Below are 230,686 nucleotides of genomic sequence, written 5' to 3' on the forward strand. Positions count from 1 at the left end.
TGGTCAAGTGATTCCGCGCCGACAATGTAGCGGGGCTCAAGCGTACCGCCGAAGTCGTGTCATTGCAGCAATAGGGCCAACGCCCGCTGTGATGGGTAGGGGAGCGTCGTGTGCCGGGTGAAGCCGCGCCGGAAGGCAGTGGTGGACGGTTCACGAGTGAGAATGCAGGCATGAGTAGCGATACAAGAGTGGGAAACTCTTGCGCCGATTGACTAAGGGTTCCTGGGTCAAGCTGATCTGCCCAGGGTAAGTCGGGACCTAAGGCGAGGCCGACAGGCGTAGTCGATGGACAACCGGTTGATATTCCGGTACCCGCTATGAAACGCCCAATGCTGAATCTTCTGATGCTAAAGCCGTGAAGCCGCCTGCTGAGTCTTCGGACGAGGTGGGAGTGGTGGAGCCGCTGACCCGAGGGGGTAGTAGGTAAGCGATGGGGTGACGCAGGAAGGTAGTCCAGCCCGGGCGGTGGTTGTCCCGGGGTAAGGGTGTAGGACGTGCGGTAGGTAAATCCGTCGCGCACATAGTCTGAGACCTGATGCCGAGCCGATTGTGGTGAAGTGGATGATCCTATGCTGTCGAGAAAAGCCTCTAGCGAGTTTTATGGCGGCCCGTACCCTAAACCGACTCAGGTGGTCAGGTAGAGAATACCGAGGCGTTCGGGTGAACTATGGTTAAGGAACTCGGCAAAATGCCCCCGTAACTTCGGGAGAAGGGGGGCCATCACTGGTGATGAGTCTTGCACTCTGAGCTGGGGGTGGCCGCAGAGACCAGCGAGAAGCGACTGTTTACTAAAAACACAGGTCCGTGCGAAGCCGTAAGGCGATGTATACGGACTGACGCCTGCCCGGTGCTGGAACGTTAAGGGGACCGGTTAGTCATGATTCGTCGTGGCGAAGCTGAGAACTTAAGCGCCAGTAAACGGCGGTGGTAACTATAACCATCCTAAGGTAGCGAAATTCCTTGTCGGGTAAGTTCCGACCTGCACGAATGGCGTAACGACTTCTCGACTGTCTCAACCATAGGCCCGGTGAAATTGCACTACGAGTAAAGATGCTCGTTTCGCGCAGCAGGACGGAAAGACCCCGGGACCTTTACTATAGCTTGATATTGGTGTTCGGTTCGGCTTGTGTAGGATAGGTGGGAGACTGTGAGCCGGTGGCGCCAGCCATCGGGGAGTCGTCGTTGAAATACCACTCTGGTCGTGCTGGATGTCTAACCTCGGTCCGTGATCCGGATCAGGGACAGTGTCTGGTGGGTAGTTTAACTGGGGCGGTTGCCTCCTAAAGAGTAACGGAGGCGCCCAAAGGTTCCCTCAGCCTGGTTGGCAATCAGGTGTTGAGTGTAAGTGCACAAGGGAGCTTGACTGTGAGACTGACGGGTCGAGCAGGTACGAAAGTAGGGACTAGTGATCCGGCGGTGGCTTGTGGAAGCGCCGTCGCTCAACGGATAAAAGGTACCCCGGGGATAACAGGCTGATCTTCCCCAAGAGTCCATATCGACGGGATGGTTTGGCACCTCGATGTCGGCTCGTCGCATCCTGGGGCTGGAGTCGGTCCCAAGGGTTGGGCTGTTCGCCCATTAAAGCGGTACGCGAGCTGGGTTTAGAACGTCGTGAGACAGTTCGGTCCCTATCCGCTGCGCGCGTAGGAGTCTTGAGAAGGGCTGTCCCTAGTACGAGAGGACCGGGACGGACGAACCTCTGGTGTGCCAGTTGTCCTGCCAAGGGCATGGCTGGTTGGCTACGTTCGGGAGGGATAACCGCTGAAAGCATCTAAGCGGGAAGCCTGCTTCGAGATGAGGACTCCCACCCCCTTGAGGGGGTAAGGCTCCCAGTAGACGACTGGGTTGATAGGCCGGATGTGGAAGCCCTGTGAGGGGTGGAGCTGACCGGTACTAATAGGCCGAGGGCTTGTCCATAGTTGTACGCGTCCACTGTGTAGTTCTGAGGCAACCAGCGTGTTGTACCGCTGTTGTTTCATTGTGTTTCGGTGGTCATAGCGTGAGGGAAACGCCCGGTTACATTCCGAACCCGGAAGCTAAGCCTCAAAGCGCCGATGGTACTGCAGGGGGGACCCTGTGGGAGAGTAGGACGCCGCCGAACAAACTTTAGGGGCCTGGCCCCGGATCCTTGATCCGGGGCCAGGCCCTTTTTGTGCCTGGGGTAGAGTCTGGCCCGAAGGTTCACGCATGGATACACAGGAACACAGGAGGGGCCCCCGGTGGAGGTCCAGGAGACACGGGTACAAACGGACCGGATCTTCACGATCCCCAACATCCTGAGTATGGCCAGGCTGGCCGGCGTACCGGTGTTCCTGTGGCTGATTCTGTGGCCCGAGTTCGACGGCCCCAAAGCTGACGGCTGGGCACTCCTCGTGCTCGCGTTGAGCGGTGTGAGTGACTACCTGGACGGCAAGCTGGCCCGTCGCTGGAATCAGATCAGCAACCTCGGCCGGCTGCTCGATCCGGCCGCCGACCGGCTGTTTGTACTGTCCACGCTGGTCGGGCTGACCTGGCGGGACATCCTCCCGCTGTGGGTGACGATCCTGCTGCTGGCCCGCGAGGCCATGATGGCGGTGATGCTGCTGATTCTGCGGAGACACCGCTACGGCCCACCCCAGGTGAACTTCATCGGCAAAGCGGCTACCTTCAACCTCATGTACGCCTTTCCGTTGCTCCTGCTGAGCGACGGAAGCGGATGGCTTGCGACCCTGGCAGCTGTTTTCGGCTGGGCGTTCACAGGTTGGGGTACAACCCTGTACTGGTGGGCAGGGATCCTCTATGTGGTGCAGGTCCGCCGACTTGTGAGGGCGGACACCACGGCTGACTGAGTCACGAGGAGGACGTTTCCGACATGAAGGCGGTTGTGATGGCCGGCGGCGAAGGTACACGCCTTCGCCCAATGACCTCGAGCATGCCCAAACCTCTGCTGCCAGTGGTGAACCGCCCGATCATGCAGCATGTGCTGACGCTGCTCAAACGGCATGGACTCACTGAGACGGTGGTCACAGTCCAGTTCCTCGCCTCCCTGGTGAAGAATTACTTCGGGGACGGCGAGGACTACGGGATGGAGTTGACCTACGCCAACGAGGAAAAGCCGTTGGGGACGGCCGGAAGCGTCAAGAACGCCGAGGACGCGTTGAAGGACGACTCCTTCCTGGTTATTTCGGGCGATGCCCTCACCGATTTCGACCTGACCGAGCTGATCGAATTCCACAAGGAAAAGGGCGGCCTGGTCACCGTCTGCCTGACCCGGGTGCCCAACCCGCTGGAGTTCGGCATCACCATCGTCGATGACGAGGGCAAGGTCGAACGCTTCCTGGAGAAGCCCACCTGGGGCCAGGTGTTCTCCGACACGGTGAACACCGGCATTTACGTGATGGAGCCCGAGGTCTTCAACTACGTCGAGGCCGACGTGTCCGTCGACTGGTCGGGTGATGTCTTCCCCCAGCTCATGAAGGAGGGCAAGCCCATCTACGGCTTCATCGCCGAGGGCTACTGGGAGGACGTCGGCACCCACGAGAGCTATGTGAAGGCCCAGGCGGACGTCCTCGAAGGCAAGGTGGACGTCGATATCGACGGCTTCGAGATCTCGCCCGGTGTGTGGGTGGCCGAGGGTGCCGACGTGCACCCCGACGCCATACTGCGCGGACCGCTGTTCATCGGCGACTACGCGAAGGTCGAGGCGGGCGCGGAGATCCGCGAGCACAGCGTCATCGGCTCCAACGTGGTGGTGAAGACCGGCGCGTTCCTGCACAAGGCCGTCATCCACGACAACGTGTACGTCGGCCAGCAGACCAATCTGCGCGGCTGCGTCATCGGCAAGAACACCGACGTGATGCGGGCCGCCCGGATCGACGACGGCGCCGTGATCGGCGACGAGTGCCTGATCGGCGAGGAGTCGATCATCGCGGGCAACGTACGGGTGTACCCGTTCAAGACGATCGAGGCCGGCGCCTTCGTCAACACGTCGGTCATCTGGGAGTCCCGCGGACAGGCGAATCTGTTCGGCGCCCGCGGGGTGTCCGGCATCCTGAACGTGGAGATCACGCCGGAGCTCGCCGTCCGGCTGGCCGGCGCGTACGCCACCACGCTCAAGAAGGGCGCCACCGTGACCACCGCCCGTGACCACTCCCGTGGTGCGCGAGCCCTCAAGCGTGCGGTGATCTCCGCGCTGCAGACCAGCGCCATCGACGTACGGGACCTGGAGAACGTCCCGATGCCGGTGGCCAGGCAGCAGACCGCGCGCGGCAGCGCCGGCGGCATCATGATCAGGACGTCGCCCGGCCGGCCCGACTCGCTCGACATCATGTTCTTCGACGAGCGCGGCGCCGACCTGTCGGCGGCCGGCCAGCGCAAGCTGGACCGGGTCTTCGCCCGCCAGGAGTACCGCAGGGCGTTCCCCGGTGAGATCGGCGACCTGCGCTTCCCCGCCACGGTCTTCGACTCGTACACCGGCGCCCTGCTGCGCGCGGTGGACATCTCGGGGATCGCCGACGCCGGGCTGAAGGTCGTGGTCGACGCCGCCAACGGCAGCGCCGGCCTGGTGCTGCCCAGCCTGCTCGGCAGGCTCGGGGTGGACGCGCTGACGATCAACCCGGGCCTTGACGAGGCCAGGCCGACCGAGACCGAGGAGAGCCGGCGGGCCGGCCTCGTACGGCTCGGCGAGATGGTCTCCTCCTCGCGGGCCGCCTTCGGCGTGCGCTTCGACCCGGTGGGCGAGCGGCTGTCCCTGGTGGACGAGCGCGGCCGGATCGTGGAGGACGACCGGGCGCTGCTCGTGATGCTCGACCTGGTCGCGGCGGAGCGCCGCAGCGGCCGGGTGGCGCTGCCGGTCACCACCACCAGGATCGCCGAGCAGGTTGCCGCCTACCACGGCACCCAGGTCACCTGGACGACTACCTCGCCCGACGACCTGACCCGGGTCGGCCGCGAGGAGGGCACGATCTTCGGCGGCGACGCCCGTGGCGGCTTCATCATCCCCGAGTTCAGCAGCGTGTTCGACGGCTCCGCGGCCTTCGTCCGGCTGATCGGGCTGGTGGCGCGCACGCAGCTCACCCTCAGCCAGATCGACGCCCGCATCCCGCGGGCGCATGTGCAGAAGCGGGACGTGCCGACGCCGTGGGCCGTCAAGGGCTCCGTGATGCGCCGGGTGGTCGAGGAGGCCGGCGAGCGGTCGGTGGACACCACCGACGGTGTGCGCGTGGTCGAGACGGACGGGCGCTGGGTGATGGTGCTGCCCGACCCCGCCGAGGCCGTCACGCACCTGTGGGCCGAGGGGCCGGACGACGCGTCCACGCAGGCACTGCTCGAGGAGTGGTCGGAGGTCGTGGAGAGCGCCGGACGCTGATTCGAGTCCCGAACGACGCGCCGTGCGGGGGCCGTTCGAGTAAGACGTCCCGACGTGCGACGATGTGCGGCATGCCGCAGCAGCAACCCGATCGGAGCAGCCCCGCGCCCGGGGCTGCTCAGCGGCGTCCTGATGCGTCCATGTCGCTGCTCACCAACGTCATGGAGCACAGCCTCGACGACGGCTACGCGGAGGCCGCGGCCCGCCGCGGCGCCACCGGCACCTCGCGGCTGCCGCAGGCGCTCAGCGGCCGGCTGTGGCTCGGCGCGGGCCTGGTGCTGGCCGCGGTGGTGGTGACGCTGGGCGCCGCGCAGGCGCAGGTGTCGGCGCCTACCGCGGCCAAGGAGCGGCAGAAGCTCATCGACCGGGTGCAGACCGAGACCAGGAACGCCGACGCGCTGCAGAAGAGCGTGGACTCGCTGCGCGACACCGTTTCCAACGAGCAGCGGGCCGCGCTGCACGAGCAGGGCGGCGACGGCAACCAGCTGCTCGAACTCCTCGCCGGTGCCACGCCCGTGCACGGCCCCGGCGTGAAGCTGGTGGTCGACGACGCCAAGGAGGCCTCCCAGGACCTCAGCGGCGGCCCCAGGGAGAGCAACGGCTTCTCCGACACCGGGCGGGTACGGGACCGCGACATGCAGCGCGTCGTCAACGGCCTGTGGGCGTCCGGCGCCGAGGCGATCACCGTCAACGGCCAACGGCTCACCGAACTGTCGGCGATCCGGGCCGCCGGTGACGCCATACTGGTGGACAACAAACCGCTGGTGCCGCCGTACACGGTGCTGGCGATCGGGGACGGGGAGCGGTTGAGCACGGCATTCCAGGACAGTGCGGACGGCCAGTATCTGCACGTACTCCAGCAGGACTACGGAATCAGGTCCAGCATCTCCGTCCAGGGCGACCTGCGGCTGGCGGCCGCGCCCAGCCTGATCGTGCGCTATGCCAAGCCGGTGCCCGGCGCGCAGCCGGACGGCACCGCGGGAACAGGGAAGGGCTGAGGGTTCGAAGTGATCGCCGTACTGGGCCTCGTCGTGGGGGTCGTGGTCGGGCTCGTGGTGCGCCCCGTGGTGCCCTCAGGAGTGGAGCCCTATCTCCCCATCGCCGTGGTGGCCGCGCTCGACGCGGTCTTCGGCGGCCTGCGGGCCATGCTTGACGGGATCTTCGACGACAAGGTGTTCGTCGTGTCGTTCCTGTCCAACGTGGTGGTGGCCGCCCTGATCGTCTTCCTCGGCGACAAGCTGGGCGTCGGTTCGCAGCTGTCCACCGGCGTCGTGGTGGTGCTGGGCATCCGGATCTTCTCCAACGCGGCGGCCATCCGCCGCCATGTCTTCCGGGCGTGACAGCGGCATGACCGACCAGAACGACGGGCCCACCGGCCGGCAGCGGCTGCTGGCCGGGCTGTGGCCGCCGCGGCTGACCCGCGCCCAGCTGATCGTCGCCGTGCTGCTCTTCGTCCTGGGCCTCGGCCTGGCCATCCAGGTCCGCTCCACCAGCGACAGCGGCGGCGCCCTGCGCGGTGCCCGGCAGGAGGACCTGGTCCGCATCCTCACCGAGGTGGACAACCGCACCCAGCGCCTCGACGACGAGAAGCGGGGCCTGGAGAGCCAGCGCTCGGAGCTGGAGACCAGCTCCGACCAGGCCGCCGAGGCGCTCAAGCAGACCCAGCAGAAGGCCAGGGAGCTGGGCGTGCTGGCCGGTACGGTCGCCGCGCAGGGCCCGGGCATCACGCTGACCGTCACCGACCCGCACGGCAGCGTCGAGGCCGACTCGCTGCTCGACACGATCCAGGAGCTGCGGGCGGCCGGCGCGGAGGCGATCCAGATCAACGGCGTACGGGTGGTGGCGGACACGTACTTCACCCAGGCGACCGATGGAGTGCTGATCGACGGGCACAAGGTGTCCCAGCCGTACGTGTTCAAGGTGATCGGCAACCCGCAGGATCTGGAGCCGGCGCTGAACATCCCGGGCGGCGTGGTGCAGACGCTGGAGAAGGAGCAGGCCACCGCGGATGTCGTCAGAGCGCAGAAGATCATCGTGGACGCCTTGCGGCCGTCGAAGCAGCCTGACTACGCTCGGTCGTCCTCCCAGTGACGCCGGGGGTCGGGGAGTTGTCGGGGTGCGTTGTAGGGGAAACTGTGTGTAGCGAGGGTTCGTCCTGCCCCACGGGCGGGTCTGCTTCTTTCAAGGGGAATCGCCCGTGAAGTTGTTTGGGAAGTTGTTCGGCAAGAGCGCGCGGCAGTCGGGTGATCCGGCGACGGCGCGGCATCGTGCACCGCGGAGCCTGTCCGAGGAGGGACAGCCCGGTGACCGCCCGCTGTTCAGGAACGACGGGCAGCAGTCGGGGCCGGAGTTCTCCGGCGCGCCCGGCGTGGCGCCTGTTGACCCTGCGTCGTCCGCGCGCATAGGTTCCCAGGAACCATCAGCCTCGACCCCGGGTGGAGGGTTCGGTTTGCCGGTATGCAGCAGGTGCGGGCACACCAATGCGGAGGCCAGTCGCTTCTGCTCCAACTGCGGCGCGCCGTTGCGGGCCGCGGGCGGTCCGTCGCAGAGTGCCTCGGAGACCACGTCCACGATCTCGATCTCCGGTATCGAGGCGTACGAGGCGGAGGCCACGGGGCAGACCCCGACGCCGTCGCTGTCGCCCGAGGCGCAGTCCGCGGTGGACGCGCTGCCGATGGGCTCGGCGCTGCTGATCGTGCGCCGCGGTCCGAACTCCGGCAGCAGGTTCCTGCTCGACGGCGACCTGACCACGGCGGGGCGCCACCCGCAAAGTGACATCTTCCTGGACGATGTCACCGTCTCCCGCCGTCATGTGGAGTTCCGCCGCGGCCAGGACGGCCGCTTCACGGTCTCCGACGTGGGCAGCCTGAACGGCACGTACGTCAACCGGGAGCGGATCGACGCCGTGCCGCTGTCCAACGGCGACGAGGTGCAGATCGGCAAGTACCGGCTGGTCTTCTACGCGAGTCAGCGGGGTATCTGACCCTCCCCCGGAAAGGTGTTCATGCCGAGAACGCAGGGCGGTGCCGGAGACGGCACCGCCACCGAGGACACCGCCCTGCTGAGCATCGGCGCGGTACTGGGGCAGCTGCGGGACGAGTTCCCCGAGGTGACCATCTCCAAGATCCGCTTCCTGGAGGCGGAGGGCTTGGTCGAACCGCAGCGCACCCCGTCGGGCTACCGGAAGTTCAACGCCCGGGACGTGGAGCGGCTGGCCTACGTGCTGCGCGTGCAGCGGGACCACTATCTGCCGCTGCGGGTGATCAGGGAGCACCTGGACGGTCTGGAGAACGGCGAACGGGTGTCGCTGCCGTCCGCCGCGGAGAGCCCGGAGGGCTCCCAGGGGGCCGCAGTCGAGCCGGAGACGCCCGCGGAGCTGCGGATCGGCCGGGACGAGCTGATGGCCGCCACGGGGGCCGACAGCGCCCAGCTGGAGCAGTGGGAGTCCTACGGCCTGGTCGCGGCCGGCCGGGACGGCGGCTTCGACGCCGAGACGGTCGCCATCGGCCGGCTGCTGGCCGACCTGGCGCGCTTCGGCCTCGAACCGCGCCATCTGCGGGCCGTGAAGGCCGCAGCCGACCGGGAGGCGGGCCTGGTGGAGACCGTGGTGGCGCCGCTGCGCCGGCACCGCAACCCGCAGACCCGGCTCCATGCCGAGGCCACCGCCAGAGAACTGGCCGAACTCTCCGTACGGCTGCACGCGGCCATGGTCCAGTCGGCACTTCGGCTGCGGCTGCGCTGAGCGGCATATTCCGCCGTCCGGTCGGTGCCGGGAGTCCGCGCTTCGGGATGCCCGACTACCCAAACCCGCCGGGCACGTCCTAGGGTTGCTGTGTGAACGAGCTCGACGTTGTGGGTGTCCGGGTCGAAATGCCCTCCAACCAACCGATCGTGCTCCTGCGTGAAGTGGGAGGCGACCGGTACCTGCCCATCTGGATCGGGCCGGGCGAGGCGACGGCCATCGCATTCGCGCAGCAGGGCATGACGCCTGCGCGACCGCTGACCCATGACCTCTTCAAGGACGTCCTGGAAGCGGTCGGGCAGTCCCTCACCGAGGTCCGCATCACCGATCTGCGGGAAGGCGTCTTCTACGCCGAGCTGGTCTTCGCCAGCGGTGTCGAGGTCAGTGCCCGCCCGTCCGACGCCATAGCGCTCGCCCTGCGCACCGGCACGCCGATCTACGGCAGTGACGGGGTGCTCGACGACGCGGGGATCGCCATCCCGGACGAGCAGGAGGACGAGGTGGAGAAGTTCCGCGAGTTCCTCGACCAGATCTCGCCCGAGGACTTCGGCACCAGCAACCAGTGAGCCGTTCCCGGCCATCGGCCGGGTCAAACCACTCTTGGGGTGAATATCACTCGGCGTGGCGAGTGTGGCGATCGTTGACGCACCCCTGGTGACTGCCTAACGTCGGAGCGGAAAGTCCCGATGGCACGTGCCGTGCGCGCCGCCCCGGGACGCGAAGGGACGGAGGGCGGCGTGAGAAGCACCGGCGACGGTCTGGCGACCGGCGACGCATTTCCGCCCCGGGGGGCTCTGACCTGTGCCTCCGGCGCCCCGGCCGGCGATGTGGTGCCCGAGCAGGTCGGCTACCGCGGTCCCACCGCGTGTGCCGCCACCGGCATCACCTACCGGCAGCTCGACTACTGGGCCCGCACCGGCCTGGTCGAACCCTCGGTCCGCTCCGCACAGGGCTCGGGCGGCCAGCGGCTGTACAGCTTCCGTGACGTGGTGGTGCTGAAGATAGTCAAGCGGCTGCTCGACACCGGGGTGTCGCTGCAGAACATCCGGACGGCGGTGCACCACCTGCGGTCGGTGGCCCCGTCCGAGCTGGCCCGGGTCACCCTGATGAGCGACGGCGCCACGGTGTACGAGTGCACCTCGCCGCACGAGGTGGTGGACCTGCTCCAGGGCGGCCAGGGGGTCTTCGGGATCGCCGTGGGGGTCGTCTGGCGGGACGTGGAGAGCTCGCTGTCCCAGCTGCACGGAGAGCGGGTGGACACCGGGGAGACCCTGGTCGGCCACAATCCCTCCGACGAACTGGCCGCCCGGCGCAATCGGGCGGTCTGACCGGCCCGGATCCGGGAATCGCCGGAATCGGTTACGGGGGACCTGCCGCAGGGCGTGAACCCGGCCCTACGGTCATGAACCGGCCGCCGTGCCGTACAGATGTACGGCTTATGTCGGTGCTGTGCGGCACTATCGGTAATCGTGAGAAGTGCGCCGACGATCCTGCACCTGGACATGGACGCGTTCTTCGCCGCGGTCGAGCAGGCCTCCAAGCCGAGCCTGCGGGGCAAGCCGGTGGTGGTCGGCGGCCTCGGGCCCCGCGGCGTCGTGGCGACCGCGTCCTATGAGGCACGCGTGCACGGCGTCCACTCCGCGATGGCCACCGCACACGCCCGCAGGCTGGTGCCCAACGCCGCCTACCTCATCCCGCGCTTCGGCCTCTACCGGCGGATCAGCGAGACGGTGATGGCGCTGCTGGCCGAGGTCTCCCCGCTGATAGAACCGCTCAGCCTGGACGAGGCGTTCCTCGACCTGGAGGCCGGTACCGCCGGTGCCACCGGTACCGTCGGCGCCGACCCGCGGACCGTCGCCGTCGAGCTGCGCGCCCGGATCCTGTCGGCCACCGGGCTGACCGCCTCCGTGGGCCTGGCCGGCTCCAAGCTGCTCGCCAAGATCGCCTCCGAGCAGGCCAAGCCGGACGGCCTGGTGGTGGTCGAGCCAGGCACCGAGCAGGCACTGCTCGACCCGATGCCGGTACGCACGCTGTGGGGCGTCGGCCCGGCCACCGCCGAGCACCTGCGCAGGGCCGGCATCTTCACCGTGGGCGAGATCGCCAGGACCGGCGAATCGGAGCTGGTACGGCTGCTGGGCAAGGCACACGGCGCCTCGCTCTACACGATGGCCGCCGGCCTCGACAACCGGCCGGTGGTCGCCGACCGGGACGTGAAGTCCATCTCGGTGGAGGACACCTACGACAGTGACCTCACCGACCGCGCCCATGTGCGGTACGAGATCGACCGGCTGGCCGACCGCTGCGTGCAGCGGTTGCAGGGCGCGGGCCGCTCGGGGCGCACGGTGGTGGTCAAGGTCCGCCGGTACGACTTCTCCACCCTGACCCGCTCCGAGACGCTGCGCGCGCCCACCGACGACCTCGGCGTCGTACGGGAGACCGCCCGCAGGCTCGCCGAGTCCGTCGACACCACCGGCGGCGTACGGCTGCTCGGGGTGGGCGTGGCGGGACTGGCGGACTTCACCCAGGAGGACCTGTTCGCGCAGGCGCAGAACGAGAAGCGGGCGGACGGCGAGCCCGCGCCGCCCGAACTGCCCTCGGCCCCGCCGCCGGTGACCGAGCGGGCCGGCCGCCGCTGGCTGCCCGGCCAGGACGTCGAGCACGCCGAGTACGGGGCCGGCTGGGTGCAGGGCAGCGGCGTCGGGCGGGTCACGGTCCGCTTCGAGGTGCCCTCCGACCTGCTGCCCGGCCGGGTGCGCACCTTCCCGGTGGACGACCCTGGGCTGTCGCACAGCGAACCGCTGCCACTGGTGCCCGAGGGGCCTCTGCCGGGGCGGAGCGTGCCGGTTCAGCTCTTGTCGGCGCCGTTGGCCGATCCGGAGGCCGACCCCGACGGGGAACCGGAAGGCGGCCCTGACGGTGATCCCGAGGGCGGCCCGGACGGCGGCTCGCCGCCGGCCAGCTCGCCGAAGTCCCGGTCGGGCGCGGGCGCCGGCGGCGCCACACCGTCGGACGGCACTTCCATCCCGTAGTGGTGGTAGAGCTGCAGCTCCTGCTCGGGCGACAGATGGCGGCCGACGCCGAAGTCCGGCGCGTCCCTGATCAGCGCCTTCTTGAACGGCACCCGCAGCTCGTCCTGGACCAGCCGGCTCGGCTCCAGCGGCACGAACGCGTCCCGGGTGAACAGGCCGGTGCGTACCGCGGCCCACTCCGGCGCGCCGGTGGCGTCGTCGAGATACACCTCGTCCACCGTACCGATCTTCGCGCCGTCCCGGTCGAAGGCGCGGCGGCCGATCAGGCTGCGCGGATCGATGTCCGTCTGCACGGTCCCTCCAACCAAACGACGACGGCTGTCGAGTACCAGCCAAAGGCACAACCGCCCCGGTGTCGACTCGAACCGGCCCGCTCAGCGCGCCGACCGGCCGGTCCGGCCCGTTCGTTCGACGCGCTGGTAGGCTTGATCCCGGCTGTATACCCCATGCGGGAGAGTCTCAGGGAGCGCGCGAGGACGCCGCCCCAGGAGACGCCGAAGGAGCAACTCCTCCCCGGAATCTCTCAGGCATCCGTACCGCATGGGCAGGTCACTCTGGAAAGCAGGACCCGCTCCGGAAACGCCTTCCGGTACGTGTCCTCACCGACGGTGAAAGCCGCCCCGGCCGGGGCGGTGAAGCTCTCAGGTTCCGATGACAGAGGGGGAGGCCGTACGGGTGCCCGCGCCGCGGCACCCCCGAAGGTCGTCACTGACCAGGAGGCCGCCGCCGATGAACGACCGCCGCAATTCCCGCCGGGCCCCGCTCGCCGCCCTCGAAGCGGGCGTCCCGTTCGACCGCCGCCACATCGGCCCCGACTCCGGGGCGCAGGCCAAGATGCTCGCCCAGATCGGCTACGGCTCGCTGGACGAGCTCACCGACGCCGCGGTGCCCGGCGCGATCAGGAGCGAGCAGGCGCTCGCCCTGCCCGCCGCGCGGACCGAGGCGGAGGCGCTGGCCGAACTGCGCGCGCTGGCCGACCGCAACCAGGTGCTGGCCCCGATGATCGGCCTCGGCTACTACGGCACCTTCACCCCGCCGGTGATCCTGCGCAACGTCATGGAGAACCCGGCCTGGTACACCGCCTACACGCCCTACCAGCCGGAGATCTCGCAAGGCCGGCTCGAGGCGCTGCTGAACTTCCAGACCGTGGTCGCCGACCTCACCGGGCTGCCCACCTCCGGCGCCTCGCTGCTCGACGAGAGCACCGCCGCCGCCGAGGCGATGGCGCTGTCCCGCCGGGTCGGGAAGGTCAAGGGCGGGGTCTTCCTGGTCGACGCCGACACCTTCCCGCAGACCACCGCGGTGATCAGGACCAGGGCAGAACCCACCGGCGTCGAGGTCGTCGTCGCCGACCTGAGCGACGGCATCCCGGCCGAGGCCGCCGAGCGCGGGATCTTCGGCGTCCTGCTGCAGTACCCGGGTGCCTCGGGCGCGGTGCGCGACCTGCGGCCGGTCGTCGAGCGGGCGCACGAGCTCGGCGCGGTCGTCACGGTGGCCGCCGACCTGCTGGCGCTGACCCTGCTGACCTCGCCGGGCGAGCTCGGCGCCGACATCGCGGTCGGCACCACCCAGCGGTTCGGCGTGCCGATGGGCTTCGGCGGCCCGCACGCCGGCTACATGGCGGTCCGTGAGTCCTACGCCCGCAACCTGCCCGGACGGCTGGTCGGGGTGTCGGTGGACGCCGACGGCGACAAGGCGTACCGGCTGGCGCTGCAGACCCGCGAGCAGCACATCCGCCGGGAGAAGGCCACCAGCAACATCTGCACCGCGCAGGTGCTGCTCGCCGTGATGGCCGGGATGTACGCCGTCTACCACGGCCCCGACGGCCTCGCGCAGATCGCCCGCCGCACCCACCGCTACGCCGCGGTGCTGGCCGCCGGGCTGCGGGCCGCCGGTGTGCGGATCGTGCACGAGGACTACTTCGACACGCTGACCGCCCGGGTGCCGGGCCGGGCCGCCGAGGTGGTGGCCGCCGCCCGCGAGGCCGGCGTCAACCTGCGGCTCACCGACACCGACCTGGTCGGCGTCTCCTGCGACGAGACCACCGACCGTGCCGCGGTCGCGGCGGTACTGGCCGCCTTCGGCGCGGACGGCGGCGCCGACCTCGACGCGCTGGACGCCGGCACCGAGGACGCGCTGCCCGCCGCCCTGCTGCGCACCGACGAGTACCTGACCCACCCGGTGTTCCACCAGCACCGCAGCGAGACGGCGATGCTGCGCTACCTGCGGCGGCTCGCCGACCGCGACTACGCGCTGGACCGCGGCATGATCCCGCTGGGCTCGTGCACCATGAAGCTCAACGCGACCACCGAGATGGAGCCGGTGACCTGGCCGGAGTTCGGCGCGCTGCACCCCTTCGTGCCGGTGGAGCAGGCCGAGGGCTATCTGACGCTGATCCGCGGCCTGGAGGACCAGCTCGCCGAGATCACCGGCTACGACAAGGTCAGCCTGCAGCCCAACGCCGGCTCGCAGGGCGAACTGGCCGGGCTGCTCGCGGTGCGCGCCTACCACCGGAGCAACGGCGACACCGGCCGCACGGTCTGCCTGATCCCGTCCTCCGCGCACGGCACCAACGCCGCCAGCGCGGTGATGGCCGGCATGAAGGTCGTGGTGGTGAGGACCGGCGCCGACGGCGACGTCGACGTGGCCGACCTGCACGCCAAGATCGACCAGCACCGCGCGGAGCTCGCCGTGCTGATGGTGACCTACCCGTCCACGCACGGCGTCTTCGAGGACAACATCACCGACATCTGCGCCGCCGTGCACGACGCGGGCGGCCAGGTCTACGTCGACGGCGCGAACCTCAACGCGCTGGTCGGCCTTGCCAGGCCCGGCCGGTTCGGCGCCGACGTGTCGCACCTGAACCTGCACAAGACCTTCTGCATCCCGCACGGCGGCGGCGGCCCCGGCGTCGGCCCGGTCGCGGTCCGCGCGCACCTGGCGCCGTACCTGCCGAACCACCCGCTCCAGCCCGCCGCGGGCCCGGCCACCGGCGTCGGCCCGGTCTCGGGCGCGCCCTGGGGCTCGGCCGGCATCCTGCCGATCTCCTGGACCTACGTCCGGCTGATGGGCGGCGAGGGGCTGCGGCGCGCCACCCAGGTGGCCGTACTCAGCGCGAACTACCTGGCCAAGCGGCTCGAACCGCACTTCCCGGTGCTCTACGCGGGGCCCGGCGGCCTGGTCGCGCACGAGTGCATCATCGACCTGCGCCCGCTGAGCAAGGAGACCGGTGTCAGCGTGGACGACATCGCCAAGCGGCTGATCGACTACGGCTTCCACGCGCCGACCATGTCGTTCCCGGTGGCCGGCACCCTGATGATCGAGCCCACCGAGAGCGAGGACCTGGCCGAACTCGACCGGTTCTGCGAGGCGATGATCGCGATCCGCGGCGAGATCGACCAGGTCGGCTCCGGCGCCTGGCCGGCCGGCGACAACCCGCTGCGCAACGCCCCGCACACCGCGGCCGCGCTGGGCGGCGACTGGGAGCACCCGTACAGCCGGGCCGAGGCGGTCTTCCCCGGCGGGCTCAGCCCGGCGGACAAGTACTGGCCGCCGGTGCGGCGGATCGACGGCGCCTTCGGCGACCGCAACCTGGTCTGCTCCTGCCCGCCGATCGACGCCTACGAGAGCTGAGGGAGGCGACGGCCGCCGCGCCTTCCGGCCGGCGGCGGCCCGTCCCACCGGGCGCGGACGCGACGAAGCCGGTTCCGCTGGACTCAGGGGAACCGGCTGGGCGGGCTGGTGCGGCGGTCAGGCCGCGGTGGTGATGTGCTCGGTGCCGAGCGGGCGGTGCGGTGCGATGATCTCCCCGTCCGGCAGGAGTTCGCCGGTGTCCTCGAAGAGCACCACCCCGTTGCACAGCAGGCTCCAGCCCTGCTCCGGGTGGTGGGCCACGGTGCAGGCGGCCTCACGGTCGGAACACTCTGCGGTAGGGCACTGCGGTACGTGTGTGCACATGGTCGATGGTGTCTTTCGCTGCGGTAGGTGAGTGGTGCGGCTGGTCGCGTCGTCTGCGTGGTTCATCTCCGTCCCCCCGTTCATGCGTGCGGCCGATCTCAGTGTTGCTCTACCGGCGTGGATCCGCAGGTATTTCACCGAGGCTGTGCTCAATCGATGGAGACGCGTCACACATCCGGGTGGTTGCGTATCTCACATGTTCATGACGGAACCGGCATATGCCGAACGCGCCGGTGCCCCCGCGACCGGTCGGTCGCGGGGGCACCGGAAGGCCGGGCCCTGCCGTCAGGCGGGCGATCCCGCGAGCGGCGGCGGCACCAGCCGGACGCTCAGCACCGAGGCGAGGTCCACCAGCCGGTGCACCCGGTGCGAGGTGATGCCCGGCGGCGCCGGCGCGAGCGGCACCAGCAGATCCAGCGGATCGGGCTGCGCGGTGGCCGCGTCGGCCCGCGGATCGCTGTGCAGCCACAGCGCCAGCATGTAGAGCCCGGGCACCGACAGCAGGTGCGGCTGGTACGCGGTCGGCAGCAGATCGGCCTGCCGCAGCGCCCGCTCGGTGGAGGTCAGGAACGGTCCCTCGGAGAAGCGGGAGAACACCCAGCCGTCAGGCGTCAGCACGGTCTCGCCCGCGGCGGCCACCAGTTCCCCCGACCTGATATGGAACCGCCAGCCGGTCAGCCGCGCCTGGGGCAGGCCACCGGGGACGGCGGCCGGTTCGAACACATGGACAGGCAGCGGGTGTTCGGGGGTCAGCGGCCCTTCGGCGGCACGCAGTGCCGGGGTACGGGCTTCGAGGACCGCGGACGGTGAGCTGAGCGCAGCCAGGACGCTGACCAGTGCTGGTGGAGGTGCTGGGGGTACAAGCAGCGGCATGATGTCGCCTCTCACTGGGAGACACAGTGGTGCGGGCGGGCGGTGGCGCGGACGGTCCGGGACGGGTTCGCCGACCGGGGGCCGATCGGCCTGCGGGGAACCTGCTCAGGCGCGTCCGGCGAGGGCGGATGCTTTGCCTTGTGCGCGGAGTTTATACGACACGTGTTCACTCCGTGTTTCGTCTAGTCGCAGCCAGTATTACGCGCAAGACGAGAATTCGCCTTCCTTGGCGAGGGTGTCCACCGCATTCCCGCAGGTTAAGCAGCCGGGCGCGGTCATTTCCGCTCATCGCGGACGGCCGGATCTCGCCGGTGCTATTCACGCGAGCTTTACGCAGGTGCGGTGACGGGCGAATGTGCCACTGGAACGTTCCCCGGTGGCGGCTACATCAAGCCTAGCGGGTACCGGAGGTCCCTCATGGCGTTATCGATCATTTGGGTGGGCATCCTCCGATGAGGGCCAGGTACGGCAGCGGCGCCGGGAAGGAGCTCCGATGGGGGAGAAGGTCGTTGCCAACGGGTTCGACCTGTCCGACCGCCGCATGTACCGGCGCAAGCTCCAGCAGTGTCTGGTGGGGCTGGAGCGGCTGTTGGAGGAGGGGCGTTTCGACCGGCCGCGCAATCTCATGGGCCTGGAGATCGAGCTGAATCTCGCGGATTCCGACGGGCTGCCGCGCATGATGAACGAAGAGGTTCTCGAGCGCATCGCGAGCCGGGATTTCCAGACCGAGCTGGCACAGTTCAACATTGAAGTTAATATTGCCCCGCACCGGCTTTCCGGCCGCGTCCTCGACCGGCTCGCCGAGGAACTGCGCACCGGCCTCGGCTATGCCGACCGCAAGGCCCGCGAGGTGGGCGCCTACATCGTCATGGTGGGAATTCTGCCCACCCTGGAGGCACAGGACCTGGTCTCCGCCAACCTCTCCCGCGCCGACCGGTACACCCTGCTCAACGAGCGGATCCTCGCGATGCGCGGCGAAGACATCACCCTGGACATCCAGGGCGTGGAGCACCTCGTCTACACCTCGGCCTCCATCGCCCCCGAAGCCGCCTGCACCTCCACCCAGATGCACCTCCAGGTCACCCCGGGCCGGTTCGCCGCCGTGTGGAACGCCGCCCAGGCGGTGTCCGGCCCGCAGATCGCCGCCGGCGCCAACTCGCCGTTCCTGTTCGGCCGGGAGCTGTGGCGCGAGACCCGTCCGCTGCTCTTCCAGCAGGCGACCGACGTCCGCCCGCAGGAGCTGCGGGCCCAGGGCGTACGCCCGCTCACATGGTTCGGGGAGCGCTGGATCGACTCGGCGGCCGACCTGTTCGCCGAGAACCTGCGCTACTTCCCGTCGCTGCTGCCGATCTGCGACGACGAGGACCCGGTCCGGGTGCTGGACGACGGCGGAGTGCCGCGGCTGCGCGAGCTCAGCCTGCACAACGGCACCATCTACCGCTGGAACCGGCCGATCTACGAGGTGGTGGACGGCGTGCCCCATCTCCGGGTGGAGAACCGGGTGATGCCCGCCGGGCCCACCGTCGCCGACGTCGTGGCCAACGCCGCCTTCTACTACGGGCTGGTCCGCGCGCTGGCCGAGGCGCCGCGCCCGGTGTGGCACCGGCTGCCGTTCGGGGTGGCCGCGGCCAACTTCGACGCGGCCTGCCGGTACGGCATCGGCGCCGTACTGCACTGGCCGAAGCCCCGCGGCGGCCTGGTCGAGGTGCCGGCCGCCGACCTGATCAGGGACGAACTGCTGCCGCTCGCCGCGGCCGGCCTCGACGCGTGGGACATCGAGCCCGCCGACCGGGACCGCTACCTCGGCATCATCGAGCAGCGCTGCCGGCTGCGCACCAACGGCGCCGAGTGGCAGGCCGCGGCCTTCCACCGGCTGCTGGAACGGGGCCTGGACCGGCGGGCCGCGCTCGCCGCGATGACCCAGCGCTACCGCGAGCACGTCGAGGGCGGCGAACCGGTGCACTGCTGGCCGCAGGTGCCCTGACGGCCGGGCCGCCGTCGTCGTCCCAGGTTGCCGATATACGGTGACGTTCCACGGCAGAGCCTGATGCGGAGCATGCGCGGCCTGATCACGCACGGCCGGTGCCGGGGGTGGGACGACGTCACTGGGAGGACCGCGTGCAGACGGAGTCGTACGAGGTGGGCGAGGCGGGCACGGCGGACGCCGGGGCGCGGCGGCGCCTGCTGCGCAACGAGACGCTGATCGTGCTGGCGCTCTCGCTCGGCGCCAGCGGGGTGTCCGCGCTGATCCACTTCATCGGCGACGTCACCAAGCCGGGCGCGCTGAAGAACCAGACCGCGCAGATCGTGGAGTCCGCCGCGCCCGGCCGGCCCTGGCTCGACCTGGCCTGGCAGGTCTTCTACATCCTCAGCGCGCTGGCCCCGGTAGCTCTGGTCGGCTACCTGCTGGCCCGCGAGTACGTCGGGATGCGGGCGATCGGCTTCGACCTCACCCGGCCGCGCCGCGACCTGGCCTGGGGAGCGGCGGTGGCGGCCGTCATCGGCGGCACCGGCCTCGCCTTCTACCTGGGCGCGCGCGGCGCCGGCTTCAACCTCACCGTGGTACCCGAGTCGCTGCCGGCCGTCTGGTGGCGGATCCCGGTACTGATCGCCTCCGCCGCGCAGAACGCGGTGCTGGAGGAGGTGATCGTGGTCGGCTACCTGCTGCGCAGGCTGGGCCAGCTGGGGTGGAGCGCGAACGGCGCCCTCGTGGCGAGCGCGCTGCTGCGCGGCTCGTACCACCTCTACCAGGGCATCGGCGGCTTCGTCGGCAACATGGCGATGGGCGTGGTCTTCGTCCTGCTGTACCGCCGCTGGGGCCGGGTGGGCCCGCTGGTGGCGGCGCACACGCTGATCGACACGGTCGCCTTCGTCGGCTACGCGCTGCTGGCCGGCAAGGTGGGCTGGCTGCCCACCGGCTGAGTCCCCGGCACCGGCACGCTCCTTACGGGACCGCGTGCAGCTCGCCGTCGATCACGGTGACCGCCGTGCCGGTCAGCAGCACCCGCCCGCCGTGCACCCTGGTGACCACCCGGCCGCCGCGCGCCGAGGCCTGGAAGCCGGTGAGGTCGGTGCGGCCGAACCGTTCGGACCAGAACGGGGCCAGCGCGGTGTGCGCGCTGCCGGTGACCGGGTCCTCGTCGATGCCGATCGCGGGGAAGAAGCCGCGCGAGACGAAGTCGTAGCCCGCCGACGGGTCCTGGGCCGCGGCGGTGGCGATCACACCGCGCTGCGACAGCCGGGCCAGCCGGGCGAAGTCCGGTGCCAGGCCGCGAACGGTCTGCTCGTCGGCGACCTCGACCAGCAGGTCACCGCAGTCGGGGCCGGTGTCGAGCACGGTCAGCGGCTCCGCGCCCAGCGCCTCGGCGAGCCCGTCGGGCAGCTTCGCGGCGGTCAGCGGCGCGGCCGGGAAGTCCAGGGTGATCGTCCCGTCACCGGCCGCGGCCGTGGACAGCGCGCCGGCCCTGGTACGGAACCAGACCGTGCCCTGGGCTATGCCGGCGGTCCGCAGCACGTGCGCGGTGGCCAGCGTGGCGTGGCCGCACAGCCCCACCTCGGTCACCGGGGTGAACCAGCGCAGCGCCCAGTCGGCGTCCGGCGCGTCGGTCAGCGGGTGGGCGAACGCGGTCTCGGACAGGTTCACCTCCGCGGCGACCTGCTGCAGCCAGCTGTCGGCGGGGAAGGAGTCCGAGTCAAGCAGCAGCACGCCGGCCGGGCTTCCGGCGAACGGGCGGTCGGTGAAGGCGTCGACGGTACGGATGCGCATGGCGTGAGCCTAGGCGACCTGGCTGATCTCCGTACCCGCCCTATGCCTCGAACCTCTGCCGGGATTGGCGGTCTCTCGCACCGGGCACGTTCCGTCGTGGTGTCCACGGGGCGGGGCGGCCGGCAGCAGGGGAGGGGATCGGGTGAACGGACAGCGAGAACCGTCGCTCGCAGTGGACGGTTTCGAACGCTTCGCACTCGGCTCGGAGTTGGAGCCGGGGCTGATCAAGGAGTGGTACCCGCAGCTGAGAGAGGAGTTCGGCGACCTGCCGCCGGATCCGTACGGGGACCCGCTGCTGCACCGCTACCGCAGGCATTCCTGCGCCGTGCTTCTCCCCTGGGAGGGGGTACTGCACTGGGTGCCGAAGACCTCCGATCCGCGGCTCGGCGATGTCACCCACTATTTCCAGGGCGGATACAACCCGGAACACCCCGATGCCGAGCGCTATTTTCCGGCCATTTCCGCCGGCACGGAAGGCAATCCCCTGCTGGAGCGGATGGTCCTGTTCGACTTCGCCCAGACCTGGTGGGGCGAACGGGAGCGGAGCGCTCCGATGCATGTCGGCGTGCACCTGATCAAACTCGCCGTCGCGGAGGGCGGCGGCAGCGCCGTGTCCTCGCCGAACTTCCTGCACCAGGACGGCGAGCCTTTCCACTTCGCCCATCTGGTGTACAAACGCAACGCCGTCGGCGGCCGGAACTACGTCGCGGAAGCGGCCTGTTCCGGTTCTCAGCCGGGTGAGATTCCGGCCGGGTCGCTGATGGCGACTTTCGACCTGGAGGAACCACTCGACTCCTATGGCATCCATGACGAACGGGTCAGTCACCACGTCGATCCGATCCGCCGGGGAGAGCGGTCAGGACCGGGTGAACGGGCTGTCGTCCTGGTGGACATCACGCCCATGGTGAAGGCCGTATAGCGCGCTGACAGGGTGAAAGCGATGCGCTACGGTCCGCCGCAGTGCCGCTAGAATCGCGCTGCCGTCGCTCGCCTGTGCCCGACCGCGGAGGCGGTGTTCGTGGCGCCCGCGTCCCCACCGGGACAGTCTGGATGTGAGAGCCATGCCAGTCTCGTACCTGTTCAGCACGTATCACGTGCCACCGGACGAGTTCGTGGACCGTACGCGGGAAGTCAGCAAGCTGCTCAATTTCATCGAGTCCGGCTGCAGGGTCTGCACCGTATACGGTCTCGGCGGAGTAGGTAAGAGCGCGCTGGCCTACCGGCTCGCCCACGCCGGAACCAGGTTGCCCCGGCGGACCATCTGGGTATCCCTGACGAACGCGCCGTCCGTGGAAGAACTGCTGCAGGGAATGCTCTCGCTGTTCCCCGAACGGGACACCCAGGCGGTGGGGACGCCGATAGAACAGCTCATGGCGTGCCTGACCGACGAGGCGTGCCTGGTCGTTCTGGACAATCTCGAAGTGCTTCTCGACTCGGAGCGCTTCTCGAACGAATTCCGCCCCGCGTACGAGGAGTACGGCGCCCTGCTGCGGTGCCTGGCCTCAGAACCGCACCGCTCGACCGTGCTGATCACCTCACGCGAGAATCCTTCCTTTCTGCGGGAGACGAGCACCACGGTGCGGGCCCTGCACCTCCAGGGACTGCCGAAGGTCCCGGCCAGGACCCTGCTGGCCCGCCGGGGCCTGCACGGCGACGTGCGGATGCGGGGAGACCTGGTCGGCAAGTACGACGGCAACCCGCTGGCGATCCAGCTCGCGTCGGATCTCATCCTGGATGTGCACGACGGCAGCATCGCCCGGTTCGTGGAGTCGGGGGAGTTCCTCTTCGGCGAACTCGAGGGCCTGTTCCATCAGCACTTCGAACGGCTGACCCGCCCCGAACGCATGGTCCTCTTCCAGCTCGCGGCGGCCAGACGGCCGCTGACGGTCCGCGAGATCCTGGTCGGGACCCGGGCCGGAGCGGAGTCGGGGGCGACCCTGCTGCAGCGGCTGCGGCGCCGTTCACTGGTCCAGGAGAGCGGCGGCAGCTTCTACCTGCAGTACATGATCCAGGAGTTCGTGACCGCCCGGCTGAACCTCGAATGCGTCGAGGAGGTCCGTACCGGCGAGCCCGACGTGCTGACCTGGTTCGCCGTGGTGGACGCGGCGATGCCGGAGCATGTGCGGGAGGCGCAGCGCCGCTTCCTGTCCCAGCCGATGATGCACATGCTCCAGGACCGGCTCGGTTCCGCCACCCAGGTGGTGCCGAGGCTGCAGGCGCTCCTGGACGCGTCCAGGAGCGGGCACGACGCCTACGGCAGCTACCTGGCCGCGAACGCGTTATCCGTGTACCAGGCGTGGAGCAGCGTCCTGACGGAACTCGACCTGTCGGAGCTGGTGCTGCGGCAGCTCGACCTGTCGGGATTCCGTGTCTTCCACGCCGTCGCGCGTTCCACCGAGTTCGCCGGCTGCCGGTTTCCCGGCGTGTACCACTACGTCTTCGCCGTGGAGTTCTCCCCCGAGGGCAAGGTCGCCGCGATCGGGCAGAGCGGCGGCTCCGTCGTCCTGGTGAACGTGCCGGACGGCACCAGGCTGCGGACGCTGCCCTGGCAGGCGGACTGGATCAGGGCGCTGGCTTTCTCCCCGGACGGCGGACGGCTCGCGTGCGCCGACGAACGGGGCCGGATCAGGATCTGGGATCTGACGACCAATCTGCCCACCGACTTCGTGGGCCACGACCGCCAGACCCGCAGTGTCGTCTTCTCCGCCGACGGGCGCACGCTGTTCAGCGCCGGTGAGGACCGGCGGATCCTCGCCTGGTCCGTGCAGCCGAGGGCGGCGGAACCGCGGGTGCTGTGCGCCATCGACGCGGAGATCTGGAGTCTGCACAGCGCGCCCACGTCCACGCTGATCGCCGCCGCTGTCGACGCGACCTGCCTGCGGGTCTGGGACACCGCCACCGGTGAGGAGATCCCGCTGGAGGGCGGCGAGCCGGTGGCCGGGCGGTGCCTGAAGTTCTCGGCCGACGGCAGGCATGTCTTCGTCGGCTGCGACGACGGTGCGATCCGGGTCTGGAACCTGGAGAGCCGCAGCCTGGTGGCGAAGCTGCCTGGCCACACCTCGTCGGTGTGGGCGCTGGCCGTGACCAGGAACGCCACCGGCGACGTACTCGTCACCGGCAGCCACGACGAGACCATCCGGGTGTGGAGCATCACCGACCCCTCGGCGGCCCGCTGCGACCGGGTGATCAGCAGCCCGAACGGACCGGTGTGGCCGGTCGCCGCCGACAGCGACGGCCGGTACTTCGCCACGGTGGCCCGCAACTCCACGATCCGGTTCTGGGACACCGCCAACGCCGAGTGCCTCGAGGTGCTTTCCGGCAGCTCCGGCACGGTGCTCGGAGTGGCCGTCTCGCCCGACGGCCGGCTGATCGCCTCCGGCGGCCACGACCAGCTCGTCCGCCTCTGGAATCCGGCCACCGGCGACTGCCTGACCGAACTGCGCGGTCATACCGCGGGAGTGCGCGCGGTGGCCTTCCACCCGGAGGGCCACCTGCTGGCCACGGCGGGCGAGGACTGGGACGTACGGCTGTGGGACCTGCGCGGCAACCAGCTGTCCGCCGTCCTGACCGGATCACGCAACTGGCTGTGGACGGTGGTCTTCGAGCCGAACGGGCACAGCGTCGCGGCGGCCGGGGCCGACGGGGTCATCAGGATCTGGGACGTCCAGGGACGCGGCGGCGCGCAGACCCTCGTGGGGCACGAGGCGCGCGTGCGGGCCGTCCAGTACACCCGGGACGGGCAGCGGATGGTCTCGGTCGGCGAGGACGGGCAGACCAGGCTCTGGCACACCGCGGACGGCGAGTCGGAGCTGCTCGACACCGTCGACCGGCATGTCACCAGTGTCTGCGTCCTCGACGACGACCTGTGTGCCACCGGGGACAGCGACGGCGTGCTGCGGCTGTGGGACCTGCGGAGCCGCACGCTGCGCGCCCAGACCCGCGCCCATGACGGCGCGATCCTCTCGCTGCTGGCCCCGCCGCGTTCTGACTCCTTCGTGAGCGGCGGCCAGGACGGCTATCTGCGGGCCTGGTCGCCGGACGGGCTACGGCTGCGCGGCATCTCGGCGGAGCCGAGCGGCACCATCCGGTCGATCGCCCTGCACGACGACGGCCACGGGATCGTCGCCGTCGGCAGCGACGAGGCGATCCGCCGCTACTCCTTCCCCGAGCTCGAGGAGGGCGACGCACTGCGCGTCGCCCGGCAGTTCGAGGGGTTCGACATCACCGGCTGCCACGGCATCACCCCCGCGGAGAAGGCCTCACTGCTGATGCTCGGCGCCTTCGAGTCGCCCTCCGCGCCGGTGGTCCAGCCGGGCGCGGCCGGCCCCTCGGCCCGTCTGGAGGGCCAGGCCGCGATCCTGCCCGCGTCCGCCAGGCCGGCCAGGATGTTCATCTCCTACTCCCACCGTGATGACGAACTGCGCTCGCAGCTCGACAAGCACCTCAGCCTGCTGCGCTGGCGCGGGCTGCTCGACTCCTGGTCCGACCGGCAGATCCGGCCGGGCGACGAGTGGGACGGGGCGATCGACGCGAACCTGGAGTCGGCCGACGTCATCCTGCTGCTCATCAGCGCGGACTTCCTGGCCTCCGACTACTGCCGGGACATCGAGATGACCCGGGCCATGGAGCGCCACCACGAGAACACCGCACGGGTGATACCGGTGATGCTGCGGGCCTGCGACTGGAACGGCTTCCCGTTCGGCGCCCTCCAGGCGCTGCCGCGCGACGGCAGGCCGGTCACCGCGTGGCCGAACCCGGACGCGGCCTTCACCGACATCGCCGTCTGGCTGCGGATGACTCTGGAAGAGATCGCACGATCGCCCCGCCGAGGCGGGGAAGACATGGAAAGGACCGAGTCTTGACCCTCGCATTCGCCGATCCGCAGGCAGCGCCCAGAACCCTGCTGCTGATCGACCCCGACGAGGTGCCGGACGATCTGCGGCCGCGCTTGGAATCCCTGGTGCGCCCGGTGTGGCGGGCAGACGGGGAGATCACGGCCGACGGCACCGAGATCCTGGTCACCGCCAACCGGGACCTCAGCGGGACGGTGCTGGAGAAACTGCCGGACCTGCGGCTCATCGTGACGACCGGCACCGCGTACGACTACGTGGACACCGACTACTGCCGGGCGAACGGCGTCGCGGTGTGCAACACGCCCGGCTACACCGGGTCCTCGGTCGCCGAGCACGCCATGGCCCTCTTCCTGGCCGCCAACCGCCGCATCGCCGAACTCGACCAGGAGCTGCGCCGGGGCAGTGCCCCGGGAGGGCACCTCGCCGTGGAGTTGGAGGGCAGGACGGCCGGCGTCGTCGGCGTCGGCGACATCGGCCGGCGGGTCTGCGCGATCGCGCGGGGGTTCGGCATGCAGGTGCGGTTCTGCAGCCGGAGCCGCAAGGACGTGGCGGGCGCGGTCCAAGTGGAACTTGATGAACTGCTCGCCGCGGCCGACGTGGTCTTCCTCTGCCTGCCGCTGACCGGGCAGACCCACCATCTGCTCAATTCCGCGACGCTCGCCCTGATGAAGCCCACGGCCTACGTCGTCAACATCTCCTCCGACGAACTCATCGATCCGCGGGCGCTGGCCGACGCGCTGCGCAGCGGCACCATCGCGGGAGCGGGGCTCGACGTCATCGGTGCCGCGGACCCCTACCTCGGGTTGCCGAACACCGTGCTGACGCCGTCCCGCGGCTGGTACACCGCCGAGAGCGTGCACCGGCGGGCAGCCACCTGGATCGACACGATCGGGAGTGCACTGGTGGGCCGGCCGGTCCACCGGACCGTCTGACTGGGGGCGAGAATGAGCGTTTCGCACGCTGAGTTACTCCGACTGCACCGCGATCTGGACGACATCTCACGGGCGAACAGGACCGGGCGCTTCCTGTCCGGCTGGCAGACGACCCACCCGTACGTGGGCCGCTACCTCGACAGTACGCACACGGCGGCGCCGAGCCCGCAGATGCTGGAGAGCTACAGCTTCCTGTCGGACTCCGCCGCGCTGTCCGAGGCCATCGCGCGCTTCCACGTCCGGGCGGACGGGGTGGGCTACCGCCCGGAGGGGGTCTATGTGTCCTCCGGGTCGAGCCCGCTCCTGCTGGGCTTCTTCCTCGCCTTACGGGAGATGGGCGTCGAGGAGGTCTGCTACGTACCGCCGGTGTACTACTCGTGCTACTACTTCTGCTCGTCCCTGGGCATCCCGATGCGCCAGGCCAGTGCCGGCCTCCTGCACAGCGAGTCGGCGGAGCTGGACCTGCCGGAGCGGAAGTCCGCGCTCGTCCTGTGCGATCCCATCTGGGTCTTCGGCACCACCGTGCACGAGCGGCAGATCGAGCGGATCGCCCGATGGCAGCGGCGCACCGGCTCCCTGGTCCTGGTCGACGGCACCTTCCAGTACGCCCGCTGGGACCGCGGTTCGCGGCGGGAACCCACGTCCGGGCTGGAGCCGGACCAGACGTTCCGCATCGTCTGCCCGACCAAGAGCCTGGCCGTGCACGGCACGCGTTTCGCGTACCTGCTGCTCCCTCCCCAGCACCGCCAGTCACTGCGCTACGCCTGCGCGAACATCACCGGCGCGACCAGCGCCACCAACGAGCGCTTCGCCCTGCGGATCATGGAGGTACTCGACTCGGACGAGTCGAACGACGCACTGGTGGCCCACATCCAGTCCGAGCGGCACCGGCTGCTGGAGTCAGGCGTCATACGCTCCGAGGCCGCACCCCCGGAGGCGGGCTACTACACCTTCGCCGTCCTGGACGACGAGTCCATGAAGGAGGCCATCGTGATGGACCAGCGCTTCTTCGGCCTCCACGACCTGGACGACCACGTCCGCGTCAACCTTCTCTATCCGGGCTGGTCACAGCCCTAAGGCCCGGTGCAGGCGGGCCGTTCGCGATCGGATCGATGCGGCAGGCATGGGAAGGGCTTGCTCTGCGAACAGTTCCGATATATCGTTGACGCATCGCGAGCGATCAACGACTTGCGAACGATCTATCAAGGAGAAACATCATGCATTCCCAACGACACGGACATGGACACGATGGCCCCGGGCGGCACGGCTGGGGCGAAGGTGAAGGACGACGCGCGGCTTTCGGGCCGTTCGGGCCGCCCTTCGGCGGGCCTTTCGGGCCCGGTGGAGGCCGCGGGCGCGGTGGGCCGCGGGGGCGGGCCCGGCGGGGTGATGTGCGGGCGTCGATTCTGGCGCTGCTCAAGGACCGGCCGATGCACGGCTACGAGATGATCCAGGAGATCGCCGAGCGCAGCGGCGGCGCGTGGAAGCCGAGCCCCGGCTCGGTGTACCCGACGCTCCAGCTGCTGGAGGACGAGGGCCTGATCACCAGCGCGAGCGAGGGCGGCAAGAAGCTGTTCACGCTGACCGAGGCCGGCACCACCGAGGCGGAAGCCGGTCCCGAGGCCCCCTGGGAGGACGCCGACCGAGGCGTCGACTGGGACGCGCTCAACGAGATAAGGAAGGTCGGCGGCGGCCTGATCGAGGCCTTCCGCCAGGTGTGGGCCACCGGAACGCCCGAGCAGCGCGACAAGGCGCTCGCCGTGGTCAACGACGCCCGCAAGAAGCTGTACCTGATCCTCGCCGACGAGGACGGGGCGGACAGCTGACCGGCGGAGCGGCGGGCACGGACGCGAGTCCGGGCCGCCGGTCCACCGGCCGTCACGACAGCGGCCGACCTGACGTCGGACGTCACGAGCCGGGCCGGGGCCTCACGCCCCGGTCCGGCTCGATCCGCGTATCAGCAGCCGGGTGGGCACGATCTGCGCCCGCGCCGACTGGGTGAGCCCGGAGTCGAGCAGCCCGCGCAGCGCCTCCACCGCCGTCTCGCCCAGCGCGCGCTGGTCCTGCGCGACCGTGGTCAGCGCCGGCCTGACCAGCGCGGCGGCGTCGATGTCGTCGAACCCGACCACCGCCAGGTCGCGCGGCACCGAGAGACCGGCGTCCGCGGCCGCGTGCATCGCGCCGATCGCCATCTGGTCGCCGGCCGCGAAGATCGCGGTGGGCCGGTCGGGCACCGCCAGCAGCCGGCGGGCCGCCCGCTCGCCGCTCTCCAGGAAGAAGTCGCCCTCGGTCACGTACTCCGGCGGCACGGGCAGCCCCAGGCGGGCGCAGGCCCGCTGGTAGCCCGCGAGCCGCTCGGCGGCCGGCGGCAGGTGCAGCGGGCCGGTGACGGTGGCGATCCGACGGTGCCCGAGCGCGTAGAGGTGGTCCACGGCGGCCTCCGCGCCCGCCGCGTTGTCGGAGCTGACCCGGACCGTGTGCGGCCCGGTGAACGCGGTGTCGATGCCCGCGCAGGGCACCGTGGAGGCGGCCAGCACCCGCAGGCAGCGGTCGTCCGGAGGCGTGGTCAGCACGATGACGCCCTCCAGGTTGTGCCGCCGCACCGCCTGGAGATGGGCGGTGTCCGGGTCCTCCGCGCCCGGCGTGGTCAGCAGCATCAGGTGGTAGTCGGACTCCGAGACCGCGGTGCGCACCGCGCTCAACAGGCCGAGCAGGAACGGGTTGTGCAGCCCCTGCGCCTCCTGGCCGCTGTCCCAGATCAGCCCGATGGTGTCGGAGCGGCGCCGGACCAGGGTGCGGGCCGGCTCGTTGGGCGCGTAGCCCAACTCCGCGGCCAGCCGCCGGATCTTCGCGCGGGTGGCCTCGCTCACCTCTGCCCGGTCGTTCAGCGCCCGGGACACGGTAGCGGTCGAAACGCCGCTGCGGCGGGCCAGTTCACGAATGTTCACGGCGTCCCCGTTCTACGTGAGTCGGCTTCGAGGGGACGTGTCAAAAACGCCTCCTGCGTACAGTCTTGACGATGTACTGACACGCCGACAGACTTCCCGCCGATCGGAATCGTTTACGGCAGTCGGCCCGGAAGAACCGGGCCGCCAACAGGAAACGGGACGCCTGCGATGCCAATGAACGCACGACGACTTCGGCTCAGAACCCTGCTGACGCTGGCCACCACGGCCGCCTGTGTGGCCGCCGTCGCGTCGGTACCGGCACAGGCCGGTGACGACCCCAGCTACACCAACGCCCGCGCACCCATTGACGTCCGGGTGCACGACCTGCTCAAGAGGATGACACTGTCCGAGAAAATCGGCCAGATGGACCAGATCTCCGTCGTCAACATGCAGGGCGACTGCCAGTGGAGCGGCGGCGCGTTCACCGAATCCTGCATGAAGAACGTCCTGGTGGACAACGCGGCCGGCTCGGTGCTTTCCGGCGGCGGCGCCGGACCGTCGGCCAACACCCCGCAGAACTGGGCCGAGATGGTCAACACCGTGCAGAAATACGCGGTGACCAACTCCCGGCTGCACATCCCGATCCTGTACGGGATCGACGCCGTGCACGGCGACAACAACGTACTGGGCGCCACGATCTTCCCGCAGGAGATCGGCATGGGCTCCACCTGGGACCCGTCGCTGGCCAAGGGCGAGGGCGCGAGCGCGGCCCGCTCGGTGGCCGCCACCGGCATCGACTGGAACTTCGCCCCGGTCACCGACATCGCCCGCGACCAGCGCTGGGGCCGCTACTACGAGACGTTCGGCGAGGACCCGCTGCTGTCCGGCACGATGGCCGCCGCCGCGGTCAAGGGCATCCAGGACGCCGGCGGCGCCAAGAACGTGGCCGCCACCGTCAAGCACTTCCCCGGCTACGGCGAGCCGGGCAACGGCCACGACCGGGTGCCCGGCGACGTGTCGATGCGCTACCTCCAGGACACCCTGCTGCCCTCCTACAAGCAGGCGATCGACGCCGGCGCGCAGACCGTGATGGTCAACTCCGGTGCCGTCAACGGCATCCCGGCCACCTCCTCGCACTACCTGCTGACCGACGTGCTGCGCAAGCAGTGGGGCTTCAAGGGAGTCGAGGTCAGCGACTGGCAGGACGTACGGGCGCTGCAGACCTCCTACCACATCGCCGCCGACTACCCCGACGCCATCGCCAAGGCGGTCAACGCGGGCCTGGACATGGCGATGGAGCCCTACGACGCGCAGGGCTGGAGCGACGGGCTGAGGACCGCGGTGCAGCGCGGCCTGGTCTCGGTCAAGCGGATCGACGAGTCGGTGTCGCGGATCCTGACGATGAAGTTCGAGCTCGGCCTGTTCGAACACCCCTACGTGGACGCCTCGAAGGCGAACGCCCGGGTGCTCGGCGCCGACACCGCGCTGGCCCGGCAGGCCGCCGACGAGTCGCAGGTACTGCTGCGCAACGAGGCCGGCACGCTGCCGATCCCGTCCTCCGCCAAGAAGATCGTGGTGGCCGGCTCCTACGCCGACGACATCAACGACCAGGCCGGCGGCTGGACCGTGGGCTGGCAGGGCGTGCCCGACGGGGTCACGCTGCCCGGCACCACCGTGCTCCAGGGCATCAAGAAGGCAGCACCGGCCGGCACCACCGTGGTGCAGGCCACGACCGACGCGGACGCCGTCACGCAGGCAAAGAACGCCGACCTGACCGTGGTCGTGGTCGGAGAGAAGGCCGCCGCTGAAGGGGCCGCCGACAGCCCGCGGCCCGAACTGAGCGCCGACCAGCAGGCGTTGGTGAAGTCGCTGAAGGCGACCGGCAAGCCGGTGGTCACGGTGGTGCTGGCCGGCCGGCCGCTGGTGCTCGGTGACGCCGACGGCACCCAGGGCCTGCTGATGTCCTGGCTGCCCGGCTCCGAGGGCGGAAACGCCGTCGCCGACGTGCTGTTCGGCAAGGTCAACCCGAGCGGGCGGCTGAACGTCAGCTGGCCCAAGGACATCGGCAACGAGCCGATGTACTACCAGCAGCTGCCCGGCACCAACAGCGGTCCTGAGTCCACGGTGGACGCCGCCTACCCGTTCGGCTCGGGACTGTCGTACACCAGCTACGACTTCTCCTCCATCACCCCGTGGACGAAGACCGTGCGCGCGGGTGACACCGTCCACCTGAAGGTGAAGGTGTCCAACACCGGTGGCACGGCGGGAGATCTGGTCGTACCGGTGTACGTGTCGCAGCCGTCGAGCGACGTCCTGGCCCCGTCCCGGAAGCTGGTCGCCTTCACTCGCGTGCACCTGACGGCCGGGAAGTCCAAGACCGTGGCGCTCGATGTGCCGCCGAGCCGCCTCGCGGTCACCCCGGGCGACATCGACGGCTCGGGCAAGCAGCAGGTGGCGCGCGGCGCGTACGTGTTCACCGCGGGCACCCAGACCACCACGGTGACCGTGCGCTGACCACCAAGCACTGGCCGGCGGACACCTGACGCCGGGCCGCGGCGGGGCGAACCCCCGGCCGCGGCCCGGCGCGTTCCGTCGGCGGCCTCTCACGTCTGGTGGGCCGGTATCTGCGCCGGCCGGGCCCGCCGGGTGTGCCGGGACAGCGTCGGCGGCCGGGCCAGCAGCCGGTTCACATGCGCCCGCGGCAGCCCGTGCGCCGGATTGACCGGCAGCAGCAGCCGGTCGGTGCGCAGCAGCGACTGGCGCACCAGCCGGCGCGGGATCACGTCGTCGGTCCAGGCGAACGGCCGCCCCGCCGCGTACCGCAGGATCGGCGCCCACTTGCGGCCCGCGTACCGCTCGGCGGCCGGCAACCGCGGGTCGCCGGGCCGCGGCCGGTAGCCGGTGAACTCCACCACCGGCAGCTCCGGCAGCCCGAGGCGCGGCCCGATCTGCCGGTTCGCCTCGTGCTCCCAGGTCGTCGCCCAGACCAGGTCGTAGGTGTGCGCCAGTTCCCGCAGCCACCGGCCGTGCCGCGCCGAGAGCAGCACCGTGTGGGTGAGGATGTCGTACACGGTGAAGTCCGGCGACGGCAGCACCGGATTGAGCACACCGTCGACGTCGAGGAAGAGCAGGGGTCTGACCGCCATGGGCCTCTCCTTCCCTGATGCCGGACGGCATGCCCGGTGCAGTTCGCCTGACAGTGACGACGGACCGGTCGCCCGCGGTTGCGGGCCCGGCGGGAGGACATATGCGCGAGAGCGACGGCGTCGGAAACAGCGACGACGGTGGCACGGCCGGGTCCCCGGCGGGCGGCGACGAACTGCTGCTCGCCCGGGCCCGCAAGGCGCCGGTACTGGCCGGACCGCTGCCCGACTTCGACCCGCGGACCGCGCCGGACGCGCCGGGCCCGCTGTTCGCGAGCTGGCTGAGCCGGGCGCTGGACGACGAGGTGCCCGAGCCGCACGTGATGACGCTCAGCACCGCGAGCGCCGACGGCGCGCCCAGCGCCCGGGTGCTGATGCTGCGCGGCATCGACTCGGCCGGCTGCCGCTATGACTTCGCCTCGGACGCCGGCAGCGGCCGCAAGGGCCGCGACCTGGCCGGCAACCCGCGGGCCGCGCTGACCTGGTACTGGCCCGCCCACGGCCGGCAGATCCGGATGACCGGCACCGTCGCCGCGCTGGACGAGCAGGCCACCCGCGCGGACTTCCTCGGCCGCGGCGAGCGGGCCAGGACCGCCGGGTTCACCGGCCGGATGAGCGAGCCGCTGGCCGGACCCGAGGAGTACGAGCGCGAGCGGCGCAAGGCCGCGGCGCTGGTGGCGGCAGAACCGGACCGGGTACCCGAGGGCCACACCCTCTACCGGCTGCGGGCGACCGGGGCGGAGTTCTTCCAGGCCGACCCCCGGCACTTCCATCTGCGGGTACGGTATCTGCGCGAGGGCGACGGGTGGACCCGTACGCTGCTGTGGCCGTGACCCGCCTCACGCCTTGATTCCGGCCACTCATCCCAGGGGATGACGCGCCGAACGGACGACCCCCTCCAGCGGTGGAGACGTGAATGCCCCGTTGAGCCGATGCGCCACGCCGGGCCGGCCTGATGAGGTGAATGGCGTGTACAGCCACCACGGGCCGGGGCTCGACCTGAACCACCTGGCGGACGACGCCCACCTCACCGTCGAGGTGCACTCCGTGGTGGCCAGCGCGCGGCGGCGCGCCACCCGGGACGGCGACCGGCAGGTGGACACCGCGCACCTGCTGCACTCGCTGCTGGAGAACGACCCGCGGGCCTACGCGGCCTGCGACGCGGGCGGCGGGCAGTCCGCCCGGATGCTCGGTTACCTGGTGCAGCGCAGCATCGGCTACGGGCTGCGCTGGCACGGCAGCGTCGAGGACTCGGGCGAGCTGCCCACCGTCGGGGAGGGGGCCGCGCCCGGCTGGAGCCCGTCCGCCGCCGCAGCGATGCGCGCGGCCGTCGTGCTGGCCCGGCGGGGCGGCCGGCTGCGGGCCGACGGCGTCGATCTGCTGCACGCGCTGGCCGCCGACCCGCAGTGCCGGGCGATGGATGTGTTCCGGGCGGCCGGCATCGACGTGGGCACCTTCGGGGACGGTGCCGCGAGCCACCGCGATGACAGTGGCTATCGGGATGACGGTCCTGTCGCGAGCTGACATCATGACCCGATGCGGACACGTCAGGGTGGCAACAGGGGACTCGGGCTCGCGCTGCTCTCGGCCTTCGCCTTCGGCGGCTCGGGGGTCGCGGCCAAACCGCTGATCGAGGCCGGGCTCGACCCGCTGCACGTGGTCTGGATGCGGGTGGCGGGCGCGGCGCTGGTGCTGCTGCCCGTCGCCTGGCGGCACCGGAGCCTGCTGCGCCGCCGATTCGGCCTGGTGGCCGGCTTCGGCGTGCTCGGCGTCACCGGCTGCCAGGCGCTGTACTTCCTGGCGATCGACCGGATCCCGGTCGGCGTCGCGATCCTGGTGGAGTTCCTCGGCCCCGCGCTGCTGCTCGGCTGGGTCCGCTTCGTCCAGCGCAGGCCGGTCACCCGGGCCGCGGCGGTCGGCGTGCTGTTCGCGGTGGCCGGCATGTCCTGCGTGGTCGAGATCTGGTCGGGACTCGCCTTCGACCCGGTCGGCCTGCTGTGCGCCTTCGGCGCCGCCTGCTGCCAGGTCGCCTACTTCGTCCTCGCCGACCACGGCAGCCACGGCGAGGACGCCCCCGAGCCGGTCGCCGTCATCGCCCACGGCCTGCTGGTCGGCACGGTGCTGCTGACCGCCGCCGCCCGGCCGTGGCAGATGCACTGGGCGGTGCTCGGCCACCAGACCGCGCTGGGCGACCGGCAGGTGCCGGCCGCGCTGCTGCTGGCCTGGATCGTGCTGGTCTCGACGGTCCTGGCCTACCTGACCGGAGTCCTCGCGGTGCGCAGCCTGACCCCGCAGGTGGCCGGGGTGGTGGCCTGCCTCGAAGCGGTCGTCGGCACCGTACTGGCCTGGATCCTGCTCGGCGAGCACCTCGGGCCGCTCCAGGTCACCGGCGGCGTGCTCGTCCTGGCCGGCGCCTTCGTCGCGCAGACCGCCGCGGCCTCCAACTCCCGCCCGCAGGCACCGACGGCCCCGGTACCGGGCGCGGAGCTGCCGCAGCCGGCACCCACCCGGTAAAGGCCGCAGTGCCCGACCCGGGCCCGTAGAGTGACGGCCATGGGTCTGACCGTTCTTCCGCCGCCCGTCCTCTGACGCGGGCGGCACTTCCCTGCACGACGCGAACCGGAGTCCGCGCGCGGTAGTCACGCGCGCCGGTCGGCCGGGGCGGTCGGCGCTGCCCGCAGACGGTGATCAGCGAATCGACCACCTCTTCCGCGGGAGAACTCCGTGTCCGTCACCCATGCCGATCCACTCGTCCCCGTACCGGCCCCCGCCGGCCTCTCCACCGGCCGCGGGCTGCTCTACGTCGTCCTCGCCGCCACCGCCTGGGGTACGGCCGGCGCCGCGGCGGCGCTGCTGTACCGCGACAGCGGCCTCGGCCCGCTGGCCCTCACCTTCTGGCGCGCCGCGGGCGGCTTCCTGCTGCTGCTCGGTGTGCGGGCCTGCCGGCCCGCCGCTTCCCGCCGGCCGGGCGCCCCGCGGCGGTCCGCGCTGCCCCGGCTGCTGGCCACCGGCGCCGGCCTGACGATCTTCCAGACCGCGTACTTCTGCGCGGTGCGCTCCACCGGGCTCGCCGTTGCCACCGTGGTCACCCTCGGCTCAGGCCCGGTGCTGATCGCGGTGGCCGCCCGGCTGACGATGGGCGAACGGCTCGGCCGCGGCGGCACGGTGGCCGTCGCGGGAGCGCTGGCCGGGCTGTCCGTCATGCTGCTCGGCGGCGGCTCCGCGACGGTACGCCCCGCCGGGGTGCTGCTGGCCGTGCTGTCCGCGGCAGGCTACGCCGCCATCACCCTGCTGACCCGCTGGTGGGGCAGCCGCGGGCTGGCCGGCGACGCCTTCGACACCTCGCTGTGGTCGTTCGGGATCTGCGCCCTGCTGCTGCTCCCGGCCGCCCTCGCCGAGGGACTGCTGCCGCACGCCGCCGACGCCGGCCGCACTCTGCTGCTGCTCGGCTACCTGGCCTCGGTGCCCACCGCGGTCGCCTACGCGATGTACTTCGCCGGCGCCGCCGTGCTGCGGGCCGCGACCGTCTCGGTGGTCGCGCTGATCGAACCGGTCTCGGCGGCGGGCATCGCGGTGACCCTGCTCGGTGAACGGCTCACCGCGGCGACGCTGTCGGGCACGGTGATCCTGCTCGCCGCCGTGACCGCGCTCGGGTTCGCGGAGGCGCGGTCGGCCGCGGCGCGCCGCCGGACGGCTCAACTGCCGCTGGAGGCCGAGGCGGTGCTGCCTGCCAGATAGCCCGGCAGCGGCACCGCGGGGTCGAGGTCGGCGGACGGGATCGGGTCGCCGTAGGACCTGGCCACCGGCACCACGCCGCTCCAGTAGGGCAGTTCGAGGTCCTCCGGCTCGTCGTTCGGGCCGCCGGTGCGGAGCTTCGCCGAGACCTCTTCGAGGTCGAGGCGGACCACCGCCGTCGCGGACAGCTCCTTGGCGTTGGCCCGGCGCGAGTCGGCGGACCGGCCCGGAACGACCTGCTCGACGATCGCGTCCAGCGCGCGCGAGCGCTCGCCGGTGTCGGTGACCTGGTGCGCGATCCCGTGCACCAGCACCGAGCGGTAGTTGATCGAGTGGTGGAAGGCGGAGCGGGCCAGCACCAGCCCGTCCACATGGGTCACGGTGAGGCAGACCGCGAGCCCCTGGTCGGCGCCCGCGCCGCGCAGTGGGCGCGAACCCGTCGAACCGTGCACGTAGAGCCGCTCGCCGACCCGGGCGTAGAGGGTGGGCAGCACCACCGGCGCGCCGTCCCTCACGAAGCCGAGATGGCACAGGTAGCCCGCGTCGAGAATGGAGTGCACCAGCTCGCGGTCGTACGAGGCTCGTTCGCGGCTGCGGGTCGGCACCGTGCGATCGGTGGGCTGGTAGGGGGCGGGCGGCGCAGCGGACATGGCGGAATCCTTTGAACTAGTACATAATGATGTTTGTGCTAGGAGATTATCGGATCACCGGTCGGGGCGCATCGGGTATTGCCGCCGACGTCGAGAGCGCGGTCGGGGCCGGCGCGCTGCGCCCAGGCGACGCGCTGCCGCCACTGCGCGAACTGGCCCGCGAGCTGGCGGTCAACCCGAACACGGTGGCCGCCGCCTACCGGCTGCTGCGCGACCGCGGGGTGATCGAGACGGCCGGACGGCGCGGCAGCCGGATCCGCTCCCGGCCGGCCACCGCGCCCCGTGAGACGATCAGGATCGAGGTGCCCGCCGGCGTCCGGGACATCTCCAAGGGCAATCCCGACACCGCGCTGCTGCCCCCGCTGGCCGCGGCGCTGGCCGCCGCCGCGGAGCGCGCCGACCGGTCGCCGGTGCTCTACGGCGAAGCGCCGGTCGACGCCGACCTGGCCAGGCTGGCCCGCGCCGCTCTGGACGCCGACGGCGTGCCGCCCGGCCCGGTCGGCGTCACCTCCGGGTCGCTCGACGCGATCGAACGGGTGCTGGCCGCGCATCTGCGGCCCGGCGACCAGGTGGCCGTGGAGGACCCCGGCTGGGGCAGCATGCTGGACCTCGTACCGGCCATGGGGCTGCGCGCGGTCCCGGTGGCGGTGGACGACGAGGGGCCGGTGACGGCCGAGGTGCGGCGGGCGCTGCGGGCCGGGGTGCGGGCGCTCGTGGTCACCGACCGGGGGCAGAATCCGACCGGAGCGGCCATCTCGGCGGACCGCGCCGCGGAGTTGCGCGACCTGCTCGCCGACCACCGCCAGGTGCTCGTCATCGACGACGACCACGTCAACGGCCTGGTCGACCTGCCGCTGCACTGCCTGTCGGCGGCCACCGAGCACTGGGCGCTGACCCGTTCCACCGCCAAGGCGTACGGCCCCGACCTGCGGCTGGCGATCTACACCGGCGACACCGTGACGGCCGACCGGGTGCGCGGCCGGCACCGGCTCGGCGCGGGCTGGGTCAGCCACCTGCTGCAACGTGCGGTCGTCCAGCTGTGGGAGACCGGCGCGGTGGACCCGGCGGCCGTCGCCCGTTCCTACGGCGAGCGGCGGGACGCGCTGGTCGCGGCGCTCGCCGAGCGCGGGGTGGCCGCGCACGGGCGCACCGGGATGAACGTCTGGGTGCCGGTCAGCGACGAGACCGGCGCGGTGGCCGGACTGCTCCAGCGCGGCTGGGCGGTGGCGCCCGGCGCCCGCTTCCGGGTCCGCTCGGCGCCCGGCGTACGGCTCACCGTCTCTCCGCTGACGTCCGCCGACATCGGCCCGCTGGCCGAGGCGGTCGCCGGGGTGCTGGGCGCGACGGGCGCCGGCCGCTACGGCTGACGGGCCGCCGGCGCGGTGACCGGCTCCGCGACGGACGGCTTCCCGGCGGGTGTCCGTGCGGAGGATTTCTGCGGGACGTCCTTCTGTGCGGCAGCCGCCTTCGGACGCCGCTGGGTCAGCGCGGCACCGGTCAGCACCACCACCGCGCCCACCGGCTCGTTCCAGCTCAGCGACTCGCCGAGCAGCAGCACTCCGGCGGCGGTGGCCACGATCGGGATCAGGTAGGTGACCATCGAGCCGATCGTCGGACCCTTCTCGGCGACCAGCCCGTACTGCACCAGGAACGCCAACCCGGTGCCGAGCGCGCCGAGCGCCAGCACCGAGAGCACCGACTTGGCCGGGTACGAGTGCGGCATCGAGGTGAAGAGCGGCGTCACGATGACCAGTTGCAGCGTGCCGAGCCCCAACTGCCCGGCCGACACCGCCAGATGGGAGGCGCCGGTGTCCGACAGGGTGCGCCGCACGTACGCCCAGCCGACCGCGTAGCTGAGCGCCGCCGTCAGCGCCATCAGCGTCCCCTTGGGGTCCTGGCCGGAGAAGCCCTGCCAGGCGCCGAGCACGGTGAGCACGCCGATGAAGCCGAGGCCGACGCCCGCGAAGCGCTGCCGCGACGGCCGGTCCTCGGACAGCGCCACCACCGAGACCACCATCGCGAACAGCGGTGTGGCGGCGTTGCAGATGCCCGCCACCATCGACGGGATCGTCTTCTCCGAGGTGGCGAAGAGCGTGAACGGCAGCGAGTTGAGCAGGAAGGCGGCGACCGTCAGATGCAGCCAGGTACGGGCACCGCGCGGCAGCCGCTCCCGCTTGACCGCGACCGCGGTGGCCAGCACGGCGGTGCCGAACACCATCCGGCCCAGGGTCACCTGGAGCGGCGCGAACGCCTCGTTGCCGACCTTCATGAACAGGAAGCTGAAGCCCCACACCAGTCCGAGGGCGGTGAAGCGGATCCGCCAGTCGATGCCGGCCCTCGCACCCGGCCCCGCGGGTGCGGGACCCTGCGTGGGCAACGGTATGGCGGCGGTGCTGCGACGGTCTGCTGGGGCGCTCATATGCTCACCATGGCCCGTCCGACGTCTTAGAACAAGCGAGTTTTCATTCACCAACGGCGTAGTATCGCTTACATGTCGAGCGCCGAACACCTCCTGAGCCTGGAACGCCTGCGAATCCTGCGGGCGATCGACACCTACGGCTCGGTCAGCGCCGCCGCCGACGTGCTGAGCGTGACCACGTCCGCCGTCTCGCAGCAGATGGCGAAGCTGGAGCGGGAGACCGGCCAGCCGCTGCTGGCCAAGAACGGCCGCGGGGTGCGGCTCACCGACGCCGGGCGGCTGCTGTCGGGGCACGCCGAGCGGCTGCTGTCGCTGGCCGAGCTGGCCCGCGCCGACCTGGAGGCGCACCGCGGGGTCGCGGTCGGCGAGCTGCGGGCCGGGTCCTTCCCCACGGCGGTGCGCGGGCTGTTCCCGGCCGCCCTGAAGGCGCTGCGCGCGCAGCACCCGCAGCTGCGGGCCGTCGTCCACGAGATGGAGCCGGACGAGTCGCTGGTGCGGCTGGCCCGCGGCGACATCGACCTGGCCGTCGTACTCGACTGGTACAACAAGCCGCTGTCGCTGCCCGGCGGCCTGGCCAAGGCACCGCTCGCCGACGACATCGTGGACGTGGCGCTGCCGGCCGGGCACCGGCTGGAGGGCAGGTCGGAGATCGACCTCGACGAGCTGGCCGACGACGACTGGATCGCCTGGCCGGACGGCGGTTTCTGCCACGAGTGGCTGCTGTTCACGCTGCGCGGCAAGGGCATCGAGCCGCGGATCGCCCACCACGCCCAGGAGCACGCCACGGTGCTCGCGCTGGTCGGCTCGGGCCTCGGCGTCGCCGTCATCCCGCGGCTCGGCCGCGACCCGATGCCGTCGGGCGTGGCCGTCACCGCGGTCCGGCACACCATGCGGCGGCACGTCTTCGCCGTCTGGCGGGAGGACGCGGACCGCCGCCCGGCGATCCGGGCGGCGGTGGCGGCCCTGCGCGCCTCAGCGGGGCGCCCGGCGGACTGACTCGCCGGCCGCGAACCCCGTCGTCCGCCGGACCGACGGCACCGGACGTGGACCGCTCCGGCCGCCGGCCCCCGGCCGCGGACCCTGCCGGTCGTCGACGCCTGGGCCGTCCCGAGCGCCGACCCCTGCTGGTCGTGGACGCCCCGCCGCCCCCCGGCCCGGGCGGGCGCGTGCACCGGCCGGCCGCGTGTCCCCGCACGCCGGCCGGCCGGTGCCCGTCTCCCCGTCCGGTCAGGCCAGTTCGACCTGGTCGCCGGAGACCGTGACCTGCTTCGGCGCCAGCGGGGCCGGTGCCGGGCCGCCGGCCACCGAGCCGTCCGCCACCTTGAACTTGCTGCCGTGGCACGGGCAGTCGATCGTGCCGTCGGCGACCTCCTTGACCAGGCAGCCCATGTGGGTGCACACCGCCGAGAACGCCTTGAACTCCCCGGCGGTCGGCTGGGTGACGACCACCTTCTGGGCGGCGAAGATCTTTCCGCCGCCGACCGGGATGTCGGAGGTCTTCGCCAGCGCCGTACCGCCGGCCGGCGCGGAGGCCGGGGCCGACGACGTCGACGAGGGCGCCGAGGACGACGTGCTCGGCGCCGCCGACGACGCGGGGGCCGTGGTGCCAGACGACGCGTCCGAGTCCGAGGAGTCGGATCCGCCGCCGCAGGCGGTCAGCGCGGCGGCGAGCCCCACACCGCCCGCCGCCGTGACGATGCCGCGACGGGTGGGGGCAGTGGGGAGTCCGGGGGTCTGGGCCATCTTCTGCATCCTGTCCGCTGGTGGGGCCGGGCCCGGCGGCATACTGTCGCCGGGCAGCGTGCAGTCACGCGTGCAGGGTCATACGGGCGGGCGCGGCGGGATGTTCAACGTCTCGCGGAGGAAATTCAACTGGTGTCGCAGCAGCCCCTCCACCACCACCTCGTCGGTCGGCCCGTGGGTCACGTTCGACAGCGGCAGCACCCGGTGCGGGCGGTTCGCCGCGAGCAGCGCCGCCGACATCCGCAGGGTGTGCGCGGCCACCACGTTGTCGTCGGCCAGGCCGTGCACCAGCAGCAGCGGGCGGCGCAGCGCGGCGGCCTCGTTGATCGGCGAGGAGCGGTCGTACGCCTCGGGCCGCTCGTCCGGGTGCCCGAGGAACCGCTCGCGCCAGTGCGTGTCGTACAGCCGCGCGTCGCTCGGCCCGGCGCCGCAGACCGCCGCGTGGAAGACATCGGGGCGGCGCAGCACGGCGACGGTGGCGAGCGTGCCGCCGAACGACCAGCCGCGGATGCCCACCCGCCCGAGGTCCAGGTCGGGGCAGTGCTCCGCCGCCGCGTGCAGCGCCGCCACCTGGTCCTCCAGCGGCGCGCTGAGGGTGTCCCCGTGCACGGTCTTCTCCCACACCGGGCCGCGCCCCGGGGTGCCGCGGCCGTCGGCGACCACCACCGCGAAGCCCTGGTCGGCGAACCACTGCGCCTCGCTGAACCACCAGCCGCGCGCCCTCACCACGAGCTGCATCGCCGGGCCGCCGTAGGGCGCGAGCAGCACCGGCAGCGGGCCGCCGCCCGGCTCGTACCAGGACGGCAGCAGCAGCGCGGTGCGGATCGCCCGCTCCCCGGCCCGCAGCCAGGTCACCCGGGGCGGCGTCACCGGCTCCTCGGCCAGGCAGGCCGCCCGGCGCGGCGGGCGGCCGGGGGCCCGCAGGACGAAGTCCCGGCCCGCCTCGGTGTGCGCCGCGAGCAGCAGGCCGCCGCCCGCGCGCCGCCCGGTGTGCACACCGGGGCCCTCGCTCAGCCGGACCGGGCCGGCCGCCGGGTCGTACGACCACAGGTGCTCCTCGGTGGGCTCGTCGCTCGCGATGAACAGCACCGACTCGCCGCTCACCGAGAGCACTTCGCGCAGTTGCAGGCCGGGCGGGGTGACGGGCTCGCCGGCCACCGTCAGCCGCCGGGTGTCGCCGTCGTCGGCCGCGTACACCAGCGCGCCCGACGCCGTCCGTACCGGCGCGCCGGGTATCAGCTCCACCCACGCCGGGTCCCGCCGCTCGTGCAGCAGCCGGGTGGCACCGGTCGCAGGATCGGCGGCCAGCACCTGTACGGTGCGCTGGTCGCGGCTCTGCACGCTCAGGATCGGCCCGTGCGCGTCCCAGCCCGCGGTGGCCAGGTACTCATGCGCCCGGCGGTCCCAGCGCACCTCGGTGCCGCCGCCGGCCAGCGGGAAGACGTGCAGCGACACATCGGCGTTGGCGGTGCCCGCCACCGGGTAGGGGACCGAGTGCGGCGGCTTCGCCGGGTCCGACGGGTCGGAGATCCACCAGCGTTGTACGGGGCCGGTGTCCACTCGCGTTGCGAGCAGCGCGGTTCCGTCGGGCGACCACCAGTGGCCGCGGTGCCGGTGCATCGACTCGGCCGCCACGTGCTCGGCCAGGCCGTAGCCGACCTCCGGGCGCTCCGGCTCGGCCAGCGGCAGGTCGGTGCCGTCGGTGAGGTCCACCGCGCGCAGCGCGCCGCCGGTCACATAGGCCACCCGGCGCCCGTCGGGGGACAGCCGCGGATCCACCACGGGACCGGCGGTGGCCACCGGGCGCGCCGGGCCGCCGTCCACGTCGAGCGCCCACAGCGCGCCGTCCACCGAGAAGGCGACGGTCCGCACGGCGGTGTCCGTGTCGTACCCGGTGATGCCGCCGGTCCGCTCCCTGGCCCGCTCGCGCCGGATCCGCTCGGCCTCCGGCAGCCCGCCGGCCGCGCGGCCGAGCGAGTCCGGGTCCACCAGCAGCCGTTCGCCGCCGTCCTCGTCGAGCAGCCACAGGCAGCCGGTACGGTCCCGCGGGCCGCGGGTGCGCAGGAAGAGCGCCCGGCCGCCGTCGGGGGAGAGGGTGAACGCGCGCGGCACGCCGAGCGAGAAGCGCTGGGTGCGGGCGTGCTGCTGCGGGAAGGTGAGGTCGTCCATGGCGACACTCTGCCGGACCGCGTGCCCGGCCCGGCTAGCCTGGGCGGATGCTGAGAGAAGTGACGGGCATCCGCTATGTGACGCCTTTGCGCGAGGGCGGCTCGGTGCCCGGTGTGGTCGAGGCCGACGACCTCGGCACGTACGTGGTCAAGTTCAGCGGCGCCGCACAGGGCCGCAAGGCGCTCGTCGCCGAGGTGATCGCGGGTGAACTGGCCAGGCGGCTGGACCTGCGGGTGCCGGAGCTGGTGCGGTTCGACTTCGACCCGGTGATCGGGCTCGGCGAGCCGGACGAGGAGATCCAGGACCTGCTGAAGGCCAGCGGCGGCCTCAACCTGGGGATGGACTTCCTGCCGGGATCGCTCGGATTCGACCCGCTGGTCTTCGACGTGGACAGCGCGGAGGCCGGCCGGATCGTCTGGTTCGACGCGCTGATCGGCAACGTGGACCGGTCGTGGCGCAACCCCAACATGCTGATCTGGCACCGCGACCTGTGGCTGATCGACCACGGCGCCTCGCTGATCTGGCACCACAACTGGAAGACCGCGCAGGCCGCCTCCGCCAAGGAGTACGACGCCTCCGACCACGCGCTGTCCCGCTTCGGGCCCGATCCGGCCGCCGCCGCGGCCGAGTTGGCGCCCCGGGTCACCGCGGAGCTGCTGACCGAGGTCACCGCGCTGGTGCCGGACGAGTGGCTGACCGGCGAACCGGGCTTCGACACGCCGGACGACGTGCGCGGCGCCTACCGCGAACTGCTGCTGGCCCGCGCCGCCGACGTGCACCAGCGGATCAGGAGCGCGCCGGGCGGCCGCCGCAGACAGCCGCCGCCGGACTGGCTGCGGCCCTGGGTGGAAGGGAAGAACGCCCAGTGAGCGGACGCGATGTCTTCGAGTACGCGCTGGTGCGCGTGGTGCCGCGGATCGAGCGCGGCGAGATGATCAACGCAGGCGTGCTGGTCTACTGCCGGGCCAAGAGCTTCGTCGGCGCCCGGGTGCATCTGGACGAGACCAGGCTGCGCTGCCTGGACGCGGAGGTGGACGTGGCCGGGGTGCGGGCGGCGCTGCGCGGCTACCAGGGCGTGTGTGAGGGCGGCGAGTACGCCGGCCAGGCCGCTTCCGACGACCCGGGGCGGCGCTTCCGCTGGCTGACGGCGCCGCGCAGCACCATCGTGCAGCCGGGACCGATCCACACCGGCCTCACCGAGGATCCGGGCCGCGAGGCGGACCGGCTGCTGGCACTCCTGGTGCACTGAGGCCGCGCCGACAAGGGGCGCGGAAAAAGGAGTTGGGCGGGGCGGGGTGTGGTTGGTAACGTGCGCGCAGCCGTGACGGACGCGAGGAGGTGGGACCCATGAAGGCCGTATTCCAGTGGGTGCTCCCGCTCCTCGTCACGGACGGGCGATCGACGTAAGGGTCGCCGGGAGCGCCTCGACCACAGGCACTCCCGAAAGGCAACACCCCATGCACTCTCTGCAGTTCACCGCCGAGTCCTCCTCCGACGGCGTCACCGAGCGCGACTTCACCGTGGACGGCATCCCCGGTGTCCTCTGGTCGCCGGCCCCCGGCGCCGAACCGGCCCCGCTGGTCCTGCTGGCCCACGGCGGCGGCAACCACAAGAAGCACCCCTCGATGGCCGGCCGGGCCCGGCTGCTGGTGGCCGGCTGCGGCTTCCACGCCGCCGTCATCGACGCGCCGGGGCACGGCGACCGGCCGCGCACCGCGCACGACGAGGCGGAGATCGCCGAGCTGTTCCGGGCCCGCGCGGCGGGGGAGCCGGAGGGCCCGGTCGTCGTGCGCTACAACGACCACCTGGCGCGGCTGGCCGTGCCCGAGTACCAGGCGACGCTTGACGCCCTCCAGCAGCTCCCGGAGATCGGCGCCGGCGGGCCGGTCGGCTTCTGGGGCATCAACATGGGCACCGCGATCGGCGTGCCGTTCGTGGCCGCGGAGCCCAGGATCACGGCCGCCGTCCTCGGCCAGCACTGGCCCGACGCGCTCGCCGGGAAGGCGCGGCAGATCACCGTCCCGATCGAGTACGACATGCAGTGGGACGACGAGCACATCTCCCGCGAGCAGGGCCTGGAGCTGTTCGACGCCTTCGCCTCGAATGAGAAGACGCTGCACGTCAACGCGGGCAGGCACAAGGAGCTGCCCAGGTTCGAGGCGGACAGCGCAGTGCGGTTCTTCGCCCGGCACCTCGGCCGGGTGACGGCCCCGGCGGTCCCGGCGGCCCCGGTGGGCTGACCTTCCCGGTACCGGCGTCCCGCCGACAGCGGGGCGCCGGCGCGCGGGGAGTCATGAGCCACATCGCCCGTGGTGGCGTTGACACTGGGTCACGGCCCTCCTACGGTTTCGGCAACGGGACCTACTAAGCGGTCGCTCATGCGCAGGCAGGAGCGGGTACCGCATCACAGGGCTGAGGAGAACAGATGTCCACCACCGAGCAGCGCGTCGCGATCGTCACCGGCGCCGCCCGCGGAATCGGCGCTGCCACCGCGGTACGGCTGGCCGCGGAGGGCCGGGCCGTCGCCGTACTCGACCTCGACGAGGGCTCCTGCAAGGACACCGTCGAGACCATCACCGCGGCCGGCGGCAGGGCCGTCGCGGTCGGCGCCGACGTGTCGGACGAGGCCCAGGTCGAGGCCGCGGTCGCCAAGGTGGCGGCCGAACTGGGCGCCCCGACCATCCTGGTGAACAACGCGGGCGTGCTGCGCGACAACCTGCTGTTCAAGATGTCCGCCGCCGACTGGGACACCGTGCTCGGCGTCCACCTGCGCGGCGCGTTCCTGATGACCCGCGCGGTGCAGAAGCACATGGTGGACGCGAAGTTCGGCCGGGTGGTCAACCTCTCCTCGTCCTCCGCGCTCGGCAACCGCGGCCAGGTCAACTACGCGGCGGCCAAGGCCGGCATGCAGGGCCTGACCAAGACGCTGGCCATCGAGCTCGGCAAGTTCGGCATCACCGCCAATGCCGTCGCGCCCGGCTTCATCGCGACCGACATGACCGCCGCCACCGCCGCCCGGGTCGGCATGGGCTTCGAGGACTTCCAGGCCGCCGCCGCCACCCAGATCCCGGTGCAGCGGGTCGGCGTGCCCGACGACGTCGCCAACGCCATCGCCTTCTTTACCGCCGACCAGGCCGGCTTCGTCTCCGGCCAGGTGCTGTACGTGGCCGGCGGACCGCTCAACTGACCGGCCGGAGGCCCTGACCCATGACCCCCCAGACTCCCGACACCGGACGTGTCGCCCTCGTCACCGGCGCCAGCCGGGGCATCGGCTACGGCGTCGCCGAGGCGCTGGTCGCCCGCGGCGACCGCGTCTGCATCACCGGACGCAACGAGGACGCGCTCAAGGCCGCGGTGGAATCCCTCGGCGCCGACCGGGCGATCGGCGTGGCCGGCAAGGCACACGACGAGGCGCACCAGGCCGCCGCCGTGGACGCCACCATGGAGGCGTTCGGCCGGATCGACCACCTCGTCAACAACGCGGGCACCAACCCCGTCTACGGCCTGCTCACCGACCTCGACCTCGCCGTGGCCCGCAAGGTCTACGAGATCAACGTGATCTCCGCGCTCGCCTTCGCACAGCGGACCTGGAAGGCGTGGCAGAAGGACAACGGCGGCGCGATCGTCAACATAGCGTCGATCTCCGGGCTGGCGCCCTCGCCGCTGATCGGCGCGTACGGCATGAGCAAGGCCGCGATGATCAACCTGACGGTGCAGCTCGCCGCCGAGATGGCACCCGCCGTCCGGGTCAACTCCGTTGCCCCCGCCGTGGTGAAGACCAAGTTCGCCGCCGCCCTCTACGAGGGCCGCGAGGAGGAGGTCGCGGCCGGCTACCCGCTGGGCCGGCTCGGCGCCCCGGCCGACATCGGCGGCGCCGTCGCCTTCCTGCTCTCCGACCAGGCCGCCTGGATCACCGGCCAGAACCTGGTGATCGACGGCGGCCTCTTCCTGCACGCCGGCGGCGTGTGAGCGACCCGTCCTGCTCGCCCCCCGGATGAGGGGGCTTGCCTTCGTCCGCACTCCAACGTGCAGAGTCGAACGGGTGGCGGCCCGACAGGGTCCGCCACCCGATCGCTCCCGAGACGGAAGGCAGCCCACCATGCGCTATCGCACGCTCGCCGGCGGCAAGGGGCCCGAGGTCAGCAACCTGTGCCTGGGCCTGATGAACTTCGGCAGCAGTGTCGACGAGGCCACGTCCTTCGCGATCCTCGACCGGTTCGCCGAGGCCGGCGGCACCTTCGTGGACACCGCGAACAACTACCACATCTGGCACACCGGCGGCACCGGCGACGAGAGCGAGGAACTGCTCGGCCGCTGGCTGCGCAGCCGCGGCGCCCGGGACCGCACCGTCGTCGCCACCAAGGTCGGCGCCCGGCCGCCGGCCGGCTCGGGGCAGGTGTGGCCGGACGTCTGGGAGGGACTGGCCGCGCCGACCGTGCGCGCCGGCATCGAGGGCAGCCTGCGGCGGCTGGGCACCGACCATGTGGACGTCTACTACGCGCACGTCGAGGACCGCGGGGTGCCGGTGGCCGAGACCGCGGGCGCCTTCGCCGAACTCGTCGCGTCCGGGGCCACCCGGCTGATCGGGTGCAGCAACCACACCGCATGGTCGGCCGCCACCTTCCGGCAGTACGCCCTCGACCACGGGCTGCCGCACCACACCTGCCTGGAGCAGCGGCACACCTACCTGCGGCCGGCCCCGGACAGCGAGTGGGGCGCCCGCGGATACGCGGGCGAGGACCTGCGGGACTTCGTCGCCGCGCACGACGACCTGACGCTGACGGCCTACGGCTCGCTCGTCCTGGGCGCCTACACCCGCGCCGACAAACCGCTGCCCGCGCCCTACGACCACCCCGGCTCGCACCGCCGGATCGCGGTGCTCCGCGAGGTCGCCGCCGAACTCGGCGTGACACCCAACCAGGTGGTGCTGTCCTGGCAGATCGGCGGCGAGCTTCCGGTGGTCCCGGTGGTCGGGGTCAGCTCGGTGACCCAACTCGACGAACTCCTCGGCGCGGTGGACCTGGACCTGCCCCCCGAGCTGCGCGCCCGGCTGGACGCCGCCTGAGCCGTCCGGTGATCGCGGTGTCAGTGGGGGCCGGTACGTTCTGGGGGAGTAACCGATCGCGTACCGGAGGTTCCCGACGTGCCCAGCATGCTGCCCGACTCCTGGCAGAGCGTCCTCGGCGAGGAGTTGGACAAGCCGTACTTCAAGCAGCTCACCGAGTTCGTCGAGACCGAGCGGAGCGAGCACCGGATCTTCCCGCCCCGCGAGGAGGTCTTCGCCGCGCTCGACGCCACGCCGTTCGACCGGGTCAAGGTGATGATCCTCGGCCAGGACCCGTACCACGGGCAGGGTCAGGGGCACGGGCTGTGCTTCTCGGTGCGGCCCGGGGTGAAGACCCCGCCGTCGCTGCGGAACATCTTCAAGGAGATGAAGGACGAGCTGGGCACGCCCGTCCCGGACAACGGCTATCTGATGCCGTGGGCCGAGCAGGGGGTGCTGCTGCTCAACGCGGTGCTCACCGTCCGCGAGGGCGAGGCGAACTCGCACAAGGGCAAGGGCTGGGAGAAGTTCACCGACGCGGTGATCCGCGCGGTGTCAGGCCGCCCCGACCCGGTGGTCTTTGTACTCTGGGGGAACTACGCCAAGAAGAAGCTGCCGCTGATCGACACCGACCGGCACACCGTCGTACAGGGCGCGCACCCCTCGCCGCTGTCGGTCAAGCTGTTCCTCGGCAGCCGGCCCTTCACCGGTGTCAACGAGGCGGTGCGGGCGCAGGGCCACGAACCGATCGACTGGCGCATCCCCGATCTCGGGGTGTCCGCCAGCTAGCGTCGTCGTCGTGGGGGCGCGCGACAGGAGCGGGAGGCGCCGGTGGAGGACCCGGACACAGCGGACGGCACGGTGGACGGCACGGCGGAAGGACCGGCGGAGGCCGCGCCGGGGACGGCCGGTGACGCCGTGATGACCCGGATCGGCCAGGTCGTGATGCTGCTGCACGCGGGTGACCGGGAGGAGGCGCGGACCCGGTTCGGCGCGCTGTGGGCCGAGATCGGCGACCAGGGCGACCCGCTGCACCGCTGCACCCTGGCGCACTACATGGCCGACACCCAGGACGACCCCGAGGACGAACTGCGCTGGGACCTGCGGGCCCTGCGCGCCGCCGACCTGCTCGTCGCCCGCAAGGACGGCGAGCGGGCCGCCGAGGTGCGCGGTTTCTACCCCTCGCTGCACCTCAACCTGGCGGCCACCTACTGGAAGGTGGGGGAGCCCCGGCTGGCCCGCAGCCATCTGGGCCTGGCCCGCAGCTCGTCCGGGGCGCTGTCGGAGGACGCGTACGGGGACGGGGTCAGGGCCGCGATCGGGCGGATGGAGCTGCGGATGACGGGCTCCGACCAGTTGCCGTGACCGGCCCGCCCGGCGCAACGTCTTCGGGCTGGACGGTCGCTCACCCGCCGTACGCCTGCCGGCAGATCCGGGCGGCCGGGCTGTCCGGCTGCCAGCCGCCGTAGGACTCGCCCAGCTCGCAGACCCCGGCGCTGCCGGGCAGCGCGCTCCCGGCCGGCGTGCCGCCGGACTTCCGCGGAGGCGTCGCCGCCCGGTGCGGCCGGGTCTTGTGCGTGGCGTGGCCGGCGCGCCGGTGCGGGGCTCTGACCGTCCGGGTCCGCGCGGTACCGGTGGCCGCCGGTGACGGCCGCTGCCCGGCCGGTTCAGGCCGTGCCGTGGCCAGCAGTTGGCGGCCGGGGGAGGGCAGCACCACCGCCCCGTCCGGCGCGACCTGCCGGAGCGCGGAGGGCACCGGCCGCAGCGGCGCCTGCGGGGGAGCGGAGACCGTGGTGCACCCGGCCGCCGCACAGACCGCCACCAGCACCAGAGCCACGAGGAGAAGACGCACTCCGCCAACTGTGCCCGGGCCCGCCGCCCCCGGGTAGTCCCCGCAGGGGTGACCGCGCGGGCGCCGGGTATCGCGCCCTCACCCGTACGAGTCAGGCGCCCGTGCCGCCGAGCCCGCAACCGCCCGCGGGCCCCCGCCACCTGCACCGTATGCTGCGGGGACACCACAGCACCGGGCCGTCGGGGGCGTACGCCCGCCGGCCGGATCGCCCACGACGGGAGCAGCGCATGGCAGCCGGCAGCGGACCGCTGAAGATCGGCGTCATCGGACTCGGTGACATCGCCCAGAAGGCGTACCTGCCGGTGCTCACCGCCCAGCCGGGCCTCGAACTGCACCTCCAGACCCGTACCCCGGCGACCCTGGACCGGATCGGCGACGCCCACCGGCTGCCGCACCGGCACACCTCGCTCGCCGTACTGCTCGACCAGGGGCTCGACGCGGCCTTCGTGCACGCGCCCACCGAGCACCACGTGGAGATCACCGAGCAGCTGATCCTGGCGGGCGTCCCGGCCTACGTCGACAAGCCGCTGGCCCGCGACCTGGACGGCGCCAGGCACCTGGTGGAGCTCGCCGAGCAGCGCGGTGTGCCGTTGATGACCGGCTTCAACCGCCGCTACGCGCCCGGCTACGCCCAGTGCCTGGACCACCCGCGCGACCTGATCCTGATGCAGAAGAACCGGATCGGCCTCCCGGAGGAGGCGCGCGGCATGGTGTTCGACGACTTCATCCACGTCGTGGACACGCTGCGCTTCCTCGCGCCAGGACCGGTCGAGCACATCCAGGTCAGCGCCAGGGTGCGGCGCGGCCTGGTGCACCACCTCGTGCTGCACCTGTCGGGCGACGGCTTCTCCGCGATCGGCTCGATGAACCGGCTGAGCGGATCCGTCGAGGAGAGCCTCGACGTCAGCGGCGACGGCAGCCGCCGCCAGGTGCTCAACCTCGCCGAGGTCATCGACCACAAGGGCCAGCCCACCCTGCGGCGGCGCGGCGACTGGGTGCCGGTGGCCCGGCAGCGCGGCATCGAGCAGGTCACCCTGGCCTTCCTCGACGCGGTCAGGTCGGGCCGGCCGCTGGACGCCCGGGACTCGCTGCGCACCCACGAGCTGTGCGAGCGGATCGTCACCGAGATAGGCGCGCAGGCCGCCTGACCCTGCGGCGGATCTCGTACCCTGCGGCGGCCAGCACCAGCAGCAGCGCCAGCCGCGGCACCCAGTCGCCGAACCGGGCATACAGGCTGCGGCCGCCGGCCAGCGGCACCGCGTAGACCGCCGAGGTGCTGTCGGAGGTGCCGATCCGATGCCCGACCGGCCGGCCCTGCGCGTCGTAGACCGCGCTGATCCCGGTCAGCGTGGCGTGCACCATCGGCCGCCAGCTCTCCGCGGCCCGCAGCGCCGCGAGCGAGGCGTGCTGCGCGGGCGCCCAGCTGTTCTGGAAGGACGACGTGGACGACTGGGCCACCAGCAGTTGGGCGCCGTCGTCGGTCAGATGGCGGCTCATGTCGGGGAACGCGGACTCGAAGCAGACCAGCGGACCGATCCGCAGCGCCCCGGTGTCCATCACCACCTGACGGGTGCCGGGCCTGCGGTCCTGACCCGCCGCCTTCCCCACCGAGGTGGCCCAGCCCAGGACCGAGCGCATCGGGATGTACTCGCCGAACGGCACCAGCCGCATCTTGTCGTAGGTCGGACCGGTCACGCCGTCCGGGCCGACCAGCACCGAGGTCTTGGAGATGCCGCGCCCGTCGGCCCGTTCCGCGTCCACGTTGACCAACAGGTCGGCGCCGACCTGCCGGGAGAGCGCCGCCAGCCGGTTCGCCACGTCGGGCCGCGAGGTCAGGTCGACGCCGATGCTGCTCTCGCCCCACACCACCAGGTCGGGGTGGGTGCCGGCGAGCCGCGCCGTCAGCTGCACCTCGCGTGCGAAGCGCTGGTCGGGGCCCACGATGACACCGGGCTGCACCACCGCGATCCGCGCCGTGCCGGCCGCCTGCGGGCGCGGCGCCCACAGCCACACCCCGCCGGTCAGCGCCGCCGCGACCAGCAGCGCGACGCCCGCGGTGCGGCGCACCGGGGGCAGCGTGACCAGCACCGCGAGCGCGGTGTTCACCAGCACCACCAGGAAGCTGATCAGCCACACCCCGCCGACCGAGGCGAGCCGCAGCGCGGGCCGCACCTGGTACTGGCTGGCGCCGATCAGGCCCCACGGGCCGCCCAGGTACTGCCAGGAGCGCACCAGTTCCACCATCAGCCAGCAGCACGGCAGCAGGACCAGCGCCGCCGCGGCCTGCCGCGGACCGGTGCCGGCCGGTGCCCCCGCGCCCAGCAGCCGGCGGACCAGCCAGCCCCAGGGCGCCCACAGCGCGCCGAGCAGCAGCGCGAGCACCAGCAGGAAGACATGAAGGCTGGGGAGCAGCCAGTGGTGCACCGCCAGCATGAAGCCGGCGCCGCCGAACCAGCCGTCGAGCGCGGCCCGCCGCCCGCTGTCGGCGGACCGGGCGAGCAGCAGCCACGGCACCAGCGACACGTAGGCCAGCCACCACAGCCCGGGCGCGGGAAAGGCCAGCGCGGGCACCGCGCCGGAGCACACCGCGCCCGCGGAGCGCAGCCAGGGTGACACCGCCAGGGTGGCGCGCCGCTCGGCGGTCACCGTCATACGCGCGCTCCCTCACGAGCCCGGTACGCACCCCGGGGCGACCAGGTCCTGGCACGGACGTACCCCGGGATCCCGGCGGCATGCGGTCAGCGTGTCCGCGGGTTCGCAGATCCGGCGCGGGACCGGGGCGGCGGCGGGCCGGCCCGGCCGGCTGCCGCGCGCGAACGCCTGCCCTCAGTCTGCGGCCACCCGGCGGCGGCCCGCCTCACCGGGCGGTCCGTACGGGCGACACCGCCGGGGTGACCCGGCCGCGGCCTCAGGGGCGGCGGTTCCACAGGGTCAGCACGTGCTTGCCGTGCTCGGAGCCGAGCCGGCTCACCGTGCCGGTCGCGAGCTGGAACAGGGCGCCGTCGGCCGGCGGCAGGCCGAGCCGCCGCGCGGTGACCACGCGCAGGAAGTGCGCGTGCGCCACGAGCACCACGTCGCCGCCGTCGCCGTTGGTGAAGCACGCCTCGACCAGCGCGAGCACCCGGTCCGCCCGCTCGCCGACCTCCTGCGGGCTCTCACCCGGATGGCCCTCGGGTCCCGGCACGACACCGTCCCGCCACAGGTCCCAGTCGGGGCGCTCGCGGTGGATGTCCCGGGTGGTGACGCCCTCGTAGCCGCCGTAGTCCCACTCGTGCAGATCGGGTTCGACCAGCACCCGGTCGAGCCCGGCCAGCTTCGCGGTCTGCCGGGCCCGCTCCAGCGGGCTGCAGAGCACGTACGAGATGTGACGGCTGGCCAGCAGCGGCGTGAGCGTACGGGCCTGCTCCTCGCCGTCGGTGGTGAGCGGCAGGTCGGTGTAGCTGGTGTGGCGCCCGTTGCGGCTCCACTCCGTCTCGCCGTGCCTGATCAGAACCAGCTCACCCATCGAGGAAACCTCCCGTGACACCCGCTCGGAGCCGCGATGTGATCATACGTCGGCGCTGCTGGTGGCGGCCTGGCGGCGAATCCCGGCGCCCGTCGTTACGATGGCGCGGAGGGCCGCCGACCGCCGCAGACCCCGACCTCAACGCCACCCGACAGCAGCACAGGAGCCGGTATGAACGACGCCCCCCGCACCTACGACGTGATCGTCATCGGCGCGGGCCCGGTCGGCGAGAACCTGGCGGAACGCACCCAGGCCGCCGGGCTCAGCACGGTGGTCGTGGAGCGGGAGCTGGTCGGCGGCGAGTGCTCGTACTGGGCCTGCATGCCGAGCAAGGCGCTGCTGCGGCCGGTGGTGGCCCGCGCCGAGGCCCGCAGGCTGCCCGGGCTCGCCCAGGCCGTGGCCGGCCCGCTGGACGCCGCGGCCGTACTGGCCCGGCGCGACGAGTTCACCTCGCACTGGTCAGACGACGGCCAGGTGGAGTGGCTGAAGTCGGTCGGCCTCGACCTGGTCCGCGGCCTCGGCCGGCTGGACGGCCCCCGCCAGGTGTCGGTACTGACCTCCGGCGGCGAGACCGTACAGCTCACCGCCCGGCACGCGGTGGCCGTCTGCACCGGCACCGGCGCGGCGCTGCCCGACCTGCCCGGGCTCGACTCCGTCCGCCCCTGGACCAGCCGCGAGGCGACCAGCGCGGACACGGTGCCCGGACGGCTCGTGGTGGTCGGCGGCGGCGTGGTGGCCGTCGAGATGGCCACCGCCTGGCAGGCGCTCGGCTCCCGGGTCACCATGCTGGTGCGCGGCGCCGGCGGGCTGCTGCCCCGGATGGAGCCGTTCGCCGGCGAGATGGTCGCCGAGGGGCTCCGCGAGGCGGGCGTCGACCTGCGGTTCGGGGTCGAGGTGACGGCCGTGACGCGGTCCGGGGGCGAGGACGGCGAGCTGCGGATCACCCTCTCCGACGACGACGAACTGGGCGCCGACGAGATCCTGTTCGCCACCGGCCGCTTCCCGCGCACCGCCGACCTCGGCCTCGACAGCGTCGGCCTCACCCCCGGCGACTGGCTGGCCGTGGACGACCACTGCCAGGTGACCGCCGTCGCCGACGGCTGGCTCTACGCGGCCGGCGATGTCAACCACCGCGCGCTGCTCACCCACCAGGGCAAGTACCAGGGCCGGATCGCGGGCGCCGTGATCGCCGCCCGCGCCAGGGGACAGCAGGTCGAGGACGCCAGTTGGGGCCCGTACGAGGCGACGGCTGACAACGAGGCCGTGCCGCAGGTGGTCTTCACCGACCCCGAGGTCGCCTCGGTCGGGCCGACGGCGAGCGAGGCGCGGGCGGCCGGCCGCCGGATCAAGGTCGTGGACTACGCCATCGGCCAGGTCGCCGGCGCGAGCCTGTTCGGGGACGGCTACAGCGGCAAGGCCCGGATGCTGGTGGACCTCGACCGCGGCACGCTGGCCGGCGTCACCTTCGTCGGCCCCGGCGTCGGCGAACTGCTGCACTCCGCGACCGTCGCGGTGGCCGGCGAGGTGCCGGTGGCCCGGCTGTGGCACGCCGTTCCGTCCTATCCGACGATCAGCGAGATCTGGCTGCGGCTGCTGGAGACCTACCGGGACTCGCCGGACGAGGACTGACGGGTGCGGGGGCGCCGCGCGGCTCAGAGTTCCCGTCCCGCCGGGTACCCCAGGGCACGCGGCGGGACGCTTCGCCGGCGGGCCGCGCGCTGGGCGACCAGCCAGTAGACGAGTGCCGCGGGCGGTGCGCAGCAGGATGACCATCAGCCGGGAGTCGATCACGTCGGCGGTCCTGACGGGGGAGTCCGCCTCGGCCGGCAGATCGCTCAGCACGGCCTCCAGTTGCTCGCGGGTGCGTGCCCCGTAGGCGACCGCCACCCGTTCCTCCAGCTCCGGCAGGGTCAGCCGGCCGACCGCGTAGTGCTGCCGCAGCCGTTCCCCGACCCGGTCGCGTTCGACATCCGACGCGCGTAACGGCGGGCCGGGCTCGGGCTGCTGGATGTCGTTCATGACGGCCTCTCAGGGTCGGTGGCGGCGGTGTCCGGGGGCGGCCGGTCCTGGAGGTCGACGAGCGCGACGACCACCCGCACCCAGGACCCCGGAGCGTCGCGGTCGCCGAACCGGGCGGCGAGCTGCTCGATCTGGCCGCGCAGCTCGGCCAGCCCCTCGTCGGTGAGCCGTACCGCGCCGCGCAGCAGATCCACCTCGCGCCTCCCGCCGGCCTGCCTGGCCCGGTAGGCGGCGCCGATGTCGGCCCGGGTGGCGTCCAGCATCGAGCCGAGGAACTCGGCCATCTCCTCCGGACTCGCGGCGTCCCCCGGAGGCTCGGTGACCGCGGGCGCGTAGACCCGCTCGACCTTCCCTCTGGCCAGCGGCCGGTACTCGGCGATCTCGATCAGTCCGGCCCGCTCCAGCTGCCCCAGGTGGTAGTAGAGCCGGTCGGCCGGCAGCCCGGTGCGGTCTGCCAGCTCGCTGGCGGACCGCGGGGTCTCCCACAGCGCCTCCAGGAGCTGGACGCGCAGGGGATCGGCGAGCGCCTTGTGCACGCCGTGCCAGCGGCGGGGTGGGGCGCCGGAGCCGGGCGCGCCCGCCGGAGCCGGTGCACCCGTCGAGTCCCGTGTGCCCATCGGCCGGCCCCACTTCATTGGAGCAATCTCTGCTGGTTGGAAAATTCTACAATCAGGAGAGCGAGGCCGCCAGGGGCATGACCGGGGGACGCGGTGGCGCGGTCAGCCGGCCACCGGGTAGAGGGCCGACGGGTCGGCGGCCAGTGCTGCCTTCACCTGGCGGCTGGTGTCGTCGGCCAGTACCTCCAGGCGGCCGGCCGCCACGCCCTCAAGGGCCAGCTGGGCCACCTTGGCGGGATCGGACTTCGGTGAGGTGATCGTTGCGGCCATGTCGGTGTCCATGTAGCCGACGTGCAGGGCCGTGACCTGGGTGTGCTGGTCGGCGAGCGCGACGCGCAGGGCGTTGGTCAGCGACCACTGGGCGGACTTCGCGGCGGAGTAGGCCGCGCTGCCGGGCGAGGTGAACCAGGACAGGACCGACAGGACGTTGAGGATCGCGCCGCCGCCGTTGCCCGCGAGCACCGGGGCGAAGGCCCGGCTCATGGCCAGGGTGCCGAAGACGTGGGTGTCGAACTCCCGCTGGAAGTCGCTGAGTTCGCCGTCGAGCAGGCCGGCTCCGGTGGAGATGCCGGCGTTGTTGATCAGCAGTGTGACGTCCCCCGCCTGCTCGGCCGCGGCCCGCACGGACTCCGGGTCGGTGATGTCGAGGGAGAGCGGGATCGCGCCGGGCACGGTGACCGACGCCGGGTTGCGGGCCGCCGCGTAGACCTTGGCGGCGCCCGCGTCCCGCAGCGCCCGGACGAACTGCTCGCCGAGGCCGCGGTTGGCTCCGCTGACGAGTGCGACTGCTCCGTTGATCTGCATGGCCGTGTCCTTCGGGAGGGAGGCGTGATGGTCGGCCGACCGCTGGAAACCGATCGGTTTCCACCAGCGTATACCGATCGGTTTCCTCTGCCAAGCCGCAGCGGTAACCTGGCCTCATGGCCACCACCACACCCAAGCCGTCCCCCCGCGACCGGCTGCTCGACGCGGCGTCCGCGCTCTTCTACCAGGAGGGCGTCGGCACCGGCATCGACGCGCTGTGCAAGTCCGCGGGGGTGTCCAAGCGCTCGATGTACCAGCTCTTCGCGAGCAAGGACGAGGTGATGGCCGCCGCGCTCGAACGCAAGTCACCGTCGTACTCGGCGATGCTGCTGCCGCCGCCGGACGCCCCGGCCGGGCCGCGGGACCGGATGCTGCATGTCTTCCGGCGGCTGGAGGAGGTCGCGGCCGGGCCGGAGTACCGCGGCTGCCCGTTCCTGGCCACCCAGGTCGAGCTGAAGGACCCCGGTCATCCGGCCAGCGTGGTGGCCGCCCGCGGCAAGCAGGAGATGACCGACTTCTTCCGCGCCGAGGCCGAGCGCGCCGGCGCCGCGGAACCGGGGCTGCTGGCCCGGCAGTTGACCCTGGTCTTCGACGGCGCCAGCGCGCGCGCCGGGATCGGCGCCGAGACGCTGGACGGCCTGGCCGTCGGCACGGCGGTCGCGCTGATCGACGCGGCGGGGCTGACCGGCTGAACGCGGGCTGGGGGGCGGCGGGTTGGACCCCGGGTCTGGCGGCCGGCTGAACCGCGGGCCGACCGGCGTCACGGGCCCGGCCCCGCGGGCGTCACGCCTCCGGTCGGCCGCCCGCCGTCCCCGCTCCGGTGCGCGAGCCGAACCAGCGCCTGCCGCCGCGCCGGTCCGCGCGGACCCCGAAGTAGTCGCCGCCCTTGCGCCGCACGTCGTCCGTGCCCCACGCCCGTCTGCGCTGCATCGGCGCCTTCACCAGCCGCGGGATGTGCTTGGAGCAGTGGATGTACGCCTCCTCCACCTCGGTCTCCACCCACACCACCGGACGCCGGCCGCGCGCCTGGTCGGCCGGCAGCCCGGCGTACCGCTCGCGCATCTCGCCCTCGGGCACCAGCCGGGCCCGCCCGTTGACGTGCAGGCCGATCCGGTCGCCGGCGAAGTCCACCATGAGGATGCCGATATGCGGGTTCTCGCTGATGTTGCCCAGCGAGGCCAGCACCCCGTTGCCCCGGTACTCCGGGTAGCACAGCGCCTTCTCGTTCAGCACGTGCAGCACCCCGGGCGGCCCGGCCCGGAAACTGCTGTCGCACTCGCCGCGGGAGTCGGCCGTGGAGATGAAGAACATCTCCTGTTCCGCCGCGAACTCCCGCATCCGCGCGTTGAGATGGTCGAGCACCTGGTCCTGGTAGAACCGCTCCGCGCGCTCGGTCGTGCCCCAGTCCCACTGCAACCGGTGCTCGCCCGCGCTGCCGGGCTGGCGCGCCGCGCCCGCAGAACCGAAACCGCTGAACATCGGCCGTCTCCCTCGCCGTTGGACCCGATCGGTGATCAAACGACTTCACACCGTAGTCAACGGGCATTCGGGAGAGGGCAATTGGGGTGTTTCTTCCCGTGACGCACTGCTGAGTGGTACAAGCACCCCGTGTCCACCATGCGGTCAGCCGTTTGACCGGCTTCCGCCGATGCGGTTACGTTGCGCGGCATGCGGCGAACCACACACCTGACGACGCGGGGTCATGTCGACCTCAAGCGTGTGTGCTCCGCCGCGTGTCACCGGGCCTGACCGAACGACTCCGCAAGGAGCGTCGAACGGGGGTGCCCGCCCGCCGGCCTGTGCGCCGCCGCGGCCGCTGAGGCACTTCCGCCGCCCCCCCAGGACCCGGAAGGCCACCGTGATACGTCCGCCGCAGCCCGCCCCCCTGCCCGCACCGCCCGATCCGCAACCCGCTCCGCGCCGCGCCGACCTCCCGCCGAGCGCCGCGGCGGCCCGCCGCCCGTCGTCGGCCGGCGCCGTGCTCGCCGCGATCCTCGACCACGGCCCGGTCGCCCGCAGCACCGTCGCCCGGCTCACCGGGCTCTCGCCGGCCGCGGTGACCGGCCACAGCGCCCGGCTGCTGGCCCGCGGGCTGATCCGGGAGAGCGTCAGGACCACCGGGCCGCGCGGCCTCGGCCGGCCGCACATCCCGCTGGAGGTCGACACCCGCCGCCACCTGGTGGCCGGCGCGCACATCGCCGTGGAGCACACCACCTTGTCGCTGATGGACCTGCGCGGCGCGATCGTCGCCGAGGACCGGCAGCGGCACCGCGGCACCGCGCCGCACGAGGTGCTGCGCGGCCTCGCGGCCCGGCTGCCCCGGCTGGTGGCGGCGCACGCGGACGGCCGGGAGGTGCCGGTGCTCGGGCTCGCCACCGGGCAGTGGGTGGACCCCGGCAGCGGGGTCGTCGTCGACCACCCCCGGCTGGGCTGGCGCAACGTGCCCGCGCGGGACATCCTGTCCGCCGCCACGGGGCTGCCGGTGCACGTCGACAGCCACTCCCGGGCACTGGCCCGCGCCGAGCAGCTGTTCGGCGCGGCCTCGCCCCGGGAGAGCATGGTGCTGCTGTTCGTCGGCGCGGTGCTCGACGCCGCCTTCGTCACCGCGGGCGCGGTGCACCTCGGCCCGCGTTCGGCGGCCGGCAGCGTCGCCCACCTGCCGCTGGGGCCGGAGGAGCCGCGGGCCGACCGGTCGGCCCGGCCCTGCGGCTGCGGCACCGCCAACTGCCTGGAGTCCGAGGTGTCGGAGCCCGCGCTGCTGCGCCAGGCGGTGGCCGGCGGCCTGCCGGTGACGGTCTTCCGCGACCTGCTCGACCTGGCGCTGGCCGGCGACCCGGCGGCGGTCGCGCTCTTCCGCCGCCGGGCCCGGCTGCTCGGCCGGGCGGTGGCACTGCTGCTCGACATGTTCGACCCCGAGGTCCTGGTGGTGGTCGAGCCGGGTGCCGGGCGGCTGCCGGAGTGTCTGGCCGACCTGCGCGAGCAGGTCGCGGCGCGCTCCCGTACCTGCGACGACCCGGCGCGGTCGGTGCTGCCCAGCAGCTTCACCGGCTCCGTACTGCCGGTCGCGGGCGGGGCGGTGGCGCTCGGCGCGCTGTACGCGGACCCGCTGGGGCCGTGGTCCGCGCTGCCGGCGGTGTCCTGACGGCCGGTCGGCAGGTGCCGGCCGCCCTGTCATCGGTGGCCCGTCGATCGTCGTCCGGATATCCGACTTAATTCAATTGGTTGCATTGTTGACCCGGCGGAAGCCGGGCCGGGAAGATGGATTCATGACCAGCCAGCAGTGGAACCAGCGGAAGGCGCCGACAGCGGCGCGCCGCTTCCGGCTGGCCGCGCCGGCGGCAATTCCCGCCCGGCGCCTGTGTTGTCGCGGCTAGCGAAAATCCCCGCCGCCCGGGCCTGACGGTCCGGCGATAGCGGCCCCTGCCCCGGCACCGGCCGCCCGCATCATCTCCGAGCCATCCGCAGGGCCGCACGGCCCGCTTTCCGGCCGGCCCGTCCGCGCGCGGAAATCCGCCGCGGCACGGACCGCATTCCGTGCCGCCCCGCCCATTGTCGCCCGCTCATTCGATTCCGGGAGAGACGTTGACCGTCACCGTGTCTTCGCCTGCCGCGTCGGGGATCGCCCCCGAGCGGTACAGGCAGATATTCCGCAGGTATCCCTCAGGCGTGGTCGTCGTCACCGTGGACGCCGGCCGCGGCCCGGCCGGCTTCACCGCGACCTCGCTCACCTCGCTCTCGCTCGACCCGCCGCTGGTGTCGTTCGGCATCGGCTCCACCGCCTCCTCCTGGCCGCACGTCGAGCAGGCCGCGACCGCGGTCGTGAACTTCCTCGGCGCCGAACAGGAGGACGTGGCCCGGCGGTTCGCCACCAGCGGCATCGACCGGTTCGCCGAACCCACCCGCTGGCGGCGGCTGCCGCAGGGCGAGCCGGTGCTCGACGGGGTGACCGGCTGGCTGCGCCTCGACATCGGCCAGGTCGTGCCGGCCGGCGACCACCGCGTCGTGATCGGCCGGGTCGCGGAGTCCTGGCTCGACGGCGAACGCAGGCCCCTGCTGTTCCACGACGGCGGCTACCACTCGATCTGACCGGCGCCCGGATTCCGTATCCGGCCAGCGACCAGGAACTGACAATGCCTCTCAGCAACCCGACCCACGCCATACACCGCCGGTCGTTTCTCGCCCTCGGCGGCGGGGCCGTACTCGCCCTCGCCGGCTGCTCCCGCAACGCGGCCGCGGACATCGAAACCGTCCCCACCAGGCCGCTGCCGTCAAGCACCCCGCCGCCCGGCACGAAACTCGCGATATCGATCCACACCTCGCAGCTGCAACTCGCCGATTCCGGGCTCGCCAAGCAGTTGCAGTTCACCGTTTCCAGCTGGCCCAATCTGACCGCGGGACCCGATGTCATCCAGGGATTCCGGGCGCATTCCATCGACCTGGCGAGCAACGCGGGAATACCGCCGATCCAGGCCCAGGCGATCGGGGTGGGCGCCAGGATCGTCGCGGTCCAGACCCGGAACCACCCGATCTACACCTTCGCCACCGCGCCCGGCAGCGACATCCGCTCGGCGGCGGACTTCCGCGGCAAGAAGATCGGCTTCTCGCAGGGGCAGGCGCAGGGCGTCGTCGTGCTGCGCGCCCTGAAGGCGGCGGGGATCAAGAACTCCGACGTCAAACTGGTCGCGCTGCCGAGCACCCAGTTCCTGACCGCGCTCCAGTCCAAGCAGGTGGACGTCGCCCCGCTCGGCGAGCCCACGCTGACCAAGTACCTGGGCCAGTACGGGAAGGACGGCGCCCGCGGGGTGCACACCGACGTGGTGGACCTGCTGACCGTGCTGTGGGCGCCGGTCAAGGTGCTCAACGACCCGGCGAAGGTCGCCGCGATCCGCAGTTTCATCCCGCTGTGGGCCCAGGGCGTGGTGTGGGCCTGGGAGCACACCGACGAGTGGGTCCAGTCGTACTACGTCAAGGATCAGGGTGTCGGCAGGGCCGACGGCGAGCGCATCGTGTCCTCGCTCGACCAGCCGCAGTTCCCGCTGAGCTGGGACAAGGCCGTCACCTGGGAGCAGCAGACCGCCGACCTGATGGCCGAGGGCGGCTTCGTGCCGAAGGTGCGGGCCGAGGGGCTGTTCGACCGGCGCTTCGAGGGACTGGCGGCGCGGGCCGTGCCGGCGAAGTACCAGGTGGCGTCATGACCGACACGCTGCCCAAGACCCGCACCCCGGACGCCCCGGCCGGCCCGCCGCTCGGCACCGTCAGCACCGGGCCGGCCCTGCTGCCCCGCCGCGGCACCCGGCGCCGGCTCGGCCCCGGCCGGGCGGTCCCGTTCGGCCGGCTGCTCGGTCCCGTGCTGGTGGTCGCCCTGTGGTGGGCGTCCTCCGCGCTCGGCTACCTCGACCCGCGCATCCTGTCGGGGCCCGGCCGGGTGTGGTCCACCGCGCTCGACCTGATCCAGGACGGCCGGCTCCAGGACAACGTGCTGACCTCGCTCCAGCGGGCCGGCCTCGGTCTGCTCTTCGGCGTGCTGGCCGGTGTCGTGCTGGCGGTGGCCGCCGGCCTCAGCAGGACCGGCGAGTACCTGCTCGACGGCACCCTCCAGGTCAAGCGGGCCATCCCGTCGCTCGCCATGCTCCCGCTGCTCATCCTGTGGCTCGGCATCGGCGAGCAGATGAAGGTCACGGTGATCGCGCTCGGCGTGGCGGTGACCGTCTACATCAACACGTACGCCTCGCTGACCGGACTGGACAGCAAATACGTGGAGCTCGCCGAGAGCCTGGACCTGAGCCGCTGGCAGTTCCTGCGCAAGGTGGTGGCACCCGGCTCGCTGCCCGGCTTCTTCGTCGGCCTGCGGCTCGGCGTCACCGCCTCCTGGCTCGGCCTGATCGTGGTCGAGCAGATCAACTCCACCAGCGGCATCGGCTACATGATGTTCCAGGCCCAGCAGTACGCCCAGTCCGACGTGATCATCGTCGGCCTGATCGCCTACGGGATCTTCGGCTTCGTCTCCGACGCGGCGGTCCGGGCGGTCGAGAGGAGGGCGCTGTCATGGCGACGCACACTGGCGGGCTGACCGCCGTCCGCCGCGGCGGGCCCACCGGCAAGGACGCCCCCGTAGGCACGGACGCCGTACGCACCCGCGGCCTGGTCCGCGCGTTCGGCGACCGGATCGTGCTGCGTGAACTCGATCTGACCATCGCCAAGGGCGAGTTCACCGCCCTGCTCGGCCGCAGCGGCTCCGGCAAGTCGACGCTGCTGCGGGCGGTCGCCCGGCTCGACCACGGGGTGGCGGGCGGCGGCGAGCTCAGCGTTCCCGACCGGGTCTCGCTGTCCTTCCAGGACTCCCGGCTGCTGCCCTGGCTGCGGGTGCTGGACAACGTCGTCCTCGGCCTGCCCGGCCCGCGCGCCAAGGAGCGCGGTACCAGGGCGCTGGCCGAGGTCGGCCTCGACGGCCGGGAGCGGTCCTGGCCGCACGAGCTGTCCGGCGGCGAGCAGCAGCGCGCCGCGCTGGCCCGCGCCCTGGTCCGGGACCCCGAACTGCTGCTGGCCGACGAGCCGTTCGGCGCGCTGGACGCGCTCACCCGGATCAAGATGCACGGCCTGCTGCGCGAGCTGTACGAGCGGCACCGCCCGGCGGTCCTGCTGGTCACCCACGACGTGGACGAGGCCGTCGAACTCGCCGACCGGGTGCTGGTCCTGGAGGACGGCCTGATCGCGCTCGACCTGACCGTGGACCTGCCCGTTCCCAGGAGTCGCCGCGACCCGCGGTTCCAGGAGTACCGCGACACCCTGCTCGCCGCCCTGGGCGTCACCGAGCCGGCGCCGGCCGCCGGCCTGGCCACCGTCCCCGCCGCCGTCCCGACCGCCGGCCCCGCGCCCGTCCCGGCCGCCGTCCACAGGAACGTCGGAGACGATGCCCGGGATGACGACCGCGCAGCAGGCTCCGCCGACCCCGCACACCCCGCGCGTCCTCACGAGGAGAAGAACCCCCATGACCCGCAGGACTGACCGCAAGCCGCTGCACCTCAACGCGTTCCTGATGTCCGTCGGCCATCACGAGGCCGCCTGGCGGCTGCCGCAGAGCCCGGCGTCCGGCGGTACCGACATCGAGCACTACAAGAACCTCGCCCGGATCGCCGAGCGCGGCAAGCTGGACTCGCTGTTCCTGGCCGACAGCCCGGTACTGATGGGCGACCCGGGCCGGCGGCCGGCCAGCAAGCTGGAGCCCACCGTGCTGCTCACCGCGCTGGCCGGCGCGACCAGCAGGATCGGCCTGATCGCGACCGCCTCCACCAGCTACAACGAGCCGTACAACCTGGCCCGCAGGTTCGCCTCGGTCGACCATGTCTCCGGCGGCCGGGCCGGCTGGAACATCGTCACCACCGCGGGCGCCGACGCGGCCCGCAACTTCGGCCTCGACGACACCCCGCTGCACCGCGACCGCTACCTGCGGGCCGCCGAGTTCGTGGACGTGGCCACCAAGCTCTGGGACAGCTGGGCCGACGACGCGGTGCTCGCCGACAAGGACAGCGGCGTACACGCCCGCTCCGAAAGGGTGCGCGCCGTCGGCCACCGGGGTAGGTACTTCCGGGTGGACGGTCCGCTCAACGTGCAGCGCTCGCCGCAGGGCTACCCGCTGCTGGTGCAGGCCGGTTCGAGCGAGGACGGCAAGGACTTCGCCGCCCGCTACGCCGAGGCGGTCTTCACCGCCCAGCAGACCCTGGAGGAGGGGATCGCCTTCTACAAGGACGTGAAGCAGCGCACCGAGGGCTTCGGACGGAACCCGGACGGGATCAAGATCCTGCCCGGCATCGTGCCGGTGATCGGCGACACCGAGGCGCAGGCCAGGGAGCTGGACGAGGAGCTGGACCGGCTGATCCGGCCGGAGTTCGCCAAGCAGCAGCTCGCCCAGCGGCTGAAGATCGACCCCGACCAGCTGCACCTGGACCGGGAACTGCCCGAGGACATCCCCACCGAGGACGAGATCGAGGGCGCCAAGAGCCGCTACACGCTGGTGGTGGAGCTGGCCAGGCGGGAGAAGCTGACCGTACGGCAGCTGATCGGCCGGCTCGGCGGCGGGCGCGGCCACCGCACCTTCGCCGGCACCGCCGAGCAGGTCGCCGACACCATCGAGCACTGGTACGACGCGGGCGCCGCCGACGGGTTCAACATCATGCCGGCCGTACTGCCGTCAGGGCTCGAACTCTTCGTCGACCGGGTGGTGCCGATCCTCCAGGAGCGCGGGCTGTTCCGCACCGAGTACACCGGCAGCACCCTGCGCGAGCACTACGGGCTGCCGCGCCCGGCCAACCGGCTCTTCGAGACGGTCGACACCAGCGCCGGCCACCTCGGCATCGCTCTGGCGGACGCCCGGTGACGGACTGTCCCACCGCACCCGAAGGGCCGGCCGCGACCGCGGCCGGCCCGCAGGGCTGGGTGCGCCGGCTGGCCGGCTACTGCCTGCGGCACCGCGCCGACCTGCTCGCCGCCTTCGCCGGCGCCGTCGTCGCCGGGCTCGCCACCGCGACCCTGCCGCTGGTGCTGCGGCACGTGGTGGACGGCGTGGCGTCCGGCGCCGCCCACTCGCCGGCACCCTGGACGATCCTGCTGGCCGCCCTGGGCGCGGTCCGCTTCGCCGCCGCCTTCACCCGCCGCTACCGCTCCGGCCGGCTGTCCCTCGGGGTGCAGTACGACCTGCGCAATGACGCCTTCGCCGCGCTGCTGCGGCTCGGCGGCGCCCAGCAGGACGATCTGCGCACCGGCCAGATCGTCAGCCGGTCCATCTCCGACATCACCCTGATCCAGACGCTGCTGCAGTTCCTGCCGAACATGACGGGCAACGCCCTGATGTTCCTGATCTCGCTGGTCTTCATGGCGGTGCTGTCACCGCTGCTGACGCTGGTCGCCCTGGTGGTCGGCCCGCTGCTGTGGCTGATCGCGCTGCGCAGCCGCCGCGACCTGTTCCCGGCCAACTGGCACGCCCAGCAGGAGGCCGCCGAGGTCGCCTCCGCGGTCGAGGCCACCGTCACCGGGGTCAGGGTGGTCAAGGGCTTCGGCCAGGAGGAACGCGAGCTGGCCGGCCTGGAGAAGCGCGCCCGCAGGCTGTTCTCGTCCCGGCTGCGGGTGGTCCGCTACACCAGCCGCTACAACCCCGCATTGCAGGCCGTGCCGGCGCTCGGCCAGGTCGCGGTGCTGGCCTTCGGCGGCTGGCTGGCGCTGCACGGCAGGATCTCGCTGGGCACCTTCCTGGCCTTCACCAGCTACCTCGGCTCGTTCGTCACCCCGGTCCGGCAGGTCGCCACCCTGCTCACCGTGTGGCAGCAGGCACGGGCCGGCACCGAACGCGTCCTGGAGGTCATCGACGAGGCCCCGGTGATCGCCGACGCGCCGGGCGCGGGCGAACTGCCCGCCGGGCCGCCCGCGTTGAGCTGGCAGGACGTCACCTTCGGCTACGCCGGCGGCGAGCCGCTGCTGCGCGGCTTCACCCTGGAGGTGGCGGCCGGCGAGACCGTCGCCCTGATCGGCCCCGCGGGCTGCGGCAAGTCCACCGCCGCGGCGCTGCTGCCGCGCTTCTACGACGTCGACGCCGGCAGCGTGCGGGTCGGCGGCACCGACGTGACCGGGCTCGCGCTGGCCTCGCTGCGCTCCCGGATCGGCTTCGTCTTCGAGGAGAGCCTGCTGCTGTCGGACACCGTCAGGGCCAACATCGCCTACGGGGAGCCGGCCGCGAGCGAGGAGCGGATCCGCGAGGCCGCGAGGATCGCCCGCGCCGACGAGTTCATCGAGCGGCTGCCCGACGGCTACGACACGGTCGTCGGCGAGCAGGGCCTGACCCTCTCCGGCGGCCAGCGGCAGCGGGTCGCGCTGGCCCGCGCGCTGCTCGTCGACCCCGGTGTCCTGGTGCTCGACGACGCCACCTCGGCGATCGACGCCCGGGTGGAGTCCGAGATCCACAGCGCGCTGCGCGAGGCCGTCCGCCGCCCCACCACGCTGATCATCGCGCACCGCCGGTCCACCCTCGAACTGGCCGACCGGATCGCGGTGATGGACGGCGGCCGGGTCACCGACACCGGCACCATGGACGAACTGCGGTCCCGTTCCGCGCTGTTCCGCTCCCTGCTGTCGGCGGCCGAGGTCACCGAACCCGGCGAGGCCGGCCAGACCGTGCCCGGCCCCGGCGTACCCGGGCCGGCCGGCACCGACGAGGACCTGGAGCTGCCGGCGGCACCGCAACCCGCCCCCGTCACCGCCCACTTGTGGCGGCGGCCCGACGAGACCGGCGGCGGGCGCGAGGAGGGCACCGCGCTCAAGGCGGCGCAGGCCATGGCGATGGCCTCCGCCACCGCCGGCCGCGGCAGGCCGGGCGGCGGGGTGCTCAGCTCCGCGCCGCCCACCCCGGAACTGCTGGCCCAGCTGTCCAGGCTGCCGCTGCGGCCGGCCGACCCCGGCGTGCCGGACGCCGGAGCCGAGGCCGCCGACCCGCACTTCGGCCTCGCCGCGCTGCTGCGGCCGTTCCGGGTCCCGCTGCTGCTCGGCCTGCTGCTGGTCGCCTTGGACGCGGTCGCGCAGATCAGCGTCCCGGTGCTGGTCAGGCAGGGTGTGGACGACGGCGTGGCGCACCACGCCCGCGGGGTGCTGCTGATCGCCGCCGGGGCCGCCGCCGCGGTGGTGCTCACCGACTGGCTGATCGGCGTCGCCCGGGTGCGCACCACCGGCCGCACCGGCGAGCGGCTGCTCTACACCCTGCGGGTGAAGACCTTCGCGCAGCTCCAGCGGCTCGGCCTCGACTACTACGAGCGCGAGCTCGGCGGCCGGATCATGACCCGGATGACCACCGACGTGGACGCGCTGTCGAACTTCCTGCAGACCGGTCTGATCACCGCCGTGGTCAGCGTGCTGACGGTGCTCGGCGTGCTGGTGACGCTGCTGGTCATCGACACCGGCCTCGCCGTGGTGCTGCTCGGCGTGCTGCCGGTGCTCGTGGTGTCCACCGCGGTCTTCCGGCACTACTCGGTGCCCGCCTACCACGAGGCCAGGGAGCGGGTCAGCGCCGTCAACGCCTGCCTCCAGGAGAACGTGGCCGCCATCCGGGTCACCCAGGCGTTCCGCCGCGAGGAGCGCAACGCGCGCGACTTCGCCGCGCTGGCCTGGGCGTTCCGCGACTCCCGGCTGCGCGCCCAGCGCTACATGGGCACGTTCTTCCCGTTCGTGGAGTTCCTCGGCACCCTGTCCACCGCCGCGGTGCTCGCCGTAGGCGCAGGGCAGGTGCGCTCCGGGGCGCTCACCGCGGGCACGCTGATCGCGTTCCTGCTCTACGTGGACCTGTTCTTCTCGCCGATCCAGCAGTTCTCGCAGGTCTTCGACGGCTACCAGCAGGCCGTGGTGGGACTCGGCCGGCTGCGCACCCTGATGCGGACCCCGACCGGCACCCCGGACGCCGCGCAGCCGCGCCCGGTGACCCGGCTGCGCGGCGGGATCGAGTTCGACCAGGTCTCGTTCGGCTACGCGGGCGGCGGCGGCCAGGAGGTGCTGCACGCCGTCTCGCTGCGGATCGCGCCCGGCGAGACGGTGGCGCTGGTCGGGGCGACCGGCGCCGGCAAGTCCACCGTGATGAAGCTCATCGCCCGCTTCTACGACCCCGGTTCCGGCGCCGTCCGGGTGGACGGCCACGACCTGCGCGACCTGGACCTGGCCGGCTACCGGCGGCGGCTCGGCGTCGTCCCGCAGGAGGCCCACCTGTTCAACGGCACCGTGCGGGACGCCATCGCCTACGGGCGTCCCGCCGCGACCGACGCGGAGGTGGAGGCGGCGGCGAGCGCGGTCGGCGCCCACGAGATGGTCGCCGGGCTGCCGCTCGGGTACCTCCAGCCGGTGGGCGAACGCGGACGGGGGCTGTCCGCGGGGCAGCGGCAGCTGCTGGCGCTGGCCCGGGCCGAACTCGTCGACCCCGACGTGCTGCTGCTCGACGAGGCCACCGCGTCGCTCGACCTGGCGACCGAGCGGCGGGTCACCGCGGCCACCGAGGCGCTGACCCGTCGCCGCACCACGCTGGTGGTCGCCCACCGGCTGACCACCGCGGCCCGCTCGGACCGGGTGGTGGTGCTCGACCACGGCGAGGTGGTCGAGACGGGAACGCACGCGGGCCTGCTGGCGGCGGAGGGTCCGTACCGCAGGCTCTGGGACGCCTTCCGGCAGACCGGGGCGGCCACCGTCGACCAGTTGGCCCCCCTCGCATCCCCTACGGACGGCACCGCCGATCCGGACGACCATCTCCTCAATGGGAGCGCACGATGACGCAGTACCGCCCGTTCGGACGCACCGGAGTCCAGGTCAGCCCGCTGTGCCTGGGCGCCATGATGTTCGGCCCCCGGGGCAACCCCGACCACGCCGACGGCGTCCGGATCATCCACCACGCCCTGGACTCCGGGATCAACTTCGTGGACACCGCCGACGTCTACTCGGCCGGCGAGTCCGAGACCATCGTCGGCAAGGCGCTGGCCGGCGGTCGCCGGGACAACGTCGTGCTGGCCACCAAGTTCCACGGCAGCCTCGGCGACGACCCCAACCAGCAGGGCAACTCGCGCCGCTGGATCATCCAGGAGGTGGAGAACAGCCTGCGCCGGCTCGGCACCGACTGGATCGACCTCTACCAGGTGCACCGCCCCGAGCCCGGCACGGACTTCGACGAGACGCTCGGCGCGCTGTCCGACCTCGTCCACCAGGGCAAGATCCGCTACATCGGGACCTCCACGTTCGAGCCGTCGGCGATCGTCGAGGGCCAGTGGACCGCCGAACGCCGCGGCCGGGAGCGGGTGGTGGCCGAGCAGCCGCCGTACTCGCTGCTGGCGCGCGGCATCGAACGCGAGATGCTGCCGGTCGCGCAGCGCTACGGTCTCGCGGTGCTCTCCTGGAGCCCGCTGGCCGGCGGCTGGCTGTCCGGCCGCTACCGCAAGGGCGCGGCGCAGCCGGTGTCCAGCAGGACCGAACGGCAGGCGGCCAGGTTCGACATCGACTCGCCGGAGAACGCGGCGAAGCTGGACGCCGCGGAGGCACTGGCGCAGCTCGCCGACGAGGCGGGACTGAGCCTGGTGCAGCTCGCGCTGGCCTTCGTCCTCGAACACCCCGGCATCACGTCGGCGATCATCGGTCCGCGGACGTTCGAGCAGCTGGCGAGCCAGCTCGGGGCGGACGACATCCGGCTGAGCCCGGACGTACTCGACCGGATCGACAAGATCGTCCCACCCGGCACCAACTTCGCGGCCAGGGACGCGGGCTACACCCCGGCCGCCCTCTCCGACCCGGCGCTGCGCCGCCGCCACCCGTCCGGCTGACACCCCGTCCGTCCCTGCGGGGGGGCGCCCGGCCGCGTCAGAGCCGCGGGGCGTCCCGCCCGGGGTCAGAGCCTGATGCCGTCCTCGAGCAGCCGCAGGTGCCGGTCGTAGAGGCCGAGCAGGTCCTCCTTGCCGTCCCCTTCCACCCAGTGCCTGACGATCGCCGAGGACACCGCGATGATCGCCGCGGCGGCGCACCGCACCTCCAGGTCGTCCGCCGCGCGCCCGGTCCGCTCGGCGACGATCTCCGCGATGGCCGCCTCGCTGCGCAGGACCTCGTCCATCGAGCGGGCCCTGATGTCCGGGTCCTCGAAGCTGAGCCGGGTCCTGAGCATCAGGTCCTCGCGGTCCGCGGTGAGCAGCCGCCCCAGCGACTCGGCGAGCGAGTGCCGGATGCCCGCGATGAGCGGCTCGCCGGGCGGCCGGGCGCGCAGCGCGTCCGACAGCGCCGGGTCGTACTCGTCGGTGAGGACGACGTCCTCCTTGGTCGGGTAGTAGCGGAAGAACGTACTGGGGGAGACATCGGCCGCGGCGGCGATCTGGTCGACGGTGGTCGCCTCGTACCCCTGCTCGGCGAACAGCCGGTACGCCTCCTTGCGCAGCGCCACCCGGGTCCGCTGCTTCTTGCGCTCGCGCAGGCTCAGCACCTTGGATCCGGCGGAGCGGACGCCGCAGGTGGACGCCGCGGCGGCGGGTGCGGCGTGCTGCGCGTGCGGTACGGGCCGCGGGGCCGGGGTCTGCTCTGAGCTCATGCCAACGATTGTCCGTGTTCCGGTACGGAGCCGGCCACGTCCCCCGCCGGTTCCACGGCCCCGCCGGCTGCGGCGCCGCCGGCCACACTCGCGCCGGCCGCGGCCGACGAGGGCAGGAAGACGGCGGCCAGTACGGCTGCGACCAGGGCCAGCGCCCCGCAGGTCATCAGCACCAGGTTCATGCCGTGCACGAACGCGCCGTGCGCGGAGGCCAGCAGCCGCGGGTCGTGCAGGCTCGCGGCCACGCTGTCCGCGCCGGTCACCGAGTCGCGCGCGGTGCCGGCGGCGGAGCCGGGCAGCCCGCTCACCGTGAGCCGGGACAGGTAGCCGGAGCTGAGCAGCGAGCCGAGCGCTGCCACTCCGAGCACCCCGCCGAGCTGCTGCACGGTCTCCAGCAGGCTGGTGCCCTGCCCGGACCGCTCGGTCGGCAGCGTCGAGAGGACCATGCTGGTCGCAGGCACGATGGCCATGCCGAAGCCGAGCCCCGCCACCGTGAACCACAGCGCGGTGAAGCCGTATCCGTCGCCCGCCGAGGTGGTCGCGCCGAGCAGCGCGCCGGCGGCCAGCAGCGCCAGGCCCGCCGAGACGACGATCCTGGTGCCGAACCTGGCGACCAGTGTCTCGGTCAGGGTGGCCGCCACCATCAGGCCGCCGATCAGCGGCAGCACCCGGATGCCGGTGCCGAAGGCGTCGTTCCCGAGCACCGCCTGGAGGTACTGCGGCATCACGAACAGGATGCCCATCACCGCGAAGTTGACGAACACCGCGAGGGCGATGCCCCAGCTGAACGCCCGGTCGCGGAACATCCGCAGGTCCACCAGCGGATGCGGGGTGCGGCGCTGCCGGCGTACGAAGGCGGCGAGCAGCACCAGCCCGCCGGTCAGCGAGCCGAGCACCAGCGGGCTGCCCCAGCCGTCGTCGGGCACCAGGATGGTGCCGTAGACGAGGGCGATGATGCCGAGGCCGCTGAGCACCGTGCCGGCCAGGTCGAACGGCGCGGCGGCCCGGTCCCGGTCGACGCCGCGGTCCGACGGCAGCAGCCAGACGGCGGCGACCAGTGCGACCGCCACCACCGGCAGGTTGAACAGGAACACCGAGCCCCACCAGAAGTGGCTGAGCAGCCAGCCGCCGACCAGCGGGCCGACCGGCATGCCGATCGCGGTGGCCGTGGTCCAGACGGCGATGGCCTTGGGCAGTTCCTCCTTGGCGAAGACCCGCGGCAGGATCGCCATGGACAGCGGCATGATCAGCGCGGCGCCGAGGCCGAGCACGCTGCGTACGGCGATGAGCTGGTCGGCCGACCCGGCCAGCGCTCCGGCCAGCGAGGCCAGGCCGAAGAGGGTGATGCCGCCGATCATCAGCCGTTTGTGGCCGTAGCGGTCGCCGAGCAGGCCGATGGGCAGCATCGCGACGGAGAGGGCGAGCAGGTAGCCGCCGCCGATCCACTGCAACTGCGCGCTGTCGGCGCCCAGTTCGCCGGACAGGGTGGGCAGCGCGACATTGATGATCGTGCCGTCGAGCGCCACGATCAGCACGCTCAGCGTGAGCGCGGCGAGCGCCCACCAGCGGCGGGGGGAGTTGGCGAGGGCGGGCGGAGCAGGCGCGGACATGGCGACCTCCTGAGAGTGAACCGTCTAAAGACAGTTACTGTCAAAAAGTAGTCGTCTGTCAATTGGCTTCCGGCTGTCATTACCGCCGCGGGCCCGCAGCGGCCGGATCAGCTCGCCTTCCGGCTCGATCCCGTCTTCTTGGCGGCTGTCTTCTTCGCCGCGGTCTTCTTTGCCGCCGCCTTCTTCGCGGTGCCCGACTTGGCCGCGGACTTCTTGGCCCCGCTCCCGCGACCGCCCTTCGCCTGGTCCACCGAGGCCCGCAGCGCCGCCATCAGGTCCACCACCGTCCCGTCGCCGCCGGACTCGCCGGCCGCCGGCGGCTCCGCGCCCTCCAGCCTGGCGGTGACCAGCGACTCCACCGCCTGCGCGTACTCGTCGTGGTAGCTGCTCAGATCCGCCTCGCCGAGCGCGTCGATGAGCGTGTCGGCCATCTTCAGCTCCGACTCGCTGATCTTGACGCTGCCCTTGGGGGCCGCCTCGGCAGGCGAGTTCAGCTCGTCCGGCCAGCGCAGCGTCTGGAGCAGCAGCACGTCGTCGTGCGCGCGGATCAGCGCCAGGTGCTCGGAGTTGCGCATCGCGAACTTGCCGACCGCGCCCTTGCCCGACCGGGCCAGCGCGTCGCGCATCAGCACGTACGGCTTGTTGGCGGCCGGCGAGGTCGGGGCCAGGAAGTACGGGGTGTCCAGTTGCATCATGTCCACCGAGTCGGTGTCGAGGAAGCCGGTCACCTCGATGGTCTTGGCGGTGGGCAGCGGCAGCGCCTTGAGGTCGGCGTCGGAGACCTCGACCAGCTGCTCGTCCGGGGTCTCGTAGGCGCGGCTGATGTCCGCGGCGCTGAGCACCTGCTCGTCCAGCTCGCAGATCTTCTGATAGCGGACCCGGCCGTTGTCGGTCCTGTGCACCTGCCGGAACCCGATCTTGTGGCTGGAGACCGCGGAACCGAGTTTCACCGGTATGGACACCAGGCCGAAGGCGAGGTTCCCTGACCAGACGCTTCGCATGGCATGCCCTCTTTGTCGGACTTGTACAGCTATGGGATCTTTATCGTATGCCGATCGCCGAGGTCGAGGGCCGCCAGATCAAGCTCAGCCATCTCGACCGGGTGCTCTGGCCGCGGACCGGCACCACCAAGGCCGAGCTGCTGCACTACTACGCGACCGTCGCCGAGGCGCTGATCCCGCATGTCGCCGGGCGGCCGGTGAGCTTCGTCCGCACCCCGGACGGCGTGGACGGCCAGCGCTTCTTCCAGAAGCGGCCGCCGGCCGGTACGCCCGACTGGGTGACGGTGTCGGGCACCGTGCGCAGCAGCGGCGAGGTCATGGACCAGGTGCAGATCAACGACCTGGCCACCCTGGTGTGGAGCGGTAACCTGGCCTGCGTCGAGATCCACACCCCGCAGTGGCGGTCCGCCGCGCCGGGCGTCGCCGACCGGCTGGTGCTCGACCTCGACCCCGGCGAGGGCTGCTCGGTGATCGACTGCTGCCGGGTGGCGCTGCTGCTGCGGGACCGGCTGGACGAGGACGGCATCGAGACGTTCGCCAAGACCACCGGGTCCAAGGGCCTGCATCTGTTCGCCGCGCTGCGCGGCGCGGGCTCGAAGGAGGCGAGCGACTACGCCAAGCGGGTCGCGCGGGAGCTGGAGGAGCGGGAGCCCGAGCGGATCATCTCGAAGATGGCCAGGGCGGAGCGGGCCGGCCGGGTCTTCATCGACTGGTCGCAGAACTCGGCGAAGAAGACCACCGCCGCCCCCTACGCGGTACGGGCCCGCGCCGAGCCGACCGTGTCGACCCCGGTGAGCTGGGACGAGGTCGCCGCCGCGACCGATCCGGCACGTCTGGTCTTCACCATCGGCGACGTGCCGGACCGGCTGGAGGCGCACGGCGACCTGTTCGCGGGGCTGCTGGCGCCCGGGCGCGCGGGGACCCTGCCGTAACTCCGGCGCGCGGGCTTCCGGTCCGGGACCGGCTGCCTTGCCGCCGGGCGGTCCCTTACTGCTGGGCGCCGGCCAGGTGCTCGGCCAGCTCCTTCTCGTCCTCGTCGGCGAGCGAGGTCTTGAGCACGGTGCCGCCGTACGGCGTCATCGCGGTGGCGAACTTGTCCTCGGTGATCTTGGACGCCATCACCACGACGGCGGCGGAGCCGGGCTTGAGCATCTCCTGCACCTGGTTGCGGAACTGCTCGTCGATGCCCGACTTGCCGAGCTTGCCGAACAGGCCGCCCATCGCGGCACCGGCCAGCAGGCCGAGGCCGGGGACCAGGAAGAGGATGCCGAAGAGCGTGCCCCACAGAGCACCGGACGCGGCCGACACGCCGACGATCTTGCTCGGGGTGTCCACATGCGTCTTGCCCTCGGCGTCCACCGTGACGATGGCGAGCCCGTTGAGGTTCACCACGTACTCCTGCTGAAGGTTCTGCACGGTCTGGTACGCGTCCTCGGCGACCTTGGGATCCTCGTAACCGATCACGATGAGCTCGGACATGGTGGGCCTCCTGGGCGACATAGGTGACAAAACGCACCTTATGCCCGAATTATCCTCCTGGCACGGAGCCCCGTGCCAGGAGCCCCGTGCACGCGGCTCCTGGCACCCGATCCCGCGCCCGGTTCCGGCCCCCGATCACGGTCAGCCCTGCGGCTCCCCGTACCAGCGCCACTGCGTGAGCCGCGGCCGGCCGGGCAGCTCGCCGCGGCCGGTCGCCCACAGCAGGGTGTCCCACGGGTCGGTGTCCGACGGCGCGCCGGGGAACAGCCGGGCCAGTACCCGGGCGCACGGGCCGGCCGGCGGCTGCCAGCGCAAGCCCAGGCCGGTGGCCAGATCGTGCATGTGGACGGCGGTCTCCACGATGCTCATCGCGGTGAAGCCCTCGGCGTCGGACACCCCGTCCGGATGGAACCCCCTGGCCTGCGCCGGCACCGAACGGGCGATGGCGGACATCAGTCCGCCGCAGGACTCCAGCACCTGGAGCAGCCCGGCCACGCCCGCCGCCTTGTCGGCCCTGATGGTGTTCGCCGGGCCGCCGGAATGCCGCCGCTCCGCCTCGAAGGGCACATAGGACGTCAACGGCGGCTTCCGCGGGCCCAGTTGGGCCGCGTAGGCGAACAGGTCGTCGGCGATGTGCTCCACGGTCTCCCAGCAGTCCCACTCCAGGGTTCCCGCCCTGCCGTCCCAGGCGGCCTCGGGCACCTCGCCGAGGGCGGCGACGGCGAGCGCCACGATCTCGTCGAGATCGTCGGGGGTGACGGGGGAGCGGGGCTGGTCAGCAGGTCGCGGCATGGGCCGGACCTTATCGCCTCACCCGGTTCAGACCGAACGGATTACCGCGTTCCCGTCCGGCGGTGCCGGCTCGTCGGCCAGCCGGGCCAGCTCCTCGTCGGTGAGCAGCCGCGAGCGCAGCAGGAAGCGCACACCCTCCGGCGCTTCGAGCGAGAAGCCGCTGCCCCGGCCCGGCACCACGTCCACGGTCAGATGGGTGTGCCGCCAGTAGGTGTACTGCGCGGCGCTCATCCAGAACGGGGTGTCCCCGGCGACCCGTCCGAGCAGTACGTCGGCGCCGCCCACCCGGAACTCGCCGCGCGGGTAACACATCGGCGAGCTGCCGTCGCAGCAGCCGCCGGACTGGTGGAACATCAACGGGCCGTGGGTGTGCTCCAGTTGGCGCAGCATCGCCTCGGCTGCCGGAGTCAGCTCCACCCGGCCGGTGGGCACCTCCGCGCCGGGTCCGCCGGCCGGCCCGTCCCCGCCCTGCTGCTCGCCGGCCCGCTGGTACGTCTGCTCCTGCGGATTCATCTGCCGCTCCCTCCGCCGTTGCCGTGGACGCCCGGCGCCTGACGCGCGGGAAGGTTCAACGGGCATCCGCATCCAGTGCAACACGGCCGGGTGCGCACGGCCATATCCGCGTCACAAGGTGCGCTCGACCACGAAGTCGCAGAGCCGCTCGAAGACCGCGCGCGCCGGTATGTCCGGCAGGCCCGCGCACTCCACCCGGGCCGCCTCCGCCCACCTGCGCACCTCCGCGCGGGCCAGGTCGATGGCCTCGTGCTCGCGCAGCAGCGCCAGCGCCTCGGCGTGCAGGTCGGGGTCGGTCAACTGGCCGCGGTGCAGCAGGTCCACCAGCCGGGCGTCGGAAGGAGCGGAGGAGTGGGCCGCGTAGAGCATCGGCAGGGTCGGTACGCCCTCCCGCAGATCGGCCCCCGGCGCCTTCCCTGCCACCGTGGACTCAGCTGTCACATCGAGCACGTCGTCGGACAACTGGTAGGCCATGCCCCACGCCTCGCAGGCCCGGGCGACGCGGGCGGTGACCTCCGGCGCCGCCCCGGACATCGCGCAGCCCATCTGGCCGGAGGCGGTGAACAGCGAAGCGGTCTTGTTGCCCAGCACGTTGAAGTGGTGGTTCAGCGAGTCGGCCTCGGACTGCGGTCCCGCGGTCTCGGCGGCCTGGCCGTCGATGAGCCGCATGAACGTCCTGGCGTGCAGCCCGATCGCCTCGTCGCCCAGGCCCGCGATCAGCTGGGAGGCGCGGGCGAAGAAGAAGTTCCCGGTGCGCACCGCGACCGCCGTGCCCCACAGCACGTGCGCGCTCGGCACCCCGCGCCTGATCACCGCGCCGTCCATGATGTCGTCGTGGTACAGGGTGCCGATGTGGGTCAGCTCCATCGCCACCGCCGACCGCAGTATCCGCGGGTCGCCCGGATCGCCGAACCTGGCGCCCAGCAGCACCAGGAACGGCCGCAGGCGCTTGCCGCCGGCGCCGATGAGGTGCCGGGAGGCGGAGGAGAGCAGTTCGTTGCCGGTCTCGACGGCGGCGAGCAACTGCTCCTCCACCGAGGCCATGCCGTCGGCGAGTTCACCGGCGAGTACCGGATCGGCGACCTTCACGGGCAAGTCAGCGTTCACGCGGCCCTCTTCATCGCGTCGGACCGGCCCCGGCGGCCGGATCGGCCCGCGGGGGTCCCGACCCCCGTGGCCCGTCCCCGCATCATCGCCGATCATGGCCGCCGTTGACCAGCCTCCTCTGCGTCCCGGCGCCCGTCGCGCGGCCCGCGGACCTGCCGCGTCACGGCCTCGCCGCTGGCTCCGGGACCTGCGCGGCCGCCGGGGCGGGCCCGTTCTCGCTGAGGCCGATCCGCCCGTGCACCCTGCGCAGGAAGCCGGGCGCGTACCAGGCGGAGCGGCCGAGCAGCCGCATCGCGGCGGGCACCAGGACACCGCGGATCGCGACCGCGTCGATCAGGATGGCCAGACCGCTGCCGAGGCCGAACATCTGCATGAAGCTGACCTTGGCCGTGCCGAAGGCGAAGAAGCTCACCGCGAGCAGGCAGGCCGCCGCGGTGACGATCCGCCCGGTGTGGCCCAGGCCGTCGGCGACCGCGGACTCGGTGTCCTGGCCCTGGTCGTGCAGCTCCTTGATCCGGCTGGTGACGAACACCTCGTAGTCCATCGAGAGGCCGAAGACGATGCAGAACATCAGCACCGTCATCGACACCTCCATCGGCTGCGCGGTGAAGCCGAACAGCCCGGACAGATGGCCGCTCTGGAAGATCCAGGTCATGACGCCGAGGGTCGCGCACAGCGTGACCACGTTGAGCAGCAGGGCGCGCAGCGGCTGTACGACGCTGCCGGTGAACAGGAACAGCAGGATGAAGGTGGTGACGGCGACCAGCCCCACCGCGAGCGGCAGCCGGCTGCTGATGGAGTGCTTGGCGTCCACCAGCGTGGCGTCGTCGCCGCCGACCAGCGGGTGCGAACCGGCGGGCGGGGCCAGCGCCCGCACCTGGTGCACCAGGCTCTGCGCCGGGTCCGACTTCGGCGGCAGCGAGGTGACCACGCTGATCCGCTGGGCGTCCGCCCTGCCCAGGCCGGCGCTGCCGGGTCCGGTCGCCGAGGGCAGACCGCCGGCGTAGTTCCCCGCGCTGGTCTCGACCCGTGCCACGCCCTTCAGCCGGGACAGCCGCGTCGCGTACGACGCCAACGGGCCCTTGTCCACGGCCTGGTCGATGACGATCTGCATCGCCGCGTCGTCGTTGCCGTCGAAGTCGTGCTGGAGCACCGCGGACACCTGCCGGCTGCCCGCGTCGTGCGGCAGCACGCGCTCGTCCGGCGTGCCGAAGGTGATCCCCAGCAGCGGGCTCGCCGCGAGCACCAGGATCGCGAGCACCGGCAGCGCGGTGAGCGCCGGTCGCCGCATGACGGTACGGGCCAGCCGCGCCCACACCGAGACCCGGTCGCCGGTCGGCGCGGCCTTCGCCCACGGCATCCGCCCGCTGTTGACCCGGTGGCCGAGCACCGCGAGCAGCGCCGGCATCACGAACAGGGCGGACAGGGCCGCGATGATGACGACCCCGACACCGGCGTAGCCGAAGGACCGCAGGAAGTACTGCGGGAAGACCAGCAGCGCGGCGAGGGCGGCGGCGACCGTCGCGGCGGAGAACGCCACCGTGCGGCCGGCGGTGTGCACCGTCCGCCGTACCGCGTCCTCCACGCTCGCCCTGGCCGCGAGCTGCTCCCTGAACCGGCTGATCATCAGCAGGGCGTAGTCGATGCCGAGCCCGAGGCCGAGGGCGGTGGTGAGGTTGGTCGCGGTGTCCGCGACGTCGGTGAGGCTGCCGAGCAGCGAGAGTTCGGCGAACGAGCCGAGGATGGCGATGGTGGCGACGGCCAGCGGCAGCAGGGCGGCGACCACGCTGCCGAAGACGAACAGGAGCAGCAGCAGGGTCAGCGGGATCGCGATGGCCTCGGCCAGGAACAGGTCGCTGACCACCTGCTTGGACAGGTCGGCGGAAACCGCCGCGCCGCCCCCGGACGTGACGGTGAGGTCGTGCCTGTACGTGCCGCTGTAGGTGTCGATCAGGTGCTGGGCGCTCTTCTTCGCTTGCGTCTCGTCGCCCTTGACGTGGGCGAGCACCATCGCCTCGCGGCCGTCCCGGGAGCGCAGCTCCGCGCTGCCGGCGTCCCAGTACGAGACGACGTTGGCCAGCGTCTTCTCCTGCTTGAGGTCGGCCACCAGCGCCCGGCCGTCCTGCTCGGCTGCCGGGCCGTCGATCGGGCCCGCGGAACGGACCAGCAGGACGAGGTCGGTCTCGCCGCCGAACTTCTTGTCGATGACCTCGCGCGCCCGGGTCGACTGCGAGGACGGGTCGTCGAACCCGCCGCCCAGCAGCTTGCCGAAGGCGCCGGCGCCCGCGACGCCCAGCAGGGCCGTCGCCACGACGGCGACGATCAGTACCAGCCGGGACCGGCGGATGGCCAGCTCGGCTATGCGTTCGAACACGCGTGATCTCCTTAGCGTCCTTGCGGGTTGACGGCGACAGGACGCGGCCGGGGCCCACGCGGCCGCACTCCTCGTCGCCGCACCGACGCTAGGGGAGACCACCCAGAATTTGGCAGTGCGAGATTTACCTGACAGCGTTCAATTTCCGCGATGGCCGTCAGGCAACCGGGCGTAGGGTTGCGGCCATGGCCACAGAAGAAGGCGCGACAGCCCCGCCCTCGCTGCGCGAGCGGCGCCGGCAGGCCGCCACCCGGGAGATCGTGGAGGCCGCAGAGCGCCAGCTGGAGGAGAGCGGACCGGGGGCCCTGTCGCTGCGGGCGATCGCCCGCAGCCTCGGCATGACCGTGCAGGCGCTCTACCACTACTTCCCGAACCGGGACGCGCTGATCACCGCCCTCGTCTCCAAGGGGTACGACGACCTGTCAGCCGCCGTGCAGGCCGCAGTCGAAGCCACGGACTCCTCCGACCTTCCGCGTCTGGTGGTCGCCGCCGAGGGCTACCGCGCCTGGGCCGTCGCCCATCCCGAGTGGTACCAGCTCCTGTACGGGACGCCGCTGCGCTACTACGCGGCGCCCGTCGACGGGCCCACCACCCAGGCGGCCCGCCGGATGAGCGTGATCTTCCAGCGTGAGCTGTTCGGCGGCTTCAGCACCGCCCAGCTCGCCGCGGCCGACACCCCGCCGCTCTCACCGGGGCTGCGGGCGCATCTGGAGAGCCTGCCGGCGGACGGGCCCGGCGAACTGCCGCCGCCCGCCGCCGCGCTGCTGCTCCAGGCATGGGGGCACCTGCACGGCATGGTGGTCCTGGAGGTGTTCGGGCACACCTCGTTCATGGGCGAGCACCAGGCCGAGCTGTTCCGGCGGTCGATGCTCGGCATGCTGGCGGACATCCACCGCCGGATCCCCGGCCGGCGCCGGGCGGCGGCCACCCGCTGACCGGGGCCCTCCCGGCGGTCACACCTTGACCGGGCCCTCCCCGCGGTCAGCGCTTGACCGGGGCTGTCCTGATCATCGTCCAGGACACCGGCGGGAGCTCCGCGGAGAAGCCCTTCGCGTCGACGAAGTGCCGGGCGCTGGAGCGCGGTTCGACCCGGCCCGGCGCGGTGCGGGAGTTCGTGGCCAGCAGGTCCTGACCGCCCAGCACCACATGCTCGACGACATCGTGCTCGCCGCCGACCATCGCCATCTGCAAGGTGACCGGCTGGCTGTCGTCCCTGTTCACCGCGAAGATCGTGGTCTCACCGGTCTCCGGGTCGCGAGTCGCGGTCACGTCGACGGCCGGCACGTCGCCGAGGGTCGCGGAGTCCAGCACCGGCGACCTGGGCTCCACCCGCAGCACCTCGCCGCGGGCGTGCCGGGCGGTGAGGGCGAACGGGTAGAAGATGGTCTGCCGCCAGGCCCCGGTGTCCGGCTCGGTGCGGATGGGCGCGATGACGTTGACCAGTTGGGCCAGGCAGGCCATGGTCACCCGGTCGCTGTGCCGCAGCAGGCTCATCAGCAGGCTGCCGAGGACGACCGCGTCCTCCACGGTGTACTCGTCCTCGATCAGCCGCGGCGCCTGCGCCCACTCGAGGTTGTCCTGGCCGGCGAACCGGCTCTCGTACCACAGGTTCCACTCGTCGAAGGAGAGCTGCAGCCGGCGCTTGGAGCGCCGCTTGGCCGCTATGTGGTCGCAGGTCGCGACGACACCTTCGATGAAGGAGTCCATCACCTGCGCCGAGGCGAGGAAGCCGACCCGGTCGTCGCCGTGCTGCTCGAAGTAGGCGTGCAGCGAGATGAAGTCGACCACGTCGTAGGCCTCGTCCAGGACGTCGGCCTCCCAGGATCCGAAGGTCGGCATCCGCTCGTTGGAGCTGCCGCAGGCCACCAGCTCGATGGACGGGTCGATCCGCCGCATCGCCTTGCCGGTCTCGGCGGCCAGCCGGCCGTACTCGGTGCCGGTCTTCTGGCCGACCTGCCAGGGGCCGTCCATCTCGTTGCCGAGGCACCAGGTCTTGATGTTGTGCGGCTCCCGCACGCCGTGCGCGATGCGCAGGTCCGAATAGCGGGTGCCGCCGCTGAAGTTGGTGTATTCGAGCAGGTTGCAGGCGTCCGCCACACCGCGGGTGCCGAGGTTGACGGCCATGATCGGCTCGATGTCGGTCTGCCGGGCCCACGACATGAACTCGTTGAGCCCGAAGGTGTTGGGTTCCAGGGACCGCCAGGCCAGGTCGAGCGACACCGGCCGGTCCTCGCGGGGGCCGACGCCGTCCTCCCAGCGGTAGCCGGACACGAAGTTGCCGCCGGGGTAGCGCACCGCGCTGACCCCGAGCTCCCTGGTGAGCTTGATGACGTCGAGCCGCAGGCCGTCCACGTCGGACTCCGGGTGGCCGGGCTCGTAGATGCCTCCGTAGACGCAGCGGCCCATGTGTTCCACGAACGACCCGAAGATACGCGGGGGCACCGGCGCGATGACGAATGCGGGGTCGATGGTTGCAGTGCAGGTGAGCACACCTGTCTCCGGTTTCTCTGTGAATGGGGAAGGACGAACGGGGGCGGGCCGCCGGCTACTTGATCCCGGTGGTCGCGACGCCCTGGACGAAGAACCGCTGCAGGACGAGGAACGCGATGGCCAGCGGGCTCAGCGAGATCGCCGCGCCCGCCATGAGCGCCGCGTGGTCCACGCCCGACTGGCTGGAGAACAGCGTCAGGGCCGCGGGCAGCGTCTGCATGTCCGTCTTGTTGGTGACCACCAGCGGCCACAGGAAGTCGTTCCACAGCGCGGCGAACTGGATGATGAACAGCGAGGCCAGGGCCGGTTTGGCGTTCGGCAGGATGATCCGCCAGTAGACGGTGAAGTCGCCGGCCCCGTCGATCCTGGCCGCGTCGTCCAGCTCGCGCGGCAGCTGCATGAAGAACTGGCGGAGCAGGAAGATGCCCAGCGCGCTGGTCGCCCGCGGGATGATCAGCCCCTGGTAGGAGTTGAGCCAGCCGAGGTGGAACAGGGTCAGGAAGACCGGTACCAGGGTGACCTGGAACGGCACCATCAAGGTGGCCAGGATCAGCACGAACACCACGTTCTGTCCCCTGAACCGCAGCCGGGCCAGCGCGAACGCGGTCATCGAGTCGAACAGCAGCAGGAGCAGCGTCGTACCGCCGGCGAAGACGAACGTGTTCAGCACCAGCCTGCCGAACGGCAGCTGGCTGAGCACCGCGTGCACGCCGTGCCCGGTCCAGTGCCGGGGGATCAGCCTGGCCGGATCGGCGTAGAGGTCGGCGTTGGTCCGGAAGGCGACGCCGAGCATCCACAGGAACGGGATGACCATCGCCACCGCGGCGATGGTGACCGCCGCCCAGGACGCGACCGTGCCGAACCGGGCGGCGATCCGGCCCGCCGAGCGCAGCCGCAGCGGGCCTCGAGGCCGGAGCCCGTCGCCGAACGGGCCGAGACGGCCGGCTGAGGTGCCCGGCCGGAGCGTGTCAGTCGGCATCGCGGAACCTCGACAGACGCAGTTGGAGTGCGGAGACCGCCAGAATGATCACGAACAGGATCCACGCGACGGCGCTGGCGTAGCCCATCTGGAACTCCACGAACCCCTTCTGGTAGAGGTACATGACCACGGACTCGGTGTGGAAGATCGGCCCTCCGCTGGTCATCGCGAAGACCAGGTCGAAGAGCTGGAGCCCGGTGATCGTGGCGATCAGCGTGGTGAACAGCAGCGCGGGGCGCAGCGCCGGCAGCGTCACATGCCGGAAGCGCTGCCACGGGCCCGCGCCGTCCAGGGACGCCGCCTCGTACAGGTGCGGCGGGATCTGCTGCATACCCGCCAGCAGCACGATCATGGTGAAGCCGACGTTCTTCCAGATGCCCACCGCGATCACCGTGGGCAGCGCAAGCGAGGTGGACTGCAGCCACTCGGGCGGCGAGATCCCGATGTCGGAGAACCAGGCGTCCACCAGGCCGACCTGCGGGTCCAGCAGGAACTTCCAGATGATGCCGCTCACCACCAGCGAGGCGATGAACGGGAAGAAGAACGCGGTGCGCAGCAGCGCCGAGTACCAGGTGGTCCGGCGCAGCCGGGAGGCGATGGCGAGCCCGAGCAGCACCTGACCGACCGAGACCGCCGCGGTGTAGATCGCGGTGACCTTCAGCGCGTTCCAGAACCGCGAGTCGTGGTAGAGCGCGGTGTAGTTGTCCAGCCCGACGAACTTGTGGTGCGACTCGCCGACGGTCCAGTCGTGCAGGCTCATCCAGCCGGACTGCACGATCGGCTCCGCGATGAACACACCGATCAGCAGCACGCTCGGCAGGATGAACAGGTAGGCGCTGTTGAACTGGGGTTTGCGGCGCGGACCGCGGGCCCGCCCGCGGGTGAGGGGGAGTTGGGTGCTCGCCATCGCACTAGCCCTGGCAGCCGGTCAGCGAGTTGATCTGCTTCGCCGCCGAGTCGGCCGCCGACTGGACGTCCGCGCCGCGCTCGATCTTCTGGATCAGCGGGACGTAGACATCGGTGTCGATGCGGGTGGCGTTCTCCTGGCCCGCGAGGTAGAGCTTCGCGTGCGGCAGCGCGGCGGCGAACGGCGCCACGGTGGCGTTGCCGTTGACGGCGCTGCCCAGGTCGGTACGCCCCGGCGGGAAGCCGGAGACCTTCGAGAACTGCGTCTGCGCGGCCTTGCCCGAGTACCAGGCGAGGAACTCCTTGGCCTGCGCCGCGTGCTTGGTGGTGCGCTCGATCATCAGCGGCACTGTCGAGGCCAGCGTCACCGGACCGGCCGAGCCGACCGGCACCTGGGCGATGCCGAGGTTCACCCCGGCCGACTTGAAGCCCGCCGCGGCCCACGGCCCGTTGATCTCCATCGCGGCCTTCTTGGAGGAGAACAGCGTGTCGGCGTCCGCGCCCGCCTGGCCGACCGGGCTGATCTTGTCCTTGGCCACCAGACCGCTCCAGCGGGTCAGCGCGGCGACGCCGGCCGGGCTGTTGACGACGGCGCAGTTGTCCGGGCCGACGATGTCGCCGCCGCTCATCCACTGCAGGATCGGCCACATCTGGATGGTGTTGTTGTCGGCGAGCGAGAGGCCGTACTGGCTCGGCTTGCCGCCGGAGCCGAGAGTGAGCTTCTTGGCGTCGGCGACGAACTCGTCCTCGGTGGCCGGCGGCTTGCTGATGCCCGCGGCCGTGAGCATGTCCTTGTTGTAATAGAGCACCAGCGTGGCCATGTTGGCCGGCACCGCGTAGAGCTTGCCCTTGACGGTGAACGCCGACTTCACGGTGGCCGGGAAGGCGGCGGAGTCGATCTGGCCCGCACCCGTGCCGACCGCGGGGTCGAGCGGCAGCACCGAGTTGGTCTTGATGTAGTTGAAGATCGAGCCGGGGTCGGAGCTCGGGGTCGCCAGGTCAGGGCCCTGCCCGGTGGCCCAGGAGGCCGGCAGCTTCTGGCTGATGGTGGCCCAGGGCTCGGCGGTCATCGTGACGTGGATCTTGGGGTGGCTCGCGTTGAACTCCTTGACCAGCGCCTGGTAGGAGGGCGCGTCCGGGCCGGTGAACCCGGTGAGCATGGTCAGGTTCACCACGCCGCCGGCGGAGGTGCCGCCGCTCCCGCCGTTGTCGCCGCAGCCGGCGAGCAGGATCGAGACTGTCGAGGCGGCGGCTATCGCCGCGGCCGTTCTCCAGTAGCTGACTCTGACGTGCATGCCGATCGTTCCCATTCGTTCGGTGGCCCCGTCGCTGCGGGGCTGGGGGTGATGTGGCTGACTCCTTCTGCGGGTTCCGCGAGTCCTGCGGGTTCTGCGGTGCTGCGAGTCGTGTGAGTTGCGTTGCGTGAGTGGTGTGAGCTGCCCGCTCAGCCGGGGTGGCTTCCGCAGGACTCGCGGATGACGAGGTCGAAGGGCAGCACGGTGTGCACCGGATCGGGCGCGGTCCCGTCGACCAGGTCGAACAGGATGGCCGCGGCCTTCCGGCCGAGTGACTCGGCCGGCACGTGCACCGTGGTGATCCCCGGGGTGGTGAGCCGGGAGACCCCGACGTCGTCGTACCCGGCCAGCGCGATGTCCTCCGGGATGCGCAGCCCCCGGGAGCGGATCTCCAGCATCGCGCCGTACGCCATCTCGTCGTTGGCCGCGAAGATCGCCTGGACGTCGGACATGCTGTCCAGGACCTGGCGGGCGGCGACCCGGCCGGACTCCTCGCTGAAGTCGCCGACCGCGAGGGTGTGGGTGCACGGCCGCCCCGACGCGGCCAGCGCCGCCCGGAATCCCTCGTACCGGTCCACCGCGGTCTGGTGGTTGAGCGGGCCGCTGATGTGCGCGATCCGGCTGAGCCCGTGCTCCTCCACCAGGTGCCGGGTGATCGCCGCGGCGCCCGCCACCTCGTCTATCCCGACGCTCACCGCGTGCGGCAGGTGGACGAACCGGCCGACCAGCACCACCGGCAGCGCGGCGTCCACCATCCGGTTGACGTTCGGGTCGTTGATCGCCGCCGACGCGACGATCGCGCCGGACGCGGCCTGCGAGCGCAGCACCCGTTCGTACGCCGCGACGCCGTGCGACTCGTCGGGGTTGGTCGACACCATCAGCGCCGCGTCCCGTGCGTTGGCCTCGGCCGTGACCCCCACCAGGAGGTGCATGAAGTAGGGGTGGCCGAAGACGTGCTGGCCGGTGTTCGGCACGACGACCGCGATCGACGTCGAACGGCCGGCCCGCAGCGCCCGCCCCGCGGAGTTCGGGACGTAGCCGAGCCTGGCCGCGGCGGCCCTGACCGACTCCTTGGTCGCCTCGCTGATCCGCGGATGGTCGGAGAGCGCCATGGAGGCGGCGCTCTGCGAGATCCCGACGGCGGTCGCGACGTCCTTGAGCGTGACGGTGGCGCGCTTGCCCGCGGTCATCGTGCCACCTCCGGCAGCCCACCGGTCGCGTACGTCATGGGCGTCCCTTTCGCAGTGCTCCACCGGGTTGCTCTAACGATTCAGCGCCTCGGACGCTAAGTGACGGCGGAAGGCCCGTCAAGAGGTGCGTACGAGATTGTCTGCGGAGATACCCGCAGGTTGGGGCGCTGCGGGCCGCTGAAAGGCCGTCTGGCCAGGGATTCGCTGAATCGTATGAGCAGTTCGGATCGATGCGCGAGCCGCGCCCCGGGCCGCGGCTCGACGCCCCGGAAGCCCGCGCCCGGTCCCTCGTCACGGAGCGTACCGACAGCCCGCGCTGGTGAATCTCACACATAGAATGTGAAGAGGCGGGCTCGGCGACGGACCCCCGCGACCGGCCCAAGGCCCGGAGGAAAGGCGTCAGATGGCGACTCGACTGCTGCTCGTACGGCACGGCCAGACCGAATGGCACGCCGAGAACCGCTACGCCGGGGTCTCCGACGTGCCGCTCACCGCCGAGGGCCTGCGGCAGGCCGAAGCGCTGGCCGCGTGGGCCGGGACCCGGCAGATCGACGCCGTCGCCTGCTCCCCGCTGAGCCGGGCCCGCGCCACGGCAGCCCCCGCCGCCGAACTGCTCGGCCTGGTCCCCGAGGTCGTCCCGGGCCTGCGGGAGGTGGACTTCGGATGGGGGGAGGGCCGGACGCTCGCGGAGATGCGGGCGGCGGACCCCGGGGCCGTGTGGGCCTTCGAGGCCGACGCCGAACTCGGCGCGCTGCCCGGCTCGGAGCCGCCGCTGTCGGCCGCGCTGCGCGGCCAGGCGGCGCTGCGCGAGCTGGCCGCCGGCCGGCCGGACGCGGTGGTCCTGGTGGTGGCTCACAACACCCTGCTGCGGATGGCGCTGTGCCAGATGCTCGGCATGCGGGTCGGCCGCTACCGGCAGCTGCTGCCCGTCCTCGGCAACGCGGCCGTCACCGAGATCGAGGTGGCCGGGCACCGCACCGCACTGCGCTCGCTGAACGTGCCGACCGCTGCTTTTCGCAGCCCGTTGTGAGGGACACTGTCGCCATGAACACCACCGGTGCGCAGTCGGCCGCCGCCCGCCCCCAGGACGCCCGCAGGCAGGCGATCGCCGAGCACGTGATCAAGCAGGGTTCGGCGACGGTCACCGAGCTCGCCGAGCTGACCGAGGTCAGCGCCATGACCGTGCACCGCGATCTGGACGAGCTGGCCAGGCGCGGGGTGCTGCGCCGGTTCAGGGGAGGCGTCTCCGCCCTTCCCTCGACGGTGTTCGAGAGCAGCCTGGACTACCGGCTCGGGGTGCACGTGGCGCAGAAGGAGGCCATCGCGGGCACCGCGGCCGAACTCGTCGAGCCCGGCATGTCGGTGATGCTGGACGACTCCACCACGGCCCTGGCGCTGGCCCGGCTGCTGGTCCAGGTCGGCCCGCTGACGGTGGTGACCAACGCGCGGCGGATCGTGGACACCCTCGCCGAGCACGGGGAGATCAGGCTGATCGGCCTGGGCGGCGAGTTCTCCCGCACCCACGACTCCTACCTCGGGGTGCCGTGCGTGGAGGCGATCGAGGCGCTGTCGGTGGACATGGTGCTGGTCAGCACCTCGGCGATGGACGCGCGGATGACCTACCACCAGGAGCAGGAGGTGGTCCTGGTCAAACGGGCGATGCTGCGGTCGGGCACCCGCAGGACGCTGCTGATGGACCGTTCGAAGATGTCCCGCACCGCGCTGCACCGGCTCGGACCGGTGACCGACTTCGACCATCTCGTGGTGGACGAGGGCGCGGACGCCGAGATGCTCGCCGAGATCCGTGAGTACACCGACGTACGGGTGGCCCCGGTCGTCGGCTGACCCCCGACCGGCCCCCCCGACCGGCCTCCCTGCCGGCCCTCCGTCAGCACCTCGCCGCCCTGGGCAGTATCACCGACAGCTGTTAATCTCACATGACTTGTGATGAGAACGAGCGGGAACGGCGCCTCCGCCGTGGCTTCTCACGCGCATGTCAGGCGCGAGGGCTTGCTCGTTGATCACTGCGCGTCATGCCGCATCAGGAGAGGAACCGGCTCGTCTCATGACTGCTCCCCAGGCGGCGCAGGCCGTCCCCGTCGTGGTCGGCCTCGACGTGGCGACCGCGGCCGTGCGGGTGGTGTGCGTGGACGCCGCCGGGCGAGTGGTCGCCGAGGGCGGCGCGGCCCTGCCGCAACCGGTGGCGGTGCCGGGCGGCGGCCGGGAGCAGGACGCGCGTGCGTGGTGGCCCGCGGCCGCGCAGGCATTGCGCCAGGCCACCGCCCAACTGCCCGGCCGGGGCGGCGAGGTGCGGGCGATCACCGTGTCGGCGACCTCCGGCACCTTCGTACTCGCCGACCGCGCGGGCGAGCCGGTCTGCCCCGCCTCGATGTACGACGACCGGCGCGGGGCCGAACTCAACGCCGAGGCGGGCCGGTTGGGTGCCCACCGCTGGCGGCGGCTCGGCCTGACCGTCGGCCCGACGGCCGCCATCGGCCGGGTCGCCAGGCTCGCCCGTCTGACCGGCCGGACCGGCGCGGCCCGCCTCCAAGAGGAGGACGCCGACTCGTTCCGCGTGCTGCACACCCCCGACTTGCTCGGCCGGCGGCTCACCGGGGCGCCGGTGCCCGCCGACTGGAGCCACGCGCTGAAGACCGGATACGACCCGCGTACGGGGGAGTGGCCGGCCGAAGTCCTGTCCGCGCTCGGCGTTCCCGCCTCGTGGCTGCCCGCCGTGCAGGCGCCGGGAACCGAGGCCGGGGTCGTCTGCCCGCGCGCCGCGGAGGAGACCGGGCTGCCGGCGGGCTGCTCGGTGCGGCTGGGCATGACCGACGGCTGCGCGGGACAGATCGCCACCGGCGCGGTGCGGCCCGGCCAGTTCGTCGGGGTGCTCGGCACCACCTACGTACTCAAAGGCGTGACGCGGGAGTTGGTCACCGATCCGTGGGGCGCGATGTACAGCCACCGGCACCCCGACGGTTGGTGGCTGCCCGGCGGGGCGTCCAACACCGGGGGAGAGGCGCTGGCCGACACTCCCGCCGGCCGGCTGGCCGCCCTCGACGCGGCGGCGTCCGCGCACGGTCCCGCGTCCTGCGTCCAGTACCCGCTGCGCAGGAACGGCGAGCGCTACCCGTTCGTCTCCGGCGCGGCCCGCGGCTTCCGGCTCGGCGACCCGCGCGACGACGTCGAACGGCACCGGGCCGCGCTCGAAGGTGTCGCGTTCCTTGAGCGGCTGGCCGTGGAGCACGCGGCGGCGGTCGGGATCGCCGTCGAGCCGCCGCTGTACACCGCGGGCGGCGGCAGCCGGAGCATGCTGTGGAACCGGATCCGCGCCACCGTTCTCGGCATGCCGCTGCGTACCGTTCCGCGCGCCGAGACCGCCTTCGGCGCGGCGCTCATCGCCGCGTCCGGGACGCTGCACGCGAGCCTGGCCGAGGCCACCGACGCGATGGTGGAGCCGGGGGAGTCGGTGGAGCCGGTGCCGGGCGAGCGGGAGGCGCTGCTCGACTCCTACGGCCGGTTCACCGCGGAACTGGGCGCCCGCGGCTGGCTGGGGCCGGACGCCGGCTGAGCCGAACCAGACGCCGGCTGAGCAGAGACCGGAAGTCGGTCGAGCAGAACCGGAAGCCGCCGCTGGTGAGAGCCGTGGACCCCGGTCGGGAGCACTTGTAAGGTAAGGCTATCCTAAGTGGCGTGAAGCTTCGGGAAGGTCCTTCAGGCACGCCGCCACAAGCGCTGCTCGGTCACCAACTGTCGGCCGACGGCGTGACCGTGGCGTACGACGGCACCGACGTGGTGCACGACGTCGCGATCACCCTCAGGCCGGCGGAGGTCGCCGCGCTCGTCGGGCCGAACGGCAGCGGGAAGTCCACGCTGCTGCGCACGCTGGCCCGCCTCCAGCAGCCCAGAAGCGGAACGCTCACGCTCGACGAGGGCACCGGCGCCGGCTCCGCGCAGGACGGAAGCATCCTGTCCGCACGGGACTTCGCCCGCCGGGTCGCCCTGCTGACGCAAGGGCGCCCCACGCCGAGCGGGCTGACCGTACGCGATGTGGTCGAGTTCGGCCGCTACCCGTACCGGGGCCGCTGGGGCCGTCCCGATCCCGGCGGCGCCGCCGCGGTGGAGCGGGCGCTGCGCCTGACCGGGCTTCAGGAGCTGGCCGGCCGCGGCGTGGACCACCTCTCGGGCGGGCAGCTCCAACGCGTCTGGCTGGCCGGCTGCCTCGCCCAGGAGACCGGCGTCCTGCTGCTCGACGAGCCCACCACCTACCTCGACCTGCGCTACCAGGTCGAACTCCTGGACCTGATCCGCGACCTCGCCGACGAGCACGGCATCGCCGTCGGCGTCGTCCTGCACGACCTCGACCAGGCGGCGGCCGTCGCCGACCGGATCGCCCTGCTCCACCAGGGGCGGATCGTCGCCGACGGAACCCCCGAGGACGTCCTGGAGCCGCGGCGCCTCACCGAGGTCTACGGCATCCGGATCGAGGTCGACACCGATCCGGCCACCGGTCGGCTGCGCACCCGCGCGATCGGCCGCCACCACGCACGAACCGAAAGGCACCAGACCACCCCATGAGACGCCTCCCCGCCGCCGCGGCCGTTGCCGCCGCTCTCGTCCTGGCCGGCTGCGGCACCACCGAGCACGCCGACTCCGGCAGCCCGTCGCCCGCTACCTCAGCTTCAGGCTCAGGCGCAGACGCGGTCTCCGGCTCCGCGACGCCCGCAGGACCGGTCAGCATCACCGACGCGACCGGCGCGCCCGTGCGCCTTGACCACCCCGCCACCCGGGTCGTCGCCACCGAGTGGAACGCCGTGGAGGACCTGATCACCCTCGGGGTCGCCCCGGTCGGCGTCGCCGACCTCAAGGGCTACAAGGCGTGGGACACCGCGGCCCCGCTGACGAACTCGCCCAAGGACGTCGGCACCCGCGCCGAGCCGAGCACGGACACCATCGCCGCACTCATCCCGGACCTCGTCGTGGCGACCACCGACCTGTCCCCTTCGGTGGTCAAGCAGCTGCGCAAGGTCTCCACCGTCCTGGTGATCCGGCCCGCCGACGGCGCCGACCAGGTCGGCATGATGATGAAGGACCTCGACCTGATCGCGCAGGCCACCGGGACCACGGCGAAGGCCGGCACCGCGCGGCAGGCGTTCGAGGCCAAGGTCGCGGCCGGAAGGAAGAGCATCGAGGACGCCGGGCTCGGCGGCAAGGAGATCGCCTTCGCCGACAGCTACGTGGTCTCCAACCAGGTCTCCATCCGCCCCTACACCGGAAACACCCTGATCGGCGCGGTGAACACCCAGTTGGGCCTGAAGAACGCCTGGAAGGTCAAGGGCGACAAGGACTACGGCCTGGCCACCACCGACGTCGAAGGACTGACCGGCCTCGGCGCCGACGTCCGCTTCGCCTACATACAGAACGGCAGCGACGGCGGCGACCCGTTCACCCGCGACCTCGCCAAGAACGCCGTGTGGAAGTCGCTGCCGTTCGTGAAGGCCGGCCAGGTGCACCGGCTGCCCGACGGCATCTGGATGTTCGGCGGACCGGCGTCGATGGGGGCGTACGTGGACGCCGTCGTCGCCGCGCTGGCCAAGTAGCCCGCCCGTGACCGTCACCGAGACGACCGCTCCCGCCGGCGGCAAGGTCGCGGCCGGACCGGGACCGGCCACCGGAGCGGTCGCCGCGGTGGCCGCGCTCGTCGTGCTGATCGCGGTCCTGGCCGTCGTCGACATCACCCAGGGCACGGCCGCGGTCGGCGCGGGCGAGGTGTGGAAGGCGCTCACCGGCCGCGCCGACCAGGGCGACGCCTCCGTGGTCATCGCCTCCCGGCTGCCGAGAATGGTCGCCGGACTCCTGGTCGGCGCCGCGCTCGGCAGCGCGGGCGCCGCCCTCCAGGCGGTGAGCCGCAACGTACTCGCCTCACCCGACACCCTCGCGGTGAACGCCGGCGCCTACCTCGCGCTCGGCGTGGTGACCGTCACCGGCGTGTCGCTGCCGCTGCTCGCCTCCTCGGGCGTCGCGTTCGCCGGCGGCCTCGCCGCGGCCGCCGCCGTGCTCGGCCTGTCCGGCCTCGGCGTCGGCACGGTACGGCTGGTGCTGGCCGGCACCGCGCTCACCCTCGGGCTCAGCTCGGTCACCGACGCGCTGCTGCTGCTCTACCCCGAGCGGACCAACGGCCTCTACCAGTGGAACCAGGGCAGCATCAGCCAGAACGGGTTCGGCGGCGTCGACCAGATGCTGCCGCTGGTCCTGGCCGGGCTGGTCGGGCTGCTGCTGGTCGCCCGCCGGATGGACGTACTCGGACTGGGCGACGACGCCGCCCGCGGCCTCGGCGTACCGGTCCGCGGCACCCGGGTCGCCGTGGTGGTGCTCGGCTCGCTGCTGTCCGCCGCCGCGGTGACGCTCGCCGGGCCGATCGGCTTCATCGGCCTCTGCGCGCCGGCCCTGGTGCGGCCGCCGGCCCGCCGGTTCCGCGCGCTGGTCAGGTCCCGGGCGGCGGTGCCCGTGGCCGGGCTGGTCGGCGCGGCGCTGGTCCTGGGCTCGGACGTGCTGCTGCGCGCGATGGTGAGCAGGCAGACCGCGCCCTCGGTGCCGACCGGTGTCATCACCAGTGTCGTCGGCGCGGTGTTCCTGGTCGCGATGGCCTTCCGGGCCAAGGACTCCGGCGCCGTCGCCGAGTCCGACCGGACGCGCATCCCGGGCCGGGCCGGGTTCCTGGCCACCGTGGCCGTGCTCACGGCCGTACTGGTCGCCGTGCTGATCGCGGGGGTGCTGCTCGGCGACGCCAAACTGCTCCTCGGCGATGTCGTCAACTGGGCACTCGGCAGGGCCGGGCAGGGCGTCACCTTCGTCCTCGACACGCGGGTGCCGAGAGTCTTCGCGGCGCTGCTGGCCGGCGCCGCGCTCGCCCTGGCCGGAACTCTCGTCCAGGCCGTGACCCGCAACCCGCTCGCCGAACCCGGCGTGCTGGGGGTCTCAGGCGGCGGCGGACTCGGCGCCGTGCTGCTGGTGACCTCGGTGCCGGCGGCCGGCGCGTGGAGCATCGCGGGGGCGTCCTTCGCCGGGGCCTCGGCCGCCGCCGCGATCGTCTTCGGGCTCGCCGCCCGTGGCGGCTTCCAGCAGAACCGGCTGGTGCTGGTCGGTGTGGGGGTCTCCACCGCGGCGGCGGCGCTGATCAGCCTGGTCATCGTGCTCACCGACCCGTTCAACGCCACCAAGGCACTGACCTGGCTGTCCGGTTCGACCTACGGGCGCACCTGGCCGGACCTGGTGCCGGTCGCGATCGTGCTCGCCGCGGGCGCCGGGTACGCGTTCGCCCGGCGCACGGAGCTCGACCTGGTGGCGCTCGACCAGGACACCCCGCGGCTGCTCGGACTGCCGCTGGCCCCCGCGCGGTTCGGCTTCCTGGCGGTCGGCGTGCTGCTGAGCGCCACCGCGACCGCCGCCGCCGGCACGATCGGATTCGTCGGCCTGGTGGCACCGCACGCGGCCCGCGCCCTGGTGGGCCGACGGCACGTGCGGGTGGTCCCGGTGGCGATGCTGCTCGGCGCGATCCTGGTCTGCGCCTCGGACCTGCTCGGCCGTACGGTCATCGCCCCGGCCCAGCTGGGCGCCGGCCTCATGACGGCCGTGGTCGGCACCCCGTACTTCGTCCGGCTGCTGCTGCGCACCCGCCGCTGAGCCGCGTCCCGCCCGGGGGCGCTACACGACGTTGCGGATCAGCCACTCGTCGTCGTTGTAGTCGTCCCTGGCCGGGTCGTGCGGCGCGGCCTGAACCTCCTGGAAGGTGTCCTCCGGACGGATCCGCTCCGGCAGCCTGCCGAACCGCTCCCGCCGTACCGACTCCGCCGATGCCCGGGTCACTTCGCTGTCCGCCATGTCATCGCCTCCCTGTTGCCAGGTCCAACGACACGCCACCTCCGGCTGTTCCCCTTCCCGGGCCCTTCCCGGGCCCGCTGTCCGGCGGGGTCAGGCGAGCCAGGTGCGCAGCGCCGTGACGCGCTGGACCGCCGCGTTGAAGTCGGCGGTCGGCAGTTGCGCGCTGGAGTAGGCGTCGGCCAGCGCGGTGACTGCCGCGGCGCCCTGGGAGGTGTCGCGGGCCGAGCACAGCAGCAGGTCGATGCCCGCGGTCGCCGCCAGGACCGCGCGGCGGCCGGTGGTGTAGGACGAGCTGATCGCGCCGGCCTCCAGCGCGTCGGTGATCGTCACTCCGGTGAAGCCGAGCCGCTGGCGCAGCTCCTGCTGGACGACCACCGGGGAGAGCCCGGCGGGCCGGGAGGCGTCGAGGGCCGGGTAGACCGCCCAGGAGAGCATCACGAGCTTGACGCCCGCGGCGATCGCGGTCCGGTAGGGCGCCTCGTCGGTGTTGCGCAGGGTGGTCAGGCTCTGGGTGAGGGTGACCGGGCCCAGGTCGGTGTTCTGGGCGGCGGTCGCGGCGCCGAGACCGGGGAAGTGCTTGGCGGTGGCGGCGACCTGGTTGGTCTGCTGGGCGGCGATGAACGCCCGGCCGAGACTGCTGACCCTGGCCGGGTCGCTGCTGTACGAGCGCTGGTACTCGTCGATGAAGTTGCCCGACTGGTAGAACACGTCGAGCACCGGGGCCAGGTTGAGGTTCATGCCCACGCCCGCCAGGTTCTGCCCGGCGCCCGCGCCGGCCCGCGAGGCGTCGATCTGCGACTGCCCGGACAGGCCGATCTGCTTCTCCGACAGCGTCGGCGCACCCGGCAGCCGCCTGACCTGGCCGCCCTCCTGATCGGTCATCAGCAGCAGCGGCGCGTTCACCGGCGCCGCCGCGTTGGCCTGCGCGAGCTGGCTGACCACCGAGGCGATCTGGCTCTCGCTCGAGATGTTCTCGCCGAAGAAGATCACCCCGGCCGCCTGGCCGGCCCTGATGGCCGTCAGCAGGGCGGCCGGCGGCGTCAGCCCCGGGTAGGAGTAGATGACCCGCTGCCCCGCGAGCTGGAGCGGGGTCAGCGCCGACGGCTGCGGCGCGGCGGCCCGCGCGGCAGCGGTGCCGGACGCCGTCACCACCGCCGCACCGGCCGCGGTCAGGAGGGTACGGCGACGGACGGGGGGCTTCGGCGTTGCGTCCACGGCGGCCTCTTCCGGGAGAGAGGTGGGGAGACAGGCATTCCGCGCTCATGACACGTGTGGCGGAAGTGACCGTACGCCACAAGGGAGGCCGCTGAAAGAGTGCCGGGCAGTCCGGCGGCGTCAGGCGACGACCGAATCACCCACATGCTCCTGAACCGCCCTCGGCGAGGTGGCGGGCGGGGTCTGCGAGGTCAGCGCGCGCAGGATCGCGTCCACGCTCTGCTTGGCGTCGCCGAAGAGCATGCTGCTGTTCTCCCGGAAGAACAGCGGGTTCTGCACGCCCGCATAGCCCGAGGCCATGGACCGCTTGAAGACGACCACGTTCGCCGCCTCCCACACCCGCAGCACCGGCATGCCGGCGATGGGGCTCGTCGGATCGTCCTCCGCCGCCGGGTTGACGGTGTCGTTGGCGCCGATGACCAGCACCACCGAGGTGTCGGAGAAGTCGTCGTTGATCTCGTCCATCTCCAGCACGACGTCGTACGGCACCCTGGCCTCGGCCAGCAGGACGTTCATATGCCCGGGCAGCCGGCCCGCCACCGGGTGCACGCCGAACCGCACCTCGATGCCGCGCTCGCGCAGGGTGCGGGTCAGCTCGGCCACCGGGTGCTGCGCCTGGGCGACGGCCATCCCGTACCCGGGGGTGATGATCACCGAGCTGGCGTCCGCCAGCAGCTGCGCGGTCTCCTCGGCGCTGGTCTCGCGGTGCTCGCCCTGCTCGGCGGCGTCCCCGGTCGGCGCCTGGATGCCGAAGCCGCCGGCGATCACCGAGATGAACGAGCGGTTCATCGCCTTGCACATGATGTAGGACAGGTACGCGCCGGAGGAGCCGACCAGGGCGCCGGTGACGATGAGCAGGTTGTTGTTCAGCAGGAACCCGGAGGCCGCCGCCGCCCAGCCGGAGTAGCTGTTCAGCATCGAGACCACCACCGGCATGTCGCCGCCGCCGATCGAGGCGACCAGGTGCCAGCCGAGGGCCAGCGCCAGTACGGTGACCGCGATCATCAGGCCGAGATCCGGACCGGTGGTGAACCAGATCGTCAGTCCCACGAAGGCCGCCAGTGCGGCCACGTTCAGCGCGTTCTTGCCCGGCAGCATCAGCGGCGCCGACTTGATCCTGGCCGACAGCTTCAGGAATGCGATGACCGAGCCGGTGAAGGTGACCGCGCCGATGAAGATGCCGATGAACAGCTCGGCGTGGTGGATGCGCAGCAGGTCGTGGGCGATCAGGGTCTGTGCCGAGCCGTGCGACTCGACCTCGTAGTAGCTGTTCCAGCCGACCAGCACCGCGGCGAGGCCGACGAAGCTGTGCAGGACGGCGATGAGTTCCGGCATCTGCGTCATCTCGACCCTGCGCGCCTGCCAGAGGCCCGCGGCGCCGCCGATCACCATGGCGACGATGATCAGGGCGACATCGGTGCCCGGGACGTCCCGCCCGGCGACGACGACGGTGGCCACGAGGGCCAGCGCCATGCCGGCCATCCCGTAGCCGACCCCGGCCCGCGAGGTGCGGTGCTGGGACAGGCCCGCGAGACTGAGGATGAACAGCAGAGCGGCGACGATGTCGGCGGCCAGGGTGGCCGTGGTGGCAGTCATCTGGCCTCAGTCTTTCGAGAACATGCCGAGCATGCGGCGGGTGACGGCGAATCCTCCGACGACGTTCACGCTCGTCAGCAGGATCGCGATGAACGACAGCACGGTGACGACTTTCGAGTCGTGCCCGATCTGCAGCAGCGCGCCGATCACCACGATCCCGGAGATCGCGTTGGTGACCGACATCAGCGGGGTGTGCAGCGCGTGGTGGACCTTCCCGATGACGTAGTAGCCGATGACCACCGCGAGGGCGAACACCGTGAAGTTCTCCGCCAGTTGGGCGGGGGAGTAGGCGATCAGCAGGAACATGGCGGCCATCGCCAGGCCGATCAGGCCGAACCTGACCGGCGGGGTCAGCCGCGGCTTCTTCGGCTGCGCCGCCTCCTTGGGCGCCGCGGGCGCGGCGGCCGCCGCCGGCGCCGCCGAGACCGTGACCGGCGGTGGCGGCCAGGTCTTCTCGCCGTCCCTGACCACGGTGACCGCGCGCTGCACGACGTCGTCGAAGTCGAGCACCAGCCGGCCGTCCTTGCCGGGGGTGAGCAGCTTGAGCAGGTTGACCAGGTTGGTGCCGTACAGCTGCGAGGCCTGGGCGGGCAGCCGGGCCGCCAGGTCGGTGTAGCCGATGATCGTCACGCCGTTGCCGGTGACGATCGCCCGGTCGGCGACCGTGCCCTCCACGTTGCCGCCCTGCGCCGCGGCCATGTCCACGATGACGCTGCCGGGCTTCATCGACGCCACGTCGGCGGCGGTGAGCAGCCGCGGGGCCGGCCGGCCGGGGATCAGCGCGGTGGTGACGACCACGTCGACGTCGGCGGCCTGCTCGCTGTAGATCTCCGCGGCGCGCCGGTCGTACGCCTCCGAGGTCGCCTTGGCGTAGCCGTCGGTGCTCGCCTGCTGCTCGACCTCGACGGCCAGGAACTCGCCGCCCAGCGAGCGGACCTGGTCGGCGACCTCCGGGCGCGGGTCGGTGGCGCGCACCACCGCGCCGAGGCTGCCGGCGGCGCCGATCGCGGCGAGGCCGGCCACACCGGCCCCGGCCACCAGCACCTTCGCCGGCGGCACCTTGCCCGCCGCGGTGACCTGGCCGGTGAAGAACCGGCCGAAGACGTGCGCGGCCTCGATCACCGCGCGGTACCCGGCGATGTTCGCCATCGAGCTGAGTACGTCCATCGACTGGGCACGGGAGATCCGCGGCACCGCGTCCAGGGCCAGCACGGTGATGGGGCGGGCGGCGAGCCGGTCGAGCAGGTCGGGGCTGAGGCCCGGCGCGATCAGCCCGACCAGGGTGGCGCCCTCGCGCAGCCGCCCGATCTCCTCGGCGGAGGGCGCGTTGACCTTCAGGACGGTGTCGGCCGCCCAGGCGTCGCCGATCGACGCGCCGGCGCCCGTATAGGCGTCGTCGGTGAACCCCGAGGCCGCGCCCGCCTCCGGCGCCACGACCACCGCGTATCCCAGGGCGACCAGCTGGCGCACGGTCGCCGGGGTCGCCGCGACCCTGGTCTCACCCGCCCTGGACTCCGCGACGACCCCGATCTGCTGAGGTGGCGAATCAGACGACATCTATCAACCCTCTTCGCTCGCGAAAGATCCGAACGAACCTACAATGAGGGCCGCCTGAGGACACGTCCAGCACCAGTTGCGCCGTCTGCCCGCCCGCCGGTCGCCGCCCGGGCGTTTGAAATCGGCCGTTCAGGCAAACCGCAAGGCAGCTCCCTTGTCACACGAGGCCGGTCGCCGTCCGGCGGGCGGGTGAGCTGTGCGGCTCGCCGGGCGAGGAGGACGACATGGCGACACACTCCACCGAGGACGCTCCGGTGACGGTCCGAACCGTCGGCATGCTCGAACTGCCGGGAACGGCGGGGGTGATGGTCGCGGCGGACCTCGTGTACCGGGTGCGGGACTGCTTCGCGGTCACCATGGTCCTGCGCGGCCCTGACGACGTCGAGGTCGGCTGGACCTTCGCATGGGACCTGCTGGAGCGGGGGCTGTCCGCCGCCACCGGCGAGGGCGAGGTCCGGGTCGCCCCCGTCCCGGGCTCCGAGGGCATCGTCGAGGTGGTGCTCGCCAGCTCCTTCGGCGCCAGGATGGCCTTCCCGACCCGGGACATCGCCGCCTTCCTGCACCTGGCCCGGCCGCTGCTCGCCCGGGGCCTGTCAGGGGTGTCGGCGGACCTCGACCGGGAGCTGGCGGCGATCATGGAGAACCGCTGACGGGGGCTCGCGCGGTCTCGGCCTGCTGCTGGCCAGGCGGCTGCTCGAGGTGGGCTGCGCGGTGACGGTCGCGGCCCGGGAGGCGGCGGAACCGGCCGAGGCCGAGGGTCTGCTGACGCACGGGGGAGGCGCGGGCCGGGTACGCGCCCAGGTCCGCGACGTGACCGACCGCGAGGCGGTCGGAGAGCTGATGCGGGCCGCCGCCAAAGCGCACGGCGTCGACCTCGTCATCGCCAACGCGGGCGTCATCCAGGTCGCCGGCCGTGGAGTTCGGCGGCGACCGGGCAGCGGAGTTCGGCTGGTTCTCGGCTCTCGCCGGCAGCCCCGTGGTGTCGATGGACGCGGAGCGTGCGGCGCGGCGAATCGTCCGCGCGGTGGCCCGGCGGCGGACCCGGCTGGTGCTGACCCCGGCCGCGAAGCTGGCCGGGCTGGCCCACGGCGTCGCGCCGGCGACGACCGTACGGCTGACCTCCCTCGGCGCTCGCGCCCTGCCGTCGGCCGGGGAACGGGAAGGCACCGGCGGGGCGGACCTGCGCGAGGGCCGTGACATCGAGTCGGAACCGGCGAATCCGGTGGCCCGCCGGCTCCGGGCGTGGTGGAGCGCCCTCAACGACCGGGCGGCCGACGCGTACAACGAGCGCCGCCGCCACGCCTGAACCTTCCTGCGTCGGAGCGTCAGGCGACTGCCCCCCAGGACTCCGGTCCAGGGGGCTTTCTTCTGCCCGTATCTGCTTGACGCAACCACTCTGACCACGCCTTTCGCCCGAAGATGCGGATTCGCTGAAGTGCACCAGACTGGGAACCGGGGCGAGGCGGCTCGAACCCTTCTGGGTTCCGAGGGCAGCGGCGCGCCCCGCTCGGGGCGGTCGGGAGTCGCCCTCCGGGAGCTGGTGTCCGAGTCGTAGAGGGCATCCGCCCGCGACAGTGGGAAGGCGAAGCGTGATGGGCGCACCGAAGAAACTCGGCATGGCCGCGGCCATGGCCGGCGGCTATCTGCTCGGCCGCGGCACCAAGGCGGCCCGCGGCGCGGCCTCCTCGGTGACGGACCGCGGCATCACCGCGCTGACCGCGGCCCTGCACGAACACACCCTCGGGCTGGACCGTGAACCGGACGCCGGCGAGGACGAGGACTCGCAGGCGCCGGAAGACGGCGGCACGGAGCCGCAGGAGGCCGGCGACGCCGACACGCGGCAGCCGGACACCGAGGGCGGCGAGGACGGCAAGGACGACGAGGGCGCCGAGCAGCCGAAGGCCCCGGCGAGAAAGCCGGCCGCGCGGTCGAGGCCGGCGGCGAAGAAGACCCCGGCGAAAAAGGCCGCGCCCAAGAGCCCTGTGGCCAAGAAGGCGCCAGCCGAAGAGGCCCCGGCGAAGAGGGCCGTGGCCAAGAAGGCTCCGGCGAAGAGGTCTCCGGCCGGCAAGCCCGGCGCGAAGAGCGCGAGCGCGCCCGGCAGGCGGGCCCCGGCCAAGGCGTCCACCGGCAGCAAGTCGTCCGCCGCCCGGAAGGCGACGGCGAAGAAGAGCCAGCCCACCAAGAAGGCAGCGGCACGCAGCCGGCGGGAAAGGTGACCAGTCCATGGCGACCGACCAGAAGACCCAGGAATCCGATCCGAGCCCGATGGCCCAGCTCAAGCATGAGATCGGCCGGTACGTCGGTGCCCGGGCCAGACACGCTGTCCGCAAGGCGGGCAGCAAGCTGACCGAGGCGACCGACAAGCTCATCGACGTCGACGAGGACAGCGGCACCGTCCCGAAGGTCGGCAAGCGGGTCCTGCACGGTGAGTCGCCCGCCAAGGCCATCGCCGCCGAGAAGGGCGAGGACGTCAAGAGCGGGATCGTCGGGAAGGTCAAGGACGCCATTCCGGGCAGCGGTTCCCACGACGACTCCGACAGCGGTTCGGGCGGCGGCTCCGGTGACGTCGACGCTTCGGGCGACGGCAAGTCCACGAACATCATCGAGATGATGGACGTCGGGGTGCCGTTGCGCACCGCCTACGACCACTGGACCGAGTACGAGTCCTTCAGCGACTTCACCAAGGGCGTCCAGAGCGCGGAGCGCGGCGAGGAGGCCGTCAGCGAGTGGACGGTCAAGATCGGCCCTTCGACCAGGACCTGGAAGGCGACCGTCCAGGAGCAGATCCCCGACGACCGGATCGTCTGGACGTCGGAGGGAGGCCAGGGCACCACCCAGGGCGCGGTCAGCTTCCACGAGATCACCCCGACGCTCACCCGGATCATCATGGTCCTCGTCTACTACCCGACCGGCTTCGTGGAGAAGACCGGCAACCTGTGGCGGGCCCAGGGCCGCCGGGCCCGGCTGGACTTCAAGAACTTCCAGCGCTACGTGACCTTCGCGGAGGACGAGGCCGAGGGCTGGCGCGGTGAGATCCGCGACGGCGAGGTCGTCGAGACCCACGAGGAGGCCATGGAGCGGGAGGAGGACGAGGAGGGCCAGGAGCCGGAGGACGACGACACCGGCACCGACGAAGAAGCGGACGAAGAGGGCGACGAAGAGGAAGACTGACCATGGACGGTGACGTGAAGGCGGGCGATCGGCCGGCGGAAGAGCCGGGGGTGGGGCCGGACGCCCGCAAGCCGCAGGGCGATCCGGATGTGCTGCTGGACATCCCGGACCTGCACGTGGACGAGATCGATCTCGACGTCCAGGATCTGCGCGCCCGGGTGGCGCTGCACGCGGAGGTGCTCGACCTGCTGAAACTCGACGTCGGCGTGGACGTGGTGCTGGGCCGGGTCGAACTGGACGTGACCGGCGTCCAGGCGCAGGCCCTGCTCAAGGTGCGCCTCGACAACGTCGCCGAGATCGTCGGCAGCGTGCTGCGCACGATCGATCGCAACCCGCAGATCCTGGAGCAGGTCACCCGGCCGGTGGGTGAGGCGGTCCAGTCGGTCGGCTCGGGAGCCGGCCGCGCCGTCGGCGAACTGGGCCGGGGTGCGGGGGAGGCGGTCGAGGACGTCGGTGAGGGCGCGGGCGAGGCCGTCGAAGACGTAGCTGAGGGCGCCGGGCAGGCTGTGGAGGAGGTCGGTTCGGGCGCGGGCGAGGCTGTGGAGGAGGTCGGTTCGGGCGCGGGCGAGGCGGTCGAGGAGGTCGGTTCGGGCGCGGGCGAGGCGGTCGAGGACGTCGGCTCCGGCGTGGGTGAAGCCGCCGGCGAGGTCGGTTCCGGCGCCGGTGAGGCCGTCGACGACATCAGCGCGAGCGCGAGCACGGCCCTCGGGGACGAGGAGATCGAACGGAAGGAACGCGCGGCCGAGACCGCCGGTTCCTCGCGCCGGCACCCGCGCCGCCGCCCGCGTCCCGCCCCCTCCCGCCGTACGGCCTCGGCCCGGCGCCACCAGCCCCGCTGATCCGGCCGCGGAACACGCGCGGCGCCCACATCGAGGTGCCCGGTAGACGTTCCCGCCGGCCGCAAGGTCCGCGAGGCCGCGGTCTCCTTCGACGACCCGGGACATCGCCGCCGCAGTGAAACAACTAGTCAGTTATGCTGACGAATGTAAACATGCCGCGGTGCCGATGTCGGTGGCAGTCGCCCAGTCCGAAGGAGGGGATGGCGCAGCCCGCGCGGCCGTGGCCGGGCCGGGGGTGATCTGGCTCGGCCGGGTCGACAAAGGGTGTGAGCCTCGTGGGGCCGGACAGGCGATGGAGTCGAGAGCGGCATGGGCGACGAGCGGCGGACGAATCTCGGGGTGTTGCTGTTCATTCCGTACCGGTACGCCGAGGACCGGATGTTCGGGGCTCTGCGGGGTGCCGGGTTCGACGACTGGACCCTCGCCCAGTGCCGGGTGTTCCAACGCGTCGCCCCGGACGGGTCGCGCCTCACGGACCTCGCTGACCAGGCGCAAATGACCAAACAGAGCGCCGGCGTGATGGTCGACCAACTGGAGCGCCTGGGCTACGTCCGCCGGGTCCCCGACCCCGCGGACGGCCGCGCGCGGCTGATCGTCATCGAAGAACGCGGCCGGCGGGCGGTCGAGGTCGCCGCGGCCGCACTCGACGAGATCCTCGCGGAGTGGAAGGCGTATCTGGGCACCCGGAACTTCGCCCTTCTCCACCAGATCCTGGAGCAGCTCCGCGAGATCACCGACCCCTACGCACCGTAGGCCGGTCCCCTGGGCCGTCCGGCCCTGACGCCCGCCGCCCCGAACCGCCGGGCGTCAGCACGCTTCGACACCTCATTGACTTAGTCAGAATTCCTGACTATAGTTCCTGTTGAACCGTCGCCGTAGAGAGCACGCCGCCGCCACGGGCGCCGGCCCGGCGAGGTTCGGTTCAGCTTTCCTATAAGGAGCGAAATGTCATGAGGTTTCTCGTTCTTGGGGCAACCGGCCGCACCGGTGTCCTCTTCGTCAAAAAGGCACTCGACCAGGGACACCGGATCAGCGTCGTCGTCCGGAAGGCCGGCGCCGACGTCGACCCGCGCGCGGAGATCGTCGTGGGCGATGTCACCGATGCCGCCGTGATCGCGAAGGCGGCACAGGGCCACGACGCGATCATCAGCGCGCTCGGCGTGAAAAGCGCCCGCGATACACCCACGTTGATCACCGACATGGTCCGTGCGGTGATCGAGTCCGCGAAAACGTCAGGCGTCGACCGGTTCGTCATCGTGTCCGCGTTCGGAGTCGGCGACTCTCTCGCCAAGGCCTCATTCCTTGTGGGCCCCCTGTTCCGCACCGTGCTCCGGAAGACCTACGCGGACAAGGCCGCGTCGGAGGTGCTCTTGAAGGCCAGCGGTCTGAAGTGGACTCTCGGATACCCCGGAGCGCTGAACAATCGAAACGGTGGCCGCTACACCGAGGTCGTCCTGCAGGACGTCACGAAATTGCCGGTCTTCCCCTCGGCCTCGCGCTCCCACGTCGCCGACTTCCTCCTCCATGCCGCCGTGGAAGACATCTTCACCCGCCAGACCGTCGTCGTCATCGACGCCAAGTAGGACACCGGCGTGAGGAAGGCCCACCTGCGGATGTGCCCGCACTCGTACGGGACTCTTGCCACGCGTGGGACAACGCCCTTACGGTCCTTGCCTCGAAGTATTTGGGAGCGCTCCCACTCACGTCGAAAGGACTCCGCGCCCACTGCGCTTGCACGGTCCCCCCACCTCCGTGCCTGTCATCGAAAGGACAAGCATGAAGTCGCTACCGCAAGCCCTCCGCTCCACCCGCAGAACGGCCGTGGCCGTTCTCGCGGCGCTCGGCCTCGGTGTCGGCGGCCTGGTCACACTCGCCGCCGCGCCGGCCGCGCACGCCGACACCCAGATCTGCGACCAGTACGGGTCGACGACGATCCAGGGCAAGTACGTCGTGCAGAACAACCGCTGGGGCACATCCGAAGCCCAGTGCGTCAACGTCACCAGCAGTGGCTTCCAGCTCACCACGGCTGACGGCTCGGTGCCGACCAACGGTGCGCCGAAGGCGTACCCGTCCGTTTACAACGGCTGCCACTACACCAACTGCTCGCCCGGCACCAACCTGCCCGCGCAGCTCAGCGGGATCAGCAGCGCGCCGACGAGCATCTCCTACGCCTACGTGAACAACGCGGTCTTCGACGCGGCCTACGACATCTGGCTGGACCCGACGCCGAAGACGGACGGCGTCAACAAGACCGAGATCATGGTGTGGTTCAACCACGTCGGGTCGATCCAGCCGGTGGGTTCCAAGGTCGGCACCGCCAATGTCGCGGGCCGCAGCTGGGACGTCTGGACCGGCAACAACGGCGGCAACGACGTCATCTCCTTCGTCGCGCCCTCGGCGATCAGCAGCTGGAGCTTTGACGTCAAGGCGTTCGCGAACGAGACGATCAGCCGCGGGATGGCTCAGAGCAACTGGTACCTCACCAGCGTCCAGGCCGGTTTCGAGCCCTGGCAGAACGGCGCGGGCCTGGCTGTCACGAACTTCTCGTCCTCGGTCAGCACCGGCAGCAGCTCGACGAACGGCGGCGCCTCCAACGGTGGTACCACCAGCGGTTCGACCAGCGGCGGCAGCACCGGCGGTACGGGCGGCTCGGCCTGCAAGGTCACCTACGCGACGCAGACGTGGACCGGCGGCTTCACCGCCAACGTCACGATCGCCAACACCGGCTCCAGCGCGGTCGGCAACTGGAAGCTCGGCTTCACCCTGCCCTCGGGCCAGACCGTCACCAGCGCCTGGAACGCCACGGTGAACCCGACCTCCGGCGCCGTCACGGCGAGCAGCATGTCCTACAACGGCTCGATCCCGGCAGGCGGTTCGCAGTCCTTCGGCTTCCAGGGCACGTCGACGGGCAGCACGGCGTCCCCCACCGCCTTCACCCTGAACGGCGCCCCCTGCTCCTGACCCGACCCGTCCGACCGCCACCCGCAGAAGGGCCCGAAAACACAACAGAAGATCACCGGGCAACCACTGCCAGCGGCCTGTCCAGCCGCTGGCAGTCCTGCGTGACCCGCCCCATACGCCTCTGCGGAGGTGGTTCGGGAGCCGGGGCGGTGGCCGCCGGGTGAACGGCGATCGGGATCCGCAGGGTCAGCACACCCGCTTCCAGGTGCCGGGGCCGGCCGGCTGCTGGGCGAGCGGTCAGCTGCCGAACGACCAGGGGCCGAAGCGGCCCCAGGTGATGAGCAGCGCGATCGCCAGGTAGACCGAGTTGACCAGCACGAATCCGTACTGGCCGAGGCGGCCGTGGGTGATCATGGCGCCGACCATCAGGGCGATCCAGCAGGCGGCGGTGACCGGCACCATCACCGGCGCGATGTCGGTCGCGGCGGGCAGGATCAGGCCGAACGCGGCGAGGAGTTCCAGCAGGCCGAGCGTCTTGATGAAGCCGGGGGTCGCGTCACGCGTCCACTCCCCGCCGTGCTGCGCGCCGAGCTTCGCCTTGGGGATGACGGCCTTGCTGATGCCGCCGACCAGCGCGACCGTGGCAAGCAGTCCCGCGGCGATCCAGAGAGTGAGGTCCATGAAAACCAGCGTCGGCGCAGGTCAGCGAGCGATCAAGGTAGAGTCCGTGCAGCTGTCCATAACGTGGAGGTTATGAATGGAGCTGCGGGACATCGAGATCTTCCTGACGCTCGCCGAGGAGCTGCACTTCGGCCGCACCGCGGAGCGGCTCCGGGTGTCGCAGGCCCGGGTCAGCCAGTCCGTCAGCGCCCAGGAGCGCCGCCTCGGCGTGGCGCTCTTCGACCGTACGAGCCGGCGGGTGGCGCTGACCCCGGTCGGGCGCAGGCTGCGCGAGGACCTCCAGCAGGCCGTCGACCTGCTGCACGCCGGCCTCGCCCGCGCCCAGGCGGCCGGCCCCGGCGCGGACCGGACCCTGCGGCTCGGCGTCTTCGGCCACGCCGGACACGAGCTGCGCCCGATGATCGACGTGTTCCGCGACCGCTACCCCGGCAGCGACGTCCAGTTCGGCGAGATCAACGGCTTCGACGCGTTCGCCGCGCTGCGCTCGGGGGAGCACGACGCGCACGTGCTGTGGCTGCCGGTCGCCGAGCCCGACCTCACCGTCGGCCCCGTCGTGCTCACCGGAGGCCGGGTGCTGGCCGTGGCCGCCGACCACCCGCTCGCCGAGCGCGGCGTCGCGTCCCTGGAGGACCTCGCCGACAACCACGTGGTGGACATCGGCTCGGAGATCCCCGAGTACTGGGTCAACGCCATGGTGCCCGGCCGCACCCCGCTCGGGCGCCGCATCCCGCGCGGGCCCGCCGCACGGACCTTCCACGAGATCCTCTCCCTGGTCGCCGACGGACGCTGCGTGCACCCGCTCGGCGAGATCGCCGCGCGCTACAACAACCCGCCCGGCGTGGTGTTCCTGCCGCTGCACGACGCTCCGGCCCTCCAGTGGGCGCTGATCTGGCGCACCGCCGCCGACAGCCCCGCCCTCCGCGCCCTGGCCCAGACCGCCGCCGACCACGGCCCCGTCACACCCTGACGGGACCTCACGCCGCGGGGGCCCGGCGGTGCCGCGGACCGCGGGCCCCGCCACCCCGCGTGTCGGCTCCTGGCCAGAGAGCCACCGCTGAAGCTAGGGTGATCCGCGCCCGTTCACCGGGGCGCATCACCATGGGGGCTTCACCGTATGAACGACTCACCCGAGGGCGCCGGCGCCGTACTGCCCGGGTATCCCGAGCCGTTGTGGATCCAGGCGGTCAACGTGATCCGCGGCGAGATCGACCGCGGGGTGCTGCAGCCGGGCGGCCGGCTGCCGCCGGAGCGCGAGCTCTGCCAGCAACTGGGCATCAGCCGGGTGACGCTGCGCAAGGCGCTCGGCAGCCTGGTCGAGGCCGGCGTGCTCAACCCCTCGCACGGGCGCGGCTGGTATGTGGCCAGGACCGCGCAGAAGAAGGAGTGGCCCAACAGCCTGGAGTCGTTCAGCGAGACCGCGGCCCGGATGGGGCTCACCCCGCACTCGACGGTGCTGCGCGCCGAGACCAGCCCGGCGAGCATCGACGAGGCCGAGCAGCTGGCCATCGCCCCGGGGACGCCGCTCTTCCGGCTGGAGCGGGTGCGGCTGCTGGAGGGCGTCCCGATAGCGCTCGACCTCACCCGCCTGCGGCAGGCGCTGGTGCCGGGGATCGAGCAGGTCGACTTCCGCGAGCGGTCGCTGTATTCGACGCTCGGCGCCGCCGGGGTGCTGCCGGTGCGCGCGGACAGCACCATCGAGGCGACCAAGGCCGACGAGCGGGCGGCCGAGCACCTCGATCTGGCGCCCGGTGACCCGGTGCTCGTCATGCGGCAGCTCGCCCTGGGCGACCGGCAGGAACCGCTGTTCGTCTCGACGATCCGGTACGCGGGCGACCGCTACCGGCTGCGCACCTCGTTCGCCCGGTCGTAGCGGCGGACCCGGCGGACCCGGCGGACCCGGCGGTCAGAGCAGCACCACGCCCTTGACGAAGTCGGGCCCGGCCTCCTCCATGAGGCCGAACGCCTCGTCGATGCCGTCGAGACCGAACCGGTGGGTGACCAGCGGCTGGTAGCTGAACCGCCGGTCGGCGATCAGGCCGAGGGCCTGCCGCATGGCCTCGACCAGCCGCCTGCGGTCGGGGCAGAAGCCGTTGACGACGGTGACGGCCTTGTACCAGAGGTCCATGTCCATCATCGCGTCGCCGGTGTGGTGGTAGCCCACCACGCACAGCGTGCCGAACGGCCGCACCATGCTGCCGGCCGTCTTCAGCCCGCCGGTGGCCCCGGTCGCCTCCAGGACGATCCCCGGCCGCGCGTCGGTGGCCCGGCCGGTGTCGGTGCGGTACTCCTCCGGCAGCTCGTCGGGGGCGAAGACCAGGTCGGCGCCCAGCGCCAGGGCCCGGCGGCGGCGGGCCGGGTCGGGGTCGACGCCGATCAGCAGGCCGGGCGCGTGCCGCCTGGCGAGCTGGACGAGCCCGAGCCCCATGAAGCCGAGCCCCACCACGGCCACCCGGTCACCGGCGCGGATGCCGGTACGGGACAGCGCCTCCTCCAGGTCGGCGACCGGTTCGCCGATCGCGAGCGCCGGTTCGATCCCCTCGGGCACCGGCAGCACCGCGTCGGCGTCCATCACCGCCAGGGACGCGAAGCCGTCACCGCCGAGCCCGGTCACCAGGTCGCCGGGCAGCCAACGGCCCGCGTTCCGCCCGGTCGCGGCGACCCGGCCGACGATCTCATGGCCGAGCCGTACCGGCGCGCCGGTTCCGTCATGGGTGAGCCACGGCCCGATGTCGGAGGTGCACACCCCGCAGACCAGCACGTCCACCAGCACCTGGTGGTCGGCCGGGACCGGGTCGTCGGCGGTGACGATCTCGGAGGTGCGGGGGCCGATGAGTTGACTGATCTTCATACGGGGCTCCTGTCTGGGTGGTGCGGGTCAGTGTAGTCATCTGGTTCTAAGTGGTAAGCATTGGTCAGTCCGGACTCTGGCCGAATTTCTGGTCAGCTATGTCCAGCTATGTGGCTAAAGTTGCTAGTTGAAGGGCGAATTTCCGCCGCGTTACCTGCTGTTCCACCCCTAGACAGGAACGCTCTTCGTATTAAGATGACGGCAAGTGGTATGCATCTGGCACACCATGGAATCCACCCGACGAAGGGGAGGCAGTCATGGTTCACGCAGCGAAAGCCGCCGGTCAGGACCTCTCCGCCGTGGTCGTCGGGGCGGGTTCGCAGGGCAGGGTGCACGCTCTGGGCCATCTCGCCGCCCCCGGAGTGGTCTTGACCGGTCTGGCGGACGTGGACCTGGCGTCCGCGCAGGCGCTGGCCGCTGAACTGGACGTGCCCGCCGTCCACCGGGACTACCGCGAACTGTTCGCCGCGGCGCGGCCGGACATCGTCAGCGTCTGCACCCCGCCGGCCTTCCACCTCGACGTGGTGCGCGCCGCGATCGAGGCCGGAGCGCGGGCGGTGCACTGCGAGAAGCCGATCGCGCTCAGCTACGGCGAGGCCCTGGAGATGGCGGCCCGCGCCGCCGACGCCGGGGTCCAGCTGACCTTCAACCTCCAGCGCCGCTTCGAACCCGTGCAGCGGCAGGCCAGGGAGTGGATCGCGGCGGGCGAGATAGGCGAGGTGGTGACCGTCGAGGGCTACTGCCCCAATCTGTTCGACTGGGGCACCCACATCGTCGACCTCATCCTCTTCCACCGTCAGGACGCCGCCCCCGAGTGGGTGCTCGGCCAGCTCGACGTCACCCTGGACCGCTACGTCTACGGCGTCTTCACCGAGACCGCCTCGCTGACGCAGTTCGGCTGGGCGGACGGGGTGCGGGCCGTGGTCTCCACCGGGCGTGAACCGCACACACCGGTGCTCAATGTGCAGAACAACCTCGGCCTGATCGTCCAGGGCAGCACCGGCCGGGCCGACATCCGCGGCGCGCGCTGCGTGGTGCGCCGGTTCGGCAAGGCGGACCTGGTCCGGGAGTCACCGTTCGACACCGACTCGCGGAACTGGGACCACGCGGTGGACCCGGCGATCGTGGCCGGCACCGCCGACGCCATCCGCGACCTGGCCGAGTGCTTGCGCACCGGCCGCAGACCGGCGCTGCACGCCGAGCACGGGCTGCGCGGCGCCGAACTGATCTTCGCCACATATGAGAGCAGCAGGTCCAGGCGGCGCGTGCAACTGCCCCTCGACCGGATGGACAACGCCCTGATCAGCGGGCGAGCGGAGGGCTTCTGGAGCCCTACCGGTGAATTGCGCTCCACCTACTGAATCGAGCCTCCGCATGCAGATATCCCAGCCCCGCCATGTCTCCACCGCCCCAACCGCCGCCCCCGGCACGGCCGATCGCGCCACCGGACCCGCCGCCACCAGGGCGACCGCCCTCGCCATGATCAGCGGTGACGACGTGTACGAGGACCTGTTCACCGCGGCCTCCGCGCTCCAGAGCGCACTGACCGACGAGGGGTTCGCGACCCGCACCGGGCTCGGCACCGCGCCGCTGGACGACGCGGGCGACGTGGACGTGATCGTCCTCTACACCGCGCTCGGCCGGTTCACCGCCGGGCAGCGCGAGGGGCTGGCCCGGGCGGTGCACGGCGGCTGCGGCCTGGTCGCACTGCACTCCACCACGGTCCTCGCCTCGCCGCCCGACCAGCTCGACGAGGCGGACCGGCTGCTCGCCGAGCTGATCGGCAGCCGCTACCTCTCGCACGGCCCCTCACCGCACGAGAGCAGGTTCGAGGTGCGGCTGGACCCGGACCACGAGCTGACCGCGGGCATCGAGCCGTTCGAAGTGACCCATGAGCACTACCAGTTGAAGACCGCACCCGACGTGCGCGTCCTCGCCTGGCGGGACACCGGCAGCGGCCCCGAGCCGCTGGTCCACGTCCGCCGGCACGGGAAGGGCCGGGTCTGCTACCTGCAACTGGGCCACGACATGCGGATCTGGGGCGAACCCGGAATGCGAGAGCTCGTACGGCGCGCCGCCCGCTGGGCCTGCCGACCCGATCGCGAAGGGGTGTGACCTGGTGCGGACTCTGCTCCGGAAGATCGTCTTCTATCTGGTCACCGCCTGGGCGGCGATCAGCCTCAACTTCCTCATCCCGCGGATCATGCCGGGCAATCCGGCCGACAACCTGATCCAGCAGTTCCACGGCAAGCTCAGCCCGTCCGCGGTGCACGCGCTGCGGGTGCTGTTCGGCCAGTCGGACCAGAACCTCTGGCAGCAGTACGTCAGTTACTGGCACAGCGTCTTCACCGGCGACTTCGGCACCTCCTACGCCTACTACCCGTCGAAGGTCAGCACGGTGCTCGGCCAGAGCATGTACTGGACGCTGATCCTGGTCACCATCTGCACCGTGCTCGGCTTCGTCATCGGCACCGTGCTGGGCATGCTGGCCGGCTGGAAGCGCGGCAGCTGGCTGGACTCGCTGGTGCCGGTCACGACGTTCCTGTCGTCGATCCCGTACTTCTGGTTCGCGATCATCATGGTCTACCTGTTCGCGATCACCTTCAAATGGTTCCCGCTGTCCGGCGGCTACGCGCTCGACCAGCACATCGGGCTGAACGCCGGCTTCGTCGGCAGCGCGATCAACTACGCGGTGCTGCCCGCGGTGACCATCACCGTGGCCTCGATCGGCGGCTGGCTGATCGGCATGCGCAACATGATGGTCACCACGCTCAGCGAGGACTACGTCCGGCTGGCCGAGGCCAAGGGCCTGTCCAAGCGCCGGGTGATGTACACCTACGCGGCCCGCAACGCGATGCTGCCGTCGCTGTCCGGCTTCGCGATGTCGCTGGGCTTCGTCATCGGCGGCTCGATCGTCACCGAGGTCGTCTTCAACTACCCCGGCATCGGATCGGTGCTCTTCAAGGCCGCGCAGGCGGCCGACTACCCGCTGATGTCGGCGATCTTCCTGCTCATCACCGTGCTGGTGCTCATCGCCAACCTCATCGCCGACATCGCGTACGTCTTCCTCGACCCGAGGACAAGGGAGAGCTGACCATGGCCCTGCAACCCGCTGCCCTGGCCGAGGCCGACGCGACCACCGAGTCCTCCGGAGGGCCGAACCGCCTCTGGCTGCGCCTGCTGCGCTCGCCGCTGACCCTCACCGGCCTGGTGATCGTATCGATCTTCGTGGTGCTGGCCGTGGTCGCACCGTGGATCTCGCCGTACGACCCGTCGGCGGTCAGCGACAGCACGCTGATCGGGCCGAACGCCTCGCACTGGCTCGGCACCACCCAGAACGGCCAGGACATCCTGTCGCAGATGCTCTACGGCGCCCGCGCCTCGATGCTGGTCGGCATCGGCGCCGCGGTGTTCACCACCGTCCTGTCGGTCCTGGTGGGAGTCACCGCCGGATACGTCGGCGGGATCGGCGACGAGGTGCTGTCGTTGCTGGCGAACGTGTTCCTGGTGCTGCCCAGCCTGCCGCTGACCATCATCCTGGCCGCGTACCTGCCGCACAGCGGCTCGCTCGGCATCATCCTGGTCATCACCGTCACCGGCTGGGCCTGGGGCGCCCGGGTGCTGCGCGCGCAGACCCTGTCGCTGCGCAAACGGGACTTCGTCGAGGCGGCCCGGGCCACCGGCGAGCGCACCTGGCGGATCATCCTCAAGGACATCCTGCCCAACCAGGTCGCGGTGATCGCCGCGTCCTTCCTCGGCACCGTGACCGCCGCCATCCTCACCCAGGCCAGCCTGGCCTTCCTCGGCCTGGCCGATGTCACCCAGTGGTCCTGGGGCACCATCCTGTACTGGGCGCAGACCGGCAGCGCGCTGCTGACCGGTGCCTGGTGGTGGTTCGTACCGGCCGGACTCGCCATCGCCGTGCTCGGCACCGCGCTGTCGCTGGTCAACTTCGGCATCGACGAGTTCATCAACCCGCGGCTGCGGCAGGCCGGCATCGGCACCAAGAAGGCCCAGCGCGGCCAGGTGTCGGCCAAGCGGGCCCGGCGGGTCAAGCACCAGGGCCCGGCGGTCGAGCGGCCGGCCCCGACACCCTTCACCCAGGACAGCACCGACGTCGTCCTGGACGTGCGCGACCTGCGGGTGGAGTACGTCGGCGAGGGCGGCCGCACCCCGGCGGTCAGCGACGTGTCGTTCACGCTGCGGCGCGGCGAGGTGCTGGGCATCGCGGGGGAGTCCGGCTCGGGCAAGTCCACCCTCGCCTACGCCATCACCCGGCTGCACAAGCCGCCGGCCGAGATCTCCCAGGGCGAGATCCACTACACCAAGCCGGACGGCGAGACCGTCGACGTGCTGGCCATGGACGACGCCGAACTGCGCGGATTCCGCTGGGAGGAGCTGTCCATCGTCTTCCAGTCGGCGATGAACGCGCTCAACCCGGTGCTGCGGATCGGCGTCCAGATCGAGGACGTCATCGTCGCCCACCGGCCGAGGATGAACGCGCAGGAGCGTGCCGCCCGGGTGGTCGAGCTGCTCGGCATCGTCGGGATCCCGGCCGACCGCGCCAACTCCTACCCGCACGAGCTGTCCGGCGGGATGCGGCAGCGCGCGATGATCGCCGTCGGGCTCGCCCTGGACCCCGAGATCATCGTGATGGACGAGCCGACCACCGCGCTCGACGTGGTCATCCAGCGGCAGATCATCGCGAAGATCATGGAGCTGAAGGACCAGCTCGGCTTCTCGGTCGTGTTCATCACCCACGACCTGTCGCTGCTGATCGAACTCTCCGACACCATCGCGGTGATGTACGGCGGCAAGGTCGTCGAGATGGCCTCGGCCGACGACTTCTACCGCCGCCCGCAGCACCCCTACAGCCGCGGCCTGCTCGCGTCCTTCCCGACCCTCGGCGGGCCCAAGCGGGAACTCACCGGCATCGCCGGCTCCCCGCCCGACCTGCGCAGGCTGCCCTCCGGGTGCGCCTTCCAGCCGCGCTGCCCGCACGCGTTCGACGCCTGCGCGCAGCGGGTGCCCGAGCTCTACCAGGTGGCCGCGCCCGGCGGCGGCAGGTCGCTCGCCGCGTGCCTGCTGCACACCGAGGCGAAGGAGGAAGCGGCCCCGCGGCCCGCGGAACCACAACCCGAGAAGTCCCCGAACGAGCTGGCGACAGGTGAGACACGATGAGCGGCGAGACGACGGCCCCGGCGGCGGCCGGCCCCGGCGACGGCAAGGCTGATGCCCCGGTACTCGAAGCCGTCCATGTGACCAAGCACTTCCCGGTGCGCGGCGGACTGCCCAAGCGCGGCGGCACCCGCAAGGTCGTGCACGCCGTCGAGGACGTGTCCTTGCGGCTGTACGCGGGCCGGATCACCGCACTGGTCGGCGAGTCGGGCTCCGGCAAGTCCACCCTCGCCCGGCTGCTCGCGCAGCTCTACCCGCTCACCGCCGGTGAGGTGCGGCTGCACGGCGAACCCGTCAAGGCGATGCGCGGCCGGGCCTTCCGCGACCACGTCCGCCAGGTCCAGCTGATCCTGCAGGACCCCTTCGCGTCCTTCAACCCGGTCGCGACGATCGCCGGCACCCTCAAGCGGGCCGTGGCCCTGCACCACCCGGGCAAGCACGGCAAGGACCGGGTCGCGGTCATCGACGACCTGCTGACCCAGATCAACCTGGTGCCGCCGCGGCAGTTCACCGCGAAGTACCCGCACGAGCTGTCCGGCGGGCAGTTGCAGCGCCTGTCGATCGCCCGCGCGCTCGCGGCCGACCCCGAGGTGTTCCTCGCCGACGAGCCGGTCTCCAGCCTCGACGTCTCCATCCGCCTGGGCATCCTCAACCTGCTGCGCCGCCTCACCGAGGAGCGCAACGCCGCGATGCTCTACGTCACCCACGACATCGCCTCCGCCCGCTACTTCGCCACCGACACCGCCGTGATGTACGCCGGCCAGGTCGTCGAGAGCGGGCCGTCGGAGGCGGTGACCCAGCAGGCCGCGCACCCGTACACCCAGCTGCTGATCGCCTCGGCCCCCGACCCGTCGCGGGCCGCCGCGGACCGGGTCGAGGACATCGGGCAGCCGCCCAGCCTCATCGACCCGCCGACCGGCTGCCGGTTCCACCCGCGCTGCCCGTACGCGATGCCGCGGTGCGCCGACCAGGCGCCCGAGCCGTTCGACATCTCCCCAGGCCACACCGCCCGGTGCTGGCTGTACGCCGACGACACCGAGGCGCGCGCCAAGCGGGCCGAGAACGCCGAGGCCGTCGCGAACCTGACCGCCCCCGCCTCCTGATCCGCAAGGGGCCGCCGCCGGCCCGCAGGTACCACCCCCGCTGTCCCCACTCCCAAGGAGCAGACGCTCGTGACCACTTCGCAGTCGCCGATCGCGTCCGGCATGACGAGACGCGGCGTCCTGGCAAGCGCCCTGGCAGGCGCGGGCGCTGTCGCGCTGGCAGGCTGTCAGGGTTCCACCAGTTCGAGCGGTGCCAACGACACCCTCACCGTGGCCGGCCAGTCCGACAACCTCACCAAGGTCTTCAACCCCTACCTGGAGAACACCGCCCAGGGGCTGACCTACACCTCCCCGGCCAGCGGCGGCTTCATCTACGAGCCGCTGGTGCAGATCAACACCGTCAACATCGGCCATGACATCCCGTGGCTGGCGAAGGCCTGGCGCTGGACGGACGGCAACAAGACGCTCACGATGGACCTCCAGTCCGGGGTGAAGTGGACCGACGGCCAGCCGTTCTCGGCCGACGACGTGGTGTTCACCTACACCATGCTGAAGAAGAACTCCGGCCTGAACTTCCTCGGCGTGGACGTCGCCTCGGTGAGCGCGCCGAGCCCGACCCAGGTGGTCTTCACCTTCCCGCAGCCCGCGCAGCAGTTCTTCACCAACGTGGTGTCGCAGCCGATCGTCTCCCAGCACATCTGGTCCAAGGTCAAGGACCCGACCAAGTACACCGACGCCGACCCGGTCGGCACCGGCCCCTTCAAGCTCGGCGAGTTCTCCGCGCAGAGCTTCACGCTGGTCCGCAACGAGGACTACTGGCAGCCGAAGGCGCAGATCAAGACGCTGCGGTTCGTGGCGTACAAGGACAACGAGGGCCAGACCAACGCGCTCGTGCAGGGCCTGGCGGACTGGGGCGGCACCTACATCGCCAACGCCGACAAGACGTACCTCAGCCGCAGCAAGAACAACCACTACTGGGCGCCGCTGGCCGGCACCGACGGCCTGATCCCCAACCTGGAGCGCTGGCCGCTGAGCGACCTCGCGGTCCGCCAGGCGATCAGCCTCGGGGTGAACCGCAAGCAGGTCGGCGGCGCCACCGCCTCCCCGCCGGCCACCAGCGTCACCGGGCTGCCGATGCCGGCCTACACCTCCTCGGTCGCCCCGCAGTTCCAGAGCATGAACTTCACCCAGGACGTCGCCAAGGCGCACCAGACGCTGACCGACGCCGGATACGCCAAGGGAGGGGACGGCTACTACCACAAGGGCGGCAAGCGGGTGGAGTTCTCGATCACCTTCCCGTCGGCGTACACCGACATCGCCTCCCGGGTGCAGGTGCTGGTCTCCCAGCTCAAGGACATCGGCATCAAGCTCACCGTCGACACCACGACCGTGACCGACATCAACACCCGTACCGCCAAGGGCGACTTCGACTCCACGATGGGCTACCCGGTGGACTCCGCGCCGCGCGCCTTCTCGTACTACAACGACACGATCAACCCGAACCTGTACTACCCGATCGGCAAGGCCACCCCGACCTACCAGAACATCGAGCGGTTCCAGAACGCCGAGGCCGCCGAGCTGTTCAAGGAGTACCCGAAGGCCACCACGGACGCCCAGCGGCAGCAGATCCTGGACGGGATCGAGAAGATCTTCGTCGACAACCTGCCCTGGATCCCGATGTTCTACTGGGGCAGCTACGGCAACTGGAGCACCAAGAAGGTCACCGGGTTCCCCACCCCGCAGGACCCCTACTTCAGCCCGGTGCCGAACCCGGTCGTCGCCCTGCGGCTGAAGCCGGTCTGAGCCCGCCGCGCGCCGCGCGCCCCCCGCACCAGCCCCCTGCCGCACCACCCCCGCGAGGAGAGCCATGTCCATTGTCCCGACGCCGAGAGCCATGGTCGTCGTGAACGGCGACGACATCCACCACGACCTGCTCAGTGCCGCCGGAGTCTTCCAGCAGCTGGGTGTCGAGGCCGGGTTCGCCACCCGCAAGGCCATGGGCACCAGCCGCTTCGTCGATCCACGGCCGGAGACGGCCGAGGCGGACGTCTACCTCCTCTACACCGCGGGCGGCCACTTCGCGACGGACCAGCAGCAGGCGCTGGCCGACGCGGTGCGGGCCGGCAAGGGGCTGGTGGGGGTGCACGGCGCCAACATCATGGGCTGGCAGGGCGACGGCCTCGACCCGGCCGACCGGCCGCTGTTCGACCTGCTCGGCAACCGCTACCTCTCGCACGGCCCCGGCCACCACGAGGGCCGGCACACCATCGAGATCGTCGCCGACCACCCGATCACCAGCGGTGTGGCCGACTTCGAACTCTTCGACGAGTACTACGAGTTCGAGCTCGCCGACCAGGACGTGACGGTGCTCGCGCAGCGGCACCGGGCGGACGGCGAGGTCATCCCGGTGCTCTACGCCCGCGAGACCGGCGCCGGGCGGGTGGTCTACCTGGCGCTCGGCCACGACATGCGCTCCTGGGGCGAGCCGCCGGTCCGCACCCTGGTCCGGCAGGCACTGCTGTGGGCGTCCGGCCGTGACTGAGACGACGAGCGCCGGCCCCGCGGGGACGGCCGGAGGAGGAGACATGGCAGCCGGTATCGGCGTCATGATGTACACCGTGCTCGACCAGGCACGGGCCGACCTGGAGGGCACCCTCGCCCGGCTGGCCGGCCTCGGCTACCTGGGCATCGAGACCTACGGCCTGGTCGAGCACTTCGGCCCGGCCCGGGTCAGGGACGCCATCGCCGCCGCCGGGCTCACCCTCACCAGCGCGCACACCCCGTTCCCGGCCGGAGCCGGCGCCGAGGAGCTGCTCGACCGATACGAGGAGCTGGGCGCCGAGATCCTCGTCTGGAGCATGGAGCGCGAGGAGTTCGACTCGCCGGACGCGATCCGGCGGGGCGTGGAGCGGGTCAACGAGGCCGCCGAGCGCGCGGCCGGCCGCGGGATGACGATCGCCTACCACAACCACTTCGCCGAGTTCTCGCAGGTGTTCGCCGGCCGGCAGGCGTACGACCTGCTGCTGGAGTCGCTGGACGACCGGGTGCTGGTCGAACTCGACGCCTACTGGGCGCAGATGGGAGGCGCCGACCCCGCCGAGGTGCTGGCAGGGCTCGCCGACCGGGTGCGCCTGGTGCACGTCAAGGACGGTCCGGCGGTCAGCTACGAGGAGGACGTCATGGTGCCGATCGGCGAGGGCGGCATCGACTGGGCCCGGACGCTGACCACACCGTCCGGCCTGCGCTGGCACATCGTCGAGCTGGAGCGGCTGCACATCGACACGTTCGAGGCGCTGCGGCGCTCCTACGACCATCTGGTCGGCCGCGGGCTCTCCCGCGGCGGGGTCGTCCCGGCGGCGAACGGGGGCCGGGCATGAGGGCGCTCTTCCTCGGCGGCGCCGGGATGATCGGCTCCGCGGCGGCGGCCCGGGCCGTCGCCTCCGGTGCCGACGTGACCATCGTGACCCGCTCGGCGCCGGCCCGGCCGGTCGCCGACGGCGTACGCCAACTGCGCGCCGACGTCCGCGACCCCGAGGCGCTCAAGGCGGCGCTCGGCGACGAGGAGTTCGACGCGGTCGTCAACTGGGTCGGCTTCACACCCGACGACGTGAGCGCCCACCCGGGGCTGTTCACCGGCCGGACCGGGCAGTACGTCTTCATCAGCACCTGCTCGGTCTTCGGCCGGCCGGTGCCGAACCTGCCGATCACCGAGTCCAGCCCTCGCCGCCAGCCGGTCTTCGGCTATGCGCGGGACAAGATCGCCTGCGAGCTGCTGCTTGAGGACGCCTACCGCTCGGCGGGCTTCCCGCTGACGATCGTGCGGCCGTTCCACACCTACGACGCCACGGTGATCCCGGTGCTCGCGGGCTGGACGGCGATCGACCGGATGCGGGCCGGACGGCCCGTCGTGGTGCACGGCGACGGCACCTCGCTGTGGTCGCTGACCCACTCGCGGGACTTCGCGCGCGCCTTCACCCCGCTGCTGAGCCTGGACCACGCGGTGGGCGAGAGCGTCAACGTGGTCAGCGGCGACATCCTCACCTGGGACCAGATCCACCTGACGCTGGCCGGCGCCGCCGGGGTGCGCGAACCGCTGCTGCGGCACCGCTCCAGCGAGTCGATCGCCGAGTACGTACCCGGCTGGGGCGAGGTGCTCGAGCACGACTTCCGGCACTCGATGCTCTTCGACACCTCCAAACTGCGCGCGCTGGTACCGGGCTTCGCGCCGCAGGTGTCCTTCGCGGAGGGCGCCAGGCAGTCGCTGGCCCACTACGACGCCCACCCGGAGCTGAAGTCGGTCGACCAGGAGCTGTCCAGGGCCTTCGACGCGCTGCTCGAAGGCAGCGCACCGCAGCAGGCCACCGGGGGACGAGAGGGGAGTGCCGCGTGATCGGCGTCGGACTCATAGGTTCGGGATTCATCGGCGACACGTACGCCGACGCGCTCCAGGACGTACGGAACGCGGAGCTGGTCGCCAGTTGCTCGCGCGACCTGGCCCGCGCCACCGCGCTGGCCGCCAAGTGGGCGCCCGGCGCCCGCAGTTACGACGACATGGCGGCGCTGTGCGCCGATCCGGCCGTCGACCTCGTGGTCGTCGCGGTCCCCAACGAGGTGCACCTGGAGGCGGTGCGGGCGGTCGCCGCGGCCGGCAAGGGCGTGGTGTGCACCAAGCCGCTGGCCCGCACCGGGCCCGAGGCGCAGGCGATCCTGGACGTCGTCCGCGAGGCAGGCGTCTGGCACGGCTACGCCGAGAGCTCGGTCTTCTCGCCCAACATCGCCAAGGCGCACGAGATGGTCAGCGCCGGCGCCATCGGCGACCTGCTCACCATGCGGGCCCGCGAGGCGCACTCCGGGCCGCACGCCCCGCACTTCTGGGACGCCGAGACCGCCGGCGGCGGCGCGCTGCTCGACATGGGCTGCCACACCGTGGAGTCCGCCCGGCACTTCTTCGGCAAGGACAACCCGATCGCCGAGGTCTTCGCCTGGGGCGCGACGCTCGCCCACGCGGACCGGACCACCGGCGAGGACACCGCCATCGCGCTGCTGAAGTTCGCCGGCGGCCAGCTCGCCACCGTGGAGTCGTCGTGGATCGAGAAGGGCGGCATGCAGCTGCGGCACGAACTCGTCGGCAGCGCCGGCCGGCTGGTCACCGACACCTCCGCGACACCGGTGTGGGGCTTCATCGAGCACCCGGCCGGCTACCTGGTGGAGAAGGCCGACGCTGACACCGGCTGGGTCTACCCGGTGCCCGAGGAGGCCCGCGCCTACGGGTTCAGCCAGCAGATGCGGCACTTCACCGACTGCTTCGCCCGCGGTGAGACACCACGCGAGACCTTCGAGGACGGCGTGGTCGTCAATCACGTACTGGACGCCTGCTACACCTCCATGCGCTCAGGTACGTGGGAAAGGGTCCAGGTCCCGGCATGAGCACGGATCACATCAGCCCGGAGCGGCCGGGCCTGGCGGCGCCGCCGCCGGCGCTGGGCGGCGCGCATCCGGAGCCGTTGTGGATCCGGGCGAAGACCGCCCTGGAGACCCGGATCGCGGTCGGCGAGGTCAAGCCGGGCTCCCGGCTGCCGCCCGAGCGCGAGCTGTGCCAGATGCTCGGCATCTCCCGGGTCACCCTGCGCAAGGCGCTGACCGCCCTGGTCGACGAGGGCGTGCTGCGCGCCGCCCAGGGCCGCGGCTGGTACGTCGGCGCCCCGGAGCGCAAGGAGTGGCCCAACACCCTGGAGTCGTTCTCCGAGACCGCCCGCCGGATGGGGCTGCTGGCCACCTCCCGGGTGCTGCGCCGCGAGCCCGGCCCGGCCAGCTTCGACGAGGCGGAGGCGTTCCAGATCGCCCCCGGCACCCCGCTGTACCGGCTGGAGCGGGTCCGCATGCTCGACGGGGTGCCGATCGCGGTCGACCACTCGCTGGTACCGGCCGACATCGCCTACGGCTTCGACGAGGTGGACTTCACCACCCGCTCGCTCTACGAGACCATCGCCGGCCTGGGCTTCGAGCTCGTGCAGGCCGACACCACCATCGAGGCGCGCCCCGCCGACGCGGCGCTCGCCGGCCACCTCGCCATCGCGGCGGGCACCCCGGTCCTCGACATGCGGCAGATCGTCCGCGACCGCGCCCAGCGTCCGCTGCTCTCGTCGTCGATCCGCTACGCCGGCGACCGCTACCGCCTGCGCACCTCCTTCATGCGGAACGCGGGGCTATGAGCCCGCGCACTCCGGACCCCCTTCGCAGAAGCGGAGCCACCGTGACCACAGCAACGCAACCTCCCGCCCCCGGCGGCGCGCCGGCGAGCGCCTACGGCACGCCGGCCCTGGCCGGCGCCCTCGCCTCGCCACGCCCCGACGAGATCACGACGTGCAAGGCCCTCCTCCAGCGGGAGGGTCTGCTCGGCCCCGACACCCACGTCTCCTACTTCGGCCTGGCCGAGCAGGACAAGCGCGAACTGCTGGCCGGCACCGTCGCCGCCCGCCGCTTCCGCGCCATGCTGGTCGACCTGCGCACCGGCCTGTCGCACGACGTGGTCGCCTGTCCGGACGAGGACCGGATCGTCTCCGCCCGCGCGCTCGACCCCGCCACCGACGGCCATGTCCCGGTGGTGCTCGCCGAGTTCCCGCTGGTCGAGGAGATCGTGCACGCCGACGAGCGCTGGCTGGCGGCGATGCGCAAGCGCGGCCTGACCGACCTCAGCACGCTGCGGGTCAACCCGCTGTCGGCCGGCGTCCCCGGCGAGGGCGAGGACGGCCGCCGCCTCCAGCGCTGCTTCACCTTCGTCCAGAAGACGCCCGACGACCTCGGCTGGGCCCACCCGGTGGACGGCGTCACCGCCATCGTGGACGTGGTCACCCGCGAGGTGCTGGACGTCGTCGACCACGCCGACCTGCCGGTGCCGCAGGAGGACGGCAACTTCCACGATCCGCGGTGGGTGGACCGGCCGCCGAGGGCCGGGATGAAGCCGATCGAGATCAGCCAGCCGGAGGGCCCCAGCTTCACCATCGACGAGGACGGCGTCATCGACTGGCTCGGCTGGTCTTTCCAGGTCGGCTTCGACCAGCGGGAGGGTCTGGTGCTGCACAACATCAGCATCGACGACGCCGGCCGCCGCCGCCCGGTGGTCTACCGCGCCTCCGTCGCGGAGATGATGGTCCCCTACGGCGACCCCAGCCCGCAGCGCTGGTTCCAGAACTTCTTCGACTGCGGCGAGTACCTGCTCGGCGGCTTCGCCAACTCCCTCGAACTGGGCTGCGACTGCGTCGGCGACATCACCTACCTCGACGCGGTGCTCGCCGACAGCGCCGGCGACGTCCGGGTGATCCCGCAGGCGATCTGTATCCACGAGGAGGACACCGGCATCCTCTGGAAGCACTACGACAACTGGAACGGCTCCTCCGACTCCCGCCGCAACCGTCGCCTGGTGGTCTCCTTCTTCGTCACCGTCGGCAACTACGACTACGGCTTCTACTGGTACTTCTCGCTCGACGGCGCCATCGAGCTGGAGGTCAAGGCCACCGGAGTGGTCTTCACCTCCGGCTACCCGGGACCCGGCTACGCGTACGCCTCGCAGCTCGCCCCCGGCCTCGGCGCCCCCTACCACCAGCACCTGTTCAGCGCCCGGCTCGACATGGCGGTGGACGGCACCGGCAACGCCGTGGACGAGGTGGAGGCCGCGGCCGTGCCCCGCGGGCCCGGCAACCCCACCGGCACCGGCTTCACCCAGACCGTCACCCGGCTGCGCACCGAGTCCGGCGCCCAGCGGCTCGCCGACAACACCCTGGGCCGGGCCTGGCTGGTCACCAACCCCTCGGTCGCCAACCGGCTGGGCGACCCGGTCGGCTACCTGCTGCACCCGGAGGGCCGGCCGGTGCTGCTGGCCGACGAGGACTCCGACATCCACCGCCGGGCCGCCTTCGCCACCCGGCACCTGTGGGTGACCCCCTACGCGCCGGACGAGAACTACCCGGCGGGCGACCTGGTCAACATGCACAAGGGCGGCGCCGGGCTGCCCGAGTGGACCGCCGCCGACCGGGACGTGGACGACACCGACATCGTGCTCTGGCACACGTTCGGACTGACCCACTTCCCGCGGCCCGAGGACTGGCCGGTGATGCCGGTCGACTCCGCCGGCTTCGCCCTCAAGCCCTACGGCTTCTTCGACCGCAACCCGACGCTGGACATCCCGGCCTCCACCGCGGCCCACTGCCACCCCGGCGGGCACCACCAGCCCGCGGAGCACGACCACGACCACGGGCACGACCACGGACACCACAACGACCAGGGAAAGGCCGGCGCATGACGACCGGACAACCGCTGGGGATCCAGCTCTACAGCGTGCGCGACGACATCGGCCCCGCCGACCTCGACGGCACCCTCGCCCGGCTCGCGGGCCTCGGCTTCACGCACGCGGAGCCGTACGACATCCTCACCGACCCCGACCGGCTCGGCAGCGCCCTGCGGGACGCCGGGCTGAGCGCCGCCTCCGCGCACGCCTCGGTGGTCAGGCACGACGTGACGCAGGTGCTGGACGCCGCAGAAGCCCTCGGCATCGGCACCGTCATCACCCCGTACGTCGACCCGGGCAGCATCGCCGACCGGGCCGGGGTGCGGCGGCTCGCCGAGACGCTCAACGCCGCCGCCGCGCTCGCCGCCGCCCGCGGCATCAGGATCGGCTACCACAACCACGACTTCGAGTTCGCCCAAGAAGTCGACGGGGTGCCGGCCTACGAACTGCTCGCCGGACTCCTCGACCCGGCGGTCGTGCTCGAACTCGACGTGTACTGGGCCGGTGTCGGCGGCGCCGACGTGTTCGAGCTGCTGCCGCGGCTCGGAGACCGGGTACGGCTGCTGCACGTGGTGCACGAGCGCGAACCCGGCAACGACCGGCCGGTGCTCGGCGTGGACGCGACCGGCCGGATGGGCGAGGTCTTCGCGCTGGCCGCGGCGAGCCTGGAGCTGCCCGTCGTCGAGGTCGTCGCCCACCACAGCGACGTATGGCCGCTCGTGGCACGCAACGCCGCGTACTTCCTGGCCGGAGCGGCCGCGTGAGCGCCCCGGTCAAGGTCGCCGTCATCGGCGCTGGCGACATCTCCGACCAGTACCTGCGGGCCCTCACCGGCTACCCCGACCTCGCCGTCACCGCCGTGGCCGACCTCGTACCGGCCCGCGCCCGGGCGCAGGCCGAGGCGCACGGCGTGCCGGCCTGGGGGAGCACCGCCGAGGTGCTGGCCCGCGACGACGTCGACCTGGTGGTGAACCTGACGGTCCCCGCCGCGCACGCCGAGGTCGCGCTCGCCGCCATCGCGGCCGGCAAGCACGTCTGGGGCGAGAAGCCGCTGGCACTCGACCGGGCGAGCGCCCGCGCGGTGCTCGACGCCGCCGACGCCGCCGGTGTCGTGGTCGGCAACGCCCCCGACACCGTGCTCGGCCAGGGCATACAGACCGCGCACCGGCTGCTGGCGCAGGGCGCGATCGGCGAGCCCAGGACGGTCCTGACCCTCATGCAGGGCCCGGGTCCCGACCTGTGGCACCCGCGACCGCAGTTCCTGTTCGCCAAGGGCGCCGGGCCGCTCTTCGACATCGGCCCCTACTACCTGACCGCCCTGGTGCAGCTGCTCGGCCCGGTCGTGTCGGTCAGCGCGAGCGGGCAGATCCCGCGTGCCGAGCGGACCATCGCCGCGGGGCCCGACGCGGGCACCGTCTTCCCGGTCGAGGTCCCGACCCACGTCAGCGTGGTGACGACCTTCGCCTCCGGCGCGGTCGGCACCTCCGTCTACAGCTTCGACTCCCCGCAGCGCCGCCAGCTGTTCGAGATCACCGGCAGCGACGGCGTCATGGAGGTGCCGGTCAGCGGGTTCGACGGCCCCACCAGGCTGCTGACCGACACCACGCCCGGCGCCTCCTGGCAGACCCGGCCGGCCGAGGGAGTGCCCCGCGACCGCGGTGTCGGCGTGCTCGAACTGGCCCGCGCGGTGCGGGCCGGCCGGCCGCCCCGGGCCAGCGGCGAACTGGCCTACCACGTGCTCGACATCATGCTCAGCGTCGAGGAGTCCATCGACCTCGGAGCACCGGTGACCGTGGCGAGCACCGCCTCATCCGTCCCCCCGATCCCACCGCACTGGGACCCGGCCGCACGGACCTACGACCGAACGGAACAGACATGAGCGACGGCTACCTCTCCTACGCGGCGGCCCGCGCGACCCAGGCCGAGGAACTGGAGGCCGCGATCGGCCGGCTGGACCCGTCGGTGCGGGCACTGGCCTCGGCCGGCCTGCTGTCCGGCCCGGGACCGGTGTTCGTCGGCATCGGCGCCAGCCTCGCCGCCGCCTGCGCCCCGGTGTGGTCGCTGCGCAGCAGGGGCGTGCACTCCTGGCGGCTCGGCGCGGGCGACCACCCGCTGCCGTTCCCGGCCAGCACCCACCCGGTGTTCGGGGTGTCGCAGAGCGGCCGGAGCGCGGAGACGCTGGCCGTGCTGGAGTCCGTCACCGCGCCGCTGCGGCACGCCGTGGTCAACATGTCGCCGTCGCCGATCGCGGACGTGGCCACCGGTGTACTCGGCATCGGCAGCATCCCGGACAGCTACGCGTCCACCATCGGCTACACCGCGACCGTCGCCGCGCTCGGCATGCTCGCCGACGTGTGGGATGGCGGCACCCTCGACGAGGGCTGGTCCCGGCTCGGCGCGCTCTTCGGCGCCACGGAGGAGGCGACGGGGGAGCAGGTGCGGGCGCTCGCCCCGCTCTTCGCCGACGCCACCTCGGCCGACTTCGTCGGAGCCGGTCCCGCGGTGGGCTCGGCGGAGGCCGGCGCGCTGCTCTTCCGTGAGGTCGTCCGGGTGCCGTCCACCGGGATGAGCACCCGCCAGTACCTGCACGGCGCCATGGAGTCGGCCGGCGGGGGAGTGCACGTCGTCTTCGGCGACGAGCGCGAGCACGTGGTGGCCGACACCCTCGCGGACGCCGGGCACCCGGTGGTGCTCGTCACCGCGGCGCCGGTCAGGAAACGGCCGCTGCTGCACCCGGTGCGGGTGCCCAGGCTGCCCGCCGCGCAGCGCGCGGTGATGGAGATCCTGGTCGTGCAGATCCTGGTCGAGGCGGTGGCCGAGGTGCGCGGCGTGGACATCGAGGAGTTCGTGTTCCACAACGCCGACATCAAGGTGACCGAGGGGCGGCCGGCCGTATGAGGGTGCTGGTCGGTGCCGACATCGGCGGCACCAAACTCGCGATACGCGTGGCGGCGCCGGACGGCGCGATCCGCGCCGACGTCGAGATCCCGTCGACCGGCTGGGAGGCGGCACCGGTCGAGCGCGCCGCGCGCTGGCTGCTCGACCGGGTGAACTCGGTACTGCCCGCGGGGGACGAGATCGCCGCCCTCGGTGTCGGCGCGCAGGGCTGCGACACGCAGGAGCACTGCGCGCGGCTCGCCGCGGCCTTCGAGTCGTCCGGGACGGCCGCCACGGTCGTCAACGACGCCGCGCTGCTGGTCCCGGCCGCCGGCCTGGCCAGCGGGATCGGTGTCATCGCCGGCACCGGCTCGATCGCGGTGGGCGCCGCCGCCGACGGCACCGTGCTGTTCGCCGGCGGCTGGGGCTGGGTGCTCGGCGACGAGGGCAGCGCCCCGGCGATCGTCCGGGAGGCGACCAAGGCGGCGCTGGCCGCGTACGACGCGGGGCAGCCCGACGACGGGCTGCTCTCGCAGCTGCTCGCGCACTACGGCGCCGCCGAGCCGCCGGGCCTGGCCCGCGCCGTCAACGACTTGCCCACCAGCGGCAGTTGGGGCCCGGCGGCCCCCGCCGTCTTCACGGCCGCCGCCGCCGGCTCCGCGCTGGCGCTCGCCGTCGTGGACGACGCCGCCGACCACCTGTGCACCCTCGTCACCCGACTGCGGGCGCGCGGCGCCGCCGGCAGCACCGTCGTCGTGGCCGGCAGCGTCGTCATCGGCCAGCCGCTGCTCGCCGACCGGCTGCGGGACCGGCTCGGCGCCGCACACCCCGACCTGGACCTGCGCCTGCTGGACGTGCCGCCGGTCGCCGGCGCGGTGGCCCTGGCAAGGGCCGGGCACCAGGCGGCCGGGACGCGTGCCACCGCAAACCACCTTTGAAGGAGCTGAACATGGCAGAGCACGATTCGCCCTGGGCGGGAGCCATCTACGTGGACGGCAGGTTTCGGCCGCCGGCCGCCGGAGGGTCGCTCCCGGTCCGTGACAAGTCCTCGGGGGAGGTGTTCGACCTCGCCGGCGGCGCCGACACCGCGGAGGTCGACGCGGCGGTGGCCTCGTCGCTCATCGCGCAGCGCGAATGGGCGGCCCGCCCCTACGGCGAGCGGGCCGCGATCCTGCGCAAGGCCGCCGCGGCGCTCGAACAGGCCGGCGGCTTCGCCGAGTTGATCGTGCGGGAGACCGGCAGCATCGCCGGCAAGGCCGACTACGAGATCGGCGCCGCCGCAGGCGAGCTGATCGAGGCGGCGGCGCTGGCCTCCCGGCCGGTCGGCGAGGTCCTGCGGACCGGCCACGCCGACCGCTTCTCGGTGTCCGAACGCGTCCCGGTCGGCCTGGTCGGGGTGATCACACCGTGGAACTTCCCGCTCGTGCTGGGGATGCGGGTGATCGCGCCCGCCCTGGCGCTCGGGAACGCCGTGCTGCTCAAGCCCTCCCCGGAGACCCCCGTTTCCGGCGGGCTGGCCATCGCCGAAGTCTTCGACCAGGCAGGGGCGCCGCCCGGGATCTTCCAGGTGCTGCCAGGTGGCGAGGAGGTCGGACGCCGGCTGGTCGAGCACCCGGACGTGGCGATGATCCACTTCACCGGCTCGACGGCGGTCGGCCGGGAGATCGCCCGCACCGCCGGATCGCTGCTGAAGAAGACGTCGCTGGAGCTCGGCGGCAACAACGCCCTGCTCGTGCTGGACGACGCCGACGTCGAGCAGGCCGCCATGATCGGGGCCTGGTCGAGCTTCCACTACCAGGGGCAGACCTGCATCAGCGCCGGCCGGCACATCGTCGGACGCCAGGTCGCCGACGCGTACCTGCGCGATCTGACCGACCGGGCGGCGGCCGTCACCGTCGGCGATCCGCTGCGCGACGGGACGGGTCTGGGCCCGATCATCAACGACGCGCAGCTGGAGCGGGCCCGGCGGCTGCTCGACGACGCGGTCGAGGGCGGCGCCCGGATCCTGACCGGGGGCACGAACGAGGGCAGGTTCTTCCGGCCCACCGTCGTGGTCGACGTCGATCCCGCGTCCGCGCTGTGGACCGAGGAGATCTTCGCGCCCATCGCGCCGGTCGCGGTGGTCGACAGCGCCGACGAGGCCGTGGCGCTGGCCAACGACACCGGGTACGGGCTGGTCTCGTCGGTCGTCGGCTCGGACGTGCACCGGGCCACCGAGATCGCCCGCCGGCTGACCTGCGCGATGGTCCACGTCAACGACGCCACGCCGCAGGACGAGCCGCTGGCCCCGTTCGGCGGGATCGGCCACTCCGGTCTGGGCGGCCGGGCCGGCGGCGACTCGAACCTGGAGGAGTTCACCGAGCGGCGGTGGCGGACGGTGGCGAGCAGCCCCGTGCACTACCCCTACTAGCCCTACTGGGGCCTCGGGCGGGCGGCGGGCGCTAGTGCGGCTGGAAGGTGGTGCGCAGCCGGTAGCGCTCGCCGCTGTACCTGACGGTGGAGAGCAGGAGGGGGCGCTGGTCGCGGCCGTAGATGGTCTGGTCGAGCACCAGCACCGGCGTGCCCTCCGCCATGTCGAGGTTCGCGGCCAGCGCCGGGTCGGCGCCGCGCGCCTCGATCGTCACCACGGAGCGGTCGAGGCGCACGCCCCGGTCGCGGAGCTCCTCGAAGAGCGACGCGGTGGAGAAGTCCACCCGTTCCAGGCCCGGGGCGACCGCCGTCGGCATCAGGGTGCGGTCCACGCCGATCCGCACGTCGTTGAGCAGCCGCACCCGCTCCAGCCGCAGCAGCGGCGTGCCGGCCGGGACCAGCAGCCGTTCGGCGTCGTCCAGCGAGGCCGGGTGCACGTCGTGCAGCAGCACGACGGCCCCGGGCCGCAGGTGCTTGCGCAGCGCGGTCGCGGTGAACGACTCCAGGTCGTTGGGCCACTCCCGCTCGGTGGCCGGGGCCGCGGTGGTGACGAACCAGCCGCGGCCGTGCGAGGAGGTGAGCACCCCGCGGTCGACCAGGTGGGCCAGCGCCTTGCGCAGCGTGACCCGGGAGATGTCCAGCCGCGCGCACAGCTCCCGCTCGGGCGGCAGCCGTGCCCCCGCGGCGAGTTCGCCCCGTTCGATCTGGTCCCCGATGAGCTCGGCGGTCCGCGACCACAGCGGGTGCGCGGTGTCCGCCAGTTGCGGTGCGCGACTCGGTGCGGCTTCTACACCCACGACAGTTCCTCCCGGTGATCACCAGTAGCATACCAGTGCATACCACGCGGTCGGTCCACGGGCGCTCTCAAGTGGCGTGCGGGGGACGTGTTCGGCGATTTCGAGCAGCCTTCGGTGGCCCGTTGGTAAATTTATCGCATACCACTATTTGCCATTGAGAGCCCACTGCGTACCTTTGCAAACATCGCCGCCCGGGACTCCCGGCGGCGGCCGGCCGGCCGACCCCCGGTCCACCGGCAGACGGGAAGGGGCGGTACCCGCAGGTGCCCGCAAGGAACGACACCCCGAGAATCCTCACCGCGCACCTGGGCCACGGGCTCGCCGCGTCCAAGGCGGTGGTCGCCGTACTGCCGGACGGCCGCCCGCCGCGCGCGAGCGAACTCCACGGCCCGGACGGCCCCCGCCCGCTCACCGCGGGCCCGGTCGAGGCCGTCCAGGGCTGGCACGGCGGCCCCTTCGCGCGGATCCCGCTTCCGCCGGACCTGCCGCCCGGCACGTACACGGTGCGGGTGGCGGACGGCGGCGGCCGGGAAACCGTGTCCGAGCCGTTCGAGATCGCCGCCGACCGGATCCAGCGGCAGACGATGTCGGACGTGCTCGCGTACTTCAAGGCGATGCGGTCCAGCGGCGAGATCGACCGCAAGGACCGGCACGCGCGGCTGTGGGGCGACGAGAGCGGGCGCGAGGTGGACGCCCGCGGCGGCTGGCTCGACGCCAGCGGCGACGTGAGCAAGTTCCTCAGCCACCTCACCTACACCCGCACCATGAGCCCGCAGCAGATCCCGCTGTGCGCCTGGGCGCTGGCGGCGGCGCGGGACGCGCTCGCCGAGCGGCACCCCGCCCTGGTCCGCTCGCTCGGCGCCCGGCTGCGCGACGAGGCGCTGTGGGGCGCCGACTTCCTGGTCCGCTTCCGGGCCCCCGAGGGCTACTTCTACACCGGTGTCTTCGACGCCCTCACCAAGCGGCTGGACGAGCGGTTCGTGACGGCGCCGCTCCCGGAGTGCGTCCGCACCGACCGCTACCAGGCCGCGTACCGGCAGGGCGGCGGCCTCGCCATCGCGGCCCTGGCCCGCGCCGCCACCCTGGACGACCACGGCGACTTCACCGGCGCGCAGTACCTGGACGCGGCCCTGACCGGCTTCACCCACCTGGAGGCGCACAACCTGGAGTACCTGGACGACGGCACGGAGTCGGTGACCGACGACTACGCGGCGCTGCTGGCCGCCACCGAACTGGTCGCGGCGGGCGCGTCGGCGGCCGAGGCGGCGGCGCGGCGCCGGGCGCGGCTGCTCACCGGCCGGTACGTGCGGCCCGGCGACGGCGGGCCCGGCTGGTTCACCGCCGACGCCGAGGGACGGCCGTTCTTCCACGCGGTGGAGGCCGGCCTGCCGATCCTCGCCCTGGTCCGCTTCGCGGCCGTCCTCCCGGACGCGCCCGAGGCCGGCCCGGCACGCGAACTGGCCGTCGAGGCGATGCTCGACACGCTGGCCCGCACCTCCGCCGTTCCGAACCCGTTCGGACTTCCCCGGCAGCGGGTACGGCCGGCCGGCGGCACCGACCGCGACGCGTTCTTCTTCCCGCACGCCAACGAGACCGGCTACTGGTGGCAGGGCGAGAACGCCACCATCGCCTCACTGGCCGCGGCGGCCACCTCGTGCGCCGACCTGGACGGCGTGTCCCCGGCCGACCGGGAGCGGCTGCTCGACTTCGCCGACGACCAGCTGGCCTGGATCACCGGCCGCAACCCGTTCGACGCCTGCATGCTCCAGGGCCGCGGCCGCAACAACGTCGACTACGCCACCGACTTCCCGAACCTCCCCGGCGGCATCGTCAACGGCATCACCTCCGGCTGGGCGGACGAGGACGACATCGCGTTCCTGCCCGATGACGCCCCCGAAAGCGAGTCATGGCGATGGGCCGAGCAGTGGATCCCCCACACGGGCTGGTTCCTCCTCGCGGTGGCAACCGCCCGCTGACGGACCCGGGGCCCGGCGGCGGGGATTTACAGACCGTCAGGCCGCTGTTAGCTTCACAAGTGGGAGCGCTCCCACACTCTGGGCTCCGCCTCCTTCCCCCCACGCCGCCCCGGCAGCGCCAGTCACGGCTCCGGGGCGTTCCCGGAAAGGGCAGCACTTTGAAGAGATTCAGGAAGTCCCCCTTATTGGCCGGCTTCGGCCTGCTGGTCTCGGCAGTCGCCTTCGTACTGCTCGGCCAGGGCTCCGCGCAGGCCCACGGCGTCGCGATGATGCCCGGCTCCCGCACGTATCTGTGCTACGAGGACGCCTTGACGTCCACCGGCGCCCTCGACCCCACCAATCCCGCTTGCGCCGCCGCGGTGGCACAGAGCGGTTCGACGTCGCTGTACAACTGGTTTGCCGTCCTCGACTCCAACGCGGCCGGCCGGGGCGAGGGTTACGTGCCCGACGGCACGCTCTGCAGCGCGGGCAACAAGTCGCCGTACGATTTCTCCGGCTACAACGCCGCCCGCGACGACTGGCCCCGGACGCACCTGACGTCCGGTGCCACGATCCAGTTGCAGTACAGCAACTGGGCCGCGCACCCCGGCACCTTCAAGGTGTACATCACCAAGCAGGGCTGGTCCCCGGCCACCCCGCTGGCCTGGGCCGACCTCGAACAGGCCGGGAGCGTCACCAACCCGCCCGCAGTGGGCTCGCCGGGTACCGTCGGCGGGCACTACTACTGGGACCAGGCGCTGCCCGCGAACCGTTCGGGCGACGCACTGATGTTCATCCAGTGGGTCCGCTCGGACAGCAACGAGAACTTCTTCTCCTGCTCGGACATCGCCTTCGACGGCGGCCACGGTGAGGTGACCGGCGTCCACGGTGGCAGCACCACCGCGCCGCCGACGACCCCGCCGACGACCCCGCCGCCGACCACTCCGCCGCCGACGACCCCGCCGCCCACCACTCCGCCGCCCACCACTCCTGGGGACGACGGCTCCTGCATGGCCATGTACGCGGTGACCAACGCCTGGAGCGGCGGTTTCCAGGGCGAGGTCACGGTGATGAACCACGGCACTTCGCCGACGAGCCACTGGAAGGCGACCTGGACACCCGGTACCGGAACGCAGATCACCAGCCTGTGGAACGGCACCCAGTCCAGCAGCAACGGCGTCATGAGCGTGGGCAACGCCGCGTACAACGGCACGATCCCACCGGACGGTTCCACCACGTTCGGCTTCACGGCCAACTCGACCGGCAACAACTTCCCGATCGGTTCCATCGGCTGCACATTCTCATGACGCGCGGGTCCTGACCGCCCGGGAGATCCGGGCAGGACGAGGCGGCTGTGCGGTCCGTCGCGGCGGGCCGCACGGCCGTCAGCCATGCCGTCAACCGCTCGCGCGGCCCCGGGTTCTTTCGACCCGACGAACGGGTCGAAACTTTCGGTCTTCATGGTCACGAGATGCCACTGCTCTGATCGGTGAACTAGCAATGCCCTCGCCTGGACGAACCATGTAAGGCAGTGAACTGCGGAAACTGTTCGAGGTGGGCGAGTCGGGTCGATCGAAGCTTTCGGAAATAGTGCCGAAACTATTGACACTCCGTCAAAGGCAGACCAACACTGTCGCCGTCATCACCAGGCCGCCGACAGCCCTGTCGCCGCAGGCCGTTCCCACCTGCCCCCCACGAGAAAGAAGCAGGTCATGAACGACGACTCCACCCCGGCCGCCCGTCCAGGCGGCCGACTCCACCTGCTCGGCCGCTTCAGACTGCTGTTGAGCGTGCTGTGCACGATCGTGCTCGCCGGCGTCGCGGCGCTGATCCTGCCCGGCACCGCGAACGCCGACACCGTCGTCTCCTCCAACCAGACCGGCACCAACAACGGCTACTTCTACTCGTTCTGGAGTGACGGTGGCGGTCAGTCCTCGATGACCCTGAGCTCCGGCGGCAGTTACAGCACCTCCTGGAGCAACGTCGGCAACTTCGTTGCGGGCAAGGGCTGGAGCACCGGCTCACGCAACGCCGTCAACTACTCCGGCAGCTTCAACCCCTCCGGCAACGCCTATCTGTCGCTGTACGGCTGGACCACCAACCCGCTGGTCGAGTACTACATCGTCGACAACTACGGCACATACCGCCCGACCGGCACGTACAAGGGCAGCGTCACCAGCGACGGGGGCACCTACGACATCTACGAGACCACCCGCTACAACGAGCCGTCCATCATCGGCACCGCCACCTTCAACCAGTACTGGAGCGTCCGGCAGTCCAAGCGCACCGGCGGGACGATCACCGTCGGCAACCACTTCAACGCCTGGGCCGGCCAAGGCATGAACCTCGGCACCTTCAACTACGAGATCCTGGCAACAGAGGGCTACCAGTCCAGCGGAAACTCCAGCATCACCCTCGGAGGCTCCACGGGAGGCAACGGCGGTACCACCGGGGGCAACGGAGGTACCACCGGCGGCAACGGAGGCACCACAGGAGGCGGCGGCAGCGGCTGTACCGCGACGATGTCGGCAGGCGACCAGTGGTCGGACCGCTACAACCTCAATGTCACCGTCGCCGGCTCCAGCAACTGGACGGTGACCATGAACGTGCCGTCCCCCGAGAAGATCAGCGCGACCTGGAACACCAGCGCCACCTGGCCGAGCAGTCAGGTGATGGTCGCCAAGCCCAACGGCAGCGGCAACACCTTCGGCGTCACCATCATGACCAACGGCAACTGGACCTGGCCGTCGGTCTCCTGCAACGCCTGACCGGCCCGGCCCGGGAGCGTGCCCGTGGCGCGGCGGTCCGCAGGCCGCCGCGCCACACCCCGATCCCCGCTGCTCAGCAGCTGACGGGTGTCGAGGCGACAGCCACGTCGTCGAACCACAGGGTGTCGTCGCCCGTGCTGTAGCTCTCCCATCCCAGGCGCAGGGCGGTCGGCCTCGGCGGCGTCGTCCGGGACAGCCACTGCTGGTCGATGTCCTGAGTCGGTACGCCGTCGGCGTGCAGTCCCGCCACCTGGTTGTTGTCGAGCCAGGTGTCGAGCTTCGGCGCCGAGGTGTCGACCGCGAACCGCAGGCAGTGCCAGGTCTGCGTCGTCAGCGGAGCGCTGAGCGCCACCCCGGCCGGGCTCTGCGCGGGGAGGGTGGCGTCGTCGCTCTCCCGGTTCCACTGCAGGGCGCCGTTCTGGCCGCCGATCCGCAGTGCCCGGCCGCCCTGGGAGGAGTCCGGCATCGAGACGAAGGCGACGTGCCCGGCCGGAAGAGCGGTGGTGTGGCGCACCCACATGCGGATGTACAGCACCGGACCGACCGACGACAGGTCCGCGGTGGAGGTGACGAAGGCGTGGTTGCAGTAACCGGCCCGTCCGTCCACCCGCAGCGACTTCGTGCCGCTGTGCGCGACTTCGGTGTCGATGGCGGCGGTGCCGGTGCCCTGGCAGTCGGGCGCGCTGAACTGCCAGGCCCCGGACGGGACGGGACCGCTCTGATCCTCGAAGCCCGTGCAGACGGCCGCGCTGCCACAGTCCGTGGCCGGAGGTGTGGTGGGCGGGGTGTCCGGCGGTGTCGAGGGAGGGGTGGTCGGCGGTGTGGTGCTGTCGCCTCCGCAGGACTGCCCGTTGAGGGCGAAGCCGGCGGGTTGCGAGCCACCCGTGTGCACGGTCCCCTGCAGACCGAAGTCGACGGCGCCGCCGCCGGCGAGCGCACCGTTGTAGGACGCGTTGACAGCGGTCACCTGGCTGCCGCTCTGGGTGACAGTGGCGTTCCAGGCGGAGGTGACCTGCTGGTCCCCGGTGTACGTCCATGTCAGTCGCCAACTACTGACGGCCGGGCCGAGGTTGGTGACATGGAGCTGGGCGGTGTAGCCGCCGGTCCACTCGTTCGTGGTGTACTCGACCCGGCATCCGGATGAAGTGGCTCCGAAGCCACTGGCGGGCAACGAGATCAGAAGCGATACGGCCAGTACGGCGGCGGCCGCGACCGCGGTCCAGGGTGCGCGCAGTAATCGCAGGGCGTGAGCGGGCATGGGGGCCTCTTTCGTGGATTCCCGAGGGGAGAGCTGAGGGAGCGAGCGTGCGTGGGAGCGCTCCCATACATGAGATCGCCGTATCAGCTCACTGTCAACGCGTACGGCAGCAGAGGCCGGGGGACGTCGGATCCCTTCGGCTCCGCGGGGCGACGGAGTGGTGGAGCGGGTAGGTAAAGTGGGGACGATGACCCGCCGCACAGCTGCCCCTGAACTTCCGGGGCACCGCGCGCGAGGCGCTGGACTTCTACCAGTCCGTCTTCGGCGGACGTACCGCCGCGGTCACCTACCAGGACGCGGGCGCCGTTCGAAACGAGAGCGAGGCCGACTGGGTGATGTGGGGCGAGGTGGTCGGCAGCAACGGCTTCCATCCCTGATCTTGCGTGGGTATCTCCGGCTTCAGCCGGGGAGGGAAACGCATCCCGAGGCCGGGGGCGCGCAGCGCCGGAGGCCGCTGCGTCTCCGTCTTGACGGTCAGAGGGGGCGCTTTTGCCCTTCGATGTACTGGCGGATCACGGTCAGTGGTGCGCCGCCGCAGGAACCCGCGAAGTAGGAGCGGGACCAGAAGACGGAGCCCATGCCGGTCCGGTTGATCCGGCCGGTGTACTCAGCCCGCAGGTAGCGGGAGCTGACGCCCTTGAGGCTGTTGATCAGCTTGGACAGGGCGATCTTCGGCGGGTAGTGCACCAGTAGATGCACGTGGTCGGTCTCGCCGTTGAACTCGCGCAGTTCCGTCTCGAAGCTGGTGCAGACCTCGCGCATGATCTCTTCGCACCGTTCGAGCATGGCGTCATCGAAGATGTCGCGCCGGTACCTGGTCACGAACACCAAATGTGCGTGCAGGGCGTAGGCGACGTGGCGGCCGGTGCGGATATCGGGATTTTGTTCCCAGCGTGGTGACATACACCAAGCGTATTAGGATCGGTGGAGCCAGACCGGAAAAGGGGGTGGGCCGGATGATCCGTGCGTACAAGTTCCTCATGCGGCTCACCGTGGGCCAGGTGATCGCGCTCGGCGAGATGCTGCGTGATCACTGCTCGCTCTACAACGGTGCGTTGCAGGAACGCCGTGACGCCTACCGGCATGTCTCGAAGACGTCCGTGAAGTACGGGCAGCAGTCGGCGCAGCTCAAGGAGATCCGGGCGTTCGACCCGGAGCGTCAGGGCCGTTGGTCGTTCTCCTCGCAGCAGGCCACGCTGCGCCGACTCGACAAGGCGTTCACCGCGTTCTTCCGCCGGGTCAAGTCCGGGGACACCCCCGGGTACCCCCGCTTCCGGGGCGTCAACTGGTTCGACACGGTGGACTTCCCGAAGGACGGCGACGGCTGCCGCTGGGACGCCACCCCCCACGACCCGGTCACCCGTGTCCGCCTCCAGGGCGTCGGGCACGTCAAGGTCCACCAGCACCGCCCGGTCGTCGGCAGGGTGAAGACGGTCAGCGTCAAGCGCGAGGGCGCGAAGTGGTTCGTTGTGCTGACCGCCGAGCAGGACCAGCTCGAACCGCTCCCCGAAACCGGCTCGGCCGTCGGCATCGACCTGGGTATCGCGAACTTCCTCGCCGATTCCAGCGGCGGCTTCGTGCCCAACCCGCGCCACGGCCGCCGCAACGCCACCCGGCTCGAAGCCGCACAGCAGGCCCTCGCCCGCTTTCCACGCGTCCGACGCGACAAGCGCACCGCGAACCACAGCCGCGCGGTCGGGAAAGTCGCCAAGCTGCACGGCAAGGTCCGCCGTCAGCGCCTCGACCACGCCCACAAGACCGCGCTCACCCTGGTCCGCGAGCACGATGTCATCGCGCACGAGAACCTGACGATCCGCAACATGGCCAAGGCTGTCGCTCCGAAGCCCGATCCCGAGCGACCGGGCAGCTTCCTGCCCAACGGGGCCGCCGCGAAGACCGGACTCAACCGCTCGATCGCTGATGCCGGATGGGGGGTGTTCCTCCAGATCCTCGCGAGCAAGGCTGAAAGCGCCGGCCGGGAAGTGATCGCCGTGGACCCCCGCAACACCTCCCGGATGTGCCCCGAATGCGGGCATACCACCAAGGAAAACCGGCCCACACAGGCAGAGTTCCACTGCGTCGCCTGCGGCCACCTGGCACACGCTGACACAGTGGGCGCCACCAACATTCTACGGGCCGGGCTGGTCCGTCTCTACGCCGACCAGGCATAGAGAGAAGCCCCCTCCCTTCAGGAGGGGGAGGAGTCACGTCATGGCCTACGACGTGCCCTCGCAGCTGCCCTGGAGCCAGGGCGAGAACCCGTTCTTCGTCTCCGTGCGCGGCACCGACGCCGACGAGGTCAGCGCGCTGTGGGGCAGGCTCGCCGAGGGCTCGACGATCGTGAGTCCGCTGGAGCGCGCGCATTGGGCGCCGCTGTACGGCATGCTCACAGACCGCTTCGGCGTCACCTGGGTTCTTGACGTCGCGGCCCCGTACAACGGCTGAACCCACGGACCGACCGACCGACTGTCCGACTGACCTGACACGCCTACGCCGTCCGGAGCGCCGCAGCCATGACCGTCCTTGACGCCCGTGCTCTCAATCGCGCCACCCTCGCCCGGCAGCACCTGCTCGAGCGCGGCGAGCTGTCCGTACCGGAGGTGGTGGCCCACCTGTGCGGCATGCAGGCGCAGGAGCCCCAGGAACCGTTCACCGGGCTGTGGTCCCGGCTGGCCGGCTTCGAACCGGGGCGGCTGGACGAGGCGTTGACCGGACGCGCGGTGGTGCGCACGCATCTGATGCGGCGCACCGTCCACCTCGTCACCGCCGACGACGCGCTCGCCTGGCGGGCCCGGCACGACGCGATGCTGCGCCAGCGGGTGCTGGGAACCTACCGGCCCGAGCTGGCCGGCATCGACCTGGACGAGGTCGCCGCCGCCGGCCGCGCGGTCATGGCCGACGGGCGGCCGCGCAGCATGACCGAGCTCGTGCAGACGCTCGAAGAGCGCTGGCCCGGTCCACCGCGCCGTGCGCTGGGCGAGCTGCTGGTCGCGGCCCTCATCCCGATGGCCCAACTGCCGCCCCGGGGCCTGTGGCAGCAGACCGCCGGCGTACGCAACCTGCCGTTGAGCACCTGGCTGGAACGGGACATCGACCCGCTGCCCGTCGACGGCGCCGACCCCGTCGGACAGCAGCTGCTGCGCCGCTACCTCGCCGCGTACGGGCCCGCCGCCAGCGCGGACCTGCGCGCCTGGTCCGGCCTCGCCGGCCTCCCCGCCGCCGTCAAGGCCGCCCGCGACGAGCTCGTCGTCTTCCGCGACGAGCGCGGCCGCGAACTGCTCGACCTGCCCGAGGCGCCCCGCCCGCACCCCGACACGCCGGCCCCCGTCCGGTTCCTTCCGGCGTTCGACAACGCGATCCTCGGCCATCACGACCGGTCCCGGATCATCGACGCCGCCCACCTCGGCCTGTCGGTCGCGGGCCACCGCACCGTCCTCGTCGACGGACGCGTCACCGCCACCTGGGCCGTGCGCGACCGACGACTCGGCGTCAGCCCACTGCGCCCGCTCACCCGCGTGGAGCAGGAGGCCGTCCGCGCCGAAGCCCAGGATCTGGCCGCCTTCCTGGACGACTGGATCGAGCACGTCGTCTTCGATGACCCTGCGCTGAGTTGAGGCCCCGTCAGCCGTCCTGGGGCGGGGCGAGGTGGCGGGTGTCGCCGAGGGCGACGACCTGGCGGTTGTGGAGGCGGTCGTCCTCGCGCAGCGTGGTGATGCTGCCGGAGGGGGACCGGAAACTGGCGTAGCCGGCCGACTCGATCGGCATCTTGATCCAGGACGCGATGACGAAGGTCAGCGAGCCGCCGTGCGTGACGATGATCTGGTGTTCGCACGGGTCCCGCAGGATCTCGTCCATGGCCGCGTAGATGCGCCGCGCGTACACGCCTCTGGTCTCCGCCCCCTCCACGCCCTCGTCGTGGTCCATCCGCTCCCCGGCAGCGGGCGGCGGCACGAACCGCCGGTCCAGCCACGCCTGCGGCTTTCCCCCCGCCTCACCGTAGGACTTCTCCCGCAGCCTGCGATCCACGACCGGCTCCACGCCGAACACTCCGCCGACCTCCGCGGCCGTCCGCAGCGTCCGCCGCAGATCCGAGGAGACCACCCGCACCTCGGCCTCCTCCGGAACCCGCCCTCGCAACGCCTGCCCGATGGCCTCGGCCGCCCGCACCCCGCCGGGCGTGAGCTGTGAGTCGTACCACCCGCCGACGACCCCCTCGATGTGGTGCGTCGCCTCGGGATGCGTGACGACGTAGAGAGTGCGCACGGGGGAGTGCCTCCTGTGGTTGTCGATGACGGTCGCGGCTTGTTCCGGATGCTCCGTCAGCCATTCGCCGAGGTGGTCCTGGACGGCCTGTCCGACGCACTCCCGAACCGCTGCATCGCCCAGCACGCCGCGCGTGGAACCCTCGAACTCGGGGCGGTCCAGCTGCACCGACACGACCGCCGTCAGACCCTCGCCGATCCGATCGGCGCCAAGACTCTCAGGGCAGCCGCACCAGCGGAAGGCCACCTCCATCGCCCCCGCCATCCGAGGGTCCTCGCGCTCGAAGGCGATGGTCCCGACAGGGGCGGACGCCGCCGGGTGCCCGCCGAGGAAGCCGAGGAAGTCCACGACCCCACCCGGGAAGCGCAGTCCGTCAGGCGCCCAGACCGTCGGCGAGGGCGGTGAGGGTCGGGCCGAGCGGCAGGTCGAGTCTCAGGGCGGCGAGGGCGTCGCCTCGGGTGGTGCCCTGGTTGACGATCGCCACCGGGGTGCCGGCGCGGGCCGCGCGTCGGACGAAGCGGAGGCCGGACATCACGGTGAGGGAGGAGCCCAGGACCAGCAGGGCTGACGACGCGTCGACCAGGTCGTAGCACCGCTGGACGCGCTCGGCGGGCACGTTCTCGCCGAAGAAGACCACGTCGGGCTTGAGCGTCCCGACTCCGCACGCTTCGCAGGGCACGACACGGAAACCGGCCGCGTGGGCGGCCGGGAGTTCGGCGTCGCCGTCCGCGTTGGCGGCGGCGGCGATGTCGCGGAACCCGGGGTTGGCTCGGGCCAGGCGCTCGTCCAGGTGGGTGCGGGCGCTGTGGTCGCCGCAGCCGAGGCACACGACGCGGTCGAGCCTGCCGTGCAGGTCGATCGTCTCCGGGGTTCCGGCGGCGGTCTGCAGGCCGTCGACGTTCTGCGTGATCACCCCGGAGAGCAGGCCCGACCGCACCAGACGCGTCACGGCCCGGTGGCCGGCGTTCGGCCGGGCCCGCGCGATCGCCTGCCACCCCACATGGCTGCGCGCCCAGTACCGGCGCCGGCTGTCCTCATCGGCGGTGAACTCCTGGAACGTCATCGGCACGGATCGCCGCCGGCGCCCGGTGACACCGCGGTAGTCCGGGATACCCGACTCGGTGGAGAGCCCCGCCCCGCTGAGGACGACCACGGCGCCTCGGCCGTCCAAGAACCGCACCAGCGCCTCGGCGCCGTCCCCCACGAGGGGGTCGACCGGACCGGGCACGGTGCGGATGTCCATCTCAGCAGCGTACGCCCACGGCCGCTCGGACCGTGCCCGGCCCGGACCCGGGACCGGGCCGGAAGGCCACTCGTGGGACAGCCGGCCCGCGGTGGTCAGCGGCCCGGTGCGGACAGGCCGTTCTCGTAGGCGAAGATCACGGCCTGGACGCGGTCGCGCAGTCGCAACTTGGCGAGGATGCGCGCGACGTGTGTCTTGACCGTGGTTTCGGACAGGACGAGTCGGTCGGCGATCTCCTGGTTGGTGCGGCCGGACGCCATTTCGGTGAACACCTGCCGCTCGCGCTGGGTCAGCGGATCGAGGACGTCCTTGGGGGGCAGGCCCGCTTCCGGGGCGTGGAACGTGCGGGCGTAGGTGTCGAGCAGGCGGCGGGTGGTGCTGGGAGCCAGCACGGCGTCGCCGCCCGCCACCGTCCTGATGCCGGTGAGGAGTTCCTCGGTCCGCACGTTCTTCAGCAGGAAGCCGCTGGCACCGGCGCGCAGGCCGGTGAAGGCGTATTCGTCGACGTCGAACGTGGTCAGGATCAGCACCTTCACCTCGGGCAGGTGCGCGGCGATGTGGCGGGTGGCCTCGATGCCGTCGGTGCCCGGCATGCGGACGTCCATCAGGACGACGTCCGGCCTGAGCGCCGCTGCCTGGGCGATGGCCTGGGCCCCGTCGGCCGCCTCGCCCACCGTCTCCATGTCCGGCTGCGCGTCGATGATCATTTTGAAGCCGCGGCGCAGCAGGTCCTGGTCGTCGGCGAGCAGTACCCGGATGGTCATGCGGCACCTGCCGGGTCGATCACCTTCAGGTCGGCGAGGACCTCCCAGCCGCCGCTGCGGATCGGGCCCGCCCGGAATTCGCCCTGGTACAGGGCGGACCGTTCCCGCATGCCGACCAGCCCGTGCCCGACCGTCGTGTCGCCGGCCGGTGCGCCGGGCGCGCCGGGCTCGCCGTCGTTGGTGACCCTGATCCGTACGCGATCGTCGCGGCAGGTGAGCGCGACGATCACCCGCCGGACGTTGACTCCGTGTTTGAGCACGTTGGTGAGGCTCTCCTGGACAATGCGGTAGATCGTGAGCTGCGTGGTGGGTGCCAGGTCGCCCGACGAGCCGGAGGTCTCGAGCTCCACCGTGAGGCCGGCCGAGCGGACGCTGGCGACCAGGTCGGCGAGTTGCGCGGTGCCGGGCTGGGGGGTGAGGTCCGCGGGGCCGGCGCTGCGCAGGACGCCGAGGATGCGCTGCATCTCGCCCAGCGCCTGCCGTCCGACGTCGGACGCCTGGGTGAGGGTGTCGCGGACCGTGCCGGCGGCGGTCACGGTGACGGCGGCGTCGTTGAGGGTGATCATGACGGCGAGACTGTGGGCGATCACGTCGTGCATCTCGCGGGCCATGCGGGTGCGCTCCTCGGCCACGGCGATCCGGGCCTGACGGTCCCGGTCACGTTCGGCGGTCTCCGCGCGCTCGATCATCGAGGCCAGATAGGCCCGCCGGGTGCGTACGTAGAGCCCGATGACCAGAGCGGCGGTGACGGTGCCGGTCGCCGTCAGCCCCGACAGCCACTGGTGGGGCTGCGGTGTCCACCGTGCCACGGCCATGATGACGCCGGTCTCGCCGATGACGAGCGCGGTCGCGAGCACCCAGCCGCGCCGCTCCCAGGCGCCCAGCGAGTACAGCATGATCAGCACGACGAGATCACCGTCGGCCACGACGCCGGTGAACCACTGCGCCAGGCAGATCGCGGCGATGAGGGACGCGGCCGTGGCCGGTGCACGGCGGCGCACGACCAGGGGCGCGGCCAGCGCCACGTCCAGGTACGGCGCCAGGGCGCCGCGGTGGTCGGGGCCGAGCGTGTCGGCCAGCATCGCCGCCAGGGCGACGCCAAGGGCCAGCAGCCCGTCCGCGAGAAGCAGACGGGCCGCCGGCGCGAGGCGGGCACGGTCGGGGAGCACGTTCTCAGCGGCCCGTTCAGGCGTCCCGGCGGCGCAACGAGACGGCCGCCACGACGATCGCGGCAACCGCCCACGCGCACAGGACGAGCACGCCGGCCCCGGGCGTGAGGTGCGGAGCCTCGGGCTGGGACACCGTGAACGCCTCCCCGGCCTGCGAGGGAAGGAACTGCGCGATGTGCTTGCCCGCCGACCCGAACAGGGTGAACAGCTCCGGTACGACGAAGATCAGGGCGAAGAAGCTGACCAGCGAGCCGGGGGTCGAGCGTACGATCCAGCCGATCATCTGTCCGATGACCCCGGCGAGCACCATGTACAAGCTGGTGCCCAGCACGAACCGCCACACCCCGGGATCGGACAGCGAGAAGCCGGGGCGGACCTGGCTGATCACCGCCTGCGCGGACACGAAGGCGATGGTGGTGATCACGGTCATCACCACCGCGGTGATCGCGAAGAACACCGCCAGCTTGGCCCACAGCACCGGAAGGCGCTTGGGGGCCGCGGCGAAGGTCGAGCGGATCATGCCCGTGCTGAACTCGCTGGACACGAACAGCACGCCCAGCGCGCCGATCAGCAGCTGCCCGAGGAAGTAGCCTTGCAGCGGCGCCGAGGACGCCAGGTCGTTGGCGTCCTGGTTCCCGGTGAGGTGACGGGTGTTGTAGCCGATGACCAGCCCGATGGCCAGCATGCCCACCACGGCCGCGCCCAGCACCACCCAGGTCGAGCGCAGGCTGCGCCACTTGATCCACTCGGCCTTCACCGCCCGCCCCAGCGAGATCGGCTGGCTCTCGACGCGGGCCGGGGCGCTGCGGGGAGCGGCGGCGGTGTCCGTCGTGACGGTGCTCATGCGGCGTCCTTGATGTGTTCGACGGTGGAGCGGTAGTCGATCGATTCGTCGGTCAGCGCCATGTAGGCCTCTTCCAGGGACGCGGCGTGCGTGGCCAGTTCCAGGAGGGTGATCCCGGCACCCGCGGCGGTCACACCGATGTGGTCGCTGGTCAGCCCCTGCACCTCCAGCTTCTGCTCCGCGAGGTTGCGGACGGTGACGCCCTCACCGGCCAGCAGTTCGGCGAGCCGGCCCGCCTGCGGGGACCGGACCGTGACGACGTCCGACGACGCGCCGGCGATGAAGTCCGCCATCGGCTCGTCCCGCAGCAGCCTGCCCTTCCCCACCAGGATGATGTGGTCGGCGGTCAGCGCCATCTCGCTCATCAGGTGGGAGGACAGGAACACCGTGCGGCCCTCGTCGGCCAGCCTTTTCAGCAGGTTGCGGATCCACCGCACGCCGTCGGGGTCCAGGCCGTTGACCGGCTCGTCGAGGATGAGGGTCTGCGGGTCGGCCAGCAGCGCCGAGGCGATCCCGAGCCGCTGACCCATGCCCAGGGAGAACGCGCCGGCCCGGCGGCCGGCGACGTCAGCGAGTCCGACCATCCCGATCACCTCGTCGACCCGCTTCACCCCGATCCCCGCCATGGCCGCCATCGCCAGCAGGTGGTTGCGCGCCGAGCGGCCGGTGTGCACCGCCCGGGCCTCCAGAAGCGCTCCGACCTCGGCCAGCGGACGCTGGTGCTCGGCGAACGGCTTGCCGTTCACGGTGACCGACCCGGACGTGGGAAAGTCCAGTCCCATGATCATCCGCATCGTGGTGGACTTGCCGGCGCCGTTGGGTCCGAGGAACCCGGTGATGACCCCGGGCTTGACGGTGAACGTCAGCCCGTCGACCGCCACCTTGTCCCCGTAGCGTTTGGTCAAACCCTCGGCCTTGATCACTCGTCCTCCAGCACTTGCCCGACTTTCGTCTCAGCCTAGGAATCCGGCCCCGCCGGCGCGTCCTCCGGCCGAGGTGTCTTGGGAGCTGACCTGGTCATCCGGTCGGAGGACCGGCCGTCGCGAAGCGGTGGCTGTGGAGGTCGCCCAGCAGGACGGCGAGTTGCTTCTCCTGCTCGGCGGCCGGCGCCGGCTGGATCTTTCCGTGGTCGATGGCGTACGCCTTGAGGACCGCGTCCATCTGGTCGTCGAGCAGGGTCCAGGTCTTCTGGTCGACCGCCTGCAGGGAGGTGGCGTCGGCGTCCCAGTCGTCGCGCATCCTCTGCACGGTGGCGTGCGAGGCCGCGGCCGTCCCGGTCTTGTCCTGGGCGATCGCGGTCTGCGCGAGCTTCTCGTACTTCGTCACCGCCGCGGTGGTCTGGCCGCTGGTCAGGGCGGCCTTCTGGCAGGCCGGCAGCGTCTCGCTCTGCCCGGTCGGGTCGCAGGTGACGTGGGGCTGGTTGTGCGCCCAGGCCATCAGCGTGACGGTGGCGGCGGCGATCAGGGCGAGGGCTCCCAGCGCGATGCGCTCCTTGCGGGCACTGGTGGTGACCGACGGCTCGTGGGTGATCTCGTGGGTCTCGGCGACGTCGCTGCGGCTGATCGACAGGTAGACGACCGTCGCCAGGATGGCGCTGAGGAAGATCAGGCTGGTAGCCAGGGTGCCCAGGCCGAGGCCGACCGGTTCGCCGGCGCTGGTCGCGGTCTTGGGGGAGGCGAGCCAGTCACCGATGTTCGCGCCGAGCGGGCGGGTGAGGATGTAGGCCAGCCAGAACGCGAGGACCGGGTTGGCGCCGAACCTCCACAGGAGGGTGATGGACGCGATGAGTCCCAGGGGGAGGAACACCGACTGCGCGGGCGTCCAGTTGGTCAGTTGCAGCGTCCAGTCGCCGGTGGCGGTGCCGAGCGCGAACGTCACCAGGACCGTCAGCCAGTAGAACGCCTCACGCGGGAAGGTGGTGATGCTGTGGATCGACAGGGTCCCCTCGCGCATCCACCAGACCCCGAAGACGAGAGCCAGCAGGATCGAGAACACCGTCGAGCTCAGCCACAGCGGGACGTGTTGCTGATCGGTGAGCATGTCGGTGTAGAGGGTCCCGGTGACACTGACCACGACCACGGTGAGCCAGTACGGGAACGGGCTGTAGCGCTTGGTGCGGAACTGGATTGCCAGCACGACCGCGAAGATCGCGGTGAACAGCAGCATGGTGTTGGTCAGGCCGAAGCCCAGCGTGGTGTTGATGTAGTCGGCGAAGCTCTCACCGACGGTCGTGCAGAGGATCTTGATGATCCAGAACCAGATCGTGACTTCGGGAACCTTGTTCAGCAGGCGGTTTCCCGTGGCACCTCGCGGGGTCGCGGTCGTCGCCGTGGACGTCGTGGGAGTCGTCATGCCGCGACATTATCGTCTACAGCCTTGTAGACGATAATGTCGCGGCATGTCGCGCGCGCCGAGGGGCTCTGTCCCCAAGAGCCAAAGAGATCCCATGACCGCCTGGCGGCCCTCACGAATCGGCGGCCGGCGAGGGCCGGACGCGCTCTTGGACTCGGCCGTCAGGCGGCACCCGGTCCTGCTCGCCACGGCCGCCGCGGCGGCCCTGCACCTGCTGTGGGCGCTGATGCTGGCCAAGGACTCCGGCGACATGGCCGCGCAGTACGCCTGGACCGACTTCATACGGGCCCATCCCCTGGCCTCGTACAACCTCTCCTGGTACGGCGGCATGCACCCCGCCTCGTACAGTGTCCTGTCGCCCTACATCATGGCAGCGCTGGGCGTGCGGACGACCGCGGTCATCGCGGGCACGCTGTCGACCGGCGTGGCCGCGACCCTGCTGGTGCGCGCCGGTGTGAAGCGCCCGCTGCTGCCGGTGCTGTGGACGGTCTTCGCGCTGTGGTGCGACGCGGTCTCCGGTCGGGTGACGTTCGCCCTGGGCATCTTGTTCGGCCTGGTGGCGACGGCACTGCTGTTCCCGTCGGAACAGGCGTCGCACGGCCGCCTCCGGCGGCTGACGGCCGCCACCGCGATGGCGGCGCTGGCGACCCTGTGCAGTCCGGTGGCCGGACTGTTCGTGCTGGTGGTCGCGGCGGCGCTGTTCCTCGACAAACGGCGCACGGACGCCTACGTGCTCGCCGCCGCCCCGCCGCTGGTGGTCGGCACCACCTCGCTGCTGTTCCCCTTCTACGGCGTGCAGCCCTTCGCCTGGTACCTGGCGATCATCCCGCTGGCCGTCGCCGCGGCGATCTCGCTGGTGGTGCCGAGGTCCTGGCGGTCGGTACAGCTGGGGGCCTCGGTGTACTCGCTGGGTGTCCTTCTCACCTGGGCCGTACCGTCGCCCATCGGCAGCAACATCGAGCGCTTGGCGCTGCTCTTCGGCGGCACCGTCCTGCTGATCGTGGCGATGGGCAGCACGTGGGGGACCCGGCGGGCCGTCGCCGTGTGGCTGGCGTTCGGCGGTGTGGCGATCTGGCAGATCGGTGAGCCGGTCTACGACCAGGTGACCACCCACGCACACGTTGCCGCGGTCGAGCACGCGGGCCCGCTCATCTCCGAACTGCACCGCATACGGGCCGACCGCGGCCGGGTCGAGGTGGTACCGATGAGCTCGCACTGGGAGGCGTCAGGTCTGTCGCCGTACGTCAACCTGGCCCGCGGCTGGAACCGGCAGGCCGACGTGGAGCGCAACCCGCTCTTCTACGACGGGAGGCTCACCGCCGACACCTACCGGGACTGGCTGCGCAGTTGGAGCGTCGGCTACGTCGTGCTCCCCTCGGGCCGGCTGGACTTCGCCGCAGTGGCCGAGTCGAGACTCGTCGCGGCCGGCCAGCCCTGGCTGACCTCGGTATGGCACAACGCGGACTGGCGGGTCTACCTGGTGAGCGGCGCCGATCCGCTGGCCGACCCGCCGGCCGTGGTGGACAAGGCAGGACCGGCCGAGCTGACGGTGACGATGCCCCGGCCCGGTTCGGTGCTGCTGCGCATCCCGTGGTCCCCGGTGCTCGGCATCCAAGGCGCTCGCGACAACCGGCACGGCTGCGTGACAGCGGACGGCGCCTGGACCCGGCTCCACGCACCGGCCGCCGGCACGTACCGGATCGGCGGCAGCTACAGACAGATCCGCGGCACGCAGTGCGACAAGTAGCGTCTGGAAGAAGCCCTGCTCATTTTGTCTTTCGAGCATTTCGCGCTCATGCCATTCGATACAGCCGTCGGGCCGTCTGGCCGCCGCCATCTGCTGCTACAGACGTCTTGTCCGACTCACCACATAGGTCACCGTCTTAAGGCTGGGACGGCTGCATCGCTGTCTTCCCGGGCATGCGACGAACTGCTATTCGCCACCTGGCCCAGTTTCAGCGCAAGGCTCTTCCTGCTGGACTATGCGTGCCAGGAGACTCATGAGCTGGGCCCGCTCGGCAGGCGTCAAGGCAGCGGTCAGCTCATCGTTCGCCGCACGGCCCAGTTTCTCCGTCTGCAGCAGGCGAAGTTTCCCGCTCGGCGAGAGGGCGATGGCGTTCTTGCGACGGTCCCGGGGGTCCGGCGCGCGGGCCACGAGGCCATCGTTCTGGAGGTCGTTGAGGATCGCGACCATGTCCTTGGGATCGATGCTCAGGCTGCGCCCCAGCTCGGCCTGCGAGACAGGTCCCAGTTCGGCGACGGCCGACAGGACGGCATGGTGCAGCATCCGCATGCCCACCTGAGCCAGGGCTCCGGCGACGAGCCGGTGCCCCCGAGCCGCGGCACGGCCCAGGAGCCAGCTGGGGAGGGAACGAATACGGGCGGGAGCGCGGGTGGTCTCGGACATGGGGCCAGACTAACCAGAAAATCATTGGGACTCCCTACGATCTTTGGCTATCGTTGGTGATCCCAATGACCTGGAGGTGTGCATGCGGCGCGTTCGTTTCTATGAGTACGGCGGTCCGGAAGTGCTCCGCGTCGAGGACGCGGAGGCCCCTGAGCCCGGCCCGGGGGAACTGCTGGTCCGCACGGAAGCCATCGGCGTGACCCTTCCCTCCGTGCGCAAGGTCCGCGGCGAAGGCGGCAGGACGCCGCTACCGGGAGTCCTTGGAGGCGAGGTCGCCGGAACGGTGATCGCACTCGGGCCGGACGTGACGGATTTCGAGGTCGGCGACCGCATCACGTCGCTCACCTTCAGCGGCGGCTCGTATTCCGAACTGGCAATCGCCCCCGGTTCCATGGCGAGCCGCATACCGGACGGAGCAAGCGCCGTCCAAGCCGTCGCGCTCGTACGCAGCGGACATGTCGCCCTCGCCGCCCTCGCCACGGCCCGCCCCCTTGCGAGCGAGTCGGTCCTGATCACGGGCGCTGCCAGCGGAGTAGGGCATCTCGCGGTCCAACTGGCCAAGCTTCAGGGCATTGAACGGGTCATCGCGGCCGTGAGCTCGCACACCAAGGCGGAATTCCTCCGCGGTCTGGGCGCCGACGAGATCGTTACCTACGACGGCGAGAACTGGGGGGAGCCAGTCGATGTCGTCCTGGATGGAGTCGGCGGAGATCTGCTCCCACGCGCCGTCGCCGCCCTCGCACCCGGCGGGCGACTCGTCTTCTTCAACTCGGGCGGTGGAACCGTTCCCGCCTTCGACCTCCTGGCAGGGTCGAAGACCATCACCGGTCTCACCATGGCGAGGTTCGCCAACACTCAGCGCGAGCTCTATGACCAGCATGGCGAGGAGCTGTGGAAGCTGACCCTGTCCGGGCGGTTGCAGCCGGCCGTTCACGCCCGGATTCCGCTGGCTGAGGCGGCGCGAGCGCACGAGATCATCGAAGCCCGTGCCAACCTCGGCAAGGTCGTCCTGCTGCCCTGACGAAGCTGACCCGCGGCGGGAAACGCGGGGCCCCCGCGGCAGGGAGGCTGTATTGACCCGCAGGGTTGTTGACGCGGGTGACGGGTGGTTGCCTCGAGTGCGGTGGTGGTTGCAGGTGTGGCTGAAGTCTGCCAGGACGGCGAAGTGGGTTGCGGCCCGGGCCTCAGGGAATCCGGCCCGGAAAATTCTCCGGAACAGTTGACGAGTCCGAGGTGGTGCCCGGCCCGGTGGATTGCCAGGCCGGGCACCGCTTTTCGGGGGTCTAGAAGAAGCCCTGCTTCTTCGCGGAGTACGAGACCAGGAGGTTCTTCGTCTGCTGGTGGTACCGCTCCTATGGGCCCGTGAACAGGAAAAACGACGGATGGACCAATTATGGCCATGTGCCTGGCCCGCATATGGTCCGGATCTTGATGGTGATGGACCCCGCCGATGCCGAGGAGTGCTCGCATCTTCACCTGACCCCACGGCGCCTGGAGCACCACCGAGGTCCTGCCCCTCGAAGCGCACCGTCGGACAGGCGCAAGACAGAAGCGGCCGTGCGGCATCGCGGTCACCGTCGAACAGTCGAAGCCATGCCAACTATCCGCGCGCCGCCGCGTAGTCGGGGTTTAGACGGACGGCTTCGCGGTAGGTGGCCTCCGCTGGGGACAGCTGCGAAGCCGCAAGCTTTCGCAGCTGCACGCCCCGTGCGGTGTCGCCTGGTGCCGCGGCGTTGTTCATCACGCCCATCTGGAGTTGTGGTTCCACAACCGGTCGAGCTCGGCGACCTGTTCGGAGGTCAGGTTGCTGCGCCCGTGGGTGCGGATCATCGTCGTGTTCCATGGGCGGCGGCCACCGTAGTGGGGGGTCAGGAGCACTCCGACGGTGGCGAGTTCGTCCGCGCGGCCGATGCGGGTGGCGATCTCGTGGTGGCGCAGCATGACGAAACTGGCGAACAGGGCCTCGGTGTTGGAGTCGAACTGATTCCAACAGGTCCAGAGGATCTGACGCGTAGCGTCGGCGTTCAGTTGGCGTCGGCAGCGCCATCTAAGGCCGTCGAGAATCCCCGAGACGTCGTCCAGCATGTCCAGTAGAAGCTGACCCCATTCGGCTCGCACTCCCGGGGGTAGCTGGTCGAGGTCGGAGAGCACCGTGAGGCGGTCCGATTCGGCGGCGTGATCGGGCAGGTCAAGGGTGGCGATGTGTTCCATCACCATCCGGACCACCAGGTGCGCCCGGGTTTTTCCGTCGTCCACCGGTGCCTGCGGCAGTGGCGGGATGGAGCGCGTGACATCGCCGGGTTGCACCAGGTGGGTGTCGATGTCCGCGGGTGGAGTCATGGCGTCCGCTGCTGCAAACTCGTAATAGCGCAGTGGTTCGTCTCCGAGTGCGGTCGTTGGTGCGGCGGCGGAGCGGAAAAGGTAGTCGAGTACGGCGGTCATCGAGCGCAGGTGGTCGAACAGGAAGTCCCAGTCCCGGCGTGTCAGCGCGAGTGCGGGCATGCCGACCGGCTCCCACGAGGCCACGGTGCCGGCAGGGACCTGGTTGTGGTCCAGAAGGAAGACGGCGATCCATTCGTAGGCGTTGCCATCGACGGTCAGGATCCGGCCGCGGCCGTTGGACATCTCGGCTGGCAGCAGCCGCAGTTGTCGAACAGTACCCTTGGCCTGCTTCATCGCTTTCGCGGCGACTTTCTGGATCCAGAAGCGTTCTTGATCATCGCCTTTGGGTGCGATAGTGCGTGCTTTGACCTGCACTACGGCACCTCGGTGCCCGGCCAGCAGCAGCAGGTCTCCCAACTCGCGGGTTCCCGAGCCCTTGCTTACATGGGCATTACGGTAGACGAAGTCGGGCATCCCCCATGTTGCCGCAGCAGAGTGGGCGGCCGTCTCGGCCGCCCGGCCGTGCTCCATGTCGGCAGGCAGGGGAAGCGCCGACGGTATCTGCCGCACATACGGACCGTTCGCAGTTTCCACGACCAGTATGAGGTCGCTATAGGCGCCGTCCGTACGCAAGCGCCGAGGCGGTCGTATGGGCTGGTCGGTCATACCGCCCATTAGACACAGACCAACGCTCCGTCAACGAAGGGTTTTGAGCTTTCACTGCGGCGGAGTCCTCGGTACGGCTGTCGCCTACGCACCCACGAGCGTGATGCGAACCTGCGCACACGGCACGGGAGGCCGGAGCTCTTTGTGGAATTTGAGCGGGTCAGAGCGTTATCTGACACTGCATCATGCGCGCTGCGCCACAAATACGCCACTCGCTCCGGGCTGGAACCTGAGGCACCGTCAAGTTATGCAGTGTCGTTCGGTCACCCGGACTCGCACCCCTCCCGGTCCGCTGGCATCCCTGGCCTGGGCCGAGGTTGGGGGCCGTGAAGGAGTGCGACTCTGCACGCGTGCTTTCCGGTTGCGCTGGGTGACCTTGGTTTCCGCTGGCGGGACGGGTCACCGGCGGATGGTGGTTGGGCTGTTCGGTGGTGGTGCGGATGGTGGCTTTGGGTGGTGGGCAGTTCTGCCTCCTCGACGTGAGGGGAACGGGCATGGTGCAGCAGTTGGTGCAGGGCGGGGTGGCCGGGGCGAGCGGCGGGCTGGTGATCGGCCGCTAGCGGCAGCGGGAGTTCCGGCACGACGCCCCGGTCGAGGGCGGCCGGGATGTGACTGCGGTGGCGGGGGAGTTCGGTGCGGAGCTGGCGCGGGCGATCCGGGTGGGACTGGCGCCGTCCGGCCCGGGGCCTTACGGGCTTGGGGGCCGTCGGAGCTGACCTGGTACGCGTTCGCCGTCACCTATGCGCGGGACCATTGGGTGGGGCGGGCGGCCACCACGCGCAACGAAACCAGTGAGGCTCTGGCCCTGGTCAGGAGGGCGATGCTGTGGGACGTGCCGGGCCGGCCGGGTGAGAATGTAACGGGGCCAACGACGCCTGAGGCAAACCTAGTTGAAGCGGCTGTTTGCCGCAGCAACGTTCTGAGGCTCGCCCGGGGCTGGGGGGCAGAAACTGCTGAATGTCGTATGAATATCCGTTTTGCATGCGTAACGGTGCTGCCTACGTGTAGGCGGAATTAACCATTCCTGCGAGCTGGCGTCACGCGGGATACGCTGGGTGATGCCCCGTTGACGGCTCGCGTTCGAGGTGCTTTCATTACGCAGCTTTGACGTGGCGTTTCACAGGGGTGGGGATTTTCTTGCGTGGTGAGGTGCGTCTCTTTGGCGTGCGCAAAAGACGTTTGCGTACGTTTGCGGCCGGTCTGACGGCGGCTGGACTGCTGACGGCGTTGCCGGTGGTGGGCGCGGCTCCGGTGGTGTCCGCGGTCGCGGCTCCTGCGGGGGTCGCCGCCGACGCGCAGCCGAAGTCGGCGTCGGAGCAGGCTGCCGCGTCGGGGGAGCCGGTGGAGGTGACGGCGGAGCGTACGGAGTACGGCACCACGTACGCGGAGCCGGACGGTACGTACACGTTGCGGGAGTCTGCTGTTCCGGTGCGGGTGAAGACGGCTGCCGGTGGGTGGACCGCGCCGGACGCGACCTTGCAGCACCGGGCGGACGGCTCGGTGGGTCCTGCGGCTTCCGTGGCGGAGGTGGCGTTCTCCGGAGGGGGGAGTTCGACGCCTCTGGTGACGGTGGGCAGCGAAGGCAAGTCGCTCTCGCTGACGTGGCCGGGCACGCTGCCCGCGCCGACGTTGGACGGTGACAGTGCGGTGTACGCCGATGTGCTGCCGGGCGTGGACCTGCGGATGACAGCAACGGTGACCGGTTACCGTGAGCTGCTGGTGGTCAAGACGCCTCAGGCGGCGGCCAATCCGGATCTGGCGCGGATCGCGTTCGGCCTGGACAGCACCGGGCTGGTCGTGACGCGTACCGCGGGCGGCGGCGTGGGGGCGGTCGATGACAATGGCCGCCAGGTTCTTGTGTACCCGCCTGCTCAGATGTGGGATTCACGCGGTACCGCGGACTCGTCTGCCGCCAAGTCCTCGTCCAAGTCGGCGAAGGCGGGGCAGTCGCCTGCGGATGCCTCGCCGCCGGAGAACGCTGTGGACGGCCCGGCGCCGGGTGCCGGTACGGCCACGGTGCCGATCGACGTCAGCCCCACCACGCTGGCGGTCGAGCCTGATCCCGGGCTGCTGGCCCAGACTGACTCGGCGGCGTTCCCGCTTTACCTCGACCCGGATCCCGAGCTGAATCCGCAGGCGCCGGAGCGGACTTTGCTGCGCAGCGACGGTTACAGCGACTACGCCTTCGACAACACGGCGACGGACGGCACCCCGAGCGGTAAGGGTGACGGCAAGTGCGGTACCTGGAACGGCTACTACTGTGGCAGCGGGTATGTGCAGCGGTTGTACTACCAGTTCGGTCCCGGTCCGTTGGCGGGCAAGACCGTGATGTCGGCGTACTTCACGGTGACGTCGCAGTGGGCGTTCCAGTGCCAGGACCGCACCAGTGATCTGGTCCGCACGAACAACATCTCGGCTTCCACCACCTGGGCGTCGCGGCCCAAGGAACTGGACTGGATGGTTGACGAGTCGTTCTCAGCCGGCCGCGGGTCGAGCTGCAACCCGGACGCACCGTCGGCCCAGATCGAGTTCGCCGACAACGCGGCCCAGTCGTTCGAGAACCTGACACCGACGGTGCGGGACTTCGCGGCGGGCAAGTTCGCCAAGCTCACCCTGGAGCTGCGGGCGCATGACGAAGGCGATGCTTCGGCGTGGAAGCGGTTCGAGAACGACGGCACGCTGGTGGTGAACTACATCGGGCGGCCGTTGCCCCCCACGAACACGGGCATCAAGCGCGGTACATCTGTCACCTGCCGGACCAATCCAGCAGACCCGGACGTGACCGCTGACACTAAACCCATCCTGGCTGCCCGAGTCCGAGTGGCGGAGGGTGGATCTCCCGCGGACAATTCCGCCAGGTTGCGGGCGGACATCGTAGTGCAACGGGAGTACGCGGCAGGGACTTGGGGCACGTTGGAGGAGCCCATCCGGCCGAGTCCAACGAGCTTTGCCGATGACAAGGAATTGGTGTACGACGAGTCACCGGCGGCTCTGTCGGAGGGCGTGTCCTACCGAATGGCGGCGTCCACCTGGTCCTATGAAACCACCAGCCAGACGCACATCGATTCGCACAGCACGGTCACAACCGCAGGTTGGTGCTACTTCCGTGTGGACACCACCGGGCCCAAACCGCCACGGATCTTCGTGAACGGTCCGTACACCGAATGCACCACCAACGACTGCCAGAGCAAAGGCGGTCCGGGCATTCCGGGATCGTTCACGTTTGCCCCAGCGTTGGGTGACTCGCCCATCGCCGGCTACATGTACGAGCTGGGCTCGGGTGCCTGGGTGACCAAGATGCTCGACAAGGACCGGATCGTGCCGCCTGGCCAGGAGGAGTGGCTGACGGTGGGCGACATCACGCCGATCGGGGCTGGTACGCAGGTGCTCTCCATAAAGGCCCTGGACGATGTCGGTACTGGCCGGACGGGAGCTGAATCAGACCTGCCGTTCAAGGTCGCCGAGGGCGAACCGCCCATAGGCCAGTGGCACTTCGACGACACCGCCTCCGGTGGCACGTCAGCCACCGCGGCCGACACTGCCACCGGGCCCGGTAGCAGGCACACCGCGACGCTGCATACCGATGGCGCGGGCTGGTCGCTGATGGGCCGCCGTGGTGACGGGGACGGGTCGCTGTGGCTGAACGACAGTTCCAGCCCGACGCAGGAGACTGGGTACGCCGCAACCCAGACACCGGTGGTCAACACCAAGTCGTCCTTCACAGTGTCGGCCTGGGTCTATTTGAGTAATAACTCTCAGTACCAGACGGTGATGGCGCAGACCGGCAGCGACAACTCCGGTTTTGCCCTGAGATATTCACCGGGTTCCCGTAGCTGGCAGGTTCTGTGGAGTTGGAACAGCGGGGGCGCACGTCAATACGCCGCGGTGAACAGTGCGGTGACGAATGTTCCGGTGAAGGTGTGGACACACCTGGCTTTCTCCTACGACGTCAGCACTCATACCTTGGGGTTGTACGTCAACGGGAAGCCGGCGAGTACTTCTGTGAAGCTGCCAGCTGCGGCAGCGCTTCAGACGCCTGACGGTGCCTTGCAGTTCGGGCGTGCCAGTTACACCTCGAACTCCACCTTCACCGACTACTTGCACGGCCGGCTCGATGAGTTGGAGGTCTGGCAGTACGCCCTGAAGGATTCGGAGATTGCCCTTGACGCTCAGCTGCTCGCTCCCCTGACAGCTCCGGGCGGCCCGGCTGGCGATCCTGCGGTGGAGAACGTCGTGAACTGGAACATGTCTGGTGCCTCGGGGACTACGGTCACCGACGCCACCACGGGTTATGGTCACGTCCTGACCACCACGGGAACCGGTCAGCTGGATGGCGACGCGCTGGTGTTGAACGGCTCGAACGCCGCTGCCACGCCAGGCCCGGTGATCGACGAGTCGGGCTCTTTCACGGTGACGACCCTAGCTCAGCCCGACAACGCCAAGGTGCTGGCGGACTGGGCTGACGGCGATTCCGCACAGGTGTTGGGGCAGCGCTCGGCCGATGGTTCGGCATGGGGGCTGTGGTATCAACGGACGGGTTGGACCACGGTGCCTGACGATGCGGGAGACGATGTCAAGGTGCCGACCACCCGCTGGTTGTTCGGCAAGATCGACTCCGGTGATACTTTCACTGGAGCAGCCTCAGAACCCGGGCCGGCATCGGGTAGCACCGGAAACGGCTCTGACTCCGGCGGCGCGGTGCGAGTCACCGGTGTATATGACGCACTTTCCGGCAAGGCCACGTTGTACATGAGCGACGTGTTCCAAGAAGCGAGGCCGTTCACCGCGGCCATGGGATCCACGGACTTTGCTGTCGGGCGGCCCTTTGTGACAGGCGTCTGGGTGCACTACCTGCCGGGAAGTGTCCAGGAGATCAGGATCTGGTCCGGAGCGATGAAGGATACCGACCAGGTGAGCACCGTAGTCGGCCACTGACTGTCAGTCGTACCGGCCGGACGCGGTTGTGGGCGCCCGATCGGTGGAACGGCCGGCTTTGTGATGCGTACACGTCGTTTTCCATGTCCTTGTTTATTGCGTGCCCGCGGCCCATGGTCTGGGCGCGGTCGGCTGGGGGTTCTTCGTGAGTTCCGGATCTGGTAACCGCTGGATGCGTTCGCGGCTGCTGAGAGGCGTACTGCTTCCTGTCAGATCGTCGGGCGGTTCGGTATTGGGATCGGGCGGTGCCCGCCTGGTGGTGTTGGGCCTTGCGGTGGCGCTGACGGTGCCGTTGGGTCTGACGCCGATCGCCCACCAGGCGCTGGCTGATGCGCCGAAGCCACTGGGGCGAACGGCGGTGCCGAAGCCGCGGGTGAGCAAGGTGCGTCCGGCGGGGCTGGGTGCCAAGGCGGCTCGCGACGAGGTTGCCAAGGCCAAGGCTGCTGATGATCAGCGGGCCGTGCGGGCGGCGGCTGAGCAGCACGCTACGTGGCCCAAGGGCGGAGCCGCGCAGATACCGCAGACCGCAACGTCCGCGTCGGGCAAGGCGGTTGTGGGTGGGTTGCCGGTCACCATCGGCCGGTCACCGGCCGCCAAAGCCAAGGGAAATTCGGCTACGGATTTTCCGGCCGCTACGGCCGGCCCGGCTCAGGTGACCGTCGCGGACCGGTCGGCGACGAAGGCCGCGGGTGTTCAGGGCGTGCTGTTGTCGGTCCGGCCGCAGGCAACGGGTCCGGCGACGGTGTCGGTGGACTACTCCGCGTTCGCCTCCGCCTATGGCGGGGACTGGGCCGGGCGGTTGCAGTTGGTGAGTCTGCCCGCCTGCGCGCTGACCACCCCGGACAAGGTCGCCTGTCGCGTCCAGACTCCTCTTCCCTCGTCCAGGAACGACGTGCCCGCGCAGACGGTGTCCGCCACCGCGCAACTGGAAGCCGGGACGTCCGCGGCGAAGGTGTCGGTGTTCGGTGTCGAAGCCAAGGGCGGTGGTGAGTCCGCCTCTGGCACTGGTAACTACTCCGCGACCGCGCTGTCGTCATCGGCCAAGTGGGCCGAGGGCGGTGCTTCGGGGTCGTTCACCTGGTCCTATCCGATGCAGGTTCCGCCGACCGCGGCGGGCCCGTCCCCGTCGGTGGGGTTGTCGTACGACTCGGGCAGCATCGACGGGCGTACCGCCTCAACGAACAACCAGGGCTCGCCGGTCGGTGAGGGCTTCAGCGACTCGGCGGAGTCCTACATCACCCGGCAGTACGGCAGTTGCGACCTCGACGGTCACGACAAGGTCTACGACGAGTGCTGGAAGTACGACAACGCCTCGCTGGTGCTGAACGGGAAGTCCACCGAACTGGTCAAGGACGACACCACCGGCACGTGGCGGCTGGCCGACGACGACGCGTCGACCGTCACCCACCTCACCGGGGCCGACAACGGCGACCAGGGCGACCCGGGCAAGGACCTCGACGGTGCCGGCGAGTACTGGACGGTGACCACCGGCAACGGCACCCAGTACGTCTTCGGACTGAACAAGCTGCCCGGCGCCGACGCCCAGCGCACCAACTCGGTATGGACCGTCCCGGTGTTCGGCGACGACGACAAAGAGCCCGGCTACCAGGACGGCACCACCTTCGCCGGCCGGTCGCTGAACCAGGCGTGGCGCTGGAACCTCGACTACGTCGTGGACCTGCACGGCAACGCCATGTCGTACTGGTACACCGCGGAGACCAACTACTACAAGAAGAACGGCGCCACCACCGCCAATGCCCAGTACACCCGCGGCGGTCACCTGGACAAGATCCTCTACGGGCAGCAGCAGCAGTCCGACTCCCTGTTCGTCTCGCCCGCGTCGCAGCAGGTGACCTTCGGCTACAGCGAGCGCTGCACGGCCGACGACTGCTCCAGCCTGACCAGTACCACGGCCGCCTCCTGGCCGGATGTGCCCTTCGACGCGATCTGCGCGTCCGGGGCGTCGGACACGGACTGCACGGCGGAGTCGCCGGCGTTCTTCACCCGCAAGCGGCTGACCCAGGTGGAGACGTCGGTGCTGTCGGGCACCGGGTACACCCCGGTCGACACCTGGGTGATGACGCAGCACTTCTTCGACCCCGGCACCATCAACAACACCTCTGACCAGTCGCTGGTCCTGGACACCATCACGCACACCGGGGACACCGGCACGCCGAGGGTCCCGCTGAAACCGGTGACGTTCACGTACACACCGTTGGCCAATCGGGTCGATCTGGTCGGTGACAACGTCCTGCCGCTGAAGCGACCGCGGATCGAGACGATCGTCTCCGAGACGGGGGCGATCACCCATGTGACGATGTCGGACCCGGAGTGTGTGAGTGGCTCGCACATGCCCGTCGCCGAGGACCGGGACACCATGTCGTGCTATCCGGTGTACTGGCACATCAACGGTGCCGAGACCGCTGGCCTTGACTGGTTCCAGAAGTACCGGGTCATCGGTATAAGGACCTCCGATCCGACGGGCGGCACCCTTGCGCTGGACCAGTCCTACAGTTACGCGGACCCGGCCTGGCACTACGACGACAGCCCGTTCACACCTGAGGACGAGCGGACCTGGTCGCAATGGCGCGGCTACGGCACCGTCACCGCTATCACCGGCAACAACGACAACAACCACACCAAGACCGTCACCCGGTACATGCAGGGGATGAGCGGCGACAAGGTCATCACCGGCGGACTCGAACCGATCGGCGTGGAAGGCCTGGACGTGCCCGGCCTGCCGGTCGCCACGATCACCGACTCCGACCAGTACGCCGGGTTCGCCCGCGAACAGGTCACCTACAACGGCGCCACCGCCGTCTCCGCGTCCATCAGCGACCCCTGGTCGGCGAAGACCGCCACCCAGCACAAGTCGTACGCCGACATCGAGGCGTACTACGTGCGCACCGGCAAGACCTACACCGAGACGTTTCTGACGGCCAAGGGCACCTGGCGGACCGCCACCACGGCCACCACTTATGACGCGTACGGCCTGCCCGTCAAGGTCGACAGCGCCGGTGACACCGCCAAGACCGGCGACGAGACCTGCACCCGCACCTGGTACGCCAGGAACGATGCCCTCGGCATCAACTCCCTGACCTCCCGCGTTCGCACCGTGGGCCGGACCTGCGCCACCACGGACGCCTCGCTGTCACTGCCTGCCACTTTCGCCACGCGCGGTGACGTGCTGTCCGACACCGCGACCCTGTACGACACCACTGCCACCACCTGGACCCCCAGCCAGTCCGCCACCCACGGGGAGGCCACCTGGACCGGCCGGGCCACCGGATACCCGGCGACGGCCGATGCCAATGGTGACCGCAACCCCAGCGGCTGGCAGGCCACCACGCAGGCGGCCACCTATGACGACCTGGGCCGGTTGCTGCGCGTCGAGGACGCCGACGGCAACGCGACTGCCACCGCCTACACCCCCGCCGGCGCCGGGCCGACGACCCGGACCATCGTCACCAACTCCAAGAGCCAGAGGGTCATCACCAATTTCGACGGCGTACGTGGACTTCCCAGCTATGGCTACGACGTCAACAACGCGAAGACCGAACTGACTTACGACGCCCTGGGCCGACTCACCGGGGTCTGGCTGCCCAACCGGAGCAAGACCAGCAACCAGAGCGCCAACACGACATACACCTATCATCTGGACAACGCCACGGCGTCGTATGTGGCCACATCCACGCTCGGTATCAGCGAGGCTCGCAACACCAGTTACCAGATTTACGACTCGCTGCTGCGCCCGCTGCAGACCCAGACTCCGACACCGGTGGGCGGCCGGGTACTGACCGATACTCGCTACGACACCCGCGGCCTGGTCTTCCAGACCTACGCCGGGGCCTTTGACAGCGAGTCCATGCCAAATGGCACATACATGCATGTCGAGAACGGCGGCACGCCCACCGAGCACGAGCTGACCTACGACGGTGCCGGCCGCCCTACCTCTGACACGCTATACGTCGTTGGTGTGAAGAAGGGTTCCACCACATTCACCACCTACACCGGTGACTCCACCGCCACCAGCGCTCAGGCCGGCGGCAGTGCCACCCGCACCATCACCGACGCCCTGGGCCGCACCACCGAGCTGCGCTCGTACGCCGGTACCTCGCCGGCCGATGCCGACTACGGTGGCACGACCCCGCTGCCGACGTACACCACCACCGGCTACACCTCCACCCGTGACGGCCTGCCCGCCACCGTGACCGGCCCGGACAGCGCCAAGTGGACGTACGGGTACGACCTGTTCGGCCGCCAGATCTCCGCGACCGACCCGGACATGGGCACCACCACGACGACGTACACCGATCTGGACCAGGTCGCCACCACCCACACCTCAGTCGGCAACACCGTCGGACACACGTACGACTCGCTCGGCCGCAAGACCAACCTGTGGCAGACCAGCAACACCGCGGCCAACCAGCTCGCCGCCTGGACCTACGACACCGTCGCCACAGGACAGCCGGCCTCCTCGACCCGTTACGTCGGCGGCAGCGGTACTGGTGGCAAGGCGTACACCAAGAAGGTCACTGCCTACGACAAGCTCTACCATCCCATCGGCAGCGAGATCGATCTCGATCCCACCGACCCGCTGGTCACCTCCAAAGCCGCAGCGGCCTCGTACACCTTCACCAGCAACTACAACACCGACGGCAGCCTCCACGACGACGATCAGCCCGCCATCGCCGGACTACCCGCGGAGAACGTCACCTACGGCTACCTGCCCACGGGCCAGGTGAACACTGCCTCCTCGTACGACGACTACCTGCTGGATGCCGTCTACTCCCCACTCGGCCAGCCCAAACAGCTCAACCTCGGTGCCTCGGTGGCCACCATCGCCAAGCAGGTCTACCTCGACAACGAGTACGAGGAAGGCACCGGCCGCCTCACCCGCTCCTTCGTCACCGACGACACCCACGCCTGGATGCCGCAGGACCTGCACTACACCTACGACGACGCCGGCGACGTCACCAAGATCAGCGACCCCGCCACCCAGGGCGCCACGGCCAAGCCCGACACGCAGTGCTTCACCTACGACGGGTACCAGCGACTCACCTCCGCTTGGACGCCCGCCAACGCCGACTGCGCCAGCACCACCACCGGCGGCGCAGCCCCGTACTCCACCAGCTACACCTACAATCCGGCCGGGCTGCGGCTGACCCAGACTCAGCACGCCACCGGCGGCAACACCACCACGCTGTCCTGCTACACCAAGACCACCCAGCCCCACACCCTGACGGCCACCACCACCGGCTCCACCTGCACCGGCGTGTCGGCCGGCTACACCTACGACAGCACCGGCAACACCACCACCCGCCCCCAGGGCGGCAGCCCCCAGACCCTGACCTGGAACACCGAGGGCAAACTCAGCACCACCGCCCAGGGCACCAACACCGCCGGCTATCTCTACGACGCCGACGGCAACCTCCTCATCCGCCGCGCCACCGACGCCACCGGTGAGAGCGTGATCTACCTCGGCGGCACCGAGCTCCACATCAAGACCGCCAGCGGCAAGTACACGACCTGGGCCACCCGCACCTACACCGCCGGCCCCGGCGGTCCCGCGATCGCGGTCCGCACCAGTCAGCCCAGCACTCCGCCACTGACCTTCATCGCCGGCGACGCCCATGGCACATCCAGCCTCGCCCTGGACGCCAGCACCCTGGCCATCACCAAGCGCTACACCAGCCCCTTCGGAGCCCCCCGCAGCACCGCCACCGCCTGGCCCGACGACAAAACCTTCCTCGGCGCCCCCACCGACACCGACACCGGCCTCACCCACATAGGCGCACGCGAATACGACCCCCAAACCGGCCGCTTCCTCAGCGTTGACCCCCTCCTCACCACCAGCGACCCCCAATCCCTCAACGGCTACACCTACGCCGACAACAACCCCGCCACTTTCTCCGATCCCACCGGAACTATGCGGGCCCCCGTCGACCGGGGTGTTTCCTGCGAGCACGCAGACTGCTCGTCTGCAACATCCGGCACTGGCAACGTCCCGACTAGCGGAGCCGATGCCAGCCAGGACTGGATAGACCAGGAGTCACTCTCAACGGACGACTCGTCGTTGGGCGAATCGATATATCCGTTTATGAGGAACCAGGGCGGACATCCTGAGGGTGGTTACTGGAATCCCTTCACTAATGTAACCGGAAAGATGGAAACCGTATGCTTTGGCCGCACCGCCTGTAATGTGGCTTGGAAATATCTGCTACGCCATCCCGATGATGTAGCAGAAGGAAGGTATCTGGCGGCCACTTACTGTCTGGACAATATGCGTCAGTGTCAGTCCGACGCGGCGGACTGGGACCATACGCAGGAGCTGACCGACGTCATTCTTACTGGTCTTATGGCGGATAGGCCCTCTGAGGGAAAGCCCAAGATCAGTGGTTGTAGCTTCACGCCAGACACGCCAGTCTTGATGGCCGAAGCCAAGACCAAACCCATTGGAGAAATCAAGCCGGGAGACAAGGTAGAAGCGGCCAGTCCCAACACCGGGCAACATAAGGGCGTCCGCTCCGTCACGGCAACACACATCAACCATGACAACGACCTCGTCGACCTCTCGGTCGAAACCAGCCCTGGCCACCGCAGCACTCTCCACACCACCTCCCGTCACCCCTTCTGGGACGACACCCTCCACAAGTGGATCCCCGCTGGCCAACTCAAGCCCGCCCACAGTCTGGAGACCGCGACTGACCATCACGTCCGCGTTTCCGCCGTCCACATCCGCCCCGGCGCCGCCGACATGTGGAACCTCACGGTAGACGAACTCCACACGTACTATGTACTCGCTGGGACCACGCCGGTCCTCGTTCACAATTCGTCTTGCTGGACGGCGACCAACTCCAAAACGCCAATGCAGAATGCATTGGGGCATTGGGGAAAGCACAAGGGAGACTATCCGCAACTGCAGAATGCAAAGCAGTATGTAGAAGCGGCTCAGCGGTTCATGAAAAGTGAAGATCCCTGGATTCAAACAAAGGTTCGATCCAATGGGGATATAGTTCGATACAATCGAGTTACGGAGGATTTCGGCATCATGACACCGAATGGTGAGATTCGGACGTACTACAAGCCGGATCCGATGGTGCATGGCTATGCCTCGAATCAGGATTACTTCGATGCGCAGTAGTCGAGTCGGTTTTGCCTGCTTTGTCTGTGGCTTGGCCCAGGTTGCACCTCCATGGGGTGAAAGCGGCGACTCTCCCTCTTTCGAAATATGTGCGTGTTGCGGGACGGAATTTGGCTATGAGGATGCCACCGATGCTGGCGTCTTCAGGGCTCGTTCCCGATGGGTCGAATCTGGATATGCGTGGGTTGAGGAGGGTGCAATGCCAGAGGATTGGCGGCCCGATCGGCAGCTTAGAAGAGCCTTGCAAGGTCCATAGTAGTCCGAGTCGAAATGCATCCCCAAAGATTCGGTGACATAGTCGAGTGGTGAATTAATCAGCGAGGAAAATGATGGACCCTTTCCTGAAGCGAAGAGAAGGGGTCCATCATTCGTTTGACGGCAACGGATGACGGCAACGCCAGCGGACGGCTCCTTGGGGAGTGGGGCGACGTCACTACGCATGATGGTGACTAAGAAGTTGTTGTCTTTCCGAGCTTGAGGACTGCGTTTCCAATGGTCAGGCATAGGAGCCGCGGTTGTGTGGCAGTGGTGATCTGTCGTGTCGTCGCTCCGGTGGAGGTCAGGGATGCCGTCGGTCGTGGGACTGCTGGAACAGCGTGAGTGCGCCGCTTGCCGTCGTGTGGACGAACTGCGTGAGGAGGCCGATCGGATCCAGGCCGAGCTGGCCGTGGCCGAGCGGGATTGGAACGAGTGGGTCGTTGCTTGCTCGCGTGTCGGCGAAGTACTGGCCCCAGGCGATGGTGGCGTCGCCGGTCCTGATCTCGCTGTGGGCCTGCCGGATGGCGGTGAACAGCCGGTGACGGCAGGGGCTTCGGAATCGGCGAAGCCGAAGTCGGTCGTGCCGGTGTGGCGCGCGGGGCTGGCCTGGTCAGCTCTATCTGTGGACTACCAACGCCTTCTGCGAGTCCTTGTCGACCGCGACCGAGAGGGCCAAGGTCCGCTTTCCTGCCAGGAGATGGCCGTCTGCTTCGGCCTGGAGGTGGTGCCGGCAAAGGTGGAGGCGCTGCGGTCGAAGGCGAAGCGGATGGTGACCCGGGGGTGGCTGGTCGAGCCGGTGCCTGGTCGGTTCTCGCTCTCGCAGGGTGTGGCCGGACAAGGGGGGATGGTGAACGGCGACCGTCAGACCCGCAGGGTTTCTCCCTGGGGGTCGTAGCAGACGAGCCCGTGCTCGCGTGCCAGAGCGGCCGCATACTCGGAGACCTCCTCCGCTCTGCTGTAGGACATGAGCAGATAGACGATCGGGCCCGAGGCCTCGTCGATGACGGGTGGTGACGCCCACGGGCTGCCGGCGATATCGTCTGGATACCGCTTGACCAGCGCCTCGACATAGGCCGCGATGCGCGGCGACGGCTCGGCGATCACGTCTTCCGAATCGAAGTAGCGGTCGTAAAGCTCGTCGAGGACAGCGCCGGCTTCGTCGTCGCTCGGTTGCTCTCCATGCCAGACGGCCAGGTCGTAGCTCATGTGTGAATGATCGCAGGGGCCAGACTGACTTTGGCCGGAAGCCCCAGTGCCGGACCGGTTCACGCTCGCGAAGGGCATGGCCGGGCCAGGCGGCGGGTCATGAGGAGCGTCATTGACCAGTAGACCATCACCTCGGCGCCGCTGGTGGATCGCTCGAAGTCGCGCACCAGGCGCCGGGTGCGCATCAGGTGGGCAAAGAACCGTTCGACGATCCACCGCTTGGGCAGCACCACGAAGCCGCGCATGGCGTCGCTGCGTTTGACGATCGCCAGGACCAGGGCGAGGGCGGTGAGGCAGCGGGTGATGAGGCTGCCGGTGCAGCCGCCGTCGGCCCAGACCAGCTCCAGCCGGTGGTGTGCCTCGGTGACCCGCGCGAGCAGGGTCCGCGCGGCGGCGCGGGGAGCGTGCGCTGGTGATCTCCGGTCAGCGGTGGCCGGTGGCCAGGATGACGAGGAACTGGCCGCCGCCCGTCTCGACGTCGGCGGTCACCGGCAGTCCCGGAACCAGCCGGGAGAACCGGTCCACCAGCCAGTCCGCCACGTCCTGGGCGTCCTGCCTGTTCGGACAACGGCCCACCATCTCACGGCCCCCCTTGCGCTCCAGCCTTTCGGCAACAGCGATCAGCGGCGCGGGTTCGGCCACGTACAGACGGTCTGGCCAGGCGATGACCACCTTGACCGCGCCCTTGCGGGTGTTGCACCCGCGGTGCGCGAGCCGCTCGGCGACCTTGGCCTTCCGATCGGCCGTCCGGCTGTCAACACTCGGCCCCCGCGGGTCGTTCACCGGCATGTCGGGGTCGACCGGTTCGTCGCACACCCAGCACCGCCAGCCATCCCGCTCGGCCACATCATCAAGAAGACTCACCCCGGCAAAGTAGCCTGCCCGGCCGCCACCCCGCGCAACAGGGCCTCCGCAGCCGGGCGTGCTGTGGCCCGTGGCGTTCCTGAACACGTGAGAATGATCAAGATTCCCGTGTCGCGCTGCTCGACTTCGCCCGCCTTTGGGTGAAAGGGCACCGCGGTGACCGTGCCACAGGGCCGTGTACAGAGCGTTCGTCTTGTATGCGTTGACGCGGACCGGGTGTCAACGTCTCCTGGAATCTGACCACTTCCGGGTCCTTGGGTTCCTGGGGGCCGGTCTTTGGGAACCGGCGACGCCGGGCTGGTCAGACCCAGATCTCGTGCTCATTGCGGTAGTGAGGCCATGGCTGCCCGGCCTGCCGTGCGGCCAGCACGTGCTTGATGCCCGCGACCCAGGTGCCGGGCTGGAGGAGTTCGATCAAGTATCGGTCCAGTTCGGAGCGGCGCATCTGCAACGTCCAGCCCGGCGTCATCGTGAAGCCCCCCGGCAGTGCCACGGCGCGTAGCTGCTCCTGGTGGTGGACCTCCATGAGGACCTCCCCTTGCTTCAGATCTGCTTTCCCCGGCGGGCGGACCCAGCGTGCGTCCAGGCCGGAGACTTCTAGCAGGCGAGCCAGTGCGGGCCCGGATGTCTCCACGGTCACGGAGGCGTAGTCGCCGATCAGTCGGGCGCAGGTCGCTGGCTGAAGCGGGTAGTTTGCCCAGGGCACGCGGAGGGGGTCACGGGCCGTGCTGTCGATGCTGGTGGCGTGGATGTTGTGGTCTTCGCGGCCGGTGGCGATGCCTGCACTTCGCAGGGCGGCACCGTAGCTCTGCTGGAGGCGCTCGTTGAAGACTGCTGAGGACATGCCCTGCTGGGAACATCCGAATTGGTCGACGACGGACAGGATCCGACTGCCGGGTACGGGGGTGGAGTAGATGCCCTCGGCCGCGGCTTGCTGCAAGGCGTCGCTCAGGAGGTTCATGTGCGTGCGCAGCGGCAGGTCCAGGTCGTGTAGGAGTTCCGAAGGGTTGTCGCCCGGCAGAGGCCCACCGTGTCGCACTGCGGCGCGGGCCTGGTTGATCCGCCGGATCTGGATGTTCCTGTGGTTGTCCGGGTTGGTCTTGATCTCTTCGGTTCGGGGCGGGTTCACTTCGTCCCAGACCGTGACGTCGCCGATGCGCAAACAGTTGGTCAGGTCGTGCAGCAGCGTGAAGGACTTGTCCTGCGTGAAGGCCCGCTCCACGCGATCCAGTTCGGCTTGCAACCCTAGTTTCCCGAACATCGGGCCGGGCGGGTCGTTGCGGCACAGGGCGAGTATGAACGGGCGGTGGAAGCCGAAGACGCGCCAGGCCAGGGCGTCGCCGACAGACCGCAGTTGGCGGGCCAGCCGGTCGCACACATCGTGCTCGAAGAGCCAGGTCGCCACGTCAGCGATGTCGCGGCCGGACTGCGGTTCGGGAGCTTCCGGATGGGGCGACTTTTTCCTGCCTATCCGCTTGGCGGCCCGCTTGAAGCCGCGACGGTCCTCCTCCACCTTCAGCAGGCGAGTGAGCAGGTCCCGCTGGAAGACGACGCCGGCCTCGACGGTGTCGCAGTTCCGCAGCTGCTGGATCAGTTTGGCCAGGACGGGCTGCATCGCCTGATGCCGTGGGTGCATCAGCATGTCGTCTGGGCTGTAGTGGTCGGAGTCGAACAGGCTCATCATGTCAGTGTGACGACGAACCCCCGCTGGGGCGGCGGCTTTCCGCAGTTCAGCAGCCACCTCAGCAACGTACTGACCGAAGCCGGTGAGCGCAGCGGGATACGAGCCCTTTCTGCCCGCAGCGGCATGCGCCGGCAGCATGTCGGCCGGCCGGCTTCGTGTGTGGGCTCACAGAGAATGCCGTCCCCAGCGTGCCGAGCGCGCCGGGGAACAGTATGTCCTGGCTGAGCCGGCCGACCCAGGCTGTCTGTAGCAGGTTCTTTTGGGCCCACGGCAGCAGGCAGTTCGGGCTCCAGGTTGTGGCAAGTTGATCTGGCTCCAACTGCCCCTGGATGCTGCTGGGCATCACAGTGTCGGTGGTGCCTCGTACTCTGCGCGGGTGAGCATGAATGGTGAGTACCTGCGTGTAACGCCAGCCGAGCTGGCCAGGGCAGTCAAGGACCCGGACTGGGCGTTCGAGTACGCAATGGAGGTCATGGAGACAGACGGCATCAATGACGCCGCTCCCTCGGATGCGCGGCAGCTAACGACCCACAAGGCGTTCCATGCCATCGCATTCCTCCTCGAACGCGCGAGTTTCCCCGTCGACATCGTTCATGGCGAGCAGTCGTTCACCAGCGAGGACTGGGGCTATGGGCCGGCCAAGTACCTGGACGCGGACCAGGTCAAGCTCGCGGCCGGAGCCCTGGCCGGCTTGTCCTTCGAGGACCTGATCCGGGACGTGGACCCCGAGCGGATGACGGCCGCGCAGATCTACCCACTCCTGTGGGATGAGGCCGACGCCCTGGAATGGGTGCGCGGGTGGTTCGACCCGCTGCTTCCGTTCTTCGGCGCCGCCGCCCAGGCGGGCGAGGCCATACTGGTCTGGCTCGACTGAGTTCGTGCAGCTCCGCCTCGGCAAAGGATCCCTGGCAGCCACTGCTCGGCCGAACGGTCCGGCCAACGCCACACACCTGTCGGGGGCGTGCTGACGGCGACAGCCGCTGCCTCAAAGCTACCGTCACCCACCCACCCCACCACCAGCGCAACCACCCGATCGTGGTGGGGCCAAATCACCTTGCTACGGCGTCGCGAACCACCCCACCGCACGCCCCCAAACAAACTCTACTGGGGCCAGATCAACTCCTCCGGCTGGTCCCCAAAGAAGTGCTTACAAACAACCCAGGCGGTCGCTCTGTGCAGACGGCCCGATCCGAGGAACAACTTCCTGGCATCCGTCGGGTCTGCCGTGCCCGGGTTCTTGTCTCCGGCACGCTTCCCGGATCACCGGTACCGGCCTATCGGCCCGCGCCACGGCCGCTCCCCGCCGCGGGTGGGCTGGGGCTGGCCGGCGGGAGCAGCGGTCCTCAGGTTGGTGCCGGTTCGTCTTCCGGTAGCGCCCCAGTCTCGTGGTCGGGCCGACCGGGCCGCGACGGTCCACCACGCGGCGGCGAGGTGGGCGGAGCGGGCGACCGCGTGGCACTGGGCCCGCTGGTTGCCCAGCCCGCCGCCGCGTGGTGTCAGTGCGTGGGGTACGGACTGCTTGAGCATGCGGGCCTAGCCCCGGCCCCCGAGGAAGATCACGCGGGCGTCGTCCAGGTCAAGTGCTGCGGTCTGCCGGGCCACCCGCTCAGGGGTAACGACGTCCCGGTCGCCGAGCCGGGTGTCGTAGGGGAACAAGGGACGATCGAGGGGGACCAGGCCATGCTGCGCTGACAGGATCCGGATCAGGGTCTGGTCGGTGAGGCCGGCGGCGGCGAGCCGAAGTGAGCGGTGGTACGGGCCGGTGTAGAGGCGGCCGGCGGGGATGACGTCCCGGTAGCCGAACTCCTCCCAGGACGGCTCGGCCTTGGCGGAACCGCAGGCGGAAGCGCGCGGGTTCGCAGAATCCTGGAGGCGCGAGATGGGAAACTCGTACGGGAAACACCGATCCCAGGGATCTCGCCGACGGGTTGCCACACACCTCGCTCGTCGTTGACGCCACAGGCGAGGCCGATCGAGCGTACGGTTCGCTCGTGCGGTATCTGAACCCTGAATGGCTGCAGGCGTTGACCTCGGCATCGTTGAATGATCGGCACGTAGCCTGCTGGAGCGCGTGTTGTTCGCTCTTGCCGGCGACGGTCACCTCGGGCAGCATGGCGCCACTCTGCCAAGCGCCTTGGTCGCGGTGATTCGCGCGCAGGCTGCACTGAACAGCCATGGGTCTGTGAACCAGCCGACACACAAACTCCTCCGCCGCGTCATCGCCGAGGCGATTGGTGCCGTGGATCGGGCGGCACCTGCCTACCGCTATGGGGGCCACGCAGACCTCGCGTCAGCCAGAGCAGAGATGGGTGCAGTTCCTTTGAAGGGAAGGTTGAGTGCGTCGCGGTCAGGCCAGGGTCACCAGCTCTTGATCACCGTACGGCCCTCTCGCGTTGCTCAAGCCACTCGAGGTACCAGCTCTGGAAGGTGTGGCGGTTTCCTCGCGCATCAACATACGGCTCGAAGGGCGGGTTGACCGCGCAGTCCCGGTCGCGGAGTTCCCTGCGGTGCGGGCCGACAACGATGAGCCAGCCCGTCATCCCGCATCCGTTGTCGCTGATGTGGATCGCGCCCCGCCCGCGTTCCAGGTGCCAGACTTCGTCGCCGGCGTCGCCAAAGGCCTTGCGGTAGCCGTCCAGATAGTCGTCGTCTTCGTCCCGGGTGGTGGGGTCGTACCCGGCGGCGCGAAGGGTCGCCATCTGCTGGTCGGCCCAATCTTCCGTCTCGACGAACGGCGCGCTGGGATCCAGCAGCCAGGGATGGTCTTCGTCGTCATCCCAGACCCATCCCCATTTCCCGTTGATTTGGCGCAACGATGTGAGCTCGAGTGCCGGTCCGGGACCGCCGGCCCCGACCTCCGCCAGAAACGTGCGGTACTCGTCGGGGAGCGCGACACCGAACTGTGCTTCGACCTCGGCGATCTCTGCGGGAGTCAGGGCAGGTTCGAATACTGGATACTGGGACGGCGCTCGGACACGGGCTCGACGCTCCTCCTCCACAGCGATGACGCGTTCCCGGACTTCCGACCAGTCCGTGTGCGTGTTCATGGCCCTCCTACCGACGGTGAGCAAGGACATTAGCCCCTGCCGCCAACATCCGACCTTCGTCTGGGCTGTGTTGGGGGCTGCTCGTCTCTACCGTGGTACTGGAGGAGAGGGGTGGCGGATGGGCTCGCTGTTCGAGGAATTGGAAGCGCGCGAGGCGACCGCCCGGGTCCGGGTGGAAGAGCTGGAAGCCGAGGTCGCTCTGCTGGCCGGGAAACTGGAGCTGGCCCGGGAAGGGCTGGAACGTCTGCGGATCGCGCGGGAAACGGTCGCCGAAGTACTCGCGGAGATGACTCCGCCGATGTCCGCTGTAGTGGTCGATGCCGGACAGCCGGCAGCGGCTGAACGGGCGGCATCGCCGTATGCCCGGGCCGAGCGGCAGGTCATCGGAGTGCTGAGCGTACCGAACTGGCAGCCCGGCATATCGTCTGATGTGCTGCCGCCGGCTGCTGAGCCGCATCGACGGCGATGCCCTGGACCGGGCCATTGGCCGCTGGCTCGCCGACCGCCGCCCCGCCAGGGGCGGGCTGCGCGGGCTGTCCGTGGACGGTAAGTCCCTACGCGGTGCAGCAAGGTCACAGGGGCGGAAGATTCACCTGCTCGCCGCGGTAGAGCACACCACCGGGCTGGTCCTGGCACAGGTCGACGTCGGCGAGAAGACCGGAGAGACCACCTGCTTCCAGCCGCTGCTGGACACCGTCGCCGATCTCGCCGGGATGGTCGTCACCAGTGACGCGCTACACACCCAGCGCGAGCACGCCCGATACCTCCTCGGCCATCGGGCCCACTACATCGCGATCGTCAAGGGCAACCAGAAGAAGCTCCGCAAACAGCTCAAGGCCCTGCCCTGGAAAAACATTCCACTGCAGGACCGGACTCGGGGCACCGGTCACGGCCGCTCCGAGATCCGCCGGATCAAGGTCGCCACTGTGAACAACCTGCTCTTCCCCGGCGCCTGCCAGGCTGTCCAGATCAAGCGCCGCCGCACCGACCGCAAGACCGGCAGGACCACGATCACGACCGTCTACGCGGTCACGAGCCTGACCGCCGGCCAAGCCAGCCCCGCCCAACTCGCGCAGTTGATCCGAGACCACTGGAAGATCGAGGCGCTGCACCACGTCCGCGACACCACCTTCGCCGAGGACGCCTCCCAACTCCGGACCGGCAACACTCCCCGCGCGATGGCGACCTGGCGCAACCTCGCCATCGGCGCCCTCCGGCTGAACAGCACAAAGAACATCGCAGCCGGACTCCGCCGCAACGCGCGCGACGCCCGCCGCCCCCTCGAACTTCTCGGCCTCGCATGATCACAAACCGGACGCTAGCGGACTACGCCGAAGCCCTGCCGTAGACCTCGGCCAGGTGCGCGGAGATGTCTCCGTGCGTCAGGCCCCGGGCCGACAAGGACAACACCATCTCATCGACACCGGTCGGCCGACGCTGACGTCTCCTGACGATCTGCGGCTCGAAGCTGCCCTCCCGGTCGCGGGGCACCCCGACCTCGACCGGCCCGACCTCGGTTAGCACGGTCTTGGCCCGCACACCGTTGCGGCTGTTCCCGCTGCCCGCACCGGCCGGGTCGTGTTTCTCATAGCCGAGGTGGTCGGTGATCTCGCCCTCCAGGGCGGACTCCAGCACCCGCTTGGTCAGCTGCTGCAGCAGCCCGCCCTCGCCGGTCAACTGCAACCCACCCGCACGGGCCCGATCCACCAGTTGGCCGATCAACTGCTCGTCCAACATGTCCGCCGGCAACTCGACCTGGCGTCCATCCTCAGCCGCCTCAACAGAGGCGATGGCGTCGCTCATCAGGTGCTTCCTTGATCAGGAGATACACCGGTCACCGTACAGACCCGCAGCCCGGGTGGCGCCGAGAACCTTCGCTGAGACATTCGGCAGTGGTGGAAACGCCTCGCTCGACTGGCAACCAGGTGGAAGGGCGTCCCCGAGTTCTGGTCACGTCCGCTGGAGTGGTGTAGAGGCGGCCACTCGGTGAACTTGTCGTGAGGCTACGCGCTGAGTTCGGTGGGCACGGTGGTTTCGTCCTCTTCTGACTCGATCGGTGGCGGCGGGCTTCGGTCTATTCGTCGTTCTGCTCGGCTAGACTGCGCCGACCAGGCGGATGACGGCGGTGCGGTCGGGGGGAGATCCCGGCGACGTCGGTGCGGCGGCGGATCTCCTTGTTCAGCGGTTCCTAGGGGTTGTTGGGCCAGATCTGCCGCCAGATCTCGCGGGGGAATGCGGTGAACGCCGGAAGGTCGCCTTGGGCGGCATACTCGGGCGCGGCGGTGAGCCCGAAGTGTGCCCTGGTCTCGACCACGATGGCGGTGGCCGTGGCGGCCTGATTCTCTCGGACCAGCTTCATTGTCGCGCCAGACGACGGCCTTCCCGGGGAACCCGGAACAGCGGGGCAGACCGTCAGTCGTCGACCAGCCGAACTCACCACTCAAGCTCTTTCGTTCGATTTCTGAGCTGGACAAACACCGAAACCCATGGACTTTCATGTCGCGCCAAGTTCAGAATTTGACACTCAGTAGGGCTGGAGGGGTACGGGGTGTCCGGAGGAGGTGATGGGGCGGGGGCTCGGCAGAGGTTGACCTGCGGACGTTCCGGGGGTGTCAAACGCCCACCAGATGCGGGCGTGCGGCAGGTGGTGTCCGGTGGGCAGTGCTATGGCGGGGACGGTCAGGTGCGTGGCGACCTGGACTCGGGACGCTTGCGGTGGCACCGGCCCGTAACTGATGCCGGTCGTTCCTTCGGGGAGGCCGGGTACGGTGCCGGCGAACCAGAAGCTGTTGTCCGGGTGTTTCTTCGTGGGGGCACTGAACGTGCAGGCGCTTGCCCCCAGCGTGTCTTTGGGTCCTCCGGGTCCGTCGATCGCCAGACACATGCCTTGGTCGCTTTCCCATGCGTCCAGTTGCCACCGCACTCCGTGAGTGGTCTGCTGCATCATGGTGACGTGGTCGTGGCCGTCGTCGTTGCTGTCGTTCGGGTGGGACGAGCAGGCCGACAGGCCCAGCAGAATTCCGGCAGCGGCTGTTGCGAGAGCTGTGCGTCTCATCGTTCCCTCTGTCGCGATGGTCGTTACGGCGCCTTCTCCGGTGAACCGAACAGAACCACGCCCCGGTCGCTCTACCGGTTCCGGCCGTCCCGTCATCAACCCCTATGTCTGCCTGCCATTGTCAATCGGTTGAGCCTTCACGCGAGGGCATCCAGTCGGATCTTGCTGTTGATTCCCTTCCGCCGAGCCGGACCAGACGGCCAGGTCGCCTCCGGGTTGCACGTGCACAACGAGATATGTGTGCGCGGCAGGTGCTCGCGCAGCTTGCCGATGCCGCCCTGACCGTCGGCAACACCGCGGCCTGTCGGCTGGGTTCAGGCTCGCCAGGCGCGGATGCGGTCAGCTGCCTCGTACACGTCGGCCCTCCCGGCGTCGATGTCTCTGGCCAGGTCGACTAGCGCGCAATTCGGCGGGTTGGCGCCTTCTCCTGTCGCGTCCATGTGCGCCACGGTGATCGCCGCGCCGAACAGCGCGTTGCGGGAGGGCAGCGGCGCACTCGGATGAGCGAGTGCATCAGCGCCGCAGCGCGCCAGGCGCTGTCGAATACGACGCCGATGCGCGGGGTATTGACGCGGTAAGGTCCGACGGCGGCCACCAGGCCGGAGAAGTCGTGAACCACCGGCTGTTCCGGCAGGGCCTCCGACTGGCGCTCCAGCAGTCGGCGGATGTCGATGAACAACTCCACCTCAGACAGCCCGCCCGGTTGCGCCCAGCCGGCCGGGGGCGTACCGGCGGAACACCTTAGCGGCGCCCTCAAGCCGCGGATCACAGACCGCGTCGTGCGCGGCCTGGGTGATGAGCGCGGTCACCGTGGTGCCCTCGATATCCGCCCGCTCCCTCAGCAGCGCGTGTCGGGCCCACGGCTGCCGACTGCGTCGGCGCAGGGCGCGAGGGCGCGAGGGCGATGGGCGGCCGGAGGGCGGGGCCCGCGGTGGGACTGCCATAGTTCCCCTACCGCGGGCCGCCGGTGTCCTGCTGCGCTACTTATGCATGTGCGGGTGCGTACTTCGGGTTCGGGCCGTAGGCGTTCGGCTGCGGGTCGCCGTCGGTGCAGGTGAAGACGAGAAGCACGATGCCGCCGATCAGCGGGATGATGCCGATCAGGATGAACCAGCCGGACTTGCCCGTGTCGTGGAGCCGTCTGGCGGTGACCGCGAGACTCGGGATGAGCACGAGGGCGAAGTAGACGAAGTACGGGATCATGGTGCCGGCCACCGCGCCGATGACGGCCAGCACGATGAGCGCGATGATGTTGAAGAGGTTGTACATCCAGTATTCCTGGCGGCGGGCGCGGCCGCTGAAAACGGCATACTTCTTGAGCACATCGACATACCAATGCACGGTGAGTCCCCCCAAGGACCGATTCATGACCGGTGGTCCGCCCGCACCGGAGAGCCCGGCCGGGACAGCAGACGGTAAGGGCCTTGACCTGCGCAAGTCAAGGTTGGCGTGGGCTGGTCGGACCAGGGGCGTCGTCCCTGATAACCGGAGCAGCGGCCTCCGCGAGCGCCGGCCTGGAGACCGGCATACCGGGAGGCGCTCAGGGCTGTTCCGACAACCGCATGCCCCCGGTATCCCGCCCCTTTTCCGAGGGCGGACAGGGGATCGCGACTCGCTGAGCGCCGGCTCAGCGGTAGCTCGCCTTTCCCGGCGGTGGGCAGCGGCGATCTGCCGGCTGGGCGTCGGCTGCTCGAATGCATCTGGGCCTTTGCCCGGCCAGGAGTTCGGCCGTATTCCGGTGGCCCGGAGCCGGTCGGGCACCCTGCCAATGCTGCCGCCAGATGGCTCCTCGGGGGCTGACCAGGCGGTTCGCGGACGCGGCCTTCCGGTTCGCGGGGGAGCGGCAGCAGGGGGACGGGGATGAGCTGGGCGCGCGAGGCGTCGGGGGGCCAGTGACGTGGCGGCCGCGTCCGGCGGTGCGCGGCCGGGTGGCGGACCTGTTCGCTCGACCGCGGCCCAGGACGGGCCGGCAGCCTTTCCGAGAAGGATGACGACGTGCCTCGACATGCGCTTGCCCGCGGTCTGACCGCCACTGCTACCAGTGTCGTACTCGAGTTCGACAGCGAGTACGTGGCCCGGCAGATCGCGGTGAAAGCCAAGTACCAGCTGTGGGTGAGCGGCGCGCAGAAGTCGGCCACAAGTAGGGTCCTGGGCGGCTGCCGCACCCAGGCGTTGCCGATGGAGTTCAGCCTCGATGTCGCCCTGAAATCCTGAAGACCTCTTCTTTGGCGTAGCGACCGGCGACGCCGGCCGCCACCCCTGCGCACGGCGGGAGTCCCACTGTGCAGCCCGCGCCGAGCGGATGAACCGTCCCCCCGACCCACGCGCGGCCAGCAGCACTCTCCCGGCGGGGCGGAGGGTGCCGGCATTCATCCGTTGTTCGACACGCAGTTCGAGGTCAGGGCTTGATGACGACGGTGTGGACGAGCTTGTCGGCGAAGGTCTGCTTCTTGTCGTCCCAGGCCGGCCACAGGAAACCCAGGTAGCAGGGGATGGCATCCAGGATGTGCAGCAGGCGTCGGCCGAAGGCCAGGCCGAAGCCGACGACTTGGCCGTCGGATTCGCGCAGCAGTCGGGTGCCGATCGCCTTGCGGCCGGGCGTCTGGCCGGTGGTGCCCTCCATGTAGGACAGGCCGAGGGTGCCGACCAGACCGATGACAACGCCCAGCAGCGCTCCGGCGGCACCGCCCACGGCGAAGCGCACGATGAGGTACGGGACCAGGATGACGATCGTGTCGATGACGTAGGAGGCCGCGCGCAAGCCCCAGTTGGCCAGCGGCGGCATCCCGGCCGGCTGCTGCTGGCCGTAGGCCGCGGTGTCGGGCTGCCCGCTCCCGGGGTAGGACGGTATGCCACTCTGCCCGTATGGGGCCTGCTGGCCGTAGGGGTTGGGGCTCGGCTCGGATGGGTTGTGCTGCCAGGGGCCCTGCTGTCCGCCGGCGGCGCCGTCGTGCGGGGGTGGCTGTCTGTCACTCATGCTGGTGAGTACACAGCCCAGTGCTGGTGAGAGGCAACCTGCAACGATTCGCACCGGATCTGGAAGCGCTACTTCCGCTCGGAGGATTCAGTGTCTGCGTTTCCGCCGTGCCGTGACCGCAGACCGGCACCTTCTCGCGAGACCCGTCCGCCGGCGGAGGTTCTGCTGTGTGCTGGCCGTAAGCGGGAGCAACTCTTCGTCGAGGGGCTCCTGATCCCGATCCGGGGCAGTACCGGCGGCCAGCAACCTGTCCGAACGGCTATCTGCGGGACGGGCTCGCGCTGAGCGTTTCATCTGCGTGTTCACGGCGACGGGCAGCGCTGGTCGGCCCGTGCTGGCAGAATCGGGCCGCCAGCCGCCGCCGGTGCGAATCGCGGGGCGGCAGACCCACCGGCTTCGACCGCACGACCTACCGCCACCGCAACGTCGTCGAACGCTGCTTCAACCGCCTCAAGCAATGGCGCGGCTCGCCCACCGGCTTCGGTGAGACCCGCGAGTCCTACCAGGCCACCGTCACCATCGCCTCCCCTCCTCTGAATATGACCTTCGAAGACGATCCCTAGTTCGGCCTACGGGGCGTCCGGCGCGCTCCTCCGGCTCGCCCCCGCGCAGTACGGTCCTGGCGGTTTTCTCAGCGCGGACGCGGCGGGGCCGTGATGCGCACCGGTGCGGCGTGTTTGACGTCCCCGGCCGGCCCGAAGCCGACGAGGCTGCCGCCGACCGGCACGACCAGGCGTCCGTGGGCCGTGCCGATGCCGGGGACGCTGTAGCCGAACATCCAGTCCGGTACCTCGTTGATGGCGCCGTTGGGGTTGGGGGCGGGGGCGACGCGTACGGACCAGGCGGTGCGGCCGTTCGCCGCGTCCAGGGCGAGCAGCAGGCCGTCGGCGTCCTCGACGTACACGTAGCCGTTCGCGACGAGGCGGACGGTGGCGTGCCCGACCGGGCTGGTGTACGTCCAGTCGGTGGCGAAGGTCTTCGCGTCCAGGGCCTTCAGTACGCCCTGGTACGTGATGTAGTCGTGGCCGGCGTCGAAGGCAGGCGTGGAGCTGGCGGGGAAGGACCGCAGCTTCGAACCGGTCCGCTCGTCGAAGGCGGTGACCTGGTCGGTGAGGTGGATGGGGATGTTCCCGAGCAGCCACAGGTCGCCGTGCGCGAGAGCCGGGGTGTTGCCGCCGCCGTCGAAGTAGGGCGGCAGGTTGTAGTGGCGCCGCTCCTTGCCGGTGGCCGGGTCGAGCAGTTGGTACGTGATGTCGTCGTGCGCCACCCAGACGCCTTGGGCGTCGACTGCGACGGGCGTCTGGCCGGTGTCGCGCATGGCGGTGTTCCACAGCACGTGGCCGTCGGTGGCCCGCACCGCCGTGGTGACCGAGGTGCTGCCGCCCTGCGTGTAGAGGACGCCCTTGTACCAGGTCGGCGGGTAAGCCCACCAGTGGGTGTTCACCTGGTCCAACTGCGTGTGCCACACCACTGCGCCGCTCATCGGGTTCCAGGCGGTCAGCAGACCGGACATCGTCTGGGTGTAGAGCAGTCCGCCGCCGTAAGTGGCGTTCGCCTCGGTGCCGTTGAGCTCCTTGGCGGGCCACAGGTCCTTTCCGGTCCGGGCGTCCAGCCCGACCAGCCTCAGGTCGGGACCAAGGGCATCTGGGCCGGCCGCGTTCACCACCGCGAAGACCCGGTCACCGACGGTCAGTGGACCGCCCGCCATCGTGCCCAAGTCCCGTGACCACAGATGCCGGTAGGGCGGCCTGGCCGTCGCACAGGTCACCGAGCTGTCCAACGAGGCGTCGGCCCGGTATGCGGGCGTGGCGTCACTGCTCTCCTCCGGCGTGGCGGTGCCGCCCGGCACCTGGCCGGCGGCGAAGGGCATTGTCGCCGGCGACAGCACCAGCGCGGCCGAAGCCGCCGCGACCACGACCGCGACCCGCAACCTGAACCGTGCAACCATCCCGTACCCCCCAGTGCTGTTGCCGGCGAGCGCGCGGCGTCAGCCCGTTTACCCGGCGCCCGGAGGGATACACCGGCGCCGACAGCGGACCTGGCCCGCGGGCCGCTGGACGCTCCGCTCAGCCGCACGGCTTCGCCGTGAGCCCGATATCGACAGCACCAGCGCCGGGCCAAGGGGGTTGGTTTGCCCACATTGCGGCTAGGGCCCGTCAGCCGAGGTATCCGGCCAGCACAGAGGCCAGTTGGGGATGGGTGAGATAGCTGCTGAGGGCATGCGAGTCGAGCGCGGCACCGTCGATGCGATACACCTCCACACCGTCGAAAAGCGAAGAGAGGGGCGCGCCGACCATGAGGTCGTTCCGGCTGCTCAGATCGATCCAGCGGTCGACCTGCGGAGGCCGTCGTCCGCGTCCTGACACGGGCTCCGGCTGGAGGCGTTGTGCCACGGACGTGCTGAGACCCAGTGGGGTGCCCATCGTGACGAGGAGTTCCACCCGGAGTTCGGAATGGGCCCAGAGCGCTTCGTAGGCGATGACCCCGCCGAGCGAATGGGCGAGAACTACGCGTGGCCGAGCGCGCTCGATGGCCTCCGCGACCGCCTCCCTCGCGGCGATCCGCTGGGGCCCGGACGGCTCCGAGAGATAGGTGCCGATCTCCTGGATCATGCGGATGGCGACGGTCGCTGTGAGCTGCGAATAGCTCTGGCTGAGGCGGGTGACCAGACCGCGCAGTGCTGAGGTACTGACGCGGCGGGCTGGCTGGGTCGGCACCGAGAGGTCTGCGAGGACATCACCCGCGGCCGCGGCGGCGGGGGTCGACAAGTCCTGGACGCCGGTAATGTCCTGGGTGCGGTCAGAGCGCAGGTACGGCGCCCAGTAGGCGACGTTCAGGGCGACCCGATCGGACAACGGCCCCAACGATTGGCGCAGTCGTGCCATCCATTCCCGTGACGTGATCTCGGCGGCTTCTTCGGATGTCATACCCACCCGGTAGTTGTAGGCGCCATGAACGCCTACAACTGGGAGCGGGCGGTCCATCGTCAGAGCGGAACCGTCCGAGGCGTCCCAGACACGCAAGGCACCGTCGGCGCCCGCACTCACGACGACTGACCGGCCCCCTCGCAGGACGCCTACCGAGGCCATCCCGCCTGCAGCGGTCTCGACTTTCCACAGCAGTCTTGAACTGGCGAGGTCCCAGGCACGGAGGGAGCCGTCGACACCCGTGCTGACGACGACCGGCCGGACCTCGCCCAAGACGCCGACCGAGGTGACGCCACCGGCGTGGGCCGTGGCTACCCAAAGCGACGTACCGTCGCTGGGGTCCCAGACGTGCAGTCGCCCCGAGGGCTCACCGCTCACCATGACGGTGCGTTCCCCTGCGACGACCGTGGCCAACACCGCCTGCCGTACCGTGCGCTGTGCGGTGCGCGCCCCGGCCTTCTCTGCCAGCTCCGGATGCCCGAGGCGCCGTGCCGTGCCGGCCAGGGCACGGCGCCAGGAGTCGACATCGGGTGCGGCACTGCCCATGGCGGTGTCGTAGATGGCCGCCATGCGTCGTGCCCGTGCCGACTTGGCGACGGGTGAAAGGTACCGACCGTCAGCGCGGTCCGCGTGAACGAGGAAGTCGGCGTCCTCCAGGAGGAAATCGGCGTCTCCGGCGTCGAGCGCGTGCGCCAACGCATGGCGCAGTACATAGGGTTCGGCGAACTCCCACCCGCGCCCCGGATCGGCGCTCAGGTGACCGGCCACCCCCGCCGACACGGCCTTGAGATCAACCACCGTGTCCCGCGAGGACCGCAGATGGTCCACCAGGCTGGCGTGGATGAGCCGGTGCAGTGCGGTGCCGTCCGTTTCTGTCACGGTGGTCAGGTACGGCGCGCCGGCGCCCAGAGCCGAACGAGTGTCTTCGACGGAGGGAGCCGAAGCACGGTGCGTCTCGAACTGTCCGAGAATCCGGGTGATCACGGTCAGAGGCATGCCCTGGCCCTTGGCATGGGCGAGCACGGTTAGCAGAGTCCGCAGCAATGGTGTCGGCATGTGGGCGAGGTCGAGGTCCATCATCTCGCCCATAGTTCCTGGCACCTGGCTGCCGAGACGGCGGGCCTCGGCCACGTCGGCGGGGAAGCTCGTCGTTTCCCTCCGCGTACGGTCCACGAAGTGGCGGGCGATCAGGGGAGCGCTTGGTGTGCCTGCCTGGGCTAGAGCCGATGCCAAGCGTTCGGCGAAGGCGTGCCGCGCCGCTACCAGTTCGGCCCGGTCGTAGGCCGGAACCGATGCCACCATCGACTCGATGTAGGTGTGGAGGTCAGATGCCGGAAGAGGCTTCAGGTCCATGATCGCGTGATCCACCCGGGTGAACGGCGACAGCAGTTCAGGCAAGGACCGTGTGCCGCTGAGGAACCTGACGGGCGGCGTGTGTGCGGTGAGAAGGGGCAGCAGGACGGTGTGCACGATCTCTTCCGGGTCGCGTGCCTCGTCCAGGCTGTCCAGGACCACGGTCGGTCGTTGCGCCCCTTCGGCCAGTGCCTTGGCCAGTTCGGCCACGGCTTGACGGATCGTCTGCCCGGTGGGAGGAAGGGGCAGGGAGAGCCGCTCGACCAGGGCCTCCACCAGCATGCCTGCGTCCCAGCCGCGAAGGTTCAGAGCTACTGTCACGGCCCGCTCCCCGCGGCGGATCAGTTGACCGAGCAGCGCCGACTTTCCAACGCCCGGCGCCCCGGTGACCACAAACATCGGCGGGCCTGTATCGGCATCACGACCGAGCCACTCTCCCAGCCGTTGAAGCTCCGCATGGCGCCCCACGAAGTCTGTCGCATCTCGTAAACGGTAAAGCTCGTCGTGGCTACCCGCGAAGGACAGCGAAGTAGTATGCCGGTAGAGCGGGTTGGGAAAGAATGGCACCTCGATGTTGCCGTCCGGCGCCGTGGCCGTCGCCTGGGGAGTGAAGCTGAGGGTCCCCTCACACAGTCTGGAGACCTCCGCACGGACGGCGTTGAACGCCGGCCCCAGCCCTACGTACGCTTGAGAAGCGGCGGTGTCGGTCCATTCCAAGTGCCGCATTGTGGCGGTGGCCGCCCTGGTGAAGACCGCCGAATGCGTCATCTCGTCCCTGTCGCAGGCCGCAATCACCCATGGGCCCTTGCGGTGCACGGGCGAAAGAGCGATGGCCGCGCCCGCGTGGGCGGTGTCGATGAGGAACAGGCAGAACGGGGAGTCGGCGCGGTCCTGCAGATAGTCCTGCCATTGTTGGACATCGATTCCGAACGACGGGTCCGCCCCTGCATCTCCGCCGGGGATGCGTAGTTGGTTTTGCGTCATGACGCCGTGGCCGACGATGTGCACCACGAGGACGTCGGAGGGTCCGCTAGTGGACACCAGCGAGTGGAACTGTCTCTCCATCTCCTGCGTCGTCGGGTCCACGGTCACTTCGGACTCATAGCCCAGCCTTTCGAATTCCGCGGCGAGGTCATGAGCGGCTTCAGGCACGAAGGGCAGGTCCTCGAGCCAAAAGGGATCGTCTTCCACGTCCCACTGGGCCGAGTAGGCGGAGACGGCCAGGCTGAGAAAACGCCGTCTGCCGAGCCTATCCGCCCATTGCGGGGAGGAAAAGCCGAGGCCGTCATGGATCGGTACCGGATCGCCCCAGGCGTCCGTCCCGGTGACCGTCCATCGACTCACGGTGCGGTGGGCGGCCACGGCGGCCAGTGGACGCGCGGCGGTGCCGTGGAAAGGGTCGTAGCGGCTTTGGTCGAGATCCCAGAGGCGCACCGTCCTGTCCCGTCCCACCAGCGCCATGGTTGCGCTGTCCGCACGGCAACTCACCAGTGTGACTGGTAGGTCGAGAGGCAGCTTGTGAGATGTGGGAACTGTCTCGCCCAGCAGCCAGGTCTGCACGCTCCCGTCGGAGTGGCATGTCAAGGCAGTTGCGCCCTGCCCTGTCCGGGCGACCGCGAGCGAGGTGACGGGGCGCTGGCAGGACACCGACCAGCCACGACGCAGCCCGCGCTCGTCGACGTACCACAGTTCGAGCGTGCCGGCCTCTCGGGCAACCACCGCGCACAAGTCGTCATCGGACCGAATGAGTTCCAGGGCCAGCACCGGCGTGCGGTCGGAGGGAAGTGGATACAGCGCCTGGGCGAGGGCCGGGTCGGCAGCCGCTTCGATCCGACGTGCGATCTGCGCGTGAGCGGGGCCGAGTCCGGACAGGACCGTGATCGCTACGTTGGCGAAGGGCAGACTCTCCTGTGGCAGCAGTTCGGGCCCGCCCCATTCGGGCACCAGGGCCCTGAAGTCGAGGGTGCCGCCGAAGCGTTCGGCCAACTGCACCGGCAGCGCGCCAAGGAGGTCCAGCACGTTGAAAGCCTCCGTCCGGTTCAGCGTCGTCAGCAGTTCCTCGCGAAGGCCGGGGGTGACGAAGTCGTACAGGTGATGGTCGGGGTGGACGGAGCCTTCGAGGTCGATGCGGCCGATGAGCCCGGAGAGGAAGACCTCCGCCAGATGGCCGGGATCTGAGGGGGGAAGCAGCGTCTGCTGGATCAACCGCATCACAGGCATTGTGAGGGGCGCCGCGGCAAGAAGCCCGGCCAGCCGGAAGGCGGTGTCCGACGCGTCGGCGCGGAATCGGTCGATGATCTCCCGTGGGGGCGGCCGCTCGGCGTTGACGGCGTGGCCCAGGGCCTCATCCGCTGCCTCTGGGTCCGGTTCGGCCGGCGCACGCACGTCGACGGCACGGCCGTGAAACCAGTCCTGTCGGACACCGGCGAACCCCGCAGCCCAGACCCCCAGTTCCTCGGGCGTGAGTCCGACCACCGGCACGGCACCGCGCAGGGTGTCCGCCCCGACCGCTGACCGGCTTCTGCCTGGTGACCGGGCCATGAGTCGCGGTCCAATTCCCGGGATGTAGCGCCACCGGACGGGTTCGGGACGCAGCAGGGTGCGATGCCGCATCCTGTGCGGCAACGTGTTGACCAGGAGCAGGTGACCGTGCTGCTGCCAGCCCTTCAAGGCCGCAGCCATGCGGGGCGAACCCCATGCCCGCCCCACACAGTCGGTGAGCACGATGATCAGCCGACGGCTTGTCGAATCATGCAGTGCCTCGGGGCCGTGCGCCCCGCCCGGTGCTGTCGGTAAGGGCCCTTCCGCCCGATAAGGGCTGAGCACGGGCCCGACGTCGCCGTCCAGACGCCAAGCCCGCACATTGCGGAAGACGCCGAGGTGAGCGAGCAGTTCGTACAGTTCGCGCGCGGTCCGACGCCAGACGGCCATGGAGGTGCTCTCGTCGACCACGAGGGAGAGGTCCAGCCACTTCTCCCGGTTCTCCCGCAACACCGGCACGAGCGTCTCCGCGTCGGCGCTGGCCTCGGCGGTCGCCTCCTCGTCCAGGTCGCTGCCACCGGGCGCGGCGAAAGGCACTCCCAACGGTTTCAAGGCGCGGCACAGTTCGGAACGCCGCCGCAGATCGGGCCGGTCTACGAGCCGAACCGCGGTGGTCGGCTCGCCGGATACGGAGGAGCGGGGCGTGGGGGCGCGCAGGATGGTCCCCGTCGTCGTGGGCGTTGGCGAGGGTGCAGGCGCGGGGGTAGGTAGGTCGCGCGGGGTGGCCGGGCCTTTCTCGACCGAGGCTGGCTCGGCCTGCTGCGAGCGCGCTTGCACGGGCGGCGACTGCGGGGAACCGGTGCGACCGAACTGTCGTGCCAGCCAGATCGCGTCGGCCAGGTCACGCACGGTGGGCCTCTCCTCGGGCCCGTACCCCATGTCAGTCCTGCTCGTTGAGGGACTTGAGTACGGCGTCGAGGGCCTTGTGCCAACCGGGATCGTCCGTCGAGTCGAGGGTGCCCTGCAACTGCAAAGCGTTCAGGAGCTGATCGGTAGCTACCAGTTGGCCTTCGTCCAGGGCGTCGAGGTAGCGGTCGATGAGAACGGGATCCAACTCGATGGCGGTGTCCGCGAAGTGTGCGCGCAGGAGTGTTTCCAGTTTCCGCCTCCGGGGAGGCCGGATGGGCATCCGAATGCAGCGTCGCAGAAACGCCGCGGGGAACTCCCGTTCGGAGTTGCTGGTCAGTACGACGATGGGGAACTGGCTGCACCGGATCCAGCCCCGGTCGGTGGCCACCCTGCCGCCGTCGTCCGTCATGACGTGGACGGGTGCGTGCTCGTCGGGAAGGCGCTCCACTTCCGTGATGGCGAACTCGCCCTCCTCGAAGACGGACAACAGGTCGTTGGGCAGGTCGATATCGCCCTTGTCGACCTCGTCGATGAGCAAAACGCGCGGGCGCTCGACGGGTACGAGAGCAGTGCCGAGCGGGCCGAGTCTGATGTAGGCGCCCAGATCCGGTGCCGTCTCGGTCCCGCCCTGCCCGTCGTTCGCCTGCCGGCGAGAATTGGCGTCGTGGAATCGGCCGATGGCGTCGTACTGGTACAGGGCCTGCTTGACCGTGCTGCGGCTGGTCACGTTCCAGCGCAGCACCCGGCCCAGCCCCAGTTCATACGCGATGCTGTAGGCCAGCGTGGACTTCCCGGTGCCCGGGGACCCCGTCACCAGGAGCGGTCGCCGCAGATGGATGGCGGTGTTGACGAGCCGCGCCTCGTCGGGATCCGCCCGGTAGGCAGCGGCCAGACGGTCGCGCCAGGCGGCGTGCGTGTCCCGATGGTCCTCCCGCGACAGCACCGAGGGCCGCGCCTCGGGTGACGTCCGGTGGAAGGTCCGCCAGGGTGGCGGCGTGGGGATGGGCACCTCTCGGCCAAGCCTCTTCCCGGTTCCTTGGTATACCCACCACGCCGGTACGGGGTCGGGCAGTAGTTCTTCGGGCGTGGTCATGGATGCTCGATCCTCTCCGCAAGGCGTGGTGGGGATGTCAACAGGGAGGTACGCATGGGAAAGGGATCGGGCGGATCCCACAGGAGCGTCACGTCCGTGGCGTGGCCTGCCTGGCGCAGCGCCAGGACGTGGGCCGGCAGTTCCTGCAGACAACTGGTCGCGATGGAGTGCAGCCGGTCGTGGGTGACCCTGTCAGCGGCTCCCTGACGCCACCACAATGCAACCGGCACGCCCGACATGAGCACGCAGTCCAGCAGCCCCCCGGACCGTTCGTCCTGTGCCACCGCGTAAGGGAAGCCGAGCAGGACACAGGCGAGGTCACGGGCGGCGGCCAGTTCCTGGCGCAGCAGGGTGCTTGCGCGGCGGAAACTTCGTAGTCCGCCCAGGTCCGGACCTCCCTCGCGCTCCTTGTCCTGATAGATCACGCCCACGAGGCCCTCGGCTGCCCGGGGAGCCCCTTCGAAGGCCCGCCACCGCCGCTCCCAGTGGGGCACGATCCGGTGGATCCGGAGGTCCTTGATGCGATCGAGCGAACGCACCAGCACAGGACTCTGCCAGCCGATCCGGTCGCTTCCGGCGAGTCCCGGAGCGACGCCCAAGTGCTCCACCCCCATGTCGAGCTGGTGACGGTCGAGCAGGAACTCATAGGTGATCAGATCCTCGGTGAGGCCTGCCAAGAACTGGCCCATACGATGGATCAGTTCCTCCGACCTGGCTGGCACGTCGGCTCCTCGGATACTGCGTGTGTCCTCGTGGCGGACCAACAGAGTCGCGCCCCGTCGGTAGACGTAGGCGGCGAGACGATAGGTGTCCTCAGCGGCCTCGTCCGCCTCGATCTTGATCAGCAGAACGGTCTTGCGCGGACGCACGTCCGCCGCGGTCGCGCGCTCGCGCAGCAGAGCGGGGTGCTGGCCGATCTCCTGCGCGATCTCTCCGGTGAAAGCCTTCAGCGCCGCCCCACGACTGTCGTTGCACTGAGCGGCCAGTTGTTCGAGGAATACCAATAGCGGAGGCAGACGGCGTTGCGGCATCAGCGCCGCGTCGAGCCGCTCGATGAGGGCGAGTGGATCCATCGCCTCGTCCACGGACAACTCTCCCGCCCAGTCCGCGACGGGCCAGACCGCCTCGACGATCGCTCTCGGGGACACCCAGCAGGGATGGCCCTGGATCAGAGACCTGAGAACACCGTGCTGTTCGCCGTCGAGGAGCCCGCTCGGCCGGGACACCCGCAGGTGTCCTTGCGCCTCCACGTCACGGAAGGCGACCTCTTCACCGCAATCGAGGAAGGTGAGGCGGCTCGGTATCTGTGCCTCCGCACAGAAGGGGTTGTCCGCGACACGCTGACGCGCTTCCTCGGCCACGCGCGCAGTCAGTTCCTCGATCGTCGGGTTCCACTCCAGCCCGTCGGCCGCGCTGAGAGCGGCATGGACGGCCGCCGAGAACAGCCCGCCCCGGTCGGACTGAAAAGATGCCGCCGCGCCGCGCTGGGTGGCCAGCCAGACGTATTGCTCACAAGCCTGTCCCGTGCCGGGGCTGAGCAGGTCGAGCGGCCCGCTGAGCCCCCTGATGGCCTGGTCGCTGGCGAAGAGCCGACAGGAGTCGACGATGAACTGCTGGCGTGCGAAGCCGGGCAGCACCTTGGTCCGGTATAGGCGCAACAGGTCCGTGAGCCTGAGGTTGCGCTTGTCGGCCGCCGGACAACCGGCCAGGAGGAGACGCAGCTGTTTGTCGTCGTCGAGCAGCCCGTGCCCGGCCCAATACACCCACAAGGCGTCACCTCGCCACCGTGGCACCTCTTCGGTGAGAGCCTTGCGCACCCGCTCCGGAGTCGCGGACGAGCCGATGAGAAACAGGATGTTGTCCTGCGGCACGTCCCGCCCGAGCAGCCAGTCCCGGAACCGCAGAGCGTCCTGGTCGAGTGCCGAGCGGTTCCACGCGGGATCGCCGTAGCCATACTCGCTGACTGCCACGACCAAGCCGTAGGTACGGTGCGCTTGAGGTCTACGCGCGGTCACGGCAGGAAGCGGTCCAGGATCCGGTAGAACTCCGGGTTATCGAAGTAGTTCGAGTGCGCGTCGGGAAACGAGCACCCGTTGTCCACCGGAATGTCGTGCACCTTATCTCCGAACAGACGGGGTCCCGATCCGACGTAGGCGAGCAGGTCACGGGGATCGTAGATGTTGACCCACCGCGGCACCGAGAGCGGCAGCGGGGAACCGAAGCCGAGCGAAGGCAGCGCCCCCAGCTCGTACAGCAATGGTCCCTGCGAACCGACAGTGACGAGGGTCCGGACCGCTTCGAACCTCTCCATGATCAACAGGTCCAGAGCGGCGATCCCGCCCAGACTGTGCGCAAGCAACACGATCTCCCCCGGGATACCGCGGAGGGTCTGACCGATGTAGTCCCGGATCTGTTGTCCGCGGCTCAGATAGCGCAGCACGTCACCGGCCATCGGATGATGGGCGAGCAGCAGCGCGTGGCGTCTCTTCTCCAGTGCCCTGGCCCCGCCCATGCGCATCGCCATCCGGCCGCTGAAGCTCACCAGCTTTTCGGACATGCCCAGTTCCTGCCCACCCAGCGCTGCCTCGATGGCGGTGACCAAGGCGTCGCGGTGCGTACCCGCCATCAGAGGCGGCCATCCTCGCTCGTCCTCCCACTCATTGGCCGCCTCGGCCACGAAGGCACGGGCCAGTGCGCCGCCCAATTCGGCGCCCTGGATGCGCTCGTCGGCCCGTCGCATCGCCAACCGGGTCTCGTCCTCCTGGAGTACCACCTCCACGGCGACCGGGAGAAAATCCGCCAGTTCTGTGGACCGCAGGGCCTCCTGAACAGGTTGCCGGTCCACGAGCGTACGCGCCGCCCTTTCCAACCGCTGATGGTAGGCAACGGCCCCCGGGACCGTCTCCGGCGGCTCGTTAGCCGAGTACTGGACGGCAAGGACCCGCACCTCGTGCAGGGGGTCCCACGCGAGCAGTCGCCACCGGGCCACCGGCCACTCGTCCGCGATGTCCTCGGTGTCCCCGGTCCCACTCGGGATGCTTGCGCCGCCTGCGGCGAGGGTGGCTCCCAGCTCGTCGCCCCAGAGACACGGATGCAGGCGTACGTCGTCCCGGTCGAGGCCGACGAGGTGGGAGGTGAGAAGCTCGAACTGGTCCAGGTAGCGCTTCTGACGAACACCTGTGCCGTGCACAAAGACAACCGTGACCATAGCCCCCGCCCTGGTGGTTCCGACCCGCTACGTCATCTTTACCGCCTGAGCGCTGTCCCGTCCCCCGATCGGCCGTTTTGCCGCCCGCGGCCCTGTCGGGAAGTTCGCCCGGCCGGCCACCGTGGAACTGCGGTCCGTCAACGGCGACCGGCACCTGAGACTGAAGCACCACGCCGACCCAGCGGCTTGTCTTCCGGGCCCTCGACGTAGCTGGGGATCGAGGCGGTGTCCTCGTGCTGGCAGTTCCTACGTGCCCCCTGGGGGTTCATGCAATGGTTGCGGCGGTGGGGCCGGATCGGCCAGCTGCAGGACCACTGCGGTTCGCGTCGGTCAGTACCGGCGGGCCGCGTCGTCGTCGGCGGCCTGGCGGGCTGGGCAGTGCGCGCTATTCACCCTCACCACCAGCACCGGGTCGGGCCCGGTGACGCCCTGCCGGGCGTCGCGCTTGGCGCCGGACCGGGCGCGGGGGATCTGTTCAGTCTCGGTCCCCCATTGGGACCTGGAGGCCGCCGCTGAGCGGTCCGTGCTGACCGGCCACACCGACTCGGTGAACACGGTGGTGGTGGCGCAGATCGATGGTCGTCTGTAGGCCGTCACCGCCGGGTACTACCGCACGGTGCGGGTGCGGGACCTTCTGCGAAACCACCAATCAGCAGTAATCCGTTTACCGCTGGCATGCGAGGCCGTTGCACTCCATGGCACGGACCTCATCCCCGGCATGGCCAACGAAGTCGTCGTCCGCGAGTAATAGTCAAGGTCTGTGGGTTTGGCTTGTTGCGATCATGGTTCTCGACAGCCTGGGTTGAGCTTGATGCCGTAGTCGTCGAGCCAGGAGATCAGGTCGTCTCGGTGCGCTTGGACGAGTCGTCCACCGGTGAAGCGCGGGTCGTCGGTCACTTCGGAGACGATGTCCGAGGGCGGCTCGAAGGTGTGCATGTCTTCGTCCGTGGTGAACTCGGCCTCGGCCAGGACCAGGCCGTGCAGGGGCGCGTCGAAGACGTCAATGCCCAGGGGCGGGATGCTCAGGCGCGTCTTGGTCAGCACTGCGGAGGGCAGCACGGCGAACACGTCGTACTCGGCCTCGGAGAGGTAGATGTTCGTGATCGTCCCCTGGACGGGGCCCGGCCGGTCGGCGGGCACCTTCTGGGTGAGCTTGAACTCCGGTTGGACCGGGGCAGGCTGGTCCACCCGGCGCAGGCGCATACGGGTCCCCGTCAGGTAGCGGTCGGTGATCCGCCGTACTTCCCGGGCATGCGACGTCTCCGGGGCAACTGCCAGCAGGAATCGCCGTTCCCGCTCCACCAGGGCGTACTTCCCGGCACGGTCGGCAGGTGTGGACCCTGTCACGCTGCCACCGTCTGGGCGCGCTCGACCAGGAGTCCGTGTTCGAAGCGGGCTCCTGCGCGGACGAGCGGCACCAGGTGGGCGCCGTTGACGGCTCGCCAGCGGGCCTGGGCGGACTCGACCAGCTTGAAGACCATCGCCAGTCCGGCGGCGCGGGACCCAGCTCCCTTGGTGACCTTGGTCCGAAGCCGCACAGTGGCGAAGGTCGACTCGATCGGGTTGGTCGTGCGCAGGTGGATCCAGTGTTCGGCGGGATAGTCGTAGAACGCCAGCAACTCGTCCTGTTCGCTGGTGACCTTGGCGACGGTCTTGGGGAATTTCACCTGGTAGAGCTTGGTGAACACCTCGATGGCCTGCTCGCCGTGGTCGCGGTCCTCGGCGTTGTAGATGTCCTGCAGGGCCTTCTTCGCCGCCGGCTGTGCAGACTTCGGGAGGGAGTCGAGGACGTTGGCGGTTTTGTGAACCCAGCACCTCTGTTCGCGAGTTTCGGGGAAGACCTCGCGCAGGGCCTTCCAGAACCCGAGCGCGCCGTCGCCGACGGCCAGGACCGGGGCGCGCATGCCCCGGCGGGCGCAGTCGCGCAGCAGGCCGGCCCACGCCTCGGATGATTCGCGGTAGCCGTCGGCCATGGCGACGAGCTCCTTGGTGCCGTCGGCGCGCACGCCGAGGACAGCCAGGACGGCGGCTTTGGACTGCTCCAGGCGTATGTGCAGGTGGATGCCGTCGACCCAGATGTAGACGTAGTCGGTGCCGGACAGGTCCCGCTCCTGGAAGGCGGCGTGGTCGTCCTGCCACTGGGCCGTCCGCCGGGTGACCGTGGCGGGCGACAGGCCGGCCGAGGAGCCCAGGAACTGCTCCATCGCGGGTACGAAGTCGCCCGACGACAGGCCGTGCAGGTAGAGCAGGGGCAGTACCTCGGCGATCTTCGGGGACTTGCGGCACCCCGGCGGCAAGATCGCCGAAGAGAACCGCCGGCGCTCACCGGTCGTCTCGTCCACGCGCTTGTTGTTCACCCGCGGGGCCCGGACCTCGACCGATCCGGCCGAGGTGGTGACCTTCCGGGGCCGGTGGTGGCCGTTGCGCACGACCAGACGCCGGCCCCGCTCGTCGCGCTCCTCAGCCAACTCGGCGATATAGGCGTCGACTTCCCCCTCAAGGGCTGCGGCGAGCATCCGCCGGGCGCCCTCGCGGACATTGTCGGCGATCAGGGAGCCGTCTCGCGTGGCGGCGTCGTCATTCACTACGGTGAGCACGGGGGCGTGCCTTCCCGACCGGCGCTCGCAACGCCGGCCTACTCGGTGACCATCACAGGATCAATCGGGAAGGTACGCCCTCCGCGCGCCCTCCGGGGCTGATCCACAGGTCATGAGCATTGCTCGTCGTCCGCAGCCGTGGCACGTCAGCAGCTATCAACACAGGCCATATGACAGCGTGACCCCTCGCCGGCCACACCAAGCCCGTCAAAGTCTCAGAGCGCGTCTGAGATCTGGATTAGAGCCGTCCGGTGGAGAGTACCGGTCCGGTAGCCTCGGCTGGTGGACACCATGCTCGACATGATCGTTTCCTTTTCCGCTACTGGTGAGACCTCGGGACTTTGGCCCGACATGCCCGGCGTAGAAGCAGATCGCCTGCTGGGCCGTGAGTCCGGGCTGGTCCCGTCAGGAGAGAACGTGGCGGATAGCCCAACGGGCATCCAAGATGGGAGCCTTGAAGTGCGGGTCTCCACCGCGGGGTTGTGGAGCTGCTGGCGGCGTAGCTCCCCACGCCGAGGACCGTGCAGCCAACGGGCCTGTCACAGTGGGCGCCAGGAATGGTGCAATCCGTGGTGGCATACGGCCCTTCCAACACGAGGGGCTTGGCTCCCCTTCACGCGGGAGCCAAGCCCAGTTCGTGATCTCAGAGGCGCGAGCGCCTTCAGGTTGTGACGCTGAGACCACCGGATATGTGGTGCGGCAGCATCGCCTGGGGTTAGAGGAGGCCTTGCTTTACGGTCGGCCCTCGATCGTCGTGTCAGTTCCTGTGCCGAGGAAGGAACGGGCCGATAAGGGCTGCCAGCGCTATCGGCAACGCTATCCAGGCCCCGCGCACTCCGGCAGCCCATTCGATCCCGGCTGCGGCAAGCGCGATCACTATGACCGCGATACGCAAATACAAGATCCCTCCTCGTATCATCACTTACTCACCACCAACAGCCTGGAAGCCTCCCTCGCCATACTCCGGGCCGTTGCCCTCGTCTGCGCCAGCAATGCAGTCAGCTGTCAGAACACTGCCACCGAAGCCGATAATGAATCCGCCAATATCGGAACCGACTCCTATAACTACCCCTGCGCTGCTTCCTCCCCATGCGACCACGTCGCACACCTTGGAAGTGCCGTTGGGGTCGGTGTTATTGACGGGGTTGTTGCCGAGAGCGGCGTAGGGGTTGGTTTCCTTACCCGAGGGGTCGGTTTGGGTGAAGCGGGTGGTGACGGGGTCGTAGTAGCGGGCGCCCATTTTGTACAGGCCGGTGGGGTCGAGGTAGGCGCCCTGGAAGCGGTAGGGCTGGGGCACGGTCTCGCTCACCCCTGCCCTGGGGAGGCCGTTGGGGCCGTAGGTGTAGGTGTCGACGCGGTGGGCGGCGTTGTCGACGAGCCCGAGGACGGAGCCCTGGGCGTCGGTGAGGTAGTAGTAGGACTTCCCGCCGGTCCGCATGGAGTTCAGTGTTCCCTGCGCGTCGCGGGTGAATCCGGTGTCGACGCCCGCGGTGGTGGAGGCGGCCAGGCCCTCGGGGCCGTTGTGGAACGTGGTCGCGCCGAGCTGGGTGCGCTCCCCGTTGTCGGTCCCGGAGTAGGCGGCGGGGTAGGTGGTGCCGGCCACGGTCAGGGAGGTGAGCTGGTTGAAGTCCGACCAGGCCTCGCCTGTGCGCGGGCCGGTGGAGGAGGCGCCGGCGGTTTCGTCGCCGACGGGGTTGTAGGACCAGCCGGTGGTGGTCCCGTTCTTGCCGGTGAGTTCGGAGGCGTTGTTGTAGGTGTAGGTGGTGGTGCCGGGGCAGACGGTGGCACCGGAGGCGGAATGCAGGTTCCCGGCGGAGTCGTAGCAGTACAGCCAGCTGGCACCGCCGGTCTCGCTGGCGAAGTTCAGCCGGTCCTGTGCGTCGTACTTATAGGTGATGGTCTTGCCGGCCTGGTTGTCGGTGCGGGTGTGGATGTCGGACCCGTCTTGGCCGCCCGGGCCGCTGGTGTAGTCGTAGGACAGATCGACCAGCACGGTGGACCCGGCGACAGTGCGGATGTGCGAGGGGCGGCCGGAGTTGTCCGGGATCACGGTCTGCACGGTGTTGCCCGGGTAGGCGGTCCCGGTGCGAATGTCGTCGTTGTTGTAGGTGTAGGTGGTCAGCCCACCGCTGGGATCCTTGACCGTGTGCGGGTTGTTGGCGTCGTCGTAGGTGTAGACGACCGGCCCGGTCGGGTCGGTGTAGGTCTCCACGTTCCCGGCCGGGTCATAGGACAGGCTGGTGGTGGACTGGTCGGGCAGGGTGCGCAGCGTCTCGCGGCCGAGCGCGTCAGGCACATAAGAAGTGGTGCCGCTGGCGTCACTGCGGGACAGCTCGAAGCCGTCATCGTCATAGGAGTAGCTGACGCCGGCGCCGCCGGAGGTGGACACCGAGGTGGTGCGGTCGCGGTCGTCGTAGACGTAGGTGGTGGTGATGCCGCGGCCGTCCGTGACCGTCCTCGGGCGCCCCAGAGCGTCGTAGGTGTACGTGGTCGCGGCGAGAGGTGCCGGCGGGGTGACCTTGTCCAGGTTGCCGGCGCTGTCGTAGTGGAACGTGGTGACCTGGTTGTCGCGGTCCCTGGACGTGCAGCGCTGGCCGGCGAACCCGCCGCAGGTCGGGCTGGCCGGGTTGTAGGTGTAGACCGCGCTGGCGCCGCCGCTGCCGCTGGTGGCCTCCGACAGCGTGTTGCCGACCGCGTCATAGCTGTAGGAGGTCTTGTTGCCCTGGGCGTCGGTGAAGTCCGGCGGCACATCCATGCCGGCCTTGGTCGCGTACTGCCCGAACGCCGCAGACGCACCCGTCGGCAGCGTGGCCGAGCGGGGGTTGTTGCGAGAGTCGAACTTGTAGACAGTGGTGTTACCCACACCGCCGCCACTGCCCATCGCGTCCACCGCGGTGGCCACGTTGTGGTTCGCGTCGTACGTCGCCGACCTTGAGTTCTGCCGCGCGTCAGTGACCTTGGTGACCTGCCCGGCGGCGCCCACGGTGTAGACGGTGGCGTGGGTCTTCGGGTCGGTGGCCGTGGTGGTACCGGCCGCACCGACGGCGGCGCTGTAGCCGTAAGTCCAGGACGGGCCGGTGCCGGCGTCCTTGTCGGTGATCCGCTGAAGTGAGCGGACCCGGTTGGAGCCGTCGTAGGAGATCTTGGTGATGTTGCCCTCGGGGCTGGTGATCTTGTTGACCCGGAACTCGGTGTCGGACAAGGACTCGTACCCGAAGAACGTCGCCTTCCCGGCGGTGTCGGTGGTCTTGACGAGGTTGCCGTAGCCGTCGGTGTCGAACGTCGCGTAGCGGCCGGTGTTGTCGGTGGCCCGCCACTGGGTGGTGGTGTACGGGGCCAGGTCGATGAACCGGCCGGTGCGGGCCTCGGTCAGCTTGTACCCGCCCCCGGAATGCTGGGCGACGGTGATCACCGCCCCGTTGCGGTCGGTGACCTTCGCCAGCACCCCGGCCGAGGTGTAGGTGTCCTTCGAACCCGACTTGCGGTCCGTCAGGGAGTAGGTGCCGTCGCTGTTCTTGACCAGGTCCTGGGAGTACCCGGCCGGGGTGGTGTACGCGCCCGAGGTGCCGGAGGCGGTGAAGTGGGCGCTGCCGCCGGTGGAGTCGATCGCGTACACGTCCGACCCCGATACCTGCAGGCGCCGGTCGTAGCTGGCCCACCACCGGCTGCCCAGGGTGCCGCCGACACCGGTGAACGAGCTGTAGGTCCGGGTCAGTTGGAGGCGGTCGCCGGCGCCGGCGATGTCGAAGTCAGTGCCCGCCAGCATCAGGTCACCCGAGGACAGGTCGACCCGGGCCACCAGAGAGTCCGTCAGCCGGGTGTTGGAGTACTGGTGCCAGGGCACCTGCCCCTGACCCGACGGCGGCGCCACCAGCGGCGACACCGTCCCGGTCGCGGCCTGGTGGGCGCGGCGGGCGGCAGCGGAGGCGGTAGCGGTCAGGTGCGTGTCGGAGACCACCGGCCGGTTCGTGCCCACCGGGATCTGCGGCAGCTTCGCCTTCGCGTCGGCGTGGTGCCCCCATGCCGAGGTGGCGTGGGACGGGGCCGCGTCGGCGGTGCCGGCGGCCAGCGGAACACCGGCCGCAGCGACGGCAAGGACCGTCCCAGCAGCGGCGACGGACAGGCGTATGCGTTGACGGGCACGCAAAAGCGGGCCCTGCGAGTTGGTCATCTTCCCCCCACGGAAAGAGTCACCGGCAGCCCCAACGGCCCCCGGGCGGCACACAACCTGTCACGCGATCATGACTCCGCGCTACCGACATAGAGCGAACATTTGTTCCCATAGGCGTGTTCCGGCCAGAGTGCCTGGTTCCGGTTGGCTCCCGACCGTGCCCACCTCGCCGCTCGAAACGGGCGAAATCCGCAGAGGCACTGCTCAGCTCGGGGCAACATTGCGGCCGAAAACCGATCATCGGCCCCCGCGCGCCTTCCCCAGGTGTCGGCGCCCTTCTTGCCTTCGCAAGCGAGGAAATTGTTGTCATGCGACAAGGCTTTGCGGGCGGATTCCGCGCCAGCCCCTTGGGGACGCCTATCCGACGCACTGATCGGTGATGTGGGTCACAGGCATATGACAGAGCTTCAGGCGCAGGCTGGGTGAGCCGAACCCAGAGCACGCACCCCGCCCGGAGCACCCCCTGTGACCCACGACGTGATCATCACCGCCGCGGTATTAGCCAGCTGGACGCTGCTGTCCCTGCCCCTGGCCATCCTCATCGGACGCCGCCTGCGCACCGCCCCGCCACCACCGGAACCCGAACCGGAACCCCGCCCCGAAACCCCGCAGCCCAGCACCGCGGCCGCGGACGGATGACGGATCCACCGTGTCCCGCGAAGCCGTCGTCAGGCGAGGCGGCGCTGCTGGGTGTGGCCGAGTCCAGGTGGGACCGTGTGGAGACGGGCGGCGTCGGCCAGGACGGCCCGGACGTCGTCTCGGGTGTCCTTCACCTGCGTGTGACGGCCATAGGGGAGCCGATGCCAGGTTCGCGGTGTGAGCCTCCTGCCTCGAACAGGAAACCACCCGTCCCCGGCAGCTCCGCACCCGCGACACTCCACGCTACATCCACAGGCGGCCAGCTGGGGCCGGGTACGCCGGGCCCGGGGGTGTTCGCGGTGCGGATATACCGGCGGGGGCGCCGGCCGCCGTCAACAGTCCGGAGAGGGCAGGGCGATGCCGGAGCACGTAGGAGTGGTGTTGTGTCCGGGTTGCGTAACGGCGGGCTGTTGAGAGCCGGTTTCTTCTAGGGTGGGCGTTCCGTCGGGCCCGTAAGGGGGGTGCCCGACTCGATCGAGGGACATCATGATTCGTTCTCGCCTTGCCACCGCCGCCGTTGTGGCTGCGGCGGCTGCCGCGGTGATCGCGGTGCCGTCACCGGCTGGTGCCGCTGCAGGATCGGTTCACCTGACGAAGATCTATTACGACAGCCCCGGCGTCGACCGGGGCTCGGCCGCGAGCCTGAACGCGGAGTACGTACAGATCAACAACAGCATGTCGAAGTCGGTGTCGTTGAAGGGCTGGACGCTTACCGACGCCGCGAAGCACCGCTACACCTTCAGCACCTACAGTCTGGGCGCCCACAAGACCGTGACCGTGCACACCAGCAAGGGCACCAACACTGCGGCCAACCGGTACTGGGGCAGCAGCTGGTACATCTGGAACAACGACAAGGACACCGCGACCCTGCGCAAGAACACCGGCGCGACGGTCGACACCTGCTCGTACAACACGGTCCGGTTCGACTACAGGAACTGCTGACCCAGGCCGCCGGGCACGCCCCACCGCTACCGGGGCGCCGACGGTGCGTCAACCGGCGCGCCAATTCGCGCGAAGCCCGCCGGCGGGGGTTGTCTTCGGGCAGCGCTCGCCGTGTGGCCGACCATTGAGCCCGCAGACCCGCTGCCTCGGACCCGGGTCCGCTGCCGGCGGCGGCACGGCAGCCGCCAGAGCGCGACTGCCCTGCCCGGCCGTGAGGGGACGGAGGTGTCAGCCTGTGGGCAGGCGAGGGGACGGAGGTGTCAGCCTGTGGGCAGGTGTGGATCGCGGTGGCCGAGCACGAATTCCGCCGGCCAGCGTTCCCCCAGCACCTTGCCCAGCAGCGGGTGGCTGGATGCGAGCACTTCGGGGAGGCGGATCGATCCGTCCTCGTTGGCCTGCTGTCCTCCGAGGACGACGGGTGCACGCAGGATTTCCTCGCCCCAGGGGCCCACGGCATTGCACAGGAGGCCCTCGAAACGGTGTCCGGCCAGCGTCCCCTTGCCGACCCTGTCGGTGAATTCGTCGATCACCTCGGCTTGGAGGTAGACCCAGGCGAGGTAGACCACGGTGCGCCCGTCCTGGAGTCGGACCGGCAGGCGCACCTTCAGGAAGTTGCCTATCCCCTCCGCAATCATGATCACCCCCGGTGTCGGCTCTCACCCGCTGGACGCGCTCGTCCTCGGAGAGTTCGGCGATCAGCTGGGGCAGCGGGAACTCGAAGCCGGGTCGCTCCGGGTCCAGATGGCCGCCGCAACCGCAGGCCGCGTCGTGCGCATGCGGGGCCGGGGCGATACCGAGGCGGGTCGACGGGTAGGCCGGCGCCGCTCCGTCGGCCGGAGCCGGCAGCAGAAGCGCGTAATAGCGAACGGTCGTGAAGGCTGTGGGCTCGGGCAGGCCCAGCGCCGCCATCGCGGCGGACGCGGCCTCGTGGCGTTCTCCGTTGACCCGGACCTCGGCCTGCATCGCGCCCGGGCGCCCGCCGTAGAAGACCTTGACCCCGTTGAAGAACGGCGATGCGAGGTCCGCAGTCATGGCGCCGGCGATGCGGTGCAGGACGTTCGCGTCGACCAGCGCCGTCTGCAAGCGACGGCTCTGGGCAGTGTCGAGCCCCAGAGCGACCGTGCCGGAGGTGATCGAGTGCCAGCCGGGGACGCCGCGCTCATCACCGGGGCCCGCATGGTCTGCGAAGCGCTCGCGCCGGTCGAGGAGTTCGAGCAGGCAGGCGCCGGCTGTCTGCACCCAGCTGTCTGCTGCCCTGCGGGGATCCTCGGCCATCGCCACGACACAGTCCAGGAAGCAGGGCACGTCCGGCTGAACGCCCACGTCCGGAAGTGCGACGAAGTCGTAGTGGCGACCGCCCCCGTGGTGGGGTGGTGCCACGGCCACCGCCCATCCGCTCGGGCTGATCAGCGAACTGCCCTTGAGCTCGGTATCCTGCGTCACGCCGGGCGCGTACTCCTCCAGGCTCGCCTGCACCAGGGCCAGGAACTCACGATCGGACAGGCGATCCGAAGGCGGCTCCACGTCGCGCGCACGCCGTCGTATCCAAGGCATGCAGCGGATCCTACTGAGCCACCCCACCAGTCCACCGGCCGCAGGTTCGAATACTGACCGAGGCCTTGCCGACCTCGCCGTAAAGCGGTTCAGCACAGTGGGACATCAGTTCGGCCCCAACGACGGCATCGAGATGGACCGGGTCCTGCGCGTCGCGGTCTGCCCGACCACCTGCCCGCCGCCGGCCGCGCACCGCGTTTCGACACTCATTGGGGTAGCGCCGGGACAAGCCCAGAAGGGGCCATGGAGTGCCCTCGGCTCTTTGGCCTCACCTTTCTGGGATCTCACCGAAGATAATGGCTTGCAGTCGCATGGGCTCCCGCCTATCGTCCTGCGCATGGGTTCTCTGTGATAGTCCCCGTGCGGCCGCGTTGAGGTTGGCTCCGCCGTCGCACGTTCTCATCCGTGCTTGCGCTCCTCCCGTGACGCCGCCTGTCCGACGTGCAGCGGAGTGTTTCCGGCGTGCGCGGATGCGTTCGTCCACCCGTGCCGATCGGCTCGGCCGAGAACAGGGGGCTTCATGCTTACCGCACAGCTATCTCTTCAGAACGTCACCCGCCGCTACGACGACCACGTCGTGTTGGACGACGTTTCGTTCAGCATCAAGCCGGGCGAGAAGGCCGGCATCATCGGCGACAACGGAGCCGGGAAATCCACCCTGCTGCGACTGATCGCCGGGCAGGACCGGCCCGTCAACGGCGAACTGACCGTGATCGCACCGGGCGGCTCGGGCTACCTGGCCCAGTCGTTGGCCCTGCCCTTCGGGGCCACCGTCCAGGACGCGGTGGATATGGCGCTTGCCGACCTGCGTGAACTCGAAGCGCGGATGCACCAGGCCGAGGCCGGACTCACGGGCTTGGCGGGGGCGCAGCTCACCGCCGCGCTGGACTCCTACGCCCGCATGGTGGCCCAGTACGAGGCGCGCGCCGGGTACGAGGCCGACGCCCGGGTGGACATTGCCCTGCACGGGCTCGGTCTGCCGGGTCTGGCTCGTGATCGGGCCTTGGGCACGCTGTCGGGCGGTGAACGATCGCGGCTGGCTCTGGCCGCGACCTTGGCGTCGCGGCCGGAGCTGTTGCTGCTGGACGAACCGACCAACGATCTGGATGACCAGGCGGTGAGCTGGCTGGAGGCACACCTGCGGGGACATCGCGGCACGGTGCTCGCGGTCACCCATGACCGAGTGTTCCTGGAACGGGTCACCACCACAATCCTGGAGATCGGCGAGGGGAAGGTGACGCGTCACGGCGACGGCTACAACGGCTACCTTGCCGCCAAGGCCGCTGAGCGGCGGAGCAGACTTCAGCAGTACACGGGCTGGTGCGCGGAGTTGGATCGCAACCAGAAGCTGGCCGCCACGAACGTGGCACGGCTGGAGGCGATCCCTCGCAAGGTGCCGCTTGCCGTCGTCGGCCACGGCGGCTTCCGCGCCCGCGGCCGTGGTCACGGGGCGATGGTCCGTATCCGCAATGCGAAGGAGCGTGTCGAGCGGCTGACGGTCAGTCCTGTCGCGCCGCCGCCCGAACCGCTGGTCTTCGCCGCTCAGATGACCACCGCCGACGGTCAGACGTCGCAGGCGGCGGCGGAGCTCACCGGCATCCGTGTCGGGGACCGGCTGCACGTACCTGCGCTGCGGATCGGCGGCGCGGAGCGGTTGTTGGTCACCGGGCCCAACGGGGCCGGCAAGACGACACTGATGCGGGTGCTGGCGGGTGAGTTGCAGCCCGATGAGGGGACGATGCGCACGCGGGGCAGGGTCGGGCACTTGAGACAGGAGGAGACGCCGTGGCCGCCCGGCCTGACCGCCCCTCAGGCGTTCGCCCACGGCCGCGGAGGCGAACCGGACGAGCACATGGACCATCTGTTGTCCCTCGGCCTGTTCAGCCCTGCCGAACTGCGCCTGACAGTGAGTGAACTGTCCTACGGGCAAAGGCGCCGGATCGAACTGGCCCGCCTTGTCAGCGAACCCATCGACCTGCTGTTGCTGGACGAGCCCACCAACCATCTCTCCCCGGTCCTGGTCGAAGAACTGGAGGGAGCCCTGGCCCGCTACCGAGGCGCGGTCGTCATCGTCACCCACGACCGCCGCATGCGAACCCGTTTCACCGGCAGACATGTGGAACTGAACGCGGGCCACGTCGCGCAGTGTCCTGTCCCAGTCCATCTGGCGGAGAGGGGTCAGTGAGCTGCTGGGCTGCCAAGTCGAGTGAGGACGCCGCCTCTCGGTGTTCTCACTCGACTTGGCTCTCGCGGAAGCGGACTGACGGCAGGACCAGGGCTTCGGCATAGTCGGCGGGCGCCCGTTTTGTGATCACGTGAGGCCGAGGAGTGCGAGGGGTCGGCGGGCATCGCGTGCGTTGCGGCGGAGGCCGGCGGCGATGTTCTTGACGCCGCTCAGCCGGAGGGCGCCGACGGCGAGGTTGCGCCAGGTCGCCATCGCGCGGGGTGCGTTGCCGGTCCGCAGCTGGGAGGCGTCCTCGGCGAAGGTGGTGTCGCGGACGTGGTGCAGGGCCTCGATCTTCCAGTGGTCGCGGATCAGTCTCGCGAGTTGGACCGGCGTGGCCTGCTCGGCGGCCAGGCTGGTGACCGCGTAGACGGTCGTGATGGTGGTCTTGCCGGCCTTGCGGTTGGTGCGGCGGCGCTTGACCTGGACGGCCTGGCGGGCGCCGGGGAAGAGCAAGTTGTTCACGGTGGCGACCTTGATCCGGCGGATCTCCGCGCGGCCGTGGCCGGTGCCCCGGGTGCGGCCCTGGAACGGGATGTCCATCCAGGGAAGGGACTTCAGCTGTTTGCGCAGCTTCCTCTGGTTGCCCTTGGCGATCGCGATGTATTGGGCCCCGCGGCCCAAGAGGTAGGCGGCGTGCTCGCGTTGCGTATGGAGCGCGTCGCTGGTGACCACGGTTGCGGCCAGGTCGGCGACGGTGTCGAGTAGCGGCTGGAAGCGGGTGACCTCACCGGTCTTCTCGCCGACGTCGAGCTGGGCCAGGACCAGCCCGGTGGTGTGCTCTACCGCGGCGAGTAGGTGGATCCTCCGCCCCTGAGCCTTCGCCGCGCCGCGCAGGCACTTGCCGTCCACGGACAGTCCGCGCAGCTCGGTGCTCTCGGGCCGGCGGTCGGCAAGCCATCCGCCCACCGCCCGGTCCAGGGCATCACCGTCGATGCGGGCGAGCAGCCGGCGGACCGTTGCCTCCGAGGGCACCAACCTCCGGGGCAGTACTGGATCGGGGCGCATGCCGAGTCGCTCCAGGACGTGCGGCGGCGCGTCCGCGATCCACTCGCCGATCGCCAGCAGCGAGGTCGCTCCGGTCAGCACCGCGCACGCGGTCAGGGTGAGCACGACGGCCAGGGCATGGCGCACGCCGCGCGGATCGCGCGGATCCGGCACCTCAGCCAGCCGCTCCAGCAGGCCGGGCACCTCCCCGTGCCCGACGTCGGACTGCTCGCGGAGCCGGTCAAGGGCAGGCGGAATCAGGGTTGATACGTCGGCAGGCACGGTCTTCCAGGCAGGTCACGGGGCGAAGAGCACTCCATGATCACGGGAACCTACCCTGCAACGCCCCCGGTCACGTCGACGCCGCAGCCTCGCCTGCCACCCAGGCCTGCCAGACACGACGGCTGTTCGGCAAATCAGGGCGGTCAAGGAGCCAGAGCACATACCCGGCATGGCACCGAGCCCACGGACTGTCCGAATCGGCTGCCCGATCGAGCCTGTCCCGCAGGTCAGCGCTATCGACAGCCCGGGCAACCCGCACGTACTCGCGATCTTTGCAGCGATACGCCCGGTGAACGACGATCTCGACCAGGTCGGTGAGCTTCGCCCTGACCGCCCCATCGAGACGAGCACGGGCCACCTCCCGGATAAGACTCTTCTTCGTACCCCACGCCTTCGCATGCTGCGTCCACTCCAACGGGTACCTCGCCTCCCACTCCAGGAACAGCAATACATAAGGCAGCCCCGGCCACGTCGCCAGATCCCCACCCACAGGACCACCCCACACCCCATCAGGCAGCGAACGCCTCTGGGCTTGCTGATGCCTCCGGCGCGCCTGCGCAAAGACCGGCTCCCGGTACTGCTCCTCCGATCCGAGAGGCCGCGTCAGCAGCCACATCTCGTTGGACTGGACGAGCGCGTCCGTGACCTTCCTCTGGGCCTCCACCAAATGGACGAGCGCTGCACCTCTCGCAGCCGGATCCTCCGCTATAAGCCCGAACGCCCAACCCAGTCGCTCAGCCCACGCACAAGCGTCGTCCGCACCTTTACCTGCCTCTTCAGCCATGCACGGGATCATCTCCCAGTGCAGCCGGCTCGCTCCACCCGACGGTGCGGAGTGAGACGCAAGGGCGCCGAGCCGCAACGGACGTGAGCAGGAACCGCCCGCTCGACCTCTTCACCTCAAGTGATCATGAAACAGACGCCGACCGACTATGCCGAAGCCCTGGGTGAGCGGGAGCTCCCGCCGGAGGTGGCCCGGGTGCTGCGCTGGGTACAGAAGGCGTCCCGCCCGCTGACGGACTTGAAAGAGCCGGTGGTGGTGCGGGAGGTGCTGGACACCTTCAAGCTGAGGCTGGACGGGAAGCCGGCAGCCGGGGAGACGGTGCGCCGCAAGCGCAAGACCCTCGTCGCGGCCCTGAACTACGCCGTGGACCGCAAGGACTTCGCCGAGAACCAGGTGGACGCGGTCAAGTGGGAGAAGCCGAAGGCGACAACCCAGGTCGATCCCAGGGTGGTGGCCAACCCCGCTCAGGCCGCCTCGCTCATCACAGCGGTGTCCTGTGTCGGCGGCTACGAACGGGCACGCGGTCGCCGCCTGGTGGGGCTGTTCGCCAGCATGTACTACGCCGCTCTGCGCCCGGCGGAGGCCGTTGGCCTGTCGGAGGACGACCTCACCCTGCCGGCGCGGGGCTGGGGCGGCGCCACGCTTCACCGAACTCGTCCGACGGTCGGCAAGAGGTGGACCGACTCCGGTGAGGTCCATGACGACCGGGGCCTGAAGAACCGAGCCGCGCAGGACATCCGGGTGGTGCCACTGCCGCCACTGCTGGTAATCATCTTGAAGGAGAGCATCCGCACGCACGGCGTGGCGGAGGACGGCCGGCTGTTCTTCAATGAGCGACGCGGCGTCCTGGGCTCCTCCACCTACGACCGGGTCTGGCACGAAGCAAGGGAGCTCGCGCTCCCGCCCCGCTTGGCGCGCTCCCCGCTGGCGCACCGTCCCTACGACCTGCGGCACTCCGCCCTGTCCGCCTGGCTGAACGCCGGAGTCGACCCCACCGAAGTCGCCGAGCGGGCCGGAAACAGCGTGGAAGTCCTCCCCGCCCGTTACGCTAAGTGCCTTTACGGCAGGATCGAGATCGCCAACCAGCGCATCGAGAGCCTGCTGGGCGAGTACAAGTAGCTACTCCTGTATGACCGATCGCGGCCCCGGACTCCTGTCCGGGGCCGCACCCGTTTCGGTGTCCTCCGGCGAATCGTGGCGCGATTCTCCGTCAAAAATACGTCACACGGTCCGGCCTGCCGTAGCCCCTGGCTGCTTCTGGTGGCCTCGATCTGCAGGCAGTCAAAAACCCTCCGATCAGACGTTCTGCCTGATCAGAGGGTCTTTTAAGCACCTGACCTGCGATCGGTCAAAGGTGCCCCCGGCAGGATTCGAACCTGCGCACACGGCTCCGGAGGGACGTTGCTCTAACGCCTGCGGTCGCGGTCGACGAGATGCGCTTGGCGTGACCGTGTCCAGAGACGCCTGGCGGATATTTGTGGGGTCCGCTGGCTCCTTATAGCCCAGAAAATGCCGTCAGGCAAAACGCCTTTCCTGTGGATCATTGGTGATGTCCCCGGTGTCCGCGTAACTGGTTCCCGAGGGCGTATGTCATTGATCACTGAGTTGCTGCTGTGTGAAGGAGAATATGAGCCGTCCCCCCGCGCTCAAGCTTGCCGAAGTCTTGGCGGAGATCCGGATGAGTCCGTCCGCGTTCTATCGGCTACGCGCCAGGAACCTGGCACCGCGCATGATCAAACTACCGAATGGTGAACTACGCTGCAGGCGGGCCGACCTGGACGCCTGGTGGAGGGCGTGCGAGGAGAACACTCAGAGTTGGTGATGAGCTATAAGGTCCGGTTCTGGGACATACGCGAGCGCCCGGACCGGCGCAAGGGCTTCGAGGTTCGCTGGACCGTCAACGGGCACGAGAAATCCGAGTCCTTTCTGACTAAAGGGCTGGCCGAGAGCCGACGCTCGAAGCTCATGACGGCTGCTCGTGATGGTGAACCTTTCGATCAGGAATCGGGACTGCCTGCCTCGGAGGTCCGGGCCGCCAGGCAACAGAAGACCTGGTACAGCCTGGCCCACGACTACATGGACCAGCGGTGGACCCGCACGCCCGGTAACACGCGCCGAACTCTGGCCGATGCTCTGGCTACCGTGACCCCCGCATTCGTGCGCTCTGGTCGTGCCTATACAGATCCTCGCGTGCTGAGGCGCGCGCTGTACTCGTGGGGGTTCAACAAGAACGCATGGAGCACGGACCCGCCTGATGAGTGGCGTGACGCGCTGACCTGGCTGGAACGACACTCGCTCCCAGTCAGCGAACTGATGGAGCCCGATGTCCTGCGACGAGGTCTGGACATTTTGTCGCTCAAGCTAGACGGGAATCCGGCTGCGCCAAAGACTATCAAGCGCAAAAAAGCCGCGGTGAACGAGGTCTTCTCTGTGGCCGTGGAGCGTGGCTACTTCGTGCAGAACCCCATGGCCGGTCTGCGCTGGACGCCCCCGGGCCACGTTGATGAGGTTGATCCGGACTGCGTCCCGAACCCCCATCAAGTTGCGCGCCTCCTCGCTGCGGTTGGGTCGCAGAAGGGGCGGGGTCCCCACCTGGAAGCCTTCTTCGGCTGCATGTACTACGCCGCAATGCGCCCTGCGGAGGTCATCCACCTGAAGTTTTCGCAGTGCATGCTACCCACGACGGGATGGGGTCTGCTCAATCTGAAAGGGGGAGTTGTCATCGCGGGGAAGGGCTGGTCCAACGACGGCTCCGTGCATGAGGTCCACTCCCTGAAGCGGCGTGCCGCCAACGCCACCCGGCCCGTGCCCATTCCGCCGGACTTCGTCGCCATCTTGCGTGCACACGTGCATCGGTTCGGCGTCGCAGGCGACGGGCGGATATTCCGGAACGCGGCCGGTGGCTACGTCGACGCCGGCGCCTACGGAATCACCTGGGCCAGAGCCCGGGCTGCTGCACTCACGGTGGATGAACAGGTTCTGCGGTTGGCCAAGCGGCCCTACGACCTGCGGCATGCAGGCATCTCCTTCTGGCTCGCCTCAGGCGTCGACCCCGCCGAATGCGCCCGACGCGCCGGGCAGAGCATCCAGGTCATGTTCAGCTACTACGCCAAGTTCCTCGCGGGAGCGCAGGACTACGCCAACGGCCGCATCGAGGAGTCCATGCGCCGATGGGCTGACACAGAAGAGGCCACCGACAGGGACACCCAGGGAATCCGGCCCGGAAATGCCCCGGAACAGCTGGTCAGAGGTGGGATACCAGTGGGAGAAATCGGGAGAATACCAGGCACTGCACCGCGCCGACGCTGACGAGTCCGAGGTGGTGCCCGGCCCGGTGAAAGACCAGGTCAGGCACCACTTTCGGGAGGTCTAGAAGAAGCCCTGCTTCTTCGGGGAGTACGACACCAGGAGATTCTTCGTCTGCTGGTAGTGCTCCAGCATCATCTTGTGGTTCTCGCGGCCGATGCCGGAGTTCTTGTAGCCGCCGAAGGCCGCGTGTGCGGGGTAGGCGTGGTAGCAGTTGGTCCATACCCGGCCCGCTTTGATCTCGCGGCCCATCCGGTAGGCGGCGTTGCCGTCCCTGGTCCACAGGCCGGCGCCGAGGCCGTACAGGGTGTCGTTGGCGAGTTTGAGTGCCTCGTCCTCGGAGTCGAAGGTGGTCACCGACACCACGGGGCCGAAGATCTCCTCCTGGAAGATCCGCATGTCGTTCGTGCCGCGGAAGATCGTCGGCTCGATGTAGTAGCCGTCGAGGCCGGCCACCGTGCGGGAGGAGCCGCCGGTCAGCACCTCGGCGCCCTCCTTCGCGCCGATGTCGAAGTAGGAGAGGATCTTCTCGTACTGGTCGTTGCTGGCCTGCGCGCCGATCATCGTGGCCGGGTCCAGCGGGTCGCCGGCCACGATCGCCTCGGTGCGCTGGACGCAGCGGGCGATGAACTCGTCGTAGATCGCCGAGTGGATCAGCGCCCGGGACGGACAGGTGCAGACCTCGCCCTGGTTGAGCGCGAACATCACGAAGCCCTCGACGGCCTTGTCGAGGAAGTCGTCGTCGGCGGCCGTCACGTCGGGCATGAAGATGTTGGGGCTCTTGCCGCCCAGTTCCAGCGTCACCGGGATGATGTTCTCGCTGGCGTACTGCATGATCAGCCGGCCGGTGGTGGTCTCACCGGTGAACGCCACCTTCGCCACCCGCGGGCTGGACGCCAGCGGCTTGCCGGCCTCGACGCCGAAGCCGTTGACGACGTTGACCACGCCCGGCGGCAGCAGGTCCGCGATCAGCTCCATCACCAGCAGCAGGCTGGCCGGGGTCTGCTCGGCGGGCTTGATCACCACGCAGTTGCCCGCGGCCAGCGCGGGCGCCAGCTTCCAGGTGGCCATCAGGATCGGGAAGTTCCACGGGATGATCTGGCCGACCACGCCGAGCGGCTCGTGGAAGTGGTAGGCCACGGTCTCCGGGTCGAGCTCGGAGATGCTGCCCTCCTGGGCCCTGATCGCCCCGGCGAAGTACCGGAAGTGGTCCACCGTCAGCGGCAGGTCGGCGGCCAGCGTCTCGCGGACCGGCTTGCCGTTCTCCCAGGTCTCGGCGACGGCGAGCTTCTCCAGGTTCTCCTCGATCCGGTCGGCGATCTTGTTGAGGACCAGCGCGCGCTCGGTGGGGGAGGTGCGGCCCCACGCGCCGGCGGCGGCGTGCGCGGCGTCCAGGGCGAGGTCGACGTCGGGCGCGGTGGACCTGGCGACCTCGCAGAACGTCTGGCCGGTCACCGGTGACGGGTTGTCGAAGTACCGGCCGTCGACCGGTGCGACCCACTCCCCGCCGATGAAGTTGTCATACCTGCGGGCGAAGTTGACGATGCTGCCTTCGGTGCCTGGCTGCGCGTAGACCATGGCGGCGCTCCTGGGGATACGGATGCTGCGGGTACGGTGCTGCCGCCACTGTCGCCGCCGGAGGTTGGTGAAAGGTTGGCGCGCGCCCGGGACTTGAGCTCAGCCGACCCGCGACCGCTCCTCGTCCGTCCGGCCCCTCCCACTCGGGTCCGGCCCTTCCGGCTCGGCCGGGGCCCGCTCAACGCAGCCGGGCCGCGCTCAGCCTGCTCGCCGCGATGCCCCGCCGGACATCGCCCGCGCCCAGCAGCCGCAGCGCGTGCGCGTGCACCTCGCTGTCGTACGCCGCCCGTTCCCCGTAGCGCAGCGCGTGCTCGGGCCGGCCGCTGGCCAGCACCGCCTCCCGGACGCCGACCTCCAACTGGGCGCGCCAGGCCACCACGCCCGGCGCCTCGGACTGCGGCAGCAGCGGCCCGCGGTAGCGGCGTACGGCCTCGGCGGTGTCGCCGCGCTCCAGCGCCCGCAGCACCTCGACGGCGTCGCAGCCGACCGGCACCGTCAGCGCGTAACGGCGGGTGGCGACACCGCCGCCCAGCGCGCGGCGCAGGTGCGAGACCTCGGCCTTGAACGTGGACGAGCTGACCGGCCGGTCGCCGTAGACCGACAGCCGCAGCCGCTGCGGTGGGAAGCCGTCGGGCTCCAGCGCGAGCAGCGCCAGGATCTCCAGCTGGCGCGGCGGCAGGTGCAGCGGCCCGCCCGCACCGCCGCGGACCCGCACCTCGCCCAGGCAGTCGAGCCGCACGGCGGGCGGTCCGGACGGCGGCGGCCCGCTCCGCGCTCCGGTGGAGAGCCGCGGTACGGCGGCGAGCCTGGCCTCGATCGCCGAGGTCAGCGTCCGTACGGTCGGCAGCGCCAGCGGATGCGACCGGTCCCAGGTGGTGGACAGGTCGAGCACGCCGAGCACCCGGCCGTCCGGGCCGTGGATCGGCGCGCAGTAGCAGACCCAGCCGTGCAGCGCCGCGACCAGGTGCTCCGCGGAGAAGACCGTACTGGGACGGCCGGTGCGCAGCGCGAGCGACAGCGCGTTGGTGCCCATCGCCGGCTCGTCCCAGCGCCCGCCGGGCGCGAAGTTGACCTGCTCCGCCCGGCGCCGCATCACCCGGCCGCCGCAGGTCCACAAGATGGTGCCGGACTCGTCGGTCACCGCGACCACGAAGCCGGCGTCCTCGGCGATGCTGTGCAGCTCGTCGGCGAGGTCGGTCACCGGGACCCGCAGCGGCGAACCCGCCCACCGGGCGCGGTCGTCGTCCTGCGGCGCGCTCTCCCGGGCCGGATCGACGGTGTCCAGGCAGCGCGCCCACGACTCGGTGACCTCGGGGCGCAGCGCGGCCGCGAGCTCGGCCGCCGACGCGGGCGGTGAGGCCACCGGTGACGCCGGCGCTGACGCCTGCCGCGGCGCGGCGGGCCGGGGCAGCCGGGACTGCGGGACCCAGCGGGCCCACTCGTGCTCCAGTACGGTCCTGCGCTGCCGGAGTCCGCCCTGCTCTGCCATCGTCAACCCGACTTCGTCGTCGTTTCGACACTCATTCCGCTGCCTTCATTGAAGGCGCACCGAGGCGGACAGTCGAGCCCCGCAGCAGGCCCGATCCCGCGGATTCCGGCCCGGGTCCGGCCTCGGTCCCGCCGCGCGACCCGCCGCGCGTTCCGACGGGGTGTCCCGCCGGGAGCCGCCGCGCCCTCAGCCGGCCGGTGCGAACAGCCGTTGCGCGGCGACCGCCGCGGCGCCCCGCGCCCACTGCTCGAACGGCAGCGGGCGCACCACCAGGTCGCAGTCGCCGGCCGCGCCGAACGCGTGCGCGGCGAACGCGTGCCTGATCCGCTCGGCGAACAGGTCGTAGGCGGCGACCCCTTCACCCGAGATGATGATCCGCTCGGGCCCGATCAGGTTGGCGACCGAGGCCAGCGCGAGCCCCACCGCGTGCCCGGCGCGGGCGAACACCGCGCGCACCGCCGGATCGCCCGCGTGCGCCCGCCGCACCGCGTCCTCCAGGGTCATCCCCGGCTCGCCGACGGCCTCGCCCGCCTGGTCGGCGATGGCGTACGCGGAGGCCACCGCCTCCACGCAGCCGGTGTTGCCGCAGGTGCAGGTGCGGTCGGTGCCGCCCACCGGCAGATGGCCCAGCTCGCCGGACACGCCGTACGCGCCCGAGACCACCCGGCCGCCGATCGAGATGCCGCAGCCGATCCCGGCGCCGACCGTCACCAGCGCGAACGACGACAGCCCGGCCCCGGCGCCGAACCACTGCTCGGCCACGGTCAGCGCCCGCACGTCGTTGTCGATCACCGCCGCCGTCCCGGTGGCGGCCTCGACCAGCCGGGCCAGCGGCACCCGGCGCCAGTCGAGGAACGGCGAATACTGGACGGTGCCGGTCCTGCCGTCCACATCCCCGGCCAGGGTCACCCCGACGCCGTACACCCGGCCGTCGCCGGCCGCGACCGCGTCCGCCGCGATCCCTGCGTCCCCGTCAGACGGCGTGTCGGCCGCCAAGCCCAGCACCAAGCCCACGTCTCCGTCTGACGGCGTGTCCGCCGCGCGCAACCGCGCGGCGAGGCGACCGATCGCCAGCACCACGGCGCCGACGTCCCGTGAACCCAGTGCGGCCCGGCCGGCCGCCAGCGGCCGCGCGGTGAGGTCGGTGAGCACCCCGATCAGCTCGTCGGAGGTCACCTTGATCCCGATGAACCGCGCGCGCTGCGGGCGCACCGCGATCGGCGTCGCCGGCCGGCCGCCGGCCCGCTCCGCCGCCGGGCGGACGGCCTCGGCGATCCAGCCGTCGGCGAGCAGCCCGGTGGCGGCCTTGGTCACCGCGCCCGGCGACAGGCCGGTCCGCCGGCCGGTCTCCGCCCGGCTCAGCGGGCCGTGCGCCAGCAGCGTCCGGAAGACCAGTGCGGCGGCGGGCGGCTGGTCGGCGAGCGTCATGCCCGGATTCTACCTTTCCACAGGAAACTAAACGGCCGGATGACTCGCCGGTGGTATGTGAAGGTTCCGGTCATAACAGGCTGAGCAATGTTGACGCTGGAAGGAAACCCCGCTTATGGTCGCGGCATCTCGACCTCGACACCATGGATCGGCGCGGATGATCACGGACCGGCAGAACCAGGATGAGGACTCCGCGGCGCCCCACCCGGCGGCGCGGACCGTCCATCTGCGCGCGGCGGGCACCTCGCTCCTGGTGGAACTCACCGAGCCGGTGCCCCGCGTCCTGCACTGGGGCGCCGACCTCGGCGAGCTGCCGGAACAGGACGCCGCCGCCCTCGCGCTGACCGCCGAGGGCCCGGTGCTCAAGAACGCCATCGACCGGCCCCGGCAGTTCACCATCTGGCCCACCGAGGCCGACGGCTGGTCGGGCACCCCCGCTCACCAGGGCCATCTCGCGGGCACCGCGACCGCCCCGCGGCCGGCCACCACCGCCACCTCCTATCAGGCGGATCCGGCCGGCGGCGGCGAGCTGATCGTCGCGATGAGCGACTGCGCCGGCAGCCTCGACATCACCGTCACCTACCGGCTCGAACCGTCCGGGGTGCTCGCCGTCGGCGCTGAGATCAGCCGTTCGGCGACGGCTCGCGACCGCCACTCCGAGCCGTACGACCTGTCGGCGCTCACCACCCTGCTGCCGCTGCCCCGGCGGGCCACCGAGATCCTGGACTTCACCGGCAAGTGGTCGAGGGAGCGGTCCCCGCAGCGCCGGCCGCTGGTGCACGGCACCCACTCCCGCGAGGTGCGGCGCGGCAAGTCCGGCCCCGACTCGCCGTATCTGCTCACCGTCGGCGTGCCCGGCTTCGGCTTCCGCTCCGGCGAGGTGTGGGCCGTGCACGTGGCCTGGAGCGGCGACCAGCGCTACCTGGTGGAGCAGCTGCCCGAGGGCGCCGGCGGCCACGCCTCCGTCCTCGGCGGCGGCGAGCTGCTGCGGTCGGGGGAGATCCGGCTCGGGCCGGGCGACACCTACCGCGCGCCGGTCTGCCATTTCGCCTGGTCGGCGGACGGGCTCGACGGGCTCGCCGACCGGTTCCACGACCTGCTGCGGGCCCGCCCCGGCCATCCGCGCACCCCGCGCCCCGTCGTGCTGAACAGCTGGGAGGCGGTCTACTTCGACCACGACCTGGACCGGCTGCGGCGGCTCGCCGAGCGGGCGGCCGAGGTCGGCGTCGAGCGCTTCGTCCTGGACGACGGCTGGTTCACCGGCCGGCGCTCGGACCGGGCCGGCCTGGGGGACTGGACGGTCGACGCCGACGTGTGGCCGGACGGGCTGTTCCCGCTGGCCGACCACGTACGGGAGCTCGGCATGGAGTTCGGGCTGTGGGTGGAGCCCGAGATGGTCAACCCCGACTCCGAGCTCGCCAGGGCGCACCCGGACTGGATACTCGGCCCGACCGCGGGGCCCGGGCCGTCCTCGCGGCACCAGTACGTACTGGACCTGGCCAACCCCGAGGTCGAGGCGTACCTGCTCGACGCGCTGGACCGGCTGGTCCGCGAGTACGGCATCGGCTACCTGAAGTGGGACCACAACCGGGAGCTGCACGAGGCCGTGCACGGCGCCGACGACCGGCCGGTCAGCCACGCCCAGGTGATCGCGCTCTACCGGCTGCTCGACGCGCTGCGCGCGCGGCACCCGGGGCTGGAGATCGAGAGCTGCGCCAGCGGTGGCGGACGGATCGACCTCGGCATCCTGGCGCGGACCGACCGGGTCTGGACCTCCGACTGCAACGACCCGCTGGAGCGGCAGTCCATCCAGCGCTGGTCGGGCCAGCTGCTGCCGCCGGAACTGCTCGGCGCGCACGTCGGCCCGGCGGCCAGCCACACCACCGCCCGGGTGGCGTCCCACTCCTTCCGGCTCGCCACGGCGCTGTTCGGCCACCCCGGCATCGAGCAGGACATCACCGGCTGCACCCCCCAGGAACTGGCCCGGCTCACTGCGTGGACCGCCCTCTACCGCGAGCTGCGCCCGCTGCTGCACAGCGGCCGCACGGTCCGCGCCGACCTGCCGGGCGAGGCCACCGCGCTGCACGGCGTCGTGGCGAGGGACGGCACGGCCGCGCTCTACGCCTGGGTCCGGCTGACCACTTCCCCCGAGGCCCAGTCAGGCCGCGTCCCCCTCCCGGGCCTCGATCCCACGGCCCACTACCAGCTGCGAATCCGCACCGACCTCGGCCACCCGTCCCTCCACCAGGCCAGCGGCCCGTCCTGGTTCACCCGCGCCCAAGAGACCTGGCTGCCCCTCCCCGGCACAGCCCTGACACTCGCCGGCCTCCCGATGCCCACCCTCAACCCCGAACAGGCCCTCCTGATCGAGCTCCGCAAACTCCCCTGACAAGCGGCCCCATAGGGGCGCGGGGAACTGCGCGCTGAGCCCAGGACGGCCGTTGGCCGGGCAGCAAGCGATCCCTGTACGGCGGGATGCCGGTTTGTGGGGGCGCGGGGAACTGCGTGCTGAGCCCAGGACGGCCGTTGGCCGGGCAGCAAGCGATCCCCGTACGGCGGGAAGCCGGCTTGTAGGGGCGCGGGGAACGGCGCGCTGAGCCCAAGACGACCGGCAGCCGGGCAGCAAGCGAAGCCCGTACGGCGGGAAGCCGGCCTGTGGGGGCGCGGGGAACGGCGCGCTGAGCCCAAGACGACCGGCAGCCGGGCAGCAAGCGATCCCCGTACGGCGGGATGCCGGTTTGTAGGGGCGCGGGGAACTGCGCGCTCAGCCACGGACGGCGCGCAGCCGGAATGCGACCTCAGCCCGTGCCCCGAGTACCCCGAAAAGCCGGGTCCGCAGCGCGCGCGCCGGACGCGCGCTTCGTCCGTTCGGCCCACCCCCGGCTGCGGCCGAGCACCGCCGTGGCGATCGTGCTCCCATGGCCCCTCCCCGGGGCCCCGGGGACGCCACCCGCGGGAGGTACCCCGCGCGCCCCCGGACGGGACAAGAGCAGGGAGCGCGCCACCATGGACCTCGCCAGCACAGTGGACGGCCTGATGGACGGGCTCACCGCGGATCTCGTCCGGCTGGCGGAGATCCCGTCGATCGCGTTTCCCGGCTACCCCAAGGACCAGGTCGAGCGGGCCCACGACCTGCTCGTGGAGCTGCTGCGCGACGCGGGCGTGGAGCACATCGAGCGGCTGGAGCTGCCCGACACCTCCCCGGTGATCTACGCCGAGGTGCCGCCGCCCACCCCCGACGCCCCGACCGTGCTGCTCTACGGGCACTACGACGTCCAGCCGCCCGGCGACGAGTCGCTGTGGCACTCGCCGCCGTTCGAGCCGACCCCGGTCGAGGGCGGGCTGCGGGCCCGCGGCATCGCGGACGACAAGTCCAACGTGATCGCCCACCTCGGCGTGCTGCGCGCCTACGACGGCCGGCCGCCGACCGGCCTGAAGATCGTCCTCGAAGGCCAGGAGGAGTACGGCAGCGCCTTCGACGACTACCCGCCGACCGACCCCGACCGCTTCGCCTGCGACGCCATGGTGATCGCCGACATGGGCAACCTGCGGCCCGGCACCCCGACGCTGACCACCGGGCTGCGCGGGGTCTGCGAGGTGGTGGTGGAGGTCCGCACGCTCGCGGAGGCCCGGCACAGCGGCGAGTACGGCGGCGCCGCGCCCGACGCGCTGCTCGCCCTGCTCCAGGCGCTGGCCTCGCTGCACGACGCCAAGGGCGACGTGGCGGTGGCCGGGCTGCGCCGCGAGGAGTGGACCGGCGCCTCGTACACCGAGGAGGAGTTCCGCGAGCTGGCCACCGTCCAGGACGGGGTGCCGCTGATCGGCACCGGCAGCCTGGGGGAGCGGCTGTGGAGCGGGCCCGCCGTCACCGTGATCGGCCTCGACGCGCCGGACGTGGACGGCGCCGCCTCCGCCGTCGTGCCGTACGCCCGCGCCAAGCTCAACCTGCGGGCGCACCCCCTCCAGGACCCGGACGAGGCCACCGCCGCGCTGGTACGGCACCTGCGCGAGCACCGCCCGTTCGGCATCGAGCTGACCGTCACCCCCAGCGACGCCGGGCCCGGTTTCGAGCCGGCCACCGGCGGACCTGCCTACCGGGCCGCCCGCGCCGCGCTGCGCGAGGGCTGGGGCACCGAGGCCGAGTCGGCGGCGAGCGGCGGATCGATCCCGCTGGTCAACGGCCTGGCCAAGGCGGTGCCGGGAGCCGAGGTGCTGCTCTTCGGCGCCCAGGACAGCATGTGCGGCCTGCACGCCCCCAACGAGCGGGTGCTGTTCTCCGAACTGCGCGGCGCGGTGATCGCCGAGGCGGCCTTCCTGCGGGAGTACGCGCGGTCGTTCGCCGCCGCCCGGGAGGCGAAGTGAGCACGGACAGCACGGCGGCGGCCTCCGCCCCCGACGGTGACGGGCCCGCGTCAGCCCCTGACGGTGACGGCCCCGCGTCCGCCCCTGACGGCGAACAGCCGCAGAAGAAGCACAAGTTCACCTTCCCCAGCGCGCTGACCGTGCTGGCGATCGTCACCCTCGCCGTCTGGGCGCTGGCTTTCCTGATTCCGTCGGGGGAGTACCGGCGCAAGGCGTCCGGCGCCCCGATCCAGGGCACCTACCACCGGGTCTCGTCGGGGCTCAGCTTCGTGGACCACCTCAAGGACCTGTTCCTGTCGCCGGTCAACGGCCTCTACGGCATCCAGGACGCCAAGACCGGCTCGGTCGGCCCCACCAACTCCGGTGACCTGTACGGCAGTGCGGGCGTCTTCCTGTTCGTGCTGGCCATCGGCGCGTTCATCACGGTGGTGTTCGCCACCGGGGCGCTGGACCGGGGCATCGCCCGGCTCGCGCACGCGCTGCGCGACCGCGGCGCGCTGCTGATCATCGGCATCATGGTGGTCTTCTCGGCACTCGGCACGGTGGAGGGCTTCGCCGAGGAGACCCTCGGCTTCTACGGGCTGATCGTGCCGCTGATGCTGGCGCTCGGCTACGACCGGATGGTCGCCACCGGCGCGATCATCCTGGGCGCCGGGGTCGGCGTGCTGTGCTCGACGGTCAACCCCTTCGCCACCGGCGTCGCCTCCTCGGCCGCGGACATCTCGCTCGGCGACGGCATCGTGCTGCGCTTCCTGATGTGGATCGTGCTCACCACGGTCACCGTCGCCTACGTGGTCCGCTACGGCAAGCGGGTACAGAAGGACCCCGACCGGTCGATCACCGGCTTCCTGCCCGGCGACCGGGAGCAGAGCGCCGAGACCAGCGGACCGCCGCCGGAGCTGACGAGGATGCACAAGGCGGTGCTGATCGGCGTCGGGCTGGTCTTCGCCTTCATGATCTTCTCGGTGGTGCCGTGGGCGAGCGCGCTGACCGGCAAGGCGGACGCCACCCCGTACGGCTGGGAACTCGACTGGTCCTTCGCCGAGTTGGCCGCGCTGTTCCTGGTGGCCGCGGTGCTGATCGGGCTGCTCGGGCGGATGGGCGAGCAGAAGCTCAGCTCGACGATCATCCAGGGCGCGGCGGACTTCATCTCCCCGGCACTGGTGATCATGCTGGCCCGCGGGGTCACCGTGATCATGAACAACTCCAAGGTCACCGACACCGTGCTGCACTCCATCGAGGGCGTGGTCTCCGGCACCTCCAACGCGGTGTTCGCCATCATCATCTTCCTGGTCAACCTGCCGCTGGCGTTCCTGATCCCGTCCACCTCGGGGCACGCCACCCTGGCCATGCCGATCCTGGCGCCGCTGGCCGACTTCGCCGGCGTCTCGCGCTCGGTGGTGGTCACGGCCTGGCAGGCCGCCAGCGGCTGGATGAACCTCTGGGTGCCCACCACCGCCGTCACCATCGGTGGCGTCGCGCTCGCCAAGGTCCGCTACGACCAGTACCTCAGGTTCATCTGGCCGCTGCTCGCGGTGCTGTTCGTACTCATCTGCGGCGCCGTCTCGCTGGGCGCGGTCCTCACCTGATCCCGCCCCCACCCGCTGCACTCAACAAATGCAATTGCATTGGGAATTGCACGCACCCGAGCGGGGTAGGTGTGGGGGGTCACCGCGACCCGCGGTGCCGATGGTGCGGATGAGCGTGGACGGTCGAACCAGAAAGGGGCGATGCTCAGTGCACAGCTTCGACAACGGAGTGCGGGCCAGCTCGATCTCCGGCGTGAAATGGGTCAAGAGCGCGCGCAGCAACCCGAGCGGCAACTGCATCGAGGTTGCCCAACTCCCGGACGGCGGGGTGGCAGTTCGCAACTCCCGCCACCCGGACGGGCCCGCTCTGGTATACACACAGGCGGAGATGGCCGCTTTCGTCGATGGCGCCAAGGACGGCGACTTCGACTCGTTCACGGCGTGAGGCCGGTTACCTGATTCCCCGGGGATGCGACAGCGGGCTTCACGGTGGAATACTGGCGTGTCCAGTATGACTCGGGAGCCCGCATGTCTGCTCAGCCCGTCACCTCACCGGTACAACTCTTCGAGCGCAGGCCGGACATGGGAGCGCGTGCCATGTCCCGGGTGCTCGGCAACTATCTGCGCGGCCTTCGGGAGAACAGCGGTTGCAGCCCTGCCACGGCGGCGTCGCACATCCGCGCCCATGTCTCGAAGATCAGCCGGATGGAACTGGCGCACGTCTCCTTAAAGCCGCGCGACGTGGCGGACCTGCTCACCCTCTACGGCGTCGGCGACCGCGAGCGGGCCGAGATCGCGGTCCTGGTCGAGCGGGCGGTCCAGCCCGACTGGTGGCAGGAGTACGGCGAGATCGTGCCGGAGTGGCTCCAGCAGCTCATCGGCCTCGAACGGGACGCGCACGTACTGCGCACCTACGAGAACCAGTTCGTGCCGGGACTGCTCCAGACCCCGGCCTACGCGGACGCCGTGGTGCAGAGCGGCCACCGGCTGGCCATGCCCGAGGAGAACGCCCGCCGGGTGCAGATGCGGCTGGAGCGCCAGCGCAGGATGTCGGAGGCCGGCGCGCCCGTGCTGTGGGCGCTGATCGACGAGGGCGTGCTCTACCGCCCGGTCGGCGGCGCCAAGGTGATGCGCGCCCAACTCGCCTACCTGCTCGACGTGTTGCGGCGGCCCGGGGTGCGGCTGCAGATCGCCTCCTACGCCGCCAGCGCCGCGGCCAGTCCCGGCACCGCCGTGACCTACCTGCGGTTCGCGCAGAACTTCCTGCCGGACGTGGTCTACCTGGAGCACATGACCAGCGCGGTGTACCTGGACCGGCTGGAGGACGTGGACCGCTACCGTGCCGCGCTGGACGAGCTGAGCGCGCTGGCCGCGACCCCCTCCGCCAGCCGGGGCATCATCGAAGAGGCGCTGCTGCGCTACCAGTAGCCCGAGCCCGGCCCGCCGGCCAGCCCGAGCCCGACCCGCCGGCGGCAAAGACGCGGCAGGAAGAGGCGGCAACGAGAAGGCGCGGCCACGGAGTTCACCGTGACCGCGCCGTCGGCCTCCCGGCCGGGAACGCTGCTCAGCGCAGCCGTGCCACCCCGCCGAACTCGATCCACTCGTCGCTCGGCTGCCGCAGCACCAGGTCGCCGTCCGGACGCCAGGTGGAGACCTCCACCAGGCCCGGGTCCAGGATCTCCATGCCCTCCAGGTAGCCGGCCAGGTCGCTCTCCTGCCGCACCCGGCCCCAGTTCCCGTCGGTGGCCCGCGCCATGAAGTCCGTGACGTACTCCCGGGTCTGCGCGCTCTCGCTGACCAGCTGGCACACCACCAGGAAACTGCCCGGCTTCAGCTTCGCCGCCACCCGGCTGACCACACCGGCCGGGTCGTCGCTGTCCGGAATGCAGTGCAGCACCGAGACGAACAGCGCGGCGACCGGCTGGTCCAGGTCGATCAGCCGGGTGGTCTCCGGGTGCCCCCAGATCTTCTCGGTGTCACGGAAGTCCGCCTGGAGCACGGCGGTGTTCTCGTTCTGCTCCAGCAGCGCCCGGCCGTGCGCCAGCACGATCGGGTCGTTGTCCACGTAGACGACCTTCGCGTCCGGGTGGATCCGCTGCGCGACCTCGTGCACGTTGTCCAGGGTGGGCAGGCCGGAGCCGTGGTCCACGAACTGCTTGATGCCGTAGTCCTCCGCGAGCCTGCGCACCACCCGGCGCAGGAACTGCCGGTTGTTCAGCGCGAGCACCTTCATGCTCGGCACGGCCTGCAGTAACTGCTCGGTGGCCGTCCGGTCGGCGGGGTAGTTGTCCTTGCCGTCGAGAAGGAAGTCGTACATGCGGGCCACGCTGGGCACCGTCACATCGATCTTGTCCGGCTGCGGTGCTTGTTCATGGTCCATGGAGCACATCCTAGGCAGCGGCCCCGACCCGGTCGAGAGCGCCGACCAGGGGGCATATGCCGACCCGCCGTCAACTCACCCCGTCCGCGCGGCAGTCCGCGCGCCCCCGCCGGTCGCCGGGACGAGGACCCGCGTCCACCGGGACGCCTCCGGTATGTCACGCCGCGGCGACGTGGTCCGCGCGCCAGGCCCGGATCCGGTCGAGCAGCACATGGTCGCTGTTCACCACCAGGCCGGCGGCGGCCCGTTCGGGGCCCGCGCCGCCGACCCGGAAGAACACGTCATGGAGCGAGGCGGGGTCGTGCGGGTCGCTGCGCCCGCGGCCGTTGCCGATCTCCAGCAGCGCCCGGGAGTCGGCGCCGCCCGCGTCGAAGAGCACCCCGGCGATCCGCACGCCGCGCGCGTCGCCGACCGTCATCGGCACCACGCCGCCGGCCGGGACCAGCGTCGGGAAGCCGATACCGAGCACCACCGTGCCGGCCCACTTGACCTTGATCGTCCCGGCCGGCTGGTAGATCCCCGGGGTCAGCAGCAGGTGCTTGCCCTGCGCCAGCGCCCTGTTGACGGTGTGCACCGAGTCGCCGGGCCTGGCGACGAAGAACCGGTCGATCGGCACCGACGACCCGGCCGGCTGGCCGGCGCCGCACGTGCTGCCCGCGGCGTCGTGCCGCAGCGCGGGCAGGAACACCCGGTACCGTCCTGCCTGGTCCAGGTAGAGGAAGGGCTTCTCCCGGCTCGGCGGGCCGGGAGGCAGGGTGGCGTACGGCAGATCGGGAAGCGGCTGCCCGGCCACTCCCGCGAGCACCTGCTCCCGGACCGGGGCCGGACCTGCCGCCAGGTTCTCCGCCGACCGCCAGAAACCGGCCGACCCGCTGTCGCCGCTGCCGGGTTGCGGCAGGCCCTCGACGTGCACGGAGCCGTTGATCGTCACGTCGTCAGACGACAGGCCGAGGCCCGCCACCGAGGTGTAGTAGCCGAGTCGCGCGGTCACGTCGTAGCTGCCCGGCTTGAACAGGAAGGCGTGCCGGCCGCCGCCGGACTCCGCGGTGACCGACGTTCGGCCGGCCGTGTCCAGGGCCGCCTGGATCTCGGCGGCGGCCATGTCCGGGCCGAAGACGGTGACATGGGGACCGAAGTCCGGCTGCGCGGCGGCCGGCGGGCCGCCCGCGCTCGCGGCCACCGCGCTGCCGGCCGGTCCGGCCGCCGGCACCGCGGTCGCGAGCGCCGCGGTGGTGATGAACGAGCGGCGGCTCAGCGCGCTGTCGGTTCGTTGCCCGGCCTCCGGACAACCACTGCCTGCGGCCCTGAACGAAGACATGCGTGACGACCCACCTTCTGCACGGAGGAGACATGCGGCGACGGCGAAGCAGCCCGGGTGGACGGGCGTCGTGAGAGCGCTCTCTTTGCGCCCTTGAAGACGTACCCTGCGGCCCGGCGTCAGGTGGTGTCAAGCTCGGGAGAGCGCTCTCCAGAAAGGGTTGCGGGATCGTCGCCTACCAGTGACCCCGCACCGCACGGGCGCCCCAGCCGTCACGGCCGGTCCTCCCGTACGGCAGTCGGGACGGCCCGGCGGAACGGCCGGACGGCCGGTGGGGGGCCCTGAGCCGGGCCCGCGGTCAGCCCAACTCGGGCACCGCCCGCAGCTCGGCGAAGTCCGCGCCGGGTCCGTCGAGTTCCAGGACGACGACCTCGTTGTCGCCGGCGCGCAGCAGCGGACCCGGTACGTACAGCGTCAGTTGCGGGCCGCGGTCCCAGTACCGGCCCAGGCAGAAGCCGTTGACCCAGACGTAGCCCTTGCCCCAGCCGGGCAGCGCCAGATACGTGTCGGCCGGCTCGTCGAGCGGCAGGGTGCCGCGGCGCAGCACGGGGCCTGGCTCGGTTGCCACCGGGCCCCGCCGCCAGGGCAGTTCGGGCAACGGCCGGTCGCCGAGCGGCACCGGGGTGGCGGTCCAGCCGTGCAGGGTCTGCCGGGTGTGCAGTACCGCGGTCAGGCCCTTGCGGTCGCCGATCGCGGCACCGTAGTTCACCCGGCCCATCGACTCGACCAGCAGGCTCAGTTCGGCCTCCGCCCCGTCCACCGCCACCTGCGGCCACGACTGGTCGGCTGCGTCCCGCTCCAGCACCGCGACCTGTTCGCCGTCCAGGTAGACATGCGCGCGGTCGGCCAGGCCGTGCACGGACAGCGGTTGCGCCCGGCGCGGGCCGGGGACGCGAGTGCGGTAGAGCGCCAGGCCGTGCGCCAGGCCGAGTTCCTCGAACGACGGCGGCACCGGTGCGGCCACCTCACCGTCCGACAGCAGGTCCAGGACGTCGAAGAGCCGTACGTGGTCCGGCAGTTCGAACCGCCGCGGGGCCAGCACCGGGGGCAGCGGCTCGGGCTCGGGCGGCGCCTGGTCCGCGTACTGCGCCAGCACCTCGCGGAACGCCCAGAACTTCTCGGTGGGCGCGCCGCGTTCGTCGATCGGGGCGTCGTAGTCGTACGAGGTGACGGTCGGCTGGTAGCCGGCTCCGGTCGCCGGGTCGGCGGTGTTGGCCCCGGCCCAGGTGCCGAAGTTGGTGCCGCCGTGCGCCATGTAGATGTTCACCGAGGCGCCGGCCGCCAGGATCTCCCGCAGCGTCTCCGCCGCGTCCTTCGGCTCCCGCACGGTGTGCCGCTCGCCCCAGTGGTCGAACCAGCCGCACCAGAACTCCATGCACATCGCCGGGTCGTCCGGCCGGTGCCGCCGCAGTTCGGCGAACGCCTCGGTGGCGTGGCTGCCGAAGTTCACCGTGGCCAGGTGGCCCGGCAGGGTGCCGCCGGTGAGGAAGAAGTCCTCGGGACCGTCGGAGGTGAACAGCGGCACGTCGATGCCCCGCTCCCGCAGGCCCGCCGCGAGATGCCGCAGATAGCCGGTGTCGGTGCCGAAGGAGCCGTACTCGTTCTCGATCTGCACCATCAGCACGTTGCCGCCGCGGCTGGTCTGGTGCGCGGCGACGACCGGGATCAGCCGGTCGTACCAGCGGTCCACATGGGCCAGGTAGGCCGGGTCGGCCACCCGCAGCCGGCCGCGCAGCCGCTCGTCGGCGAGCAGCCACCACGGCAGGCCGCCGTTCTCCCACTCGGCGCAGATGTACGGCGCCGGCCGCACGATCGCGTACAGCCCGGCTTCGGCCGCGGCCCGCAGGAAGCCGTCCAGGTCGGCCGTGCCGCTGAAGTCGTAGGAGCCGGGGCGCGGTTCGTGCAGGTTCCATGGCACGTAGGTCTCGACGGTGTTCAGGCCCATCGCCCGCAGCATCCGCAGCCGCTGCGGCCACTGCTGCGGCAGCGTCCTGAAGTAGTGCATGGCGCCGGAGAGCAGCCGCAGCGGCCTGCCGTCCAGGACGAAGCCGGTCGGGGTCGGGTCGAGCACGGTGGTTCTCCTGGACTGGATATGCGCGCTGGTGCGTGCGCGATGCTCAATGATGCCAGCGGAACGGCTGTTTCGAGCATCATCCGGCATCCGGCATCCGGCATCCGGCCCCGTGTCCGGATCCCGGTCCGCCCGCGCCTGACCGCCCGGCTCCGGACACGCCGAAGGATCCGCCGGGATCCGCCCGGATCCGCCCGTTCGGGAACCGCTCAGACCGCGGTCACCGCCACCCCCGCCTCCTTGAACCGGGCCACCGCCTCCGGCGTGATCTCGTCGTCCGTCACCAGCGTGTCCACCGACTCGATGCCGCAGATCCTGGCGAAGGCGCGGCGGCCGATCTTGGACGAGTCGGCGGCCACCACCACCCGCCGGGCCCGCTCCGCCAGCAGCCGGTTGATGCTCGCCTCGTCCTCGTGGTGGGCGTAGGCGCCCTGCTCGGGGTCGAGGGCGCCGATGCCGAGGACGGCGATGTCCAGGGTGATCTCCTCCAGGACGCTCCTGGCCAGCGGCCCGGTCAGCTCGTAGGACTGCGGCCGGGCCACCCCGCCGGTCACCACGATCTTGAACTGCGGGCGGATCACCAGCTCGTTCGCGATGTTCAGCGCGTTGGTGACCAAGGTGAGCACCGGCTGCCGGGCCGCGGCCCCCGGCCCGCTCGCCCCCTCGGCCGCCAGGTCGCCGCGCACCGCGAGCGCCCGCGCCACCTCGGTCGTCGTCGTGCCGCCGGTCAGCCCGACCACCTCGCCGACGGCCACCATCGCGGCCACCGTCCGGCCGATCCGCTGCTTCTGCGAGGCGTGCCGCGCGGTCTTGTAGCGCAGCGGCAGCTCGTAGGACACGCCGTGCGCGACCGCGCCGCCGCGGGTACGGGTGAGCATCTGCTGCTCGGCCAGCTGGTCCAGGTCCCGCCGGATGGTCGCGGTGGACACGCCGAGCGCGCCGGCCGCGTCGTCCACCTCAAGGCGGCCGTGCTCGGCCAGCAGGTCGAGCAACGCCGTCCACCGGGCATCCCTGGACACCAGAGCACTCCTCTTCTGCTTCGTCTGCCCGCCCGCCACGGGCTCCGGCCCGCTCAGCGTCCCATACGCGCCGCGCCCGACACCGCCGCCCGGGCGGGCCGCGACCCGCATACCCGGCCCGCATACCCGGCCCGCGCGGCACGGCGGCACCCGGCCCGCGTGCCGCCGCCGCGGCCGGTAAGCTGATCACGCGGCACTCCCAGGAGGCCGCACGGCGGTGGGGCCCGCCGTACCCGAACCGCGGCGAACCGCCGCCAACGGTCCCTGCTTGCGACGCGCATCTGTGGCTGCGCTGTGCCCTGCGAGTAGGAGAAGTGACCCATGGCCGACCCCCGTGGCCCGCTGGCCGGCGGACTCGAAGAACCCATCGACCCCGATATCGACCTGCACGTTCCCGCGGAACGCGCCGACGCCATGCTGCGGCAGGCGCCGGTGATCGCGGTGATCGCCGTCGGCGGCGCGGTCGGGGCCTGCGGCCGGTACGGCGCGAGCCTGCTGTGGCCCACCGCGAACGGCTCGTTCCCGTGGACCACCCTGCTGGTCAACGTGGTCGGCTGCGCCGTGATCGGGGTCTTCATGGTCCTGATCACCGAGGTGCTGACCCCGCACCGGCTGCTGCGCCCGTTCTTCGGCACCGGCGTGCTCGGCGGCTTCACCACCTTCTCCACCTACGCCACCGACGTCCAGCGGCTGACCGACGGCGGCCAGGCACGTACCGCCCTCGGCTATCTCGCCCTGACCCTGGCCGCCGCGCTGGCCGCGGTGTGGGCCGGGGCGTGGGCGACCCGCGGTGTCGTCGGCTGGAGGCAGCGGTGAACTGGCTGCTGGTGATCGCCGGGGCGATGGTCGGGGCGCCGCTGCGCTATCTCACCGACCGGGCCGTACAGCTGAAGCACGACACGCTCTTCCCGTGGGGCACCTTCACCGTCAACGTGGGCGGTTCGATGATCCTCGGCCTGGTCGCCGGCGCCGCGGCGCAGGGCGCGGCGTCGCCGCACGTGCAATTGCTCGTGGGCACCGGCCTGTGCGGCGCGCTCAGCACCTACTCGACCTTCTCCTTCGAGACGCTGCGGCTCACCGAGCAGCGCGCCCGGTTCTACGCGGCGGCCAACGTGGTCGGCAGTGTGACCGCGGGCCTGGGCGCCGCGTTCGTCGGTACGTCCGTCGCCGACGCGATCTGGGGCTGAACCGCCGGCCGATGCCTCGGCGCCGCCGAGGTGACCCGCCCACCGCGATGAGATCAGCCGGCCCACCGGCCGGAGGTGAAGGCCACGGTCAGTACGGTCATCAGCGGTGCGCAGACCGCCACGTACGCGGTCTTCAGCCAGGCCCGCCGCGCGCCCCACCGGGCCAGCAGCACCCACAGCGGCCACCACAGCAGCGTCGCCCGCGGAATGGACATGTACCAGTAGGACGTGCCGAGCGCCCACAGGGTCAGCCCGAGGTAGGCCGCCTCCGCCCACTGCCGTCGCCACAGCAGCAGCCCGAGCAGTGCCACGCCCACCACCATGGCGACCAGTTCGCCCTGGAACAGCACCGCGTACGGCGTGCTCTGGGCGTGCGAGAAGGCCGCGTCCCAGGTGTGGCCCCATGCCTGCCACGGCGAGTGGAACTGCCGGTACCAGCCGCGTTCCTCCGCGTGCTTCCAGGCCATCCAGTCGCCGGTCCGCGCCTCCAGGTACCAGGTGTAGCCGAGGGCGGGCAGCGCGGGCAGTGCCAGCCACGGCAGCCGCCACCAGCTGCCGCGGACCGCCCGGCCGCAGGTCAGGAAGTGCACCAGCAGGGCCGCGGCGAGGAACAGGCCGCTGACCCGGACCGCGGTCGCCGCGCAGGCCAGTACGGCGGCCGGCGCCCAGTGGCCCTTCCGCGCGGCCAGCCAGCACGGCAGCGCGAGCGCCAGGAACAGCGCCTCGGTGTAGCCCGCCGCGAGGAACACCGCGCAGGGCGACAGCAGCAGGAAGAGCACCGCGTCGGTGCCGCCGCCGTCATCGGGCAGGTACGGCCGGGCGATCCTGGCGAGCGCGAGCACCGCGACCGCGCCGGCCACGAAGGAGATCAGCAGCCCGGCCGCGGTCCAGTCCGGCAGCAGTACGTCGTGCACCCCGCGCAGCAGCAGCGGGAAGCCGGGGAAGAACGCCTCCCGGTTGTCGGTCGTGGGGGCGCCGCCCGCGCCGGGACCGGTGAAGTAGCCGTCCCTGGCGATGTGCAGGTAGTACGCCCAGTCCCACTGCTGCCAGCGGGACAGCATGGTCGGCGCGTGCTTGGCGCTGCCGTCGCCGCTGAACATCCGGCCCGAGCAGTAGGCCGTGATCCACACCCCGAGCCGGGTCAGCGCGTACAGCACCAGCACGTCGCGGTCCATGGCGCCCAGCGGGCGTATTCGGCGCGTCCCGGCGCCGTGCGCGGCGGCGGACCGCTGCCGCGGCAGGCTGACGGGCACCGGCGCCGGACGCCGGGGGAGCGGCGGCGCCGCCGTCGCGGGCGGCGAGTTGTCGGGCATGAAGGGGCTCCTGGGCCTGGTGACGACTCCGCGCCCGCCGTCCGGACAGCGTCGGAGGCGGCCGTGGCGCGGTGAAGGGCATGCCGTTCCCGCCGGGCGCGGGCGCGGGCGCGGCCGGTGTGCGGGTGCGGCGGATCGGTGTGCGGAGGGGCGGTTACGGCGGTGAGGTCGTCGCCCCTCCGTGGCCGTCCGGTGCGGTGGTCCGCGCGCCGTGGCTCGGCGGTTGGGTGGTCTGGGCGCCGTGCCCTGGCAGGTAGGTGTTCTGCGGGGGGTAAGGCGGCGGTGTGGTGGTGGCGGGCCCGCCGGGGTCGGAGGTCGCCACGCCGCCGGGCCCGGTGCTCCGCACGCCGCCGTCGGGCGGCGGCGCGAAGCGGGTCGGGCCGGCCGACCGGGTCGCCGAAGGGCCGGGCGCGTACGACGGGGTGGACGCCGGGACGGTGCCTCCGCCGCCGGACGGCAGCAGCACGACCAGCGCCGACGTGCCGCCGGCCACCAGGCAGGCCGCCGCGGCGGCGGCCGCCATCCGGCGGTGCCTCCTGCGGTTGCCGCGCGCGGCGATCAGCGCGACCGGGGCGGGGGCGGCGGCGCGCTGCCCTGCCGCGGCGGCGTCCTTGAAGGCCGCGCGCAGCGGGTCGGGCGGTCGGGGCGGGCCGTACGGTTCGCGCGGTTCAGGCACCGGAGGACTCCTCACCGTGCGGATCGGGCAGATGGTGGGCGAGCTCGGCCCGGCCGCGCACCAGATGGGTCTTGACGGTGCTCGCGGACACGCCGGTCTCCGCGGCGATCTGTTCGACCGACAGATCGCACACGTAGTGCAGGGCCACCGTCCGCCGCTGGCCGGCCGGCAGTTCGCGCAGCGCGGACACCAGGGCGACCGACCCGGGACCCGGTCCCTCCAGCACCGGCGGCCCGCCGTGCCGCTGCCAGGCGTCCTCCGACCGGCGCCGGCCGCGCCAGCGGCTGACGGCCAGCCGCCAGGCGACGGTGCGGATCCACGCCTCCGGGTTGCCGTCCCGGCTCAGCTGCCGCCGCCGGCTCCAGCCGCGGACGAAAGCCTCCTGCACGACGTCCTGGGCCTCGTGCAGATCTCCGAGCATGACGTAGAGCTGACCGGTGAGCCGTCTGACCGCGTGCGCGTAGAAATCCTCGAACTCCTCAGCGGTCAACAACAGCTCCCAGGTTCTCTTCGGCCTCACCACGTATACGCCCGCGCCCCGCCGCACGGTCTACACGGCAAGGCGAGAACTTTATGTGACGGGCAGCACGCCGGGAGCGGGGTGTGCGGCGGGCTCAGGCCCCGGCCGCCGCCTCGGCGCGCGACTTGAAGCCCTGCGCCTCCATCTCCATGTACCTGCGGGTCAGGCCGCCGGCCAGCCGTCCGATCAGCCATCCGAGCGGCCCGCTCTGGACGATGGCGACGGTGAGCCGGCTGCCGCCGCCGTCCGCCTCCTCGACGAGGTGGTCACCGCGGGTGACCACACCGGGCGCCTTCGACTCCCAGCGGAAGTCCGATCCGGGCCGCAGCGCGGTGACGGTCCACACGGCCTTGCGCAGCTTGGGCTGGATGAGGACGAACCTGCCGCCGACGGCGAGCTCCGCCCCGTCGAGCGCCTCGACGGAGGTGACGGAGGCGGTGACGGACGGCCAGCCCTCGACGTCGCTGACCAGGTCCCAGACGCGCGCTGGGGGAGCATCGATGGTGAGCGCGTACTCGAAGGTCGGCACGGCGGTCTCCTCGCGGGTGCTGGCGGGCGGTGTGCCGCCGACCCTACCCACGGACGGAGAGCGGGAACACGCGGGTGCGCTCCCCGCCGGAGGAGCCGGCGGGGAGCGCACCCCGGGTCTGAAGTCCCTTTCCGCGGAGGCCGGCTAGCTCCAGCCGGTCAGCCCTGCTCCGTAGGCGTAGAGCGGATTGCCGTAGGTGGTCGGCACCGGCTGGCCGGCGTCGATCTTCGCCCGGATGTCGGCCCGCTCGGCGGCGGTGGCGCCCAGGTCGTACGGCAGGTCCCAGTTCTCGTTGGCGTCCGCCTGGTTGTCGCCGCCACCCGGCTTCAGCACCTGGTCGAGGCTTCTGGGCAGCTGCCAGGGCAGCTTGCCGCGCGGGGTGTAGTCGCCGAAGAGCAGGCTCGCCGTGGCCGGGCCGACCTCCTCACCGCCGCGGTAGGTCACCACGATGGCGTCGGCCAGGTTGTTCCAGTCGCTGATCACGATCGGTCTCGGCAGTGTCAGTACGACCACCACCGGGATGCCCTGGTTCTTGAAGTTCTGGATCAGGGCCAGTTGGTCGGCCGGCAGGTACGGCTGGGTGTCCGGCCACGCGGTGGCGTGGGTGTAGGACGGCTCGCCGACGTAGACCACCGCCAGCTTCGGCGCCGGGCCGGTGCCCTGGTAGACGTTCACCCCGGCCTGGGTGGCTCTCGCCTTGAGCGCGTCGAGCTGGTCGAGCGACCCGTAGTCCGGGTGGAAGTAGCTGGACCAGATGCAGCAGGCCGCGCCGTCGGTGGCCCGGTCGCCGGCGACCACGATGTTGTCGCCGGAGTTGAGCTTGACCGGCAGCACGCCGTCGTTCTTCAGCAGGGTGTTGGACTCGCGGGATGCCTGGTTGGCCAGCGCGGTGTAGCTCGGCTGGTGGAACCGGTAGGGGCCGTTGACCGGGTCGCCGTACGGGTGGTCGAAGATGCCCAGCTCGAACTTGAGCTTGAGTATCCGGGTCACCGCGTCGTTGATCCTGGCCGACGGCACCTGCGACTCGAAGCCCGCCATGGTGAAGTCCGCGGCGCCCGGGTCGGCGCCGCCCATCACGTCGGAGCCGGCGTTCGCCGCGTTGACCCACGCCGACGACGGCAGCCAGTCGGTGGTGATCAGCCCGGTGTAGCCGAGGTTCTGCCGCAGGTAGGTGAGGATCTTCGCGCTGTCGCCGGCGCCGGGGCCGCCCGGGTCGAGATACGAACTGCCCGCGTAGCCCGGCATGATGTTGACCGCGCCGGCCTCCATCGCGGCCTTGAACGGGATCATGTGGTACTTGATCGTCACCCCGTCGTAGGTGATGCCGGCCTCGCCGCCGGCGCCCTCACCCGGCCAGTGCTTGACGGTGGCCAGCACCGAGCCCGGGTTCAGCTCCGGGCCGCCCTGCAACCCCGAGACCAGTGCCCGGAGTTGGGCCGCGGCCACGTCCGCGTTCTCGCCGCCGCCCTCCTGGATCCGCGGGTAGAGCACCTTGGTACCGACCTCTGCCAGCGGTGACAGGGTGCCGCGGGCGCCGACCTCCAGCTCCTCCTTGCGCTGCATGTCGCCGAGCTTGTAGTCCAGCGGGTAGTCCTTGCCCGCCGCCAGCGTGCTCTGCAGCGGGTAGGTGGTCTGGTAGCCCGCGGTGGTGTCGCCCGCCGAGACCGGCGGGATGCCCAGCCGGGTGGCCGCGGTGGACTTCAGCACCGTGTCCAGGTCCGCGGGCTGGGCCGGCCCGAAGTGCCAGCCGGACATCGGGTACGTCTGGACGTTGTAGAACATCTGGTAGGCCTTCTCCTCCAGCGTCATCCGCCCGAGGAGGTCGTTCACCCGCGTGTCCACCGGCTGCCGCCAGTCCTCGTACGGCTGGATGGAGCCGTCCTTGTTCAGGTCCCGGGCGCCGTTCACCACGTTGACGCCGTCGGCCGCCTGCTCGATGTCGGGCAGGTAGACGCTGAACGTGCGGATGCTGGAGGTGGTCTTCGCGCCGGCGCCGCTGACCGCCACCACGAACCACTTGTACGTCCAGCGGTCGGTGATGTCCCAACTCGGCGTGTAGCTGGTGCCGGTGGGCTCGGCCACCTTGGTGTAGAGGTCGAGCAGGTTGCCCGAGGCGGTGAAGTCGTAGTCGGTGCGGCTGATGTTGAGCCAGACCTCGTAGTGCGCGCTGCCCGCCACGGCCGCCCAGGACAGCGCGGGCCTGCGGGTGTCGGTGACCATCGCCTTGTCGGCCGGCGCCGACAGCTGGAACTGGTTCAGCGTGGCCGGTGCCTTGGTCGGACCTGAGAGCATCGGCGGCTTGGCGGTGGAGTCGTCCACCGTGCCGTAGACCTGGAACTCCCAGAGGGAGTAGCCGTATCCGGTGGCCCGGGCGGTGCCGGTCAGCCGCACATAGCGTCCGGTGCCGGT

General features: G+C 70.8%; 182 protein-coding genes, 2 rRNA genes, 12 pseudogenes and 2 riboswitches (2 of these 198 only partly in view). Of the genes and pseudogenes, 112 read left to right on the plus strand and 84 right to left on the minus strand.

The window, feature by feature from the left end; all coding sequences use genetic code 11:
• The 12 genes and pseudogenes from ACQPW6_RS36890 to ACQPW6_RS36945 form a co-directional block, all read left to right on the plus strand.
• Positions 1–1,917 (plus strand): 23S ribosomal RNA (locus tag ACQPW6_RS36890) (it extends 1,208 nt beyond the left edge of the window).
• A gap of 67 nt (positions 1,918–1,984) precedes the next feature.
• A 5S ribosomal RNA gene (rrf, locus tag ACQPW6_RS36895) occupies positions 1,985–2,101 on the plus strand.
• A gap of 118 nt (positions 2,102–2,219) precedes the next feature.
• On the plus strand, positions 2,220–2,828 hold the full coding sequence (locus ACQPW6_RS36900) for a CDP-alcohol phosphatidyltransferase family protein (protein ID WP_433894091.1): 609 nt from the start codon (positions 2,220–2,222) through the stop codon (positions 2,826–2,828).
• A 23-nt stretch (positions 2,829–2,851) separates the two neighbouring features.
• Positions 2,852–5,347: a sugar phosphate nucleotidyltransferase gene (locus ACQPW6_RS36905; RefSeq protein WP_433894092.1), complete on the plus strand. Its 2,496-nt coding sequence runs from the start codon at positions 2,852–2,854 to the stop codon at positions 5,345–5,347.
• 71 nt (positions 5,348–5,418) lie between these two features.
• Complete coding sequence (locus tag ACQPW6_RS36910; protein WP_433894093.1) at positions 5,419–6,345, plus strand: DUF881 domain-containing protein; 927 nt, start codon at positions 5,419–5,421, stop codon at positions 6,343–6,345.
• Positions 6,346–6,354: 9 nt separating this feature from the next.
• Positions 6,355–6,687 carry a small basic family protein gene (locus ACQPW6_RS36915; RefSeq protein WP_311300372.1) on the plus strand — a complete coding sequence of 111 codons (333 nt, stop codon included), beginning with the start codon at positions 6,355–6,357 and terminating at the stop codon, positions 6,685–6,687.
• A gap of 7 nt (positions 6,688–6,694) precedes the next feature.
• Complete coding sequence (locus ACQPW6_RS36920) at positions 6,695–7,438, plus strand: DUF881 domain-containing protein (protein ID WP_433894094.1); 744 nt, start codon at positions 6,695–6,697, stop codon at positions 7,436–7,438.
• A 358-nt stretch (positions 7,439–7,796) separates the two neighbouring features.
• Entirely contained in the window at positions 7,797–8,330 is a 534-nt protein-coding gene (locus tag ACQPW6_RS36925) for an FHA domain-containing protein (RefSeq protein ID WP_433894095.1), read from the plus strand.
• Between the two features lie 21 nt (positions 8,331–8,351).
• Complete coding sequence (gene ftsR, locus ACQPW6_RS36930) at positions 8,352–9,089, plus strand: transcriptional regulator FtsR (protein WP_433894096.1); 738 nt, start codon at positions 8,352–8,354, stop codon at positions 9,087–9,089.
• A 92-nt stretch (positions 9,090–9,181) separates the two neighbouring features.
• Positions 9,182–9,655 (plus strand): bifunctional nuclease family protein, encoded by a 474-nt coding sequence (locus tag ACQPW6_RS36935; RefSeq protein ID WP_222970021.1) that lies wholly within the window; start codon positions 9,182–9,184, stop codon positions 9,653–9,655.
• A gap of 171 nt (positions 9,656–9,826) precedes the next feature.
• Entirely contained in the window at positions 9,827–10,417 is a 591-nt protein-coding gene (locus tag ACQPW6_RS36940) for a MerR family transcriptional regulator (RefSeq protein WP_433894097.1), read from the plus strand.
• A 141-nt stretch (positions 10,418–10,558) separates the two neighbouring features.
• Positions 10,559–11,908: pseudogene (locus tag ACQPW6_RS36945) on the plus strand (DNA polymerase IV); the annotation flags it as partial.
• A 26-nt stretch (positions 11,909–11,934) separates the two neighbouring features.
• On the opposite strand, the gene ACQPW6_RS36950 reads toward ACQPW6_RS36945, so the two are convergent.
• On the minus strand, positions 11,935–12,411 hold the full coding sequence (locus tag ACQPW6_RS36950) for a PRC-barrel domain-containing protein (protein WP_433894098.1): 477 nt from the start codon (positions 12,409–12,411) through the stop codon (positions 11,935–11,937).
• Between the two features lie 146 nt (positions 12,412–12,557).
• A riboswitch (glycine riboswitch) is annotated at positions 12,558–12,667 on the plus strand.
• Between the two features lie 14 nt (positions 12,668–12,681).
• Positions 12,682–12,786, plus strand: a riboswitch (glycine riboswitch).
• A 61-nt stretch (positions 12,787–12,847) separates the two neighbouring features.
• Between ACQPW6_RS36950 and gcvP the strand changes: the two genes are divergently transcribed.
• Positions 12,848–15,751, plus strand: coding sequence for an aminomethyl-transferring glycine dehydrogenase (gcvP, locus tag ACQPW6_RS36955; protein ID WP_433894099.1), 2,904 nt, complete (start codon positions 12,848–12,850; stop codon positions 15,749–15,751).
• Positions 15,752–15,868: 117 nt separating this feature from the next.
• On the opposite strand, the gene ACQPW6_RS36960 is transcribed toward gcvP, so the two are convergent.
• On the minus strand, positions 15,869–16,075 hold the full coding sequence (locus ACQPW6_RS36960; RefSeq protein WP_433894100.1) for a DUF5999 family protein: 207 nt from the start codon (positions 16,073–16,075) through the stop codon (positions 15,869–15,871).
• A 285-nt stretch (positions 16,076–16,360) separates the two neighbouring features.
• Entirely contained in the window at positions 16,361–16,948 is a 588-nt protein-coding gene (locus ACQPW6_RS36965) for a hypothetical protein (protein WP_433894101.1), read from the minus strand.
• 493 nt (positions 16,949–17,441) lie between these two features.
• Between ACQPW6_RS36965 and ACQPW6_RS36970 the strand changes: the two genes are divergently transcribed.
• Together ACQPW6_RS36970 and ACQPW6_RS36975 are read left to right on the plus strand one after the other, a co-directional pair.
• Complete coding sequence (locus ACQPW6_RS36970) at positions 17,442–18,932, plus strand: glutamate--cysteine ligase (RefSeq protein ID WP_433894102.1); 1,491 nt, start codon at positions 17,442–17,444, stop codon at positions 18,930–18,932.
• Between the two features lie 134 nt (positions 18,933–19,066).
• Positions 19,067–19,870, plus strand: a complete 804-nt coding sequence (locus tag ACQPW6_RS36975; RefSeq protein ID WP_433894103.1) for a CPBP family intramembrane glutamic endopeptidase — start codon at positions 19,067–19,069, stop codon at positions 19,868–19,870.
• 22 nt (positions 19,871–19,892) lie between these two features.
• Here the strand turns inward: ACQPW6_RS36975 and ACQPW6_RS36980 are convergent, their stop codons facing one another.
• A complete protein-coding gene (locus ACQPW6_RS36980) occupies positions 19,893–20,714 on the minus strand; it encodes a PhzF family phenazine biosynthesis protein (protein ID WP_433894104.1) in 822 nt (273 codons plus the stop codon).
• 172 nt (positions 20,715–20,886) lie between these two features.
• On the opposite strand from ACQPW6_RS36980, the gene ACQPW6_RS36985 reads away from it, so the two are divergent.
• The 5 genes from ACQPW6_RS36985 (at position 20,887) to ACQPW6_RS37005 (ending at position 28,325) form a co-directional block, all read left to right on the plus strand.
• Entirely contained in the window at positions 20,887–21,633 is a 747-nt protein-coding gene (locus tag ACQPW6_RS36985) for a 2OG-Fe dioxygenase family protein (RefSeq protein ID WP_433894105.1), read from the plus strand.
• Between the two features lie 142 nt (positions 21,634–21,775).
• Positions 21,776–25,576 carry a TIR domain-containing protein gene (locus tag ACQPW6_RS36990; RefSeq protein ID WP_433894778.1) on the plus strand — a complete coding sequence of 1,267 codons (3,801 nt, stop codon included), beginning with the start codon at positions 21,776–21,778 and terminating at the stop codon, positions 25,574–25,576.
• Positions 25,573–26,499 carry a 2-hydroxyacid dehydrogenase gene (locus tag ACQPW6_RS36995; protein ID WP_433894106.1) on the plus strand — a complete coding sequence of 309 codons (927 nt, stop codon included), beginning with the start codon at positions 25,573–25,575 and terminating at the stop codon, positions 26,497–26,499. The genes ACQPW6_RS36990 and ACQPW6_RS36995 overlap by 4 nt, the downstream gene beginning before the upstream one ends.
• Before the next feature lie 12 nt (positions 26,500–26,511).
• The gene (locus ACQPW6_RS37000; protein WP_433894107.1) at positions 26,512–27,576 is read left to right on the plus strand and encodes a pyridoxal phosphate-dependent aminotransferase; all 1,065 of its coding nucleotides are present in this window, start codon (positions 26,512–26,514) and stop codon (positions 27,574–27,576) included.
• A gap of 140 nt (positions 27,577–27,716) precedes the next feature.
• Entirely contained in the window at positions 27,717–28,325 is a 609-nt protein-coding gene (locus tag ACQPW6_RS37005; RefSeq protein WP_433894108.1) for a PadR family transcriptional regulator, read from the plus strand.
• Positions 28,326–28,427: 102 nt separating this feature from the next.
• On the opposite strand, the gene ACQPW6_RS37010 is transcribed toward ACQPW6_RS37005, so the two are convergent.
• Positions 28,428–29,447 (minus strand): LacI family DNA-binding transcriptional regulator, encoded by a 1,020-nt coding sequence (locus tag ACQPW6_RS37010; protein WP_433894109.1) that lies wholly within the window; start codon positions 29,445–29,447, stop codon positions 28,428–28,430.
• Between the two features lie 168 nt (positions 29,448–29,615).
• On the opposite strand from ACQPW6_RS37010, the gene ACQPW6_RS37015 reads away from it, so the two are divergent.
• Positions 29,616–31,901: a glycoside hydrolase family 3 N-terminal domain-containing protein gene (locus tag ACQPW6_RS37015; RefSeq protein WP_433894110.1), complete on the plus strand. Its 2,286-nt coding sequence runs from the start codon at positions 29,616–29,618 to the stop codon at positions 31,899–31,901.
• A gap of 89 nt (positions 31,902–31,990) precedes the next feature.
• On the opposite strand, the gene ACQPW6_RS37020 is transcribed toward ACQPW6_RS37015, so the two are convergent.
• Positions 31,991–32,533: an HAD domain-containing protein gene (locus ACQPW6_RS37020; protein ID WP_433894111.1), complete on the minus strand. Its 543-nt coding sequence runs from the start codon at positions 32,531–32,533 to the stop codon at positions 31,991–31,993.
• A gap of 101 nt (positions 32,534–32,634) precedes the next feature.
• Between ACQPW6_RS37020 and ACQPW6_RS37025 the strand changes: the two genes are divergently transcribed.
• The 4 genes from ACQPW6_RS37025 (at position 32,635) to ACQPW6_RS37040 (ending at position 36,268) form a co-directional block, all read left to right on the plus strand.
• Complete coding sequence (locus tag ACQPW6_RS37025) at positions 32,635–33,363, plus strand: pyridoxine/pyridoxamine 5'-phosphate oxidase (protein WP_433894112.1); 729 nt, start codon at positions 32,635–32,637, stop codon at positions 33,361–33,363.
• A 136-nt stretch (positions 33,364–33,499) separates the two neighbouring features.
• Positions 33,500–34,054 carry a Clp protease N-terminal domain-containing protein gene (locus ACQPW6_RS37030; protein WP_433894113.1) on the plus strand — a complete coding sequence of 185 codons (555 nt, stop codon included), beginning with the start codon at positions 33,500–33,502 and terminating at the stop codon, positions 34,052–34,054.
• 12 nt (positions 34,055–34,066) lie between these two features.
• A complete protein-coding gene (locus ACQPW6_RS37035; protein ID WP_433894114.1) occupies positions 34,067–35,044 on the plus strand; it encodes an EamA family transporter in 978 nt (325 codons plus the stop codon).
• Positions 35,045–35,254: 210 nt separating this feature from the next.
• Entirely contained in the window at positions 35,255–36,268 is a 1,014-nt protein-coding gene (locus tag ACQPW6_RS37040; RefSeq protein WP_433894115.1) for a DMT family transporter, read from the plus strand.
• Here ACQPW6_RS37040 and ACQPW6_RS37045 read toward each other — a convergent pair.
• The gene (locus ACQPW6_RS37045; RefSeq protein ID WP_433894116.1) at positions 36,226–36,915 is read right to left on the minus strand and encodes a pyridoxamine 5'-phosphate oxidase family protein; all 690 of its coding nucleotides are present in this window, start codon (positions 36,913–36,915) and stop codon (positions 36,226–36,228) included. The two genes, ACQPW6_RS37040 and ACQPW6_RS37045, sit on opposite strands and share 43 nt — an antisense overlap.
• A 26-nt stretch (positions 36,916–36,941) precedes the next feature.
• On the opposite strand from ACQPW6_RS37045, the gene ACQPW6_RS37050 reads away from it, so the two are divergent.
• Positions 36,942–38,282 (plus strand): aminotransferase class I/II-fold pyridoxal phosphate-dependent enzyme, encoded by a 1,341-nt coding sequence (locus tag ACQPW6_RS37050; protein WP_433894117.1) that lies wholly within the window; start codon positions 36,942–36,944, stop codon positions 38,280–38,282.
• Here the strand turns inward: ACQPW6_RS37050 and ACQPW6_RS37055 are convergent.
• The gene (locus ACQPW6_RS37055) at positions 38,273–39,334 is read right to left on the minus strand and encodes a DMT family transporter (RefSeq protein WP_433894118.1); all 1,062 of its coding nucleotides are present in this window, start codon (positions 39,332–39,334) and stop codon (positions 38,273–38,275) included. The genes ACQPW6_RS37050 and ACQPW6_RS37055 overlap by 10 nt on opposite strands.
• 72 nt (positions 39,335–39,406) lie before the next feature.
• Here ACQPW6_RS37055 and ACQPW6_RS37060 point away from each other — a divergent pair, with 72 nt between their 5' ends.
• Entirely contained in the window at positions 39,407–40,330 is a 924-nt protein-coding gene (locus ACQPW6_RS37060; RefSeq protein WP_433894119.1) for a LysR family transcriptional regulator, read from the plus strand.
• A 231-nt stretch (positions 40,331–40,561) separates the two neighbouring features.
• On the opposite strand, the gene ACQPW6_RS37065 is transcribed toward ACQPW6_RS37060, so the two are convergent.
• Positions 40,562–41,077: a Rieske (2Fe-2S) protein gene (locus ACQPW6_RS37065; RefSeq protein WP_433894120.1), complete on the minus strand. Its 516-nt coding sequence runs from the start codon at positions 41,075–41,077 to the stop codon at positions 40,562–40,564.
• A gap of 78 nt (positions 41,078–41,155) precedes the next feature.
• Positions 41,156–43,246, minus strand: a complete 2,091-nt coding sequence (locus ACQPW6_RS37070; RefSeq protein ID WP_433894121.1) for a prolyl oligopeptidase family serine peptidase — start codon at positions 43,244–43,246, stop codon at positions 41,156–41,158.
• A gap of 47 nt (positions 43,247–43,293) precedes the next feature.
• On the opposite strand from ACQPW6_RS37070, the gene ACQPW6_RS37075 reads away from it, so the two are divergent.
• The 8 genes from ACQPW6_RS37075 to ACQPW6_RS37110 all read left to right on the plus strand — a co-directional run bounded on the left by ACQPW6_RS37075 (position 43,294) and on the right by ACQPW6_RS37110 (position 49,655).
• Positions 43,294–44,115 carry a HipA family kinase gene (locus ACQPW6_RS37075; RefSeq protein ID WP_433894122.1) on the plus strand — a complete coding sequence of 274 codons (822 nt, stop codon included), beginning with the start codon at positions 43,294–43,296 and terminating at the stop codon, positions 44,113–44,115.
• Complete coding sequence (locus ACQPW6_RS37080; protein ID WP_433894123.1) at positions 44,112–44,495, plus strand: DUF3037 domain-containing protein; 384 nt, start codon at positions 44,112–44,114, stop codon at positions 44,493–44,495. Before ACQPW6_RS37075 ends, ACQPW6_RS37080 begins: the two co-directional genes overlap by 4 nt.
• Positions 44,496–44,703: 208 nt before the next feature.
• On the plus strand, positions 44,704–45,486 hold the full coding sequence (locus ACQPW6_RS37085; protein WP_433894124.1) for an alpha/beta hydrolase: 783 nt from the start codon (positions 44,704–44,706) through the stop codon (positions 45,484–45,486).
• Between the two features lie 185 nt (positions 45,487–45,671).
• Positions 45,672–46,433, plus strand: a complete 762-nt coding sequence (fabG, locus tag ACQPW6_RS37090) for a 3-oxoacyl-ACP reductase FabG (RefSeq protein ID WP_433894125.1) — start codon at positions 45,672–45,674, stop codon at positions 46,431–46,433.
• Between the two features lie 20 nt (positions 46,434–46,453).
• Complete coding sequence (locus ACQPW6_RS37095; protein ID WP_433894126.1) at positions 46,454–47,215, plus strand: SDR family oxidoreductase; 762 nt, start codon at positions 46,454–46,456, stop codon at positions 47,213–47,215.
• Positions 47,216–47,345: 130 nt separating this feature from the next.
• Complete coding sequence (locus ACQPW6_RS37100) at positions 47,346–48,311, plus strand: aldo/keto reductase (protein WP_433894127.1); 966 nt, start codon at positions 47,346–47,348, stop codon at positions 48,309–48,311.
• A gap of 87 nt (positions 48,312–48,398) precedes the next feature.
• On the plus strand, positions 48,399–49,079 hold the full coding sequence (gene ung, locus ACQPW6_RS37105) for a uracil-DNA glycosylase (RefSeq protein ID WP_433894779.1): 681 nt from the start codon (positions 48,399–48,401) through the stop codon (positions 49,077–49,079).
• 132 nt (positions 49,080–49,211) lie between these two features.
• The gene (locus tag ACQPW6_RS37110; protein WP_433894780.1) at positions 49,212–49,655 is read left to right on the plus strand and encodes a hypothetical protein; all 444 of its coding nucleotides are present in this window, start codon (positions 49,212–49,214) and stop codon (positions 49,653–49,655) included.
• 40 nt (positions 49,656–49,695) lie between these two features.
• On the opposite strand, the gene ACQPW6_RS37115 is transcribed toward ACQPW6_RS37110, so the two are convergent.
• Entirely contained in the window at positions 49,696–50,142 is a 447-nt protein-coding gene (locus tag ACQPW6_RS37115; protein ID WP_433894128.1) for a hypothetical protein, read from the minus strand.
• 248 nt (positions 50,143–50,390) lie between these two features.
• Here ACQPW6_RS37115 and ACQPW6_RS37120 point away from each other — a divergent pair, with 248 nt between their 5' ends.
• Positions 50,391–51,290, plus strand: a complete 900-nt coding sequence (locus ACQPW6_RS37120; RefSeq protein WP_433894781.1) for a Gfo/Idh/MocA family protein — start codon at positions 50,391–50,393, stop codon at positions 51,288–51,290.
• Here ACQPW6_RS37120 and lnt read toward each other — a convergent pair.
• Both lnt and ACQPW6_RS37130 read right to left on the minus strand, forming a co-directional pair.
• Positions 51,262–52,794, minus strand: a complete 1,533-nt coding sequence (lnt, locus tag ACQPW6_RS37125) for an apolipoprotein N-acyltransferase (protein ID WP_433894129.1) — start codon at positions 52,792–52,794, stop codon at positions 51,262–51,264. The two genes, ACQPW6_RS37120 and lnt, sit on opposite strands and share 29 nt — an antisense overlap.
• Before the next feature lie 256 nt (positions 52,795–53,050).
• Positions 53,051–53,647: a histidine phosphatase family protein gene (locus ACQPW6_RS37130; RefSeq protein WP_433894130.1), complete on the minus strand. Its 597-nt coding sequence runs from the start codon at positions 53,645–53,647 to the stop codon at positions 53,051–53,053.
• A 171-nt stretch (positions 53,648–53,818) separates the two neighbouring features.
• On the opposite strand from ACQPW6_RS37130, the gene ACQPW6_RS37135 reads away from it, so the two are divergent.
• Positions 53,819–55,276: a dihydrolipoyl dehydrogenase family protein gene (locus ACQPW6_RS37135; RefSeq protein WP_433894131.1), complete on the plus strand. Its 1,458-nt coding sequence runs from the start codon at positions 53,819–53,821 to the stop codon at positions 55,274–55,276.
• A 207-nt stretch (positions 55,277–55,483) separates the two neighbouring features.
• On the opposite strand, the pseudogene ACQPW6_RS37140 reads toward ACQPW6_RS37135, so the two are convergent.
• The 3 genes and pseudogenes from ACQPW6_RS37140 to ACQPW6_RS37150 all read right to left on the minus strand — a co-directional run.
• Positions 55,484–55,666, minus strand: a pseudogene (locus ACQPW6_RS37140) (DUF1707 SHOCT-like domain-containing protein); the annotation flags it as partial.
• Entirely contained in the window at positions 55,663–56,283 is a 621-nt protein-coding gene (locus ACQPW6_RS37145) for an ArsR/SmtB family transcription factor (RefSeq protein WP_433894132.1), read from the minus strand. The gene ACQPW6_RS37145 and the pseudogene ACQPW6_RS37140, both read right to left, overlap by 4 nt.
• A gap of 102 nt (positions 56,284–56,385) precedes the next feature.
• Positions 56,386–57,087, minus strand: a complete 702-nt coding sequence (locus tag ACQPW6_RS37150) for an SDR family oxidoreductase (protein WP_433894133.1) — start codon at positions 57,085–57,087, stop codon at positions 56,386–56,388.
• A gap of 116 nt (positions 57,088–57,203) precedes the next feature.
• Between ACQPW6_RS37150 and ACQPW6_RS37155 the strand changes: the two genes are divergently transcribed.
• Positions 57,204–57,779 (plus strand): TetR/AcrR family transcriptional regulator, encoded by a 576-nt coding sequence (locus ACQPW6_RS37155; RefSeq protein WP_433894134.1) that lies wholly within the window; start codon positions 57,204–57,206, stop codon positions 57,777–57,779.
• Positions 57,780–57,870: 91 nt separating this feature from the next.
• Here ACQPW6_RS37155 and ACQPW6_RS37160 read toward each other — a convergent pair whose 3' ends face one another.
• Positions 57,871–58,566 (minus strand): pyridoxamine 5'-phosphate oxidase family protein, encoded by a 696-nt coding sequence (locus tag ACQPW6_RS37160; RefSeq protein WP_433894135.1) that lies wholly within the window; start codon positions 58,564–58,566, stop codon positions 57,871–57,873.
• A gap of 379 nt (positions 58,567–58,945) precedes the next feature.
• Between ACQPW6_RS37160 and ACQPW6_RS37165 the strand changes: the two genes are divergently transcribed.
• The 8 genes from ACQPW6_RS37165 to ACQPW6_RS37200 all read left to right on the plus strand — a co-directional run bounded on the left by ACQPW6_RS37165 (position 58,946) and on the right by ACQPW6_RS37200 (position 70,415).
• A complete protein-coding gene (locus ACQPW6_RS37165) occupies positions 58,946–60,229 on the plus strand; it encodes an ROK family protein (RefSeq protein WP_433894136.1) in 1,284 nt (427 codons plus the stop codon).
• A gap of 452 nt (positions 60,230–60,681) precedes the next feature.
• Positions 60,682–61,173 (plus strand): flavin reductase family protein, encoded by a 492-nt coding sequence (locus tag ACQPW6_RS37170; RefSeq protein ID WP_433894782.1) that lies wholly within the window; start codon positions 60,682–60,684, stop codon positions 61,171–61,173.
• 44 nt (positions 61,174–61,217) lie between these two features.
• Entirely contained in the window at positions 61,218–62,282 is a 1,065-nt protein-coding gene (locus tag ACQPW6_RS37175) for an ABC transporter substrate-binding protein (protein ID WP_433894137.1), read from the plus strand.
• Entirely contained in the window at positions 62,279–63,157 is an 879-nt protein-coding gene (locus ACQPW6_RS37180; RefSeq protein WP_433894138.1) for an ABC transporter permease, read from the plus strand. The genes ACQPW6_RS37175 and ACQPW6_RS37180 overlap by 4 nt, the downstream gene beginning before the upstream one ends.
• Positions 63,133–64,092, plus strand: a complete 960-nt coding sequence (locus ACQPW6_RS37185; protein WP_433894139.1) for an ABC transporter ATP-binding protein — start codon at positions 63,133–63,135, stop codon at positions 64,090–64,092. Before ACQPW6_RS37180 ends, ACQPW6_RS37185 begins: the two co-directional genes overlap by 25 nt.
• Complete coding sequence (locus ACQPW6_RS37190) at positions 64,076–65,461, plus strand: LLM class flavin-dependent oxidoreductase (protein ID WP_433894140.1); 1,386 nt, start codon at positions 64,076–64,078, stop codon at positions 65,459–65,461. The genes ACQPW6_RS37185 and ACQPW6_RS37190 overlap by 17 nt, the downstream gene beginning before the upstream one ends.
• Positions 65,458–69,378 (plus strand): ABC transporter ATP-binding protein, encoded by a 3,921-nt coding sequence (locus ACQPW6_RS37195; protein WP_433894141.1) that lies wholly within the window; start codon positions 65,458–65,460, stop codon positions 69,376–69,378. Before ACQPW6_RS37190 ends, ACQPW6_RS37195 begins: the two co-directional genes overlap by 4 nt.
• Positions 69,375–70,415: an aldo/keto reductase gene (locus tag ACQPW6_RS37200; protein ID WP_433894142.1), complete on the plus strand. Its 1,041-nt coding sequence runs from the start codon at positions 69,375–69,377 to the stop codon at positions 70,413–70,415. Before ACQPW6_RS37195 ends, ACQPW6_RS37200 begins: the two co-directional genes overlap by 4 nt.
• 65 nt (positions 70,416–70,480) lie before the next feature.
• On the opposite strand, the gene ACQPW6_RS37205 is transcribed toward ACQPW6_RS37200, so the two are convergent.
• The 3 genes from ACQPW6_RS37205 to ACQPW6_RS37215 all read right to left on the minus strand — a co-directional run bounded on the left by ACQPW6_RS37205 (position 70,481) and on the right by ACQPW6_RS37215 (position 73,778).
• Positions 70,481–71,167, minus strand: coding sequence for a TetR family transcriptional regulator (locus tag ACQPW6_RS37205; RefSeq protein ID WP_433894143.1), 687 nt, complete (start codon positions 71,165–71,167; stop codon positions 70,481–70,483).
• Positions 71,164–72,777, minus strand: a complete 1,614-nt coding sequence (locus ACQPW6_RS37210) for an MFS transporter (protein WP_433894144.1) — start codon at positions 72,775–72,777, stop codon at positions 71,164–71,166. The genes ACQPW6_RS37205 and ACQPW6_RS37210 overlap by 4 nt, the downstream gene beginning before the upstream one ends.
• Positions 72,778–72,884: 107 nt before the next feature.
• The gene (locus ACQPW6_RS37215) at positions 72,885–73,778 is read right to left on the minus strand and encodes a Ku protein (protein ID WP_433894145.1); all 894 of its coding nucleotides are present in this window, start codon (positions 73,776–73,778) and stop codon (positions 72,885–72,887) included.
• A gap of 47 nt (positions 73,779–73,825) precedes the next feature.
• Between ACQPW6_RS37215 and ligD the strand changes: the two genes are divergently transcribed.
• Complete coding sequence (gene ligD, locus ACQPW6_RS37220) at positions 73,826–74,710, plus strand: non-homologous end-joining DNA ligase (RefSeq protein WP_433894146.1); 885 nt, start codon at positions 73,826–73,828, stop codon at positions 74,708–74,710.
• Between the two features lie 55 nt (positions 74,711–74,765).
• Here the strand turns inward: ligD and ACQPW6_RS37225 are convergent, their stop codons facing one another.
• From ACQPW6_RS37225 to ACQPW6_RS37245, 5 genes are all read right to left on the minus strand, one after another.
• Positions 74,766–75,257 (minus strand): DUF1269 domain-containing protein, encoded by a 492-nt coding sequence (locus tag ACQPW6_RS37225; RefSeq protein WP_433894147.1) that lies wholly within the window; start codon positions 75,255–75,257, stop codon positions 74,766–74,768.
• A 141-nt stretch (positions 75,258–75,398) separates the two neighbouring features.
• Positions 75,399–76,049, minus strand: coding sequence for a hypothetical protein (locus ACQPW6_RS37230; protein ID WP_433894148.1), 651 nt, complete (start codon positions 76,047–76,049; stop codon positions 75,399–75,401).
• A gap of 27 nt (positions 76,050–76,076) precedes the next feature.
• Complete coding sequence (locus ACQPW6_RS37235; RefSeq protein WP_433894783.1) at positions 76,077–76,439, minus strand: DUF779 domain-containing protein; 363 nt, start codon at positions 76,437–76,439, stop codon at positions 76,077–76,079.
• A gap of 234 nt (positions 76,440–76,673) precedes the next feature.
• The gene (locus tag ACQPW6_RS37240; RefSeq protein ID WP_433894149.1) at positions 76,674–77,669 is read right to left on the minus strand and encodes a polyprenyl synthetase family protein; all 996 of its coding nucleotides are present in this window, start codon (positions 77,667–77,669) and stop codon (positions 76,674–76,676) included.
• 160 nt (positions 77,670–77,829) lie between these two features.
• A complete protein-coding gene (locus tag ACQPW6_RS37245) occupies positions 77,830–80,043 on the minus strand; it encodes an MMPL family transporter (RefSeq protein WP_433894150.1) in 2,214 nt (737 codons plus the stop codon).
• A 185-nt stretch (positions 80,044–80,228) separates the two neighbouring features.
• On the opposite strand from ACQPW6_RS37245, the gene ACQPW6_RS37250 reads away from it, so the two are divergent.
• On the plus strand, positions 80,229–80,978 hold the full coding sequence (locus ACQPW6_RS37250; RefSeq protein ID WP_433894151.1) for a TetR/AcrR family transcriptional regulator: 750 nt from the start codon (positions 80,229–80,231) through the stop codon (positions 80,976–80,978).
• Positions 80,979–81,024: 46 nt separating this feature from the next.
• Here ACQPW6_RS37250 and ACQPW6_RS37255 read toward each other — a convergent pair whose 3' ends face one another.
• The 5 genes from ACQPW6_RS37255 to ACQPW6_RS37275 form a co-directional block, all read right to left on the minus strand.
• Positions 81,025–82,449 (minus strand): alpha-N-arabinofuranosidase, encoded by a 1,425-nt coding sequence (locus ACQPW6_RS37255; protein ID WP_433894784.1) that lies wholly within the window; start codon positions 82,447–82,449, stop codon positions 81,025–81,027.
• A gap of 139 nt (positions 82,450–82,588) precedes the next feature.
• Positions 82,589–83,512, minus strand: a complete 924-nt coding sequence (locus tag ACQPW6_RS37260; protein ID WP_433894152.1) for a carbohydrate ABC transporter permease — start codon at positions 83,510–83,512, stop codon at positions 82,589–82,591.
• A complete protein-coding gene (locus ACQPW6_RS37265; RefSeq protein ID WP_433894153.1) occupies positions 83,502–84,419 on the minus strand; it encodes a carbohydrate ABC transporter permease in 918 nt (305 codons plus the stop codon). The genes ACQPW6_RS37260 and ACQPW6_RS37265 overlap by 11 nt, the downstream gene beginning before the upstream one ends.
• A 4-nt stretch (positions 84,420–84,423) precedes the next feature.
• Positions 84,424–85,713 (minus strand): ABC transporter substrate-binding protein, encoded by a 1,290-nt coding sequence (locus ACQPW6_RS37270; protein WP_433894154.1) that lies wholly within the window; start codon positions 85,711–85,713, stop codon positions 84,424–84,426.
• Between the two features lie 149 nt (positions 85,714–85,862).
• On the minus strand, positions 85,863–86,903 hold the full coding sequence (locus ACQPW6_RS37275) for a LacI family DNA-binding transcriptional regulator (RefSeq protein ID WP_433894155.1): 1,041 nt from the start codon (positions 86,901–86,903) through the stop codon (positions 85,863–85,865).
• Positions 86,904–87,306: 403 nt separating this feature from the next.
• Here ACQPW6_RS37275 and ACQPW6_RS37280 point away from each other — a divergent pair, with 403 nt between their 5' ends.
• From ACQPW6_RS37280 to ACQPW6_RS37305, 6 genes are all read left to right on the plus strand, one after another.
• Complete coding sequence (locus ACQPW6_RS37280; protein ID WP_433894156.1) at positions 87,307–87,933, plus strand: histidine phosphatase family protein; 627 nt, start codon at positions 87,307–87,309, stop codon at positions 87,931–87,933.
• Between the two features lie 14 nt (positions 87,934–87,947).
• Positions 87,948–88,748 (plus strand): DeoR/GlpR family DNA-binding transcription regulator, encoded by an 801-nt coding sequence (locus tag ACQPW6_RS37285; RefSeq protein WP_433894157.1) that lies wholly within the window; start codon positions 87,948–87,950, stop codon positions 88,746–88,748.
• A gap of 220 nt (positions 88,749–88,968) precedes the next feature.
• On the plus strand, positions 88,969–90,474 hold the full coding sequence (locus ACQPW6_RS37290) for an FGGY-family carbohydrate kinase (RefSeq protein ID WP_433894158.1): 1,506 nt from the start codon (positions 88,969–88,971) through the stop codon (positions 90,472–90,474).
• Positions 90,475–90,596: 122 nt separating this feature from the next.
• A complete protein-coding gene (locus ACQPW6_RS37295; protein ID WP_433894159.1) occupies positions 90,597–91,481 on the plus strand; it encodes an ABC transporter ATP-binding protein in 885 nt (294 codons plus the stop codon).
• Positions 91,478–92,503, plus strand: coding sequence for an iron-siderophore ABC transporter substrate-binding protein (locus tag ACQPW6_RS37300; protein ID WP_433894160.1), 1,026 nt, complete (start codon positions 91,478–91,480; stop codon positions 92,501–92,503). The genes ACQPW6_RS37295 and ACQPW6_RS37300 overlap by 4 nt, the downstream gene beginning before the upstream one ends.
• A 7-nt stretch (positions 92,504–92,510) precedes the next feature.
• Entirely contained in the window at positions 92,511–94,586 is a 2,076-nt protein-coding gene (locus tag ACQPW6_RS37305; RefSeq protein WP_433894161.1) for an iron ABC transporter permease, read from the plus strand.
• A gap of 21 nt (positions 94,587–94,607) precedes the next feature.
• Here ACQPW6_RS37305 and ACQPW6_RS37310 read toward each other — a convergent pair whose 3' ends face one another.
• From ACQPW6_RS37310 to ACQPW6_RS37325, 4 genes are all read right to left on the minus strand, one after another.
• A complete protein-coding gene (locus ACQPW6_RS37310; RefSeq protein WP_433894162.1) occupies positions 94,608–94,784 on the minus strand; it encodes a hypothetical protein in 177 nt (58 codons plus the stop codon).
• Between the two features lie 90 nt (positions 94,785–94,874).
• Positions 94,875–95,999, minus strand: coding sequence for a glycoside hydrolase family 3 N-terminal domain-containing protein (locus tag ACQPW6_RS37315; protein WP_433894163.1), 1,125 nt, complete (start codon positions 95,997–95,999; stop codon positions 94,875–94,877).
• A gap of 120 nt (positions 96,000–96,119) precedes the next feature.
• On the minus strand, positions 96,120–97,595 hold the full coding sequence (gene pntB, locus ACQPW6_RS37320; RefSeq protein WP_433894164.1) for a Re/Si-specific NAD(P)(+) transhydrogenase subunit beta: 1,476 nt from the start codon (positions 97,593–97,595) through the stop codon (positions 96,120–96,122).
• 6 nt (positions 97,596–97,601) lie between these two features.
• The gene (locus ACQPW6_RS37325) at positions 97,602–99,152 is read right to left on the minus strand and encodes a Re/Si-specific NAD(P)(+) transhydrogenase subunit alpha (protein WP_433894165.1); all 1,551 of its coding nucleotides are present in this window, start codon (positions 99,150–99,152) and stop codon (positions 97,602–97,604) included.
• Between the two features lie 224 nt (positions 99,153–99,376).
• Between ACQPW6_RS37325 and ACQPW6_RS37330 the strand changes: the two genes are divergently transcribed.
• The 9 genes and pseudogenes from ACQPW6_RS37330 to ACQPW6_RS37370 all read left to right on the plus strand — a co-directional run bounded on the left by ACQPW6_RS37330 (position 99,377) and on the right by ACQPW6_RS37370 (position 106,123).
• Positions 99,377–99,802, plus strand: coding sequence for an SsgA family sporulation/cell division regulator (locus ACQPW6_RS37330; protein ID WP_433894166.1), 426 nt, complete (start codon positions 99,377–99,379; stop codon positions 99,800–99,802).
• Between the two features lie 61 nt (positions 99,803–99,863).
• Positions 99,864–99,995: pseudogene (locus tag ACQPW6_RS37335) on the plus strand (hypothetical protein); the annotation flags it as partial.
• 70 nt (positions 99,996–100,065) lie between these two features.
• Positions 100,066–100,458, plus strand: coding sequence for a hypothetical protein (locus ACQPW6_RS37340; RefSeq protein WP_433894810.1), 393 nt, complete (start codon positions 100,066–100,068; stop codon positions 100,456–100,458).
• A gap of 286 nt (positions 100,459–100,744) precedes the next feature.
• Entirely contained in the window at positions 100,745–101,368 is a 624-nt protein-coding gene (locus ACQPW6_RS37345) for a hypothetical protein (protein WP_433894167.1), read from the plus strand.
• 7 nt (positions 101,369–101,375) lie between these two features.
• On the plus strand, positions 101,376–102,323 hold the full coding sequence (locus ACQPW6_RS37350) for an SRPBCC family protein (RefSeq protein WP_433894168.1): 948 nt from the start codon (positions 101,376–101,378) through the stop codon (positions 102,321–102,323).
• A 2-nt stretch (positions 102,324–102,325) separates the two neighbouring features.
• Entirely contained in the window at positions 102,326–103,162 is an 837-nt protein-coding gene (locus ACQPW6_RS37355; protein WP_433894169.1) for a hypothetical protein, read from the plus strand.
• 309 nt (positions 103,163–103,471) lie between these two features.
• Positions 103,472–103,915 carry a MarR family winged helix-turn-helix transcriptional regulator gene (locus ACQPW6_RS37360; RefSeq protein ID WP_433894170.1) on the plus strand — a complete coding sequence of 148 codons (444 nt, stop codon included), beginning with the start codon at positions 103,472–103,474 and terminating at the stop codon, positions 103,913–103,915.
• A gap of 197 nt (positions 103,916–104,112) precedes the next feature.
• Positions 104,113–104,745, plus strand: a complete 633-nt coding sequence (locus ACQPW6_RS37365; RefSeq protein WP_433894171.1) for an NAD(P)-dependent oxidoreductase — start codon at positions 104,113–104,115, stop codon at positions 104,743–104,745.
• A 193-nt stretch (positions 104,746–104,938) separates the two neighbouring features.
• Positions 104,939–106,123, plus strand: coding sequence for a GH12 family glycosyl hydrolase domain-containing protein (locus ACQPW6_RS37370; protein WP_433894172.1), 1,185 nt, complete (start codon positions 104,939–104,941; stop codon positions 106,121–106,123).
• A 237-nt stretch (positions 106,124–106,360) separates the two neighbouring features.
• Here the strand turns inward: ACQPW6_RS37370 and ACQPW6_RS37375 are convergent, their stop codons facing one another.
• A complete protein-coding gene (locus tag ACQPW6_RS37375) occupies positions 106,361–106,744 on the minus strand; it encodes a DoxX family protein (RefSeq protein ID WP_433894173.1) in 384 nt (127 codons plus the stop codon).
• Positions 106,745–106,820: 76 nt separating this feature from the next.
• On the opposite strand from ACQPW6_RS37375, the gene ACQPW6_RS37380 reads away from it, so the two are divergent.
• Together ACQPW6_RS37380 and ACQPW6_RS37385 are read left to right on the plus strand one after the other, a co-directional pair.
• Entirely contained in the window at positions 106,821–107,711 is an 891-nt protein-coding gene (locus ACQPW6_RS37380; protein ID WP_433894174.1) for a LysR family transcriptional regulator, read from the plus strand.
• A gap of 147 nt (positions 107,712–107,858) precedes the next feature.
• Positions 107,859–108,614, plus strand: coding sequence for a GntR family transcriptional regulator (locus ACQPW6_RS37385; RefSeq protein WP_433894175.1), 756 nt, complete (start codon positions 107,859–107,861; stop codon positions 108,612–108,614).
• A 33-nt stretch (positions 108,615–108,647) separates the two neighbouring features.
• Here ACQPW6_RS37385 and ACQPW6_RS37390 read toward each other — a convergent pair whose 3' ends face one another.
• Entirely contained in the window at positions 108,648–109,592 is a 945-nt protein-coding gene (locus tag ACQPW6_RS37390) for a zinc-dependent alcohol dehydrogenase (protein ID WP_433894176.1), read from the minus strand.
• Between the two features lie 257 nt (positions 109,593–109,849).
• On the opposite strand from ACQPW6_RS37390, the gene ACQPW6_RS37395 reads away from it, so the two are divergent.
• The 18 genes and pseudogenes from ACQPW6_RS37395 (at position 109,850) to ACQPW6_RS37480 (ending at position 129,384) form a co-directional block, all read left to right on the plus strand.
• Positions 109,850–110,953 (plus strand): Gfo/Idh/MocA family protein, encoded by a 1,104-nt coding sequence (locus ACQPW6_RS37395; protein WP_433894177.1) that lies wholly within the window; start codon positions 109,850–109,852, stop codon positions 110,951–110,953.
• 13 nt (positions 110,954–110,966) lie between these two features.
• Complete coding sequence (locus tag ACQPW6_RS37400) at positions 110,967–111,707, plus strand: ThuA domain-containing protein (RefSeq protein ID WP_433894178.1); 741 nt, start codon at positions 110,967–110,969, stop codon at positions 111,705–111,707.
• A 4-nt stretch (positions 111,708–111,711) separates the two neighbouring features.
• A complete protein-coding gene (locus ACQPW6_RS37405; protein WP_433894179.1) occupies positions 111,712–112,686 on the plus strand; it encodes an ABC transporter permease in 975 nt (324 codons plus the stop codon).
• 2 nt (positions 112,687–112,688) lie between these two features.
• A pseudogene (locus ACQPW6_RS37410) lies at positions 112,689–113,519 on the plus strand (ABC transporter permease); the annotation flags it as partial.
• A gap of 195 nt (positions 113,520–113,714) precedes the next feature.
• Positions 113,715–114,773: an ABC transporter ATP-binding protein gene (locus tag ACQPW6_RS37415; protein WP_433894785.1), complete on the plus strand. Its 1,059-nt coding sequence runs from the start codon at positions 113,715–113,717 to the stop codon at positions 114,771–114,773.
• Positions 114,770–115,873 (plus strand): ABC transporter ATP-binding protein, encoded by a 1,104-nt coding sequence (locus ACQPW6_RS37420; RefSeq protein ID WP_433894180.1) that lies wholly within the window; start codon positions 114,770–114,772, stop codon positions 115,871–115,873. Before ACQPW6_RS37415 ends, ACQPW6_RS37420 begins: the two co-directional genes overlap by 4 nt.
• A 69-nt stretch (positions 115,874–115,942) precedes the next feature.
• Complete coding sequence (locus ACQPW6_RS37425) at positions 115,943–117,616, plus strand: ABC transporter substrate-binding protein (RefSeq protein ID WP_433894181.1); 1,674 nt, start codon at positions 115,943–115,945, stop codon at positions 117,614–117,616.
• Between the two features lie 64 nt (positions 117,617–117,680).
• The gene (locus ACQPW6_RS37430; RefSeq protein ID WP_433894182.1) at positions 117,681–118,355 is read left to right on the plus strand and encodes a ThuA domain-containing protein; all 675 of its coding nucleotides are present in this window, start codon (positions 117,681–117,683) and stop codon (positions 118,353–118,355) included.
• A 43-nt stretch (positions 118,356–118,398) separates the two neighbouring features.
• Positions 118,399–119,190, plus strand: coding sequence for a sugar phosphate isomerase/epimerase family protein (locus ACQPW6_RS37435; RefSeq protein ID WP_433894183.1), 792 nt, complete (start codon positions 118,399–118,401; stop codon positions 119,188–119,190).
• Entirely contained in the window at positions 119,187–120,203 is a 1,017-nt protein-coding gene (locus tag ACQPW6_RS37440) for an NAD-dependent epimerase/dehydratase family protein (protein WP_433894184.1), read from the plus strand. Before ACQPW6_RS37435 ends, ACQPW6_RS37440 begins: the two co-directional genes overlap by 4 nt.
• Positions 120,200–121,240: a Gfo/Idh/MocA family protein gene (locus ACQPW6_RS37445; protein ID WP_433894185.1), complete on the plus strand. Its 1,041-nt coding sequence runs from the start codon at positions 120,200–120,202 to the stop codon at positions 121,238–121,240. Before ACQPW6_RS37440 ends, ACQPW6_RS37445 begins: the two co-directional genes overlap by 4 nt.
• The gene (locus ACQPW6_RS37450) at positions 121,237–122,025 is read left to right on the plus strand and encodes a GntR family transcriptional regulator (protein WP_433894186.1); all 789 of its coding nucleotides are present in this window, start codon (positions 121,237–121,239) and stop codon (positions 122,023–122,025) included. The genes ACQPW6_RS37445 and ACQPW6_RS37450 overlap by 4 nt, the downstream gene beginning before the upstream one ends.
• A 41-nt stretch (positions 122,026–122,066) precedes the next feature.
• Positions 122,067–124,112, plus strand: a complete 2,046-nt coding sequence (locus ACQPW6_RS37455; RefSeq protein ID WP_433894187.1) for a primary-amine oxidase — start codon at positions 122,067–122,069, stop codon at positions 124,110–124,112.
• Positions 124,109–124,861, plus strand: a complete 753-nt coding sequence (locus ACQPW6_RS37460) for a sugar phosphate isomerase/epimerase family protein (RefSeq protein WP_433894188.1) — start codon at positions 124,109–124,111, stop codon at positions 124,859–124,861. The genes ACQPW6_RS37455 and ACQPW6_RS37460 overlap by 4 nt, the downstream gene beginning before the upstream one ends.
• The gene (locus tag ACQPW6_RS37465) at positions 124,858–125,976 is read left to right on the plus strand and encodes a Gfo/Idh/MocA family protein (protein WP_433894189.1); all 1,119 of its coding nucleotides are present in this window, start codon (positions 124,858–124,860) and stop codon (positions 125,974–125,976) included. Before ACQPW6_RS37460 ends, ACQPW6_RS37465 begins: the two co-directional genes overlap by 4 nt.
• The gene (locus tag ACQPW6_RS37470) at positions 125,973–126,995 is read left to right on the plus strand and encodes an SIS domain-containing protein (protein WP_433894190.1); all 1,023 of its coding nucleotides are present in this window, start codon (positions 125,973–125,975) and stop codon (positions 126,993–126,995) included. Before ACQPW6_RS37465 ends, ACQPW6_RS37470 begins: the two co-directional genes overlap by 4 nt.
• A complete protein-coding gene (locus ACQPW6_RS37475) occupies positions 126,992–127,912 on the plus strand; it encodes a BadF/BadG/BcrA/BcrD ATPase family protein (protein ID WP_433894191.1) in 921 nt (306 codons plus the stop codon). The genes ACQPW6_RS37470 and ACQPW6_RS37475 overlap by 4 nt, the downstream gene beginning before the upstream one ends.
• A gap of 11 nt (positions 127,913–127,923) precedes the next feature.
• Positions 127,924–129,384, plus strand: coding sequence for an aldehyde dehydrogenase family protein (locus ACQPW6_RS37480; protein WP_433894192.1), 1,461 nt, complete (start codon positions 127,924–127,926; stop codon positions 129,382–129,384).
• Between the two features lie 31 nt (positions 129,385–129,415).
• On the opposite strand, the gene ACQPW6_RS37485 is transcribed toward ACQPW6_RS37480, so the two are convergent.
• On the minus strand, positions 129,416–130,180 hold the full coding sequence (locus ACQPW6_RS37485; RefSeq protein WP_433894193.1) for a GntR family transcriptional regulator: 765 nt from the start codon (positions 130,178–130,180) through the stop codon (positions 129,416–129,418).
• Positions 130,181–130,443: 263 nt separating this feature from the next.
• Here ACQPW6_RS37485 and ACQPW6_RS37490 point away from each other — a divergent pair, with 263 nt between their 5' ends.
• The 3 genes from ACQPW6_RS37490 (at position 130,444) to ACQPW6_RS37500 (ending at position 134,903) form a co-directional block, all read left to right on the plus strand.
• A complete protein-coding gene (locus tag ACQPW6_RS37490; RefSeq protein ID WP_433894194.1) occupies positions 130,444–132,156 on the plus strand; it encodes a glycoside hydrolase family 9 protein in 1,713 nt (570 codons plus the stop codon).
• 158 nt (positions 132,157–132,314) lie between these two features.
• On the plus strand, positions 132,315–133,442 hold the full coding sequence (locus ACQPW6_RS37495) for a lytic polysaccharide monooxygenase (RefSeq protein ID WP_433894195.1): 1,128 nt from the start codon (positions 132,315–132,317) through the stop codon (positions 133,440–133,442).
• A gap of 405 nt (positions 133,443–133,847) precedes the next feature.
• Entirely contained in the window at positions 133,848–134,903 is a 1,056-nt protein-coding gene (locus tag ACQPW6_RS37500; RefSeq protein WP_433894196.1) for a glycoside hydrolase family 11 protein, read from the plus strand.
• Between the two features lie 73 nt (positions 134,904–134,976).
• Here the strand turns inward: ACQPW6_RS37500 and ACQPW6_RS37505 are convergent, their stop codons facing one another.
• Positions 134,977–136,161 (minus strand): cellulose binding domain-containing protein, encoded by a 1,185-nt coding sequence (locus ACQPW6_RS37505; protein ID WP_433894197.1) that lies wholly within the window; start codon positions 136,159–136,161, stop codon positions 134,977–134,979.
• Positions 136,162–136,364: 203 nt separating this feature from the next.
• On the opposite strand from ACQPW6_RS37505, the pseudogene ACQPW6_RS37510 reads away from it, so the two are divergent.
• Positions 136,365–136,532 (plus strand): annotated as a pseudogene (locus tag ACQPW6_RS37510) (VOC family protein); the annotation flags it as partial.
• A 103-nt stretch (positions 136,533–136,635) separates the two neighbouring features.
• Here ACQPW6_RS37510 and tnpA read toward each other — a convergent pair.
• Positions 136,636–137,064 (minus strand): IS200/IS605 family transposase, encoded by a 429-nt coding sequence (tnpA, locus tag ACQPW6_RS37515; protein ID WP_433894198.1) that lies wholly within the window; start codon positions 137,062–137,064, stop codon positions 136,636–136,638.
• A gap of 53 nt (positions 137,065–137,117) precedes the next feature.
• On the opposite strand from tnpA, the gene ACQPW6_RS37520 reads away from it, so the two are divergent.
• From ACQPW6_RS37520 to ACQPW6_RS37530, 3 genes and pseudogenes are all read left to right on the plus strand, one after another.
• The gene (locus tag ACQPW6_RS37520) at positions 137,118–138,332 is read left to right on the plus strand and encodes an RNA-guided endonuclease InsQ/TnpB family protein (protein ID WP_433894199.1); all 1,215 of its coding nucleotides are present in this window, start codon (positions 137,118–137,120) and stop codon (positions 138,330–138,332) included.
• A 34-nt stretch (positions 138,333–138,366) separates the two neighbouring features.
• Positions 138,367–138,606 (plus strand): annotated as a pseudogene (locus tag ACQPW6_RS37525) (VOC family protein); the annotation flags it as partial.
• Between the two features lie 68 nt (positions 138,607–138,674).
• Complete coding sequence (locus ACQPW6_RS37530) at positions 138,675–139,775, plus strand: winged helix DNA-binding domain-containing protein (RefSeq protein WP_433894200.1); 1,101 nt, start codon at positions 138,675–138,677, stop codon at positions 139,773–139,775.
• Positions 139,776–139,782: 7 nt separating this feature from the next.
• Here the strand turns inward: ACQPW6_RS37530 and ACQPW6_RS37535 are convergent, their stop codons facing one another.
• From ACQPW6_RS37535 to ACQPW6_RS37565, 7 genes are all read right to left on the minus strand, one after another.
• Positions 139,783–140,772 carry a histidine phosphatase family protein gene (locus ACQPW6_RS37535; protein WP_433894201.1) on the minus strand — a complete coding sequence of 330 codons (990 nt, stop codon included), beginning with the start codon at positions 140,770–140,772 and terminating at the stop codon, positions 139,783–139,785.
• A 25-nt stretch (positions 140,773–140,797) separates the two neighbouring features.
• Positions 140,798–141,667, minus strand: coding sequence for an NAD-dependent protein deacetylase (locus ACQPW6_RS37540; protein ID WP_433894202.1), 870 nt, complete (start codon positions 141,665–141,667; stop codon positions 140,798–140,800).
• Positions 141,668–141,762: 95 nt separating this feature from the next.
• Positions 141,763–142,431 (minus strand): response regulator, encoded by a 669-nt coding sequence (locus ACQPW6_RS37545; RefSeq protein ID WP_433894203.1) that lies wholly within the window; start codon positions 142,429–142,431, stop codon positions 141,763–141,765.
• Entirely contained in the window at positions 142,428–143,600 is a 1,173-nt protein-coding gene (locus tag ACQPW6_RS37550) for a sensor histidine kinase (RefSeq protein WP_433894204.1), read from the minus strand. The genes ACQPW6_RS37545 and ACQPW6_RS37550 overlap by 4 nt, the downstream gene beginning before the upstream one ends.
• Positions 143,601–143,616: 16 nt before the next feature.
• Positions 143,617–144,444 carry an ABC transporter permease gene (locus ACQPW6_RS37555; protein WP_433894205.1) on the minus strand — a complete coding sequence of 276 codons (828 nt, stop codon included), beginning with the start codon at positions 144,442–144,444 and terminating at the stop codon, positions 143,617–143,619.
• Positions 144,441–145,367, minus strand: coding sequence for an ABC transporter ATP-binding protein (locus ACQPW6_RS37560; protein ID WP_433894206.1), 927 nt, complete (start codon positions 145,365–145,367; stop codon positions 144,441–144,443). Before ACQPW6_RS37560 ends, ACQPW6_RS37555 begins: the two co-directional genes overlap by 4 nt.
• Positions 145,368–145,461: 94 nt before the next feature.
• Positions 145,462–146,796: a COG4705 family protein gene (locus ACQPW6_RS37565; RefSeq protein WP_433894207.1), complete on the minus strand. Its 1,335-nt coding sequence runs from the start codon at positions 146,794–146,796 to the stop codon at positions 145,462–145,464.
• A 94-nt stretch (positions 146,797–146,890) separates the two neighbouring features.
• On the opposite strand from ACQPW6_RS37565, the gene ACQPW6_RS37570 reads away from it, so the two are divergent.
• Entirely contained in the window at positions 146,891–148,543 is a 1,653-nt protein-coding gene (locus ACQPW6_RS37570) for an MFS transporter (RefSeq protein ID WP_433894208.1), read from the plus strand.
• A 186-nt stretch (positions 148,544–148,729) separates the two neighbouring features.
• On the opposite strand, the gene ACQPW6_RS37575 is transcribed toward ACQPW6_RS37570, so the two are convergent.
• Entirely contained in the window at positions 148,730–149,203 is a 474-nt protein-coding gene (locus ACQPW6_RS37575; RefSeq protein ID WP_433894209.1) for a MarR family winged helix-turn-helix transcriptional regulator, read from the minus strand.
• 82 nt (positions 149,204–149,285) lie between these two features.
• On the opposite strand from ACQPW6_RS37575, the gene ACQPW6_RS37580 reads away from it, so the two are divergent.
• Positions 149,286–150,224, plus strand: a complete 939-nt coding sequence (locus tag ACQPW6_RS37580; RefSeq protein ID WP_433894210.1) for a quinone oxidoreductase family protein — start codon at positions 149,286–149,288, stop codon at positions 150,222–150,224.
• 719 nt (positions 150,225–150,943) lie between these two features.
• Here the strand turns inward: ACQPW6_RS37580 and ACQPW6_RS37585 are convergent.
• Positions 150,944–152,251 (minus strand): hypothetical protein, encoded by a 1,308-nt coding sequence (locus tag ACQPW6_RS37585; protein ID WP_433894211.1) that lies wholly within the window; start codon positions 152,249–152,251, stop codon positions 150,944–150,946.
• Between the two features lie 1,164 nt (positions 152,252–153,415).
• On the opposite strand from ACQPW6_RS37585, the gene ACQPW6_RS37590 reads away from it, so the two are divergent.
• From ACQPW6_RS37590 to ACQPW6_RS37600, 3 genes are all read left to right on the plus strand, one after another.
• Positions 153,416–157,186 carry a LamG domain-containing protein gene (locus tag ACQPW6_RS37590; RefSeq protein WP_433894212.1) on the plus strand — a complete coding sequence of 1,257 codons (3,771 nt, stop codon included), beginning with the start codon at positions 153,416–153,418 and terminating at the stop codon, positions 157,184–157,186.
• Between the two features lie 100 nt (positions 157,187–157,286).
• Complete coding sequence (locus ACQPW6_RS37595; RefSeq protein WP_433894213.1) at positions 157,287–164,330, plus strand: RHS repeat-associated core domain-containing protein; 7,044 nt, start codon at positions 157,287–157,289, stop codon at positions 164,328–164,330.
• Between the two features lie 565 nt (positions 164,331–164,895).
• Entirely contained in the window at positions 164,896–165,483 is a 588-nt protein-coding gene (locus ACQPW6_RS37600; RefSeq protein ID WP_433894214.1) for a hypothetical protein, read from the plus strand.
• Here ACQPW6_RS37600 and ACQPW6_RS37605 read toward each other — a convergent pair.
• The 4 genes and pseudogenes from ACQPW6_RS37605 to ACQPW6_RS37620 all read right to left on the minus strand — a co-directional run bounded on the left by ACQPW6_RS37605 (position 165,450) and on the right by ACQPW6_RS37620 (position 168,339).
• A complete protein-coding gene (locus tag ACQPW6_RS37605) occupies positions 165,450–165,794 on the minus strand; it encodes a hypothetical protein (protein WP_433894215.1) in 345 nt (114 codons plus the stop codon). The two genes, ACQPW6_RS37600 and ACQPW6_RS37605, sit on opposite strands and share 34 nt — an antisense overlap.
• A 59-nt stretch (positions 165,795–165,853) precedes the next feature.
• A pseudogene (locus ACQPW6_RS37610) lies at positions 165,854–166,177 on the minus strand (IS5 family transposase); the annotation flags it as partial.
• A gap of 40 nt (positions 166,178–166,217) precedes the next feature.
• Positions 166,218–166,658 carry a hypothetical protein gene (locus ACQPW6_RS37615; protein ID WP_433894786.1) on the minus strand — a complete coding sequence of 147 codons (441 nt, stop codon included), beginning with the start codon at positions 166,656–166,658 and terminating at the stop codon, positions 166,218–166,220.
• Positions 166,659–166,959: 301 nt separating this feature from the next.
• Complete coding sequence (locus ACQPW6_RS37620) at positions 166,960–168,339, minus strand: hypothetical protein (RefSeq protein ID WP_433894216.1); 1,380 nt, start codon at positions 168,337–168,339, stop codon at positions 166,960–166,962.
• 385 nt (positions 168,340–168,724) lie between these two features.
• Between ACQPW6_RS37620 and ACQPW6_RS37625 the strand changes: the two genes are divergently transcribed.
• Positions 168,725–169,216 (plus strand): YfbM family protein, encoded by a 492-nt coding sequence (locus ACQPW6_RS37625; RefSeq protein ID WP_433894787.1) that lies wholly within the window; start codon positions 168,725–168,727, stop codon positions 169,214–169,216.
• A 659-nt stretch (positions 169,217–169,875) separates the two neighbouring features.
• Here ACQPW6_RS37625 and ACQPW6_RS37630 read toward each other — a convergent pair.
• Together ACQPW6_RS37630 and ACQPW6_RS37635 are read right to left on the minus strand one after the other, a co-directional pair.
• Positions 169,876–170,277 (minus strand): DUF6884 domain-containing protein, encoded by a 402-nt coding sequence (locus ACQPW6_RS37630; protein ID WP_433894217.1) that lies wholly within the window; start codon positions 170,275–170,277, stop codon positions 169,876–169,878.
• 437 nt (positions 170,278–170,714) lie between these two features.
• The gene (locus ACQPW6_RS37635) at positions 170,715–171,389 is read right to left on the minus strand and encodes an SMI1/KNR4 family protein (protein ID WP_433894218.1); all 675 of its coding nucleotides are present in this window, start codon (positions 171,387–171,389) and stop codon (positions 170,715–170,717) included.
• Positions 171,390–171,507: 118 nt separating this feature from the next.
• Between ACQPW6_RS37635 and ACQPW6_RS37640 the strand changes: the two genes are divergently transcribed.
• Both ACQPW6_RS37640 and ACQPW6_RS37645 read left to right on the plus strand, forming a co-directional pair.
• Positions 171,508–171,939, plus strand: coding sequence for a hypothetical protein (locus ACQPW6_RS37640; protein WP_433894811.1), 432 nt, complete (start codon positions 171,508–171,510; stop codon positions 171,937–171,939).
• Positions 171,872–172,693, plus strand: coding sequence for an ISAs1 family transposase (locus tag ACQPW6_RS37645; RefSeq protein WP_433894788.1), 822 nt, complete (start codon positions 171,872–171,874; stop codon positions 172,691–172,693). The genes ACQPW6_RS37640 and ACQPW6_RS37645 overlap by 68 nt, the downstream gene beginning before the upstream one ends.
• 37 nt (positions 172,694–172,730) lie before the next feature.
• Here the strand turns inward: ACQPW6_RS37645 and ACQPW6_RS37650 are convergent.
• From ACQPW6_RS37650 to ACQPW6_RS37665, 4 genes and pseudogenes are all read right to left on the minus strand, one after another.
• Positions 172,731–173,126 (minus strand): annotated as a pseudogene (locus tag ACQPW6_RS37650) (transposase); the annotation flags it as partial.
• Positions 173,127–173,392: 266 nt separating this feature from the next.
• A pseudogene (locus ACQPW6_RS37655) lies at positions 173,393–173,652 on the minus strand (transposase); the annotation flags it as partial.
• Positions 173,653–174,758: 1,106 nt separating this feature from the next.
• Positions 174,759–175,129: pseudogene (locus ACQPW6_RS37660) on the minus strand (toxin Doc).
• Between the two features lie 299 nt (positions 175,130–175,428).
• A complete protein-coding gene (locus ACQPW6_RS37665) occupies positions 175,429–175,785 on the minus strand; it encodes a DUF805 domain-containing protein (protein ID WP_433894219.1) in 357 nt (118 codons plus the stop codon).
• A gap of 654 nt (positions 175,786–176,439) precedes the next feature.
• Here ACQPW6_RS37665 and ACQPW6_RS37670 point away from each other — a divergent pair.
• The gene (locus tag ACQPW6_RS37670; RefSeq protein ID WP_433894220.1) at positions 176,440–176,658 is read left to right on the plus strand and encodes a hypothetical protein; all 219 of its coding nucleotides are present in this window, start codon (positions 176,440–176,442) and stop codon (positions 176,656–176,658) included.
• 184 nt (positions 176,659–176,842) lie between these two features.
• Here ACQPW6_RS37670 and ACQPW6_RS37675 read toward each other — a convergent pair whose 3' ends face one another.
• The 10 genes from ACQPW6_RS37675 to ACQPW6_RS37720 form a co-directional block, all read right to left on the minus strand.
• A complete protein-coding gene (locus tag ACQPW6_RS37675) occupies positions 176,843–177,421 on the minus strand; it encodes an RDD family protein (RefSeq protein ID WP_433894221.1) in 579 nt (192 codons plus the stop codon).
• Positions 177,422–178,052: 631 nt separating this feature from the next.
• Positions 178,053–179,369: a PQQ-binding-like beta-propeller repeat protein gene (locus ACQPW6_RS37680; RefSeq protein WP_433894222.1), complete on the minus strand. Its 1,317-nt coding sequence runs from the start codon at positions 179,367–179,369 to the stop codon at positions 178,053–178,055.
• 208 nt (positions 179,370–179,577) lie between these two features.
• A complete protein-coding gene (locus ACQPW6_RS37685) occupies positions 179,578–185,091 on the minus strand; it encodes an SAV_2336 N-terminal domain-related protein (RefSeq protein ID WP_433894223.1) in 5,514 nt (1,837 codons plus the stop codon).
• Between the two features lie 31 nt (positions 185,092–185,122).
• Positions 185,123–186,184 (minus strand): AAA family ATPase, encoded by a 1,062-nt coding sequence (locus tag ACQPW6_RS37690; protein ID WP_433894224.1) that lies wholly within the window; start codon positions 186,182–186,184, stop codon positions 185,123–185,125.
• On the minus strand, positions 186,181–188,154 hold the full coding sequence (locus tag ACQPW6_RS37695) for a hypothetical protein (protein WP_433894225.1): 1,974 nt from the start codon (positions 188,152–188,154) through the stop codon (positions 186,181–186,183). The genes ACQPW6_RS37690 and ACQPW6_RS37695 overlap by 4 nt, the downstream gene beginning before the upstream one ends.
• Before the next feature lie 41 nt (positions 188,155–188,195).
• Positions 188,196–189,392: a hypothetical protein gene (locus ACQPW6_RS37700; RefSeq protein WP_433894226.1), complete on the minus strand. Its 1,197-nt coding sequence runs from the start codon at positions 189,390–189,392 to the stop codon at positions 188,196–188,198.
• Positions 189,393–189,722: 330 nt separating this feature from the next.
• Positions 189,723–189,989 carry a hypothetical protein gene (locus ACQPW6_RS37705; protein ID WP_433894227.1) on the minus strand — a complete coding sequence of 89 codons (267 nt, stop codon included), beginning with the start codon at positions 189,987–189,989 and terminating at the stop codon, positions 189,723–189,725.
• Between the two features lie 183 nt (positions 189,990–190,172).
• The gene (locus ACQPW6_RS37710) at positions 190,173–190,739 is read right to left on the minus strand and encodes a hypothetical protein (RefSeq protein ID WP_433894228.1); all 567 of its coding nucleotides are present in this window, start codon (positions 190,737–190,739) and stop codon (positions 190,173–190,175) included.
• Complete coding sequence (locus tag ACQPW6_RS37715; protein ID WP_433894229.1) at positions 190,736–191,989, minus strand: IS256 family transposase; 1,254 nt, start codon at positions 191,987–191,989, stop codon at positions 190,736–190,738. Before ACQPW6_RS37715 ends, ACQPW6_RS37710 begins: the two co-directional genes overlap by 4 nt.
• A gap of 922 nt (positions 191,990–192,911) precedes the next feature.
• Positions 192,912–196,160, minus strand: coding sequence for an RHS repeat domain-containing protein (locus ACQPW6_RS37720; RefSeq protein WP_433894230.1), 3,249 nt, complete (start codon positions 196,158–196,160; stop codon positions 192,912–192,914).
• Positions 196,161–196,625: 465 nt separating this feature from the next.
• Between ACQPW6_RS37720 and ACQPW6_RS37725 the strand changes: the two genes are divergently transcribed.
• Both ACQPW6_RS37725 and ACQPW6_RS37730 read left to right on the plus strand, forming a co-directional pair.
• Positions 196,626–196,799 carry a hypothetical protein gene (locus ACQPW6_RS37725; RefSeq protein ID WP_433894231.1) on the plus strand — a complete coding sequence of 58 codons (174 nt, stop codon included), beginning with the start codon at positions 196,626–196,628 and terminating at the stop codon, positions 196,797–196,799.
• 486 nt (positions 196,800–197,285) lie between these two features.
• Positions 197,286–197,741 carry a lamin tail domain-containing protein gene (locus ACQPW6_RS37730; RefSeq protein ID WP_433894232.1) on the plus strand — a complete coding sequence of 152 codons (456 nt, stop codon included), beginning with the start codon at positions 197,286–197,288 and terminating at the stop codon, positions 197,739–197,741.
• A gap of 260 nt (positions 197,742–198,001) precedes the next feature.
• Here the strand turns inward: ACQPW6_RS37730 and ACQPW6_RS37735 are convergent, their stop codons facing one another.
• Positions 198,002–198,382 (minus strand): hypothetical protein, encoded by a 381-nt coding sequence (locus tag ACQPW6_RS37735; protein ID WP_433894812.1) that lies wholly within the window; start codon positions 198,380–198,382, stop codon positions 198,002–198,004.
• Positions 198,383–198,644: 262 nt separating this feature from the next.
• Positions 198,645–199,295 (minus strand): annotated as a pseudogene (locus tag ACQPW6_RS37740) (DUF6348 family protein); the annotation flags it as partial.
• 520 nt (positions 199,296–199,815) lie between these two features.
• On the opposite strand from ACQPW6_RS37740, the gene ACQPW6_RS37745 reads away from it, so the two are divergent.
• Positions 199,816–201,480, plus strand: coding sequence for a TlrC/CarA/OleB/SrmB family ABC-F type ribosomal protection protein (locus tag ACQPW6_RS37745; RefSeq protein ID WP_433894233.1), 1,665 nt, complete (start codon positions 199,816–199,818; stop codon positions 201,478–201,480).
• A 126-nt stretch (positions 201,481–201,606) separates the two neighbouring features.
• On the opposite strand, the gene ACQPW6_RS37750 is transcribed toward ACQPW6_RS37745, so the two are convergent.
• The gene (locus ACQPW6_RS37750; RefSeq protein ID WP_433894234.1) at positions 201,607–202,788 is read right to left on the minus strand and encodes an ISAs1 family transposase; all 1,182 of its coding nucleotides are present in this window, start codon (positions 202,786–202,788) and stop codon (positions 201,607–201,609) included.
• 70 nt (positions 202,789–202,858) lie between these two features.
• Complete coding sequence (locus tag ACQPW6_RS37755; RefSeq protein ID WP_433894235.1) at positions 202,859–203,572, minus strand: hypothetical protein; 714 nt, start codon at positions 203,570–203,572, stop codon at positions 202,859–202,861.
• Between the two features lie 165 nt (positions 203,573–203,737).
• Here ACQPW6_RS37755 and ACQPW6_RS37760 point away from each other — a divergent pair.
• The 3 genes and pseudogenes from ACQPW6_RS37760 to ACQPW6_RS37770 form a co-directional block, all read left to right on the plus strand.
• A pseudogene (locus tag ACQPW6_RS37760) lies at positions 203,738–204,691 on the plus strand (tyrosine-type recombinase/integrase); the annotation flags it as partial.
• A 508-nt stretch (positions 204,692–205,199) separates the two neighbouring features.
• Positions 205,200–205,394 (plus strand): helix-turn-helix transcriptional regulator, encoded by a 195-nt coding sequence (locus ACQPW6_RS37765; RefSeq protein WP_433894236.1) that lies wholly within the window; start codon positions 205,200–205,202, stop codon positions 205,392–205,394.
• A complete protein-coding gene (locus ACQPW6_RS37770; protein WP_433894789.1) occupies positions 205,394–206,881 on the plus strand; it encodes a tyrosine-type recombinase/integrase in 1,488 nt (495 codons plus the stop codon). Before ACQPW6_RS37765 ends, ACQPW6_RS37770 begins: the two co-directional genes overlap by 1 nt.
• A gap of 60 nt (positions 206,882–206,941) precedes the next feature.
• Here the strand turns inward: ACQPW6_RS37770 and adh are convergent, their stop codons facing one another.
• The 3 genes from adh to ACQPW6_RS37785 form a co-directional block, all read right to left on the minus strand.
• Positions 206,942–208,456, minus strand: a complete 1,515-nt coding sequence (adh, locus tag ACQPW6_RS37775) for an aldehyde dehydrogenase (protein ID WP_433894237.1) — start codon at positions 208,454–208,456, stop codon at positions 206,942–206,944.
• A gap of 178 nt (positions 208,457–208,634) precedes the next feature.
• Complete coding sequence (locus ACQPW6_RS37780) at positions 208,635–209,945, minus strand: GAF domain-containing protein (protein ID WP_433894238.1); 1,311 nt, start codon at positions 209,943–209,945, stop codon at positions 208,635–208,637.
• Between the two features lie 186 nt (positions 209,946–210,131).
• Complete coding sequence (locus tag ACQPW6_RS37785) at positions 210,132–211,373, minus strand: ROK family transcriptional regulator (RefSeq protein ID WP_433894239.1); 1,242 nt, start codon at positions 211,371–211,373, stop codon at positions 210,132–210,134.
• A gap of 157 nt (positions 211,374–211,530) precedes the next feature.
• Between ACQPW6_RS37785 and ACQPW6_RS37790 the strand changes: the two genes are divergently transcribed.
• The 5 genes from ACQPW6_RS37790 (at position 211,531) to ACQPW6_RS37810 (ending at position 218,692) form a co-directional block, all read left to right on the plus strand.
• Positions 211,531–213,762 carry an alpha-galactosidase gene (locus tag ACQPW6_RS37790; RefSeq protein ID WP_433894240.1) on the plus strand — a complete coding sequence of 744 codons (2,232 nt, stop codon included), beginning with the start codon at positions 211,531–211,533 and terminating at the stop codon, positions 213,760–213,762.
• 617 nt (positions 213,763–214,379) lie between these two features.
• Entirely contained in the window at positions 214,380–215,735 is a 1,356-nt protein-coding gene (locus tag ACQPW6_RS37795) for a M20/M25/M40 family metallo-hydrolase (protein ID WP_433894241.1), read from the plus strand.
• 134 nt (positions 215,736–215,869) lie between these two features.
• On the plus strand, positions 215,870–217,324 hold the full coding sequence (locus ACQPW6_RS37800) for a YfcC family protein (RefSeq protein WP_433894790.1): 1,455 nt from the start codon (positions 215,870–215,872) through the stop codon (positions 217,322–217,324).
• A gap of 148 nt (positions 217,325–217,472) precedes the next feature.
• Entirely contained in the window at positions 217,473–217,709 is a 237-nt protein-coding gene (locus ACQPW6_RS37805; RefSeq protein WP_433894242.1) for a DUF397 domain-containing protein, read from the plus strand.
• Positions 217,710–217,792: 83 nt separating this feature from the next.
• Complete coding sequence (locus tag ACQPW6_RS37810) at positions 217,793–218,692, plus strand: helix-turn-helix domain-containing protein (RefSeq protein WP_433894243.1); 900 nt, start codon at positions 217,793–217,795, stop codon at positions 218,690–218,692.
• A gap of 136 nt (positions 218,693–218,828) precedes the next feature.
• Here ACQPW6_RS37810 and ACQPW6_RS37815 read toward each other — a convergent pair whose 3' ends face one another.
• From ACQPW6_RS37815 to ACQPW6_RS37830, 4 genes are all read right to left on the minus strand, one after another.
• Positions 218,829–219,644, minus strand: a complete 816-nt coding sequence (locus ACQPW6_RS37815) for an SAM-dependent methyltransferase (protein ID WP_433894244.1) — start codon at positions 219,642–219,644, stop codon at positions 218,829–218,831.
• Positions 219,645–219,801: 157 nt separating this feature from the next.
• Positions 219,802–220,962 carry a hypothetical protein gene (locus ACQPW6_RS37820; protein WP_433894245.1) on the minus strand — a complete coding sequence of 387 codons (1,161 nt, stop codon included), beginning with the start codon at positions 220,960–220,962 and terminating at the stop codon, positions 219,802–219,804.
• A 298-nt stretch (positions 220,963–221,260) separates the two neighbouring features.
• Positions 221,261–223,033 (minus strand): beta-galactosidase, encoded by a 1,773-nt coding sequence (locus tag ACQPW6_RS37825; protein WP_433894246.1) that lies wholly within the window; start codon positions 223,031–223,033, stop codon positions 221,261–221,263.
• A gap of 209 nt (positions 223,034–223,242) precedes the next feature.
• Positions 223,243–224,052 (minus strand): DeoR/GlpR family DNA-binding transcription regulator, encoded by an 810-nt coding sequence (locus ACQPW6_RS37830; RefSeq protein ID WP_433894247.1) that lies wholly within the window; start codon positions 224,050–224,052, stop codon positions 223,243–223,245.
• A gap of 321 nt (positions 224,053–224,373) precedes the next feature.
• On the opposite strand from ACQPW6_RS37830, the gene crcB (ACQPW6_RS37835) reads away from it, so the two are divergent.
• The gene (crcB, locus tag ACQPW6_RS37835) at positions 224,374–224,868 is read left to right on the plus strand and encodes a fluoride efflux transporter CrcB (protein WP_433894248.1); all 495 of its coding nucleotides are present in this window, start codon (positions 224,374–224,376) and stop codon (positions 224,866–224,868) included.
• Positions 224,865–225,239, plus strand: coding sequence for a fluoride efflux transporter CrcB (crcB, locus tag ACQPW6_RS37840; protein ID WP_433894249.1), 375 nt, complete (start codon positions 224,865–224,867; stop codon positions 225,237–225,239). Before crcB (ACQPW6_RS37835) ends, crcB (ACQPW6_RS37840) begins: the two co-directional genes overlap by 4 nt.
• A 53-nt stretch (positions 225,240–225,292) precedes the next feature.
• Here the strand turns inward: crcB (ACQPW6_RS37840) and ACQPW6_RS37845 are convergent, their stop codons facing one another.
• From ACQPW6_RS37845 to ACQPW6_RS37865, 5 genes are all read right to left on the minus strand, one after another.
• Entirely contained in the window at positions 225,293–226,552 is a 1,260-nt protein-coding gene (locus tag ACQPW6_RS37845; protein ID WP_433894250.1) for a mannosyltransferase family protein, read from the minus strand.
• Positions 226,553–226,706: 154 nt separating this feature from the next.
• The gene (locus ACQPW6_RS37850; protein ID WP_433894251.1) at positions 226,707–227,228 is read right to left on the minus strand and encodes a hypothetical protein; all 522 of its coding nucleotides are present in this window, start codon (positions 227,226–227,228) and stop codon (positions 226,707–226,709) included.
• A complete protein-coding gene (locus ACQPW6_RS37855) occupies positions 227,221–227,718 on the minus strand; it encodes a SigE family RNA polymerase sigma factor (protein WP_433894252.1) in 498 nt (165 codons plus the stop codon). Before ACQPW6_RS37855 ends, ACQPW6_RS37850 begins: the two co-directional genes overlap by 8 nt.
• Before the next feature lie 124 nt (positions 227,719–227,842).
• Entirely contained in the window at positions 227,843–228,277 is a 435-nt protein-coding gene (locus tag ACQPW6_RS37860; protein WP_433894253.1) for an SRPBCC family protein, read from the minus strand.
• Positions 228,278–228,421: 144 nt separating this feature from the next.
• Positions 228,422–230,686, minus strand: the 3' portion of a protein-coding gene (locus tag ACQPW6_RS37865) for a discoidin domain-containing protein (protein ID WP_433894254.1). It continues 1,215 nt past the right edge of the window; the window shows 2,265 of its 3,480 coding nt (coding positions 1,216–3,480); the start codon falls outside the window, past its right edge; its stop codon occupies positions 228,422–228,424.

It is taken from the genome of Streptomyces sp. CA-111067, assembly GCF_050956065.1.
In the GTDB taxonomy this organism is placed as follows: Bacteria; Actinomycetota; Actinomycetes; order Streptomycetales; family Streptomycetaceae; genus Actinacidiphila.

Excerpts from the sequence above, each read along its gene's own strand:
- ACQPW6_RS37085 (WP_433894124.1), top strand. The coding sequence starts at position 44,704 with ATGCACTCTCTGCAGTTCACCGCCGAGTCCTCCTCCGACGGCGTCACC.
- ACQPW6_RS37700 (WP_433894226.1), bottom strand. The coding sequence starts at position 189,392 with ATGGTCACGGTTGTCTTTGTGCACGGCACAGGTGTTCGTCAGAAGCGC.
- ACQPW6_RS37035 (WP_433894114.1), top strand. The coding sequence starts at position 34,067 with ATGCGGACACGTCAGGGTGGCAACAGGGGACTCGGGCTCGCGCTGCTC.
- ACQPW6_RS37285 (WP_433894157.1), top strand. The coding sequence starts at position 87,948 with ATGAACACCACCGGTGCGCAGTCGGCCGCCGCCCGCCCCCAGGACGCC.
- ACQPW6_RS37530 (WP_433894200.1), top strand. The coding sequence starts at position 138,675 with ATGACCGTCCTTGACGCCCGTGCTCTCAATCGCGCCACCCTCGCCCGG.
- ACQPW6_RS37300 (WP_433894160.1), top strand. The coding sequence starts at position 91,478 with ATGAGACGCCTCCCCGCCGCCGCGGCCGTTGCCGCCGCTCTCGTCCTG.
- ligD (WP_433894146.1), top strand. The coding sequence starts at position 73,826 with ATGCCGATCGCCGAGGTCGAGGGCCGCCAGATCAAGCTCAGCCATCTC.
- ACQPW6_RS37680 (WP_433894222.1), bottom strand. The coding sequence starts at position 179,369 with ATGGTTGCACGGTTCAGGTTGCGGGTCGCGGTCGTGGTCGCGGCGGCT.
- ACQPW6_RS37270 (WP_433894154.1), bottom strand. The coding sequence starts at position 85,713 with ATGCACGTCAGAGTCAGCTACTGGAGAACGGCCGCGGCGATAGCCGCC.
- ACQPW6_RS37345 (WP_433894167.1), top strand. The coding sequence starts at position 100,745 with ATGGGCGCACCGAAGAAACTCGGCATGGCCGCGGCCATGGCCGGCGGC.
- ACQPW6_RS37235 (WP_433894783.1), bottom strand. The coding sequence starts at position 76,439 with ATGCTGCGCCAACTGGAGCACACCCACGGCCCGTTGATGTTCCACCAG.
- ACQPW6_RS37160 (WP_433894135.1), bottom strand. The coding sequence starts at position 58,566 with ATGTTCAGCGGTTTCGGTTCTGCGGGCGCGGCGCGCCAGCCCGGCAGC.
- ACQPW6_RS37720 (WP_433894230.1), bottom strand. The coding sequence starts at position 196,160 with ATGACCAACTCGCAGGGCCCGCTTTTGCGTGCCCGTCAACGCATACGC.
- ACQPW6_RS37370 (WP_433894172.1), top strand. The coding sequence starts at position 104,939 with ATGAAGTCGCTACCGCAAGCCCTCCGCTCCACCCGCAGAACGGCCGTG.
- ACQPW6_RS37385 (WP_433894175.1), top strand. The coding sequence starts at position 107,859 with ATGAACGACTCACCCGAGGGCGCCGGCGCCGTACTGCCCGGGTATCCC.
- ACQPW6_RS37045 (WP_433894116.1), bottom strand. The coding sequence starts at position 36,915 with ATGTCCGCTGCGCCGCCCGCCCCCTACCAGCCCACCGATCGCACGGTG.
- ftsR (WP_433894096.1), top strand. The coding sequence starts at position 8,352 with ATGCCGAGAACGCAGGGCGGTGCCGGAGACGGCACCGCCACCGAGGAC.
- ACQPW6_RS37675 (WP_433894221.1), bottom strand. The coding sequence starts at position 177,421 with ATGAGTGACAGACAGCCACCCCCGCACGACGGCGCCGCCGGCGGACAG.
- ACQPW6_RS37555 (WP_433894205.1), bottom strand. The coding sequence starts at position 144,444 with ATGAGCACCGTCACGACGGACACCGCCGCCGCTCCCCGCAGCGCCCCG.
- ACQPW6_RS37180 (WP_433894138.1), top strand. The coding sequence starts at position 62,279 with ATGACCGACACGCTGCCCAAGACCCGCACCCCGGACGCCCCGGCCGGC.
- ACQPW6_RS37640 (WP_433894811.1), top strand. The coding sequence starts at position 171,508 with ATGGGCTCGCTGTTCGAGGAATTGGAAGCGCGCGAGGCGACCGCCCGG.
- ACQPW6_RS37785 (WP_433894239.1), bottom strand. The coding sequence starts at position 211,373 with ATGACGCTCGCCGACCAGCCGCCCGCCGCCGCACTGGTCTTCCGGACG.
- ACQPW6_RS37500 (WP_433894196.1), top strand. The coding sequence starts at position 133,848 with ATGAACGACGACTCCACCCCGGCCGCCCGTCCAGGCGGCCGACTCCAC.
- ACQPW6_RS37225 (WP_433894147.1), bottom strand. The coding sequence starts at position 75,257 with ATGTCCGAGCTCATCGTGATCGGTTACGAGGATCCCAAGGTCGCCGAG.
- ACQPW6_RS37605 (WP_433894215.1), bottom strand. The coding sequence starts at position 165,794 with ATGAGCTACGACCTGGCCGTCTGGCATGGAGAGCAACCGAGCGACGAC.
- ACQPW6_RS37395 (WP_433894177.1), top strand. The coding sequence starts at position 109,850 with ATGGTTCACGCAGCGAAAGCCGCCGGTCAGGACCTCTCCGCCGTGGTC.
- ACQPW6_RS37255 (WP_433894784.1), bottom strand. The coding sequence starts at position 82,449 with ATGGGCCGCTGCGTCTACGGAGGCATCTACGAGCCCGGCCACCCGGAG.
- ung (WP_433894779.1), top strand. The coding sequence starts at position 48,399 with ATGCTGCCCGACTCCTGGCAGAGCGTCCTCGGCGAGGAGTTGGACAAG.
- ACQPW6_RS37055 (WP_433894118.1), bottom strand. The coding sequence starts at position 39,334 with ATGAGCGCCCCAGCAGACCGTCGCAGCACCGCCGCCATACCGTTGCCC.
- ACQPW6_RS37325 (WP_433894165.1), bottom strand. The coding sequence starts at position 99,152 with ATGTCGTCTGATTCGCCACCTCAGCAGATCGGGGTCGTCGCGGAGTCC.
- ACQPW6_RS37350 (WP_433894168.1), top strand. The coding sequence starts at position 101,376 with ATGGCGACCGACCAGAAGACCCAGGAATCCGATCCGAGCCCGATGGCC.
- ACQPW6_RS37135 (WP_433894131.1), top strand. The coding sequence starts at position 53,819 with ATGAACGACGCCCCCCGCACCTACGACGTGATCGTCATCGGCGCGGGC.
- ACQPW6_RS37810 (WP_433894243.1), top strand. The coding sequence starts at position 217,793 with ATGTCTGCTCAGCCCGTCACCTCACCGGTACAACTCTTCGAGCGCAGG.
- ACQPW6_RS37280 (WP_433894156.1), top strand. The coding sequence starts at position 87,307 with ATGGCGACTCGACTGCTGCTCGTACGGCACGGCCAGACCGAATGGCAC.
- ACQPW6_RS37100 (WP_433894127.1), top strand. The coding sequence starts at position 47,346 with ATGCGCTATCGCACGCTCGCCGGCGGCAAGGGGCCCGAGGTCAGCAAC.
- ACQPW6_RS37430 (WP_433894182.1), top strand. The coding sequence starts at position 117,681 with ATGTCCATTGTCCCGACGCCGAGAGCCATGGTCGTCGTGAACGGCGAC.
- ACQPW6_RS37200 (WP_433894142.1), top strand. The coding sequence starts at position 69,375 with ATGACGCAGTACCGCCCGTTCGGACGCACCGGAGTCCAGGTCAGCCCG.
- ACQPW6_RS37075 (WP_433894122.1), top strand. The coding sequence starts at position 43,294 with ATGCTGAGAGAAGTGACGGGCATCCGCTATGTGACGCCTTTGCGCGAG.
- ACQPW6_RS37780 (WP_433894238.1), bottom strand. The coding sequence starts at position 209,945 with ATGGCAGAGCAGGGCGGACTCCGGCAGCGCAGGACCGTACTGGAGCAC.
- ACQPW6_RS36970 (WP_433894102.1), top strand. The coding sequence starts at position 17,442 with ATGGGGGAGAAGGTCGTTGCCAACGGGTTCGACCTGTCCGACCGCCGC.
- ACQPW6_RS37380 (WP_433894174.1), top strand. The coding sequence starts at position 106,821 with ATGGAGCTGCGGGACATCGAGATCTTCCTGACGCTCGCCGAGGAGCTG.
- ACQPW6_RS37005 (WP_433894108.1), top strand. The coding sequence starts at position 27,717 with ATGCATTCCCAACGACACGGACATGGACACGATGGCCCCGGGCGGCAC.
- ACQPW6_RS37600 (WP_433894214.1), top strand. The coding sequence starts at position 164,896 with ATGCCGTCGGTCGTGGGACTGCTGGAACAGCGTGAGTGCGCCGCTTGC.
- gcvP (WP_433894099.1), top strand. The coding sequence starts at position 12,848 with ATGAACGACCGCCGCAATTCCCGCCGGGCCCCGCTCGCCGCCCTCGAA.
- ACQPW6_RS37205 (WP_433894143.1), bottom strand. The coding sequence starts at position 71,167 with ATGAGCTCAGAGCAGACCCCGGCCCCGCGGCCCGTACCGCACGCGCAG.
- ACQPW6_RS37585 (WP_433894211.1), bottom strand. The coding sequence starts at position 152,251 with ATGACCGACCAGCCCATACGACCGCCTCGGCGCTTGCGTACGGACGGC.
- ACQPW6_RS37250 (WP_433894151.1), top strand. The coding sequence starts at position 80,229 with ATGGCCACAGAAGAAGGCGCGACAGCCCCGCCCTCGCTGCGCGAGCGG.
- ACQPW6_RS37770 (WP_433894789.1), top strand. The coding sequence starts at position 205,394 with ATGAGCTATAAGGTCCGGTTCTGGGACATACGCGAGCGCCCGGACCGG.
- ACQPW6_RS37020 (WP_433894111.1), bottom strand. The coding sequence starts at position 32,533 with ATGGCGGTCAGACCCCTGCTCTTCCTCGACGTCGACGGTGTGCTCAAT.
- ACQPW6_RS37820 (WP_433894245.1), bottom strand. The coding sequence starts at position 220,962 with ATGTCTTCGTTCAGGGCCGCAGGCAGTGGTTGTCCGGAGGCCGGGCAA.
- ACQPW6_RS37330 (WP_433894166.1), top strand. The coding sequence starts at position 99,377 with ATGGCGACACACTCCACCGAGGACGCTCCGGTGACGGTCCGAACCGTC.
- ACQPW6_RS37580 (WP_433894210.1), top strand. The coding sequence starts at position 149,286 with ATGCGGCGCGTTCGTTTCTATGAGTACGGCGGTCCGGAAGTGCTCCGC.
- ACQPW6_RS37570 (WP_433894208.1), top strand. The coding sequence starts at position 146,891 with ATGACCGCCTGGCGGCCCTCACGAATCGGCGGCCGGCGAGGGCCGGAC.
- ACQPW6_RS37375 (WP_433894173.1), bottom strand. The coding sequence starts at position 106,744 with ATGGACCTCACTCTCTGGATCGCCGCGGGACTGCTTGCCACGGTCGCG.
- ACQPW6_RS37440 (WP_433894184.1), top strand. The coding sequence starts at position 119,187 with ATGAGGGCGCTCTTCCTCGGCGGCGCCGGGATGATCGGCTCCGCGGCG.
- ACQPW6_RS37145 (WP_433894132.1), bottom strand. The coding sequence starts at position 56,283 with ATGGGCACACGGGACTCGACGGGTGCACCGGCTCCGGCGGGCGCGCCC.
- crcB (WP_433894248.1), top strand. The coding sequence starts at position 224,374 with ATGGCCGACCCCCGTGGCCCGCTGGCCGGCGGACTCGAAGAACCCATC.
- ACQPW6_RS37095 (WP_433894126.1), top strand. The coding sequence starts at position 46,454 with ATGACCCCCCAGACTCCCGACACCGGACGTGTCGCCCTCGTCACCGGC.
- ACQPW6_RS37545 (WP_433894203.1), bottom strand. The coding sequence starts at position 142,431 with ATGACCATCCGGGTACTGCTCGCCGACGACCAGGACCTGCTGCGCCGC.
- ACQPW6_RS37755 (WP_433894235.1), bottom strand. The coding sequence starts at position 203,572 with ATGGCTGAAGAGGCAGGTAAAGGTGCGGACGACGCTTGTGCGTGGGCT.
- ACQPW6_RS36905 (WP_433894092.1), top strand. The coding sequence starts at position 2,852 with ATGAAGGCGGTTGTGATGGCCGGCGGCGAAGGTACACGCCTTCGCCCA.
- ACQPW6_RS37215 (WP_433894145.1), bottom strand. The coding sequence starts at position 73,778 with ATGCGAAGCGTCTGGTCAGGGAACCTCGCCTTCGGCCTGGTGTCCATA.
- ACQPW6_RS37260 (WP_433894152.1), bottom strand. The coding sequence starts at position 83,512 with ATGCCGACTGACACGCTCCGGCCGGGCACCTCAGCCGGCCGTCTCGGC.
- ACQPW6_RS37745 (WP_433894233.1), top strand. The coding sequence starts at position 199,816 with ATGCTTACCGCACAGCTATCTCTTCAGAACGTCACCCGCCGCTACGAC.
- ACQPW6_RS37230 (WP_433894148.1), bottom strand. The coding sequence starts at position 76,049 with ATGCCGCGACCTGCTGACCAGCCCCGCTCCCCCGTCACCCCCGACGAT.
- ACQPW6_RS37520 (WP_433894199.1), top strand. The coding sequence starts at position 137,118 with ATGATCCGTGCGTACAAGTTCCTCATGCGGCTCACCGTGGGCCAGGTG.
- ACQPW6_RS37845 (WP_433894250.1), bottom strand. The coding sequence starts at position 226,552 with ATGCCCGACAACTCGCCGCCCGCGACGGCGGCGCCGCCGCTCCCCCGG.
- ACQPW6_RS37050 (WP_433894117.1), top strand. The coding sequence starts at position 36,942 with ATGATGTTTGTGCTAGGAGATTATCGGATCACCGGTCGGGGCGCATCG.
- ACQPW6_RS37480 (WP_433894192.1), top strand. The coding sequence starts at position 127,924 with ATGGCAGAGCACGATTCGCCCTGGGCGGGAGCCATCTACGTGGACGGC.
- ACQPW6_RS37795 (WP_433894241.1), top strand. The coding sequence starts at position 214,380 with ATGGACCTCGCCAGCACAGTGGACGGCCTGATGGACGGGCTCACCGCG.
- ACQPW6_RS37475 (WP_433894191.1), top strand. The coding sequence starts at position 126,992 with ATGAGGGTGCTGGTCGGTGCCGACATCGGCGGCACCAAACTCGCGATA.
- ACQPW6_RS37565 (WP_433894207.1), bottom strand. The coding sequence starts at position 146,796 with ATGACGACTCCCACGACGTCCACGGCGACGACCGCGACCCCGCGAGGT.
- ACQPW6_RS37815 (WP_433894244.1), bottom strand. The coding sequence starts at position 219,644 with ATGGACCATGAACAAGCACCGCAGCCGGACAAGATCGATGTGACGGTG.
- ACQPW6_RS37155 (WP_433894134.1), top strand. The coding sequence starts at position 57,204 with ATGGCCACCACCACACCCAAGCCGTCCCCCCGCGACCGGCTGCTCGAC.
- ACQPW6_RS37310 (WP_433894162.1), bottom strand. The coding sequence starts at position 94,784 with ATGGCGGACAGCGAAGTGACCCGGGCATCGGCGGAGTCGGTACGGCGG.
- ACQPW6_RS37000 (WP_433894107.1), top strand. The coding sequence starts at position 26,512 with ATGAGCGTTTCGCACGCTGAGTTACTCCGACTGCACCGCGATCTGGAC.
- ACQPW6_RS36920 (WP_433894094.1), top strand. The coding sequence starts at position 6,695 with ATGACCGACCAGAACGACGGGCCCACCGGCCGGCAGCGGCTGCTGGCC.
- ACQPW6_RS37025 (WP_433894112.1), top strand. The coding sequence starts at position 32,635 with ATGCGCGAGAGCGACGGCGTCGGAAACAGCGACGACGGTGGCACGGCC.
- ACQPW6_RS37190 (WP_433894140.1), top strand. The coding sequence starts at position 64,076 with ATGACCCGCAGGACTGACCGCAAGCCGCTGCACCTCAACGCGTTCCTG.
- ACQPW6_RS37620 (WP_433894216.1), bottom strand. The coding sequence starts at position 168,339 with ATGAGCCTGTTCGACTCCGACCACTACAGCCCAGACGACATGCTGATG.
- ACQPW6_RS37275 (WP_433894155.1), bottom strand. The coding sequence starts at position 86,903 with ATGACCGCGGGCAAGCGCGCCACCGTCACGCTCAAGGACGTCGCGACC.
- ACQPW6_RS37635 (WP_433894218.1), bottom strand. The coding sequence starts at position 171,389 with ATGAACACGCACACGGACTGGTCGGAAGTCCGGGAACGCGTCATCGCT.
- ACQPW6_RS37435 (WP_433894183.1), top strand. The coding sequence starts at position 118,399 with ATGGCAGCCGGTATCGGCGTCATGATGTACACCGTGCTCGACCAGGCA.
- ACQPW6_RS37060 (WP_433894119.1), top strand. The coding sequence starts at position 39,407 with ATGTCGAGCGCCGAACACCTCCTGAGCCTGGAACGCCTGCGAATCCTG.
- tnpA (WP_433894198.1), bottom strand. The coding sequence starts at position 137,064 with ATGTCACCACGCTGGGAACAAAATCCCGATATCCGCACCGGCCGCCAC.
- ACQPW6_RS37470 (WP_433894190.1), top strand. The coding sequence starts at position 125,973 with ATGAGCGACGGCTACCTCTCCTACGCGGCGGCCCGCGCGACCCAGGCC.
- fabG (WP_433894125.1), top strand. The coding sequence starts at position 45,672 with ATGTCCACCACCGAGCAGCGCGTCGCGATCGTCACCGGCGCCGCCCGC.
- ACQPW6_RS37790 (WP_433894240.1), top strand. The coding sequence starts at position 211,531 with ATGATCACGGACCGGCAGAACCAGGATGAGGACTCCGCGGCGCCCCAC.
- ACQPW6_RS37290 (WP_433894158.1), top strand. The coding sequence starts at position 88,969 with ATGACTGCTCCCCAGGCGGCGCAGGCCGTCCCCGTCGTGGTCGGCCTC.
- ACQPW6_RS37065 (WP_433894120.1), bottom strand. The coding sequence starts at position 41,077 with ATGGCCCAGACCCCCGGACTCCCCACTGCCCCCACCCGTCGCGGCATC.
- ACQPW6_RS37070 (WP_433894121.1), bottom strand. The coding sequence starts at position 43,246 with ATGGACGACCTCACCTTCCCGCAGCAGCACGCCCGCACCCAGCGCTTC.
- ACQPW6_RS37265 (WP_433894153.1), bottom strand. The coding sequence starts at position 84,419 with ATGGCGAGCACCCAACTCCCCCTCACCCGCGGGCGGGCCCGCGGTCCG.
- adh (WP_433894237.1), bottom strand. The coding sequence starts at position 208,456 with ATGGTCTACGCGCAGCCAGGCACCGAAGGCAGCATCGTCAACTTCGCC.
- ACQPW6_RS37110 (WP_433894780.1), top strand. The coding sequence starts at position 49,212 with ATGACCCGGATCGGCCAGGTCGTGATGCTGCTGCACGCGGGTGACCGG.
- ACQPW6_RS36960 (WP_433894100.1), bottom strand. The coding sequence starts at position 16,075 with ATGTGCACACACGTACCGCAGTGCCCTACCGCAGAGTGTTCCGACCGT.
- ACQPW6_RS37210 (WP_433894144.1), bottom strand. The coding sequence starts at position 72,777 with ATGTCCGCGCCTGCTCCGCCCGCCCTCGCCAACTCCCCCCGCCGCTGG.
- ACQPW6_RS37150 (WP_433894133.1), bottom strand. The coding sequence starts at position 57,087 with ATGCAGATCAACGGAGCAGTCGCACTCGTCAGCGGAGCCAACCGCGGC.
- ACQPW6_RS37575 (WP_433894209.1), bottom strand. The coding sequence starts at position 149,203 with ATGTCCGAGACCACCCGCGCTCCCGCCCGTATTCGTTCCCTCCCCAGC.
- ACQPW6_RS37365 (WP_433894171.1), top strand. The coding sequence starts at position 104,113 with ATGAGGTTTCTCGTTCTTGGGGCAACCGGCCGCACCGGTGTCCTCTTC.
- lnt (WP_433894129.1), bottom strand. The coding sequence starts at position 52,794 with ATGACGGTGACCGCCGAGCGGCGCGCCACCCTGGCGGTGTCACCCTGG.
- ACQPW6_RS37400 (WP_433894178.1), top strand. The coding sequence starts at position 110,967 with ATGCAGATATCCCAGCCCCGCCATGTCTCCACCGCCCCAACCGCCGCC.
- ACQPW6_RS36910 (WP_433894093.1), top strand. The coding sequence starts at position 5,419 with ATGCCGCAGCAGCAACCCGATCGGAGCAGCCCCGCGCCCGGGGCTGCT.
- ACQPW6_RS37765 (WP_433894236.1), top strand. The coding sequence starts at position 205,200 with ATGAGCCGTCCCCCCGCGCTCAAGCTTGCCGAAGTCTTGGCGGAGATC.
- ACQPW6_RS37540 (WP_433894202.1), bottom strand. The coding sequence starts at position 141,667 with ATGGACATCCGCACCGTGCCCGGTCCGGTCGACCCCCTCGTGGGGGAC.
- ACQPW6_RS37450 (WP_433894186.1), top strand. The coding sequence starts at position 121,237 with ATGAGCACGGATCACATCAGCCCGGAGCGGCCGGGCCTGGCGGCGCCG.
- ACQPW6_RS36965 (WP_433894101.1), bottom strand. The coding sequence starts at position 16,948 with ATGCCGCTGCTTGTACCCCCAGCACCTCCACCAGCACTGGTCAGCGTC.
- ACQPW6_RS36990 (WP_433894778.1), top strand. The coding sequence starts at position 21,776 with ATGCCAGTCTCGTACCTGTTCAGCACGTATCACGTGCCACCGGACGAG.
- ACQPW6_RS37185 (WP_433894139.1), top strand. The coding sequence starts at position 63,133 with ATGGCGACGCACACTGGCGGGCTGACCGCCGTCCGCCGCGGCGGGCCC.
- ACQPW6_RS37690 (WP_433894224.1), bottom strand. The coding sequence starts at position 186,184 with ATGACCACGCCCGAAGAACTACTGCCCGACCCCGTACCGGCGTGGTGG.
- ACQPW6_RS36980 (WP_433894104.1), bottom strand. The coding sequence starts at position 20,714 with ATGCGCATCCGTACCGTCGACGCCTTCACCGACCGCCCGTTCGCCGGA.
- pntB (WP_433894164.1), bottom strand. The coding sequence starts at position 97,595 with ATGACTGCCACCACGGCCACCCTGGCCGCCGACATCGTCGCCGCTCTG.
- ACQPW6_RS37730 (WP_433894232.1), top strand. The coding sequence starts at position 197,286 with ATGATTCGTTCTCGCCTTGCCACCGCCGCCGTTGTGGCTGCGGCGGCT.
- ACQPW6_RS37015 (WP_433894110.1), top strand. The coding sequence starts at position 29,616 with ATGCCAATGAACGCACGACGACTTCGGCTCAGAACCCTGCTGACGCTG.
- ACQPW6_RS37460 (WP_433894188.1), top strand. The coding sequence starts at position 124,109 with ATGACGACCGGACAACCGCTGGGGATCCAGCTCTACAGCGTGCGCGAC.
- ACQPW6_RS37355 (WP_433894169.1), top strand. The coding sequence starts at position 102,326 with ATGGACGGTGACGTGAAGGCGGGCGATCGGCCGGCGGAAGAGCCGGGG.
- ACQPW6_RS37130 (WP_433894130.1), bottom strand. The coding sequence starts at position 53,647 with ATGGGTGAGCTGGTTCTGATCAGGCACGGCGAGACGGAGTGGAGCCGC.
- ACQPW6_RS37420 (WP_433894180.1), top strand. The coding sequence starts at position 114,770 with ATGAGCGGCGAGACGACGGCCCCGGCGGCGGCCGGCCCCGGCGACGGC.
- ACQPW6_RS37625 (WP_433894787.1), top strand. The coding sequence starts at position 168,725 with ATGAATGGTGAGTACCTGCGTGTAACGCCAGCCGAGCTGGCCAGGGCA.
- ACQPW6_RS37390 (WP_433894176.1), bottom strand. The coding sequence starts at position 109,592 with ATGAAGATCAGTCAACTCATCGGCCCCCGCACCTCCGAGATCGTCACC.
- ACQPW6_RS37360 (WP_433894170.1), top strand. The coding sequence starts at position 103,472 with ATGGGCGACGAGCGGCGGACGAATCTCGGGGTGTTGCTGTTCATTCCG.
- ACQPW6_RS37505 (WP_433894197.1), bottom strand. The coding sequence starts at position 136,161 with ATGCCCGCTCACGCCCTGCGATTACTGCGCGCACCCTGGACCGCGGTC.
- ACQPW6_RS37175 (WP_433894137.1), top strand. The coding sequence starts at position 61,218 with ATGCCTCTCAGCAACCCGACCCACGCCATACACCGCCGGTCGTTTCTC.